This is a genomic window from Xaviernesmea rhizosphaerae, assembly GCF_001938945.1.
In the GTDB taxonomy this organism is placed as follows: Bacteria; Pseudomonadota; Alphaproteobacteria; order Rhizobiales; family Rhizobiaceae; genus Xaviernesmea; species Xaviernesmea rhizosphaerae.
Genome location: NZ_MKIO01000024.1, coordinates 112,902 through 292,094 on the forward strand (window position 1 = coordinate 112,902; position 179,193 = coordinate 292,094).

The window sequence follows — 179,193 nt, forward strand, 5'->3', positions numbered from 1 at the left end:
TCGGCCGCCTCGATCTCGTGGAAAACCGCTTCGTCGGCATGAAGAGCCGCGGCGTTTATGAGACCCCCGGCGGCACCATCCTGCTCGCCGCTCACCGCGCCATCGAATCGATCACGCTCGACCGGGGTGCTGCGCATCTCAAGGACGAGCTGATGCCGCGCTATGCCGAGCTGATCTATTACGGCTTCTGGTTCTCGCCGGAGCGCGAAATGCTGCAGGCCGCCATCGACCTGTCGCAGCGCCATGTCGAGGGCGAGGTGACGCTGAAGCTCTACAAGGGCAATGTCATGGTCATCGGCCGCGAATCGGAGAAGTCGCTCTATTCCGACAAGCTGGTCACCTTCGAGGACGACCAGGGCGCCTACGACCAGAAGGACGCTGCCGGCTTCATCAAGCTCAACGCGCTGCGCCTGCGCACGCTGGGCAAGCGCGGCCGCTAAATCCGCGCCTTGACCGGTCCGCCGGTCGGAATGCGCAGTGGCGCACATTGCTGTGAGGCATCATCCCTGGGGTTCGCGCCCCGGGGATTTTTTATGGCTGAAGGCTGGCGCAGGCAGACACGAACCGGAGTGTCACAGCACGCGGCCCAGCTGGCTTGTTGGCACCGCATCCCCCTCATCTGACCCTTCGGGCCATCTTCTCCCCGTGGGTGAGAAGAGAGGTCCAGCGCCGTTTCACGCCTTCCAAGGGCGCCACGGAAAGCAGTGAGCCGGCTTTTTATCAGCGGAATGCGGTTCTGCCGCATCGTTCCCAGTCTCTTCTCCCCAGCGGGGAGAAGATGGCCCGAAGGGGCAGGCGAGGGGGCGACGCCGAAGCCTCTCGTGCCCGAGAAGGCGTTGGCAACACCTGTCCAGCCCTCTGCGCCCTATCGACATCCCCCAAAACGCGAAGAAGCCGGGCTTTTGGCCCGGCTTCTCCAGCTCTGTCTCTGTTGAGAAAGAGTTAAGCGGCGAGATCGCGCAGAACGGTCTGCAGGATGCCGCCATTGTTGACGTAGGTGACTTCGTCGAGCGTATCGATCCGGCAGATGAGCGGAACTTCCTTCACCGTGCCATCGCCATAGGTGATGACGGCGGTGCGCTTTTCGCGCGGCTGGACATTGCCGAGGTTCTCGATCGTCACGGTCTCGTCGCCCTTCAGGCCCAGCGAGGCCCAGGTGGTGCCGGGCTCGAAGACGAAGGGAACGATGCCCATGCCGACCAGATTCGAGCGGTGGATACGCTCGAAGCTTTCGGCGATCACGGCCTTGACGCCGAGCAGGTTGGTGCCCTTGGCCGCCCAGTCGCGCGAGGAGCCGTTGCCATATTCGACGCCGGCGAAGATGACGAGCGGAACGCCCTCTTCCTTGTACTTCATGGCGGCGTCGTAGATCGACATCTCTTCCTTCGACGGATAGTGGATGGTGTAGCCACCTTCCTTGCCGTTCGGGCCGAGCATGTGGTTGCGGATGCGGATATTGGCAAACGTGCCGCGCATCATCACTTCATGGTTGCCGCGACGGGTGCCGTACTGGTTGAAGTCCGCCACCGAGACGCCATGGCCGAGCAGATAGGCGCCGGCAGGCGAAGCCGCCTTGATCGAACCGGCCGGAGAGATGTGGTCGGTGGTGATCTTGTCACCGAACAGGCCGAGGACGCGGGCGCCCTTGATGTCGGAGATGCCGGAGCCGGACTTGCCCATGCCGACGAAGTAGGGCGGGTTCTGCACATAGGTCGAATCATCGTCCCAGGCATAGGTCTGGCCGTCCGGAACCTGGACGTTCTGCCAGTTCTCGTCGCCCTTGAAGACGTCGGCATACTTCGTCTCGTAGAGCTCGCGGGTGACGTATTTCTGGATGAACTCCTGCACTTCGGCAGAGGTCGGCCAGATGTCCTTGAGGTAGACGGGGTTGCCATCCTGATCCTCGCCGAGCGGTTCCGTGGTCAGGTCCTTCTGCACCGAGCCGGCCAGGGCGTAGGCCACGACCAGCGGCGGCGAGGCGAGGTAGTTCGCCTGGACGTCCGGCGAGATGCGGCCTTCAAAGTTGCGGTTGCCCGAGAGAACGCCCGCGGTGATCAGGCCCTTGTCATTGATCGTCTTGGAGATGGCGGCCGGCAGCGGGCCGGAATTGCCGATGCAGGTGGTGCAGCCGAAGCCGACCAGGTTGAAGCCCAGCGCGTCGAGGTCCTTCTGCAGGTCGGCCTTGGCCAGGTATTCGGCCACGACCTGCGATCCCGGTGCCAGCGAGGTCTTGACCCAGGGCTTGGACTTCAGGCCCTTGGCGACCGCGTTGCGGGCCAGAAGGCCGGCGGCGATCAGGACGCTCGGGTTCGAGGTGTTGGTGCACGACGTGATGGCGGCAATCGCCACGTCGCCATGGCCAAGATCGAATTCCTCGCCGTCGACCGCATAGCGGTTCGTCAGCTGGCCGGGCTTCTTATAGTCGTTTTCCAGCGCCGTGGCGAAGTTCGGGGCGATGGTTTCCAGGGCCAAGCGGCCTTCCGGACGCTTCGGGCCGGCCATGGAGGGCACGACGTCGCCGAGGTTGAGTTCCAGCGTGTCGGTGAAGACGAGGTCGGAGCCATCGCCTTCGCGCCACATGCCCTGAGCCTTGGAATAGGCTTCGACCAGCGCGATGCGGTCCTTGGTGCGGCCGGACATGTTGAGGTAGTTGATCGTCTCGCCATCAACCGGGAAGAAGCCGCAGGTCGCGCCATATTCCGGGCCCATATTGCCGATGGTCGCGCGGTCGGCGAGCGGCATGTTGTCGAGGCCGGGGCCGAAGAATTCGACGAACTTGGAGACCACGCCCTTCTTGCGCAGCATCTGCACGACGGTGAGCACCAGGTCGGTGGCGGTGACGCCTTCCTTGAGCTTGCCGGTCAGCTTGAAGCCGATGACTTCGGGCAGGAGCATGGAGACCGGCTGGCCGAGCATGGCCGCTTCCGCCTCGATGCCGCCCACGCCCCAGCCGAGCACGCCCAGGCCGTTGATCATGGTGGTGTGGCTGTCGGTGCCGACGCAGGTGTCGGGATAGGCGATCGTCTCGCCGTCCTCTTCCTTGGTCCAGACGGTCTGGCCGAGATATTCCAGATTGACCTGATGACAGATGCCGGTGCCGGGGGGAACGACGCGGAAGTTCTTGAACGCCTGCTGGCCCCACTTCAGGAAGCGGTAGCGCTCGCCATTGCGCTCATATTCTAGCTCGACATTGCGGGCAAAGGCGTTGGCGGAGCCGAATTCGTCGACGATGACCGAGTGGTCGATGACGAGATCGACCGGCACCAGCGGGTTGATCTTTTCCGGGTCGCCGCCGAGCGACTTGATGCCGTCGCGCATGGCGGCGAGGTCGACCACGGCCGGAACGCCGGTGAAGTCCTGCATCAGCACGCGGGCCGGGCGATAGGCGATTTCGTTCTCGGCCGTGCCCTTGTCCTGCAGCCAGGCGGCAATGTTGAGAATGTCCTGCTTGGTGACCGAGCGGCCATCCTCGTTGCGCAGCAGGTTCTCAAGCAGAACCTTCATGGAATAGGGCAGCTTGGAAACGCCGGGGAGACCGTTTTCCTCGGCCTTCGGCAGGCTGTAATAGACATAGTCCGTGCCGTTGACGGACAGCGTCGACCGGCAATTGAAACTGTCTAGGGACTTTGACACTGGATACCCCGCTCCGTGTAATCGCCAAAACCGACGTGCGAACGCCCGTGCGCCCCTGAGGGCCGCGAAATGGGATGCGGGTGCGGCCATTTCCGCTGTCCGCACGTGGAACGAATGTCCATGTTCGGCGCAAGAATGAAAATCACGCCGACCGCTGGCGTGCCGGGGCGGTTATAGATAATTTCGCGGTTCCATGCCAGACCCGAACATCCTGAAACGAGACAATTTTCTCGCGTTGCGACAAAGGTCGTAAAGGGACGATGAATGCCGCTTTGCCTGTCCATTGAAGGGCTTGCCGCCCGGCGCGGCGATGCGCCGATCTTTCGCGATCTCAGCTTTCGCGTGGCCGGCGCAGAGGTCCTGGTCGTGACCGGCGCGAACGGGTCCGGCAAGTCCACCCTCCTGCGGATCGTCGCAGGCCTCCTGCGCCCCGAGGCCGGCCGGGTGCGAATCACCGGGCTTGACGAGGCCGGCGACGCGCAGGCCGACGACCCGCAGCGCCGGCGCGAGGCCTGCCACTATCTCGGCCATCGCAACGGGCTGAAGGCGGAGCTGACGGTGCTCGACAATCTCGCCTTCTGGCGCGCGCTGGCCAGTGTCGAATCGCGCAAGGCCGGACTGCCGGTCGAAGCGGCGCTGGATGCCGTGGGGCTTGCCGCGCTCGCGCATCTGCCCGCCGGCGTTCTCTCCGCGGGCCAGAGCCGCCGCGCAGCACTTGCCCGCCTTCTGGTGGCCCACCGCCCGGTCTGGCTGCTGGACGAGCCGACGGCGGCGCTGGATGCGGCGTCAGACGCGATGGTCGCCGCGCTCATTCTGGCGCATGTCCGCGCGGGAGGGCTGGCGGTCGCCGCCACGCACCAGCCGCTGGACCTGCCCGGCGCTCTCAGGCTCGCCATGCCCGCCCGGCCCGATTTGCTGGACGAGACGCAGGAAGGCGCGCCGGACGATGGCTTCTGGCTGGATGCGCGACATGGGACGGGCGGGGCCGGCGATCGACCGCGGCGGGATGCACGATGAGGCGTCTGTTCCTGCGCGATCTCGCGCTCGCCTTCCGGGCTGGTGGTGGCGGGCTCACCGGCTTGCTCTTCTTCCTCGCCGTCGTGGCGATCGTCCCCTTCGGCATCGGGCCGGATCTGAAGCTGCTCGCCCGCATCGGCCCGTCGATCTTGTGGATCGGCGCGCTTCTGGCCGCGCTCCTCGGCCTCGACCGGCTGTTTCAGGCCGAGCGCGAGGATGGCACGCTGGATCTCCTCCTGATGCAGGAAACACCGCTGGTGCTGATCGTGCTGGTGAAATGCCTGGCGCATTGGGCGGCGAGCGGGCTGACGCTGGCGCTGAGCGTGCCGTTCCTGGGCCTGCTGCTCAATCTCGACGCGCCGGCCATCGGCGCCACCATGCTGACGCTTGCCTGCGGCACGCCGGCGCTGACGCTGATTGGCGCAGGCGCCGCCGCTGTGACCGTGGCGCTGCCGCGCGGTGGGCTGCTGGTCTCGGTGCTGGTGCTGCCGCTGGCCATCCCCGTGCTGATCTTCGGCGTCAGCGCCACGCAAGGCGCGCTGGAGGCGCCGGCGTCCTTCCTGCCGCCCTTCCTGATCCTCCTCGCGCTCAATCTGCTCTTTGCCGTGCTCGGCCCGCTGGCGGCCGCCGCCGCGCTGCGCAGCCTGGAGGACTGACGGGACCTTGCCGCGACCGGAACCGGGAGATGACCTTAAAGTGCGGGTGACCTGAATGTGAAGCACGCCGGCAGGCCGCAGGGCCGGCGTGGCACGGCTTTTTCGGAAATGCCGATTTCCCTTTTTCGAACGATGCACTAATCATCTTGTCATGAGCGACACCAGCCTGACGATCCGCCGCTTCAGCGATCTCGCCAATCCCTCGCGATTCCTGGCGCTGTCGGCGCGTCTGCTGCCATGGCTCTGTTGTCTCACCGCCCTTCTCTTCGCCGTCGGCCTGTTCTTCGCGGTCACCAGCGCCGGCGATTACCAGCAGGGCGAGACGGTGCGCATCATGTATGTGCATGTGCCCTCCGCCTGGCTGGCGATGATGATCTATGGCGTCATGTCGGTCTCCGCGCTCGGCACGCTGGTCTGGCGCCATCCGCTGGCCGATGTCGCCGCGCGCGCCGCCATGCCGATCGGCGCGGCCTTTACCGGTCTGGCGCTGGTCACGGGCTCGCTCTGGGGCAAGCCGATGTGGGGCGCCTGGTGGGTCTGGGATGCGCGGCTCACCTCCTTCTTCATCCTGTTCCTGATGTATGCAGGGCTGATCGCGCTCAACCGCGCGCTGGAGGATCCGGCCCGCGCGGCGCGGCTCTCGGCGATCCTGATCCTGCTCGGCTTCGTCAATATCCCGATCATCAAATTCTCGGTGGACTGGTGGAACACGCTGCATCAGCCGGCGAGCGTTCTGCGGCTTGGCGGCTCGGCGATCGACGCGGAGTTCCTGCGCCCGCTGCTGCTGATGGCTGCCGCCTTCACCTGCCTGTTCTTCTGCCTGCATCTGGCGGCCATGCGCAACGAGATCCTTCGCCGGCGCGTGGCCGTGCTGCGCCGCCAGTCAGCCCGCTCCGCCGCCTTGAACGGACCCGCCGCATGAATTTCGCCGCGCCCCATATCGGTTTCGTGCTGGCGAGCTATGGCGCCGCACTGGTCGTTGTTTTCGGGCTGATCCTCTGGGTGGTTCTCGATGGCCGCGCCCGGCGCGCGGATATCCGCGCGCTCGAGGCTGCCGGCATTCGCCGCCGCTCCGATCGCCGGCCCGAGAGCGGCTCTGCCCCGGATGCCCGCCCATGAGCGCGCCGGAGGACAAGGCCGACGAGGCCGATCACGGCGATCCGGATGGCTGGAACGAGGGCTCCCGCTCCGGCATCGGCCGCCGGCTGATCGTCGCGCTGCCGCTGCTTGTCTTCGCCGTGCTCGCCGTGCTCTTCCTGCTGCGGCTGGAATCGGGCCGCAATGCCCAGGACATCCCCTCCGCCCTGATCGGCACCAGGGCGCCGGCGCTGGCTCTGGCGCCGCTGGAGGGTGTGGCTCAGCCGGCGCTTGACGATGCGGCGATCAGGGGACGGCTGACCCTGGTCAATGTCTTCGCCTCCTGGTGCGTGCCCTGCCGGCAGGAGCACCCGCTGATCCTCGGCCTGTCGAAGGATCCCCGGCTCCAGGTCGTCGGCATCAACTACAAGGACCAGCCCGACAAGGCCCGCGCTTTCCTTGACGAACTCGGCAATCCCTATGCCGCCATCGGCACCGATCCCAAGGGCCGCGCGGCGATCGACTGGGGCGTCTACGGCATCCCCGAATCCTTCCTGGTCTCGCCTGAGGGCATCATCCTCTACAAGCGCATCGGCCCCTTCGATGATGAGGCGATCCGCAAGGAGTTGGAGCCGGCAATCGTGAAGGCGCTGGGCGGCGGGACATAATACCAAGTGTCGATGATAGGGACCTATAGGTTCCTATCATCGACACTTGGTATAAGGCATCAGGCCGACGCGTCGGTCGGCGGGATCATCGAGCGCTTTTCGCCCGCGCCCTCAAAGCGCCCCCTGCCATGCCTTGACCGCGTCGAGCGGCCAGACGAGCATCAACACATTCAAGGTCAGGTTGTCGCGAATCAGGAAGCCGGTGAGAAGCTCGAAGAAGAGGGCGATGGCGATGGTGAGCCAGACCGGCAGGCGGGCGGCGGCGAAAAAGCCGACGGCCATGAAGACGCTGTCCATGGTCGAGTTCAGGATGCTGTCGCCGAGATAGTCGAGCGAGATGGTGGCGGCGCGGTAGCGGTCGATGACGGCGGGGGAATTTTCCGCGATCTCCCACGCGGCCTCGATCAGCAGGGCGACGAAAAGGCGCGCGGACAGGGGCCTGCGGCGCATCAGCAGATGGGTCAGGCCATAGAACAGGAAGCCGTGGATGATGTGGGACGGCGTGTACCAGTCGGCGATGTGCTGGGAATTGCCCGGGCTCATCACCACCGGCTCGAACAGCTTGATCGTGCCGCAGGTGCAGATCAGCGTGCGGCCCATGGCGCCTTCGATCAGCGCCTGAAGGATGAGCACGGCGAGCGAGGCGGCCAGCCAGAAGGTCGGGCGCTGCCAAAGCGGCGGGGGCCCGGCGGTGAGCCCCCCTCCGGCCTCACGCGGCGCGCTCATCGTGTCTCGCCGTCCTTGCCGTTCTCGCTCTTTTCAGGCGGCGTCAGGCTGTGGCGCATGATCAGCGGCATCTGGGCGAGCGTGAAGGCGATGGTGATGGGCATGGTGCCCCAGACCTTGAAGGCCACCCAGAAATCGTCGGAGAAATTGCGCCAGACCACCTCGTTCATCACCGCCAGCACCAGGAAGAACAGGCCCCAGCGCAAGGTGAGCTTGCGCCAGCCCTCCTCGTCCAGCTGGAAGGCGGCGTTGAAGACGTAGCCGAGCAGGGAGCGGCCGAACAGGAGCCCGCCGAGCAGCACGGCACCGAACAGCGTGTTGACGATGGTCGGCTTCATCTTGATGAAGGTCTCGTTCTGCAGCCAGATCGACAGCGTGCCGAAGATCACCACGACGATGCCGGAGACGAAGGGCATGATCGGCAGATGGCCGAGCAGGATCTTCGACACCACGAGCGAGATCACCGTGGCGGCCATGAACAGGCCGGTGGCCACCAGAAGCGGGCCGCCGAGCACGGCCAGCGCCGGCACCTTCTCGATCAGCCAGGGGCCGCGCAGATTGGCGAAGAAGAAGATCAGCATCGGCCCGAGCTCCAGCGCCATCTTCAGGAGAGGATGGGCGCGCTCGGCGGGGGTCGACTTGACGTCGCTTTCAAAGGTCATCGCGTTCGGTCCCGAACTGCTGGAAGTCATGCTTCGCAATACGCCGGAAGCGTTTGCGGGGGAAGGGGGCGCCGGCGCCAGCCGGCCCGGCGTGCCCCATCAAGCCGGGCAAAGCGGCAGGGTAATGGCACGCCGCTAAACCTTTTCATACGGGTTTCCGGCTGATCGCTTCACGAACCGGAAACAATCAGGCGCCCGTTCCGGCGATCGCCCGGGCGAAGTCGCGCGCCTCGAAGGGCTCGAGATCGTCGATGCCCTCGCCGACGCCGATGAAATAGACCGGCAGCTTGTGCTTGGCTGAGATCGCCACGAGGATGCCGCCGCGCGCCGTGCCGTCGAGCTTGGTCATGATCAGCCCGTTGACGCCCGCCACATTGCGGAAAATCTCGACCTGGTTGAGCGCATTCTGGCCGGTGGTGGCGTCCAGCGTCTGCAGCACGGTGTGCGGCGCGTCGGGGTCGAGCTTGCCGAGCACGCGCACGATCTTTTCCAGCTCGGCCATCAGCTCGGTGCGGTTCTGCAGCCGGCCGGCAGTGTCGATGATCAGCACGTCGCTCTTCTGCCGCCGCGCTTCCTCGAAGGCCTCATAGGCAAGGCCAGCGGCATCCGCGCCGAGCTTGGTGGCGACGATATGCGATTTGGTGCGCTCGGCCCAGATCTTCAGCTGCTCGATGGCGGCGGCGCGGAAGGTGTCGCCGGCCGCCAGCATCACCTTGAGCCCGGCGCCGGAGAGCTTGGCGGCGAGCTTGCCGATGGTGGTGGTCTTGCCGGTGCCGTTCACGCCGACCACCAGGATCACATGCGGCTTGTGGCTGAGATCCAGCGTCAGCGGCTTGGCAACGGGGGTCAGCACCTTGGTGATCTCGTCAGCCATGATGCGCGAGACGTCCTCGCCCGTCACGTCACGGCCATAGCGCTCGGAGGCCAGCGTGTCGGTGATGCGCAGTGCCGTCTCCATCCCGAGATCGGCCTGGATCAGCAGGTCTTCCAGATCCTGCAGCGTGTCGTCGTCCAGCTTGCGCTTGGTGAAGAGCGCGGTGATCTGGCCGGTGAGCTGCGAGGAGGTGCGCGACAGGCCGTCGCGCAGGCGCTGGAACCAGTTGCGCTTCTGCTGGACGGCCACGACCTCCTCGACCGCCTCGCTGCGCGCAGCAAAGCCCTTGGGCAGGGCAGGCGAAGCCGCCAGCGCCGCGGCAGACTCGTCGTCGGGGGTGGAAGCTTCGGCCTCGCCGGCCTCGGTCGCACCGAAGGTTTCGGCCTTTGCTGCGTCCAGCGTGTCGGCCGGCGCGGCATCGCTGAGGGCCGGCGCCTCGTCGGCGGTCTCTGCCACGGCCTGTTCGGCGGGTGGCACATGAACAGCTGCTTCTGGCTCCAAAACCTCTGTTGCAGGCGCCGGCTGTGCCTCTTCCTGCGCGGGAGAGAGAGGCGCTTGGGCCATGGCGTCCAGATCGTCCTCGGCGATCGGTACGGCCGCGTCCAGCGTCTCGGGATCGAGCGGCGCTTCCTGCGTGCCGGCTTCGGCCTCGGCTTCCAGCAGCGACAGCGGCACCATCCCGAGATCGCCGATCGCCTCGATCGGCGGCAGAAGCGCGGGATCGTCCTGCGCGGCGGTGATCGCCTCGAAGTCGATTTCCTCATCGTCGGCAGGGCCGCCGGCCGTGTCCATCTCCTCCGGCAGCACCGGATCGGTGGCCAGCGGCAGGTCGGCCGCCTCCTGCGGCCCGGGCGCGGTCTGCTCCTCCTCGGGGCGCGGCGCCTCCTCGGCCGGCTTGCTGCGGCCAAAGGTGAAGACCTTCTTGATGAAATCGAGCGCCATGAAATTCCCGTTCGCCGGTCTGTTTGCGGAAGGCCCTGATGATGCGCCAAGGGCACCGGAAGGCGTCTTCCGTCCTCTGTTCTGTCGTCTGCCGCGGCCCGCCGCTCAAGCCCCTTCAGCCGGTCCCTCAGCCTGCCGCGTCAGGCGGCTGGACCGTCGATGGTCAGGTCCCGGCCGTCATGGCCGAGGATCGCGGCCTCCACGAGACGGCCCGGAGCAAGGCCCGGCGTCGCCACGCGCGTGAAGTCCTGCGTATGCGCGAAACCGTTGTTTTCGACAAGCAGCATCTGGCGCGTGCCGACCAGCCTGTCCAGATGGCGGCGGGCCAAAGTTTCGCCCACGGCCCTGAGCCGCGCCGCGCGCGCCTTGATCACGGCGCGGTCGAGCTGGGGCATGCGCGCCGCCGGCGTCATGGGGCGGGGGCTGTAGGGGAAGACGTGCAGCGTGGCGATCCGCGCCTCCTCGGCCAGGCTCACCGATTGCTCGAAAGCGGCCTCGCTCTCTGTCGGGAAGCCGGCGATGATATCGGCGCCCAGGCTGAGCTCCGGGCGCAGGCGCCGTGCCTGCTCCACAAAGGCCAGCGCCTCGGCGCGACTGTGACGGCGCTTCATCCGCTTCAGGATCAGGTCGTCGCCATGCTGCAGCGACAGGTGCAGATGCGGCATGAAGCGCGGCTCGTCGCCGAGCAGGTCCAGAAGATGCCGGTCGACCTCGATGCTGTCGATGGAGGAAAGCCGCAGCCGCAGGATATCCGGCAGCTGCTTCAAAAGCGTCTTGGCCAGCAGCCCGAGCGTAGGCGTTCCAGGCAGATCCGCGCCGTAGCTGGTGGCGTCCACGCCCGTCAGCACCAGCTCGCGATAGCCGCTTTCCACCAGCTGCCGGGCCTGGTCGACCACGGCGCCCATCGGCACGGAGCGGGAATTGCCCCGGCCATAGGGAATGATGCAGAAGGTGCAGCGGTGGTCGCAGCCATTCTGCACCTGCAGGAAGGCGCGCACATGCCCCTCGATCAGCTCCACCATCTGCGGCGCGCTCTCGCGCACGCTCATAATGTCGTTGACCTTGAGTTTCTCTTCGGCCGAGACGCCGAAATCCGGCAGGGCACGATAGGCTGCGCTGGTCAGCTTCTCCTCATTGCCGAGGACGGCGTCCACCTCGTCCATCGCGGCGAAATCGGCCGCTTGCGCCTGCGCCGCGCAGCCGGTGACGAGGATGCGCGCCTCCGGCCGCGCGCGTTTTGCCCGCCGGATGGCCTGGCGGGCCTGACGCACGGCCTCGCCGGTCACCGCGCAGGTGTTGACAACAACGGCATCCTTGAGCCCGGCTTCCGCCGCCTTCTGCCGGATCACTTCGGATTCATAGGTGTTCAGCCGGCAGCCGAAGGTGATGACCTCGACGGTGCTCACGAGGCCGCGGCTCCCGTTATCGTGCGCGCCCACTGGCCGGTTTGCGGATCGAGCTGGCCGTCCCATTCCCATTCGGCCGCGCCGGTCATGATCACATGGCCGTCGGTCTCGCGCCAGTCGATGGTCAGCGCCTGACGGTTGGGGCTGGAGGCGACGGTGATGGTGACGCTGCGGCCGGTGCGGCCGGTGCGCGCGCCGGAGACGGCGGCTGCGCAAGCCGCCGAGCCGCAGGCGAGCGTCAGCCCTGCGCCGCGCTCCCATGTGCGCGTGGTCATCGCCGCCGGACCCGTCACCTGGGCCAGCGTGATATTGGCCTTCTCGGTAAACAGCGGATGATGCTCGAGCATCGGGCCGATGCGGGCGAGGTCGAAGGTCATCGGGTCACGATCAACGAAGAACACCGCGTGCGGATTGCCCATCGACAGGGCTGAGGGCGAATGCAGGAGCGGCGCGTCGATCGGGCCGATCTGCAGCTCGATGCGGCTGGTGTCGTGAAAGGCCTCCGACAGGGGAATGCGCTGCCAGTCGAAAACGGGCGCGCCCATGTCGACCGAGACCATGCCATCCTCATGCTCCACCGCCTGGAGAATGCCGGCAGCGGTCTGGAAGGTGAAGCTGCGACGCCCGGTCTCGGCCGCCAGCGCCTGCACCACGCAGCGCGTGCCATTGCCGCAGGCGCCCGAGCCCGTCCCGTCATTGTTGAGAATGTCGATGAAGGCGTCGGTGCCTGCCGCGCGCGGATCATGGATCGCCATGATCTGGTCGAAATGGGTCTCGCTGGCGCTGGCCAGCGCAATGGCCGCCGCCGGGGTGATGCGATCGGTCCGGCCGCGCATATCGACAACAAGGATCTTGTTGCCGAGACCGTTCATCTTCGCGAAATTCACCTTGCCCGGCATGGGTCTTTCCTATTTTCGTGTGGCCTGTCGTGGTTCGGGCCCGTCATTCCGGCCTCCCTCGTGCTGGGCCGGTCGGGGCCGAAAGCAGGGGAGAGGTTGCAAGCTGCTGGCCGTTCTAGCGACGGGGATCGGCAAAGCAAGACCGTTTCGAGCCGGAACCCTGCCTCCAGATCGCCGCTGCATCCTGGATTCAGCAGGGATATGAGACAATTCTGCCTCAGAGTCGATGTGCCGGCAACCGCTCTGCTGCCGGCTCGCGCGCACCCCGCCGCGCAATTGCGCTTGCGCCCTGCCGGGATGACACATGCGTGCCCTCTTGCGCCAGGGACGAACGGGGCCGACGACTATATTTTAACATATCCTTAAATTAACGCGTCTTTTCCAGTCTGTCGCGCCGCCGGTCTATATTGTATTTTGCGCGAATAAGAAGGCGGAGACGGCAATCGAATAGATTTTCTTCCGGCGTATCATGACTTCCACTTATCCTCATAAAGACATCCTTAATTTTAATTTGTTGCTCTCTTGCTATGTAAAGAACACCACTTCGTTTCGAATCGGAATTCGGTTGTTCGACTGACGCAATCGAGAGGGGATGAGGATGACAATCGGCCGTAAGATGATCATGGTCAGTCTGGCGATTTTGCTGCTGGGCATCGGGGCCGCGGGTGCCGGCCTGTGGTCGGCCCACAGGCTGGACGGTACGATCGAAGCCGCGGCCTCGACTGCCGGCTGGCTGCGCAACCATATGCAGGCCGATATGATGCACGACGCTCTGCGCGCCGACGTGCTGGCGGCCGTTCTGTCCTCGCATCAGCCGGGACTGGCGACGCTTGACGAGATCGCCACCGATATGAAGGAGCATGTGCGCACCTTCCGCGCGGCCATCGCCGACAACAAGGCCAAGGTGACGGAGCCCCAGGTTGCCGGCCTGCTTGCCGCGCTCGACCAGCCGCTCGACAATTATATTCGCGGCGCCGAAGCGTTGATGGTCAAGGTCGAGGCAGGCCAGCTGGATGCGCAGGCCGATCTGGCCGGCTTCATGCAGCAATTCTCCGCGCTCGAGGACCGGATGGAGAAGGCGGGCGATGCGATCGAGGCGCTGTCCGAGCATATGCGTGCCGAAGGCGACGCGGTGTCCACCCAGGTGACGCTGATCCTGGAAATCGTGCTGGCGGCTACGCTGCTTCTGTCGGCCGGCGTCGCGTTCGTCCTGCGCCGGGTGATTGTCCGCCCGCTCGTCGCGCTGTCGACGCTCATGCGCCAGCTCGCCGATGGCAATACGCGGATCGATCTGCCCCAGGCATCGCGTGACGAGATCGGCGAGATGGTGGCTGCCGTTGCCATCTTTCGCGATTCCGCGCTGGCCAAGCAGGCACTGGAGGCGGACGCGGAGACAGCGCGCCAGCGCAGCGATGCGGAACGCGCGCGGATGGCGGCCGAGGCCGAGGCCGCAGCCGATGCCCGGATGAAGGCGGCAACCGGCGAACTGGCTTCGGCGCTGCGCCGGCTGGCCGATGGCGACCTTGCCTTTGTTCTCGAGCGGCCGCTCTCCCCGGAATTCGAAAATCTGCGGCATGACCTGAACGGCGCCGTCACGCAGCTGGGCGAGGCACTCAGTGCCGTCAGCAACGCAACCGAGCGCATGGATCATGGAACCGTCTCCATTCGGACCAACATTGACGACCTCTCCCAGCGCACCGAGCGCCAGGCCGCCACGCTGGAGCAGACGGCCGCCGCGCTCGAGGAGGTCACCGTGATTTCCAGCGGCGCCGCCCAGCGCGCCGACGAGGCCCGGCGCGAGGCGCTGAAGGCCAATGACAGCGCCAAGAACTCGGGCACCGTGGTAGCCAGCGCGGTCGAGGCCATGGAGCGCATCGAGGAGTCCTCCAGCCGGATCGGCAACATCATCTCCGTGATCGACGAGATCGCCTTCCAGACCAATCTTCTGGCGCTGAATGCCGGCGTCGAGGCTGCGCGCGCTGGCGAGGCCGGGCGCGGTTTTGCCGTCGTCGCCCAGGAGGTGCGCGAGCTGGCGCAGCGCACGGCAGCGGCTGCGCGCGAGATCAAGGAGTTGATCAGCCGCGCCAGCACCGAGGTCGCCCATGGCGTCTCGCTCGTCAACAGCACCGGCCAGGCGCTCGAGGCGATCGGGCATCATATCGTCGTCATCAACGACCATATAGCGGCCATCGCCACTGCCTCGCGCGAGCAGGCGACCGGCATTACCGAAGTCAATGCCTCGATCCGACAGCTGGACGAGGTGACGCAGCGCAATGCCGCCATGGCGGCCGAAAGCAATATGGAAAGCGGCCGGCTGGGCGAGGAGGCGGCCCATCTGCGCCAGCTGATCGCCCGCTTCCGCCTGCAGGGCGCGGCCCGGGCCTCAGCCCCCGCCCGCCGTGTGGCTTGACCCCTGCCGCGCATCACGCAATCTGAAACAAGGCCGGCGCGCCCCGACTTCGGTCGGGCGCGCCGGTCTTCATCTGTTCTGGACTGCCCTTATCTTTGGCCTGAACGGGCGCGCCGGGCGGCGGGCTGTCTCACTCGGGCGTTGCAAGACTTGACTTTCGCTGCATTCTCCTGTTTAAGCCCGCCAAATCCTGCGACGAGACCCAAGTTTCGAGCCGCCGACCGGGGCGCATGGACGCCATGACGATCCCGGAGGTCAACACCCGACAGCGCGATGCGCCCTCGGGTGCTTTTTGGCTTTGCGCCTTGTTTCGCGTTTCGCAGAACCCACGTTTCCGCCAGACCCAGGCAAAGGCCTGGCAAGCTGACGGAAGCAGGAAAAGGGCCGAGCATGTTTGACAATCTCCAGGACCGCCTCTCGTCCATCCTCAACGGATTGACCGGCCGCGGCGCGCTGTCGGAGGCCGATGTTTCGGCCGCCCTGCGCGAGGTGCGTCGCGCGCTGCTCGAAGCCGACGTGGCGCTGGAAGTCGTGCGCTCCTTCACCGACCGGGTGCGGGAGAAGGCCGTGGGTGCGGCCGTGCTCAAGGCGATCAAGCCCGGGCAGATGGTGGTCAAGATCGTCCATGACGAACTCGTCGCCATGCTCGGCGAAGAGGGCGTGCCGATCGACCTCAATGCGCCGGCCCCCGTCGTCATCATGATGGTCGGCCTGCAGGGCTCGGGCAAGACCACCACCACCGGCAAGATCGCCCACCGGCTGACGCATCGCGAGAAGCGCAAGGTGCTGATGGCCTCGCTCGACACGCGCCGCCCGGCCGCGCAGGAGCAGCTGCGCCAGCTCGGCGCCCAGACCTCGATCGACACGCTGCCGATCATCGCCGGCCAGTCGCCCACCGATATCGCCGCGCGTGCCGTGCAGGCCGCCCGCCTCGGCGGCCATGATGTGGTGATCCTCGACACCGCCGGCCGCACCCACATCGACGAGCCGCTGATGCTCGAGATGGCCGAGATCAAACGCCGCTCGAATCCGCATGAAATCCTGCTGGTGGCTGACGCGCTGACCGGTCAGGACGCCGTCAATCTCGCCCGCAATTTCGACGAGCGCGTCGGCATCACCGGCCTGGTGCTCACCCGCATGGACGGCGACGGCCGTGGCGGCGCGGCGCTCTCCATGCGCGCCGTGACGGGAAAGCCGATCAAGCTGATCGGCGTTGGCGAAAAGGTCTCCGAGCTTGAGGAATTCCACCCCAAGCGCGTGGCCGACCGCATTCTCGGCATGGGCGACATCGTCTCGCTGGTCGAGCGCGCGGCCGAGACGATCGATGCCGAAAAGGCCAAGGCCATGGCCGAGAAGATGGCCAAGGGCAAGTTCGACCTGAACGACCTGGCCGATCAGCTGCGCCAGATGCAGAAGATGGGCGGCATGGGCGGCATCATGGGCATGATGCCGGGCATGGCCGGCATGAAGGACAAGATCGCCGCCGCCGGCCTCGACGACCGCATGTTCGCCCGCCAGCTCGCCATCATCTCCTCCATGACCAAGGCCGAGCGCGCCAATCCCGACCTGCTCAAGCATTCCCGCAAGAAGCGCATCGCCGCCGGCTCCGGCACCGATGCCGCCGACATCAACAAGCTTCTGAAGATGCACCGCCAGATGGCGGACATGATGAAGATGATGGGCGGCAAGAAGGGTGGCGGCATGATGAAGCAGCTCATGGGCGGCCTGGGCGCCAAGATGGGGCTCGGCGGCGGCATGGGTGGCATGCCCGACCTGTCGCAGATGGACCCCAAGCAGCTGGAAGCCCTGCAGAAGCAGGCCGAGGCCGCAGGGCTCGGCAAGGGCATGCCCGGCGGTCTTCCCGGCCTGCCCGGCAAGCTCCCGGGGCTCGGCGGCGGCAAGCTGCCCGGCCTTGGCGGTCTTCCGGGCCTGCCCGGCTTCCCGAAGAAGAAGTGAGCGGGCGCGCCATGACTGAGACAGCGACGACACAGACAGCCAAGACACAGGCAACGACAACGCAGGCAACCACGACCGAGACCGGCGTGCGCGAGCAACTGGCCAGCTATCGCCAGTCGATCGACAATATCGACGCCGCGCTGGTGCACATGCTGGCCGAGCGCTTCCGCTGCACCAAGGCGGTGGGCGTTCTCAAGGCCCGCCACACATTGCCGCCGGCCGATCCGGCGCGCGAGGAATACCAGATCGCGCGGCTTCGCCGCCTGGCCAAGGACGCCAATCTGGACCCGGATTTCGCCGAGAAGTTCCTGAACTTCATCATCAAGGAAGTCATCCGGCACCACGAAGACATCGCCGCAGACCTCAAGGTCTGACGGCACCCCGATCAGGCCGCTTGAAGCGGCACGCCAGACATCAAAGGAGTTATGACATGGCACTGAAAATTCGTCTCGCCCGCGGCGGTTCCAAGAAGCGTCCCTACTACCAGGTCGTCATCGCCGACGCCCGCAGCCCGCGCGACGGCCGCTTCCTGGAGAAGGTCGGTTCCTGGAACCCGATGCTCGCCAAGGACGATGCCAAGCGCGTCGAGCTGAACAATGAGCGCATCCAGCATTGGCTCGACAACGGCGCCCAGCCGACCGACCGCGTCCTGCGCTTCCTGGCCGAAGCCGGTATCGCCAAGCGCGACGCCCGCAGCAACCCGGAAAAGGGCAAGCCGGGCAAGAAGGCGCTCGAGCGCGCCGCCGAAGCCCGCCAGAAGGCCGAGGCCGCTGCTGCCGCTGCCGCGGAATAAGCAGCCGGGGCTTGCGCCCATTTTTCCCTATCCGCGTCCGCTTCGGCCGGGTATCTATGGGGCCTCCGCATTCCGGTGCGGGGGCCTTTCCTTTCGGGGCGACCGGCCTTTTCAGGCGCGGTGCGCTCAAGCATCATGATGGCATACGGGTATCGAACATGTCGGCTGGCCCAGCGAAATTGAAGAATCCCGTTCTCATGGGAACGGTCGGCGCCGCGCAGGGCTTGCGCGGCGAGGTGCGCGTGAAGAGCTTTTCCGGCGATCCCATGGCGATCGGCGATTATGGCCATCTCCATGCCGAGGACGGGCGCGTCTTCGAGGTTCTGGAGGTGCGCGAGGCCAAGAATGTCGTGATCGTGCGCTTTCGCGGCATCAACGACCGCACCGCGGCCGAGGCGCTGAACGGGCTGAACCTGTTCATCGACCGGGATAACCTGCCCGATGACGATCTCGACGAGGACGAGTTCTTCTATGCCGATCTGGAGGGGCTGGAGGCCTTCGACGCCGAGGGCCGCAGCTATGGCACTGTTACGGGCGTGTTCGATTTCGGCGCAGGCGATCTCCTGGAGCTGAAAGGCCCGGGCAAGCGCCCGGTGCTGATCCCCTTTTCCGAACATGCCGTGCTCGAGATCGACCTGGAGGCCGGGCGTCTTCTCCTCGATCCCGTCGCCGCCGGCCTGGTCGAGGACAAGGACGACGATCCGGCAGCACCCTTCCGGCCGAAGGACGACTGAGACGCCGCCTCGCGCCGTTCAAGATGCCCTGTTGTGGCCCACGCCGGAGGATCAAAGCCGGCGAAGGAAATTCCTATGACCTTTGCAGCCGTCGTTCTCACGCTCTATCCCGAGATGTTTCCGGGCCATCTCGGCCATTCGCTGGCCGGCAAGGCGCTGGCGCGGGGCGACTGGTCGCTCGATGCCGTGCAGATCCGCGATTTCGCCACCGACCGCCATCGCACCGTCGATGACACGCCGGCCGGCGGGGGGGCGGGCATGGTGCTGAAACCGGATGTGCTGGCCCGGGCGATCGACGCGGCGGATGCGGCCCGGCCCGGTCTGCCACGCCTCCTGATGAGCCCGCGCGGCCGGCCATTGACCCAGGCGCGGGTGCGTGATCTGGCGGAAGGGGCGGGCGCGCTGATCGTCTGCGGCCGTTTCGAGGGCGTGGACCAGCGGGTGATCGACCGGCGCGGGCTCGAGGAAGTCTCGATCGGCGACTATATTCTCTCGGGCGGCGAGCCGGCGGCGCTGACCCTGCTCGATGCCGTCGTGCGGCTTTTGCCGGGGGTGATGGGCAATGCCGCCTCGGGCGTGCAGGAAAGCTTCGAGGGCGGCCTGCTCGAACATCCGCACTATACCCGCCCGCAGCTCTTCGAGGGCGAGCCGATCCCCGAGGTGCTGACCTCGGGCAATCACGGCGCCATTCGCGCCTGGCAGCAGGCCGAGGCCCTGTCGCTCACCCGTGCGCGCCGGCCCGATCTGCTGGGCGAGGGCCGCGCGCCGTCGGCCGCCGGTCAGCCCGTGACGAAGTAATAGACCGAGAGGCCGAGGCCGCAGGCGATCACCAGCGCGCGCAGCATGCCCTGGGGCACCCGCCGGGCCAGCCAGACGCCGGCATAGCCGCCGAGCGCGCAGCCGGGCACCATCACCGCCGCCTGGGGCCAGGCCACCACATCGCCGCTGGCAAAGACGACAATGGCGACGGCGGCGATGACCATGGCGAGCATGTTCTTCAGGGCATTGGCGCGGTGATAGCCGCCGCCCACAGTGAGCGTCATCACGGCCAGCATCATGATGCCCATGCCGGCGCCGAAGAAGCCGCCATAGATCGCGGTAACGAATTGCAGCACCAGCCCGACCAGCCCCAGCGGCGCGCCCTCCGCCCGTGCCTTTGGCCGCAGCAGCGGCCCGAAGGCGAAGACGGCGGTCGCGGCGATCAGCAGCCAGGGCACCAGGGCGCGGAAGGACGGATTGGAGAGCGACAGCAGGATCAAGGCGCCGATCAGGCTGCCGACCGTCGAGAGAAGCCCGAGCAGCAGCACTAGCCGCCGGTCCTGCCACAGTTCGCGCCGATAGGCATGGGCGGAGGTGACATAGCCGGGAAACTGGACGATGGAGGAGGTGGCATTGGCGACGATCGGCGGCAGCCCGGCCAGCGTCATCGCGCCGAAGGTCAGGAACGTGCCGCCGCCGGCGATCGCATTGACCGCCCCGGAGAGGAAGCCCGCGATGAAGAGGGACAGCATGGTCAGGATCGTCATCGGTCTCTCGGAATGAACATTGCGAGCAAGGCCTGTCAGGTCAAAGCCGGAGCGCCGGACAGGCTTCAGTTCTTTGGTTCACACAGTCCGGCAGCAAAGCCGCTGATGCGCTCCATGCCCTAACCGTCCGGGCGGACAAATCATAGAGTGCCTGTCAAAAAGAGCGGCCCAGCCATTGTGGTAGCGGCGGAGGCTGTCTGAAAGGCCGCAAGGTGCGCAGGGCGTGACAGTGAGGCAAGGGACATGAAGGATCACCAAACCGATTTCCGCATGCGGGCGGCACTGCCGCAGGACCACGCGCTGCTGCGGGCGCTGCTCGATGCCCATCTGGACGAGCTCTCCGGCTTCGCGCCCGTGGATCGCGCCTATCCCTGGTTCGATCTCTATTTCAGCGAACAGGACCGCTGGGCCTGGCTTGCCGAGGCGGATGGTGCGGTGGCGGGCTTCGCCCTGGTCAACCGCCACGCCGCCTCCGGCCTTCCCGCCGAACGGGTCATGGCGGAATTTTTCGTCACGCCCGGCTTCCGCCGGCAGGGAAGGGGGCGCCGCTTTGCCGGAAGCGTCTTTGCGGCTGCGCCGGGGCAATGGGAGCTTTCCGTGCTCAGCGCCAATGCGCCCGGCCTTGCCTTCTGGTTGTCGGTCTGCGGCGCCTATCCTGCGTTCCAGCGGATCGACGCGGGAGAGGAGACGATCCTGCGCTTTGTCGTGGCCTCGCCTTCCTCTGCTATTTGAGCCGTTGTCGTGTGCCGCTCCGCCGGGCTTTTGCGCCAGGCGGGTACCGATAGGGGGTGACAAGACCATGACAATGGTGTATTCGCGCGGCCGGTACGGGAGTTTCCCGGCAACCGGAAATCAAAGAACGATGTATCTCGCTCCACGTGCTCTGCCGGTAACGGACAGGGCGCGACGCACCGGCGGCAGGTCCCATGGCGGCGGCGGGCGCTCTGATCGTTTCAGAAGAATGTGAGAAGGTTAGCACGATGAACATCATTCAGCAGCTCGAGGCCGAACAGGCCGCCAAGATCGAAGCCAAGCGCACCCTGCCGGAATTCTCCCCGGGCGACACGGTTCGCGTCAACGTCCGCGTGACGGAAGGTACCCGCACCCGCGTGCAGGCCTATGAAGGCGTTTGCATCGCCCGCTCCGGCGGCGGCATCAACGAGAGCTTCACGGTTCGCAAGATCTCCTACGGCGAAGGCGTCGAGCGCGTCTTCCCGGTCTACTCGCCGCTCGTCGAAGGCGTCGAAGTGGTTCGCCGCGGTAAGGTCCGCCGCGCCAAGCTCTATTACCTGCGCGACCGTCGCGGCAAGTCCGCTCGTATCGTCGAGAACACCGGCACCCGCGCTCGCAAGCTCAACGAAGGCGTCCGCCAGCTGGCTTCCGACGAGAAGGCCCGCATCGAAGCCGAGAAGGTCGCCGCTGCACAGGCTCTGGCTGCCGAAAAGCCCCAGGAATAAGACGGACATCTGCTGCGGTCTGCCGCAGTAGGTTGTCATGTGTTTCGAACCGCTCGCAAGGTCGCTTGCGAGCGGTTTTTTGTTGCCTTCTGCATGAGCGTATCGGACCGAAAACCGGGAACGGGTTTTCGGAGAAATCCGATGGGGAAACAAAATCCTGGAGCATCGGACTGGGCATGATTTTCAGTCCGATGCTCCAGCACGGTCAGGCAGCAAAAAGCCCGCCGCGGCCGGGGCCGGGCGGGCTTGCTGAGCGGGTATGGCGCGGCGCTGTCGCGCGATCAGGCGGCGCGGGCCGTGCGGTAGGTCTGGCTCGGCGCGGTCTCGATCTTGACATGGGCGATCGAGCGCATGAGTTCCCCGGCTTCCGACACCAGATTGTGGCTCGCGGCCGTGGTTTCCTCCACCATGGCGGCGTTCTGCTGGGTGACCTGGTCGATCTGGCTGATGGTCGAGCTGATCTCGCCGAGCGCGGTGGATTGCTCGCGCGAGGAGGAGGCGATGTTCTCGATCAGAGACGAAATGTCGCGGATCTGGCCGGCGATTTCGCCCAGCACGTGGCCGGTGCGGTCCACGAGATCAACGCCGCCCTTGACCTGGCTCGCTGAGGTTGAGATCAGCGTCTTGATTTCCTTGGCGGCCTTGGCCGAGCGCTGGGCCAGTTCCCGCACCTCCTGGGCGACGACGGCAAAGCCGCGGCCGGCTTCGCCCGCACGCGCGGCCTCGACCCCGGCATTGAGCGCCAGCAGGTTGGTCTGGAAGGCAATCTCGTCGATCACGCCGATGATCTGGCCGATCTGGTCGGAGGACCCTGCGATCTGCGCCATTGCGGCAATGGCGTCCTGAACCACGGTTCCGGAGGTTTCGGTCGCCTGACGGGCCTGGGTGGTCAGGCTGGAGACGCGGCCGGCATTCTGCGCCGTGTTGCTGACGGCCTGGGTGATTTCCTCGATGGCCGCGGCGGCCTGCTCGACGGAGGCCGCCTGCTGCTCGGTACGGCGGGAGAGATCGTCGCAGGCATGGGTGATCTGGTTGCTGGTATCGACGATCGTACCGGCCGTGCTGTTGACACCGGCAATCACGCCGCCGAGAAGGGCCGCTGTCCGGTTGAAGTTCTCCTTCAGGCTGCTCGCCTTTTCCGGCACTTGATCGATGCGATGGCCGAAATCGCCCGAGGCCAGCGCAGTCAGGCCGGCCTGCAGAGCGGAGAAGATCAGCTTGTCGGCCTCGCTGTTGGCGCGCTGGCTTTCTTCCAGCACCACCTGATCGTGAATATACATCAGCGAACCGCAGGCCAGCACCGTCCTGCCATCGGGCAGGGTGCGACAGCCGCCGGTCGCGCGGAACCAGCGATACTGTCCGTCCTTGCACTTCAGGCGATAACGGACATCATAGCCGGTTTTTCCGCTTTTGTCCGTCACGGAGGCGCCGAAGGCGGCAAAGGTCCCAGCGACATCGTCAGGATGAAGCCGGTCCGACCACGACTGGACGACATCGGGAAAATCGCTCAGTCCGGAAAAGCCCATGATCCGCCGCATTTCGTTGGACCAGGTCCACTGGCTCTTGGCATGCATCGCATCGCCCTCATGCAGCAGCGCTTCCCAGAGGCCGATGCCGGCGGCGTCGCTCAGCAATTGAAAACGTTGCTTCTGGGATGCAAGCTCTTCTTGTGCTGCCGTCTCTGCATTGGATGCACGAAAGCCGAAAATTGACATGGGGGCTAATTTCCTATGAGGTCTGCCGGCCATTTATAGGGGCAAGTTTTTAAAAATTCGGAAAGTCTATTCCGGCACTGTCCTCGCCGCATTGCATCAAGGACGTCGCGTATCTTTTAAAACCTGGAATAGTATTTGCGCGGACCCATTGCTATCTTTGCTCATGTTCGATCGAACCGACGACAGAGGATAGTGCCAGGCACAAGACCGATATTGCCGGAAAGCGCGGAATTTGATAGGAGGCGCGGCCATGGAGTCCAAATTCGGATGTCGCGCCCAGAATGTCGTCGTGCTGCAGGACCATAAGCGTCTGCCGGCACGCTTCTTTGCGCGCGTGGCCGGCGCGCTGACCGCACGACTTGGCTGATCCAGTCGGCCGTCGCAGGATCGACGGCCGAGAGGGCGACGCGTGCCGTCGCCTGTCGTGACCCTTTCCCTTGCTTCAAGCCGATGGATGACCGCCATGAGCGCACCCCGCACCCTTTACGACAAGATCTGGGACGACCACGTCGTCAGCCGCCAGGAAGACGGCACCTGTCTTCTCTATATCGACCGTCACCTGGTTCATGAGGTGACGAGCCCGCAGGCCTTCGAGGGCCTGCGCATGGCCGGCCGCAAGGTCCGTCATCCCGAGAAGACGCTGGCCGTCGTCGACCACAATGTGCCGACCTCGCCCGACCGCAAGGAAGGCATCAAGAACGAGGAAAGCCGCATCCAGGTGGAAGCGCTGGCCCGCAACGCCGCCGACTTCGGTGTGGAATATTATTCGGAAAGCGATGTGCGCCAGGGCATCGTCCACATCGTTGGCCCCGAGCAGGGCTTCACCCTGCCGGGCATGACGATCGTGTGCGGCGACAGCCACACCTCGACGCATGGCGCCTTCGGCGCGCTGGCGCATGGCATCGGCACCTCCGAGGTCGAGCATGTGCTGGCCACGCAGACGCTGATCCAGAAGAAGGCGAAGAACATGCTGGTGCGCGTGGACGGCCAGCTGCCGCCGGGCGTCACCGCCAAGGACATCATCCTCGCCATCATCGGCGAGATCGGCACTGCCGGCGGCACCGGCTATGTCATCGAATATGCGGGCGAGGCCATTCGCGCGCTGTCGATGGAAGGCCGCATGACGATCTGCAACATGTCGATCGAAGGCGGCGCCCGCGCCGGCCTGATCGCCCCTGACGAGACGACCTTCGCCTATGTCAAGGACAAGCCGCGCGCGCCGAAGGGCACGGCCTGGGACATGGCGGTCGATTACTGGAAGACGCTCGCCAGCGACGAGGGCGCCCATTACGACCGCGTCGTCGTGCTCGATGCCGCGGCCCTGCCGCCGATCGTCTCCTGGGGCTCCTCGCCGGAAGACGTGGTCTCTGTCCAGGGCGTGGTGCCCAATCCCGACGACATCCAGGACGAGGTCAAGCGGGCCTCCAAGTGGCGGGCGCTCGACTATATGGGCCTGAAGCCGGGCACGAAGATCACCGACATCGCCATCGATCGCGTCTTCATCGGTTCCTGCACCAATGGCCGCATCGAAGACCTGCGTGAAGTGGCCAAGGTGGTCGAAGGCAAGACGGTGGCGTCCACCGTGTCGGCCATGATCGTTCCGGGCTCGGGGCTGGTGAAGGAACAGGCCGAGGCCGAAGGGCTCGACGTGATCTTCAAGGCCGCCGGCTTCGACTGGCGCGAGCCGGGTTGCTCCATGTGCCTGGCGATGAACGACGACCGGCTGAAGCCGGGCGAGCGCTGCGCCTCCACCTCGAACCGCAACTTCGAAGGCCGTCAGGGCTTCAAGGGCCGCACCCATCTGGTTTCCCCGGCCATGGCGGCAGCCGCGGCCATCCAGGGCCATTTTGTCGATATTCGCGATTTCGGCTGATCGCGCGCCCCGCAGCCCCATCTCGATCCGGCCCCGCACGCATGCGTGCGGGGCCGTTTGCTTTCATCGGACCCGCCTCCGTCTACTTGAACGGATAACGCTCTCCGCGTGCATTGATCAGGGTGAAGCTCTTGCCGTCGCCGGTCACGATGCGGTCACAGCGCTTGCCGCCATTGTCGAAGGTGACGCAGACCTGCCCCTGCAGGATCTTGTAGGTGCCGGGGTTGCCGCCCTTATAGGTGTAGCGGCCGTTCGGCATATAGCGCATGGCGCCGCTGACGGTGTGTCCCACGGCGATCTTTTCGATTTCCGCCTTCGTTGCCGGGCGCTCGGATGTGGCCGCCATAGCCGTGCCCGTCATCAGCGCCGTGGCGATCAACGCCTTGATCATGCTCTTCATTTTTCTCTCTCCTGTAAAGCTCTGCCCTGGGCTTTCAGCTGTTCCGCCCCTCGGAGCGGACAAATCCAAGCAGGCTTCAAATCCGTGGTCCTCCCCCGAATGGGGGAGGAAGCCGTCAAAAAATCCGGATGGTCGTCCCCCGCCGAATGAAGCCCAGCAGCCGGCGCATATCGCCCGGCTTCAGCGCGATACAGCCCTCGGTTGGGGCGTAGCCCGGGCGGATCAGGTGCAGGAAAATGGCCGAGCCGCGATTGCGGCGGCGTTCGGTGATGTTCCAGTCGAGCACGAGGCAGATGTCGTAGAGACCATCGACACGCATCATTTCCTCATGGCTCGGCCCGAACGGCGCGCGCACCGGCCGGTTATAGGCGGCGTGTGCAGGCGCATCGCACCAGAGCAGGCCCTTGGCGATCGGCGTCAGCGGCAGGCGACTTGGGGGCGGGGCGATGCGGTCGCGCCGCACGAAGCCGGCAAGCACAGGCAGCGAGCCGATCGGCGTGGCGCCGTCGCCTTCGCGCTTGCGCGCGGAGCGGCCGCTGCGGCCGATGGCGGCCGGCACGGTGACCGGGCCGAAGCGCAGATGGCCGCGCGTTGCCGAGCCCGGCGCCTTGCGCAGGGTGACCACGCCCTGCTTCTGCCTCTGTCCACCGGTGCTCTTGTACTTGCGCATGTTCCGCCCCATGTCTCTTCAATCGCGTCTTGTCACGAGCTTGTGCTTTGAAGCAAAATTGATGGGACGTCATAAGCCGATTTGCCCTGTGACGGCAAAGCTGCCGACAGGCCGGCGGGAGCCTCAGCAAAGCCATGGCCTATCAGCCGGCAAAGCTTGAGCTTGCGCAAGACATTGCACCGATCATCCCGCGCCGAAGCCGGAGCTTCAGCCTGATGATGTTCTTGAAAGGAGACAGACGCCGGATGGCAACCCGTACCATTCTTCTCGTGGATGATGATGACGACCTGCGCCAGACCCTGGTCGAGCAGCTTTCGCTCTATGAGGAATTCACCATTCTGCAGGAGCCGACGGCGACGAAGGGCATCCAAGCGGCGCGCAGCGAAACCGTTGCGCTTCTGATCATGGATGTTGGGCTGCCTGACATGGACGGGCGAGAGGCGGTCAAGCTTCTGCGCAAGGGTGGGTTCAAGCCGCCGATCATCATGCTGACGGGTCATGATACCGATTCGGACACGATCCTCGGCCTGGAAGCCGGTGCCAATGATTATGTCACCAAGCCGTTCCGCTTCGCCGTGCTTCTGGCCCGCATCCGCGCGCAGCTGCGCCAGCATGAGCAGAGCGAGGATGCGACCTTCATCGTCGGCCCCTATACGTTCAAGCCGGGGCAGAAGCTGCTGACGCTGGAAAACGGCCAGAAGATTCGCCTGACGGAGAAGGAGGCGGCGATCATCCGCTATCTCTACCGGGCCGAGCAGAAGGTGGTCACGCGCGACGTTCTGCTGGAAGAGGTCTGGGGCTATAATTCCGGCGTGACGACCCATACGCTGGAAACCCATGTCTATCGCCTGCGTCAGAAGATCGAGCGCGATCCGTCCAATGCCGAGATCCTGGTGACGGAAAACGGCGGCTACAAGATCGTTCCCTGAGAAGATCGACTCTGCCAGCATCGGCTTCGGCAATAAGGTCCCGCAAGAAAGGCGGGATCTGCTTGCCTTTGCGCCCGGCGGATGCCAAGAGCGAAAGAGGCGGTGGCCGGTTGCACGCGATGCGCCGGGCTTTTCGCCCTTGACCGGCGGGGGTGAAAGCCCCTTGCCTTGGCGGCAAGCAGGGGCGGCGCCATGAGCCTGAACGACGATATCACTCTTCTTTCCTCGGTGCCCTTGTTCGCCGAGATCGACCGCGAGAAGCTGCGGCTGATCGCCTTTGGCGCGGAGCGCCGCCGGGTTTCCGCGGGCCAGGAGCTGTTTCGCGAGGGGGCGCCGGCCGATTGCGCCTATGCCGTTTCTCACGGGCGCTTCCGCCTGACACAGCTTGACGCGGAAGGACGCCTGCGGCTGGTGGGCATGGCGGAGCGCGGGGCGCTGCTGTCCGAACTGGCGATGATCTCGCTCGTCGCACGCAAGCTGACGGCGACGGCGGATGAGGACAGCGAGGTCATGCGCATTCCCCGGGCGCTGTTCCACCGCATGCTGGAGGAATATCCCGATGTCGCGCTCATGGTGGAGGCACGGCTGCGCGGCAGCCTGCAGGGGATGATCGCCGAGGCTGCCGAACTCGCGCCGCGCTTTTCGTAAGCTTCGAGGCGCTGGCCCGTTCGCTTGAACCTCCGGCACGCGGAAGGGAATTTTCGCGCCGTCCCCCAAGCCCACTTGTAAGAGCATGCGGTGCGTGGATAGGTTCCGCCCGCAGATCCAACATGCGAGGAGCGGCTGATGAAGACGATCGAGGACGGCGAGATTTTTGGCCATATGCCGACGGGCGAGGCGGTGCATCGCTATCGCATTGCCGGCGGCGGGTTGACGGCCAATGTGCTCACCCTCGGCTCGGTGATCCAGGACCTTCGTCTCGATGACCACGCCGCGCCGCTGATGCTCGGTTTCGAGGATCTCGACTCTTATGTCACCTCGTCGCCTTATTTCGGCGCGACGCCAGGGCGCAATGCCAACCGCATCGGCGAGGGCCGTTTCTCCATCGATGGCGAGAGCTACCAGCTCGAGCTCAATGAAAAGGGCGTGACCCACCTCCATGGCGGCAAGGACAACATTGCCCGCCGGGTTTGGACGCTGGTCGACAAGGGCGAGGATTTCATCATCCTCTCGATCGTCGATCCCGAGGGACGCGCCGGCTATCCCGGCAATTGCACGGTGACGGCCACCTACCGGCTCGCCGCCGAAGGCATCCTCTCGGTGCGCTACGAGGCGACCACCGACCATGCGACCATCGCCAATCTCTGCCAGCACGCCTATTTCAACCTCGACGGCGGCACGGATGCGCTCGACCACGAGATCATGATCGCGGCCGACAGCTACCTGCCGACCGACGAGCGCCAGGTGCCGACGGGTGAAATCCGCCCGGTGGAGGGAACCGTCTTCGACCTGAGGGCGATGACCTCGATGCGCCGGCAGGTCGAAGGCGAGAAGGTCGCCTATGACCATAATTTCTGCCTGTCGTCCGCCCGCGTCGAAAAGCGCCCCGTTGCCTTCGTCCGCAGCCCGGCCTCCGGCGTCTCGCTGGAGGTGCGCACCACCGAGCCGGGCGTGCAGTTCTACTCGGGCTTCAAGCTGAACGTGGCCGTGCCGGGCCTCGAAGGCCGCTCTTACGGCCCCTTTGCCGGCTTCTGCCTCGAAACCCAGATCTGGCCCGATGCCGTCAATCACGAGGGCTTCCCGGAAGCCATCCTGCGGCCAGACGGAATGCTGGTGCAGGAAACGGACTACGTCTTTACGAAGACGAAGGGCTGATCAGGGGGCGAGGTTGCAATGGCCCGCCACCTCAGCTCGCGCTTCGGTGTTCCGTGGGAAGCGGGCCGTTATACTGGGCTCGCGGGCGGATAAGCCTGCCCGTGCCTGCCTGTTCCAGCGCATGGGCGAGCCAGCCCACGGTGCGGCCGATGGCGAAGAGCGCCAAGGCAGTCCCCATCGGCAGGCCGAGTTCTCTGCGCAGCGCCACCAAGGCGAAATCGATATCCGGCAGCCGGCCGGATGTCTCTTCCATGGCAGCGATCAGGTCGCGGCTCACCTTCGTTAATGGCAGGTGGTCGAGGATCGCCCGTGCGCGCGGATCGCCCTGGGGATAGAGCGGATGGCCGAAGCCGGGCACGCCATCACCGCGCCGCAGCCGCTCCTCGATCACGCTTTGCGCATCGCCCCGCGCTTCCATCTCCGAAAACAACAGTTCGACAAGACTGGTCGTGCCGCCATGCAGCGGCCCGCTCAGGGCCGACAGTCCGGCATTGAGGCAAGCGCCGAGCGAGGCGCCGGTCGAGGCAACCACGCGCACGGCGAAGGCCGAGGCGTTCAGTTCATGATCAGCCAGGAGCACCAGGGTGCGGCGCACGAGATCCGCGCCCCGCGCATCGAGCTGCCACGCCGCGGCAAGATGCCTATGAACCGGCTGGTCTCCCGGCTGGCTGCGGCTGGCGGTGGCGGTGATGGCGCGCAGGAGCGCGGCAGCGCCGATCCAGAGCTTTTTCGGATCGCGCTGCCACGCGATGGCACGCCCTGCGGCGAAGAGGGGAAGCAGCGCCTGCAGCCGCTCGATCAGCGGCAGGTCGTCAAATGCAGGCGGCACCGACGCCAGGGGCGCCGGCAGGGCGGCGGGATCGGCGAAGGGGTCCTTCATCCCGCAATCCCACAGCAGGCACGCGACCTCCTCCAATGTCGCCGCGTCGGAAAGAAGGGCTGCATCCTGGCCGCGATAGAACAGCCTGTTGCCATCGATCAGCGTGATGGCCGATGTCAGCACCGGCAGGCCCCAGTCGAGCGTGGCCTGGGCCGCCGCCTTTGGCCGGCGGCCGACGGATTTGCGTTTGCACAGGGCGTCCACGTCATGGGCGCTGTATTGCCGGCGGCGCGGGTCTGCCTCGGCATCGCTCGCCTGGATCAGCCCGCGGCTGACATAGGCATAGAGCGTCGCCTTGCTGACGCCAAGGCGTTGAGCCGCAGTTTCCGCATCGAGGAAGAGAGCCGGTTTTGCCATTGCGCATCTTGATGCGTGTATTGATCGGATGAATCAAGATTGACCATATCAAGTCAATCAGGATGCTGGACGAACGTCAACCCCGGAGGATCGTCCATGACCATTGTCCCCTCATCACCTGTTTCCCCCGCTGCCGGTGCTCCCTCAGGCCTCGATCAGGTCGTTGCCGCCGAAACCTTGCTCAGCCATGTCGACGGCGCCGCCGGCCGGTTGATCCTGCGTGGTCATGACCTGGCCAATCTTGCCGACTGGCGGTTCGAAGCCGTCCTGTCGCTTCTCTGGGCCGATCTGGTGCCGGATGCGGGCGATACTGACGCCGTTACCAAGATGCTCGCCGCGGCCCGGCCTGTCGCCTTCGCCCTGCTGCCGGCGCTGTTGCCCGCCACTGACGGGCTGTCGGAGGTCGAGGCGCTGCGCCTGCTTCTGGCCGCTCTACCGGATCGGGCCGATCTGCCGCATCATGGCCTGGCGGTCGCCGCCACGCCGGTCTTTGCCGCCGCGATCGCCCGCCGGCGGCGGGGGCTGGCGCCTGTCGCACCGGCGCCGCATCTGGGTCTCGCCGCCGATTTCCTGCGCATGCTGCATGGGGAGGAGGCGACGCCCGAAAAGGTGCGCGGGCTGGAGACCTATCTGGTCACAGTGGCCGATCACGGGCTCAATGCTTCGACCTTCGCCACACGGGTGATCGCGTCCACCAAGGCCGGACTGTTCTCCGCCGTTCTGGGCGGTCTCTGCGCGTTGAAGGGGCCGCTGCATGGTGGCGCGCCGGGGCCGGTTCTCGACATGCTCGATGCGATCGACGGAGAGGCGGCCATCATGCCCTGGCTCACCGCCGCGCTGGACCGGGGCGAGCGGCTGATGGGCTTCGGTCACCGGATCTATCGGGTGCGCGATCCGCGTGCCGATGTGCTCAAGCGTGCCGTGTCGAGCTTGAGCGCCCAGGACGGTCGCATCCGCTTCGCCCAGTCCGTCGAGCGCCAGGCGCTGGCGCTGCTGGCAGCGCGCAAGCCCGAGCGGGCGCTGCAGACCAATGTCGAATTCTACACCGCGCTGCTTCTGGAGGCGCTGGGCTTCTCACGCGAAAGCTTCACCAATGTCTTCGCCGCCGGGCGGATGGCGGGATGGACGGCGCATGTACTGGAGCAGGAAAAGACCGGCCGCCTGATCCGGCCGCAATCGCTCTATGTCGGCCCCTGGCCCGAGGGTGTCGCTGCATGAGGACCTGACAGAGCGAAAGGCGGCCGATGCTTCTGCCGGCTGCCCTTCGTTCAAAATCCGGCATAAGGCCGGGCATGAGCGTTGCCATCGCATGCGACGACGCGGCCCGCTGACATGCGGGTTCAGCTGAACGCAATCTACTTGGAAGAATTAGGGAATTTGGAGCGGGTGAGGCGATTCGAACGCCCGACCCCAACCTTGGCAAGGTTGTGCTCTACCCCTGAGCTACACCCGCTCATCGCTCGTGACCTGGGGTATAGGGCCACGGTGTGCCGAAGCACGAAACAATCACACCGGCTTTCGCCTGAGACTTCCCTCGCTGCGGCAACCGCAGTCTTCAAGAAGATTTGGAGCGGGTGAGGCGATTCGAACGCCCGACCCCAACCTTGGCAAGGTTGTGCTCTACCCCTGAGCTACACCCGCTCATCGCTCGTGACCTGGGGTATAGGGCCACGGTGTGCCGAAGCACGAAACAATCACACCGGCTTTCGCCTGAGACTTCCCTCGCTGCGGCAACCGCAGTCTTCAAGAAGATTTGGAGCGGGTGAGGCGATTCGAACGCCCGACCCCAACCTTGGCAAGGTTGTGCTCTACCCCTGAGCTACACCCGCTCATCGCTCGTGACCTGGGGTATAGGGCCACGGTGTGCCGAAGCACGAAACAATCACACCGGCTTTCGCCTGAGACTTCCCTCGCTGCGGCAACCGCAGTCTTCAAGAAGATTTGGAGCGGGTGAGGCGATTCGAACGCCCGACCCCAACCTTGGCAAGGTTGTGCTCTACCCCTGAGCTACACCCGCTCATCATCCGCCGGTCTGGGGTAGTTCGACCGCGGCGCCGTCCGCTCTCGCGGCGACGGGGGCTATATGGACCAAGGCCTTTTGGAATGCAACGGGAAAATTCGCGGGCCCGGAAATTTTTCGCCGGGTATGACGCAGGGCGATTGTTCAGGCCGCGCGAGGCCCTGCCAATCCTGACTTCTGCCGCGTGGCGCATGATGCGATCGTCCAGCGGCAGGCAAGGGCGCAGGTCGGGCGGCGCAAATCGAGCGGCAGAGGGCGTGTGGCCGATTGCGTCGGGCCGAGCGCTCGGCTAGCTCGGAGGGATTGCGCGAGACAGAGCGCGAGACAAGGCGCGAGACAGGGACGGATGCGGTCCGCCGCTTCAGTCCAGGCCCTGTCTGCCGCCTCGATCCAGGAGATGATGATGACGGATGACACGACCGCTGCGGGCCCGGCCGGGCTGGTTTCCGAGACGCCTGCGACCCAAAAGCCTGCGACCGGGACCCCGGCGCCCAAGACGCCCGACGAGCTCTTCGCCTTCCTCGACGGTCTGGGCATCGCCCACAAGACGCTGCGCCATCCCGCCGTTTTCACCGTGGCCGAATCGGTGGCGCTGCGCGATGCGATCCCCGGTGGGCACACCAAGAACCTGTTCCTGAAGGACAAGAAGGACAATTACTTCCTGCTGACGGTGGAGGAGAACGCCACGGTCGACCTGAAGACGGTGCACACGCTGGTCGGCGGCGCCAGCAAGTTTTCCTTCGGCAAGCCCGAGGCGCTGATGGCGCTGCTCGGCGTCATTCCCGGTTCGGTCACCGCCTTCGGCGTGATCAACGATGTTGAGAAGCGGGTGACGCTGGTGCTCGATGCCGATCTCATGGCCGAGGAGATCGTCAACTGCCATCCGCTCACCAATGAGGCGACCACTTCGATCGCCTCGGCCGATCTCCTGCGCTTTGCCGAAGCCACGGGCCATAGGCCGCTTGTCTTGAAAGTGACGGCCTGACATACGATCTTGCGGAGACTGTCCGGCGATCCCAAGCGGACGACGTCTTGAAACAGCGAGAAATGGCATCCGCCGGACCGAGCGGAGGGCCGAAGGAGTGGCGATGAGCGGCAGCAACAATCCCTATGGCGGATCTTTCGGCACGCAGATGACGGCTTCCGCCAGCTACGGCGCGGCCAAGCCGGCCGCTGCCGCGCCCTCCGGCCCCTCTTCGTCAGGCGCCGGCACTTCAGGGGCTGGCGAGCTGATCAAGGACACGACCACGGCAGGCTTTGCCCGCGACGTCATGGAGGCCTCGCGCCATCAGCCGGTGCTGGTGGATTTCTGGGCGCCCTGGTGCGGGCCCTGCAAGCAGCTGACCCCCGTCATCGAGAAGGTGGTGCGCGAGGCTGGCGGCCGGGTGCGGCTGGTCAAGATGAACATCGACGAGCATCCCTCGATTGCCGGCCAGCTCGGCATTCAGTCGATCCCGGCCGTCATCGCCTTTTCGGGCGGGCGGCCCGTCGATGGGTTCATGGGCGCCCTGCCGGAAAGCCAGGTGCGCGAGTTCATCGACCGGATCGCTGGTCCCGCCATCGATGCCGGTGCCGAGGAAATCGCCGCCGTGCTGGCCGAGGCCAAGGTGCTGGCCGAAGAAGGTGCGCATGAGGAGGCCGCAGGCCTCTACAGCGCCGTGCTGCAGGCAGAGCCGGAAAATGCCGAGGCGCTGGCCGGCCTCGCCCAGGTGATGATCGCCGCCGGCGCGCCGGAGCAGGCGCGTGCGCTGCTCGACGACCTGCCTGAGGCGGTCAAGGCCGAGGCCGGGCTCGTGGCCGTTGCCAAGAAGCTCGGCCAGATCGAGGAGGCGCGCAAGCTGGGCGATCCCAATGCGCTCGAGCGCGCACTCACGGAAAACCCCGAGGATCACGAAGCGCGGCTGAAGCTCGCCAAGATCCGCAATGTCGAGGGCGACCGCACGGCTGCGGCCGAGCATCTGCTGACGATCATGCGCAAGGATCGCAGCTTCGGCGAGGACGCCGCCCGGCGTGAGCTTTTGCAGTTCTTCGAGGTCTGGGGCCCGACCGATCCCGCCACCATTGCCGCCCGGCGCCGCCTGTCTGCCCTGCTTTTCTCCTGAGGTCGAAAGCGTCCGCCAGACTTCGTTATGGCGATGCTTCTCATGGTACGTCAGCCGACGAAGAACCCTCTCTTGAGATTTGGCCGGGGCGCACCATTTTGTGAGGAACGGCGCCGTCGGGCGGCAGCGCGCTGAAATGCGCCTGCGTCCCCGGTTCGCTGTCCCACGGTTTACAACGCGCTCTCGGCCAAAAGGGTCCGGCACGCGTCGTGACGTGTCGCCACAGGCGCGCAAAGCGTATTGCTCCGGAAACGGGCAGGCGCAACGCCCGCGCCACAGCACAGGATAGGCACAGAATGCAGGTCGGAAACGCCCGTTATCTCAAGCCGCAGGATCTGCCGGAGGTTTTGCCGGTGTTTCCGCTGTCGGGTGTTCTGCTTCTTCCCGGCGCCCAGCTTCCGCTGAATATTTTCGAGCCGCGCTATCTCGCCATGTTCGACGATGCGCTGGCCGGCAAGCGGTTGATCGGCATGGTCCAGCCCTCGCTGACGGAGCATCGCGAGGAGATCGTCAACGGTCCGCAGCCGCCGCTCTGCCAGGTCGGCTGCGTCGGCCGCATCACCTCCTTCGCCGAGATGGAGGATGGGCGCTATATCGTGTCGCTCACCGGTATCTGCCGCTTCCGCCTGCTTCAGGAGGCGTCGATCACCAAGGGCTATCGCAATTTCCACATCGCGCCTTTCGCCGCCGATCTCGATACGCCGGAGGAGGAGGCCCAGGTGGACCGGGCCGCCCTTCTCTCCGCCTTCAAGGCCTATCTCGACGCCAACAAGCTGGAAGCGGACTGGGAAAGCGTGGAGCGCGCCGGGAACACCATGCTGGTCAATTCCATGGCGATGATGCTGCCTTTCGGGCCGCCGGAAAAGCAGGCGCTTTTGGAAGCCGAGGACCTCAAGACCCGCGCCGACACGCTGATCGCGATCACCGAGATCGTGCTCGCCCGAAATTTCGGCGATATCGAAACCATCCTGCAATAGGCGGTTCCCCATGGAAGACCGCATGCGCCGCGTCGATCCGAAGCTGCTGGAGCTTCTCGTCTGCCCGCTGACCAAGGGGCGGCTCAGCTATCATGCGGAGACAGACGAACTGGTCTCCGAAAAAGCGCGTCTCGCCTATCCCATCCGGGATGGCATTCCGATCATGCTGATCTCCGAGGCGCGCAAGATCGAGATGTGAGGAGGCTGGCCGACCTCGCTCACATCTGTAAATATAGCCTACTATAGGATTTTTCCGAAGAGGATCCAGGCGCCAAGCCGGACCGCCCGTTTGATGTGCGGGCAGTCCCTGTCGAAAGACAGTCTGCTGTCAAAATCAGATCGGCCTTCCCGCCAGAAGGCGCGGATCGCTGGGGCTGGCCTCGCCCGCGGCCTGGGAGATGAAGAAACGCTTGAGCGGCGACAGGCGATCGACGAGGCCGAGGCCGAAATCGCGCAGCGCGCGCACCGGCGTCACATCGTTGGAGAACAGCCGGTTGAGAACATCCGTGGTCACGCCCATGCGGAACGTATCGAAGCGGCGCCAGATCTGGTAGCGCTCGAGCACGGAGAGCGAGCCGATATCGAGACCCAGTCGGTCGGCCTCGACGATGGTTTCGGCCAGCGCCGCCACATCCTTGAAGCCGAGATTGAGGCCCTGGCCGGAGATCGGGTGAATGCCATGGGCGGCATCGCCCGCCAGCGCGAAGCGCGGGGCAACGAAGGCGCGCGCCAGCGTCAGACCCAGCGGAAAGGCCCGCCGCGGGCCCACCACCTTCAGCGCGCCCAGGCGGCGGCCGAAGCGGCGCTCCAGCTGATCCTCGAAGATCAGGTCGTCGCTTTCGATCAGCCTGGCCGCGTCCTCCGTGCGCTCCGTCCAGACCAGCGAGGAGCGGTTGCCCTTCAGCGGCAGGGTGGCGAATGGGCCGGCCGGCAGGAAGTGCTCATGTGCCGTGCCGTCATGCGGGCGCTCATGCTCTACCGTGGTGACGATGCCCGACTGGCCGTAATCGAAGACTACGGTGTTGATGCCGGCCGATTGGCGCAGCCGCGAGCGCACGCCGTCGCAGGCCACCAGCAAGCGGGCGGGCAGGGTGCTTCCATCGGCCAGTGAGAGCACCACCTGATGGTCGCCGCTGCGGAAGCTTTCGGCCACGGCCGATTGCTGGATCGGAATGCCGAGCGCCTGCGCGCGGGCGCGCAGCGCGCCGACCATCGCCACATTGTCGACCATATGGGCGAAGGGCTTGCCGTCGCTGCCATCGCCCTCGAAGGTGAGGAAAACCGGGCGGACGGGATCGCCGGTCTTGCTGTCGGTGATGATCATGCGCCGGATCGGCTCGGCCTCGGCCGCGATCTCCTGCCAGACGCCCAGCACATCCAGCATGCTGGCCGCAGCGGATGCGATGGCCGAGGCCCGCCCGTCGCGCTTCCAGGCGCCGTCCGGCGCGCCATCGACCACGCGCACCGCCAGATGCGGCGCCGCCATCTTGACGGCAACAGCCAGCGACAGGCCGACATAGCCGCCGCCGGCGATCAGCACGTCGTCGACCGTCTGCTCGGTGCAGGCGCTCGGGCCCGTCTCTGGGGTCGCGTCGGTCATGGCTGTCGCCTCCTCGGTCTCTTGATGGTCTCATGGCACGGCGCGCCTGCGTCGTACATTTCGTCCGTCGGATCAAGCCGCCGCGGGCTGCGGGCCCGCTCTCCGGCCCCGGCCGAAGCTTGAGCTTTTCGTTTCGGACTATATAGATCAGCCGCACGCATCTTCCTACCACCTCGCGGAGACTGTCCATGCCCAACCCGCCCGACGCCGCCCCGCAACCGGAAAGGCCGGAGCCGATGGCCGTGCTGCTGCGCACGCTGGACCTGGAAAAACTCGAGGAAAACCTGTTTCGCGGCCGATCGCCGCAGGTGGGATGGCAGCGGGTCTTCGGCGGGCAGGTGATCGGCCAGGCGCTGGTGGCCGCCCAGCGTACGGTTTCCGCCGAGCGCTTCGTCCATTCGCTGCATGCCTACTTCCTGCGCCCCGGCGATCCCGCGGTGCCGATCATCTACGATGTCGAGCGCATCCGCGACGGTGGCAGCTTCTCGACCCGCCGGGTGGTCGCCATCCAGCATGGCGCGGCGATCTTCACGCTCTCGGCCTCGTTTCAGGGCGATGAGGACGGCTTCGACCACCAGATTCCCATGGGCGATTTTCCTGCGCCGGAAAGCCTGCTCGGCGAGGCCGAGCTGCAGGCGCGCTTCCTCGAACATGCGCCGCCGGCGATCCGCCGCTACTGGCAGCAGCCGCGACCGATCGAAATCCGTCCGCTTTCGTTCAAGCACTATCTCTCGGCAGAGAAGCTGGAGCCGGCACAGACGGTCTGGGTCAAGACGGTGGGCGCCGTGCCGCAGGATCGGGCGGTGCAGGCGGCCGTGCTTGCCTATCTCTCCGACATGACGCTCCTGGATACGTCCCTGCACGCCCATGGCACGACGATCTTCGATCCGGCCCTGCAGGCGGCGAGCCTCGACCACGCCATGTGGTTTCACCGTCCCTCGGCCCTGGACGACTGGCTGCTCTACACCCAGGACAGCCCGAGCGCCTCGGGCGCGCGCGGCATGAACCGGGGCGCTCTCTATGACCGCTCCGGGCGGCTGATCGCCTCGGTTGCCCAGGAGGGATTGATTCGCAAAAAGGCAATTGCGTAAATTCAGGGCAATTTTCTAAAATTGCCTATTTTTTACTCTGGTTTTCCGGCCTCATCGGGCGAAATTCTGGCCATTTTCTGATCAATTGCGGCGAAACCTCGTCTTTTCAATGTGTTAACCCTTGGCTCGGAATCTGGCACGCGCCTTGTATTCATAGAAGCGGTCGTTGGGGCTGACGCTCATCGGCATGCATCAAACGTCGGCCCGGTGCCGCGTCATGAACAAGGATGGGAAACCAGATGAAAATTGTGATGGCCATTATCAAGCCGTTCAAGCTCGATGAGGTGCGCGAAGCCCTCACGGCTGTTGGCATCCAGGGCCTGACCGTGACCGAAGTGAAGGGCTACGGCCGCCAGAAGGGCCACACGGAAATCTACCGTGGGACCGAATATGCCGTCAGCTTCCTTCCCAAGCTGAAGATCGAGATCGCCGTTCCCGCCGAGACCGTCGACAAGGCCGTCGAAGCCATCGCCGCTTCCGCCAAGACCGGGCAGATCGGCGACGGCAAGATCTTCGTCTATTCGATCGATCATGCCGTGCGCATCCGCACGGGCGAAACCGATTCCGAAGCGCTGTAAGCCACGTCCGTTCAGGGGGTAATCATTTCCATGTCTTCGTCTAAACAGTCCATCTCGCTCGGACGCGTGGCCCTTCTGGGCGCCACCCTGGCGCTCGCCACGCCGCTTCTCGCTTTCGCCCAGGACGCCGCCCCGGCCGCCGCCGATGCCGCCGCAACGGCCGCTGCGGCTGCGCCGGTCCCGGACAAGGGCGACACCGCCTTCATGTTCCTCTCCACCATCCTCGTGCTGTTCATGGCCGTTCCCGGCCTCGGCCTGTTCTATGGCGGCCTGATGCGCACCAAGAACATGCTCTCGGTGCTGATGCAGTGCACGGTCGTCGCCTCGGTCATCATGATCGCCTGGGTGCTCTACGGCTATTCCTTCGCCTTCGGCGGCTCCACCAGCCCCTTCTTCGGCGGCTTCGCCAAGGTCTTCCTGTCCGGCGTGACCAAGGACACGACGGCCGCCACCTTCACCAAGGGTGTCGTCATTCCGGAATATATCTTCGTGATGTTCCAGATGACCTTTGCCGCCATCACCCCGGCTCTGATCGTCGGCGCCTTTGCCGAGCGCATCAAGTTCTCGGCGACGGTGCTGTTCTGCCTGCTCTGGGTCACCTTCGTCTATTTCCCGATCGCGCACATGGTCTGGGACGCCAATGGCTATCTCTTCGGTCTCGGCGCGCTTGACTTCGCCGGCGGCACCGTCGTCCACATCAATGCCGGCATGGCTGGCCTCGTCGGCGCGATCATGGTCGGCAAGCGCACGGGCTATGGCCGCGACATGATGGCACCGCACTCGATGACGCTGACCTATGTCGGCGCCGCCATGCTGTGGTTCGGCTGGTTCGGCTTCAACGCCGGCTCCAACCTGGAAGCCTCTTCGGGCGCCATGCTCGCCACCGTCAACACCTTCGTCGCCACCGCTGCCGCCATCCTTTCCTGGTCGGCCGCCGAAGCCTTCACCCGGGGCAAGGCCTCGATGCTCGGCGCCGCTTCCGGTATGATTGCCGGCCTCGTCGCCGTCACCCCTGCCGCCGGCATCGTCGGCCCGATGGGCGCGATCGTCATGGGCATCATCGTCTCGCCGCTGTGCTACTTCTTCGTCTCGGTGATCAAGAACAAGTTCGGCTATGACGACACGGCCGACGTCTTCGGCGTTCACGGCGTGGGCGGCATCTTCGGCGCTCTCGCCACCGGCATCTTCGCCAGCGCCTCGCTCGGCGGCGTCGGCTATGCCGGCGAGCAGACCATGAGCGGCCAGTTCATGGTCCAGGTTCAGGCCGTCGTCATCACCCTGATCTGGACAGGTGTCGGCTCGGCGATCCTCTACAAGATCGTCGACATCATCATCGGCCTGCGCGTGCCGGTCGAAGCCGAACGCGAAGGTCTCGACCTCGCCAGCCACGGCGAAGCGGCCTACCACTCCTAAGAAGCAACTGGCGGACCGGAAGCTGGGAACGGCTTTCGGTCCGATCCATGGACGACAGGCGGGAGCAGCGCGCCGATCGCAATGTTCGGCGGCTGCTTCATGCACGGACGGTCAGGCCATGGCCCTCCGCGTTTCGCCAGATCGCGCAGGGACGGCCTGGCCGGCGCTGCAAACGATCAAGCAGCCACGTCTCAAGCAGAAGACCGCAGGAAGGCTTTGCCTGCCGAGGTCCAATACCGGGCACTGCCGTCCGGTCGCCGCGCATGATGCGCAGCCTTCAAGGCCAGACGGGAAACCGCCTGGCTTTTTTTCGTTTCGGGGTTCAATCGCGCCGGGCCGACCGCTTGATAGGATCCTTGCCGTAGGAGGGTTGGTTGAGCCTTCAGCCTTGTTTCCCTTGAGGATTTGTTCACCTCTGGCGTTTTAAAGCGTCGGAGCGAAAAGTGAGAACCGGTTTTCGGAAAAATCCGCTGCGGAAACAAAAACCTGGAGCATCCAACCGCCTGCGGTTTTCCGTCCGATGCGCGAGAAGACGCGGAGAGGGGCGCAGGATTGCCTCCGGATCGTGCATCGCCACAGCGCGCATCCCCGTCTCGGCGCTGATCTTCGCGCGCAAAGCGAACTGTGAATGCGCTGCTGCATAGTTAATGCCGCTTTAACCATCTTCTGCGATGCTCGTCCCTGAATTCGTGCCGGCCTGCGGTGCGGACCCCCTTGGGCAGAACAGGCAGCGACAGATGAGCAGAGGCAATCAGGCAGCATTGGACGGCCGGTCAGACCGGTTCGTGCTTTCCGCCTTCGTATGGCGTCAGGTCGTGGCGCTGCTGGGCTATGGGCTTTTCGGCCTTCTGGCGCTCGCGGTGGCGGCGCTGTCCACCTGGAACGTCGCCGATCCGAGCTTTTCCTATGCGACGCCGGAGCCGGCCACCAATATTCTCGGCAAGTCCGGGGCGATCTTTGCCGATCTCGCCATGCAGTTCTTCGGCATCGGCAGCGTTCTGGCGCTGCTGCCCGTGGTTGCCTGGGCGCTGGTGCTGATCGTCGGCAAGCCGTTCGACAAGCATTTGAAGCGTCTCGGCGCCTGGTTCGTCGGCTCGACGCTGGCGGCGGCGGCGATGAGCTGTGTGCCGGCGCCGGTGACCTGGCCTTTGCCGAACGGGCTCGGCGGTGTCTTCGGCGACATGATCCTGCGCCTGCCGGCACTTTTGACTGGCGCCTATCCCACCGGCACGCTCGCCGCCGTTCTCGGCTCGATCCTCGCGCTGCCGGCCACGGCCTTTCTCGCCTTCAGCGCAGGTCTCTTCGGCGTCGAGGCGACGCGGGAGGAGGCGCCGGCTGCGGCGCTGCCGAGCAAGGCGCGCACCGTGCGCGAAACCATCGAGGACGATGATGACGGCCCGGGCGGTTTCGGCCTGCTCTTCGTCGGCGCGCTCGCGCATATGCGCTATACGCTGCAGGCGCGCATGCGGCTGATCTTCGGCGGCAAGCCGGGACGGATGGCGGTCGAGACCGACGACACCTATGATTTCAACGGTGACGAATTCGGCCGGCTGAACGAGCCGCCGCGCCGCAAGTCCGCCACCCGCGTCGAGCCCTCGCTCGGCCTTGGCGAGCGCCGCGAGCCTGCGGTGTTTGACGAGGACGACGACGAGGATGATGCCGATGACGACCGGATCGTCGGTCAGGGCAGCCCGCGCCGTGGGCCTTCGGGCGAGGAGGCCCGGCCGGGCCGCGTGGCCGCGCCGGCGGCCCGTCCGAAGATCTCGCGCAATCTGGAAATGCGCCCCCAGGAGGATGGCAGCTTCACCCTGCCGCCGCTCGAATTCCTGGCCGAGCCGAAGAACCCGACCCGCGACCTGACGCTGTCGGCCGACGCGCTGGAGCAGAATGCCCGCATGCTCGAGGGCGTGCTGGAGGATTTCGGCGTCAAGGGCGAGATCATCCATGTCCGCCCCGGCCCCGTCGTCACGCTCTACGAGCTGGAGCCCGCGCCTGGCATCAAGTCTTCCCGCGTCATCGGCCTGGCCGACGATATTGCCCGCTCGATGAGCGCAATCGCCGCCCGCGTGGCCGTGGTCCCCGGCCGCAATGCCATCGGCATCGAGCTGCCGAACCAGCGCCGCGAGATGGTGTTCCTGCGCGAGCTGGTGGCCAGCCGCGATTTCGCCGAAAGCAAGGCGCGCCTCGCGATGGCGCTCGGCAAGACCATCGGCGGCGAGGCGGTGATCGCCGATCTGGCGAAGATGCCGCATCTTCTCGTGGCCGGCACCACCGGCTCGGGCAAGTCGGTGGCCATCAACACCATGGTGCTCTCGCTGCTCTACCGGATGACGCCGGACCAGTGCCGCCTGATCATGATCGACCCGAAGATGCTGGAGCTTTCCGTCTATGACGGCATTCCGCATCTGCTCTCGCCCGTCGTCACCGATCCGAAGAAGGCGGTCGTCGCCCTGAAGTGGACGGTGCGCGAGATGGAAGAGCGCTACAAGAAGATGTCGAAGATCGGCGTGCGCAACATCGACGGCTTCAATTCGCGGGTCGAGCAGGCGCTGGAGCGTGGCGAGGCCATTACCCGCACGGTGCAGACCGGCTTCGACCGCCAGACCGGCGAGGCGATGTACGAGACGGAAGAGTTCGACCTGCAGCCCATGCCCTATATCGTCGTGATCATCGACGAGATGGCCGACCTGATGATGGTCGCCGGCAAGGATATTGAAGGCGCGGTGCAGCGGCTGGCGCAGATGGCGCGCGCAGCCGGCATCCATGTGATCATGGCCACCCAGCGCCCTTCGGTCGACGTCATTACCGGCACGATCAAGGCCAATTTCCCGACCCGGATCTCCTTCCAGGTCACCTCAAAGATCGACAGCCGCACCATCCTCGGCGAGCAGGGGGCAGAGCAGCTGCTCGGCCAGGGCGACATGCTCTATATGGCCGGCGGCGGGCGCATCCAGCGCGTGCACGGGCCCTTCGTGTCCGACACCGAGGTCGAGGAGATCGTCGCCTATCTCAAGACGCAGGGCTCGCCGCAATATCTCGATGCCGTCACCGAGGATGATGACGAGGATGGCGAGGGCCCTGTCGGCACCGGCAATCTCGGCGAGTCCGACGATCCCTACGATCAGGCGGTCGCGGTCGTCCTGCGCGACGGCAAGGCGTCCACCTCCTATGTCCAGCGCCGCCTTGGCATCGGCTATAACCGTGCGGCCTCGCTGATCGAGCGCATGGAACAGGAGGGCATCATCGGCCCGGCCAACCATGCGGGCAAGCGCGAGATCCTGGTGCCGACGGAAAGCGACACGTGAATGTGAGCCTGCGCCGGGCAGGCGTCTGCATGCGGTCGGCATGACTCCGGTCTCCGGTCTTGAACGTGCCGCAGTCCTGCGCCAAATGACGCGCATGACGATTTCGCGCCGCTCTCCATCATCCCGCCTCTTCGACCGCCGCAGCCATCGCCCGGCCTGTGACGGTTGAAGGGAGAATGGCGCAGGATTGCCGCGCGTTTTATGCGCCCGTCGCCCCTTCTGGGTGGCAGGCAAGACCATGACGGCCGCGCCCTGGCGGTCCGCCGGGCGCCGCCCGCCGCGGGCCCGGGCCGGCGCCAAACAGGAGACGATCAACATGACCGCAGCACGCAACGACCTGAGAGCGGCAGAGGGCCGGGGGCTGATCCGCCGCCGCACCGTGGTCGGTGGCCTCGCGCTCGTCACGGCGGCGGCTGCTTTCGGTCTCGATCTGCGTCCGGCCGCGGCCCAGGCCAGCATGCAGGCTTCGCTGGCGCAGAAGATCGCCAATCATTTCGCCTCGGTGAAGACCATGGCCGGCGAGTTCGTGCAGTTCGGCCCGCGCGGCGAGCAGACCGCCGGCAAGTTCTACATCAGCCGCCCCGGCCGGCTGCGCTTCAACTATGAGGCGCCGTCGCCCATGCGTGTGATCGCCGACGGCAAATCGGTGGCGATCGGCAATCAGAAGCTGAAGACGTGGGATCTTTATCCCCTGTCGAAGACGCCGCTGAACCTGCTCCTGTCGAACAACATCGACCTTTCTTCCGCCATGGTGCGCGATGTGCGCGAGGAGCCCGACCTAATCACCATCGTGCTCGGCGACCGCTCGATCTTCGGCGATTCGACCATCACCATGATGTTCGATCCCAAGACCTATGATCTGCGCCAATGGACCATCACCGACGCCCAGAAGAAGGACACTTCTGTGATGATCTACAATGTGCAGACCGGCATCCCGATGGACGATGCCGTCTTCCGCATTCCCTATGACGATATCCGCCGCTGACGCCGCTTCCGGTCAGGTCTCGCTGGTTATCCGGCGAACCATGATCACCTCGTCGATCTCGCGTCCTTCGTGGAGCATGCCGGCCGGCATCGTGCCGATCGGCTGAAAGCCGTTGCGGCGATAAAGCCCGATGGCCGCCGGATTTTCTGCGCTCGCCATCAGCTCGACCTGGCGCATGCCCTTGGCCCGCGCCTGCGCGATCACCGCCTCGATCAGCCGGTCGCCGACGCCGCATGCCCGGTGTGAGGCGCGCACATAGACCATGATCAGCAGGCCGCGATGCCGTGTCTTCGATCCCTGCTCACGGGCGAGACCCATCAGGCCTGCCGGCTCGCCATCCCTGAAGGCGGCGAAGACATCGACAGCCTCCAGCCTTGCGCGCCAGTCCTCCTCCGTCATCCGGCTCCAGTCGGAATGGCTGCTGGCAAAGGCCTGCGGCTCCCGCTCCAGCGCCTCCAGCCGCAGACTGCGAAACAGCGCGGCGTCGTCGGCCGTCAGATGACGGATGGTGATGGTTGGGCTTTCCACGCGCGGCCTCGTCTTCGGGAAGGATCGCAAAGCAGTTGTGCCGATTTATCACGGATAGCCAAGGGCGATAAAAATCCTTACAGCAGCAGAAATGACTTGGATGGCGCCGCCGGGCATCGCCCTGGCGCGCCTTGCAAGGCCGGTGCAATGAATTTGACACTTGATCCCCACGTGCAGCGATCTCGCGGATCCAATGTCAAAATCGGACCACGAGGGCAACGGAGGGAAAACACGGCTCTGTCCGCTGCTCTAAAATCTTGTTTCTTCATCGGATTTTTCCGTAAGCCGGATCCCCTTCACGGTCCGGTGCTCTATTCCCGGGATTTCGACCTTCATGCCGCTTTCGATTGCCACCTGGAACATCAACTCCGTCCGCCTGCGCCTGCCGCTGGTCGAGCATTTCCTCAAGAGTTGGGCGCCGGACATCCTTTGCCTGCAGGAAACCAAGTGCCCGAACGAGCTGTTTCCGCGTGAAGCCCTCGAGGCGCTCGGCTACCGCCATATCGAGATCCACGGGCAGAAGGGCTATCACGGCGTCGCCACACTCTCGCGCCTGCCGCTGCAGGAATTGTCCGAGCGCCGGCTCTATTGTGGAATTTCGGATGCGCGCCATCTCTCGGTGGTCTTTTCCCACGGCGCCCGCACGATCCGGCTGCACAATTTCTATGTGCCCGCCGGCGGTGACGAGCCCGATCGCACCATCAATGTCAAATTTGGCCACAAGCTCGATTTCATCGAGGAGATGAAGCTTCTTCATGCCGAGGCTGAAGCGGGGATCTCTTCCATCCTCGTCGGCGATCTCAACATCGCGCCGCTGGAGCATGACGTCTGGTCGCACAAGCAGCTTTTGAAGATCGTCAGCCATACGCCCATCGAGACCGAAGGCCTGACATCGGTGCTCTCGGGCGGCGCCTGGGTGGACCTGATGCGCCAGCATAAGCCCGAGCCGGAAAAGCTCTACACCTGGTGGAGCTACCGCGCGCGCGACTGGCAGGCCGCCGATCGCGGCCGCCGGCTGGATCACATCTGGTCCTCGGCCGATCTCGCCGCGCATCTGAACCACGTCGAGATCCTCAAGGAGGCGCGCGGCTGGGAGCGTCCATCGGACCACGTGCCCGTGGTCGCCACCTTCGATCTGTGACGCGGATCCGGGAAATTCCATTCCGCGGGGCTGGCTTCGAGGAGGCCGAGCCTGCTTTTCAAGCGGCTCGGCAGAGAGCTGCCCGTCAGCAGCGGCCGCCCACAGCCAGGGGCGGCAGGTCCACTGGCCGCGACAGAGGCGCGCGGTCCTTGCCGATCTCGGCCAGCTGATAGGGCGTGGTCTGATAGATGTCGTTGATCCAGTTGCCGAAGAAGAGATGCGCATGGCTGCGCCAGCGGTTCGGCGGAGGGAGTGTGGGATCATTGTGCGGGAAATAATTGTGCGGCATGCGGATCGGCACGCCGGACTGCACGTCGCGCTCATATTCCTCCTGCAGCGAGGTGGAATCATATTCGACATGGTTGAACATGTAGAGCCGGTTGCCCGCATCCTCCTGCACCAGACACACGCCCATCTCGTCGGAATCCATCAGGATGTTCAGCCCCGGCACCTTCTCGATATCGGCGCGGCGCACCTCGGTCCAGCGGGACACAGGGATCTGAAAATCGTCGGAAAAGCCGTTGAGATAGACGGAAGCCGGATTGCGGTTCTGGTGGCGGTAGACACCGAAGGCCTTCTCCTTCAAGGCGTGCTTGGGCACGCCGTGGAAGTGATAGATGGCCGCCATCGCGCCCCAGCAGATGTTGAGCGTCGAATGGACATTCGTCTGCGTCCAGTCGAAGATCCGCTGCATCTCCTGCCAGTAGGTCACATCCTCATAGGCCAGCGTCTCCACCGGCGCGCCGGTGACGATCAGCCCGTCGAACTTGCGGTGCCGCACCTCGTCCCAGGTCTCGTAGAAGGCGAGCAGGTGATCCTCTGACGTGTTCTTGGCCTTATGGCCGCCGACGCGGATCAGCGAGAATTCCACCTGGAGCGGCGAGGCGCCGACGAGCCGCGCCATCTGCACCTCGGTGCGGATCTTGTTGGGCATGAGGTTCAAGAGGCCGATCTGGAGGGGGCGGATATCCTGGCGGATCGCGACCGTCTCGGTCATCACGCGTACGCCTTCCTTGACCAGAGTCTGGAAGGCGGGAAGCGTATCGGGGATCTTGATGGGCATGGGCGCACTCGATCGTAACAGCGCCGGCCACAGAGGGATGCGGGTGCCCTGTCTCGAACAGCCCACGGCCCTTTAGCAACTTCTTTAACGTGGCTGCAAGCCGGCCGGCCAAATCACCACGGTATCAAAAATAATAGACCTTGTGCGCCGGCGAATCAATCGGATTCCTCGTCGCTGCCGATTCGCGCGCCAGATTGCCTCATTCTGGATCGTCGTCCGGCGGTTTCAGCGGCGCGCAAGCTTCGCATGGCACGCTCGACAATCCGGCACAAGCGCCGGCGGCCGGGCCAGCGCCTTGAGCCGGACAGAGCCTTGAGCGGAAATGCGGCACAAGCGCAAAGTTTATGCGTTTATCTCAGCATTTTCGGAAGAATGAGATGCGATCATCGGAAGGCCTCGGGGAGGAGGCCGGAAGGGAGGGCGCCATGAAGACGACACTTTCATTCGGACGCTCTGGTCGCGAGACCAAGGTCGCATAGGTTAGTCATATGGCAGATAGGGTTGAGAGCGTCATCGCCACCGATCAGAAGGATGGCCCGGCACAAGAGCGGAAGCCGGAACGGGCCGCGCCCAATCTCGGCCTTGCCTATCGGCTCGGCGTGATGTTCTCGGCCTTCTGGTCTTCTTCCGTGCGCGTCAAGGTGCTGTCGCTCGGCCCGGCCATGATCATGGTGATCCTGGCCACCGCCTACATGACCGTCATCCTCAACAACTGGAACGCTCCCTTCTATGACGCGCTGCAGCGGCGTGACCTGCCGGAGTTTTTCCATCAGCTGAAGATCTTCGTGCTGATTGCCGGCGCGCTGCTGCTGCTCAACGTCATCCAGGCCTGGCTCAATCAGATGACCGCGCTCTACATGCGCGAGGGGCTGACGCGCGATCTGGTCGATCAATGGCTGAAGCGTAAGCGCGCGCTGAGATTGACGGCCGAAGGCCTGATCGGCGTCAATCCCGACCAGCGCCTGCATGAGGACGCCCGCACACTGGCCGAGAGCACGACGGGCCTGACCATCGGTCTCGTTCAGTCCACGATCCTTCTCATCAGTTTCATCGGCGTGCTGTGGGAGCTGTCGAGCGGATTCGTCTTCCATCTCTGGGGCCATAGCTTCTCCATTCCCGGCTATATGGTCTGGGCGGCGATCTTCTATGCGGCCTCGGCCTCCGTGCTCAGCCGCATCGTCGGCAGCACGTTGGTGAAGCTCAATGGCGACCGATTCTCCAAGGAGGCCGAGCTGCGCTTTTCGCTGATGCATGCCAGCGAGAGCATATCCGCCATCACCGTGGTGCGCGGCGAGGAAAACGAGCGGCTGCGGATCAATGCCGACATCACCTCCGTGCTGCGCGTGCTCAAGCGCTTGGCGCTGGCCAACACCAACCTCACCTGGGTTTCGGCCGGCTATGGCTGGCTGGTGGTGGTGGTGCCGATTATCGTCGCCGCGCCCGCCTATTTCTCCGGTGGGCTTACCTTCGGTCAGCTGATGATGTCCGTCGGCGCCTTCAACCAGGTCAATACGGCGCTGCGCTGGTATGTCGCCAATTTCGCGCCGATCGCCGAATGGCGCGCCACCTTGATGCGCGTCACCGATTTCCGCCTGGCGCTGACCGAGATGGAAGACGAGATGACCTCGCGCCATGCGCTGCAGTATCACGACACGCCATCCGACCGGATGACGCTGGAAAATGTCGAGATCGCCTGCCGCGTGGATGCGCCGGTCGAAACCTGCGGCGGCTTCCGTCTCGTGGAAACGCCTGTCGAGATCAGGGCTGGCGAAAAGATCATGGTCAATGGCGATCACAATGTGAACCGCCGCCTTCTGTTTCAGGCGCTGGCCGGGCTCTGGCCCTGCGGCGCGGGGCAGATCGGCCTGCCGCCGCAGGACGACATGCTGTTCGTGCCGCAGACCGCCTATCTGCCCGGCGGCACGCTGCGCGAGGCGCTCTCCTTCCCCGAGGCGCCGGACCACTACACCACCGAGGAGATCGCCGAAGCGCTGGAGGCGGCGGGGCTCTCCGATCTTCTGGCGCGTCTGGACGAGCGCGCGCGCTGGGAGAAGGTGCTGGACAGCGATGCGCAGAAGGCGCTGGTCTTCGCCCATCTCCTGCTGGCCAAGCCGCGCTGGGTGATCTTCGAGGAGGTGCTGGAAGGCATGGAGCCGGAGCGTGCCGAACGCATGACCGAGATCATGACCCGCCTGCCGCAGGCCGGCATGATCTATATCGGCCGCTCGGAAACCTATCTGAAGGCCCTGTCACCACGCGTCTTGCATTTGAAGGCGGTGGCGGCGGATCCCGAGCATGTGGACGCGGAATTGAAGGCCCAGGCGGAAAGCATTCCGGCAAAGCGGGACGCCGGCCGTTAAGAAGTTGGATCGCCTCTCACGCACTGCCCGTCAGTCTTTCTATGGACAGGGCAGGAGAGGGAAGACAAGCGCGTTTGCTTACCCCTCCAGCTCCTCGCGCAGCATTTCCAGCTCCAGCCATTCCTCTTCCTTTTTCGCCACTTCGGCGCGCAGTGTCTCCAGCTCCTTGGCCAGCGTGGCGAAGCGGTTGGGGTTCTTGCTGAAGAGGTTGGGATCGGCCATCTCGGCTTCGCGGGTGGCGATGTCCTTCTGGGCCTTGTCGATCTCCTTGGGCAGGTTTTCCAGCGCGAATTTTTGCTTGAAGGACAGCTTGCCCTTGGCATTGGCGGGTTTGGCGGCGGGCGCAGCGGTCTCGGCCGTTTTCGCCTTCTCGGCCTTTTCGGCGCGCTTGCGCTCCTCGGCCGCGCCCTTGCGCTGGGCCATCATGTCGGAATAGCCGCCGGCATATTCGATCCAGCGGCCATCGGGCGCTTCCGGATCGGCAGGCGCGATGGTCGAGGTCACGGTCCGGTCGAGGAAGTCGCGGTCATGGCTGACGAGGATGACGGTTCCGGTAAAGCCCGCGACCATCTCCTGCAGAAGATCCAGCGTCTCGATGTCAAGGTCGTTGGTCGGCTCGTCGAGGATCAAAAGGTTGGTCGGCCGCGAGAGGATGCGCGCCAGCATCAGCCGCGCCCGCTCGCCGCCGGACAGATTGCGGATCGGCGTGCGCGCCTGTTCGGGCTGGAACAGGAATTCCTTCATATAGCCGGTGACGTGGCGCTGCTCGCCATTGACCAGGAGCGTCTCGCCGCGCCCGTCGGTCAGATAATGGGCAAGCGAATCCTCGGGGTTCAGATCCTCGCGCTTCTGGTCGAGCGTGGCGATTTCCAGATTGGTGCCGAGCTTGACCGTGCCGCTATCGGGCGAAAGCTGCCCGGTCAGCATTTTCAGAAGCGTGGTCTTGCCCGCACCGTTGGGGCCGACCAGACCGATGCAATCGCCGCGATGGACGCGCAGCGAGAAGGGCGCGACGATGGTGCGATCGCCATAGGCCTTGGTGATCTTCTCGGCCTCGATCACCAGCTTGCCGGATTCCTGCGCGTCGGAAACCGTGGCCTGCACCGTGCCCTGCGGACCCTTGTGGCCGCGATGGCGAGAGCGCATGTCCTGCAGTTCGCCCAGCCGGCGCATGTTGCGCTTGCGCCGTGCGGTGACGCCATAGCGCAGCCAGTGCTCCTCGCGCTCGATCGCCTTGCCGAGCTTGTGCTGCTCCAGCTCTTCGGCCTCCAGCACCTCGTCGCGCCAGGCCTCGAAATGGGCAAAGCCGCGATCGAGCCGGCGCGACTGGCCGCGATCGAGCCAGACCGTAGCATTGGAGACCTTCTCGAGAAAGCGGCGGTCGTGCGAGATCAGGACCAGCGCCGAGCGGGTCTTCATCAGCTCGCCTTCCAGCCATTCGATGGTCGGCAGGTCGAGATGGTTGGTCGGCTCGTCCAGAAGCAGGATGTCGGGCTCCGGCGCCATCACGCGGGCAAGCGCCGCGCGCCGCGCCTCCCCACCGGAGAGCGAGGCCGGATGCTCCTGGCCTGTCAGCCCGAGATGCGAGAGCAGATAGGCCACGCGATAGGGATCGTCGCCCGGCCCGAGCCCGGCTTCCGCATAGGTTTCCACCGTCTCATAGCCGGCGAAATCCGGGGCCTGCTCCAGATAGCGCACCGTGGAGGCCGGATGGCGGAACACCTCGCCCGATTGCGGCTCGATCAGCCCTGCGGCGATCTTCAGGAGCGTCGATTTGCCCGAGCCGTTGCGGCCGACAAGGCAGACGCGGTCGCCCGGCTCGACCTGCAGGCCGGCGCCGTTCAAAAGCGGCGTGCCGCCGAAGGTGAGAACGATATCGTCGAGTTTCAGAATGGGCGGCGCCATCGTCAGGCTCCTGTCATGTCATAGGGGCGGGCAAGAAGGATCGCCCGGCCGTGCTTGAGCGTGATGCGAACAGGCCCCTCGGCCACGTTGGAAATCGTGCGCGAGGAACCAAAAGGAAGAGAGAAATCCTCAAGCGGATAGCGCGCGCCCGCAATGGTCAGGCCTTCGAGCGCGGTGAAGCCGAGGATGGAAAACAGGCTGCCCTTGGGCAGGTCGAGCGACAGATCGAGCGGGCGGATGCCGGCCAGCAGCGGATAGGCCTCCTCCTCGCCCGAGGTCAGCACCACGTCGATGCCGCGCTCGGTCAGCGACAGGCCGAGCAGCAGGTGCAGCAGCGCATGGTCGGAGCGCTCGCCGCTAAGCGCACCGGCCAGAACCAGCCCGGTCGCCCCGCGTTCGATCGCGGCTTCCGCGGCGATCTCGCCATCGGTCTCGTTCTTGGCGGGCGGATAGGGCTCGCGGTGGACGTGCGGATAGCGCGCGATGAGATCTTCGGCCGAGGAGTCGAAATCGCCGACCCACAATTCGGGCAAAGCAGAGAGCAGGGGCGCATGGCGCATGCCGCCATCGGCCGCCACGGCGCGTTTTCCCGCCAGCAGCGCGTCAAGACGCGGCCCCGCCGTGAGCGGCCCGCCCATCAGCACCACCATGGTTTCCTGTCGTCTCGTCTCGCGCATCGGCTGCCGGTCTCCGTGACCTGCCGCCATAGCCTATTGCAGGGCCTCAGGGGAAGCCCGGGTGCCGCTGCGAGAACCGCGCTGGAGCGCAATCCGGCGGATATTGAGCCGGGAAGCTGCCGCCGCTCCATCCGAAGGGAGGCTTAGCGGCGCCAGTCCCGCTCGGCCTGCTCACCATCTCCGCGTCCATCCGCCATGAAGTCTGGACTGAACTGGGCGAAGAGATCGAGGACATGGATCAGTCTCGGCCGGGTGTCCTCGGGCGCGGTCGCAGCTTCGGCGCGCAGTGCTGGCGCGCCATCCTGAAGCGGAGGTCTGTTCGGCGGCTGCATGATGTGAGGCACTGACGGAGCGATATCACAAAGGACAATAAAGCATTGCCTTATGCAAGAAAAGCGCTTGCCGCGCAGCGTGCGAACCAAGCGCTTTGTCGGCTGTTCAACCTGGCAAAGGGCCGCCGCTTGAAATCGGCGTGAGCGCCCATTACACATCGGATTGCTCTAACGGGGTGCCCTTCGAACCGTTTGCCTGATGGCAGGCGCAGGAGGGGCTGAGAGGCGCGCGCGCCAACCCGAGGAACCTGATCCGGCTCGTACCGGCGGAGGGATTAGACGGCCTTGCGATGCGCCATCTCGCCTTTCGATATCCGACCCATTCGCAAGGAGGCGCTGACGATGACGTTCAACCGGTTTTTCCTCTCCCTGGTCTCGGCCGGCGTGCTGGCGCTGGCGGCCAATCCGGCCGCAGCTGAGGACAAGCAGCTGACGGTCTATACCTATGAGAGCTTCACCAGCGAGTGGGGCCCGGGGCCAAAGCTCGCCGAGCTGTTCGAGAAAAGCTGCGCCTGCAAGGTCAATTATGTCAGCGTGGCCGACGGGGTGGAGCTCCTGACGCGGCTGAAGCTCGAAGGTCCCTCCTCCAAGGCGGATGTGGTGGTCGGGCTCGACACCAATCTGGTGGCCGAGGCCAAGGCCACCGGCTTCTTTGCGCCGCATGGCGTGGATACAAGCGCGCTCACCGTGCCGGGCGGCTTCAAGGACGACAGTTTCGTTCCCTATGATTATGGCCATTTCGCCGTCGTCTATGACACGCAGGCGATTAAGACGCCGCCGAAGAGCCTGAAGGAGCTGGTCGAAGGCGATAGCAAGGAAAAGATCGTCATCGAGGATCCGCGCACCTCCACGCCGGGCCTCGGTCTGCTGCTCTGGATGAAGGCGGTCTATGGCGACCAGGCGGGGGCGGCCTGGGCCAAGCTCAAGGACCGGATCCTGACGGTGACGCCCGGCTGGTCGGAGGCCTATGGCCTGTTCACCAAGGGGGAGGTGCCGATGGTGCTCTCCTACACCACCTCGCCCGCCTACCACATGGTCGCCGAAAACAGCGACCGCTACCAGGCCGCCGATTTCGCCGAGGGCCACTACATCCAGATCGAGGTGGCGGGGCTGACCAAGTCGTCGCATGATCCCGATCTCGCCAAGTCCTTCCTCGCCATGCTGGCGGGCCCGCAGGCCCAGGCCATTCTGCCGACCACCAACTGGATGATGCCGGTGGCCAAGCCGGCCGAGCCGCTGCCGGCCGCCTTCGACAGGCTGGTGACGCCGTCCAAGACGCTGCTGATCCCTTCCGAAGAGGTGGCCGCCAACCGCCGGGCCTGGATCGAGGAATGGCTGGCGGCGATGAGCCGTCAGTGATGGCGGGAAGAGGCGGGCGGACTTCGACGCGCCGGCCGGAACGCATTGCGGGGGCCGCGACATGAGGCGCGGCCTCGTTCCGGGCCTGCTGGCGCTTCTGTTCCTTGCCGGTTTCGTCGGCCTGGCGCTGATCGCGCTGCTCACGGCCGATGCCGGGTTGCCGGCGTCCAGCGCAAGCGCTGCCGCATGGTTCGACGTGACGGTCTGGCGCAGCCTGCGCTTCACCCTGCTGCAGGCGGGGCTATCGACGCTTCTGTCCGTGGGGCTGGCCCTTCCGGTGGCGCGCGCCCTTGCGCGCCGGCCGTGCTTTGCCGGGCGCATCTGGCTGGTGCGGCTGATGGCCCTGCCGCTCGGTCTGCCGGCGCTGGTCGCAGCCCTTGGCCTGCTCGGCGTCTGGGGCCGGCAGGGCGTGGTCAATCAGGCGCTGGCCTGGCTGGGCCTCAGCGACCCGGTGTCGATCTATGGCCTGACGGGCATTCTGCTCGCCCATGTGTTCTTCAACATGCCGCTCGCGGTGCGCCTGTTTCTCGGCGGGCTGGAACGCATTCCCGCCGAGCACTGGCGCATTGCCGCCAATCTCGGCCTCGGCCCGTTCGCGCTCTGGCGCTTCGTCGAATGGCCTGTTCTGCGCGGCCTGCTTCCCGGCGTGGCCGGCCTGGTCTTCATGCTCTGCGCCACCAGCTTCACCCTCGTCCTGACGCTTGGCGGCGGGCCGGCGGCGACCACGCTCGAAGTGGCGATCTATCAGGCGCTGCGCTTCGATTTCGATCCGGCCCGGGCGGTGGCGCTGTCGGCGCTGCAGATCGGGGTAACGCTCGCCTTGCTCATGGCGCTGCGCCTGGCCGCGCCGGCGCCCGAGGAAGGGCTGACGGCCGGGCGGGCGAGCCGCCGTTTCGATGGGGCCGGCTGGAGCGCGCGGCTGGCTGATGCCGCCGTGCTGGCGCTTGCGGCGCTGTTCGTCGCCGCACCCCTCCTGTCGGTCACCCTGTCGGGCCTGGCGGCCCGGCCGCTGCGGCTGATCGCCGAGCCCGTCTTCCAGCGCGCGCTTCTAACCAGCCTGTCCATCGCCGCCGCTTCCGCGGCTCTTTCCGTCCTGCTGTCCCTCAGTCTGATCTCGACGCGGCTGGCGGCGCAGGCCCGGCGCCATCGCCCGCTCTCCCTCCGGCTGCTGGCTGCGGCTACGGACAGTGCCGGCTCGCTGGTGCTGCTGGTGCCGCCGGTGGTGCTGGGGGCCGGCTGGTTCCTGCTGCTGCGGCCCTTCGGCAGCGTCGGGCCTTTCGCGCCCGTCATCGTCATCCTCATCAATGCGCTGATGGCGCTGCCCTTCGCCATCCGCATCCTGGCGCCGGCGCTCGCCACCCACCGCGCCCGCACAAGCCGGCTGGCCGAAAGTCTCGGCCTTTCCGGCTGGAACCGGCTGCGCCGGATCGATCTGCCCTGCCTTGCCCGCCCGCTGATGATGGCGCTCTCGTTTGCTGCGGCTCTGTCGCTGGGTGATCTCGGGGCGGTGGCGCTTTTCGGCTCTCAGGATCTGGTGACGCTGCCCTATCTGCTGTTCAGCCGGCTCGGCAGCTACCGCACCCAGGATGCGGCCGGCCTCGCTCTGCTTCTCGGCCTCGTCTGTCTGCTGCTGACCATGATCGGCACGCCTGCGACGATGACATCACCTCACCGCATCAAGGAGGATCGATGAGCGCGACCGTCCCGGCCATCCAGCTACAGGCCGTCCGCCTGGCCTTTCCCGCCCGAACCCTGTCCTTCGATCTCGAGATTGCGCAAGGCGGCATCACCGCCGTTCTCGGCGCCTCGGGATCCGGCAAGTCGACCCTGCTCAACCTGATCGCCGGCTTCGAGACACCCGATCAGGGGAGCGTCGCGCTGATGGGCCAGCCGATGGCGGCGGTACCGCCGGCCGGAAGACCCGTTTCGGTGATCTTCCAGGACAACAATCTCTTCGCCCATCTCGATGTCGCCACCAATATCGGCCTCGGCATCGACCCCGGCCTGCGCCTGTCCCAGGCGGACAGGACAAGCATCGAGGCGGCGCTGGCGCGCGTCGGCCTCTCCGGCTTCGGCCAGCGGCGGCCGCCGAGCCTTTCAGGCGGCGAGCGCCAGCGGGTGGCACTCGCCCGTGCCCTCGTGCAGACGCGACCGATCCTCCTGCTCGATGAACCCTTTGCCGCGCTCGATCCGGGCTTGCGCGCGGGCATGGCCGGCCTAATTGCCGCGCTCAAGGTAGAGCTCGGCCTGACCGTGCTGCTCGTCACCCATCATCCCGAGGATGTCCGCCGGCTGGCCGATCAGGTGCTGTTTCTGGAGGAGGGGCGCATTCTGCTGCATGTCCCGCGCGATGTCTTTCTGGCGCGCACGGACCTGCCCGAAGTCGCGCGCTTTCTCGGCGCGTGAGCCCGACCGCCTCTCGACGTCAGGCGGCCGCTACGCTTCGATCGACAGCCCAGCCACGGCGATCAGCGCCGCGCGATCGCGGATCTCCACGAGATGCGGCTCGGGCAGCACGATCAGCCCCTGCATCTTCAGCTTGGTGAAGCTGCGGCTGACGGTTTCGATGGTCAGGCCGAGATGGTCGGCAATGTCGGTGCGGCTCATCGACAGCGACAGCGGATTGCCCGGCTGGCCATGGCGCTGCAGTCGCCGCGACAGGAGCAGGAGGAAGCTCGCCACCTTCTCGACCGGCGCCAGCCGCCCGAGCATCATCTGGCTTTCGCGCGCCTCCTGCAGCGCGCGGCGGGTCAGGCTGTAGAGCCTGTCGCGCAAGGGCGAGCTGGACGCCATCAGCGCTTCCATATCCTTGACCGCGAAGCTGCAGAGCGTCGAGGCCGTCACAGCTTCGGCCGTCTGGGCATAGATCGTCTCGTCCGCCAGCCCGAGATAATCGCCCGGCAGCAGGAAGTCGCCAATCTGCCGGCGGCCGTCGGGCAGGTCACTCGACAGGCGCAGCATGCCGGAGGTGAGCGTGAAGACATGGCGGCGCGGCGCGCCTTCCTCCACCAGCCGCTCGCCGGGCTCGATGGTGCGGGTGCGCATGATCGCCTCCAGCCGTCCGATATCCTCATCGGGAAGGGCGGCGCAGACGGAGAGCTGGCGCACGGTGCAATGGGCGCAGATCTCGGCGTGAGGCGCCTGACGGTCCGGCCTGCAAAGAGCGGCCGGAAAGGAAATCACCGACATGGTTCGACCCATCGAAAGCAAATCTTAAGCGCAAGTTTACGTCAATATGACGCTTGCCGCTATCGCTAGAACGCTTGCAGGTTGTCTTTTCAAGGCGACGCGTTGCCGCATCGCATGAGGTCTCTGGCTGCCGCCAAGCGGGCAGGCCCGGTCTCGATCCTCTCAGACGATTTCCGGCTAATCGCTTCGCGAGCCGGAAACGGGCACCAACGAAAATCTCTGGCCGGAAGGCCAGATTTTCGATGGACGGAATACGCTTTCCGGTCTGATCAACCGGAAAGCGTATCAGCCGTGGCCCGCGTCGCGCTCCAGCGAGGCGAGGATGGCGCAGACCAGCCGTTCGCCATCATAGGGCTTCATCAGCAGCACCGCCCCTTGTTCGGCGCCGTCGGGCAGCCGGTCGTTGCCGGTGGCGAAGACAAGGCCGAGCGAGGGCCGCAGCTGCCGGGCGAACTGCGCCAGCGTGCCGCCCGAGGCGCCGGGCAGGCCGAGATCGGTGACGAGAACGTCGATATCCGAGGTCCCGATCGTCTGCTGCGCCTCCTCGGCGCTGGCGGCCTCGATCACATGATGGCCAGCATCCTCGATCATCTCGCGATTGTTGGCCCGGATCAGCGCATCGTCCTCGACCACGAGAACGGTCAGCATCCGGCTCGGCGTGGCGGCTGTGACGGGCCGGGCGGGCGCTGCGCGCGGGGCTTCCGCCTGATGGCGCTGGGCCGTGTTGGCCAGCACATGGCGGATCTTGCGGGCCAGCATCTCGCGCGTATAGGGCTTGGAAATCAACTCGACGTCCGGATCCAGCCTTCCGCCATGGACAATGGCGTTTTCCGTGTAACCCGAAGTGAACAGAACGGCGATTCCGGGCAGACGCTCGCGAGCCCGGCGCGCCAGCTCCGTGCTCTTCAGCGTGCCGGGCATGACCACGTCGGTGAACAGAAGCTGGATGGCGATGCCGCTTTCGATGACGCTCAGCGCATTCTGGGCATTGGTGGCCTTGAGCACACCATAGCCGAGATCCGTCAGCATCTCCACCACGGTGGCGCGCACCTCGTCATCGTCCTCCACGACCAGCACCGTCTCGTTGCCGCCGACGACGGGGCCGCTCTGCACCTCGACCTCGCGGTCCTCGCCATCGGTGGCGCGGGGCAGGTAGATCTTCACCGTCGTGCCCTGGCCGACCTCGCTGTAGATCTTCACATGGCCGCCCGACTGCTTGACGAAGCCATAGACCATCGACAGGCCGAGCCCGCTGCCCTTGCCCTCGGGCTTGGTGGAGAAGAACGGCTCGAACACCTGCTCCAGCACTTCCGGCGTCATGCCGCTGCCGGTGTCGCTGACCGAGAGACAGACATATTGGCCCGGCTCCACATCGCCCTGGATGCGGGCATAGCGATCGTCGAGAAAGGCATTGCCGACCTCGATCGTCAGCTTGCCGTGACCTTCCATGGCGTCACGCGCATTGATGGCCAGGTTGAGCACGGCGTTTTCCACCTGCAGCGGATCGACGAAGGAGTTCCAGAGGCCGCCGGCCACCATGGTCTCGATCTCGATGGCCTCGCCCAGCGAGCGGCGCAAAAGGTCGTCCATGCCGTTGAGAAAACGGCCGATATTGGTCACCTTCGGTTCGAGCGGCTGGCGCCGGCCGAAGGCCAGGAGCTGGGCGGCGAGCTTTGCCCCGCGCGCCACGCCGGCAAGCGCATTGGTCACGCGGCGTTCGGCCCGCTCATTGCCGATCACATCCTTGGACAGCAGCTGAAGATTGCCGGAGACCACCTGCAAGAGATTGTTGAAGTCATGGGCGACGCCGCCGGTCAGCTTGCCGATCGTCTCCATTTTCTGCGCCTGCTGCAGCGCGACCTGCGCAGCGCGGCGCACGGCGATTTCCTCCTCGACGCGGGCCTCCAGCGTTTCGTTCAGGAGGCGCAGCTGCTCTTCGGCGCGCTCGCGATGGCGCACCTGCCGCTCCAGATCAACGGCATGGCGCTTGAGCGAGCTCTCGGCCTCGCGCTGATCGGTGATGTCGGTGTGGATGCCCACCCATTCGGCGATCTCGCCGCCATCGTCAAGAATCGGCACGGCGCGAATGGCGAAGATGCGCCAGGCGCCGTCATGGCGGCGCAGGCGGTGCTCCCAGACATAGGTCTGCTTGGCGGCGACCGCCGCACGCCACGTGGCGATGGAGGGCGCGCGATCCTCCGGATGGACGGCGTTCGCCCAGCCGTAATTCTGGTAGTCGGCGAAGCTCTGGCCTGTCAGCGCGCTCCAGCCCGGCTGCGGACCCACCATCCGGCCATCGGCGCTGTTGGTCCACAAAATACCGTGCACCGCCTCCACGGCGGCGGCAAAGCGGGCATTGCTGCGCGTGAGGTCTGCCTCCACCTGCTTGCGCTCGGCGATGTCGATGATGAGGACATGAACACCCTCGACCGATCCATCCTCGCGCCTGTCAGGAACATAACGCACCTCGGCGGCCCGCTGCGTGCCATCCGGCCGTTCGATCACCGTATCCGTAACGATCGCCTCGCCAGCCAGCCCGCGTGCGATCAGCGCCTTGCGGTTCTCGTAAAAGCCGGGGCCGATCACCTCGCGCAGATGGCGGCCGATCACTTCCTCCGGGGTGCGGCCGAACCATTCGACATAGCTGCGATTGGCGAAGCGATAGATGCCATCCTGCCCGAAATAGCCGACAAGGAGCGGCAGCGCATCGGCGATGCGGCGCGTTTCGGCCTGGCTTTCGGCGAGCGCCTGTGTGGTGCGCACCTGCTCGGTGTTGTCGAGCACGGTGCACAGAACGCCGTCGACGCCGCCGGCATCATTGTGGATCGGCGTGTAGAACAGATCGAAGATCATATCCTCCGCCTGGCCGTTCGGATGCAGCGTCATCGGCTGATCGCGGAAGGACTGCACCTCGCCGCGAAAGCCCGCTTCCAGAATCCGGCTGTTCCAGTCGCGGACTTCCGGCCAGACCTCATCAACCCGGCGGCCGAGCGCCTGCGGATGCCGGCCGCCGGCAATGACACTATAGCCGTCATTGTAGAGCATCACCGCATCGCGGCCCCATAGCAGCGCTTGGGGTATCGGCGAATTGACCAGCGTGTCGATATGGACGCGCAGGATCTGCGGCCAGCCGTCCATGGGCCCGAGCGGTGTGGCGGCCCAGTCAAAGGCGCGGATCAGCGCGCCGGTCGTTCCGCCGCCGATCGGCCAGGCGGTCGCGCCTACGTCCTGTGTCATGGCTTTTTCCTGATCGCCGGCGCATACCGGTCCTGAAGTCTATGCTGGTGTAGCGGATTTGCCGTCGCACAGAAACAGGCGCCTGCGCGGATTTGTCCCGCAAGATCGGGCCGAAAATCCTGCGCCCTCCGATGCCTCGGATTTCGGGTTCTACATCCTGGTCTTCCAGGGGGCGAATCCCGCTTTTCGGTGCGAAGCTTTGTGGCTCTGCCGGTCGCGCGGAATTTTCGCGCGCGCGCAAAGCTCCCGGACATCAGGCGCTGAGGGTGGGCGGCCGTCATGGTCAGCGGCCGGGCGAAGCCGGGATCGTTCAAGGCCGTCCGTCCCGGTAGCGTTGATGATGGCGCGGCTTAGCAAGACAGAGTTTAAGAATGGTTCATCATGAAAGATCGCGGGCGAAAATGGCGTACAACAATGACCGGGGCGGCAATCGCCATCGCGTGCGGAGGCCATAGGCAGGGGAGCCGGCAACCCTGACAATTTCGCCGGCGCCTAACGCCCCTGTCGGCACAAAAGGTCAAGGCCCCCGCGACGGCGGTGTCGCGGGGGCCTTGTGTCAGCCGACTTTCACGGGAAAAGCCGACAGATATGGATTTACACGATAGGTAGACAGGAGATGAAACGTTGCTCCCGTCGTTTCGCGGTTTCTACGCTTCTATTACGCGACCGGATCACATTTCCGGGCAGCCGCGCATATTGGCGAAGGTGATGCGCTCAGGCCCGCGCCGGGTCATGCCCTCAACCACGACGCGGCGGTCGGTGACGCGGACGATCTCGGGGTCGCGCAGGCCGGCGTCACGCGCAGCGGCGCGGGCTTCGCGCTGGCCGCAACGGTGGCCGCGCATGCCGCGCATCTCGCGATCGTCGCGGATGACGGGACGCACGCCATCGGGGCCGATGCGCAGTTCGACATCCTGCGCGGCGGCGGGAACGGCGAAACCGGCGGTGCCGGCGGCGATCGCCAGCGCGAGGCCGGCAGCGGTAAAGGACTTCAGCATGGCTTTCTCCTCGCTTGCCCGCGCATCACACGGGCCTCTATTGGTTTGCCGGCACGTCGTTCGGCCGGTTGTTCAAAGCATTGTCAGCCGGAAAAGCCGGCAACACGGAAGTAATTGACGGTCGTCTGCTCGATCTTCCTCAGTCGGACAAGGGTGGTCCCAGTCGAACCCGTCATGTGTGCTCAAGAAGATCCTCAGCGCTTCTTTGTTCCCGAGCCCATGAAAAAGCCCGCCCGGCAGACTGTGCCGGGCGGGCTGGTAATCAGGTATGGATGCGATCGAAAGAGGGAGCCGATGCGCCTTAAGCGTCAGTCTTCGCTTTCCATCTGTGCCTCGGGCGCGGCGGGCTCGCGTCCGGTGCCGGCGATGATCGACCGCTTGCCGACATGGTTGGCCGGCCCGACAATGCCTTCCTTCTCCATGCGCTCCACCAGCGAGGCGGCGCGGTTATAGCCGATGCCGAGGCGGCGCTGGATGTAAGAGGTGGAGCACTTCTTGTCGCGCAGCACGACCTTCACCGCCTTGTCGAACAGATCCTGGCCGTCTTCTTCCGCCAGCGCGCTCTTGTCGAAGACGGGAGTGTCTTCCTCCGGCGCCTCGTCGGCCTCGTCCGCATCTTCGGTTACCGTGCCGAGGTAATCGGGACGACCCTGGAGCTTCAGATGCGCCACCACCTTTTCCACTTCCTCGTCCGAGACGAAGGGGCCGTGGACACGGGCGATGCGGCCGCCGCCGATCATGTGCAGCATGTCGCCCTGGCCGAGCAGGTGCTCGGCACCCTGTTCGCCGAGGATGGTGCGGCTGTCGATCTTGGAGGTGACCTGGAAGGAGATGCGGGTCGGGAAGTTGGCCTTGATCGTGCCGGTGATGACATCGACCGAGGGGCGCTGGGTGGCCATGATCAGGTGGATGCCGGCGGCACGCGCCATCTGCGCCAGCCGCTGGATCGCGCCTTCGATCTCCTTGCCGGCCACCATCATCAGATCGGCCATCTCGTCGACGATGATGACGATATAGGGCATGGCCTCGAGATCGAGTTCCTGCTCCTCATAGACCGGCTCGCCGGTGCCCCGGTCAAACCCGGTCTGCACCGTGGTCATCACGCTCTCGCCCTTGGCGCGGGCGAGCGCTGCGCGGCTGTTATAGCCGTCGATGTTGCGCACGCCGAGGCGCGACATCTTCTTGTAGCGCTCCTCCATCTCCCGCACGGCCCATTTCAGCGCCATGACCGCCTTCTTCGGATCGGTGACGACAGGGGTGAGCAGGTGCGGAATGCCGTCATAGACGGAGAGTTCGAGCATCTTCGGATCGACCATGATCAGGCGGCACTCCTCCGGCTTCAGTCGGTAGAGCAGCGAGAGGATCATGGTGTTGATGGCGACCGACTTGCCCGAGCCGGTGGTGCCGGCCACGAGCAGATGCGGCATCTTGGCCAGTTCGGCGATCACGGGCTCGCCGCCGATCGTCTTGCCCAGGCACAGCGCCAGCTTGAACTTGGTGTCGCCATAGCTGGCGGATTCGATCATGTCGCGGAAATAGACCGTCTCGCGCACCGGGTTCGGCAGTTCGATGCCGATGACGTTGCGGCCGGGGACGACAGCGACACGGGCCGAAAGCGCCGACATGGAGCGGGCGATATCGTCGGACAGGCCGATGACGCGGGAGGATTTGACGCCCGGCGCCGGCTCGAATTCGTAAAGCGTCACGACCGGGCCGGGGCGCACGTCGATGATCTCGCCGCGCACGCCGAAATCCTCCAGCACGCTTTCCAGAAGGCCAGCGCTCTGCTCCAGCGCCTCCTGCGTCATGGACGCGGTCACCTGAACCGGCGGCTCCTGCAGCAGTTCGACCGGTGGATAGTCGTAATCATCGCCGCTATCGGCCCAGAGCGCAGCACGCGGAATGGAGAAGGGCAGGCGGTTGAAATCGACGGGCGCGGCGGCGCGCGCTGCCGGTGCCTGGGGCTCGGCCGGGGCGGCGAGGGCAGCCGGCTGCGCGGCCGGGGCAGGCGTCCCGGCAACAGCCTCTGCCGCTGCTTCGGCGATGCCCGGGGCGGCCTCGACACTGGTCGACTCGGCATCGACAGCAGTCGACGCGACGTCGGCAACCACCGATGCTGCATCGACGGCGGTCGACGCGGCATCGGCAGGGGCCGGTGCGGGTTGCGGGGCCGAGAGCAGCGGGAAGAGCGGCGCGCTGGCGCGGCAGTCGATTGCCCGGTAGAGCGCGATCACGTCGGAGCCATCCAGAACGGGGCTCGAAACAGGCTCGACCGGATTGCGCATCCAGGCCGGCAGGTGGGTCGCTTCAGCCGTGGACGGGGCCGGCGCGTCAGCCTGTGCCGGTTCCGCCTGGGGGAAAGCGCGGGCGGCTTCGGCTGGGCCTGCCGCCTCGGGCGCGACGGCCGGCTCGGCCGATGTCGGTTCGGCGGCGCCGTGTGCGGCCTCCGGCAGGTCATCGAAGCCAAGATCGGGATTGCAGGCAAGCGCCTCGAAGAACAGGAAGTCTGGCAAGGCGGCCGCCAGTGCTGCGCGCGCGGTTCCTGCCGGAGCAGATGCGGGGTCCGTTCCAGGCTTGGCAGCCAGCGGATGTTCGGGGATTGCCTGAAGGGTCATGGCGAGCGGTGCGGCGGCGTTCTCCGGCGTCTGTTCCGGCTGCAGCTGCGCAGCCGCATGCGTTTCAGGCGCAGTGTCCTGAAGCGGGATGGAGGCGGTCGCCTCGTCCTGCGCCGTTGCCTCGGCCGGCCGGCTGTTGAGCCAGCCTTCGGTGGTGGCCTGGCTTTCGCCGGCGTCGGGGAAGCAGATCAGGTCGAGATCGGCACGCGCCGGCTTCAGCGTCTGATCGGGCGCTTCGGCCGCCGCATCGGTCACCGGGGTGCGATGGGCTTCGGCGTCGATCACCAGCCCCTTGTTCTGGGCCTCTTCGGCCTCGAGCGCGCGACGCAGGCGCAGCGCCAGCGCCAGCGCGCCGCGGGCGGCGGCATGCTCGTGCAGCGGCGAATCGGCCGGCGGGCTGAAGGCGGCGTGCAGGAAGCTCAGGTCGGAGGGCAGGCTCGGCTGCTGGCCAAACAGGCTGAAGGGCGATGCCTCCTCCTGCGGCGCCTGCGCGGTCACGCTCTCGCCCGGCATCTCGTCGCCATCGCCGTCCTCGGGCGCTTCCAGCCGGGGGCGCTTGGGAATGGCATTCTCCGGCGTGCGGGTGAAGCGCACATTCGGGCCGATGACAAAATTGCTCTGCCAGATCGGCGCCTCGATCCGGCCCTCGATCTGGCCGGCGGCGATCTCGTCGGCATTCTCGCCGATCGCGCTGTAGCTGTCGGGATCCGGCGCGCCATAGATGCGCTTCACGCTCCTGCGCTGACCGTCCTGAGCCTCGCCCGCATTGTCGAGACCATGAGGAAAATTCGTTCGGGGAAGACGCATGGGCACCTGCAAAACAAGAGTAGTCGAACGCGCCTTTCGGCACCCTCTTTCAATAGAAAATAAAGGTTAACCACCCCTTTCCGCGCGGATGCGGGACCTGGGGCCAGGGCGTGCCAAATCGGCACGCGCCCGGGCGTTTTTGATCGTTAAAATTCAATAATATCAGAAATTTAAGCTGAATTTTATTCGGTGATGATTTTCACGCGGTCGCCCGGCTTCACCGTGGCGGTCAGGCCCATGGCGTTGATCATCCGGAACAGTTCCAGCTTGCGGTCCGTCCCCATCATGCGCGAGGCGAGCGTGGGTACGGTCTCGCCCTGCTTGACGGTGAAGACGCGCACCCGCAGCGGCTTCAGCGAGGCGGCTTCCTCGGCCGTCATGCGGCGGAAGGAGGCGCGCAGCACCTTGGCGGTCGGGTCCAGCGCGGCCGAGCCCTTGGGCACGGCGGTGAGGAAGCGGTAGATCTGGCTGCCGATGCGGATCACCGTCACGTCGAAGTCCCAGCGGTCGGCCGAGGCGCGGGCGGTGGCGGCCTCCAGGCCGTTGACCTGCGTCGCCCGGATCGTGTCCGGCTCCAGACCGGTGACCCAGCCGGAGGCGATATAATCGGTCAGGCTGCGGCCCTGGCTGTCGGCCACGCCATCGAAGCGGATCGCCACTTCGCCGGGGCCGGTCGCCAGCACGGCCTCGACCTTGTTGTCGATCTGGAAGCCTTCGGGCACCTCGAAGCGGATGCCGAGCTTGCCGTGCAGGAAGGTCTGGCCGCGGACATAGCCCTCCTGCGGGCTGTCGCCATAGAGCAGGCCATCGATGCCGTCGAGATAATAGTCGCGCCCGCGATCGCCCGTCGTGCCCTCCGGGCCGAAGGCGCGCGCATGCCGGCGGGCGAGATCGACACGCTGTGGCGCGCTCGGATGGCTGGACAGGAAGTCCATGCTCTGATCGTTTTCCGGGTCCACCGCATTGAAGCTGGCATAGGCGGCCATGGCTTCCAGGAAGCGGGCGGCGGCATAGGGATCATAGCCGGCCTCGCCCAGCATGCGCACGCCGATCTGGTCGGCCTGAAGCTCCTGGTTGCGCGAGAAGGCGGCGAGCCGCAGCTTGCCGCGCGCCAGCGCCTCCTTGCCGGCGATGTCGCTGGAAAGCACTTCGGAAACCACCCGGCTGGCGATGACCTCAGCCTCCTCGCGCTGCTGGCGCTGGATGCCGTGATTGGCGGTGACATGCGCCATTTCGTGCGACAGCACGGCGGCGACTTCGGAGGCGTCATTGGCCAAAGCCAGCAGCCCGCGCGTGACATAGAGATAGCCGCCGGGCAGGGCGAAGGCGTTGATGGCCGGGGAATTGAGAATGGTGATGCGATAGGACTGGCTCGGATTTTCCGACACGGCCGTCAGCGCGCCGGTGATGCGGGCGACCAGCCGTTCCGTCTTCTCGTCCTTGTACTCCCCGCCATAGCTTGCCAGGATGCGCGGATGCTCGCGCGCGCCCATCTGGGCGCGGGGGTCGTTCTTCTGCACCTCGGAGACGATCTGCGGTGTCGAGGAGGGCTGAACGGCCGGCGGTTCATAGGCCTGTTCCAGCGCCGTCTGGCATCCGGCCAGCATCGTCAGCCCTGCAAGCAGGCTCGCGCGCACGATCAAGCCGCCCTGTCGCCGGCTTTCGCGCGTTGCGCCCGTCATCCTGATCGTCGCGTCCGTCATGCCATCCGCTCGCCGTCTCGCCATTCACGGGCGTCCCCGAGGGGTCGCCGCGCGTTCTCGTCATGGCGTCGGCCGCTGCTGGAAACCGCTTGGATCGGTCTCCTTCCAAAGGCTGCGCCGCCTAGAGAAATGGGGCGGCAGCGCCCGTTCTGCCACGTTTTCGCTCTACAGCAGACTCTGGGGCGATTCCTAGGCGAAATCGCTGCACTGCGGTGGATTCCGCAAGGCTATGGTGAAAAGAGCGATTTTGACGCGTGCGGCGCGGCAGGCTTGACGGGTTTCGAAGCCTTGCGATCAGGCGATTTCGAGCGCGCCCTGTGCGCAAAGATGCAGTTTTCGGTTGAAGTCCTTCAGCATGGCCGGGGGCGCGTGGGTGGCCACGACGAGCGTACGGCCGGCGGTCAGGCGCGGGAGTGCCTCGAAGATTGCCTGTTCGAGCGTGGGGTCCAGGCTGGCGGTCGGCTCGTCCAGGAGCAGGATGGGGGCAGGCGACAGGAGCGTGCGCGCCAGGCAGAGCCGGCGTGCCTGACCCGCCGACAGCGTGTGGCCGGTTTCGCCGACGAAGGCATCCAGCCCGCCCGGCAGGGCCGCGACGAGATCGGCCATCTGGACTGCCTCCAGCATCGCCCAGAGCGCGGCATCCCCGCATCGCGGATTGCCGATCAGGAGATTGTCGCGCACGCTGCCCATGAAGAGGGGGGCATCCTGCTCCAGCACCGCGACCGCGGCGTGAATCTCGTCAGGATCGGCGCATTTGAGGTCGATCCCGCCCAACAGCACGCGGCCGGCATCGGGATCGTGCAGGCGCAGGATGAGGGCGAACAGGGTGGACTTGCCGCTGCCGGAAGGACCCGTCAGCGCCACGCGCTCGCCGCAGCCGATCTTGAGCGTCAGCCCCGAAAGCGCCGGCCGGCCCGGCTCATAGGCGAAATGCACCGCCTCAAAGGCGATGTCGAGGCTATTTGGCAAGGAGAGGGTATGCGGCTCCGCAACGATGGCTGCGGGCGCGTCCAGAAGGCCGGCTAGCCGCTCGGCCGCCGCGGCCGCGGGTCCGAAGCGGGCGACGCCGCGCAGAATGGCCGCCACCGCCTCGAAGCTCGCCAGCGTGCCGAGCAGCAGCCCGACGAGCAGCGGGCCGGTGATCGCGCCCGACGACAGCGCCCGCGTGCCGAGCAGCAGCACGGCGAGCAGGGCGCAGGCGGTCAGCGCCTGCATGGCGGCGCCGGCCAGCGCGCCTGACAGCGCCAGCCGCCGCCGCGCACGGCCAAGCTCCGCCGCCGCCTGTTCAAAGCGGGTCTGCGCCAGGGCGGTGCGGCCGAAGGCGCGGAGATCGTCGCGGCTCTCGATCGCCTCGATCACCGCACCACGCAGCAGCGCGCCAAGCCGCGCCACCGCGCGCGCCGGGCGGCGGGCCAGGAGGAGGAGCAGCAGCGGCACGCCGATGATGGCCAGCGCCAGGGCGAAGAGGACCGGCAGCAGCGCCGAGGGCAGCAGGAGCGCCAGCGCCACGCCGAGCGCCAGGGCGGCCAGCAGCCCGTTGACCAGCGGCCCGACACCGACGACGAACAGGCTTTCGAGCTGGTCGATGTCGGCCGTGAGCCGGCTCACGAGATCGCCATGCGCCATGGCTGCGCCGGTCTCATCCGGCAGGCGGCCGAGCGGAATACGGGCGAGCAGCCGGGCGAAGACATCGCCACGCAAGGCGGCCAGAAGCGCCAGCGTCGCATCATGCCCGGCGATGCGCTCGCCATAGCGCGCGAGGATGCGCAGCAGCGACAGGCCCCGGATCAGCGAGGAGGGGCCGAAGAGATTGAAGGCCATGCCGGCCGTGCTCAGCGCGGCCGCGGTGAGAAACCAGCCGGAGATGCCGAGGAGAGCGATACCGGCAAATAGCGTGACGAGGCCGAGCCCCAGCGCCGCCAGCAGGCGCGGCGCTTCCCGGCGATAGAGCGGCCAAAGCAGATCGAGGAGGCTCATGCCGCATTCTCCGTGCTGATGGCGGCGCCGGGGCCGCGGCCGGCAATGCTCGGCCAGAGGCCGCAGCGGCTTAAGCGCCAAGCGCGGGGCAGGCGCGCGGCCAGGTTCTGGGAGTGGGTGGCGATCACGAGGCTGCGGCCCATGGCAAAGACCATGAGCGCATCCATGACCCGCTGTTCGGTCTCCCCGTCGAGATGGGCGGTCGGCTCATCGAGGAGCAGCAAAGCGGGATCGGTGAGGAAGACCCGGGCAAGCGCCAGGCGCTGGGCCTGACCGCCGGAGAGCCCCTGTCCGCCGGGGCCAACGGCGGTGTCGAGCCCGCGCGGAAGCCGGGCGAGATCATCGAGAAGGCCGCTTTTCTGCGCCGCATCGAGCATGGCGCCCTCGCTGGCGTCTGGCGCGGCGAAGCGCAGATTGTCGGCCACCGTGCCGGCGAGGAAGAAGGGGCGCTGGTTCAGCAGCGTGATCGACCGCCGCAGGCGCGCGGGCGCGATCTGATCGATCGGCTGGCCACCCAGGCGCACCGTGCCGTCAAAGGGGCGCAGGCCAGCGAGCGCCTGCAGGAAGCTGGTCTTGCCGATGCCGCTCTCGCCCAGAAGGGCGATCTGCGCGCCGGCCTTAAGCGACCATGCCTGTGAATGGAGCAGGCGGCGGCCCCGATCGGGCGTCCAAAGCGTGAACGCGTCGATCTCAAGGCCGCCTGCCTGCCGGGGAAACGCGCGCCCGTCGAAAGGCTCCTCCCGGGATGCGATAGCACCCACCCCGTCGGTCGCGTCGGCTTCCCAAGGTCCCGGCTTCTCTCGCGCGGCCTGAGGACCATCCCGGTCCTGCGCCTGCGCATGCTGAGGGCCGTCGTCGAATTGCGTCTCGTCCAGTCGCGCGGCGATTTCCGCCAGCGCGCTCTCTGCCGCTTTCTTGTCGTGATAATGCGCCGCCATCAGCCGCAGCGGCTGATAGACCTCGGGCGCCATCAGGAGACAAAAAAGCCCTTCCTCCAGAGTCAGGCTGCCGGCATGGCCGGGGAGATAGCCGAGATAGCCCAATCCGACATAAAGGGCGACACCGGCGACCCCGAGCGCGGCGAAGAATTCCAATACTGCCGACGAAAGAAAAGCAATCCTTAGAACTCGTAGGGTCCTGAGGCGCAAATCCTCGCCCGCGCTCTTGACGGCGGCGGTTTCGCTGATCTCGCGCCCGAAGAGTTTCAGCGTCCGGATGCCGCGCAGCCGGTCCGCAAAATGGCCTGACAGGCGCGAGAGCGCATTCGCCTGGTCTCGCGCGGCCGCTTCCGCGCCCCAGCCGACCAGCGCCATGAACAGCGGAATGAGCGGGGCGGTGACGAGAAAGAGCAAAGCGACGACGAGATCGACCCTGAAAACAGCAACGGCAAAGGCGAGCGGCAGAAGGGTGGCCTGCAGGCTGGCCGGCAGAAAGCGGGCGAAGTAGCCGTCGAGATGGTCCACCTGATCGATGATGACAGAGGCGAGCGTGCCCGAGCCCTGGCCCCGCGCCCTGACATCGCGCGCCAGCAGCCGGGAAAACAACAGCGCGCGCAGTCGCGTCTTGATGCGCTCGGCGCCGGCGGTGGCGCAGCGCTCGCCGGCAAGGCCGAGGCCGGCCCTGAGCAGAATGAGCGCGCCGATGGCTGCAATCGGGCTGACCAGGACATCGGCCGAGACGCTTCCCGCGATCGCCCGGTCGAGCACATGGGCCAGCAATGTCGCCTGCACCACGAGCAGCAGCCCTGCGACCAGCGGCAGGATCAGCGCGGCGTGCAGCGCCCAACCGCCCGGGCGCGCCAGCTTTTTCAGCTGCTGGCGTCGGGCGGCGCGATCGGCGGCGGATGGGGACTTCGACATGGCAGGGCTCCGCTTCGGGTTTGGCTCCGGGAATAGGGCGGGAACACCCGGAGAGGGCCTGGAGCCAAAGCATGCCTGTCTTGTCGCCGATCCCCCGTTGGGGGGCATTGATCGAAATCAATGCGCGACCGCGAAGGTGCGCCTAGCCTTCGCAACGATCCGGCGTTTCGGCCGGCCTCGAACAACAGGAATCGCGCAATGATCGATTTCACCGTCGTGGACCTGGCGCGGCTGCAATTCGCCGCGACAGCGCTTTACCACTTCCTCTTCGTGCCCCTGACGCTGGGCCTCTCCTTCATGATGGCGATCATGGAAAGCGTCTATGTGATGACCGGCCGGCCGGTCTGGCGGCGCATGACGCTGTTCTGGGGCACGCTCTTCGGCATTAATTTCGCCATGGGCGTGGCCACCGGCATCGTCATGGAATTCCAGTTCGGCATGAACTGGAGCTATTACAGCCATTATGTCGGCGACGTGTTCGGCGCGCCGCTGGCGATCGAGGGCCTGATGGCCTTCTTTCTGGAGGCCACCTTCATCGGCCTGTTCTTCTTCGGCTGGGACCGGCTGTCGAAGGTCGGCCATCTGATCGTCACCTGGCTCACCGCTTTCGGCGCCAACTTCTCCGCGCTGTGGATTCTCGTCGCCAATGGCTGGATGCAAAACCCCGTCGGCGCCCGCTTCAATCCCGATACGATGCGGATGGAGGTGACCAATTTCGCTGAGGTGATCTTCAATCCGGTCGCCCAGGCCAAGTTCGTCCATACCGTCTCGGCCGGCTACACCACCGGCGCCATGTTCGTCATGGCCATCAGTGCCTTCTATCTCCTGCGTGGCCGGCATGTGGATCTGGCCAAGCGCTCCATGGCGGTGGCCGCCAGCTTCGGCCTGGCCTCGGCGCTGTCGGTCGTGGTGCTGGGGGACGAAAGCGGCTATGTCGCCACCGAGCATCAGAGGATGAAGATCGCCGCCGTGGAGGCCATGTGGGAAACCGAGCCGGCGCCGGCAGGTCTCACGCTCTTCGCCCTGCCGGGCAAGGACGGCAACGCCTATGAGGTGAAGATCCCCTGGATCCTCGGCCTGATCACCACCCGCTCGCTCAACACCGAAGTGCCCGGCATCCGCCCGCTGGTGGAGCATGCCGAGACCCGGATCCGCTCCGGCATGCAGGCCGCCGCCGATCTCGAGGCGATCAAGGCCGACCCAAAGAACCAGGCCGCGCGCGAAGCCTTCGCCGCCAACTGGAAGGACCTCGGCTATGGTTTGCTGCTCAAGCGCTATCGCGACGACGTCCAGAATGCGACTCCCGAAGAGATCCGCAAGGCCGCGCTCGATACCGTGCCTGATGTGGCTGTGCTGTTCTGGAGCTTCCGCATCATGGTGGCCATGGGCCTCTATATGATCGGTTTCTTCGCGCTCGCCCTCGTGCTCTCGACGCTGCACCGTCTGCGCCAGACCCCCGCCTTCCTCAAACTCGCCTTCTTCAGCCTGCCGGTTCCGTGGATCGCGATCGAAAGCGGCTGGCTCGTGGCCGAATATGGCCGGCAGCCCTGGGCGATCGAGGGCGTCCTGCCGACCTTCTACGCCGCCTCCGGCCTGTCGGTCGTCGATCTGGCGATCAGCCTCGGCTTCTTCGTCACGCTCTATACCGCGCTGCTTGGCGTCATGGTCTATCTGATGGTCAAGACCATCAAGGCCGGGCCGGCCAGCTACACCCTGCTCGAGGGCCTTCAGGGATCCAGCCGGTTTCCCGAAGCCGCCGCCGCGAACCCGTCCCGCTGACCCGTCCCGCTGAAAGGTCTCGTCATGACCCAACTTCCTCTCGACTATGAAACGCTCCGCCTCGTCTGGTGGCTTCTGCTCGGCGTGCTCCTGATCGGTTTTGCCATCATGGACGGCTTCGATCTCGGTATCGGCGCGCTCCTGCCCTTCGCCGCCCGCACGGACGAGGAGCGGCGCACGCTGATCAATCTCGTCGGCCCGACCTGGGAGGGCAATCAGGTCTGGCTGATCCTCGGCGGCGGCGCGATCTTCGCCGCCTGGCCGGCGCTCTATGCCGTCTCCTTCTCCGGCTTCTACCTGGCGATGATCACCATCCTGCTCGCCTTGATCCTGCGTCCCGTCGGCTTCAAGTTTCGCGGCAAGATCGCCGATCCGCGCTGGCGCGCTCTCTGGGACTGGGCGCTGTTCATCGGCGGCTTCGTGCCGGCGCTGATCTTCGGCGTGGCGGTCGGCAATGTGCTGCTCGGCGTGCCCTTCGGCCTCGACGGCACGCTGCGGCCTTCTTATGAGGGGACCTTCTTCGGCCTCCTGCGCCCCTTCGCGCTCGTCTCCGGCCTCGTCAGCGTCGCCATGCTGGTGGCCCATGGCGCTGCCGTCATCGCGCTGCGCACCGAGGGGCCGGTGGCCGAGCGTGCCGGCGCCTATGGCCGGATGGCGGCTGCCGCCGGTTTCGTGCTCTTCCTGCTGGCAGGCCTCTGGGTGGCCTTCCTGCTGCCGGGCTATGTTGTCACCAGCGTTCAGGATGTCTTCGGGCCGTCCAACCCGCTGAACAAGACCGTGACGCTTGCCGCTGGCGGCTGGATGGCCAACTATGCCGCCCATCCCTGGATGATCGCGGCGCCGGTTCTGGGCCTTGGCGGCTTGCTGGTGGCGACGCTCACCCTCGGCCGCTCCGCCCTGGTGGGGCTCGCCGCCACCACGCTGGCCATCACCGGCATCATCGCCACGGCGGGCCTGTCGCTCTTCCCCTTCCTGCTGCCGTCCTCGCTCGATCCGGCGGTCAGCCTGACGGTGTGGGACGCCTCGTCCAGCCATATGACGCTGTTCATCATGCTGGTCTCCACGCTGATCTTCCTGCCGATCGTGCTGGCCTACACCGCCTGGGTCTATCGCGTGATGCGCGGCCCGGTCACGCCGGCCTCGATCGGCCGCAACCCGAACGCTTACTGAACCCTGACGGAGGAGATGTTCCTATGTGGTATTTTTCCTGGATCCTCGGCCTGGGCCTTGCCTGCGCCTTCGCCATCCTCAACGCCATGTGGTTTGAAATGCGCGAGGACAATCTGGCCTCGGCCCTGCCGGAAACCGCGGACGACAAGGCCCTGCAGCGCGCGCAGGTGAAGTCCGCACCCCGGGGAGCACGCTGATGGGCGAGGCAGAGGATCTGCTCAGGCGCTACGCGGCCATGCCGGTGCCGCGCTATACATCCTACCCCACCGCCGCGGAGTTCTCCGTGACGGTGGGCGCCACCGAGCAGGAACGGTGGCTGCGGCGGGTCGATGGCGACCGGCCGGTCTCGGTCTATCTGCACGTGCCCTATTGCCGTGACCTCTGCCACTATTGCGGCTGCCACGCCAAGGCCTATCGCCGCGACAGCGTGATCGACAGCTACCGCGCCGCCTTAGAGGCCGAGATCGGCACCGTGGCGGCTTCCGCCCGCCGCAGGCTCAAGGTCGGCCGCATCCACTGGGGCGGCGGCACGCCCTCCAGCCTCGGCGCGGAGGGGCTGGCCTCGGTCATGGCGGTTCTTGCGCGCTATTTCGAGATCTTGCCCGATGCCGAGCACGCGATCGAGCTCGATCCCCGGCTGGTGGATGCACCGCTTGCCGCAGCCCTGGCTGCGCTCGGGGTCAACCGCGTCAGCCTCGGCGTGCAGGACACCGATCCCCTGGTGCAGGCGGCCATCGGCCGGATCCAGCCGGAGGAGCAGGTGGTGGCCGCCTTCGCCGCCCTAAGGCAGGCCGGCATCGACGCGATCAATGTCGATCTGATCTATGGACTGCCGCTGCAGACGGTAAAGTCCTTGCGGCGGACCTGCGCCAAGGTCGCAGCGCTCCGCCCGGCCCGCGTGGCCTGCTATGGCTATGCGCATATGCCGCACCGGCGCGCCAACCAGAAGCGGATCAGCGCCGTCAGCCTGCCAGGACCTGACGACCGTGTCGAACAGGCCGCGACGGTGGCCGAGGCGCTGATGCAATCAGGCTATGCCCCTGTCGGCATCGATCACTATGCGCTGCCGGGCGATGCGCTGCTGGCCGCCCAGGCCACCGGGCGGCTTCACCGCAATTTCCAGGGCTATACCGATGATGACTGCGCGGTGCTGATCGGCTTCGGCGCGTCGGCCATCTCCCATCTGCCCGATGGCTTCGTGCAGAACGAGCCCGACACCACGCGCTATGTTCGCATCGCGCAGGAAGGGCTTCTCGCGGGCATTCGCGGCTGCCGGGTGAGCGAGGAGGATCGGTTGCGCGGGCGGATCATCGAGGCGTTGATGTGCCAGTTCGCCGTCGATCTCGATCTGATCGCCCCGCAGAAGGACTTCAGCGACGAGCTCGCCCTGATCCGGCCAATGGTGCGTGACGGGCTGGTGACGGTCGAGGGCCGCCGCCTGTGGATAACGGAGACGGGAAAGCCGCTGGTCAGGGTGGTCGCAACCCTGTTCGACAGCTTTCGCCGTCAGACGAGCGGTCGCTTCAGCCTTGCGGTTTGAGGACAGCGGCAGACGAAGAGCATCGGACTGAACATCATCCGCAGTCTGATGCTTTAGCTCTTTGTTTTTTCAACAAATTTCGCCGAGACCGGTTCCCATTTTCGGTCCGATGCTCTGGCTTGGCGGCGTGTCTCGTCGGCCCGCCCACGCGCCTCGGCCCGGGCGAGGAAGACAGGGGCTGCGCATGGTCATGCACCCTTGTGGTCAAGCTGAGGGGCTTTCCCGGCATCGGCAATCGTCGGTACAAGCGGTATAGCAAGGCAACAATCCGCCTATTGACGAACAGAATCTCCCGCGTGATCTTTTTCTCCTTGTCCGCGCAAAAGTTGTGGAGAAAGCTTTCTGGTGGAGGAGGGGGGATTACTATGGATGTTCATGAATATTTCGGGGGGAGGATTGGAGATCCCTGGTGCTGTATGGAACAGGAGGCGCTGCTTGCTTGTTCAGCACCTGACGATTTCGACGATCTCTCGATGGGGACCGAACCATGCCGTGGCGTAACGAGCCGATGCTTCCGGAACATGTGGATTTGTGCCAGCGCGTCTATGACAATGCACGAGCGGCCCGAGGCCTTGAAAGCGATGCCATGAACCCGGTGGCCGCGCTGGTGCTGACGCTTTATCGCCATGGCGTGCACGAGGAAAGCGAGCTTCTGCGCCGCACCCTGATGGCGCTGGACGAGAGTTCCTGATCGCGCTCACGGCCCTGATCGCGCTTGCGGCCCTGATCCCGCTTGCGGCAAAGCCTGATCCATATCGCCCTTCTGCAGGAAGACCCGCACGCTGGCCGCGCGGCCGGCGGCGTCGATGACGGTCAGCGTCGAAAAGCCAAGCCCGTCCGGCTGCCATTGGCTCACGCGCCGCAGGCTCGGCTCGGCCATCGGCCGGCCATTGGCGAGCCAGCGGAACGGCGCCCGCCCGCCCTGCAGCTTCAGCGTCAACGGCTCGAGACCGCCTTCGGCGGCGGTTTCGCTTTCGATTTCGCCCCCGTCTTCACCACTGCCGAGATCCACGCGCGCGCCATCGGGCGGATAGACGATGCGCGGGGCTGGGTCTGCCGGCCGGCGTGACAGCGCGGCCAGGCCCTGCTGATCGGCCGTGAAGCGGCGCAGCGCCGCCGGCAGGTCGGCGGGCGCAAGCCGCCGGGCGCCGGTGGGCGGCCGGGGCAGGGGAACGCTGGCCAGCCCCGAACGGGCGAAGGCCTCGAACAGGATCGGCGCGGCGGTGGCATAGCCGCTGATGGCGGGCACGGCGCCATTGTCGGCGCGGCCCACCCAGACCCCCAGCACATAGCGTCCGTCAAAGCCCACCGACCAGGCATCGCGGTAACCGTAGCTGGTGCCGGTCTTGTAGGCGAGCACGCGCCGGGCGCTGCCCTGCGGCGGCAGCACGCCGGAGAGAATATCGGCCACCTGCCAGCTGGCGGCCGGATCGAGCAGCGGCGCGGCCTCTTCCTGCGCGGGCTGCCGGTCCACGCCGTTTCCGAGCGTCACCGGCGCGCCGCGCCGCGCGAGCGCGGCATAGAGCTGGACCAGATCGCGCAGGCTGATGCCGAGGCCGCCAAGGCCGATCGCCAGCCCCGGCGGCGCGCCCTTCGGCAGCTCCACCGTCACGCCGGCCCGGCGAAACCGCACGATCAGCCGGCTCGGGCCGACCGCATCCAGGAGACGTACGGCCGGCACGTTCAGGGACAGTTGCAGCGCTTGGCGGATCGTCACGTCGCCCTGATAGCTCATGTCGAAATTGCGGGGCCGGTAGCCGAAGAAATCGGCCGGCCGGTCCTCGATCAGCGTCTCCTGCGCGATCAGCCCCTCCTCAAAGGCGAGGCCATAGATGAAGGGCTTGAGCGTAGAGCCGGGCGAGCGCGGCACGCGCGTCATGTCGACGAAGCCGCGTCGCGCCCGGTCGGTGAAATCGGCTGAGCCGACCTCGGCCAGGATGGCGCCGGTCTGCGCATCCGCCAGCATCAGGGCCAGCGAGACCTGCGGATCGAGCCGTGCGGCGGCCGTGCGCGCCACCTCTTCCAGCGCGCTCTGGCGGTCGCGGTCGAGCGTGGTCGGCGTGCGCTCGGCAAGCGGCCCCTTGCGCCGCGCGGCTTCGGCCACATGCGGGGCCAGCGCCGGCAGGTCCGTGCGTCTGACTGGCACCGGCTCCAGCCCGGCGCGCTCGGCCTCGCCCGCGCCGATCAGCCGGCCGACGGCGAGGCGCGCGAGCACGCGGGCGCGCGCGGCCTCGGCGGCCTGGGGGTGGCGGTCCGGCCGGCGGTGCTCCGGCAATTGCGGCAGGGCGACCAGCAACGCAGCCTGCGCCGTCGTCAGCCGGCGCGGCTCCTTGCCGAAATAGGCGAGGCTCGCCGCCCGCACGCCTTCGAGATTGCCGCCATAGGGCGCATGGGTAAGGTAGAGATCGAGGATCTCGGCCTTTGTCAGCCGGCGCTCGATCTGAAAGGCACGCGCGATCTGGCGCAGCTTGGCCGTCAGAGAGCGGTTCTCGCGCGGCTCGATCAGCCGGGCGAGCTGCATTGAGAGGGTGGATGCGCCCGAGACGATGCGGCCATGCATGAGAAACTGGCCCGCCGCGCGGGCGAGCGCCACCGGATCGATGCCGGGATGGTGGAGGAAGCGCTGGTCCTCATAGGCGATCAGCATGCGGGTGAATTGCGGATCGACATCTCCCGCGGCGGTTTTGAGCCGCATATGCCCCTCCGGCGTGGCGAAGGCGCGCAGCAGCCGGCCGTCCCGGTCGAGGATCTCTGCCGAGACGGTCATGGCGCCAGCCAAAGGCGGCGGAAAGGCACGGTCAGCGGCATCGAGCCCGATGGCGAGCAAAGCCAGCCCGGCGACAAGGCCGCAGCCCACCCAGCCCAGCCGCCTGAGCCGGCGCCTGGCGGGAGGCCGGGCCTCCTGCTCCCGGGCTTCTTGCTCCTCGGGCGGATGCACTGATACGTTCACGGCGCGGAGGAGACCGTCATCCGGCCGCCGGCGGTGCGGGCCGAAAATTGCGGCCGGTACATGTCTTCCACCTGAGCGGCCGGCTGTTCATAGGTGCCCGGCGTAACCGCGCGCACGACATAGGCCACCGAATAGCTGCCCGCCTCGCCCTGCTGCCGGTCGAAGGCGGCGACGAAGCGGTCGTTGCGGAATTCGGCATGAGCGGGCTCCACCGCGTCGATCCAGTCGAAATTCGCCAGCCTGGCGCTATCCACCAGGCTTGGATTGTCGATCTCGAAGCCGCCGGGCAGGAGATCGGTCAGGATCACCCGGGCCGGCCAGGGATTGTCCTGCTGCACCGTCAGCACCACGACGAAGCGCTCGTTCTGCCTAGCATCGGAGATGTTCGCCTCGGTGCCGTCGAGCCGGTAATAGGCGCGGCTGAGCGCGAAGCCATTGCCGCCGGCGGGCAGCGGAAAGGCCGGGGCGGCCAGCGTGGTGACCGTCGCGGTCACCGGATCGCTGCCCCTATTGGCAATCGTTACCGGTGCGGCCAGGATCTCCTCGCCGCTCCTGCGGGTGGAGAAGGGTCCCTGCCGGGCGGCACCATCCACTGTCAGACGAATGCCGCTGTCGCCCTTGTCAATGGCGCGGGCGGCGAGCAGCAGCCACATCTGCTCCTGGGTGCTGGTGAGCGTCTTCGCCGCCGCCTGCCGTTCCACCTCGTGCGCCATCACAGGCAGGATCTTCGCCACAGGACGGCTTTCCGCCGCCAGCGTCAGCACGGCGGCATCGTCTCGCAGGGCCGAGCCGTAATCGCCCCGGTCGAGATCGGCGACGTCAGGCGCGGTCGCAGCTGCTTGCGCATCCAGAAACAGGCTGTCGGCCCTGGCCTGATCGCCATAGAGCGACAGGGCGGCCGCCAGATGCGCCTTGGCGAGCGGCGTCTTGAAATCGGCGAGCTTCGTATCGGCATAATAGCGCAGATCGGAGATCGAGGCCTTGCGGTTGCGCGCCAGCACATAGAGCGCATAGGCCACCTCGTTGCCGCGCGTGCCGATCTCGCTGTCATAGGCCAGCGCGTTCTGGAGATTGTCCAGCGCCAGACGCATGGCGGTATCGGGCACGGCCAGATCCTTCTCCCGCGCCCGCGTCAGGAAATCGCTGACATAGGCGTCGAGCCAGAGATCGCCGGAGCCGGGGCTCCACAGGCCGAAGCTGCCGGCCGAGGACTGATAGGAGAGAACCCGCTCGATCGCGCCTTTCACCCGCGCGGAGGCATCGGGATCCGCCGGCAGGCCGGCCCGGCCGGTCAGCTCGCTTAGATAGAGCAGCGGCAGCGCCCGGCTGGTGGTCTGTTCGGCGCATCCATAGGGGTAGCGGTCGAGCATCATCAGCAGAGCGGGAATGTCGAGGGCGGCGCTGCGGGCGACGCTCAGGCTGACAGCGGCGCCATCCAGCCGGCTTTCTGCCAGAAGACCGGAATCGACGGTCAGGCTCTCGCCGGGCTTCAGCTCCACCGGCAAATGGGTGGTGACCGGCATGGCCGCGCCGCGCACGGGCAGGGTCACGAGCTGGTCGAGCCGGGTGCCGTCGGCAAGTTCCGCGGCAATGGTAATCCGGCCTTCGCCAATGGCAGCGCCCGACAGCGGCAGGTTGACGCTGATGCGGCCGTTCTGTGGGATCGGCAGAGGGGCGGCCAGCCGGTCGGTGCCGACCTTCACCGCGTCGTTGGTGGTGATGGCGAGCCGCACCTGTGTCGCCGCCGCATCGGTGTTGGCGAGATCCAGCCGCAATTGCGACTGGTCTCCGGGCGCCAGAACGCGCGGGCTGCTGGCGGTGACGACGAGGGGATCGCGGATCACCACGTCCCTCTCGGCATGGCCGACGCCTTGCCTGGTCCAGGCCACCGCCATGATCCGCGCGGTGCCGTTGAACTGCGGAATGTCGAAGCTGACCGTGGCGCGGCCCGCATCGTCCAGCCGCACGGGGCCGGAGAAGAAGGCGACGAGTTTTTCCGTCGGCGGATTGCCCTGGAGCGCCACTTGTCCGCCATCGCCGCCGGTGCGCAGGCGCCCCAGCGCACCGAGCGAGCCATCGATCAGCTTGCCATAGAGATCGCGCAGCTCCAGGCCCAGCCGGCGCTGGCCGAAATACCAGCCGTCGGGATCAGGTGTGGGATAGCGCGTGAGATTGAGAATGCCGACATCGACGGCGGCGACCATGACATAGGCCTCCTCGCCGGCGGCAAGGCCGGACAGCGCGACCGGAATGGCGAGCGGCTGGCGCGGCCGCGTCTTTTCCGGCAGGTCGAGCGTCAGCGCGAGCTTGCGCGCTTCAGGATCGACGCCGGCCCAGGCGATGCCGATGGCACGCATCGGCATGCGGCTTTCCTGCGCCTCGCCGGGGCGAAACAGCGTGGCGGTGACATAGGCGCCGGCGCCGAAGGCTTGTGTCACGGGAATGTCCACCACCGTGCCGCCGGCGGGAACATCGGCCTCGTAAGTTGCAACAAGGCTTTCCGAGCCAATGGTGACCAGCGCCTTGCCGGCAAAGCGCGGGGAGATCTTGAGCTTCGCCGTTTCGCCCAGCCGGTAGAGCGGCTTGTCGAGCGCGATTTCCAGCGCATCCGGCGTCTCTGTCGAGCTCGCGGCGACATAGAAGCCGGCATCGAATTCGACGCTGGAGGCGGTGCCGCCGACCTTGTCCTCCACCTCGAGCCTGTAACGGCCCCAGCCGACGGGCGCCGTAATGCGCCCACCTTCGGGCGTCACGTCCAGCCGGCCATCGGCGACCTGGCGCGTGGAGATCACGGGCTCATAGCCCCAGGAATCCCCCTGGCGATACCATTGATAGCGCCGCTCGACCGCGATCAGCTTCCAGGAAAGGCCCGCCTTCGCCGCTGCCTTGCCGTTCTCATCCAGCGCCAGAACCTGGAAGCCGGCCGTGCCGCCTTCCCTGACATCGCCGGTGAACTCCGGCTTGATGCCGATGGCGGCGCGTTGATCTGATATCGGCAGGGTCAGCGTGCGCTCCACCGCCCGGCCGCCGCTTTCCTGCAGGCGCACGGCCAGATGTGCCTCCAGCCGGCGCGTGGTCGAGGGCATATCGCCCAGCGTCACGGCAAAGCGCGCCTTGCCGTCGGCATCGAGCGGCGGCAGGTTTTCCAGCGGGATGCGCAGGTCCTCGCCGGCTTCCTCATCCGCCAGGCCGAACTGGTAGCCGGGATGGGCGGGATCGCTGCGCACCGGCTTGACCAGAACCTCGCCTTCCAGCGCCAGGCCGGCGGCCGGGGCGCCATAGAGGAAGCGGCCGTTAACGTCGATCTCGGCCGGCGTTCCCGGAACGAGCCGGTCCGCGGCACTGGTCATGTCGAAGGTGATGCGGTCGGGGACGAAATCATCGACCAGGAAGCTCTGTTCGCTAAGCGGCTTGCCCTTGGGGTCGGTGAAGATCTGCAGGGTCCAGCGCCCGCGCATGGCATTGTCCTGCAGCGCCAGATCCACGGCATAGCCGCCGAGCTTCGGCGCGGTGGCGACCATGCGCTGATCCTCCACGCCATCCGGGCGCAGGAAGACGAAGGTCAGCGGCAGCCCATCGAGTGCCTCGGCCCGCTCGTTGCGGGCAAGCGCTGCGGCATGCACCGTCTCGCCTGTGCGGTAGATGCCACGCTCGGTATAGGCGAAGAGGTCGATGGCGCCCGGCGCAGGCCGGCCGGTCACGCCCCGGTCCGACAGGTCGAAGCCGGCGCGGGTCATGTCGAGGAAGACGTAATCGCCCGAATCCGTCGCAGCCGTGATCACTGCCGGGGCGAGCCCCGCCATGCCGCGCGAAAGCCCGGCATCGAACCGCGCCCGGCCCGTCGCATCCGTCCTGGCTGTCGCCAGAACCTCATTGTTGCGGGCGAGCAGCTGCAGGCTCACGCCCTCCATCGGCGTTGCAGTGGAGAGCGCCCGGGCGAAAACGGTGAGGCCATCCGTGCCGGTGAAGGTCGACAGGCCGATATCGGAAATGACGAACCATTGGGTGGCGCGGCTGTCCCATTCGTTGGCCACGCCGAGGGTGGAGGCCGCCGTCATCACATAGACGCCCGGCTGACGCTTCGGCAGCGCCTCGTCGATCGGGATGCTGGTGATCACCTCCTTGTTGAGGTCGCTGGCGATCTCCACCGTGCCCTGCCAGACAAGCGCGCCGCTCTCCTCCGAGATCCGGTCGGCGGTATAGCCGCTGAGTTGGGTCAGGAACTGCGAATTGGCCATCAGCCCGGCAATGTTGCGCTCGCCGATGCGATAGAGCTTCAGGGACGCGCTCGGGGTGTTGACCGAGACGAGCGGCAGGCCGCGGCGCATGGTCGAGGGCAGGACGAAGTTCTCGCCGGTGAAGCGCACCTGGGCGGTGCGGTCGCGAATATAGAGATCGAGATTGACGTCGGCGGCAAGGGGCTCATCGACGGAAGAGGGCAGGCCCTTGCGCAAGGTCAGGGCATAGCGCTCGCCATGAACGAGGCCTTCCACGCAGATCTGCTGATCCTTCGCCTCCATGGCCTGCGGCGTCTGGCCGTTCAGCAACACATAGGGCTGGTAGTCGAAGGCCTTGACCAGGGGCTCGGAGACCTGGACGCAGGCTCGGGGTGTGGCGCTGTCGGAATCGATCGTATGTTCCACCACGCGGAAGCCATCCGTGGCGCGCAGGGCGTCATAGGCGCTGCGCACCGCCTTGCTGTCGGCGAGCGCAAGGCTCGCCTTATAGGCGTTCAGCGCCGGTCGCGGGCTGCCGGTGGCCTTCAGGCTTTCGGCCAGGCCCGCCAATGCGGCCGCGCGGGTGCGGCTGGTGCGCGAAAGCTCATAGGCATTGATGGCCGAAAGCAGGCCCTGGCGCTGCAGCTCGGCATTGTCGGTGATGCGCAGGGCGTAGCGTGCGGCCTGCAGCCAGAGCGCGCCATCCTCCGGCTGGATGCCGACCGCGCCGGCTGCCAGCCGCAGCGCTTCCGCCGCATTGCCTGCATCCGCCTGCCTGCGCGCGGCGGCGACCAGCGCGTTCAGCCCCTCGCCCTTCAGCTCCTCCGGCAGGGCGGCGGCCCGCTTCAGCCGGCGCGCTTCGGCCAGCGTCGCCGCGTCGAGGAAGGGCAGGGCCGCCGGCGCGCCGAGATCGATCTCCTTCTGCCGCTTGTCCACCATGCGGCCGGCCACGGCGCCGGGAAAGTCGTTGAGCGTGTCATAGTCCGACTTGAGGAAGCACCATTTCGCCTTGGGATTATAGGTAAAGGCCCGGCAGGCCTTGTCGCCGGCGCAGATTTCGCCGCAGGCCTTCAAGGTGACGTTCTGTTCGGTGCGCAGGTCGAAGCCGAAATAATCGGCGTTTTCGGTCAGTACTGGCTGACGGTCGGGCTCGGCGGCGCGGGCCGGCACCAGGGCTGCGGTCATCAGCAGGCAGACCATCAGCAGCGGCAGGCAGAGGCGGTTCCACAGGGAGCGGAGGATGGGCATGCGTCTTGTGTAAAGCCGCCGGCCGGCCAAGGTTTCGGCGCGCGCAATGGCAGCGGTGATGCTGGACGGCATGGCGGTGGTCCTCTCCCGACCCTTTGAAGCATCTGGCTGAGATTGTGTCAGTCCTGCGCTTCCCGTTTTTGCTTTTGCATCGGCTCGAGAAGCGCGTCGCGCTTCCCGTCCGATGCTCTAGAATTTTGTTTTCGCATCCTATTTTGCCGGAAACCGGTTTCCGCTCTGCGGTCCGATGCTTTCGGTCTGGCCTCACGCGCCCGTGGCGGGTTCGCACATCCATGACCTCGACCGGCGGGCGCGCGGATGCCTGCAATTCTCCCTGATTCTCTTGAGGGATCCTCTTCATCTTGGCGCCGGCCGCGGATCTGCCCCGTCGTCATCCCACACCGGGTCCTCAACCCAGCGCCTTGTTCGCGCAGCAGTTTTGGCGCGCTCGCCATTCTTGTCAATGGCGCAGGCGCTTGTGCAGCCAGGATGCGGGTTCAATCGGGCAGGGGCGCTGCCTGCGCCCTGTGGCGGCGGCGCAGAAGGATCGGGGAGAGCGGACGGAATCTCAGAGACCCGCTGGCGCGAGGTCACGCGCGTGGCGCAAAGCCGGGCCGATGTCCGATCGACCGTCAGGCCGTGCTTATGCATCCAAGCGGTGGCCCGGATGCCGCGTTGAGGCCGCCCGCGGGCCGGAAGACCGCGGCGCGGCTCAGCCGGCGCGGCGCTGGGGCCGGGTGCGGTGTTCCAGACGTTCGGCGGCGGCATAGGTCTGGTTGACGATCTCGGGCACGAGATCGATATCCGGCAGCGAGCCGAGGCCTAGCGGGCCGATGGCGAACAGGCCTTGTACGCGGCCTTGATCGTCGAGCAGCTCGCCTGCCGGATTGACAGAGAGGCCGAGCGCGAGCTCGTCCGGCACGGCCAGTCCCGAGGCGAGCAGGCGCTTCATCAGCGGGCTGTCGAGATTGGGCGCGAGGCAGCGGCAGTCGATCACCTCGTCTGCGGCGAAGACTTCCGGCGCGCTCGTGCCGGCGCGACGAAGCTGCAGGCCGCCCGGCACGCGCATGATTGCGGTGGCTTTCAGAAGCCGGGTATTGCCGCCCGACAGTTCCCGCTCGAGACGGGCATGGACATCGGCGGGAAGCCGGTTGCGGTGGGCATCGTAGATGGCGCGCAGATGCCGGTTGAACTGGCGCTTCTCGCTGGGCGGCAGGGAGGACCAGAGCGCGCGGGCGCGCTTGCGCAGCCCGTTCATGGCCGCCTGCCAGCTCCAGCCGTTCTCCTCCGCTTCCGCGCAGGCCTGCCGGACATAGCGCAGGATCTCGCGCAGCGAGGAGGGCATAGGCTGTGTGGGGAAGGTGGCATCGGCGGGAAGGCGCGTATGCGGCTGGGGCAGAAAACCCCGGCGCGACAAAAGCGTGATGTGCCCGGCAAAGCCGCCGTCGCGCAACTGCATGACTTGGTCGACGGCGCGCAGACCGCTGCCCATCACCACGATATGCTGACAGCTCTCGGAGGGCAGTGCGGGCAGCCGGTTTTCGAAACCGCCAGGATTGTTCGGCCCGGAAATGCCGTAGCCGGTGGCCAGGATCACCTCGTCGAAATGCTCCGTCCCACCCTCCTCTGAGCGCAGGAGGAAGCCGCTGTCCAGCCGCTCCAGCCCGGTCACATCGTCGTTCGACATGCGCACCGCGACATCGGTGCGCTGCGCCAGTGCCTCGGAAAAACGCTGATAGACATAGTCGCTGAAGGTGGATTTCGGCACGAAAATCTGGCCGAAGCCGGGAATGGCGGCGGAAACCGCATCGCGGAAGGCGGCATTGGCCTGGAGCCAGCGGGTGAAGTCCTTGGGATCGCCGATCGAGACCGAGAGGTCGCGCGCGCGGCTGTTGAGGATCTCCGTGGATCGCTTCGTCGCCAGCGCCTGACCGCCGCTGACCGTCGGCTTGGGATCGAACAGGCAGAGCTGGAAGGGCTGGGACAGCGTGCGCAACAGCGCGATCGCCATCATCATGCCCGAGAAACCCCGCCCGATGACAGCCAGTTTCAACCTGCTGTCACGGCCCTTCTCCAGCGGCAGGGACAAGCCATGAACCGTCATATTTCACCTCCACGCCAATCGGCTGCCCTGCGGCATGCCGTCTTCAAGGAATGTTCACGAATATGCGGTACGCTATGAGATTGCGGATTAGACCACGAGCGCGGCCCGGCGACAAGGTTTTTCAAGGGGCCCTGCCGATAGTCCGACGGCGCAGCCGATACATTTACGGTGCCGCGTCTCGAAGTCTGGCCTAACGCAAAGAAGGGCCGCCAAAGCGACCCCTCTCATCAAATCGGATGTTTCGCCGCCCTTCCAGGCTGGCTTTTTACATCGAGGTCAGTGCCGTCATCGGTGCCTGGGCAACCAGCGCTGCCTTGAGCTTCTCCATGGCGCGGGTCTCGATCTGACGGACGCGCTCCTTGGAAATACCGAGATCCACGCCGAGCTCTTCCAGCGTCGCGCTCTCGTCCGTCAGGCGGCGCGCACGGATGATCTTCATCTCGCGCTCGTTCAGCTGCTTCAGCGCATGGCCGAGCCAGGTCCGGCGGCGTTCCTGGTCGATCATGTCGGAGACCTGCTCGTCGGGGAGCGGTGCGGCGCAGGCGAGGAGGTCGAGGCGCTCGCCACCATCCGCGTCGCCGGCGGAAATCGGCGCCTGCAGCGAGGTGTCGCTGCTGGACAGGCGGGCATCCATGGTCTGGACGTCGGCCAGGCTGACGCCGAGTGCCGCGGCGATTTCCTCATGCACGGCGCGGGCCGTCAGCTGCCGGTCGCCCTGAGCAAGCTTGGCGCGCAGCCGGCGCAGATTGAAGAACAGCGCCTTCTGCGCCGAGCTGGTGCCGCCACGCACGATGGACCAGTTGCGCAGGACGTAATCCTGCATCGAGGCGCGGATCCACCAGGTGGCGTAGGTGGAGAAGCGCACGTCGCGGCTCGGCTCGAAGCGGGCGGCGGCTTCGAGAAGGCCAATATGCCCTTCCTGGACCAGGTCGCTCATCGGCAGGCCGAAATGACGGAACTTCGCAGCCATGGAAATCACCAGGCGCATATGCGCCATGGCGATCTTGTTGCGGGCGTTCTGGTCGTTATTGTCCTTCCACGCTTGCGCCAGTTCCTGCTCCTCCTGACGTTCCAGATAGGGGGCCGCCATGGCGATCTTGATCATGCGACGATCTGCAGAAAGGGTCTTCATGTGGCTTGCTCCATGACCGGACCCGCTGAAATGAGCGTCCTGTCTTTGGTTTCAGGAGATCCGGCGGCGCATCTGACGGCGTTTCCGGGTCCAGTGAAGTGGATCTTGACCTGCCTGCACGCCGCCCTAACTTCTCATCGAACAGGGATCGAAACGATCACCGGGTTCTGACATCAGCAGGCAATGGACGGTGTGCGCCGCACGTCTCACAGGGGGCAAACGCGCAAGTCCGGATTTTGTTCCGGCCCATGGCCACATTCTGTGGGAGGAGACGCGGTCAGGCGATCGCTTCCCATCGCTTTCAGGCGCCCATTCAGATTAGGGGAGCGGCCGGCCCCTTCTTCCTATCTGTGCTTTGGATGAGCTGTTTTCTCCCGACTTTTGCCGCTTGCCGGGCTGGTTAACTTTGCGTTAACCTCATGGCGTGCGCCGGCCATGATGTGCCGGCTGGCTCAATCCGTGTCCGAAAGCGGTGAGTACGGCGTCATGAAGACACTTTCGATCGAGGTGCGGCCGGCAGAGCCGCAGGACGCTTCGGCGATTGCCGAGGTTCACCGCAGTGCCTGGATGCAGGCCTATGGCGGGCTCATTCCGCATATCCCGTTGATCCGCATGGTCGACCGCCGCAATGAAAGCTGGTGGCGCAAGGCGACGCGCGGACCGGCGACGCTCCTGGTGGTCGAGGTGGCCGGCGTGATTGCCGGCTATGCCACCATGGGCTTGAACCGGGCGCGCGCGCTTCCCCAGGAGGGGGAGGTCTACGAGATTTACTTCCGTCCCGAATATCAAGGTCTCGGCCTCGGCCGCATTCTCTTCGGCGAGGCGCGCAATCTGCTGCGCTCGCTCGGCTGCTCGGGCCTGGTGGTCTGGTGCCTGGAGGAATGCGACATCGCCACAAGCTTCTTCCGCAATGCCGGCGGGCAGGATGTCTGCGAAGGCATGGAGGATTTCGGCGACAAGCATCTGAAGAAGATCGGCTACGTCTGGGCCTGAGCCCCTGCCTTCAGGTTCTCTTTCTCCCCTCCCGCCACCATCAGGCTTCACCGGCGCGGCAGTTCATCCGTTCAGTCTGGCGGCTTCCGCAGGAGAATTGTCGGTGGCTGACCGCGCCGTGCTTTGTAAGGCCTGGTCTTGCAGGCCTTCATCAGGCTGGCCGGAAAATGAAACCCCGCAAGCACATTGTGCGATTCATCTTAACGCGCTGTTTTTTCCTTGATCCATGCTTGCGGCAGGCTACCCCATATTGCGCCGCACCGACTTTCGCTCTATCCAACCGGCAGTCAACCTGTCACCTTGAGGGGGCCTTATGCGCATCGACGCCATTCAGATCGGGAAAAACCCGCCGGACGATATCAACGTGATCGTTGAGGTCCCGGTTGGCGGTCATCCGATCAAGTACGAAATGGACAAGGAAGCCGGCACGCTGATCGTCGACCGTTTCCTCTACACGCCGATGACCTATCCCGGCAATTACGGCTTTGTGCCGCATACGCTTTCGGAAGATGGTGATCCGATCGACGTCCTGATCGCTTCGACCCGTCCGCTGGTTCCGGGCTGCGTCATCAATGTCCGCCCGATCGGCGTGATGATGATGGAAGACAATTCCGGCAAGGACGAGAAGATCGTCGCCGTGCCGAACTATCACCTGACCAAGCGTTACGACAAGGTTCGCGAATATACCGACCTGCCGGAAATCACGCTGCAGCAGATCGAGCATTTCTTCGAGCACTACAAGGATCTGGAACCCGGCAAGTGGGTGAAGATCTATGGCTGGAAGGATGCCGAGTTCGCCCGCAAGCAGATCGTCGAGGCGATCGAGCGGGCCAAGAAGGCCGAAGCCTGAGCCTATTTCCCTTCTCCTGAAAACGCCGTGCGCCCCAAAGCGCGCGGCGTTTTCGTTTCCAGGCCATGCTTTGCGAATAATGCGCGGTTACACCTCGAGCATCGGACTGAAAACAGTCCTCAGTGCGATGCTCCAGATTTCTGTTTTTGCATCGGATTTTTCCGAAAACCGGTTCCCACTTTTCGGTCCGATGCTCTCGCGCGCGAGATCAACGGGCGATGCGGGTGGAAAGGATGATCGAGGACAGGGTCTTCTCCACCCCGTCCAGCGCGCCGATCCGGTCGATCACCAGGTCCAGAGCCCCGATCGACGGCGCGGCCAGAAGCGCGATCAGATCGAAGCTGCCGCTGACGGAGTGCAGCGTTTCCACTTCCTCCATGCCGGCCAGAGCCTGCGTCACCTTCGGCAGTGCCTTGGCTGTCAGCGTGATCAGCACATGGGCGCGCACCAGCCCGCGCTGATAATCCTCCGACAGACGCACACCATAGCCGGCAATGACGCCCGCACGCTCCAGCCGCTCGATGCGCGCCTGCACGGTGGTGCGCGAGAGGCCGAGCCTTTTGGCGATGGCCGCCGTCGGCAGGCGGGCGTTTTCGCTGAGCACGGCGATCAGCTCGCGGTCCTTGGCGGTGATCTCCGTCATATCGCGCAGAATCTCCTGCATTTCGCCGAAAGTGGGCCGGCAGATTGATCGTTTCAGCCCTTCAGCTCGACAGCTTCCTGCCGCATTGTCAAGGCCGGAAAGGAGGGGTGCACCCTCCGGCAATCGATAGAAGGGGAATGAGATGAAGCAGGTCGTCATCATCGGCGCGGGCAAGATCGGGGCAACGATTGCCCATCTTCTGGCGGACAGCGGCTCCTATCAGGTGGTGGTGGCGGACCATTCGGCGGAGCAGCTGGCGCGGCTGGAGCGTCATCCGGCCATCGAGACCGCCGAGATCGACATTGCCGATGCCGATGCGCTCGACCGGCTGCTGACCGGCCGCTTCGCGGTCTTAAGCGCCGCGCCCTTCCATCTGACCGTGGCCATCGCCGAGGCTGCGGCCCGCACGGGCCTGCATTATCTCGACCTCACCGAGGATGTGCGCTCCACCCAGCGGGTCACCGAGATCGCCGCCACGGCGAAGAGCGCCTTCATTCCGCAATGCGGCCTGGCGCCGGGCTTCATCTCCATCGTCGCCCAGGATCTTGCCCGCCGCTTCGACCGTCTCGATGCCGTGCGCATGCGCGTCGGCGCGCTGCCGCAATATCCGTCCAATGCGCTGAACTACAATCTGACCTGGAGCACGGATGGCGTCATCAACGAATATATCGAGCCCTGCGAGGCGATCGTCGAGGGGCGCACCACACTGGTGCCGGCGCTTGAGGAGCGCGAGGAATTCTCGCTCGACGGCGTGACCTATGAGGCGTTCAACACTTCGGGCGGCCTGGGCACCTTGTGCGAGACGCTGGCGGGTAAGGTGCGCACGCTGAACTACCGCACCATCCGCTATCCCGGCCATGCCGCGATCATGAAGGCGCTGCTCAACGATCTCGGGTTGAAGCACCGTCGCGAGGTTCTCAAGGACATTCTCGAACACGCGCTGCCGACGACGGTGCAGGATGTGGTCATCGTATTCGTCACCGTCTCCGGCTGGCAGGGCGGGCGTCTGGTGCAGGAAACCTATGCCAACAAGATCTATGCCGGCGTCGTTGCCGGGCTGCGCATGAGCGCGATCCAGATCACGACGGCCGGCAGCATCTGCGCCGTGCTCGACCTTCTGGCGACGGGCAAGCTCCCGCAGTCCGGCTTCATCCGCCAGGAGGAGATCGGGCTTGAAGACTTCCTCGCCAACCGCTTCGGCGCGCTATATGCGCCGCCGGCCGAAATGACACGCCGGGCCTCGTAACCCGCGGTCCTTGCAAACGAACCCGTTCTTCGGCCGCGCCCCTCAGGTGCGGCCGAATTCGTCCTGCAGGCGGATCGTGTCGTCGTCCTTCAGATAGGAGCCGGTCTGGACCTCGATCAGCTCCAGCGGAATCTTGCCCGGATTCTCCAGCCGGTGCAGCACGCCGAGCGGGACATAGATCGACTCGTTTTCATGCAGGAGCCGGGTTTCTTCCCCGATCGTCACTTCCGCCGTGCCGCGCACGACGATCCAGTGCTCGGACCGGTGATGATGCTTCTGCAGCGAGATTTTGCGGCCGGGCTGCACCACCAGCCGCTTGACCTCGAAGCGATCGCCCGAAAGAACCGAGGCGACCGAGCCCCAGGGCTTGTAGGAGGTCGGATGCGCTTCCGTCAGCGGCCGGGTGGCGGGCGAGGCGGCGAGCGTTTTGACGATCTGGCCCACCTGCTGGCTGTCGGCCAGGCGGCCGACATAGACCGCATCCTCACTGGCGATAACGGCAATGTCCTCCATGCCGTGGATGGCCAGATGGATATCCCGCGACAGAACCAGGGAATTGCGCGTGGCGCTGACGGTCGCCTTCTGGCCGAGAACGTTGCCGTTCTCGTCCTTGTCGCCCGTCGCCCAGACCGAATCCCAGCTGCCGAGATCTGACCAGGCGAAGGCGGAGGGCACGACGGCTGCGTGTGCGGTGCGCTCGAACACGGCATAGTCCACGGAAATATCCGGGGCGCGGGCAAAGCTCGCCTCATCCAGCCGGTCGAAATCGAGATCGCGCCGCGCGCTGGCAAGGGCGGCCTCGGCCGCTGCGTGAACGGCCGGCTCGAAGCGCTGGATCTCCTCCAGGAACAGGCCGACCGGCAGCATGAACATGCCGGAGTTCCACAGATAGCGGCCGCTGGCCAGCAGCTCCTCCGCGCGGGCGCGGTTCGGCTTCTCGACAAAGCGCGCGACCGTGCAGGCGCCGCCGGGCAGTGCGTCGCCGGTCTCGATATAGCCGTAGCCGGTGGCAGGCTCGGTCGGCTGGATGCCGAAGGTCACGAGCTTTCCGGCCTGCGCGGTGTCGCGCGCGAGGCGGATACAGTCGAAATAGACGGCGCCGGCGTCGATCTCGTGATCGGAGGCGAGAACCTGCATCAGGGCATCGGGGCCGAAATCCCGCGCGATCGCCAGGGCGGCCACGGCAAGCGCGGGGGCGGTGTTGCGGGCAACCGGCTCCAGCAAGATCGCCGAGAGCGGCGCGCCGACCGTTTGCGCCTGCTCGGCCACCAGGAAGCGGAACTCGGTGTTCGTGACGATCAGCGCCGGCGCGTAAAGATCGGAATTGCCGACGCGCTGCAGCGTTTTCTGGAACAGCGAGTGCTCGCCGAGAAACTGGAGAAACTGCTTGGGTGCGCCGGCACGCGACAGCGGCCACAGGCGCGTGCCCTTGCCGCCCGCCATGATCACCGGAACAATCTTCTGCGCGCTCATTCCCTCTCCTTAGATGTTCTCGTCTGCTGAGGCAGGACGGCGGCTTTGCCGCGCCGTGCCCTCCCCGTGCCCCCGGGGCGGTGGATCTGCGCCCTTTGCCGGTGGACCGAGAGCCGCGCCAGCATTCAGGTTTGCCGCGTCCACCTCTTGTTAATCAGCGGCAGGCTGCGGCACAAGTCGTCCCTTGCCTTGCAATTATAGCGCCCGGGCCCGGGCGATGCGGCTGGAGAAGGGACTGAAGGGCGCCTGATCTCGAGGGCGATGCAAGAGGTTCGGCGGCGGCTTCAAGAAGGCGGATAGCAAAAAGGCGCCACAGGGGCGCCTTCGTCATGGGGCTGGCGGCGCGCCTTAGGCGGCGACCAGGACACCGTTGAGATGGGTGAGTTCGCTCAGAAACTGTTCAAGGCGCGTCTTGTGCTCGTCGGCATGGTCGCCATTGGCGAGATGGCTGCGGGCTTCCTCGATGCGGCGCTCGATCATCGTGCGGTCGAACTCCTCGACCGGAACGGCCGATTCGGCAAGCAGGGTGCAGCCGCTCGGCAGGATGTCGGCGAAACCGCCGAAAACCACGTAGCGCGTCGTCTTGCCAGCGGCCTTCACCGTGACGATGCCGGGGCGGATCGTGGTCATGGTCGGCGCATGGTTGGCCATGACGGTCATTTCACCGTCGGTCGCCGGCAGCACGACTTCGCTCACCGTTTCGGAAACGAGGAGACGTTCGGGGGATACGAGCTCGAAGTTGAAATCAGCCATGATCGTCCGCTTGGGGTTTGGGCGTCGGCCGCGGGCTTACAACACGCACGCAGCAGGGCCTGTCTGTCTCGGGCGGCCCGATCGCCGCGCGAAGGGGAAGGATGGCGCGGCATGCGCGCCATCCTCTCGACGTCTTTTCAGGCTTCGGCAGCCAGCTTCTTGGCCTTGGCGATTGCCTCGTCCATCGAGCCGACCATGTAGAAGGCGGCTTCCGGCAGGTGGTCGTATTCGCCGTTGACCAGGCCCTTGAAGCCCTTGATCGTGTCTTCCAGCGAGACGAGCTTGCCCGGCGAACCGGTGAAGACTTCGGCAACGTGGAAGGGCTGCGACAGGAAGCGCTCGATCTTGCGGGCGCGGGCAACCGAGAGCTTGTCCTCTTCGGACAGTTCGTCCATGCCCAGGATCGCGATGATGTCCTGAAGCGCCTTGTAGCGCTGCAGCGTCGACTGGACCTTACGGGCGACTTCGTAATGCTCTTCGCCGACGATCATCGGGTCGAGCATGCGCGAGGTCGAGTCGAGCGGGTCGACGGCCGGATAGATGCCCTTTTCGGCGATCGAACGCGACAGAACGGTCGTGGCGTCCAGATGGGCGAAGGAGGTGGCCGGTGCCGGGTCGGTCAAGTCGTCGGCGGGAACGTAGATGGCCTGGACCGAGGTGATCGAACCCTTGGTCGTGGTGGTGATGCGTTCCTGCAGCGCGCCCATGTCGGTGGCGAGCGTCGGCTGATAGCCCACGGCCGAAGGAATACGGCCGAGCAGAGCCGACACTTCCGAACCTGCCTGGGTGAAGCGGAAGATGTTGTCGACGAAGAACAGAACGTCCTGGCCCTTGTCGCGGAAGTCTTCGGCAATCGTCAGGCCGGTCAGAGCGACGCGGGCGCGGGCGCCCGGCGGTTCGTTCATCTGGCCATAAACGAGCGCGCACTTCGAGCCGGCAGCCGAACCGCCATTTTCATGCGGATCGACATTGACCTTGGACTCGATCATTTCGTGGTAGAGGTCGTTGCCTTCGCGGGTGCGTTCACCCACGCCGGCGAACACCGAGTAACCACCATGCGCCTTGGCGACGTTGTTGATCAGTTCCATGATCAGAACGGTCTTGCCAACGCCGGCGCCGCCGAACAGGCCGATCTTGCCGCCCTTGGCATAAGGCGCGAGCAGGTCGACGACCTTGATGCCGGTGACCAGGATCTGCGCTTCGGTGGACTGCTCGACATAGTCGGGAGCGGCCTGGTGGATGGCGCGGCGGGCCTGGGTCGGAACCGGGCCAAGTTCATCGACGGGCTCGCCGATGACGTTCAGGATGCGGCCGAGGGTTTCGTCACCGACCGGAACCGAGATCGGCGCGCCGGTGTCGAGAACCTGCTGGCCGCGGACCAGACCTTCGGTGGAGTCCATGGCGATGGCGCGCACGGCGTTTTCGCCGAGGTGCTGGGCGACTTCGAGAACCAGACGGTTGCCGTTGTTGTCGGTTTCCAGCGCGTTCAGGATCGCCGGCAGCTGGCCTTCTTCGAAGGTTACGTCGACGACGGCGCCGATGACCTGCGTCACGCGGCCAGCGGCCTTGACCGAGCCGGACACGGACATCGAGCCGGCAGACTCGGCCATCGCCCTCTTCTTCGCATTGTGATGGGGGGTCGCTTCGTGAGCCATGTCCTTGCCCTCTTGTTCCTTAGAGCGCTTCCGCGCCCGAAATGATTTCGATCAGTTCCTTGGTGATCTGCGCCTGACGCTGGCGGTTGTAGGACAGCGTCAGCTTGTTGATCATCTCACCGGCATTGCGCGTGGCGTTGTCCATCGCGCTCATCTTGGCGCCCATTTCGCCGGCGACGTTTTCGAGCAGCGCCCGGAAAATCTGCACGGAAATGTTGCGCGGAATAAGGTCGTTCAGGATTTCGCCGGCATCCGGCTCATAATCATAGATCGCAGCGGCGGACTCGGCCGAGGCTTCGGCGGTCGGCGCGGCGGCCGGAATGAGCTGCAGCGCGGTCGGAACCTGGCTGATGACCGACTTGAACTCGGAATAGAACAGGGTGCAGACGTCGAACTCGCCCTTGTCGAACAGGCCGATGATCCGCTTGCCGATTTCGTCGGCATTGACGAAGCCGATCTTCTTGACGTCGCGCAGATCGACGCGGTCGATGATCAGCGCGTTGAAGTCGCGGCGCAGGATGTCGTAACCCTTCTTGCCGACGCAGATGATCTTGACCGTCTTGCCCTGACCCTGAAGCTTGCGCACGTGGTCGCGGGCGAAACGGGCGATCTGGGAGTTGAAGCCGCCGCAAAGGCCACGCTCGGCCGTGCAGACCACGAGGAGATGCGTCTTGTCCTGGCCGGTGCCGGTCATGAGGCGCGGCGCGCTGTCATCGGTGCCGACGGCCTGGGCGATGTTGGCCAGAACGGCGCTCATCCGCTGCGAATAGGGGCGCGCGGCTTCGGCGGCTTCCTGGGCGCGGCGAAGCTTCGCCGCGGCGACCATCTTCATCGCCTTGGTGATCTTCTGCGTCGCCTTGACGGAGGCGATCCGGTTTTTCAGATCCTTAAGTGACGGCATCCGGTGTTCGTCCTAGCCTGGCGCTGGTGTCACGATCGGGCAGCGCCCGTTCCGTAAAACGCTTGTCGTTCGAAGACGCCGCGCTGGATCAGCGGTAAAGCCGAGCCGGCGCGGCGCGAAGGCGTCTTGCCGATCAGGCGGCGAAAGACTTGGAGAAGCTGTCGAGTGCGGCCTTCAGCTTGCCCTTGGTGTCGTCGGAGATCTGCTTCTCCGTGCGGATGGCGTCGAGGACGCCCTTGCCTTCGGAGCGCAGGTAGGACAGCAGGCCCTGCTCGAACGGACCGACCTTGGCGACCGGCAGCTTGTCGAGATAGCCGTTGACGCCGGCGAAGATCACCGCGACCTGCTCTTCCGTCTTCAGCGGCGAGAACTGCGGCTGCTTCAGGAGTTCGGTCAGGCGGGCGCCGCGGTTCAGCAGGCGCTGCGTCGAGGCGTCGAGGTCCGAGCCGAACTGGGCGAAGGCGGCCATTTCGCGATACTGGGCGAGCTCGCCCTTGATCGAGCCGGCAACCTGCTTCATCGCCTTGATCTGGGCCGAGGAGCCGACGCGCGAAACCGAGAGACCGACGTTCACGGCCGGGCGGATACCTTGGTAGAACAGGTCGGTTTCCAGGAAGATCTGGCCGTCGGTGATCGAGATCACGTTGGTCGGGATGAAGGCCGAAACGTCGTTGCCCTGGGTTTCGATGACGGGCAGAGCCGTGAGCGAGCCGGCGCCGCGTGCGTCGGAGAGCTTGGCGGCGCGCTCGAGCAGGCGCGAATGCAGGTAGAAGACGTCGCCCGGATAGGCTTCGCGGCCCGGCGGACGGCGCAGCAGCAGCGACATCTGGCGGTAGGCGACAGCCTGCTTGGACAGGTCGTCATAGGCGATCAGGGCGTGCTGGCCGTTGTCGCGGAAATATTCGCCCATGGCGCAGCCGGCAAAGGGTGCCAGATACTGCATCGGCGCCGGGTCGGATGCCGTGGCGGCGATGACGATCGAGTACTGCAGCGCGCCGCGCTCTTCGAGTACCTTGACGAACTGGGCAACGGTCGAACGCTTCTGGCCGATGGCGACGTAGACGCAGAACAGCTTGTCGTTCTCGGGACCATTGTCGTGGATCGGCTTCTGGTTGAGGAAGGCGTCCAGGATGATGGCGGTCTTGCCGGTCTGACGGTCGCCGATGACCAGCTCGCGCTGGCCGCGGCCGACGGGGATCAGCGCGTCGATGGCCTTGATGCCGGTCGACATCGGCTCGTGAACCGACTTGCGCGGGATGATGCCCGGAGCCTTGACGTCGACGCGGGCGCGACGGGTGGCGTTGATCGGGCCCTTGCCGTCGATCGGGTTGCCGAGCGCGTCGACGACGCGGCCGAGCAGTTCCGGACCGACCGGAACGTCGACGATGGCGCCGGTGCGCTTGACCGTGTCGCCTTCCTTGATGGCGCGGTCCGAACCGAAGATGACGACGCCGACATTGTCGGCTTCGAGGTTCAGCGCCATGCCGCGGATGCCGCCCGGGAACTCGACCATCTCACCGGCCTGGACATTGTCGAGACCGTAGACGCGGGCAATGCCGTCGCCGACGGACAGGACCTGGCCAACCTCGGAAACTTCCGCTTCCTGGCCGAAATTTTTGATCTGATCTTTGAGAATTGCGGAAATTTCCGCGGCGCGGATATCCATCAGCCGACCTCTTTCAGTGCAAGCTTAAGGCTCGAGAGCTTTGTGCGAAGGGAAGTGTCAATCTGGCGGGACCCGACCTTGACGATCAAACCACCGAGAATGGACGGATCGACAGTGACGTTCACCGCCACGTCTTTGCCGGTGACGCTCTTGAGCGCCGCCTTCAATTCGTCGAGCTGCGCGTCGTTGAGCGCATGGGCGGTGGTGACCTGCGCAGCGATTTCGCCGCGATGGCGCGCCGCGGTCTCGCGATACGACCGGACAATGCCCGGGACAGCGAAGAGGCGGCGGTTCTTGGCGACCACCTTGAGAAAATTTGCGACTAGGCCGGTGATGCCGGCCTTTTCGACGATCGCGGAGATCGCCTTGAACTGGTCTTCGGAGGTGAAGACGGGGCTGACGATCAGGCGCTTGAGATCAGCGCTTTCATCGATCAAGGCCTGGAAACGGTCGAGGTCGGCTCCCACAGCCTCTACCGAGCCGGCTTCAAGCGCCAGATCGAAAAGAGACGAGGCGTACCGTTCTGCAACACCGGAAATGAGCTCGGATGTTTCTGCCACGGGCGCGTGTTTCTCGCTGTTGAATTCAAAGCCTCGGGCCGCGGCGAAAGCCGTAAGCTGAAAACTTTGAATTTGTTGCTGTATTCCTCAGGACGTCCAGGCCCTTGCCGGCCTGCTTCCCCTATAAGTCGGGGTCCGTCTAGCATAGGATATCAGGACTCGCAACACGAACAGGGCGGGCTTTTCCCGCTTCAAGGCCCCCCGGTCTAATTTTTGACACGGTTTGGGTCGTGCATGCAGGGTTCTGGCGCCCTGTGGCTCTCAAAGCGCCGCGCGATCGCTTGGGATTCGATCGCCGCGCTTTCACCTCTTGTCTTATTTCATGTGTCTTATCGCATGTCGTGGTCGCGAAACCGCTGAGCGCTTTTGCGCGACACTGGTCGTGCTTTATAGAAAGCCGAAGACATAGGCCAGCGGCGCCAATGCAAGGCCGAGCTGCAGGATAAACAGTAGCCAGTTGGCCAGCGTTCCGGCATCATCGGACAGAATCGCCAGAAGACGGCCGAAGGCCGCCAGCGCATAGGCCGCGCCCAGCGCCAGATAGACCATCGGCTGCGCCAGCAGCACCGCGGCAAGGCCGAGCCCCAGCGGAAAGCCGCCCAGCGTCGAGCGCGCTTCGGCATAGGTCCCGCGCCGTCCCTCCCGCGGCATCAGTCCCAGAAGCTTCAGGCTGAACCCCGGCGCGAAGAGGAAGGGGAGCGACAGGACCATGGTGATCAGCGCGGCGCAGAAGGCGATGAATTCGCCGGTGTCGTGCGGAATGTAGAAGTCCATGGGCCTGCCATCGTCAATCGGAACCGGCGCGCCGGCCTCCGCTCATGTCCCTGTGCCGGACGTGCGATCTCTGTTCGCCGCGCAGCACAATTATCCTGCCGGACAGGACGATGCCACCGGCGGCAAGTCAAGCCGGAAACCCGCCCACGCGGCGCTTTCTGCGCGAGGCATGCGATCCTGCAACGATGAACCGCCTTTAACCACGTCGACAGAATCAGGCCGGTGGCGCTGGTGCTTCCGCGCTTACAGGAAGCTCTGAGGGTCGATATCCACCTGCACGGCGAGCGTGCCGCGCGGTTTCGGGCCGGCGGCGATCATGGCCCGCATGAAGGCCTGCATGTCGCTGGAGCGCTTGCCATGAACCAGCAGGCGGAAACGGTGGCGGCCGCGAATCATGGCGAGCGGCGCTTCCGCCGGGCCGAGAATGCGGATATCGGCCGCCGCGGGCGCCGCCTGGCGCAGGCCGCGGGCATGGGCCTCGGCCTCGCCGCGCGTATCGGCCGAGACGATGACGGCGGCGAGCCGGCCGAAAGGCGGAAGCAGCGCCCGCTCGCGCTCCACCGTCTCGCGCTGGTAGAAGGCCTCGCGGTCGCCCGAGACGATGGCCTGCATCACCGGATGCGTGGGCTGATAGGTCTGGATCAGGCCCTGGCTCTTGCGGCCGGTGCGGCCCGCACGGCCCGTGACTTGGCTCAGGAGCTGGAAGGTACGTTCGGCCGCGCGCGGATCGCCGTTGGACAGGCCGAGATCGGCATCCACGACGCCCACCAGGGTCATCAGCGGGAAATTGTGGCCCTTGGCCACCAGCTGGGTGCCGACGACGATATCGGCCTCGCCCTTGGCGATGGCCTCCAGCTCCAGCCGGAGACGCTTGACCCCCATCAGATCGGAGGAGAGCACGATTGTTCGCGCCTCGGGAAAATGCCCGTCGATCTCCTCGGCGATGCGCTCCACGCCCGGGCCGCAGGCGGCCAGATGGTCGAACGTGCCGCATTCCGGGCAGACCTCCGGCGTGCGCTCGGCATAGCCGCAATGGTGGCACTGGATCTGCCCGCGAAACCGGTGCTCCACCAGCCAGCTCGAACATTGCGGGCACTGGAAGCGATGGCCGCAGACCCGGCAGAGCGTCAGCGGCGCATAGCCGCGCCGGTTGAGGAAGAGCAGGGCCTGTTCGCCCCGCTCGACCGTCTTGCCGATGGCGTTGACGAGCACGGGTGAGAGAAAGCCGCCGCGCGCGGGCGGATGGCGGCGCATGTCGATCAGGCCGAGATCCGGCAGCGCGGCTTCAGCAAAGCGGGTGGGCAGGTGGACCGGGCTGTAGCGTCCGGTCTCGCCGTTGACCCGGCTTTCGAGCGAGGGCGTGGCCGAAACCAGCACCAGCGGAAAATCGCCGAGCCGGGCGCGCACCACCGCCATGTCGCGCGCATTGTAGAAGACGCGATCCTCCTGCTTGTAGGCGGGATCGTGCTCCTCGTCGACGATGATCAGGCCGAGATCGGCAAAGGGCAGGAACAGCGCCGAGCGGGCGCCGGCGACCACGCGCACGCCGCCTTCGGTCACCTGACGCCACACCTTCTCACGCGTGCGGGGCGCGAGTTCGGAATGCCATTCGGCCGGCTTGGCGCCGAAGCGCGCCTCGAAACGCTGCAGGAAGGCGGCGGTGAGCGCGATTTCCGGCAGGAGGATCAGCACCTGCCGTCCGCGCCGGAGCGTTTCGGCGATCGCCTCGAAATAGACCTCGGTCTTGCCGGATCCGGTGACGCCGTCGATCAGGGCCACCTCGAAGCTGCCCTTCTGCGCCGCTGCGCAGACGACACGGGCGGCGCGCGCCTGGCCCGGATCGAGGCTCACCGGCCGGTAATCGGGATCGGGTGGCGCGACGACCGGCGGCGGCGGCATGAAGGCGGTTTCGAACACGCCTTGGGCGGTCAGCCCATCGATGACGCTGGACGAGACATTGGCCGCATGGGCAAGCCCCGAGCGGGTCCAGAACAGGCCATTGCCGGCGGCTTCGATCACGCGGGCGCGGGCCGGCGTCAGCCGGTCCGGCCGGGTGTCGGTCAGCCGCAGCCCCTCGACCATCGGCTCGGGATCGAGCGCTGCCGGCGCGCGCATCACCATGCGCGCCACCAGGCCGGGCGGCGACAGCGTGTAGCCGGCGACCCAGTCGAGAAAGCCGCGCATGTCGGGCTTGAGCGGCGGGCAGTCGAACACATGGGTGATGCTCTTGAGCTTCTTCGGATCGACATCCGGCCGGTCCTCCCCATCCCAGACCACGCCCATAACCTGGCGCGGTCCGAGCGGCACCTGGACGATGGAGCCGGGCTCCACATGCATATGCGCGGGCACGAGATAGGAATAGGGCTTCGGCGCCGGCATCGGCACGAGCACCGGCACGGTGCGCTGCGCGGGCGCATCGAAGAGCTGATCGAGAAGGGTGGGCGAATCTGTTCCCATTGCGGCCGGACCATGCATGGATGCGGAACAAATGGGAACCGGAAAACGCAGAACCAAGATGGGCCATGTTTACCCGCTTTGATCACGGACCCCTGTGGCAGTCCGCTTTTCAGTGCGCGGGAACCACCCGCGTCGCGCCATCCTCGCGCAGCACGCGCCAGGACTGGGCGTATGTGCGGGCGGCAATCTCGGTGGCAAGCCTCTGCGAATGGGTGACGACCCAGATCTGGCTTTCGCGCGCGGCCTCGGCAATCAGGCTGGCCAAGGGCGCCAGCATGTCGGGATGCAGGCTCGCCTCCGGCTCGTTCAGCGCGATCAGCGGCGGCCGGCGATAAGAAAGCAGCGCGCCGGCAAGGGCGAGAAAGCGCAGCTGCCCATCCGAAAGCTCCCGTGGCTCGAAGGTGCGGCGGGGAAACTCCGGCAGCATCAGCCCGAACGCGGCGCTTTCCAGCGGTTCGGGAATGACGAGGCGAGCGCCCTTCAGCGCGGCGGCAATCGCCGCATCGAGCTCCGTCGTATCCTCGCGCGTGACCGAGAGCGTGGCAAAGACGGCCGCGAGATTGGCGCCGTCCTCGGCCAGAAGCGGCGCGGTGACGGCAAGGCAAGGGCGGCGCAGCGGTGAATCGCGGTCGGTGCGAAAGCCGTGAAAGAAGCGCCAGCGCTCCAGCAGCCGGCGCACCGTGCCGACCTCGGGATAATGGCCGGCATCGCCCAGCAGGGCAAGCGCGGTCTCGGAGGTGAGCGCGGCCTGCGGATAGTCGCCCATGCGGCCCGCCTCGTCGCGCACGAAGACACCGGGGCCCTTGCGCCGCATCATGGTCACGGGGCGGCGCCCGGTCTTCACGCTCAGCTCCTCCTCCTTGATCTGCGGCTCGAGCGCGAAGCCGGCGGCCGCCTGGGGCGGGCGCAGGCCGGCCTCGACGCGGTAGCGGAAGGTCACGGCGCTCTGCTCATCCAGCAGTTCGGCCGAGAGCGCGATCCGGGCGGCTTCGGTCTTGCGGTGCGGGCCGGCCCAGAGCGCCGAGCCCATGCCGCCCTCGGCCGCGATCTCCTCCGCCAGCCGGCCGGTGGCGGCGGCCTGCATCAGCTGCAGCGCGCGGTAAAGGTTGGATTTACCGACGCCGTTCTCGCCCACGAAGAGATTGACCTCCGCGAGGTCCAGATCGATGTCGCGCAGCGAGCGGTAGCCGGAGGCCTGAAGAGAGCGCAGTTTCATGCCGGACAATATAGGGCTTTTCGATAGGCGAGGAAAAGCTGCGTGCGGTTCAGCGCCGCGCCCTCTGCCTTCCGATCTCGGGCACCGCACCCTGACGGGTAGGCGCTCTCTCCGGCATCTGCGATCTCGAGGAGGGCAGAGGCCGGCCGGGTCTCAGCCTCTGGCGTTGAAGATGGCGTCGCCACTGCGCGCCAAGTCGTGCACCGTGTGCCGCTCCAGCGCGCGGGTCACCTCCACCGGATCGCCCTCCAGCGCGTCGGGCTGGATCATCTGGCCGATGGTGAACTGGAAGCTGTTGCCCTTCTTGTTCAGCAGTTCATGGAATACGGTCATGTCCCGAAGCTCGGTCGACCATTTGGCGAACCAGTAGAACAGACCGGAATTGCGCGCCGAGAGATGGACGGGCAGGATCGGCAGATCGTATTTGCGCGCGAAACTGACCGCAGACGTCTTCCACGGCCGCTCGTTCAGCCGGCCATCGGCCCAATAGGCGATCCGCCCGGAGGGGAAGAGGATCGTTGCCTTCTGCTCGGCGATGGCATGGTTGGTGATCTTCAGCGTCTCGCGCGATTTCAGCTTGCTCTTGTGCTCCTCGCGCCATTCCACCGGAATGATCATCTCGACGAAGCGCGGATTGACCCTGATCGCATCGCGGTTGGCGAAGAACATCATGTCCGGTCGGCGATGCTTCAAAAGGTCGAAGACGGCGATGCCGTCGGCAATGCCGGTCGGATGGTTGCTGACCATCAGGAAGCCGCCGCGCTCGGGAATGCGGTCCGGCCGGTCCACCAGGATGTCGAGCGAGAGAAGCTGGCTCAGGAATTCAAAAGCTTGGAAGCCCGGCAGGTTTGCGACACCCTCGGCAAAGCCGATCGCCTGGCGATAATGCAGGAGCGAATAGAGAAAGGGACGCATGACCGGCCAGAAGGGGCTGGAGATGATCCGCCCGCCGCGCTCGGCGATCAGCGTGTCGACGATATGTCCAGGCTGCCCCTGCGAGACGAGCGCGATGCGCTCGGCCAGCTGCGAGAAGCTCGTGGTCGCGGGTCTGGTCAACATCCTGCCTTCCCCTCTTGCCGTGTCGGTGAGCCATGAGGGCACCGGGCCGAAAAGCCGACCGCCTCCTTACGCTCCCCGGATTGTCCCCGCGCCGCGCTTGCGTCGGCGCAACACCAGTCTTTGCAAGGGAATATGATCGACGCATGACGAAATCCAAGTGGGCGTTAGGAAATCAGCAAGGAAATGCTTGCCAGGCTTCTTTCTTGAGAATTTGCCGGCTTGACTGCGGCGCGCGTCCTTGAAGAGAGACGATCGAGATGAACGAGATCCTGGTGATCGGCACGCCGGAGCTGATGGCCGCGCGCAGCGCCTGGCTCTCCGCGCTGATGTCCGAGCGGCGCCTGTCCGACGAGACGGTGGAAGCCTATGAGCGCGACACGCGCCAGTTCCTGACCTTTCTGACCGGCCATGTCGGCGGACCGGCGGGGCTCGAGGATCTGCGCGCGCTGCGTCCGGCCGATTTCCGCGGTTTCCTGGCTGCCCGCCGCCGCGACGGCGCGGGCGCGCGCACGCTTGGCCGCGGGCTGGCCGGTATCCGCTCCTTCCTGCGCCATCTGGAACGCCTCGGGGAGGTGAATGCCGCCGGTGCGCGGGCCGTGCGCGCGCCGCGCCAGCCGCGCTCCCTGCCCAAGCCGCTTTCAACGGGCGATGCGCTGGCCGTCGTCTCGCAGGAGGGGCAGATTGCCGAGGAGCCCTGGATCGCCGCGCGCAATGCCGCGATCCTGACGCTGCTCTATGGTTGCGGCTTGCGCATTTCCGAGGCGCTGGGCCTGACGGCGGAGGATTTCGCCGGCGAACCGACGGCGCTCCGCATCCATGGCAAGGGCGGCAAGACGCGGATCGTGCCGCTCCTGCCGGCCGCGCGCGCGGCGGTGGCGACCTATCGCCAGCTCTGCCCTTATCAGCCGGCTGCGCCGGCCGCGCTGTTTCGCGGCGCCAAGGGCGGCGCATTGCAGCCGGCGATCATCCAGCGGGAAATGCAGAAGCTGCGTGGCGCGCTCGGCCTGCCCGACAGCGCCACGCCGCATGCCCTGCGCCATTCCTTCGCCACCCATCTCCTGGCCGGCGGCGGCGATCTACGCTCCATCCAGGAGCTGCTCGGCCATGCCAGCCTGTCCACGACCCAGGTCTATACCGGCGTCGATGCCGCCCGGCTGCTCGATGTCTATGACCGTGCCCATCCGCGCGCCTGATCGGGGCGGATGCCGTTAACGCGCGGGTGAGACCCGGCGCGTTAGACAGAGCGGAGAACGGCATTTTTTCCCCCTGCGGATTCTGTCCGGCCAGCCGGCGGCCGGTGGGCCTCAGGGCCTAAAGGGCGCGGGACGCGCGCCTCTCTGGCTGACAGGGCCGGAGAAGGGAGAGCAGGCGAACGAGAAGGAACCGGAGCATGATCGGCACCCTCAATCGACGGCAGAGCCGCGGCCTTGCGCGCAGGCTGACCCCGCCCGAGGCCGAGCGCGTGGCGGCAGGAGCCGCCGACGCGGTGGATGCCTGGCTGCTCCTCCTCGCCCGTCTGGCGGCGCTCGGGCCTCTGGTGCTTCTGGGCATGCTGGTCTTCGTGCTCGCCATTGCCGGAGCGGCCCGGGCCGGTGATTGCGGCGGCGCCGATCTGATGGAGCGCTGGCAGGCCACGGCTCCGGACAGGATCGCGGCCATAAAGGCCGAAGCCGCGCGCGTGCCTAACAGCCACGGCACCTTCTGGAAGATCACCAGGGACGGGGCGGCACCCTCCTATCTGCTCGGCACCATGCACGTCTCCGATCCGCGCGTGCTGGCCATGCCCAAGGGCGCGGCGGAGGCCTTTCAGCAGGCCAAGACGGTGGTGGTCGAATCCGATGAGATCGCCGATGACCGCAAGGCCGCGGTGGCGCTGATGGCCCGTCCGGAGCTGACCATGCTCGATGACGGCAAGACCATCAACGACTATCTGATGCCGCAGGATCAGGCTCGGCTGCGCGATGGGCTGGCCGCGCGCGGCCTCTCGCTCGATCTCGTGTCGCGGATGCGGCCCTGGATGCTGGCGAGCTTCGTGGCACTTCCGCCTTGTGAATTGCAGCGCAAGGCGGCGGGGGAGGCCTTTCTCGACAAACAACTGGCCGACCGCGCCTTGGCGGAGGGCAAGGCGCTGAAGGGGCTGGAAACCCTGGCCGAGCAGGTCGAGGCCATGAACAGCCTGCCGGTCGCCTTTCACCTCAAGGCACTGCTGGAAACCCTCGCCATGGGCGATAAGGCCCAGGATGTGCTGCGCACCACCACGGATCTCTATCTCTCGGGCGCCATCGGCATGATCCTGCCGATGATGGAGGCGGCGGGCGCTGACGCCGGACAGGCCGATGACAAAGGGGCCAGCGCCGACTTCGAGAAACGAATCATCCTCGACCGCAATCAGGTGATGGCGACCCGGGCCGCGCCGATGCTGGCGGATGGCGGCGTGTTCATGGCGGTGGGCGCCCTGCATCTGCCGGGGGAGGGCGGCGTGATCGCGCTTTTGCGGCAGAAGGGCTTCGAGATCACCCCCGTGGAGTGACCAGGACTTCCTTCAACGCTTGCCTTCCGAGCCTGCCGCACGATAGGGACGGGCGCCCTGCGGCTGCAGCTGCCGCAGGCTTGCCGGGACGATCAACCGGTGAAAGGGGCCGACGGCGGCCAGATAGGCCCGGCCGAACAGGTTGTGACGCTTGACCAGCGTGGTCACGCCCAGAAGCGTGCCGGTCCCGCTTTGCCTTATGTCCACGACGATGCGGAAATCGAGATGCCGGTCGTTGAAACCGAGCACGCAGCGCTCCGGCCTCTCTTCCAGGATGGGAAAGCCGCCCGCCTCGTCCCCCGCCTTCATTGCCACGCCGCGAAGACCCGCCAGCCGCACGAGCCCGTTGCGCAGCTGCATCAGCCACCCGGCCCAGGCGGGCGGATTGGCCAGGATGAGGCGCGCGGCCTCGCCTGCGCTCAGGCCGCCATCCTCGAGCCGCATCTCGTAGCGGTCGAACCAGTCGGCATCGGGCAGAGGGTTCAGTGCCGCGGCAGGGGCAGCGGCAGAGACAAGATCCATGGACGGCGCTCCAGCTTTCGTGCGCGCATCCTTCCCCTATTTCAGCACGGCCGGAAGCAGGCGAAATGTCGCGCCCCAGAGCATCGGACTGAAAATTGTACGCAGTTCGCTGCTCTAGGCTTTTGTTTCTGCATCGGATTTATCCGAAAACCGGTTTCCACTTTTCGGACCGATGCTCTAACCGCGCGTCATGCGCGCCAGAACATTGCTCTTCCAGAGGAACTGATGGGCCAGCGCGCCGGCGATGTGGGCGGCGATCAGCGCCCAGAGAGCCAGCTTCATCGGCCCGCCATGCAGGAAGCCGGCAGCCTCAACGCCGAAATAATAGCGGGCTATGCCTGACAGCGGCATGGCGAAGAACAGGAAGTAGAGCAGGCCATGCGTCGCCTTCGCCACCAGGCGCAGGATCGGGGGCTCGTCGGCCGGCGGCTGCGGCGCGCCCTGCACGAGGCGCAGCGCGAGCCGACACAGGGCGAGCACCAGGATGGCAATGCCGACATAAGCGTGGATATTAGCCGAGCCGACATCATCAGGCGTCACCGGCTGGCCATGGCGCATGAGGCGCGCCCAATGCTCCATGCCGTCGGAAAAAATCAGGTTGAAGAAGATCAGCAGCGCCATGAGCCAGTGAAGGACGCGCTGGGGCAGGGAATAGGCGGTCGGGTGCATGATGCGGATCCTCGTCTGACGCATCGGGCCGATGGCGGACGCCGGCGCGGATGCTTTGCGGTCCCGCCTAAAAGAGAGCGCCCCGCCTGCAATCGCAAGCGGGGCGCGTGGAGACATCGGATTTTCATCGCCCGGGCTGACAGGCGGCGGACAGCCGCCGGTCAGGGATTTGTCACATATGGATCGGCTTGAAGAAGGTGGCGAGCGCGGCTTCCTTCACGGCTTCCGACATGGTCGGATGCGCATGGCAGGTGCGGCCGAGATCTTCCGACGAGCCGCCGAATTCCATCACGGTGGCGATCTCGTGGATCATCTCGCCGGCGCCGAAGCCGATGATATGGCCGCCGAGAATCCGGTCGGTCTCGGCATCGGCCAGGATCTTGACGAAGCCGTCCGTGGCCAGCATGGCGCGGGCGCGGCCATTGGCGGAGAAGGGGAACTTGCCGGCCTTGTAGGCGATGCCCTGGGCCTTCAGCTCCTCCTCGGTCTTGCCGACGGAGGCGACTTCCGGCTGGGTGTAGACCACGCCGGGGATGACGTCATAATTTACATGGCCGTGCTGGCCGGAAAGGATTTCGGCGAGCGCAACGCCTTCGTCCTCGGCCTTGTGCGCCAGCATCGGGCCCTTGACCACGTCGCCAATGGCGAAGATGCCGGGGACATTGGTCTGGAAGTGCTTGTCGATCTCGATGCGGCCGCGATTGTCCAGCGCCACGCCGGCTTCCTCCAGGCCGAGGCCGGCCGTGTAGGGCTTGCGGCCGGTGGCGACCAGCACGACATCGGCAGCGATCGTCTGGGCTTCGCCGCCCTTGACCGGCTCGAAGGTGACGTTGGCGCCGGTTTCGGTGCGCGTGACGCCGGTGACCTTGGCGCCGAGATTGAAGGTCAGGCCCTGCTTGGCCAGCAGGCGCTGGAACTGCTTGGAGACCTCGCCGTCCATGCCGCCGAGGATCGAATCGAGATATTCGACCACGGTGACCTGCGCGCCGAGACGGGCCCAGACCGAGCCGAGTTCCAGGCCGATGACGCCACCGCCGACGACGACCATGTGGCCGGGCACCTGCTTCAGCGCAATGCCGCCGGTGGAGGAAACGATCACCTCTTCGTCGATCTCGACGGCGACGCCGGGAATGCCGGCGACATCCGAGCCGGTGGCGATGACGATCGCCTTGGCTTCGAGCTCCTGCGTCGCGCCGTCATCGGCGGTCACGGAAACCTTGCCGGCCGAGACCACGCGGCCGGTGCCCTGGAAGGCGTCGATCTTGTTCTTCTTGAAGAGATAGGCGACGCCGTCGACATTCGACTTCACCGTCGCATCCTTGTGCGCCATCATCTTGTCGAGGTTCAGCCTGGCCTCGCCAATCTCGATGCCAAGCCCGTCGAGGTGATGGGCGGCATGGTACATTTCCGAGGCGTGCAGCAGCGCCTTGGACGGGATGCAGCCGACATTGAGGCAGGTGCCGCCATAGGTGGTGCGCTTTTCGACGACCGCGACCTTGAGCCCAAGCTGTGCCGCCTTGACGGCGCAGACATAGCCGCCGGGGCCGGTGCCGATCACGATGATATCGTAAGCCATTGTTGAAACTTCCCTTGCTTGGGGCGGCCTAGCGGCCGCCGCTGACGTTCATGATGGTGCCCGTGACATAGGAGGCCTCGGGCGAAAGCAGGTAGAGCACGGCGCCGGCCACTTCCTCCGCCGTTCCCGGGCGCTGCATCGGCACGGTGGGCGCGAGGTCGCGCGCGCGGTCCGGCAGGCCGCCGGAGGCGTGAATGTCGGTATCGATAATGCCCGGACGAACGCCGTTGACGCGAATGCCTTCCGCCGCGACCTCGCGAGCGAGGCCGATGGTAAACGTGTCGACGGCGCCCTTGGCGGCGGCATAGTCGACATATTGGCCCGCGCTGCCGAGCACGGCCGCCATGGAGGAAATATTGACGATGGCACCGCCGCGCCCGCCGTGACGGATCGACATGCGCCGGACCGCCTCGGAGGCGCAGCGGATCTTGCCGATCACATTGATGGCGAACATCCGCTCCAACCGGTCGCGCGACATGTCTTCCACACGGGATGTGCTGTCGACGACGCCGGCATTGTTGACCAGGCCGTCCAGCCGGCCGAACTGTCGGTCCACGCCCGCAAAGATCGCGGCGATACCCTCTTCCGTGCCGGTATCGCCCTGAACAAGCGCGGCCTTTCCCCCAGTGGCGGCAATGCTTTGAACGACAGCCTCGGCGGCAGCCACATTGGAGAGGTAGTTCACCATGACCTGCCAGCCACGCGCGGCAGCGCTGCGCGCGACGGCCGCGCCGATGCCACGGCTGGCGCCGGTGACCAGAAGAACCGGATGATCGTCCGCCATCGTGTCTCTCCCTCAGCCTCGCCTATCGAGCCGACACATCAATGGGCCTTTTCCATCGCCAGCTTCAGGCCCAAAGCGATGAAGACGGCGCCGCTGGCGCGGTCGATCCAGTGGCTGATGCCGGTGAAGGCGGCGCGCATGCGCGGCGTGGTCATGAACAGGCTGACGCTGACGAACCAGGCGATCAGCGCCGTGGCCATGATCAGCCCGTAGACGAACTTCACCTCCATCGGTGTCTGCACGCTGACGACGGTGGAGAAGATCGACAGGAAGAAGAAGACCGGCTTCGGATTGAGCGCATTGGCGGCAAAGCCGAGCAGAAAAGCCTTGGGCGCGGACTGCGCCCGGGACGGCGCGGCGTGGGCGGCCGGGTCTTCGGCCACGGCCTTCTTCGCCTTCAGCGCCTTGATGCCAATATAGACGAGATAGGCGACGCCGCACCATTTGACGATGTTGAACAGCGTGATCGACTGGGAAATGATCAGGCCGAGGCCCAGGATCGTATAGCTCACATGGAACATCAGCGCGGTGCCGATGCCGAAGCTGGTGATGACGGCCTGGCGGCGCCCATGCAGGATAGCCTGGCGCATGACCATGGCGAGATCGGCGCCCGGCGAGACGATCGCGAAGGAAAAGACGGCCATCAGCGAGGCGAATTCGAGAAGGTAGGATGTCATCGATTCCAGGGTCCTGAAGCGCGGCGCCGCCCGATCAGAAGATCAGATGGAAGGCCATGATCACCAGGCCCAGCACCGAGCCGAGCCAAGCGAGAGAGCGGATATAGGGGATGCCGAAAAGATAGAGCGGCACATAGGCGATGCGCATCACCAGCCAGAAGCAACCGCCGTAAAAGCCCCAGTCGGTCGGGTCGCCGGTGAACATCTGCGCCACTGCCAGCGCCACAAAGGCGGGATAGGTCTCGCGGAAGTTCAGTGAGGCGCGCTCCGCCCGGCCGGCCAGCTTGCCTTCAGGCTTGCGGCCATCGTCACGCGGGCCCGCGTTCCAGGTCGAGCCGAGCTCCCGCGTGGCCAGCATCGCCTGCAGGCTGATGTGGACGAAGAGCAGCACCACGCTCCAGGCCAGAAGCGCCGGAAAGGGCGAGGCGTCGAACATCATCGGATCCATGGGTCACTCTCTCGCCCTAGAGCATCAGACTGAAAATCGCATGCAGTCCGATGCTCTAATTTTTTGTTTTTGCATCGGATTTTTCCGAAAACCGGTTCCCACTTTTCGGTCCGATGCTCTAGAAGGCGGCTCACTTGCGGCGCGGGTGCGCGACAGGCTTTCCAGCGGCAGTCATGCGGGGCAGGCCGCAACCGGGGTTGCGGCCTGCCGAAGAGCGGGATGCCTTAGAGATCGAGAACCAGACGCTCCGGATCTTCCAGGCTTTCCTTGACACGGACCAGGAAGGTGACGGCTTCCTTGCCGTCGACGATCCGGTGGTCATAGGACAGAGCGAGATACATCATCGGACGGATGACGATCTGGCCGCCGACGACCACGGGGCGATCCTGGATCTTGTGCATGCCGAGAATGCCCGACTGCGGCGCATTGAGGATCGGCGAGGACATCAGCGAGCCGTAGACGCCGCCATTGGTGATGGTGAAGGTGCCGCCCTGCATGTCGGCCATGGAGAGCGAGCCGTCGCGGGCCGCCTTGGCGAGACGGCCGAGTTCCTTCTCGACGCCGGCGATCGACAGCTGGTCGGCGTCGCGGATGACCGGTACGACCAGGCCCTTGTCCGTGCCGACGGCCATGCCGACATGGCAGAAGTTCTTGTAGATGATGTCGGTACCGTCGATCTCGGCGTTGACGGCCGGCAGTTCCTTCAGCGCATGGGTGACGGCCTTGGTGAAGAAGCCCATGAAGCCGAGCTTCACGCCATGCTTCTTCTCGAACACGTCCTTGTACTTGGTGCGCAGGTCCATCACGGCCTTCATGTCCACCTCGTTATAGGTGGTGAGCATGGCGGCGGTGTTCTGGGCGTCCTTGAGACGCTTGGCGATGGTCTGGCGCAGGCGCGTCATCTTTACGCGCTCTTCGCGCGGCGCATCCTCGGCGGCCGAGGGCGCGCGCGGGGCAGCTTTCGGGGCTTCGGCCGCGGCCGGTGCCGGCTGGCCGATCGTCTTGACGGCGGCGAGCACGTCGCCCTTCAGCACCTGGCCGCGCTTGCCGGAGCCATCGACATCCGAGGCGGCAAGGTTGTTGTCGGCCAGAAGCTTGGCGGCGGCCGGAGCCGGCGGCATGGACGAGGCGGCAGGCGCCGGTGCTGCGGCGGGGGCGGCCGGAGCAGGTGCTGCAGGGGCGGCAGCCGGCGCCGGTGCGGCGGCCGGTGCGCCGGCGGAAGCGCCTTCGGCGATCTGGCCGAGCAGGGCGCCGAGACCGACAGTCTCACCGGCCTGGGCGACGATTTCGGACAAAGTGCCGGAGGCGGGCGCCGGCACTTCGACGGTCACCTTGTCGGTTTCGAGTTCGAGCAGCGGCTCGTCGGCCTTGACGGTGTCGCCGACCTTCTTGAACCAGGTGCCGACCGTCGCTTCGCTAACGGATTCGCCAAGGGTAGGGACGCGGATTTCTGTGGCCATGATGTGAAGTCCTGATGTTGTTCGTGTCTTGCGTGTCGATCGGCACCCTTTGCGGCGCCGTGTCTCAGGATGAGCAATGCATGCGGCGGATCGCCGCTTCGGCCTTCCTTGCCCTCCGATCCCGCGGCCTCAAAGGCTGGCGGAGAAGGGAGGGGCAGGAGGCCGAAGCGGCGCCGCGAAAGCGTCAGCCGCCGAGCGCGTCTTCCAGGAAGGCGGCGAGCTGTGCCAAGTGCTTGGACATCAGGCCCGTGGCCGGAGAGGCGGCAGCCGGACGGCCGGTATAGCGCACGCGCTGATACTTGGCGTCGATATGGGCCAGCACCCATTCCAGATAAGGGTCGATGAAGGCCCAGGCACCCATGTTCTTGGGCTCTTCCTGGCACCAGACCATCTCGGCATTGCGGAACCGCGACAGCTCGTTGATCAGCGCCTTGGCCGGGAACGGATAGAGCTGTTCCAGGCGCAGCAGGTAGACGTCGTCGATCCCGCGCTTTTCCCGCTCTTCCAGAAGGTCGTAATAGACCTTGCCGGTGCACATGACCACGCGGCGGATCTTGTTGTCCTTCTGCAGCTTGATCGGGCCGTCCTTGATGACTTCGGCATCGTCCCACAGCAGGCGGTGGAACGAGCTGTCGCCCGCCATTTCCGACAGCGAGGACACCGCGCGCTTGTGGCGCAGCAGCGACTTCGGCGTCATCAGGATCAGGGGCTTGCGGAAGTCGCGCTTGATCTGCCGGCGCAGCACGTGGAAGTAGTTTGCCGGCGTCGTGCAGTTGGCGACCTGCATGTTGTCTTCCGCGCAGAGCTGGAGGTAGCGCTCCAGGCGGGCGGAGGAATGTTCAGGGCCCTGGCCTTCATAGCCGTGCGGCAGAAGGCAGACGAGGCCGGACATGCGCAGCCACTTGCGTTCGCCCGAGGAGACGAACTGGTCGAACACGACCTGCGCGCCGTTGGCGAAGTCGCCGAACTGGGCTTCCCACAGCGTCAGCGCGCCGGGCCGGGCGAGCGAATAGCCATATTCGAAGCCGAGCACGGCCTCTTCCGACAGCATCGAATTGATGACTTCGTAGCGGCCCTGGTTGGGTGCGAGATTGGCAAGCGGGATGTAGCGGTCTTCGGTCTCCTGATCGTAGAGAACCGAGTGACGCTGCGAGAAGGTGCCGCGTTCGCAATCCTGGCCCGAGAGGCGGATCTTCGTGCCTTCGACGCAGAGCGTGCCGAAAGCGAGCGCTTCCGCCATAGCCCAGTCGATGCCTTCGCCCGTCTCGACCATCTGCGCACGGTTGTCCATGAAGCGCTGGATGGTGCGGTGAACACGGAAGTCCTTGGGAACTTCCGAGAGCTTGCGGCCGATGTCCTTGAGCGTCTTCATCGGCACGCCGGTCTTGCCGCGGCGCTGCTCGTCGGCATTGTCGGCCGTGCGCAGGCCCGACCACACGCCATCCAGCCAGTCGGCCTTGTTCGGCTTGTAGGACTGGCCGGCCTCGAATTCCTGCTCGAGATGGGCGCGCCAGTCGGCCTTCATCTTCTCCAGTTCGCCTTCGGTGATCAGGCCCTCAGCGATCAGGCGCTCGGCATAGAGCTGAACGACCGGCTTGTGAGCGCGGATGACCTTGTACATCTTCGGCTGGGTGAACGCCGGCTCGTCGCCTTCGTTATGGCCGTAGCGGCGGTAGCAGAACATGTCGACCACGACCGGCTTGTGGAACTTCATCCGGAATTCGGTGGCGATCTTGGCGGCGTAGGTCACGGCTTCCGGATCGTCGCCATTGACGTGGAAGATCGGTGCTTCGATCATCTTGGCCACGTCGGACGGATAGGGCGAGGAGCGGGAGAAGGCCGGATTGGTGGTGAAGCCGATCTGGTTGTTGATGATGAAATGCAGCGTGCCGCCGACGCGGTGGCCGCGCAGGCCCGACAGGCCGAGGATTTCCGCAGTCACGCCCTGGCCGGCAAAAGCGGCGTCGCCATGCAGCAGCAGCGGCATGACCTTGGCGCGTTCCTTCAGCGGGATCACGTCGCCGTCCCAGGTGGTGGCGATCTGGTCCTGCTTGGCGCGGGCCTTGCCCATGACCACGGGGTTGACGATTTCCAGATGCGACGGGTTGGCCGTCAGCGACAGATGCACGCGGTTGCCGTCGAATTCGCGGTCGGAGGAGGCGCCGAGGTGGTACTTGACGTCGCCCGAGCCTTCGACGTCGTCAGGCGCGTAGGAGCCGCCCTTGAATTCGTGGAAGACGGCGCGGTGCGGCTTGCCCATCACATTGGTCAGCACGTTCAGGCGGCCGCGATGGGCCATGCCGAGAACGATTTCCTTCAGGCCTTCCTGGCCGCCGCGCTTGATGATCTGCTCCAGCGCCGGGATCAGCGATTCGCCGCCATCGAGGCCGAAGCGCTTGGTGCCCTTGTACTTGACGTCGATGAACTGCTCGAAGCCTTCGGCCTCGATCAGCTTCTGCAGGATCGCCTTCTTGCCCTCGGGCGTGAAGTCGACGCCCTTGTCGGGGCCTTCGATGCGCTCCTGGATCCAGCCCTTGAGCTCGGGATCGGAGATGTGCATGAATTCGACGCCGAGCGTCGAGCAATAGGTGCGCTCCAGGATCTCGACGATCTCGCGCATGGTGGCGTATTCCAGCCCCAGCATGTTGTCGATGAAGATCTTGCGGTCGAGGTCCTGCTCCTCGAAGCCGTAGCTCTTGGGCGAGAGCTCGTTATAGTCCTCGACCGGAGCGGCCAGCCCCAGCGGGTCGAGCTTGGCATGAAGGTGGCCGCGGGCGCGATAAGCGCGGATCAGCATGATGGCGCGCACGGAATCGCGCGTCGACTGATGCACGTCGACGGGATTGACCGGCTCGCCGGAGGCTGCGGCCTTTTCCTCGGCCTTGGCCTTCACCTTCTTTTCGATGACCTTCTCGACCACGCCCCAATTGCCGTCGAGCGCGGAGACCAGGTCGCCGCCTTCGGGAATCGGCCAGTGGGCCTTCTTCCAGGACGCGCCCTTGGCCGCGCGCACGACATCGTCGGGATTGTCGGCCAGCGCCTTGAAGAAGGACTGCCATTCGGCCGAAACGGAGGCGGGGTCGGTCTCGTAGCGCGCGTAAAGCTGTTCGATATAGCTCGCATTCGCGCCGTCGAGAAACGAGGTGAGCTGGAATTGCTCGTTGGCTTCTTGCCTTGCCATGATGTGATCCGCGGACCTGTCCGTCCGCCTCCTCGGGTGTTGGATGGACGGCTTTCGTGCCGTCGTCGCATGCCATCCCCTCGCTGGGACGGGTGCATGCCCGTTTTTCTTATCGTGCCGCCAGTGTCAGCATCGGCCTACACATGGTGCAGGACCGGCCGGACCCCAAGGCCCGGCCGGTCGCTTTTGAAAGGGATCAGCCCTTGAGAACTTCGACCAGCGTCTTGCCGAGACGGGCCGGGGAGGGCGAAACCTTGATGCCGGCCGCTTCCATGGCGGCGATCTTCGATTCCGCATCGCCCTTGCCGCCGGAAACAACCGCGCCGGCGTGACCCATGGTGCGGCCCTTCGGCGCCGTCCGACCGGCGATGAAGCCGGCCATCGGCTTCTTGCGGCCCTTCTTGGCTTCGTCGATCAGGAACTGCGCGGCGTCTTCTTCCGCAGAGCCGCCGATTTCGCCGATCATGATGATCGAGGTCGTGGCGTCGTCGGCCAGGAACATCTCCAGCACGTCGATGAACTCGGTGCCCTTGACCGGGTCGCCGCCGATGCCGACAGCCGTGGTCTGGCCGAGGCCTTCGTTCGAGGTCTGGAACACGGCTTCATAGGTCAGCGTGCCCGAACGCGAGACGATGCCGACCGAACCCTTGCGGAAGATCGAGCCCGGCATGATGCCGATCTTGCATTCTTCCGGGGTCAGGATGCCGGGGCAGTTGGGGCCGAGCAGGCGCGACTTGGACTTGTCGAGCTTGGCCTTGACCCGCACCATGTCCATGACCGGGATACCCTCGGTGATGCAGGTGATGAACGGGATCTCGGCGTCGATCGCTTCGATGATCGCATCCGCGGCGCCTGCCGGCGGAACGTAGATCACGGAGGCGTCGGCACCGGTCTTTTCCTTGCCCTCGGCAACGGAAGCGAAGATCGGCAGGGTTTCGCCCTTGGAGCCGGTCCAGTTGGTGCCGCCCTTGGAGGGGTGGATACCGCCGACCATCTGCGTGCCGTAGTAAGCGAGCGCCTGTTCGGTGTGGAAGGAGCCGGTCTTGCCGGTCAGGCCCTGAACGAGGACCTTGGTGTCTTTGTTGACGATAATCGACATGAGTTCAGGTCCTTCAATTAGGCTTGGATCGCCGCGACGATCTTCTTGGCAGCGTCGTCGAGATCGTCGGCTGCGGTGATCGCCAGACCCGATTCGTTCAGGATCTTCTTGCCGAGTTCGACATTGGTGCCTTCGAGGCGGACGACGAGCGGAACCTTCAGGCCCACTTCCTGAACGGCGGCGACAACGCCTTCGGCGATGACGTCGCACTTCATGATGCCGCCGAAGATGTTGACGAGGATGCCCTCGACCTTCGGGTCGGCCGTGATGATCTTGAAGGCCGCCGCGACCTTCTCCTTGCCGGCGCCGCCGCCGACGTCGCAGAAGTTTGCCGGCTCCTTGCCGTAGAGCTTGATGATGTCCATGGTCGCCATGGCGAGGCCGGCGCCGTTGACCATGCAGCCGATATTGCCGTCGAGCGCGACATAGGCGAGGTCCCACTTCGAGGCCTCGATTTCCTTTGCGTCTTCCTCGGTCTCGTCGCGCAGCGCCTTGACGTCGTCATGACGGAACAGCGCATTGCCGTCGAAGGACATCTTGGCGTCGAGGACGCGCAGATGGCCGTCCTGCATGACGATCAGCGGGTTGACTTCGAGGAGGGCCATGTCCTTCTCGTTGAAGGCCTTGTAGAGCGCCGGGAACAGCGCCTTGGCGTCTTCAACGGCCACACCTTCGAGCGCCAGCGCGGATGCGATCTTGGCGACGTCGTCCGCCGTCACGCCGGCTTCCGGGTCGATGGCGATGGTGTGGATCTTCTCGGGCGTGTCATGGGCGACGGCCTCGATGTCCATGCCGCCTTCGGTGGAAACCACGAAGGCCACCTTGCCGACCGAGCGGTCGACCAAGAGCGAGCAATAGAGTTCGCGGGCGATATCGGCGCCGTCTTCGATATAGAGGCGGTTGACCTGCTTGCCGGCTTCGCCCGTCTGTGCGGTGACCAGCGTGTTGCCGAGCATGTCCTTGGCGTGGGCCACGACCTCTTCGATGGACTTGGCCAGGCGAACGCCGCCCTTGGCATCGGGACCGAGCTCCTTGAACTTGCCCTTGCCGCGGCCGCCTGCATGGATCTGGCTCTTGACCACATAGAGCGGGCCCGGGAGCTGCTTGGCGGCAGCTTCCGCTTCCTCCGCCTTGAGAATGGCCACGCCCTGCGCAACCGGTGCGCCATAGCCCTTCAGAAGAGCCTTGGCCTGGTATTCATGAATGTTCATGGAAAATGTCCTGTCTGGGCTTGACGGTTCGCCGCCTCCGGCCGTCCTTCCGGCCGCGTCAAGGCGCCGTGAAAAGCGGCGCGGGCGGGCCCCTCCAGGCCCGCCCGCGCCCGCCGATTACTTCAGCGACGGAGCGATATTGACGCAGGCTTCGCAGAGGCCGGCCACGGCGCCGACGGACTTCTGGAAGGCTTGTTCTTCGCTCTCGTTCAGGTCGATCTCGATGATGCGCTCGACGCCGCCGGCGCCGATGATCGTGGGCACGCCGACATACATGTCGTTGACGCCGTACTGGCCGGAGAGATAGGCGGCGCAGGGCAGAACGCGCTTCTTGTCCTTGAGGTAGGATTCGGCCATCTCGATGGCGGAAGCGGCCGGGGCGTAATAGGCCGAGCCGGTCTTGAGCAGGCCGACGATTTCGGCACCGCCGTCACGGGTGCGCTGGATGATCTGCTCGAGGCGCTCCTCGGTGACCCAGCCCATCTTGACCAGGTCGGTCAGCGGAATGCCGCCGATGGTGGAGTAGCGGGCGAGCGGCACCATGGTGTCGCCATGGCCGCCGAGGACGAAAGCGGTCACGTCCTGAACCGAGACGTTGAATTCCTGGCTGAGGAACAGGCGGAAGCGGGCTGAGTCGAGCACGCCGGCCATGCCGACGACCTTGTTCTTCGGCAGGCCCGAGAACTTCTGCAGCGCCCAGACCATGGCGTCCAGCGGGTTGGTGATGCAGATGACGAAGGCGTTCGGCGCGTATTTCTTGATGCCGGCGCCGACCTGTTCCATGACCTTGAGGTTGATGCCAAGCAGGTCGTCGCGGCTCATGCCGGGCTTGCGGGCGACACCGGCGGTGACGATGCAGACATCGGCGCCCTCGATGGCGGAATAGTCGCTCGCGCCCGTCAGGTTGGCGTTGAAGCCCTCGACCGGCGAAGACTGGGCGATGTCGAGACCTTTGCCCTGCGGGATGCCGTCGGCAATGTCGAACAGGACGATGTCGCCCAGTTCCTTCAGCCCGGCGAGATGCGCGAGCGTGCCGCCGATCATACCGGAACCGATGAGTGCAATCTTGTTGCGGGCCATGAAGTGCTTCCTTTGCGATCCAAACGTGCAAGGTCCTCCCTCGCGACATCCGATCGCCGAGAACCCCGAAACCTCACGGCGCAAGGAGGTAACCCGCAAACTCTAAAAGATCAATGAATAGTTTTCGGGTTAACAAATTCAAACGGTTAGATATAAATTTTCTTACGTAAACGTAAGATTTTCCGTCGTCATTTCGTCATGATCTGGGCGCGCTGCAGATGTGCTTCGCGATATTCGACGCTTTGCATTTCCGTCAGGCGGGAAATGGTGCGGTCGAACTCGAAGCCTTCCGTTCCCCGCCGTTCTAGCAGCAGCGTATCGGGATTGCTCGCGGCGGTGGCAACGATCAGGCCGCCCTTGTCGTAAACTGTATCAACAAGCAAAATCAGGCGCTTGACCTCGTTGCGCCGATCGGCCGTCAGCTGCGGAATGTTCTCGACGAACAGCGTGTCGTAACGGGCGAGCAGAGCGAGATAGTCGCTGGCGCCGAGCGGCTTCTGGCACAGATCGACGAAATCGAATCGCGCCGCGCGCCCGGCCGAAAGCGGCACGGCGATCTCGCGTCCCTTCATCGGCACGGTTGCGGGGGCGGGCGAAGCGCCATCGATCATCTGGCGCCAGGCCGATTCGAAAGCCGCGTGCGTGGCGTCATTCAGCGGGGCGTTCCACACGCGAATGCCCTCTGTCTTCTCCATACGGTAATCGGTGTCGCTGTCGAGGCAGATGACCTCTGCATGGGTCTTCAGCAGGCCGATGAAGGGCAGGAAAAGGCCGCGATTGAGGCCGTCTCGGTAGAGATCGTCCGGCGCGACATTCGAGGTGGCGACCAGGACGCAGCCACGGGCGAACAGCTCCGTGAACAGCCGTGAGAGGATCATTGCGTCGGCAATGTCGGTGACGGTGAATTCGTCGAAGCAGAGCAGGCGCGATTCGCCATAGATCTGCGCCGCGACCGGCGGCATCGGATCGACCTCGCGCGTTTCCCCGGCCTTCAGCTTCTGCCGGTGCCGGAAAATGCGCTCCTGCACATCGGCCATGAAGGCATGGAAATGCGCCCGCCGTTTGCGCTCGATCGGCACTGTTTCAAAGAACAGGTCCATCAGCATGGTCTTGCCGCGGCCGACGCCGCCATGGAGATAAAGCCCCTGCACCGGCGGCTGCGCCTGGCGACGCGCCGCAAAGAGCCAGCCGAGCGCATTGGTTTTGCGCTGGGCGCGGCTGGTGGTGAGATCGGCGGCCACGCGGTCGAGCCGGGCAGCAATCAGCATCTGGCGCGGGTCTGGCTGAAGCCGCCCCTCGGCGATCAGGGCTTCGAGACGTTTGGAAATGCTGTTTCCGGCACTGGGCAAGGGCGGGTCCGCATGTCTGCGGCCTGACCGCCGGGAAAGACAGGCGGGCGGCCTTTAAAAAAAGGAGGTGCGGCGACCAGCGCCCGGTCGCCGGGCTGGCGCTGCCTTGGCCGGATCAGCCCTGCCGATCCGACGCCTATCGGCTGAGGCGACCGGCGAGGCGGGGCCGCCTTGCCGGGATCTCGATCACGCCGCCTCTACAAGCATTGCGTAGGCCGGCGGCGCGCGCATCAGCGGCTCAGGCTGAGGGCCTGGCCGGAATTGGTGGTGCCGTCGAAGCGGCTGTCTGCGCTCTTGTAGAGCCGGGCGATCGGGTCACCGCTGCGGTTCTTCAGGATGACCTGCTTGCCGGCCACTTCCCAAGAGCCCATCTGCGTGAGCTCGCCGGCGCAGCCGCGCGTGCCGCCGCGAGAGCCCGAGCCGAGATTGGTCAGCGTCAGGAACATGTCACAGGAGCTGGGACCCGCCGAAACGCGCCAGTTGCCGACCATGGATTCCTTCGTCACGTCGAGCGAAGCGGCGGGCGGCGCGGCGTTGGCGGCCGGAGACGGGTTGGCGGCGGCGGTGTTGACCGGGGCAGCCGGAAACTGCGAGGCATTGCCGGCAGCGCCCGGCGGCGGCAATTGGGTGGCGGAGACGCTGGGAACCGGCTGGGCCTGCAGCGGCGCCGGTGCGGCCGGCGCCGTGCTGAATTCCGACATCGATGTTCTCTGGCAGCCAGCCATGGCCAGGATTGCCACCAGTCCGGCCGCAAGGGGAAGGGTCCGCATCATTCACTCCCGATTGATGTCGCGTCGCATATCATCAGTCCAGATAGTGGAGGACCGAAAGTTAATCGAGCCTTAATCTGGACGCTCGCAAAGTTTGACGACGCTGTTGCACCTGGGCGACGCCGGTCCGGGCCGCCGACCTCACGGCGCGGCGGCCTTCGTGGAGCTCTGGCGTCAGACGCGGCGTTCGACCATCATCTTCTTGATCTCGGCAATGGCCTTTGCCGGGTTCAGGCCCTTCGGACAGGTCTGCGCGCAGTTCATGATCGTGTGGCAGCGATAGAGCCGGAAGGGATCTTCCAGATTGTCGAGCCGCTCACCCTTGGCCTCGTCGCGGCTGTCGATCAGCCAGCGATAGGCCTGCAGCAGAACCGCCGGGCCGAGATAGCGATCACCGTTCCACCAGTAGCTGGGGCAGGAGGTCGAGCAGCAGGCGCAGAGAATGCACTCATAGAGACCGTCGAGCTTCAGCCTGTCCTCATGGCTCTGCTGCCATTCCTTCGCTGGCGTCGGCGAGACCGTTTTCAGCCAGGGCTCGATCGAGCGGTGCTGGGCGTAGAAGTTGGTCAGGTCCGGCACCAGATCCTTGACGACGGGCATGTGCGGCAGCGGGTAGATCTTGATCGTGCCGTTCACCTCGTCCATGCCCTTGGTGCAGGCCAGCGTGTTGGTGCCGTCGATGTTCATCGCGCAGGAGCCGCAGATCCCCTCGCGACAGCTCCGGCGCAGGGTGAGCGTCGGGTCGATCTTGTTCTTGATGTAGAGCAGCGCGTCGAGCACCATCGGCCCGCAATCGTCGACATCGACATAGAAGGTGTCGATCGAGGGGTTGCGGCCGTCATCGGGGCTCCAGCGATAGACGCGGAATTCCCTGACAGTCTTGGCCCCTGCCGGCTTCGGCCAGGTCTTGCCCTCGGTCATCTGCGAATTCTTGGGAAGTGCGAGTTCAACCATCGTCAGTGTTCCTGTCCCGCCGCGATACCGGCTACGGCGTCCGATAATGTGATAATCTTATGCCCATGTCCTGCAGACACGGCTTTCGCAACAAACTTGTCGTCGGCCGTTACCAGAATCCGATCTTCGGCTTGATCCGCACAGGCCAGGTAAAGGCAATCATAAACCGAGTGATCAAGCATGGCCGACAGCTCGAAAGCACGCTGAAGGAGATCGCTCGACCGGACGGCAGCTGAAAAGGTCGTTTGCATCGTCTCCAGCGCCTCTCTCGCCTGATCTTCCGTCACCAGTCCTCCACGCACCTTCCTGCGAAGCACATTGGCAAGCTCGGCGAAGATGAGATCCGGCGCTGTCAACGCGACATCAATGGCCACGAGCGCTTGCGCCATCTTATGGTCACCTTCGAAAACAAACCACTTCACCGCGACGGAGGCATCGACGACGTAGATCATCGATTCCGGTCTTCACGCAGCAGATCGACACTGTCCGTTTGAATCACATCGCGCGGCGTCATTGCTGCAATGCGACGCGATGCCTCGTAAAGGCTCTCCTTTGACGCAGTCGGACCAACTTTACCTTCAACGGCGGTCAACAGAAGGTCCTCAACCTCCTGGTCAAGGGAACGTCGATGGTTGCGTGCCAGTGACTCGATCCTCGTGAGAAGCTTCTCATCGATCCTGACTGTCATCTCGCCCATCGCAATGGCTCCCTTTCAGGCCGTCGACGGGCGGGCCGCAACAAAGGCTGCAGCCCGTCCCGGTATTCTCAATAAACGCGTGCCTTCGGTTCGATCTTCTTCGGGTCGATGCCGTCTGCGATCAGCTCCGTATGCACGGGGCGGTAATCGAGCGTCACGTCGCCTGCGTCATTGACCCAGGCCAGCGTGTGCTTGCGCCAGTTGACATCGTCGCGACCGCCGAACGGGCCATCGGTGAAGTCTTCGCGCGCGTGCGAGCCGCGGCTCTCCTTGCGGGCTTCGGCGCCGTAGACCGTGGTGATGGCGTTGGCCATCAGATTGTGCAGCTCGAGCGTCTCCACAAGGTCCGAGTTCCAGATCAGCGAGCGATCGGTGACCTTGATGTCGGGCATTTCCTTCCAGATCGCCGAGAGGCGCTGGCAGCCGGAGGCGAGCGATTCCTGCGTGCGGAAGACGGCCGCGTCTTCCTGCATGGCGCGCTGCATCTTCTCGCGCAGCACGGCGGTCGGGGTCGAGCCCTTGGCGTGGCGCAGGCCGTCGAACCGCGCCATGATCCGGTCGCAGGCCGCCGTGTTCAGCGTCGGGATCGCCTCGTTGCGGTCGATGACCTGGCCGGCGCGGATGGCGGCGGCGCGGCCGAAGACCACGAGGTCGATCAGCGAGTTGGAGCCGAGGCGGTTGGCGCCGTGCACCGAGGCGCAGCCGGCTTCACCCACGGCCATCAGGCCGGGCGCCAGACGTTCGGGGTTCTCCGAATTGGCGTTCAGCACCTCGCCCCAGAAATTGGTGGGGATGCCGCCCATGTTGTAGTGCACGGTCGGCAGCACCGGGATCGGTTCGCGCGTCACGTCGACGCCGGCGAAGATCCGGGCCGATTCCGAGATGCCGGGCAGGCGCTCGTGCAGGACTGCCGGATCCAGATGGTCGAGATGCAGGAAGATGTGGTCCTTGCCCTTGCCGACGCCGCGGCCCTCGCGGATTTCCAGCGTCATGCAGCGCGAGACGACGTCGCGCGAGGCCAAGTCCTTGGCCGACGGCGCGTAGCGCTCCATGAAGCGCTCGCCCTCGGAATTGACGAGGTAGCCGCCTTCGCCGCGCGCGCCCTCGGTGATGAGGCAGCCGGCGCCATAGATGCCGGTGGGATGGAACTGCACGAATTCCATGTCCTGCAGCGGCAGGCCGGCACGCGCGATCATGCCGCCGCCGTCGCCCGTGCAGGTGTGGGCCGAGGTGGCCGAGAAATAGGCGCGGCCATAGCCGCCGGTCGCCAGAACGACCATCTTGGCCGAGAAGCGGTGGATCGTGCCGTCATCCAGGCACCAGGCGATGACGCCGGTGCAGCGGCCGTCATCCGACATGATCAGGTCGAGCGCGAAATATTCGATGAAGAACTGGGCGTTGTTGCGCAGCGACTGGCCATAGAGCGTGTGCAGGATGGCGTGGCCGGTGCGGTCGGCGGCCGCGCAGGTGCGCTGTACCGGCGGTCCCTCGCCGTAGTTCTGCATATGGCCGCCGAAGGGGCGCTGATAGATCTTGCCTTCCTCGTTGCGCGAGAAGGGCACGCCGTAATGCTCCAGCTCATAGACCGCCTTGGGCGCTTCCATGGCGAGATACTGCATGGCGTCGACATCGCCGAGCCAGTCGGAGCCCTTGACGGTGTCGTAGAGGTGCCACTGCCAGCAGTCCGGCGTCATGTTGGTGAGCGAGGCGGCGATGCCGCCCTGCGCCGCGACCGTATGCGAGCGGGTGGGGAAGACCTTGGTGATGCAGGCGGTGCGCAGACCCTGTTCGGCCATGCCGAGCGTTGCGCGCAGACCGGCGCCGCCGGCACCCACGACGACGACGTCGTAGGCATGGTCGACATAGCGATAGGCCGGGCTTGCGCCGGCGGAAGACGATACGGAAGCCATGTTCGAATTATCCCGCGAAAGCGATCTTCAGCGCGGCGAAAAGACAGAGCCCGCCGATGAAGAGCGAAAAGAAGGCGTTGAGCAGCAGAAGAGCGACCTTGAGGCCTTCGGAATGGATGTAGTCCTGGATGATCTCTTCCATGCCGAGCTGCATGTGGACGATCGAGGCGACGATTGTCAGGGCCGTGATCACGCAGACGAAGGGATTGACCAGCGCGGCGACGACAACCTCATAGGGCGCGCCGGCATGGGCGATCAGGAAGACGATGTAGAACAGCGTCAGCGGCACGAGCACGACGGCCGTCGTGCGTACGCGCCAGAAATGTTCGGTGCCGGATTTGGCGGAGCCGAGGCCGCGGACCTTGGCGAGGGGGGTGCGCATATCCATGTCGTTTGTCCTTGGGGCCGGGGTCAGCGCACGATGAGGATCGCGATCCAGACGAGGACCGTGAGTGCGGCGGAGCTGATGACGCTCAGGCGTGCCAGCTTGTTGGCGAAGTGCTTCTCGAAGCCGTAGCCCAGATCCCAGGCGATATGGCGCAGGCCGCCAAGCAGGTGGTGGATCATGGCCCAGGTATAGCCGAACAGCACGAGTTGGCCGAGGAAGGAGCCATAGATCGCATTGACCCAGTCGAAGCTCTCCTTGCCGGAGGCGGCGGCAACCAGCCAGGCGGCCACGAGGATCGTGCCGAAATAGAGCGCGCCGCCGGTGATGCGATGCACGATCGACATCGCCATGGTGGGCACGAATTTATAGATCTGAAGATGCGGCGAAAGCGGCCGGCCGTTTGTGACGTTCGACATCGGGACCTCACGGGGAAGCGCCGAGCCGCGCCTCCGCCCCCCAGGACGAAGACGGAATGAAGAAGGACGGACCGGCGGGCACTGTTGTGCACAACTTGCTCACGCCGAGCTTTAATCATCCCGCGCGGCATCGACAAGCCCGTTTGCGTCGCAGCAGGAATTTAATCGATTAGGCGATCTGCGCTCTTTGTCGCAGTCGCCGGGCGCAGCCGGGAGGTGTTAACCGTTTGGCAATGTTTTGGCTTTTGCCGCGTGACTTTCAGCTGCGAGCGCCCGATCTTCACCCTCATGTTTCCTTGTCGCCGGGAGGTCTTTCATGGCGTTTGTTGCTCGTCTTCGCCTTGCGGCGCTGCTTTTTCTTGGCGCCTCCAGCGCGCTGTCCGGCCAGCCGGTATGGGCGATGGACAGCGCCACGCCCGGCATCTCATCCTCCGAACGGCCGATCATCGGCCGACCGGCGCGTCATTCGCAAGGCAGCTGGAGCGGGCGTGCGCCCCGGCGCTCGACGGTTACGGTCGAGCGCAGCTGGAGCCCCGGCTTTCGCGATCCGCTCTGGCGCGAGGGGGGACGCCGCCGCGCCGATCCGCTCGGCGGCACCTATGTCGGCCTCGATGTCTGGCGTGATCGCGGCAATGGCGTCTTTGTCCGGGGCGGCGCCCATTATGGCGGCGATGCGGGCGGGTGGTCACCGCTGGTGCAGCCGCGCATCATCCGCGTGACGCCTTCGACGCATTCCTGCTCGATGGAAGCCGGCGTCTGCGTGGTTCGTGGGCAGTGATGGGTCAGGCGGATCGGCTGCTACGGTGATTCACGTGAGACACGGTGCCTGCTAGAGCATCGGACTAAAAATCATACGCAGTCTGATGCTCGAGGATTTTGTTTTTGCATCGGATTTTCCGAAAACCGGTTCCCACTTTTCGGTCCGATGCTCTAAACACGGTGCCGGGCGCCGTCAGCCCGGTCGCGCGGGTGCTTTGCCGGCAAACTGCCAGACCGTCGTGCGCTTCACCTCGCTGTCCTCAAGCGCGCGGGTGACGGGCACCTGATAGGTGGCGCGCTCTACCAGGCGGTCGCGCGGGCAATAGGCCCGGCCGGGATCGCCCACCAGCACCAGGATGCCGCTTCCGGCAAGCTGTTCGAGCCAGGGCAGCAGGCGGTCGGCGAAGCCCTTGTCGTAGAACACGTCGCCGGCCAGTAGCACCTCGGCATCAAGGGGTTGGCCGATCAGGTCCCGACCGGTGAAATCGACCGCCACGCCGTTCAGCCCGGCATTGAGCCGGATGGCGGTTTCGGTCCAGGGATCGATGTCGGCGGCCGTAACGCTCCTCGCGCCGGCCATGGCCGCCGCGATCGCCACCAGGCCGGAGCCACTGGCAAAATCGACCACCCGCCGGCCGGCCACCAGCGCGGGATGATCGAGCAGATGGCGCGCCAGCCCCTGGCCGCCCGCCCAGGCAAAGGCCCAGAAGGGCGGCGGCAGGCCGATCGCCTCGAGCTCCTCCTCGGTTTTCAGCCAGAGCTCATGCGCCTCGTCGGCCAGATGCAGCCGGATCTCCGGCACATGCGGCGGGCAGGCAATGCCTGTATTGGCGCGGATGAAGTGTTCGGGATCGGTCTTCACGGGGCAGGGCTTGGCCGTTTCATACGGTTTCCGGCTGATCGCTTCGCGAACCGGAAACAAGAACCAACGAAAATCTCTGGCCGGAAGGCCAGATGTTCGATGGACGGAATAGGGTTCCGGTCTGATCAACCGGAAACCGTATCAGGCCGAACGCGGCGGCGGTTCGAGCCCGCCCATGCGGCAGACCTCGTCCCATTCCGCCTCGGTCACCGGCTGCACCGAAAGCCGCATGGAGGTGACCAGCGACATGGAGGCGAGCGCCGGATTGGCCTTGATCGCCTTGAGGCTGACGGGCTTCGGCATGTCGCAGACGGCGCGGATGTCGACGCAGTCCCAGCGGGCATCGCCATCCGCGGTGGAATCCGGGTGGGAGAGCGCGCAGACCTCGGTGATGCCGACGATCTCCAGCCCCTCGTTGGAATGGTAGAAAAAGCCCTTGTCGCCGAGCTTCATCGCCCGCATGTGGTTGCGGGCGAGATAGTTGCGCACACCGGTCCATTCGGTGCCGGCCGCGCCGGCCTCCTTCTGCATGGCCCAGGACCATTTGAACGGCTCGGACTTGTAGAGCCAATAGGCCATCGATCAGGCTCCCGGCTTGTTGAAGACCCAGTTGAACGGCTTGATCTCGACGGCGGCGAACAGGCCGGCCTTGGCATAGGGGTCGCCATCGGCCAGCGCCCGCGCGGCTTCGGCATCGGCCGCCTCGACGATGACGAGGCTGCCCACCGGCGCGCCGTCGGGCGAGAGGAAGGGGCCGGCCATCTTGAGAATGCCCTTGGCGTTCAGCCCGTCGAGATAGGCGACATGTTCCGGCCGGGTGTCCATCCGCAGCTGCAGGGCGTCCGGCTTGTCGGTGCAGAGAAAGGCAAAGAGCATGGCAGCAGTCCTTGTCGGGGGTTGAGAGTGTCGCCGGCTTGCGGCCGGCTATTCCTGGGTGATCGGCCGGCTCATCAGCGCGTCCACGGCGGCGCGGATGTCGAAGCCGCCGTCGATGATGGCGGCGACGGCCTGGGTGATGGGCATCTCGACGCCACGCGCGGCGGCATCCTGGGCTGCGACGCTCGCGGCCAGTGCGCCTTCCACCAGCTCTCGGCCCGCCGCTTCGCGGGCCGCGCCGCCGCGGCCGAGCGCGATGCCGTAGCGCAGATTGCGCGACTGGTGGCTGGTGCCGGTCAGAACGAGATCGCCGAGGCCGGATAGGCCGCGCACGGTATCGGCGACGCCGCCGCGCGCCGTGACCAGGCGCGACATTTCCGCAAGCCCCCGGGAAATCATCGCCGCGCGGGCGGATTCGCCGAGGCCGGCGCCCTCGATGATGCCGCAGGCGATCGCCAGAACATTCTTCAGCGCCCCGCCGAGCTGGACGCCGACGCGGTCGGTGGAGGCGTAGAGGCGGAAGGTCGGGCCGCTCAGCCGCGTGGCGATCGCATGCGCCTGCTCCGCGCTGGCTGCGGCGAGCGTCATCGCCGTCGGCAGGCCCCGGGCGATGTCGGCGGCAAAGCCGGGTCCGGAGAGCACGGCGATGTCGTCGCGATGCAGCTGCTCGCCGACGACCTCCGTCAGCAGACGGCCGGTCTCGCGCTCCAGCCCCTTGGCGCAGACGACGACATCCGCCCGGCGCGCGATCACGGGCAGCAGCGCGCGGGCCATATCCCCTTGCGCCTGCGAGGGCACGGCCAGAAGCACGGTGCCGGCCTGCTCGATGGCATCGGGTTCGGCGGTGACGATCAGGCCTTCCGGCAGGGCGATGCCGGGCAGGGCGTCTTCGTTGCGGCCGCTCGCCTTGAAATCCTCCACCTGGCTTTCGCGCCGGCTGAGCAGGATCACCCGGCGCGGGGTGGGGCCGCCGGCCTGCAGGGCCGCCACGGCCAGCGCCGTGCCGAAGGCGCCCGCGCCGATCACGGCAACGCTGTTGGCATCCAGGGGGCGCTCGCTCAGGGTCTCCATGCGCATCTCCAGGTTCGACGGAGGAGGGCCGGCCGGCCGTGCCTCGCTGGCAGGTATCGGGGGATCAGGCGGCTCACGCCTTGGCGCCGCGCTTGCCGTAACCGATCAGCGCTTCGGCCTTGGCATCGAGCGGCCAGCGCGAGCGGGGCGAAGCCGAAAGGGGATCGGGCGCAAGGTCGAACGCCAGGCGTTCCGCGCCGGCCCAGGCGATCATCGCCGCATTGTCGGTGCACAGCGACATCGGCGGCGCGACAAAGCGCACGCCGTGCTCAGTGCAGAGCCCCTGCAGCATCTGGCGGATCGCCTTGTTGGCGGCCACGCCGCCGGCCACCACCAGCGCCGGCGCGCCTTGCGGAAGCTGGCGGTAGCGGGCAAGGCCGCGGCCGATCCGGTCCTTCAGCGTGCGGGTGATCGCCTTCTGGAAGGAGGCGCAGATATCGGCCACGTCCTGATCGCTTAACGGCGCAATCGCCTGCGCGGCCTGGCGCACGGCCGTCTTCAGGCCGGAAAAGGAAAAGTCGAGCCGCGCCTCGCCCACCAGCGGCCGGGGAAAGGCGAAGCGGTCGGCATCGCCCGTGAGTGCGGCCGCCTCCACCGCCGGCCCGCCGGGATAGGGCAGGCCGAGCAGCTTGGCGGTCTTGTCGAAGGCCTCGCCCAGCGCGTCGTCGATGGTGGTGCCCCAGCGCTCATAATCACCGATGCCCTTGACCAGAACCAGCTGCGTATGCCCGCCCGAGACGAGCAGCATCAGATAGGGAAAGGCCAGCCCATCGGTCAGCCGCGCCGTCAGCGCATGGCCTTCCAGATGGTTGATGGCATAGAGCGGCTTGCCGGCGGCGCGCGCGATGGCCTTGCCGGTCATCAGCCCGACCAGAAGGCCGCCGATCAGCCCGGGACCAGCGGTCGCGGCCACCGCATCCACATCCCCCAGCGTGACGCCCGCTTGCGCCAGAGCCGCCTTGACCAGTCCGTCCAACGCATCGACATGGGCGCGCGCGGCGATTTCCGGCACCACGCCGCCATAGGCGCTGTGCTCGGCGATCTGGCTCAGCACGACATCGGAGACGATGCGGCCGGTTCCATCCGGCGCGCGGGCGACCACGGCGGCGGCGGTCTCGTCGCAGCTCGTCTCGATGCCGAGGATGAGGCTGTCGCGCATCTCAGTCATGGCAGGCAGGTCTGGAAGAGCAGGTCTGGCATCGCAGGTCTTGCGCGAACGACAGGGGCGCGCGCGTCCTCAAAAGGTTGAACCGGGGCAGAAAGGTTGCGGGGGCGGGCAAAGCTCGGTACATCGGCTTCCGGTAACAACGGATCGCATGGGATGCAAACGAAACCTTTCCGCATCGGCACGCGCGGCAGCCCGCTGGCGCTCGCCCAGGCTTTCGAGACCCGCGACCGGCTGATGGCCGCCCATGGTCTCGACGACCATATGTTCGAGATCGTGGTGATGTCGACGGCGGGCGACCGCATCACCGATCGCGCGCTGGCCGACATCGGCGGCAAGGGGCTCTTCACCCAGGAGCTCGAGGACAAGCTCCTGTCGGGCGATCTCGATTTCGCCGTGCACTCCTCCAAGGACATGCCGACCCATCTGCCGGATGGCCTGTTCCTCTCCGCCTTTCTGCCGCGCGAGGATGCCCGTGACGCCTTCATCGGCCGGGCAGGGCCGAAGCTTCTCGAACTGCCCGAAGGGTCGGTGATCGGCTCGGCCTCGCTGCGCCGCCAGGCGCTGATCCGCCGGCTGCGGCCGGACCTGTCCGTGGTGGTCTATCGCGGCGCGGTGGAGACCCGGCTGCGCAAGCTGGACGAGGGGCAGGTGGACGGCACGCTGCTGGCGCTGGCGGGGCTTAAGCGCATCGGCCGCACCGATGTCGTCACCGAGATCCTCGATCCGCATGAATTTCCCCCTGCGCCGGCGCAAGGCGCGATCTGCATCGAGAGCCGCAAGGGCGATGCCCGCGTCGGCGCGCTGATCGAGCCGATCAACGACATCGCCACTTTCGAAGCGGTCACCTGCGAGCGGGCGTTTCTCGCCGCGCTCGACGGCTCCTGCCGCACGCCGATCGCCGGCTTCGCCAGCTCCGACGGCACAACCATCCGCTTTTCCGGCATGATCCTGACGCCCGACGGCAGCCGCCATCACCGCGTCGAGCGGGAGGGGCGGGCCTCCGATCCCGAAGCGATCGGCCGGGCGGCGGGCGAGGCGGTGAAGGCCGAGGCGGGGCCGGATTTCTTCGCCAGCTGGAGCTGAGCCGATGCGGGTGCTGGTCACCCGGCCGGCGCCCGCTTGCGCGCGCACGGCGGCAAGGCTCGCCGAACGCGGCCATCACCCCATCCTCCTGCCGCTGACCGAGGCGCGGCATGATGCCGCAGCGGTGCAATCCGCGCTGTCGCAGCCGTTCCCGGCCCTGGCGCTCACCAGCGGCGAGGCCGTAGCGGCGCTGTCGATCCTGCCCGATGCCGCTTCCAGGATCGGCGCCCGGCCTGTCTTCTGCGTGGGGGCTGCGACGGCGCGGGCCGCGCGCACGCTCGGCCTCTCCCAGGTGATCACCGGTCCGGGCGATGGCGAGGGTCTTGCGCACGAAATTCTGGCCCGGGAGACGCTGGCCCGCTCCAGCATTGCAGCGCGGCATGCGGAGGGCGCGCCGCCGCTCCTCTATCTCGCGGGTCGGCCGAGGGCTCCGGCCTTCGAGGCGGCTCTGGCCGAAGCAGGTCTCGCCGTGGTCACGGTCGAGGCCTATGCGATGCAGGCCTGCCCGATCGATGCCGGCCGCCTGCGCGCAGCCGTGGTTGGGCAGGCGCCGCAGGCCGCGCTGTTCTATTCGCGGGAGGCGCCCCTACGGCTGGCGGCGCTGGCGGTGGAGCAGGCGCTCGTGCCTGCCTTTTGCCGCATTCTTTGCATGAGCCCGCGCGTGGCCGATGCCGTTCCCGCCGCATGGGGGCCTGTTCTGGTGCCGCCATCGCCTGACGAGGACACTCTTCTTGCCCTTCTGGCCTGAGATTTCCGGCTTTGCGCAAAGAAGCATGGGACGTCTTTCACCAAATCGCCGGAAAGGGCTTTTCCTCTTGGGGGCAGGTCTCTACCTTCTGACAGTGGACGATCATGGACGGCACGCGCCCGGCCGGCCCGAATGGCCGCCGCAAGGCCGCTCCTGATCCCTCGAGCCCCCGCATTCGCGGCGGCCGGTGCGCCGCCCGGCAGGAGAGCCGGCGCGCCCCGCCCGCCGCATCTCAAGACGAGAGACGATCATGGAACCGGAAAAGCCGCCACGTCGCCAGACGTCCGACAAGACACCGACGACCATCGACCTGACGGCCGACAGGCTCCCGTCGCAGAACGGGGCTGCCGAGGATGCCGCTGCGGACACGGCCGCCGCTGCCGGCAAGCCTGAGGCGGACAAGGTTTCCGACATCAAGCCGGCGAATCCCGCTCCCACCCAGTCCGCATCGACCGTGCTGGCGAGCGATGCGGCCAGCCCGGCAGACAAGACGACCGACAAGGGCGCAGACAAGGTGGCTGCCAAGACTGCGTCCGATCCGCTCAAGGCCGATCCTCTCAAGGCAGGCCCCTCCAAGGCGGGCGATCCGCTCGCGGCGCCGTCTTCCGGGGCGCAGGCCGCCCCGGTGCGGGCTTGGGACAGGCCGAGCGATCTTCCGGGCGCCAGCAAGCCGGGCACCTCCGCCAGCACGGCGCAGAAGGATGCTTCAGCCAAGGACGACAAGGCCGCCCGGACAGGCCCGGCGTCGACGACCGGCTCGGCGTCGACGACTGCCTCGTCCTCCGTTCCGCCGTCGGGCGCTACGGCGACGGGCGCGGGCAGGAGTGGGGCCGGCGGCTCGAATGGTTCGGGCGCCAAGGGGTTGGCCGCGGGTATTCTCGGCGGATTGATCGTGCTGATTGGCGCAGGTGCGCTGCAATATGGCGGCATCTTGCCGTCACTCTCGCCGGATAGCCGGCAGAATTCCGAGGAAATCGAGGCGCTGCGCGGCGAGATCGCCCGGGTGGAGCAGGGCGCCGGCCAGATCACGGCGCTCAAGGGAACGGTGGACGCGCTGCAGGCGCAGATCGCCGCCCTGCGCCAGGCGGATGACGCCATGACGGCGCGGGTCGAGGCGGCCGAGCGCAAGGCCGAGGCCCCGACGAGCGAGGTGCAGCTGGCGCGCGCGGTGGCCGTTGCCGCGCTGAAGACGGCGATCGACCGGGGCGGTCCGTTCCAGTCGGAGCTTGAGGCCGCAAAAGCGGTCAATCCGGACGAGGCGGCCTTGGGCGAGCTTTCTGCCGATGCCAGCGGCGGCCTGCCGTCGCGGCGCGAGCTGGTCGATAGCTTCCCCGCCGTGGCGGACCGGATGCTCTCGGCGGTGCGTACTCCGGGCAGCACGGACGGCGGCTTCTTGACGCGGCTGATGGGCAGCGCCGAAAGCCTCGTGCGGATGCGCCCGGTCGGCGACCCCAAGGGAAACGAGCCCGCCGATATCGTGGCGAGGATCGAGAACCGCCTGTCGAGCGGCGACCTGCGGGGCGCCCAGGCCGAATGGCAGGGTCTGCCCGAGGCCGCGCAAGCTGCGGGCAAGAGCTTCAAGGACCAGCTCGACCAGCGCCTGCGGGTCGAGGAGATCGTCGGCCGACTGATGGCTGGCGCCACCGCAGCCAAGCAAGGGTAAGGCAAGAGCGATCATGATCAAAATCCTGTTCTACGTCCTGATCGTCCTCGGCCTGGCTGCCGGCTTTTCCTGGCTGGCCGACCGCCCTGGCGACGTGACGCTGGTCTTCGATGGCCAGCGCATAGAAACCAGCCTGGTGGTGGCGGCCGCCGCGCTCATCCTGCTTGTGGTTGCGATCATCGTGGCCATCTGGCTCGTGCGCACGCTCATCGGCTCGCCCGGTGCCGTCAGCCGCTTCTGGCGCCGGCGCCGGCGCGATCGCGGCTATGAGGCGCTGTCTGCCGGCCTGGTGGCGGCCGGATCCGGCGATGCCGTGCAGGCCCGCAAGATGGGCGCCAAGGCGCGCAGCCTTCTCGGCGCGCGGCGCGAGCCGCTGGTGCATCTCCTGGAAGCGCAGACGGCGCTGCTCGACGGCCGGCACGACGATGCCCGCCGCGCCTTCGAGGTCATGTCCGAGCAGGACGAGACCAAGGCGCTGGGTCTGCGCGGTCTTTATCTCGAAGCCAAGCGGCTGGGGGCCGACGAGGCGGCCCGCCAATATGCCGCAAAGGCAGCCGAAGGCGCGCCGCAGCTCGGCTGGGCCGTTCTGGCCACGCTGGACGAGCGCGCGCGCGCCGGCGACTGGGACGAGGCGCTGCGCCTTCTCGAAGTCAGCCGTCGCCACCGCGCGATCGACAAGCGCGAATTCCGCCACAAGCGGGCGACGCTCCTGACCGCGCGGGCCCGCGCCGAAATGGACAATGATCCGCGCACCGCGCGCGACGATGCCCTGACCGCGCTGAAACTCGATCCGGGTCTCGTGCCCGCTGCGGTGGTCGCCGCGAGCGTCTTCTACCGGCAGAGCAGCCCGCGCCGCGCCGCGAGCGTGCTCGAACGATCCTGGCGACACATGCCGCATCCCGATGTGGCAGAGACCTATCTGCGCGCCCGCTCTGGCGAAAGCGCGCTCGACCGGCTGAAGCGCGCCCGCAAACTGGAGGCGATCCGGCCGGGCAATCCGGTCGCGCTGCTGGCGGTGGCAAAGAGCGCGCTCGAGGCGCGCGACCTCCAGCTGGCGCGCGAAAAGGCGGAAGCGGCTGCCCGGCTCGAGCCGACGGAATCCGTGTTCCTGCTGCTGGCCGATATCGAGCAGGTGGAAACCAATGATGACGGCCGCATCCGCCACTGGATGACGCAGGCGCTGAAAAGCCTGCCCGACCCGGTCTGGACGGCCGATGGGCTGACCTCGCAGGAATGGCTGCCGGTTCATCCGGTGACCGGCGCGCTCGGCGTGTTTGAGTGGAAGCGGCCGACCCGCGCCTTTTCCGGCCGGATCGAGGAAGGACGCGCGCTGTCGGGCGAGGAGGCGATCCGTTCGCTGCCGCCGCTGACGCCGGCGGCAAAGACGCCTTATGCCGCGCCGCAGCCGGCCGAGACGCGTGCGACCAGTGAGGTGGCGAAGGGCGAGCACGTAGCATCCGCGCCGGCGCCTGCTGAAAAGGAGCCGGCCGCACCTTCTACCGCACCCAAGCCGCAGGAGCCGGCCGCCAAGCCGGTTGCAGCCGTGCCCGTGCCGAGCGAATCGGTGATCGTCCCCGAGCCGGCCCCCGCTGCCGAGCCCGTGGGCAAGCCTGCCGTGGATCCTGCTGCCAAGGCCGCTCCTGCGCAGCTGAAGCCGCAGCCGGCGCAGCCCTATGATGTGCCCTCACGCCGCGATGGGCAGGGCGGATCGAAGAATGGCGCGCCTGTGGAGCCGTTTTTTGGCCGGCCGCCGGATGATCCTGGCGTTCGGACGGAAAAACCGCTTGAAAATGCATCCATGCGTCTGTTCTGATATCGCAACCGCGAAGGGCCCCAGCCAGAGGGGCCGGCGGAACGGTCAGAGGCATGAATGTTTGAACGCTTGCGTCACTTTATCGACAGCCTCACGGGTCCGGCAGCGCCGGGCCCGCTTTTGTCCGAGGACTATCGCGTCGCCATCATCGCTCTCTGCCTCCAGGTGATGGAGGCCGACGGCATCGTCAGCGCGGCGGAGCAGGCGGTGATGCGCCAGAAGGTGATGGAGGCCTACCAGCTCGACGCGCCGACCTTCGAGGCGCTGCTGGCCGCCGGCGAGAGCGCCGAAAGCGTGGCGATCGACTATTTCCGCTTCACCTCCGAGATCAAACGGCATCTGGACGAGGACCAGTGCGTGGCCCTGATCGGCATGCTCTGGGAGATCGTCTATGCCGATGGCAGCCGCAGCGAGATGGAGGATCACGTGATCTGGCGGGTGGCCGATCTCCTTGGCGTGTCCGGCCGAGACCGGATCATGAAACGGCAGGAGGCCGCCCGCACGCATGAGCATGCCGAGGACGATTCCAGCCTCGTACAACAATAAAAGGGGCCGTGCCGGCGCGGGCCGACGGCACGGGCGGAAAGGACCGCCATGACGCGCAAGACCATCGATAGCGGGCAAAGACCGGGCAAGCGGCCTGTTCTTGCCGTGCTGCATCAGGAGCGCTCCAGCGCCGGCCGTGTCGGCCAGATCCTGGCCGAACGGGGCTTTGCGCTCGACATCCGCCGCCCGGCGCTGGGCGATCCCTTGCCGCAGACGCTGGCCGGTCATTCAGGCGCGATCGTCTTCGGCGGTCCGATGAGCGCCAATGATCCCGACCCCTTCATCCGCGCGGAAATCGACTTCATCGGCGTGGCGCTGAAGGAAAATGCGCCGTTTCTCGGCATCTGCCTGGGCGCGCAGATGCTTGTGCGCCAGCTCGGCGGGCTGGTGGCGCCGCATCCCGACGGGCTGACGGAGATTGGCTGGTATCCGCTGGAGGCCACCGAGCGCGGCCGCCAGATCCTGCCGGCCTGGCCTGCCATGGTCTATCATTTCCATCGCGAGGGTTTCGCGCTGCCCGAGGGCGCCGAGCGGCTGGCCACGGCCGAGCACTATCCGAACCAAGCCTTCCGCTATGGCGAGAACGCCTGGGGCATCCAGTTTCACGGCGAGCTGACGCGGGCGATGATGCATCGCTGGGTCGTCTACGGCGCCAGCCGCTTCGAGCTCCCCAATGCCCAGCTCGGCGCACGGCATCTGGAAGGCCGGTTCGACTACGACGCCCCCCTGCGGCAGTTCATGGAGAGCTTCCTGCAGCTGGTCTTCGAGCGGGCAGAGGCTGGCTGCGCCGCCGCCTGACGGAGAGGGTTGAACATCTGCCGAGCTGGAGGGCCTGTCATGGATTCTTCGCCTCTCCATCGTAAGGCGGGACCATGATCGATCTTTCCCCCGATGCGCAGCTTGCCGACACGTTGAGGCAACTGGCGGCCTGCCTCAACCAGACGGGCGCCCCCTGGATGATCTTCGGCGGCGCCGCCATGGTGCTGCACGGGCTGGAGCCTGGCCCGGTCAAGGATATCGATGTTATCCTCTCTCAGGAAACCGCAGCGGCCCTGGCCGCGCGCCATGGCTGGTCCAATCAGGCCGATGGCACGTCGGCGCTGTTTCGCTCCGCCGTGCTCTTGAGGCCGGATTTTGGGCCCATTCCCGTCGAGCTGCTCGGCGGCTTTCAAATCCGGACGCAGGATGGATGGACGGCCGTTGAGAGCGGCGGCAGCCAGCCGATGCGGCTGGGCGGCGAGACGCTGCACGTTGCCGAGGCGCGCAGGCTTTCGGCCCTCTTCAGGCTCTGCGGCCGGCCGAAGGATATCCGGCGCGCCGCCATGCTCGACGCGCGCGCAGAGCGTGCCGACTGATCAGCCCTTCTGGCCCTCGGGCACGTCGAGTGTCTGGATCTGGCGCAGCTTGGGGAAGCCGAGCGCCCAGAGCACGGAGACGACCAGCGTGCCGAAGCCGCCGATGACCACGGCCGGCACCGCGCCGAAGGCCGAGGCCATCATGCCCGCGCGGAATTCGCCGAGCTCGTTGGAGGCGCCGACGAAGACCATGTTGACGGCGTTGACCCGCCCGCGCAGCTCGTCCGGCGTCCAGAGCATGATCAGCGTCTCGCGCACATAGACCGAGACCATGTCGGCGGCGCCGATCAGGATGAGGGCCGCGATCGACAGCCAGGGCGTGGCCGAGAGGCCGAAGACCACCGTGCCCAGGCCGAACAGGGCGACGCCGACAAACATCATGAGGCCGGCATGGCTGCGGATCGGATGGGCGGCGAGGAACAGCGCCATGGAAACCGCGCCGATGCCGGGCGCCGCGCGCAGCAGCCCCAGCCCCCAGGGCCCGAGCGACAGCACGTCGCGGGCGAAGACGGGCATCAGCGCCACCGCGCCGCCGAGCAGCACGGCGAACAGATCGAGCGAGATCGCGCCCAGAACGACCTTCTCGCTGACGATATAGCGGAAGCCGGCGGTGATGGTCTGCCAGTTCTGCGCCTTGCCCGCCGAACGCTGCGCGGGCTTCGGGATGGCGAAGACCATGATGGCCGAGGCGAGGAAGAAGGCGACGGCGACCATATAGGGAATGGCCGGCCCGAGCGCATAGATCAGGCCACCGGCCACGGGGCCGACGATCATCGCGGTCTGCCAGGAGGAGGAGTTCCAGGCGATGGCGCTCGGCAGATCCTCCGGCGGCACCAGATTGGGCGCCAGCGAATTGGCGGCCGGCCCGAGAAAGGCGCGTTCGATGCCGAAGATCAGGAGCACGGCATAGACCGGCAAAGGCGAAAACAGGCCAGATAGCGTCAAGGCCAGCAGGGCGCCGGCGCACAGCATGCTGACCACCATGCAGATCCCCATGATGACCCGGCGGTTGAAGCGGTCGGCGGCGCTGCCCGTTACCAGGATCAAGGCGAGCGAGGGCAGGAACTGCACCAGGCCGATCAGGCCGAGATCGAAGGGATCCTTGGTCAGGTCGTAGATCTGCCAGCCGACGGAGACGCTGACGATCTGCACGGCGAAATAGGCGAGGAAGCGGGAGATGAAATAACGCCGGTAGCCGACATGGCGGAAGGCGGCGAAACGATGACCCGGCACCGCTTGTGACATGGACGTCAATCCCCTGGCGTGAACAGGCCCTTCACGTGAACGGATCGGGCCGGCTGCGGCGTGCGCTCCGCATCGTCGCTCCTTTTCCTGCGCCGTTCGGATTTCGTCAATCCTGACAGGCAAAAGCCGGGCGAGGAGAGGGGCGCACAGGCTTGCCCGCTTCGTCGTCAATGTCTACATGTCTGTCAACACAATCGGCGGGTTTTCCTGCAGACGGGCCTTACGCGAAATCTGGCCTCTGACGGACGCCATCATTTGGAGAAGCGTATGATCGCTGTCATTCAGACCGTCTTGTTCCTGCTCAACATCATCTGGTTCTTCGTGATCGCCTCGGCGATCTTCTCCTGGCTCTATGCCTTCAACGTCATCAACACCAACAATCAGGCGATCAACATGATCGGCCGCTCGCTCTACCAGCTGACCGAGCCGCTCTACCGCCCGATCCGCCGCATCCTGCCGGATATGGGCGGCGTCGATCTCTCGCCGCTGGTGGTGCTGGTCATCCTCTACTTCCTGGAATTGTTCATCAAGACGACGGTGGCGCCCGCTCTGCTCGGCGCGTCGATGTACTGACGCCATCGCCTTTGCGAACTGAAAAAAACGCCGCCCCGGGCATGAACGACCCCCTGATGTTGATGTCCAACCTTCAGGGGGCGGTTCATGCCCGGAGCGGCGTTTTTCTATGGGCTTCTTTCCCTCTTGGCGCGGTCAGTTGAACAGTGCCAGGCTGCTCTTCAGCGTAACCCAGATGCCCCAGGCGAGCGGCAGGCCGACAGCGGCCCAGGCAAGGGCCGCGGTGGCGTCAAAGCCGCCCTTGCCGATGCCGAAGGAGCCTGTGGGCCCGGCATTGGCCGCTGCGGTCTGGGCCTGCAGCGCGGCCACCTCGGCGTCGCTCATGAACCATTTTTCCGGCAGCGGACGCACCAGCGCATTGGCGATGAGGCCGAGCGCCAGCATGCCCGCCAGGATATACATGGTGCCGCTATAGAGCTCCGGCCCCGGCGCCACGCCCGCGGCGATCTGCGCCTCGCGGATGTAGTTGACCACCACGGGGCCGACGATGCCCGCAGTGGCCCAGGCCGTTAGCAGCCGGCCATGAATGGCGCCGACGAACTGCGTGCCGAAGATGTCCGCGAGATAGGCGGGGATGGTGGCGAACCCGCCGCCATACATCGAGAGGATGATGGCGAAGGCGAGCACGAAGAACAGCTTCGAGCCCATGGTGGCGAAGGTCGGCGCCAGCGCATAGAGCAGGATGCCGAGGATGAAGAAGCAGAAGTAGGTGTTCTTGCGCCCGATCCGGTCGGACAGAGACGCCCAGAAGAAGCGGCCGCCGATGTTGAACAGCGAAAGCAAGCCGGTGAAGCCGGCGGCAACGGCCGCGATCTGCATCTTCTGCCCCGCATCCAGCGCGGCAAAGGCGATGCCGGGCTGGCCGATCAGCGAGCCGGCGAAGATCTCCTGCAGCATGGGCGAAGCCATGCCGATCACGCCGATGCCGGCCGAGACGTTGAGGCAGAGCACGGCCCAGATCAGCCAGAATTGCGGCGTGCGGTGCGCATTCTTCAGGTGGACGTGGCGGGTGGTGATCATCGCGCTCTTGGCCGCCGGCGGCGTCCAGCCTTCCGGCCGCCAGCCGGCCGGGGGAATGCGATAGCCGAAGGTTCCACCCAACATGAACACGGCATAGATCGCCGCCATCACCATGAATGTCTGCCAGACACCGGGGTCGGCCTCGGTGCGGAAGGTGCCCATCAGGATGTTGGCAAGCGGGGCGCCGATCATGGCGCCGCCGCCAAAGCCCATGATCGCCATGCCGGTTGCCATGCCGCGCCGGTCTGGAAACCATTTGATCAACGTGGAGACCGGCGAGATATAGCCGAGCCCCAGCCCGATGCCGCCGATCACGCCCGCACCGAGCCACATCAGCCACAATTGATGAAACATCACGCCGAAGGCGGCAATCAGGATGCCGCCGCACCAGCACAGCGTCGACACGAACGCCGCCTTGCGCGGGCCGACCTTCTCCAGCCAGCCGCCCCAAAGCGCGGCCGAGCAGCCGAGCAGCACGAAGAACAGGGTGTAGATCCAGCCGAGATCGGCCACGCGCCAGTTGCAGTCGGTGGTAAACAGGGCCGAGGCGAGCGACAGGCTGGCGCAGCTTGGATCGGTGACCGGCAGGGCCTTGCTGAGCGGCAGCCAGAACACGCTAAAGCCATAGGCCATGCCGATGCACAGATGGATGGCGAGGGCGGCCGGGGGCACGAGCCAGCGGTTGAAGCCGGGCCGGGCGACGATCCGTGCCTTGTCGAGAAGGCCGGATGCGTGTCGTGCCTCGGGAATGCTTGCAACTGTCATGGACGATATCTCCTCCAGATGGTCATGACATGATGATGGGGTTGGGCCGGCCGGCTGATCCTTGAAAGGCGCCGCCCGCTCCGCCAGCCGGCCTCCTCCGGTCCGGCCTCTTGTCCTGAACTCCTCTTCTTGAATCCTAGAAGTTGTTTCCCGTCCGCTGCCCGCCGCCCTCCTCAAGGCCGCCGGTGGTCCGGTCTGCCCGGCATGGTCAGATCATTGCCTGCCGGGAAAGGTTCGTCAGGTCCGGCCGGGCCTTGTTCTGCGCCCGGCAGGCAAGCCGCCTGCCTCCGTCAGGAGGCGGCGCTTTCCGGAATGCTCGGTTCGGAGAGCGACTGGCCGGCGGCCACGCCCTTACCCGGCAGGCTTTCTTCCGTCACGGGCAGGCCGGCGCCGGTGTGTGCCGGTGCCTGCGGGCGGCGGATCTGAGCGGATGCCTCGACCACCAGCGGCAGGAAGCCTGGCTCGCCCGCATCGATCATCTCGAAGAAGCGCTTGCGCATGCGCGGCTCCCAGAACTTGTTGATATGCGTGGCCACGCCTTCGGCCCGCACCTCTTCCGGCTGCGACAGGAAGAAGGTGGCGATCTGGTTGGCCATGCGGACAAGCTTTTCGTCCGTCCCCTCAAGCGACATGGCGTGATCCTTCCATGCTGACCCGGTCCGGCCGGGTGAAAATCTCGAAATCCTCGTCGCGGGCAATGCCGATCAGGGTCATGCCCGCGGTCTCGGCCGTGCGAATGGCCAGGGCGGTGGGTGCGGAAATGGCGATCAGAACCGGGCTGCCGAGGGCCGCTGCCTTCTGCACCATTTCGACCGACAGCCGGCTGGTGACGACAACGGCGCCTTCGCTGCCCTGAAGGCCTCCCCGCAAGACGGCACCGCAGAGCTTGTCCAGCGCATTGTGCCGGCCGACATCCTCGCGCATGGCAAAAAGACCTTGCCCGCCCGGCCGATAGAAGCCGGCGCCATGGACCGCGCGGGTCTCCCGGTTCAGCGTCTGCGCGGCACCCAGCGCCTGCATGGCTTCAGCGATCTCTTCCGGCATCAGGCGGAGCGCGCCCTCGGCAAAGGAAGGGACGGTGCGCGTCGCCTGCTCGATCGATTCAATGCCGCAAAGGCCGCAGCCGACGGGCCCCGCCATGCGGCGGCGGCGCGCGGTCAGCGCCTCGGCCGTGCTGTCGGCCAGCGTGATCTGCACGTCGATGCCCTCGCCAGCCTCCACCAGATCGATCGCGAGGATATCGCTGGCGCGGGCGATGATGCCCTCGGCCAGTGAGAAGCCGAGAGCGAAATCCGTCAGATCATCCGGCGTCGCCATCATCACCGCATGGGTGGAGCCGCCATAGGAGAAGGCGACCGGCACTTCCTCCGGCACCAGCCGCTCAGCCTTCACCACCTCTCCGCCGCGAAAGGAGAGGCTCGCGAAGCGGCGGGCGGGGGGGATCATGCGCGCATCCCCGGCAGAAAAGAGGCCCTGTTCCTCATCGGCCTATTCCGCCGCTTCCAGCTTACCGGCAATGCGGCGCGACCGGCGGGACAGATCGTCATAATCCTGCTGCCATTCGGTCGGGCCGTTCGACGGCGACACCTGCACCGCCGTCACCTTGTATTCCGGGCAATTGGTCGCCCAGTCCGAGAAGTCCGTGGTGATGACATTGGCCTGCGTGTCGGGATGGTGGAAGGTGGTGTAGACCACGCCCGGCGCCACGCGATCGGTGATCAGAGCGCGCAGAGTCGTATCGCCGGAGCGGCTGGCGAGCTTGATCCAGTCGCCTTCCTTGATGCCGCGCTGCTCGGCATCGTGCGGATGGATTTCCAGACGATCCTCCTGGTGCCAGGTCACATTCTCGGTGCGCCGGGTCTGCGCGCCGACATTGTATTGCGAGAGAATGCGGCCCGTGGTGAGCAGCAGCGGGAAGCGCGGGCCGGTCTTCTCGTCGGTCGCGACATATTCCGTGCGGATGAACTTTCCCTTGCCGCGCACGAAGCCGTCCACATGCATGATCGGCGAGCCCAGCGGGAATTTTTCGTTGCAGGGCCACTGCACCGAGCCGTGCTGGTCGAGATAGGCATAGGAGACGCTGGCGAAGCTCGGCGTGGTCGCGGCGATCTCGTCCATGATTTCTGAAGGATGCGCATAGGCCCAGTTCAGGCCCATGGCCTGGGCGAGCTTCTGCGTCACTTCCCAGTCGGCATAGCCGTTCTTCGGGCTCATCACCTTGCGCACGCGGTTGATGCGCCGCTCGGCATTGGTGAAGGTGCCGTCCTTTTCCAGGAAGGTCGAGCCGGGCAGGAACACATGGGCGTAATTGGCCGTCTCGTTCAGGAAGAGATCGTGCACCACGACGCATTCCATTGCGGCGAGACCGGCCGAGACATGCTTTGTGTCAGGGTCGGACTGCAGAATGTCCTCGCCCTGAACATAGAGACCCTTGAAGGTGCCGTCGACGGCGGCATCCAGCATGTTGGGAATGCGCAGGCCGGGCTCGTTGTTGAGCGTCACGCCCCAGAGCTTCTCGAAGGTCTCGCGCGTGGCGTCGTCGGAGATGTGGCGATAGCCCGGCAGCTCATGCGGAAAAGAGCCCATGTCGCAGGAGCCCTGGACATTGTTCTGGCCGCGCAGCGGGTTCACGCCGACGCCGGGCCGGCCGATATTGCCGGTGACCATGGCCAGATTGGCGATCGCCATGACCGTGGTCGAGCCCTGGCTGTGCTCGGTTACGCCGAGGCCGTAATAGATCGCGCCATTGCCGCCCGTGGCATAGAGCCGTGCCGCGCCGCGCAGGAGATCGGCCGGCACGCCGGTATAGGCTTCGATCGCCTCAGGACTATGCTGCGGCTCGGCGACGAAGGCCGCCCAGTCCTCGAATTCCGACCAGTCGCAGCGCTCGCGGATGAAGGCTTCGTTGGCAAGGCCCTCGGTGACGATGACGTGGGCCAGCGCCGTCAGCACCGCGACATTGGTGCCGGGCTTGAGCGGCAGGTGATAGCTGGCCTCGACATGCGGCGTGCGCACGAGATCGATGCGGCGCGGATCGATGACGATCAGCTTAGCCCCCTGCCGCAGCCGCTTCTTCAGCCGCGAGCCGAAGACCGGATGGCCGTCGGTCGGATTGGCGCCGATGACGAGCACGACATCAGACTGTTCGATGCTGTCGAAATTCTGCGTGCCGGCCGAGGTGCCGAAGGCCTGGCCCAGGCCATAGCCGGTGGGCGAATGGCAGACGCGAGCGCAGGTGTCGACATTGTTGTTGCCGAAGCCGGCGCGCACCAGCTTCTGCACCAGATAGGTCTCTTCATTGGTGCAGCGCGAGGAGGTGATGCCGCCAACGGCTTCGCGCCCGTAGCGATACTGGATGCGGCGGAATTCGGAGGCCACATGGGCGAAGGCCTCCTCCCAGCTGACTTCCCGCCAAGGGTCCGAGATCTTCTCGCGGATCATCGGATTAAGGATGCGGTCCTTGTGGGTGGCATAGCCATAGGCGAAGCGGCCCTTGACGCAGGAATGGCCGCGATTGGCCTGACCGTCCTTCCACGGCATCATGCGCACCAGCTCCTCGCCACGCATCTCCGCCTTGAAGGAGCAGCCGACGCCGCAATAGGCGCAGGTGGTGACCTCGGAATGCTCCGGCTGGCCGATAGCGATCACGGATTTTTCCGTCAGCGTCGCCGTCGGGCAGGCCTGGACGCAGGCGCCGCAGGAGACGCATTCGGAGGAGAGGAAGCTCTCATGCGCGCCGGGCGAGACGCGGCTGCCGAAGCCGCGCCCCTCGATGGTCAGCGCGAAGGTGCCCTGTACCTCCTCGCAGGCCCGCACGCAGCGCGAACAGACGATGCACTTGGCCGGATCATAGGTGAAGTAGGGGTTGCTCTCGTCCTTGGGCAGATAGCGGGCATTGGCCACGCCATCGGTCTCGCGTGCGCGGACGTGGTTGTCGCCCTCATAGCCATAGCGCACATCGCGCAGGCCCACGGCGCCCGCCATGTCCTGCAGCTCGCAATCGCCATTTGCCGCGCAGGTCAGGCAGTCGAGCGGGTGGTCGGAGATATAGAGCTCCATCACGCCCTTGCGGATCGCCTTCAGTCGCTCCGTCTGGGTGTGAACGACCAAGCCCGGCATCACCGGCGTTGTGCAGGAGGCCGGCGTGCCGCCGCGCCCCTCGATCTCGATCAGACAGAGGCGGCAGGAGCCGAAGGCGTCGACCATGTCGGTGGCGCAGAGCTTCGGCACCTGGATGCCGGCCTCCATGGAGGCGCGCATGATCGAGGTGCCCGCCGGCACCGTGATGGAGCGCCCGTCGATGGTCAGCGTCACCTGTTCCTCGGCGCGGGAGGCGGGCGTGCCATAGTCGATTTCGTGAATAAGAGTCATGGAATCACTCCGCCGCTTCAACGAGGGGCGCAGGCTGGAAATCCTGCGGAAAATGGGTCAGCGCGCTCATGACCGGATAGGGCGTGAAGCCGCCCAGCGCACATAGACTGCCGAATTTCATGGTGTTGCAGAGGTCGGTCAGCAGCACCTTGTTCGCTTCGGGCTCGACGCCTTGCGCGATGCGATCCACCACTTCGACGCCGCGGGTGGAGCCGATGCGGCAGGGCGTGCACTTGCCGCAGCTTTCCACCGCGCAGAACTCGAAGGCGAAGCGGGCCTGGGCCAGCATGTCGACCGTGTCGTCGAAGACGGTGATGCCGGCATGGCCGATCAGCCCGCCGGCAGCGGTAAAGGCTTCGTAATCGAAGACGGTGTCGAAGAGATCGCGCGGGAAATAGGCCCCGAGCGGACCCCCCACCTGCACCGCCTTGACCGGACGGCCCGAGGCCGTGCCGCCGCCAATGCCCTCGACGATCTCGCCGAGCGTCAGGCCGAAGGCGATCTCGTAGAGGCCGCCATGCTTGATATTGCCGGCAAGCTGGATCGGGATCGTGCCCTTGGAGCGGCCGACGCCGAAATCGCGGTAGAAGGCGGCGCCGCGGTCGAGGATGATCGGCACGGAGGCGAGCGACAGCACGTTGTTGACCACGGTCGGCCGGCCGAACAGGCCTTGCAGCGCTGGCAGCGGCGGCTTGGCGCGCACCACGCCGCGTTTGCCTTCCAGGCTGTTGAGAAGCGAGGTTTCCTCGCCGCAGACATAGGCTCCGGCGCCGGCGCGCACCTCCATATCGAAGGCATGGGCAGAGCCCATCACGGAAAGCCCCAGCACCCCGGCGGCGCGGGCGCGGCGGATCGCCTCTTCCATCACGGCGATGGCATGGGGATATTCCGAACGCGTGTAGATATAGCCCTTGGTGGCGCCGACAGCGATGCCGGCAATGGCCATGCCCTCGATCAGCACGAAGGGATCGCCTTCCATGATCATCCGGTCGGCAAAGGTGCCGGAATCGCCCTCGTCGGCATTGCAGACGATGTATTTCTGGTCGGCTTCGGCGCCGGCCACGGTCTTCCATTTCACGCCGGTGGGAAAGCCCGCGCCGCCGCGTCCGCGCAGGCCGCTATCGGTCACCTCGGCAACGATCTGCGCCGGCGTCAGCGACAGGGCCTTTTCCAGTCCCTTCAGCCCGTCATGGCGGCGATAATCTTCCAGCGAGAGGGGATCGGTGATGCCGCAGCGCGCGAAGGTCAGCCGCGTCTGGCTCTTGAGGAACGGGATGTCCTCGGTGGCCCCGAGACAGAGCGGGTGGGCGTTGCCGTCGAGCAGCCCTGCATCGAAGAGGCCCGACACGTCCTTGGCCGTAACAGGGCCATAGGCCACGCGCCCGGTTGCGGTTTCCACCTCGACCAGGGGCTCCAGCCAGATCATGCCGCGCGAACCATTGCGCACCAGCGTCACGTCCAGATTGCGCGCTTCCGCCTCGCGCCGGATGGCGGCGGCGACGCGATCGGCGCCCAGCGCCACGGCGGCGGCATCGGCGGGAACGAAAAGGGTGATGCTCACAGGCGGATCTCCGTCAGATGTTCGGCGAGGCTCTCCTCATCGAGCCGGGCGAGCAGCTCGCCGTCCAGCATGGCGGCCGGGCCGCAGGCGCACAGGCCGAGGCAGAAGACCGGCTCCAGGGTCACGCGGCCATCGGCCGTGGTCTCGTGCCAGTCGACACCCAGAAGGGCGCGAGCCTTGTCGCCCAGCGCATGCGCGCCCATGGCCTGGCAGGCCTCGGCGCGACAGAGCTTGAGCACGTGCTGGCCGGCCGGGCGATCGCGGAAATCCGGATAGAAGGTGACGGTGCCGTGCACTTCGGCGCGCGAGAGATTGAGCGCGGTCGCGATGATTGGCTTGGCGCCCTCGGGAATATAGCCGAATTCATGCTGAACGGCATGAAGGATCGGAAGGAGCGGCCCTTCCAGCCCGCGACAGTCGGCGACGATCTCCAGGATGCGTTCCTTGGCAGAGGCCGGGATGCGATCCGCCTCTTCGGGCGCGAGCGTGTGCAAGGTCATCAGGTCAGTCCTCCCAAACCGACAGCGGACAGGCGTGAGTCCGACGTGCCGGGCCAATTCCCTGTTTGCGCGCAGGCACGGCTGGGGACAAACCCCGTTCCCGCTCGCGACTGCCGACAGTTCCATCGATGCCCGCACATCATGCCCGGTCGTCCACATTCTATGAGAATGTTGAGTGAGACCGGGCAGGTCAATAATGCCATTCCGTCGCCTGATAGATTTTATCTATCAAACCGTGCGGCGGCAACGCCCGAGCGGGCGGCATGCAGGAGGGCGGAGACCAGCGGCGTATGCGGCTCGCGATGCGTGGCCACAAGGCCGACGAGATGGGACGCCTCCGGCTGTATGATCGGGATCATCCGGATTTCCTTCGAGAAACCGAAGGATTCCGCCACGTTGCGGGGCATGATCGAGGCCCATTGACCGGTGCGGATATGGGAAAACAGCACGATCATCGAGTTGGATTCGAGCGTGGTCCGGGCCGTGACGCCGGCCTCGGCCATGTGGGCATTGATGATCCGCCGGTTCTGCATGTCCGGGGTCAATAGGCAAAGCCGAAGATGCGAGACCTCGGCCCAGCTCACGTGCTCGCGATCGGACAGCGGCGTGCCCGCGCCCGTGATCAGGTGGTAACGCTCGTGATAGAGCGGCACCGTCGTCACCCGTCCGAGCGGTTCGTTGTCGAGATAGGTGATGCCGGCATCGATCTCGAGATTCTCGATCTGGCTCAGGACCTGCAGCGAGGTGCGCGACGTCACGGAGAAGGTCACGTCGGGATGGCGTGCCTGGAAGGGCTCGGTGAGGCGCGGCACCATGGCGAGCGCTGTCGGGATGACGGCAATGCGCATATGGCCCGAGAGACCCTTGCGGGCGGCGCGCATCTCCTCGCGCATGGTGCGGGTATCGCCGACGATGCGCCGCGCCCATTCGAGCACGCGCTGTCCCTCGGGCGTCAGGCCCTGGAAGCGCGAGCCGCGCACCACCAGCGACACGCCGAGCTGCTCCTCCAGCTGGCGCAGGGCGGCCGACAGCGTCGGCTGGGAAATGCCGAGTTCCTCGGCGGCCCGTCCGAAATGGCGCTCCTGCGCCAGGGTGATGAAGAATTCCAGCTTGTCGATCATGCCTGCTCCCGGGCGGCCATTCTGGCCGAGCCGGCAGCCGGCAGCAAGGGTGGCCTTATGAGGCTGCCCTGAGCCTTGGTGTAAGGCCCACGCGTCTGCGGATCAGAAGCCGGTGCCGCCCCGCAGCTCGTTGGCGATGGTGCGCAGCACGATCTTCAGGTCGAGCATCAGCGAGAAGCGGCGAACATATTCGACATCGCAGACGATGCGGCGGATCGCCTTCCAGCGCTGCACGGTGGGGCCGCGCAGGCCCCGCGCCTGGGCCAGGCCCGTCAGGCCGGGGCGCATCAGGTGGCGGTATTCATAGCCCTGGACCAGATCGGAATAGACGCGGCCGGCGGCCAGCATGTCGGGAACATGCGGTCGCGGGCCGACCAGCGACATGTCGCCGATCAGCACATTGATCAGCTGCGGCAGCTCGTCGAGATTGGTCTTTCGCAGGAAGCGGCCGACCCGCGTGACGCGCGGATCGCCATCCACCGTCTGCATCACGCCGGTGCTGTCGCCCCGGTCGGTATACATCGACCGGAACTTCAGGATCTCGAAGGGAACCTCGTTCAGCCCCGTGCGCATCTGCCGGAACAAGACAGGCCCCCGGCTTTCGAGCTTGATGGCCAGCGCGACGAGCAGGAGCACGGGGGCGAGGAACACCAGAGCCAGAAGCGAGACGGCGATGTCGATCAGCCGTTTGATGGCCAGCTGCACCGGCATGTTGGGGACAGCAACGGGCGTAATGAAGACATTGGCGCGCGCATCATACGTGCTGGACGAGTGCATCGACAATTTCTCCGACATTGGGCCAAACTTCCCGGATCGCTGCGACCGCGCGGCTGATATAAGCCGGTCCGCGGCAGCTCTCGTTTTCAAACGTTCGCAAAACGAATGGCTCATCGGCCGGTATCCTCCCGACCCGGTCGATCAGCCTCATCTTCCGGCAAGCACCGCATAAACGTGCCATAACGCGTCACCCGCGAGGATGATGCGCCGCCTCATTCAACACCCGTTTCGTCCGATTGCTGCATTGCGTTTCAAAGTGGAACAAGTGGCTGTCTCATGATGAGAATTGCCGCCAGTCTATTCCGCCTTTAAGACGCTGTCCCCGTTCAATCCCAAGTCTTTATGGGCTTTTGTTGGGTAACGAGATATTAAAAGAACGCCGATCTGGCAAGATGGCGCAGCGCAAAACTCGACCTGCTTGGTTAATTGCGGGCGACGTATGCCGCTCCTTCAAGGCTGGCGCTCATACCAAGGCTCGCTGATAGGAACCCATAGGATGGCACAGGCTTGATCGCTGGCACGGCGCGGTGTCGAGGTCCTCGACCGATGCGATGGCATCGCTCTTCGGACCCCTCCGAGCCGGAAACGACGGGAAGACGGTCCTATGGGTTCCTATCAGCGAGCCTTGGTATCAGTCGGAACCGGCCCCGTCAGCGCGCGCAAGTCGACCGTCCCCGTCTCGAACAGAGGCGAGGTGCGGGCAAGCGGCAGCCATTGCTCGCGGTCGAAGAAGCGCTCGTAAGGCGTTCGCGCCTGGGGCCGGCGCGCCTCGGCGGCCAGGAAATTATAGCGCGGCGTCTCGCCGAATTCCTTCCTCAGCTGCAGGCGGCTGCCGAAGTCGCGCTGGTCGAAGATCTCGGCCTTAAGAATGCGCCGGGCGATCTCGCCGGCATCCTCCCACTGCACCTGTTTGAAGAACAGCGCCGCCGCCTTGCTCGCAAGGGCCAGAACGGCCTCGCGGTCTGCAGGGTTCTCGATGTTCATCTTGATGCGGAAGGTGTCGAAGGCATCCATGCGGGGGCCATGGACATAAACGAAGACGGAGGATTGCTGCGGCCCGTCATCGACGATCTCCTCGCCATTCTCGTCGCGCGCAGGCGGAGCGGTGGAAGGGGCCGGCGGTTCGCCGACGGGCACGATTACGGAACATTCGAAGCCGGCCGCGCCAAGGCCGCCCAGGCCGCTCGCGCTTGGCGCCCAGACCATCGGGCTGAAGCCCGCCTTGTCGAAGGCTTCGCACAATCCGGCCGGTGGATCGAGGATACGGCGCACGAAGGACTGTTCCGGTGCGTTCAGTTCCCCCATCAGCCTTGCCGGCAGCTGCACCCGGGGCGCCGGCAGACGCGCGGTCTTTTCCAGAAGCGGAAAGGCGGGCGGCTCGGCCGGTGTCGTCGTCAGGCTTTCGATCTGCGCGAAGACCTTTTGCGGATCGAGCCCGAAACGCTGCATCAGAAGCTTGAGATTGCGCATGTCCTGCGCCAGCAGCACGGTCAGGCCGATCGCCAGGCTGACGAGAAGGAGCGCGCTCAGGAACACGGCCCAGCCGGCGCGTCTCCTGCGCTTGCGCTCGCGGATCTCTTTCATGGCGACAGGCGGTCTCCTGCGGTGGCGTTCTCCCGGGCGCATCCTTCCTTCAGATCGTGATCGATTTAAGGAGAATTATGCAGCGGATTGCGTGCATTTTCCCGCCGTCCGGGCCCGCGGTAAAGCGGCGAGGCGATCCTTAGAGGATCCCGCGGCTCGACTGCGGCACAGGCCTGAAACGGGCGATTATGATCGTATAGGCCAGCAGAATCGGCCAGGCGAGGCAGGCGCCGAGACCGAGAAACCGCATGGCATCCCAGCGGCCGGCGCCGACGGTTTCACCCTCGCGCAGAGTGTTGTCGAGAAAGATGATCACGACCAGGGCGTAGAAGGCCAGAAAGATGGTCAGCAGCATCGTCGGCTCCGCATCGTGGTTTCCTGTCAGGCGGCCCGCCCGCGCTGTGGCGGGAAGGCTGGTGCCGTGCCCGTTCTGCGTCCGCCACGCCTGTTCCTGCCCCATGTTTTTGCCGCAGGAAGGTTAACTTTTCGTTATCGCGGCCTCTCTCCCGGTTGCGTTGCCTCGGGGGGCGCGGCGGGCAGGTCTGGCGGCTGTATACCGGTGGCGCCGATGAGATGGGCATGGAGCCGCAGCGCTTCGGGCGTGCTCGCCCGGCTGCGGGGCAGGCCGAGATGGTAGCCATAGCCGGTTTCCAGGAGATCGCGGCCGAGCACGACCAGGCGGCCCTCGCCAACGAGATCGCCGATCAGGCCAAGGCTGCCGAGCGCGACGCCATCGCCGTCCAGCGCCGCCTCGATCGCCAGGCTGTAGAGGGAGAAGGACACGCGCGCCCGGCCGGGCGGCGCATGTGGCGGCGTCTTCAGCCGGGCGAACCATTGGCGAAACGAGATCCAGTGGGCATTGGCGCGGCTGTAATCGATCAGGTCCAGGCGGGCGATCTCGTCCGCCGAGAGCCTTTGCGGCGCGGCGATCCCCAGGCGCTGGAGATAGGCCGGGGCCGCCACCGGCGCGAGCACCTCCGGCACCAGCGGCGTCAGCGCCCAGCGGGGATGATCGCCGGTCGAATAGAGGATGACCAGGTCATGGCTTTCCGCCGCCAGTTCCGGCAGGGCATCCGTCGTCAGCAGCGAGAGCGAAATGCCGGGATGCTGGGCGGAAAAGCTGCGCAGACGCCGGCCGAGCCAGAGATGGGAGACGGAGCCGCTGGCGGCCAGCGCAATCGTGCCGCCGGTCTGCGGGCGGAAGGGCTCCAGGCTTTCCTCCAGATAGTCCAGCGTTGCCCGTATCCGGCGAAAGAGATGGTCGCCCTCGGGCGTCAGCGTCAGGTTCTTGCCGCTGCGGTGAAACAGGGCAGCGCCCAGATGCTCCTCCAGCGCCTTGATCCGCCGGCTGACCGCCGCCTGCGTTACGTTCAGCTCGCGGCCCGCGCGCGAGAAGTTCATGTGCCGGCAGGCGGCATCGAACACGCGGAAGGCTTCGAGAGGAATATGGGCCAGCATGATCTCATATCATCCATTTGCCTGAAGAAAGGCCGGATTTGAGACTAGGGCTGTTTCAGGCAGGGTGAAAGGGCGAAAGCGTCATGGCAGGGGCGGGGGCCGCTCCGCGCGGCGCAGGGGAGTTCCATGCATTTCACCATTGCCTCCGTTCCGGAAATCCGCTTCGGCGCCGGCCTTCACGAAACGATCGGCGCGGCCGCGCGGGAGATGGGCGCGACAGGCACCGTGGCACTCGTGATCGACAGCTTCCTGGTGCGCTCGGGGCTGGCGGGCCGTCTGGAGGCTGGGCTGCAGGAGCACGGACTGGCCAGCCGCCGCTTCAGCGATTTTTCCGGTGAGCCGAAGCTCGATCATCTGCGCGCGGCCGACGCCGTGGTGCGCGGCGGGCCGGGTGAGACGCCGGCCACGCTCATCATCGGCGTCGGCGGCGGCTCGGCGCTCGACATTGCCAAGATCGTGGCCTGTACCGCGGCGTCTGGAGAAGACGCCATGCATTTCGCGCTGGCGGCCCATCCCCTGCCGCGTCAGCCCGTGCCGACGCTGCTGATGCCGACCACAGCCGGCACGGGATCGGAGACCTCGGCCACCAATATCTTCACCGGCCCTGCGGGGCGCAAATTGTGGATCTGGGGACCGGAGAGCAAGGCCGATCTGGTGGTGCTCGATCCGGCGCTGACGCTCTCCCTGCCGCCAGACATCACCGCCTGGTGCGGGCTCGATGCCTTCGTCCATGCCTTCGAGGCGGCGACCAACCGCAAGACCCATGCTGGCACGCAGCTCTATGCGCATCGTGCGCTGGCAATGATCGCGGAGGCGCTTCCCGCCGCCATCGCCCGGCCGGACGATCTGGCCGCGCGCGGCGCGCTGCTGCTCGCCTCCTGCTATGCCGGCATCGCCATCGATCTCAGCGGCACCGCGATCGCCCATCATCACAGCCATGCGCTGGCTGGGCTCGCACCGGTGCATCACGGCCTGGCGACCGCGCTGGCCTTCGAGCTGACGCTGCCCTGGCTGGTGAAGGCCGATACGGACGACCTGCGTGGGGCGGCGCTGGCCTGCGGCCTGCCATCGGCGGGCGCCTTACCCGGATTCGTTTCCCGGCTGATGGATGCGGCCGGCATTGCCCGCCGTCTTCCGCCGGCCTTCGCCACGGTGACGCCGGAGCAGCTGATGGCGGAAATGCAGGCGCCCGAGCATCAGCCGATGCGTGCGGCGACCGTGCGACCCATCACCGAGACCGAGCTCGCGCGTTTTTCCGAAGGCCTGCTGGCCCTGACTTAAATGCGCTGGCGTGAATGCGTTGGCACGCAACGATAGCCAGGATGTGAAACAGGGAAGGGAGGAGGCCCGCCATGAGCCGCATCACCGAGATCGCCATCAGCCATCATCGCCTGGCGCTGGATCCACCGTTCAAGGCGAGCTGGGACGGCCGGCCGCGCACCGCCTTCGATGCGACCATCGTGCGCGTGCGCGACGATGAGGGGCGCGAAGGGATCGGCTCCGGCGATCTGATGAAGGGTTTCGAGGGCCATGAAGCCCTGTTCATCGGCGAGGATCCGCGCTGCCTGGAACGGCATTACGAGGTGCTGTCCCATATCGATTTCCACTATGGGCGCTGCTGGCCGCTGGATCTGGCGCTGTGGGACCTTGCCGGCAAGGTGATGGGCGAGCCGGTCTGGCGCCTGCTCGGCGGCCGATCCGACCGTGTGCGCCTTTATGCCTCCTCCGGCGTCTTGCGCGCGCCCGAGGCCATGGCCGACCAGGCCGAGCGCTATCTGGAGGAAGGCTTCGCGGCGATGAAGCTGCGCTTTTCCGCCTCCGCCGGCGGCCGGGCCGGCTGGCGCGAGGATGTGCGCGCGCTGGAGGCGATCCGCGCGCGGGTGGGCGACCGCATGGCGCTGATGGTGGACTGCAATCAGGGCTGGCGCATGCCCTGGGACACGAGCCGGCCCTGGACCTTCAAGGAGGCGCTGACGGTGGCGCGCGAGCTGGAGCGGCTGGATGTGGAATGGATGGAGGAGCCGCTGCACCGGGAGGACCGGGCGGGCATGCGCCGGCTCGCCGATGCGACCGCCATCAAGATTGCCGGCGGCGAGATGACCCGCTCGGCCGCCGCCTTTCGCGACCTGATCGCCGAGCGCGCGCTCGACGTGATCCAGCCCGACGTGGCTCTGACCGGCGGCATCACCGGCTGCCGGCGCATCGCGCTGATGGCGCGCGAGGCCGGGGTGATCTTCACCCCGCATTCCTGGACCAATGGCATCGGCGTGCTGGCCAATGCGCATCTCACCGCCGGCCTCGGCGAGGCGCCCTTCCTGGAATATCCCTATGACGCGCCGGAATGGTCGCTGGAGCGGCGCGACTTTCCGCTGGCCCGGCCGCTCACCCATTCACAGGGCTGGCTGGTGCTCTCCGAGGCGCCGGGGCTTGGCATCGTGCTCGATGAGGATCGGCTGAGGACGACGCGGATCGGGTGAGAGCTCATCACGAGCCTTCGTCGGGAATGTTGAGCACCTGGCCGCAGGCCTTGCAGTGGACGGCGTCGGCGTCGTGGCGCATCAGCCCGCATTGCGGGCAGGGGAAGGTGACCTTGTAAGGCCGCACGATCGCTTGGGCGAGGCGTACGAACAGCGAGATGCCGAAGATCATCGTCACGATCGAGGTCAGCTTGCCGAGCGTGCCCGGCAGCGTGATGTCGCCGAAGCCGGTGGTGGTGATGGTCGCCACGGTGAAATAGAGCGCGTCGACAAAGCCGTTGATGCCGGAATCCTGGTAGAAGAAGGCGGTGTAGACGAAGCCTGTCACCAGGAAGAGGAAGGTGACGAAATTGATCACCGCGCGGATGATGTCCTCATAGGCGCGCCCGCCGAGGCGGGCGACCAGGATGCCGAACATCCGGCTCTGGCTCAGCGACCAGATGCGCAGCGCCCGCAGGAAGGCGAAGTTCGAGAACATTGCGGGAAAGAGCAATGTGGCCAGAATGGCGATATCCACCAGCGTCATCGGCCGCATCAGCCAGCGCAGCGGCTTCTGCGCCACCAGTCCACGCGCCACGAGTTCCAGCGCGATGACGCCGGCCACCGTATAGTCCACCGCCAGATAGGTGTTGCGCGCGGTCAGATAGGGGCCGGCCAGGAAGAACAGGATGATGGCGAGATCGACCACGGCGATGGCGAGCTGAAAGCGCAGGGCGCCCCGGCCGGTGCCGAGATAGAGCGCGCGCAGCCGCTCGCGAAGGATCCGGATGCCGGAATGCCTGGCTTCCCGGTCCTGCTTGCCTGTCTTGCCTGCCGTCATGATGTCAGCCGATCTCCGCTGTGCTGCCCGCGCTGACATGCCAAGGTCGCGATATCGGGATGCAGGGCGAGCTAAGGCGCCTCGCCCCACGGTCAAGAGCCGGCTTCGTGCTTGCATTCCTCAATGCGAGAAAGACGGAGAAGATATTGTAACGCTGCGGATTTTCCGCTGCGCCTTGCGCCCGGAGCGGATGCCGCTTCAAGAGATAAGCAGAATGGGGGACAAGAAATGCAAAAGCCCGGCGCAACGGCCGGGCCCGGGATTTTCAAGGGGGATCACGCTACGCGACAGGCTTGCGGGGGGAGGGGTAGGGTGGCCCCCCGTCGATCGGCCTGCGGCAGATCCCGGCGCTCCCGCCAATCGGAACGATCAGGCCGCCCAGTCGTCCGTGTCGCGTTCCTTGAACATGCGGGCAAGGTTCAGGAAGCAGATCATGCCGGAGTCGCTGGCAATGATGCCTTCGGCAAAACTGCGGTCGAAGGAGGTGGTGATTTCCGGAACCGGCTGGACCTGGCTGCCCTGCACGGTGAGGATGTCGGACACGCGATCGACCACGAGGCCGACGACCATGTTGTGCACTTCGGCGACGACGATGGCGCTGCGCTCGTTGGCGACGGTGCTTTCCATGCCGAGCTTGTGGGCGAGATCGATGATCGGGATCACGGTTCCGCGCAGGTTCATCACCCCGATGACTTCGGCCGGCGAATGCGGGATCGGCGTGGACGGCGCCCAGCCGCGGATTTCGCGGATCGTCGTCGTCTTCACGCAGAATTCCTGCTCATGCAGGCGAAAGGCGATGATTTCGAGGGTCTCGCCGTCGAAGCCGGCCATTTTCAAGGGGCTGCTCATCCGTGTTGTCCTTCCGGTCGTCATCCGCCGCCAGCAAAAGCATGCGGATATCACTCTCTTTGACACACAGAATAGCGGGCATTTCTTAAGAGTTCTTATCGCTCGATGCCGCAGACATAGGGGTTTTCTGGAGCGTCGGAGTTTAACTGCCAGGCTCCATTCTTCCTCCTTTGAAAGGCGCGCTTCAGGCGCTGCGGGTAGGCCGGTCGAAGATGCGGCGGCCGAAGAGGCTGGCGGTCAGCTCCACCAGGATGCGGGCGCTCTTGCCGCGATCGTCGAGGAAGGGATTGAGCTCGACGAGATCGAGCGAGCTCGCGCGCCCGCTGTCGCAGAGCATTTCCATGATCAGATGCGCCTCGCGGAAGGTGGCGCCGCCGGGAACGGTGGTGCCGACGCCGGGCGCCACGTCCGGATCGAGGAAATCGACATCGAGGCTGACATGCAAAAGCCCGTCCTCGGCTTCGACCGCCGCCAGGATCTCGCGGATGATGGCCGAGGCGCCCATCTCGTCCAGCGCGCGCATGTCATAGACATTGACGCCATGTTCGGCGACTTCCTCGCGCTCGCGCGCATCGACCGAGCGGATGCCGACCTGATAGACCCGGCGCGGATCGACCAGCGGGCGATCCTCGGGCAGGATGCCGCCGAGCCCGGCCTCGCCGCAGAAGAACGCCACCGGCATGCCATGCATATTGCCGGAGGGCGAGGTCTCCACCGAGTTGAAATCGGCATGGGCGTCAAGCCAGAGCACGAAGAGCGGGCGGTCGAGCGCTGCGGCATGGCGCGCCATGCCCGACACGCTGCCCATGGAGAGCGCGTGATCGCCGCCGAGCAGGATCGGCAGGGTGCCGGCCTGAGCGGCCTCGAAGGTGGCGGCTTCGATCGCGCGGGTAAAGCCGGCGACGGCGGCGAGGTTCTTGGCCTGGCAGCCCGGGCTAAGCTGAGCCTCCAGCCCTTCCACCGGCTTAGGCGCCAGATCGCCCTTGTCGGCGACGCTGAAGCCGAGCTCGCCCAGCACGCGGTCGACGCCGGCGATGCGCAGGGCGGTGGGGCCCATCACGCAGCCGCGCCGGCCCGATCCCTCTTCCAGCGGCACGCCGATCAGCGTCACGGGCGTCGGTTCGGCTCGGGTCATGGCTCTTGCTCCTGATTGACGATTGATGGGCACTTCCATACCCGAGCATCCATGACAGAATGGAGTTGGAAAACTGCGCAAAATGCCCGTCTGCCCTGGTGATTTTGCCCGTTCGATTGGCCGTTATGCAATGAGCGCTGCGCAAACGGCCACAAGCCGGCATCGGTCCGCATGCCTTCCCCGGTCAGCTGGGCGAAGGATGTTCGCCCGGCCATCGCCGGTCCACAAGGGATTCTCATCCGCCAGACCTGGTCTCAGTATTCCCGCTCGTAGAAGACGCCGGCGCCGCCGCCCTCGCTGCCGGCCTCGCCGCGCAGCTTGACGCCCTTGCCGACATCCAGGTTGATCACCGCCTTGGCCCCTTCGTCCGCGCTCTGCTTCAGCTCCAGATAGGTCCGGTCGTTGAGATAGCGCCCGACGCTGACCTGGGCGCCGCCGGCGGCATCGGTGGAGACGTCGAGATCATCGACGCCGAGCTGGTTGCGCAGGCTCTCGAGCAGCGAAGTCGAGCCGCCACCGGCGAGTTGCGCCACGGCGCTTGCAAGCTGGGCGATCTGCACCGGCGAGAGATTGGAGAGCGAGCGGCGGAAGATCAGCTGCGCCAGGATTTCGTCCTGCGGCAGGGCCGGCGACGAGCTGAAGACGATCTGCGGATCGTTGGCCTCGCCGGCAACGGTCACGGTCACCGTCGCCGTATCCGTGGTGGAGGTGGCGGACAGGTTGAGCGTCGGAATGAGACCGCCGCCAAAGGCGATTGTGCCCTGGCTGAAGACCAGCCGACGGCCGATCACGTCCAGCCGGCCGCGGCGCATGGTGAAGCCGCCGGAGACGGCCGGGGCCGCCGCCGTGCCGCGAATGGTCAGGTCACCGCCCAGTTCCGCGTCGATGCCGCGTCCGCGCACATAGAGCCGGCCCGGCGCCGAGATCTTGATGTCGAGCGCGATGCCGCGATCGCTGCGCTCGGCCGGCTGGCCCTGGTCCTTTGCCAGCACCTTCTCCATCCGCCGCACGCCCGGCGGCGCGTCGCGGTGCTTGATGTCGATTTCCGACAGGGTGCCTGGCAGGCGCTGCGGCACGGTGATTGCCGCCTTCTCGATGTTGATCTGTCCGGCGAGCGTCGGCTGGCCGAGGAGGGGCCCGCGTAAGGTCAGCGCCCCCGTGAGATCGGCGGTGACCAGCGTGCCGTCGACATAGGTGGCCTTGTCCATGCGCAAAGCGAGATCGGCCGGATAATTGGTGCCGGGCGCGTAACCGACGGTGCCGGTCACGCTGAGACTGCCGCCGGTGGCCAGACGGCCGGTCAGCCGGACGATCCGCGCCTGCTGGCCTTCCAGCACGATGGCCGCCGCCAGATTGTTGATCGTCTGGTTGCGGCGCACATCGGTCAGCCGCGCGCCTGACGTGTTCACCGTGCCGGAAATATCCGGTGCCGAAGCCGTGCCGCGGACAGTGATGTTGAGATCGGCGGTGCCCGAGGCGGTGAAGCCCTGTGCGGCCAGGATCGGCTCGGCCAGGCCGAAAGGCAGCTTGCCGGCAAAGCGCATGTCGAGAGGCCGGTTGCCGGAAAGCCCCAGCGTGCCGCCACCGCTGAAGCTCAAGCCGCCATTGCCCGTCAGCCGCGTATCGAGCCTGAGCACCTGCTGCGCCAGCTGGCCCTTGGCGGTGATCGCCAGCCCGCTGACGCCGGCCGCGCGGGTCTGGTCGAGCGAGGCGTCGCGCCAGCCGAGGTCGAAGGTCACGTCCGGCTGCGCGGCTGTTCCTCTGGCGGCGATGGTGCCGCTGATGGCGCCTTCCGCGCCGAGCGTCGGCGCGAAGCTGTTGATCAGGCGGGCAGGGACGGCATTCAGCTTGATGTCGAGATTGAGCGTCTGCCCGGTCGAGCCCGTCACACTCACCGTGCCGCCCGAGGCATTGATACGGGTATTGGCAAGCGTCACGGTGCCGTTCTCGATCCGGATCGCCGTCGGCGCTGCGAGATTGAGCGCGATCCGGCGCGGTGCTGCGCGCAGCTCCGCCAGATTGATCGTCAGCCTATCGCCGGCTGCGGCGACAGTGCCGCGCAGCACCAGCGGCGCATCGTCATAGCGGCCATTGACGGCAAAGCGCGTGGTGTCGCCGCTGCGGTCGAAATCGGCGGCAAGTCCGCTGACGCGGTTTTCACCTTGCGCCAGTGTCGCGATCTGCAGCTTGCCATTGATGGCGAGCTTCGACAGGTCGCTCACGGTCAGGTCCACCACTGGCCGCTCGATCAGGAGATCGCCGCGCTTCAGCCCGCTGCCATTGGCCTTCAGCACCAGGGAGGTGATCCCGTCCTTGGTGGCGATATCCGCCGCGCCGGACAGATCGCCGCTGGCCTGCTGCCCGGCCATCGCCGCGAGCAGGCTGATGTCAGGCAGGGTGAAGGTGAGCCGGCCGCTCGGGTGAAATTCACTGGTGAAGGCCAGCGCCCCGTCGATCCGGTTCGGCCCGACGGTGACGTTGAGCGTGGGCACGCGCGGGCCGCCGGTCTCGGCACTTTGGACCGCCACGTCGATGGCGACGGGCTGCCGGTCGATGCTGCCGGTGCCCTTGATCGTCGCCTGCGGTGCGGTGCGGCTGGCGGTGCCCGTGGCGGTGATGGCGAGATCGCGCAGGGGACGGCCGGCGAGCGTCGCCTCGGCAGCGTTCAGGCGCGCATCGAAAGCCGGCGCGGCTACGGGCCCCTTGGCGGATAGGGTAAAGCCGGCCGTTCCCTTGGCATTGCCGAGCAGCTTGCCGAGATCGGGGAAGCTGCCTTTGAGATCGGCCGCCAGCGTTTCGCCCTCGAGCGAAACCTCTCCCTGTGCCCGCACGCTGCCGGAATCGAGCGTCAGGCCCGAGACGGCCAGAGCGCCTGTCGCCGCACGGGACACGGTGGCCTTCAGGGCGAGCGGCGTATCGAGCCGGCTGGAGAGCGCCGGCGGCAGGGCGGCTGGCGGGGCCGTCAGCGCGACATCGGCTTTCAGCGTGCCGTCCGAAAGGGTGAAGGCGCCGGTGACGCGGCCATCGAGGCCTCCCGTGTCGAGCGTCACGGGCGCGAAGCGGATCTGTTCCGGCGTTGCCTCGATCTTGCCCTGAACCACCAGTGGCCCGGCCATGAGCCGGGCAAGGTCGGCATTGGGCGAGCGCAGACGCGCTGCTTCGATGCGGGTGGTGAGCGTGCCTTGCCGACCTGTCAGGTCGAAGCTTGGGCTTTCGGCCTTGAGCCGGATCGCTTCCAGCCGCGCCTGCGGCGTGGCGAGCCAGGCAACGTCGGCCGTGGCATCGATCCGCGCGGCGCTCATCGTGCCCTTGATCGTCGCCAGCGCCGAGGCAATCGCGACCCGGGTTTCGCCGCCGGCCATCGGCGTGGCGAACTCTACCGCCGGCTTGCCCTCGACCTTGAGCGTGATGTCAAGCGTCTCGCCGATCCGGCCCGACAAAGTGGCCTGTCCGCCCTTGAGCGCAATCACCGTCGAGGGCAGGTCGAGGCCGTTTCCGCCAAGCGAAAGCGTGGTGGGACGGTCGATATCCAGCGGAATGCCGCGCGGCGCGGCCTTCAGCGACTGGATGGTGAGCGAGGGCGCGCCGCCTGCGCTGGCTGCGCCGGCCGTGGCCTTCCCCTCGGCAGCCTTGTCCCCACCGAGGTCGATCGTGCCGCGCAAGGCAAGTGGCGCCGAATCATAAGTTCCGTCGACGGCAAAGGCAGTCTCGGCGCCGGTGGGGGCGCCCGCGCCGGGGTGCTGCAGCGTGATCGTGGCGTCCGCCACCTTGTTGTCGCCCTGCGCCAGTGTCTTGGCGGTGATCCGGCCTTCGGCGGCAAGCGCGGAGAGATCGCTGACCCTGACATCGATGCGCGGCTGGTCGATGACGACCGCGCCACGGCGGATCGCCTCCCCCTCCGCGACAAGCGCCACCGTGGGGCGACCACCCTTGGCGGCAAATTGGGCGGTGCCCTTGAGATTGCCCGAGAGCGCTTGTCCCTCACCGGTCTGGCCGGCCAGCGCGCCAATGGCGCCGAGATCGGGCAGGTCGAAGGCGAGCGAGCCTTGCGGCACCAGGTCGGGCGTAAAGGCCAGCGCGCCGTCGATCGTGTTGCTACCGATCCTGGCGGAAAGCGCCGGCAGGGCCAGCGTGCCATCGGCGCGCTTGAGCTCAGCCGTGGCCTCGACGGCCTGGCCGTTCAGCGCACCGGTGGCCTTGAGCGCGAGCGCCTGGTCCGGCGTGACCAGTCCATCGGCCTCGATCGCCAGAGTGTCGATCGCACGCCCCGCGACGACCGCGCGCTGTGCGCCGATGCGGGCTTTGAGCGCAAGCTGCGACAAGGGGCCGGAGAGATTGGCTGAGAATTGCGCCGCGCCGCTGGAGTTGGGCGCGAGCCGGCCGAGATCCGGCAGCGTGCCGGTCAGCGCCGCCGTCAGCTGCCCCCGGGCCAGCGTGGCGGAGCCGGCGGCGGTGAGGCCGGGAGAATTAAGCGCGAGATCGCGCAGATCGAGCGCGCCGTCATTGGTCCGGCTCAGGCGGCCTGAGAGCGCGACCGGGCCGCCGGTACGGCTTTCGACGGCTGCGGGAAGCCCGTTTCCGGCGATATCGAGATCGAAGGCGGCTTCGAGCTTGCCGTCGGCGCGGCCATAGAAGCCGCTGAGCGTGCCGTTCAGCGCCTGGCTTGCTAGGGCAAGCCGGTCGAAACGGATCACCTCGGGCGTGACATCGACAGGGCCCGACAGGCTCAGTGGCGCCTTGATCAATCGGTCGAGATCGGCACTGGCGAAGGCCGAGCGTTCGGCCGCCAGCGCCAGATCGAGCCGTCCGCGCTGCGCCGTCAGGTCGAAGGCGTCGGCGCGGGCCGAAAGCGTCGCCGCCTCGATGCGCGCCTGCGGCAGAGCGGCGCCGGCGAGTGCGGCGGAAAGGTCGATCCGTGCCGCCTGCGGCCGGCCGGTGATGGAGAGCGTGGCGCGGTCCAGCGTGATGTCGGCCTGTCCGCCCTCGACGGGGAGGCTGAGGGAAAGAGGACCGTTCGGGCCGGTCAGCTCCGCCTGCAGGTTGTTTTCGCCCGCCGTGGTGACGGCGCCCGATGCGTTGAAGCTCAGCGCGCCGGTCATGATCCGGCCGCGCTCGATGCGCAGAGGGGTCGTCGCATCCATTGAGGCCGCGAGATCGATCACCGTCTCGCCTTCAAACAGCGGACGGGTGGCAGGTGGCAGGAGACCGGCGAACCGGCCGCCGCCGGCCAGCGTGAAGCTGCGCACGCCTTCTGCGGTCAACTGATGGCGTCCGCTGAGGGAAAGCACGGTCTGCCCGTCCAGCGCGCCTGTGATGGCGCCCTGCCAGTCGCGTAGGGGGCCATTGCCTTTCAGCGTCAGCGCGACGGCGGGATTGCCGGGCAATTGCATCAGCCGGGCGAGGACGCCATCCTTCGGCTCGCTCACGGCGGCATCGAGGCGCAGGGCCTCTTCATTCGGCTGCCAGGCGAAGTCCGCCGTCAGCCGCGCCTCGGGCCGGGCCAGCTCGGCGGCGTCGATTTTGGCGGCGATGAGGGAGGAGCGAGCATCGACGCTGCCGGTCAGCGACAGGCGCTCGTCCTGCCCGACCAGCGCCTTGCCGATCAGAAGCTCGCGAATATCGATGGCGTCGGCCTTGATCTCGATCGGCAGGCTGAAGCCGCCGGAGGACGGCGCGCTCGGCTGGGTGGTCACGGGCTGGCGCTCGAAACTGGCGCGCTCGGCCGTCAGCCGGTCGGCTTCAAGCCGGCCGGACAGGAGTGCCAGCGGGTGCCAGGCAAGCTCGGCCTGTTCGATCGTCGCATAGGGCCCGCGGCTGTCGCTGATGACGATCCGGCCAGCGCGGAAATTGCCCGTCAGCAAGGGACCCGGCTCGGAAATGGCGATCTTCAGGTCCGGCGTGGCGGTCAGCCGCTCGACCAGGCCGGCGACGATGCGCGTGCCCGGCGTGGTGAGCCCAAGGAGGGCCACGGCGAAAACCAGGAGGACGAGGAGAAGGCCGAGGGCGGCCGCGAGCCAGCGCAGAACGCGTCCCGTCGTGCTCTTTGGCGTCATGATCTCGTCCTCTCTCGTCATTTCATCCTACCGGCCAGCCGTCCCGCGTGCCGAGCGTTGCCGCCTGGGCCCGATGCTGCGGCGGCGCAAGCCGGGATCACAAGCTCATCAGCAGGGCATCAAAAGGTCTGGCGCATCAGAAGGTCTGGCCGATCCCGGCATAGATGCCGTAGCGCGTGCCGCCGGGATAGGGGTTGAGCGGCAGGGCCACATCCACGCGAATGGGCCCGAAGCCGGTATTGTAGCGCACGCCGATACCGGCCCCGGCGCGGATATCGTTGAAATCGGGCACGGCTTTGGCGGAGACCGTCGCGGCATCGATGAAGGGCACCACGCTGATGGTCTCGGTCACGCCGATTCGCGCTTCCAGATTGATATTGACGTAGGAGCGCCCGCCCAGCTCGTCGCCCTTGGCATTCACGGGGCTGATCTCCTGATAGGCGTAGCCGCGCACCGTGCCGCCGCCGCCAAGGAAGAAGCGCCGCGTGGCCGGGATATCGTCCAGCGTGTCATCGCCACCGCCGACGATGCCGGCGGCCAGACGTGCTGCGAGCACCGTGCTTTCCTTCGTGCCGAAGCCGCGATAGCCGGTGATCGAGCCTTCGGTCGAGACGAAAGGCGTCTGGCCGTAGATCTCGTAGCTCGGCTTGATCGCCAGGCTCGCCCGATAGCCGGATTTGGGGTTGAGCTTGTCGTCGCGCGCGTCGCGGATGAACTCGATCGGCAGCGATGGCGTGAGATAATCGCGATTGCCGAAGGCATCCTCGATCGTTGCCCAGGCCACTTCGACACCGGCCGACACCGTGTCGGTATCGTTGAGTTCATAGCTCGCCATGCCGAGCCCCGTGACGGTCTTGGCCGTATACCCTTCCGGATCGAGCGCTGCGGCCTTCAGGCTGGCGGTGAACGAGGTGGGCGGACCGAAGGCGCCGGGCTCGACATAGGTGATGCCGGCCGAATAATCGAAATCGGTCACGTCCTTGATGCCGAGGCGGCTGACCTCGCCTTCGATGCGCAGCGATTCGGCCTCGCCGAACAGATTGCGATGGCCCCAATAGGCCTGGGCGCCGAAGCCGTCGGCCGAGGAATAATTGGCGCCAACGCCGAAATAGCGCTGCTTGCCTTCCGACACCTCGATGGTCAGCGGCAGGCCGCCGAGCGAATCCAGCGCCGTTCCTTCCTTGACCGAGATCGAGGAGAAGACGCCGAGCGCACGCAGACGCTCCTGCGCCTTGCGCAGCTCTTCCGGCGAATAGGGCTTGCGGGTGTCGAGCCGCGAATAGCGGGCGACGAATTCCGGGTTCATGCGCTTGGTGCCGGTCACGCCGACCGCGCCGAAGGTCGCCTGCGGCCCGCTCTCGGCGCCGAGCGTCACATCGACCGTGTCGTTGCTGTGATCGGCTACGGCCTGGCGCTCGGTCATTTTAGCGAAGGGATGGGCCGTCTGCTTGAGGTCATCGACAGCCTGGCGTCCGGCCTTGAGGATCACGGTGGAATCGGCCCTGCGGCCCGGCGCCAGATCGTAAGCCGCGGGATCGCTGCCGGCGATATCGCCGGTCAGATGCACCTTGCCGACAGAAAAGACCGGGCCGGGCGTGACATGCACCACCACGGGAATCGGCTGTCCGCGCGGGAAATCGGGGATCGGCGGCAGGCTGTCGATCGACTGGCCGTCGATGGTCATGTCGACCACGCCGCCATAGCGGGCCTGCTCGTAAAGCGCGGCGAGAAGCCGCTCGCGGTCGTCGCGCGCGCGGATGACAAGGCCGAGATCGCCGGATGCCGGCTGTTCCCGCTCCTGATAGAGCTGGGAGGCATTCTGCAGCGCTTCCGTCAGGTCCTCGTCCGCACCGGGCGCGTCGATCGTTACGGCATAGGGCACGGGGTCGCTGATCTCGGCGGCTGCCTGCTCCTCGTCGCTCTTGCCGAAGAAGTTGATGCCGAACAGCTTGAACGCATGGGCCTCGCCCACCGACAGGGGACCGGCCAGCGCGAGGCCGGCCGCAGCAAGGCACAGCCCCATCGTCTTCAAGCGGGTGCTGACGGATAGGCGGCTCATGACACGGCCCGTCTGTTGAAGGTCGAAGGGCCTTTCGGCAGAGGTGTCGCCGCATCGGCCTGGCTGCGCTAGCAAGTCAGGATCATCCATTCCCATAAAGACAAACTATACGTTGTTCACCCGCGGCTGAAGTCCAGTCGTCGTTTTTGATTAAAATTGGATGAATCGAGCCTTCCGGTGTGGCGTGGCGGGAACAGCCGGCCCATCCATCCGGCCCTCATCAAAAGAGAAAACCCTGCCGCGCGGGCAGGGTTTGCCTTTTTTCAGGAAATCGGGGTTCAGGAGATCAGGCCGGGTCCCGGGCTTTCGAGCCCGGGCGATCACCGGCTCCGGCGCGCCGGCTCAGCGGGGGCAGGCGTCGATATAGCGGCGGCCATAGCGGTCGCGGTAGTAGCACTGGCCGGGCTGCTCGGCGACCGAGCCGATGACCGCGCCGGAGACGCCGCCAATGGCCGCGCCGACGGCGGCGCCGCGCACATTGCCGGTGACCGCGCCGCCGATGATGGCGCCCGATACCGCGCCGATGCCGGCGCCCTTTTCCGTCTGGGTGCAGCTTGCCAGGCCGAGTGCGACCAGAACCAGCGCGATGGCTTTCTTCATTCTTCGTCTCCCTTTTGACGAAACGGCCGCGTCTTGCTCTCGCGCCGCTTTTTGATGATGGACGCGGCGCGCGTGGCGTCCTTGAACCCCCCGCGCCCTGATCGAGGATGGCGCATGTCCCTTGTGCGACCGCGGCTCCCCCTGTCCTGCAGCGGGAAAGAATAGTCAGCCGCGTGGCAATGTCCATTGTCTCCCACTGCGACCGGCACGCTTTTGCAATCGCCCTTTCGGAAGGGTTGCAAAAATCACGGTTGCCTGCCTGCGGGCTTATGCCCGTGCGACTGGCGAATTCTGGTGAGGGAGGCTGTTCCTTCACCTTTTCGATGGCACGATGGACCGGCGGCGGCACGACGGCACCCCCTTCCGGCGTCATTGACTGAAATCAATGACGGGGCGGGGCAAAGCTGGTAAAGGCTGTCCAGGATCAGGAATTTCGCCCCTCGCGGACCAATTGACGCAGCGGGCGGCTCCGGCACGGTTTGCGGTTGACGGGTAGACGCCCGAAGGCGCAGGCAGGGCGCGGATATCTGGAGACAGTGATGGATTTCGAAAGCTTCTTCAAATCGGAAATCGACGGGCTGCATCAGGAAGGCCGCTACCGCGTCTTTGCCGACCTCAAGCGTCAGCGCGGCGAATTTCCCAAGGCGCTGCGCCATACGGGCGAAGAGGCTGGTGAGGTCACCGTCTGGTGTTCCAATGATTATCTCGGCATGGGCCAGCATCCGGCCGTGATCGAGGCGATGAAGCAGGCGATCGACGAATGCGGCGCCGGCGCCGGCGGCACGCGCAACATTTCCGGCACCAACCATTACCACGTGCTGCTCGAGCGCGAGCTGGCCGACCTGCATTGCAAGGAAGCGGCGCTGCTCTTCACCTCGGGCTATGTGTCCAACTGGGCCGCGCTTGGCACGCTCTGTTCGCGCATTCCCGGCCTCATCGTCTTCTCCGACGCCGGGAACCATGCCTCGATGATCGAGGGCATCCGCCATTCCAAGTGTCAGCGGGTGATTTTCCAGCACAATTCGCTGGAGGATCTGCGCGCCAAGCTGATAGCGGCCGATCCGGCCGCGCCGAAGATGATCGCCTTCGAATCGGTCTATTCCATGGATGGCGATATCGCTCCGATCGCCGAGATCTGCGATCTGGCCGACGAATTCGGCGCCATGACCTATCTCGACGAAGTCCATGCCGTGGGCATGTATGGCCCGCGCGGTGGCGGCATTGCCGAGCGCGAGGGGATCATGCACCGGCTGACCGTGATCGAGGGCACGCTGGGCAAGGCTTTTGGCGTGATGGGCGGCTATGTCGCGGCCTCCACGGCGCTGTGCGACTTCCTGCGCTCTTTCGCGTCTGGCTTCATCTTCACCACGGCGCTGCCGCCGGCGCTGGCTGCCGGCGCGCTGGCCTCCATCCGCCACCTCAAGACCAGCCATGGCGAGCGCTTCGCCCACCAGTCGCGCGTGCGGCGCCTGCGGCACTGTCTTGATAAGAACGGCATTCCGCATCTCGACAATGCGAGCCATATCGTGCCGGTGATCGTCGGCGATGCCGCCAAGTGCAAGTGGATCTCCGACCTGCTGCTCGACAATTGGGGCATCTACGTCCAGCCGATCAACTATCCGACCGTGCCGAAGAAGACCGAGCGCCTGCGCATCACCCCCACGCCCTTGCATTCCGACGCCGATATCGACCATCTGGTCGGCGCGTTGCATGCGCTCTGGTCGCGTTGTGCGCTGGCGCGCGCCGTGGCCTGAGGCTCTCGGCCGGGTGCCCCTCGGGAAGCGCCCATCCAAGTGCCTTCACGCGACGATGACGAGCCGCCTTCGGGCGGCTTTGTCGTTTCAAGGGAGGCCAAGTTGCTGATGATCCACGTGAATCACCCTGAAGCAAGCGCATGGCTCATCCAGTCCTGCCGCTGGACAGGCTTGCTCTTTCCGGTCGCCGCGGCGTTTCAGGCCGCCCGCTCCAGGCGGCTGATCCGGTCTGCCGCACGGCTTCGTGCCTCGGCATCGGCGGCAAAGACCGCCTCGATCGTCTCGGCCGGCGGCCAGCCGGTCATCTCGTCCATCACCGCCTCGGCCACCTCGGCCATGGCGAGGAAGCCGATGCGGCCGGCGACGAAGGCGGCGCAGGCCACCTCTTCCGCCGCATTCATCACCGCGCTCTGCACCCCGCCGCGCTCCATCGAGAGGCGGGCGAGCCGCAGCGCGGGGAAGCGGACGTCGTCGGGCGCCTCGAAATCCAGCCGGGCCAGCTTGGCGAAGTCCAGCCGCTCGACATTGAGCGCCGGGCGGCGCGGATAGGCCAGCGCGTAGCCGATGGCGGTGCGCATGTCGGGCGCGCCGAGCTGGGCGATCACCGAGCCATCGCTGTAGCCAACCATGGAATGGATGATGGACTGGGGATGGACGATCACCTCGATCGCCTCCGGCGCCACGCCGAAGAGATGATGGGCCTCCACCATTTCCAGCGCCTTGTTGAACATGGTGGCGCTGCCGATCGAGATCTTCAGCCCCATGGACCAATTGGGATGGGCGCGGGCGCGCTCCGGCGTCACATGCGCCATCTCCTCGCGTGACATCTTGCGGAATGGGCCGCCCGATGCCGTCAGCACGAGGCGCTCCACCGCATGGCGCTGGCTCTCGTCGAAGGACTGGAAGATGGCGCTGTGCTCGCTGTCGACGGGGATCAGCGCGCCGCCGCCCTCCGCCACCGCCGCCACGAAGAGCGGCCCGGCCGAGACCAGACATTCCTTGTTGGCAAGCGCGATATCGGCACCGCGCGCGGCAGCCGCCAGCGTCGGCGCCAGGCCGGCCGTGCCGACGATCGCCGCCATCACCAGATCCGCCTCGCGCTCCGCCGCCTCCAGAAGCCCCGAGGGCCCGGCGGCCACCGCGATGCCGGTTCCGGCCAGCGCCGATTTCAGCGCCCCGTAGAGCCCCTCATCCGCCGTGACCGCAAGTCTCGCGCCTACCGCCTTGGCCTGCTCCGCCAGAAGCCCGATATTGGCATGCCCCGTCAGCGCCTCGACCTCGAAAGCCTCCCGCCCGCCGAGCTGGGCGATGACATCGAGCGTGTTGCAGCCAATCGATCCGGTGGCACCGAGGATGGTGATTTTCTGTGGAGCAGGTCTCTTCATCATTTAACAGCTACGTTCCGTAACGACAGGCCTACTTCTTACAGCCGCCGGGGTGTCCCACAAGCGATGCCGTGGTCAAGCAGATCAAACACAAGGCAAAGGCTTATACGCATAATTGCCCAAAAACGTCATGTCCTATAAGCAATTGCGTGGGCAGAATCGGGCTACGTAAGGCGGATAAAATGACGATTTCCAGCTATAATCAATTTGGCGGCGGTGGCATCAATAATCAGAAAATGGCCATCATTGGCGCTGCTGTTAACGCCTTTGAAAAGAGCATTCCTTTTGCTCTTCCAAGAATTTCAGAAATGGATCAGCTTAATAAAAATTACGAAAAGTATGACTATGCGGAAATATTTGATGAATCAATCATTCTTAGTATCCTGCGCGATCATAAAGTTGAAATTGTTCCTTTTTCTGATGCTGCTGAATTTGATATTTCTTATGAAGATTGCTTCTGGAAAACGTTTCATCTCTTTGAGAGTCGGGCGTTCTTAGAGGACAATGATCGGGGTAGGCTCATTTCAGGGTTGGTGAGGTCTTTTGTTCCTCGCGCAATTGAGAGCGCGCCGTTTTTGCGACTTAATGAAGCCATTCATAATCGAGATGGTGAGATTCTTTTCTGTCAATTCCGTATTGAAAATGATTGGATAGTTCATTGCGCAAATGAAATTGTAAAAGTTCGCTCGCCGTTTGAGGAGCTTTATGTGGACTACATGTCCATAGTTTTTAAAATAGCCAATACTTTCCCGAAGGTCAGAAATCTATTTGTATGTGCTGATGAGTTATCAATGCCGATTTCGAAGAATTTTCTTAAAGAAAACGTATGGAAGACTTTTGGTTTGCGGATTTTGTTTAAATCTGATTTCTTGGGACTTGATTCTTCTGAGTATTTTAGACCAAATGAGCAGTCTCTGATTGATATGGCGCTTTGTATGGATGGAAATGACTTCGTCGGGACGACCCGCTCTACATTCTCTAATATGGTATCGTTGCAGCGTTATTGTTCAAAACCCGCTGTTGGTCGGGCATTTGTGTACAATCACAGAAGTATTTTCCTTAAGCAGCGGCGCGATAATGGAGCGTCCGCTGCATTGGAGCAGGCAGTGGAGGTGAATGGACGTGAATTAATAATCAATGAGAGCGAGTTGGCTCGCCTTGTTGACGGTGATGTAAATCGTGTCCTTCAGCTACGACAAAACGCACATTTCTCTTTTGATTCAATGGTCGAGAATGGGGATTTCTTTGAGATTTCCAATGCAAAAATGGATAACTACATGAGTGTGCCCGGTGTGCTTTTCATAAGAAAAAATAATGCGATAATTCTTTAAGTGCGTGTCATTGCTTTCCTACTCGTCTACAAGATGAACACAGACCCAGAGGGCTAAATGCGTAAAATAGGCAGCGCTCGTGATGGAAAAATGCGTTGTCTGAGTGTAGGCGGATTGCAAGGACAATCTCGTCTTCAACTGGAAAATTTCTGAGGAAACACATGGCTGTCAGAAACTGGTACTTCGCGACGAATAACAATGGATTGTTGAATGCATTTGATCAAATTCAAGGGGCGGTGCTATCAGCTAAATCAAATACAACCTTGAAGCCATTTTGTATCCTGGATGATGATGGCGCTGACGACGTCACACTTCAGCGAATTAAATGGATCGAAGATCAAGGTGTTACAATTCATCGTCATCGCTCTACGATGCTGTCCGAGCTTGTTCCGGTGTTCGGCGACAAGATGAAAATTTATGGCGGGCACTGGCTGCGCTGTGACATCCCATTATTTGAACATGCCGATACCCATGTCTTATATACAGATATCGATGTTATATTTTTGAAGGATGTTGTAGAAACGGCCCCAAAGCCAAAAGTAATTGCTTGTGGTCCTGAGCATAACAAGGGTGATTACAGCTATTTTAACTCAGGCGTCATGATCATGAATGTGGAGGCTTTCGCGAGAAAGCGCGTCGCCTTGGTTGAGGCTTTAAAGGGGCGCCTTTCAACTACGGCTCCTTATGACGATCAAACTTTGCTCAATGATGTTTTTCGTGGCGAATGGGATCACCTTTCAGACGAATGGAACTGGAAGCCGTATTGGGGCAGAAATGATGAAGCGAAGATACTGCATTTTCATGGACCGAAGCCCGCTAATGCGACGGTGATGCAGGCGGGAAATCAGGATATCTTCGGTCCTGATTTCAAGACTATATATAACCGTAGTCCTGAAGGGTACGCCTACTACGTTCCTGTTTTTGAAAAATATCAGGAATAACGGCATGCGATGCAGTATGTGTATCGACGTATAGATGTGTTGGAGACCCTTGATTTTTAGTTTCAGGGGTCTCTTCTTTCTTTAGTGTTGTCTTTTAGGAGTTGTCCGTGAACAATCCGCAACGCTGTGATTTAACGCCATAATTTTCAACTTTGAAGAATAGATTTTTGCAAGTTTTCCCGGTTTCGGGCCACAGAAACTTGCAAATTGCATGTCCGAGCAAACCATGATTCCCTGCTTCTGGCAGGGTTCTTCACGGGAGACCAAGATAGAGCGCCCCATATTGGCGTTCTATTTCGTTTGATAACGGGATCTGACGTCACGTAGTGCTATTATAAATTCATTAATGTCTGTTGATAGCATGCTGGGCAGCAGCTTTTCGACTGTATAGTCATCAAGATCCCACCAGGCGAGCTCCAGCAGACTCGCAATAGCGTTTTCGTCGAACCTATATTTCGCGACTTTCGCCGGGCTTCCTACAGCGATAGCATACGGCGGTATGCTCTTCGTTACAACGGCGCGTCCTCCGACAACGGCCCCATGGCCTATAGTCACTCCTGATCCTATAAAAACATCAGAACCGATCCAGACATCACTGCCTATTACAACGTCTCCCTTTGACCGATGATCATTTACGCCTTCTGGCGCGTTCCAATAATGTCGTAATGAAGCAAAGGGATATGTCGTAGCAAAATCAGTCCTGTGGTCGCCAAAAGATATTCTGCAACCTTCTGCAATTGAGCAGTATTTTCCGATAACGAGTTTCGACATGCCTTTCTCAATAAACGATGGCAAGCCGTATGTATGATCTCCGATTTCCCAGCCAAGATCACGAATTTCATTTGCTAAGTCGAACTTTGTCCGTCCATACGTGCGATGAATGGCACCATTTTCTATTAGAATAAGCCTAACTTCGTTATTTGGAATGTGAAAGGCTTCTAGCCGCATGCGACCATCCACGGACGCATAAGGATAGAAATTTGCAGTATTAACATTGTTTATGTCAAATACCGCAACCCTGCCTGCCTCAAGCGCCCAGAAAACTTCATTTCCACCTTGGACGCCCATAATTGTACCATTGTCGCAGAATTGGAGCTTCTCTGTGCCGATGTATCCGCTCTCGGTGGAAAATTGCCAGTAGGTGCCAATTAGCTTCTCTCGCGTGGGAAGCGTCAAAGTCTGACTCACTCAGTGCTCCATCTCAGTTCTTAAATAGGAAATTGATAGTCAACGACGTCGGTCGCCAGTAGTGCATGAGATGGTGTATTGCAAGCATCGTTGATGTTATTGGAAGATGTTGCTGCAAAATCAGCAGCATATGGCCAAGCCATTTGGTGATCCCGGCGCGATTCGAACGCGCGACCCCCAGATTAGGAATCTGGTGCTCTATCCTGCTGAGCTACGGGACCAGCCCGCGGAATCCTTACAAAAGCTTGACCGGAAAGCCAAGCCCCTAATGGCGGATGTCACCTTCCTGCATCGGCGCATAAAAACGTTTTGATTCTGCCCGTCCACCCTCTTTCGCTCCCGCGGGCGGCAGTGCTAAGCAGGCTGTCGACAGAAGGGGCAGGCCCGCCGGCCGCCCTTGTCGGGGTGACGATGCGGGGAGAAGGGCGCATGGCTATGCGGATCGGAATCGACTGGGGTGGAACGAAGATGGAGGTCGTCGCGCTCGACGCTGCGGGCGCGGTGCGTGCGCGCCATCGCCACGAGACCCCGCGCGATTACGCCGCCTGCATCCAGACGGTGCAGGATCTCGTGGCCCTGGCCGAGGCGGATGCGGGTGAGCGCTGCACGGTGGGCATCGGCATTCCCGGCAGTCCCAATCCGCGCACGGGCCTGGTGCGCAATTCCAATGCCGTGATCATCAATGGCAAGCCGCTCGGACGCGATCTCGAAGCCGCGCTCGGCCGGCCGGTGCGCCTGGCCAATGACGCCAATTGCCTGGCGATCTCGGAAGCCGTCGATGGCGCCGGCGCGGATCAGCGCGTGGTCTTCGGCGTTATCGTCGGCACCGGGCATGGCGGCGGCATCGCCATCGACAAGCGGGTGCATGCGGGCTTTCAGGGCATTGCCGCCGAGATCGGCCATTATTCGCTGCCCTGGATGACGCCATCAGAATATCCCGGCCTGACCTGTTGGTGCGGCAAGAAGGGCTGCCTCGACATGTATGCCTGCGGCACCGGGCTCGAGCTCGACTATGCCGAGGTGACCGGCGCGCGCATCAAGGGCCGGGCGATCATCGAGGCCAAGCGGGCCGGCGATGCGGTCGCGCTTGCCGTCTATGAGCGCTTCATCGACCGTCTCGCCCGCTCGCTGGCGCTGCTCACCAACATCGTCGATCCCGATGTCTTCGTGCTCGGCGGCGGCATGTCGAATGTGGACGAGGTCTATACGGATCTGCCGGGCCGGATCCTGCCCTATCTCTTCGGCGACAGTTTCGAGACGCCGATCCGCAAGGCGCTGCATGGCGACAGCTCCGGCGTGCGCGGCGCCGCCTGGCTCTGGCAGGATGGCGATGAGGATCCCCGCCGACCCGCATGAGGGCGGGGGCTGTGCCGGCGGGCGGGCAAAAGACCCGTCGGCCGCTTCAGGGCGGGGGAGGGGCCTCTTTCCTGCCGGAGTTCTCCTTCCCGCAAGGGCTTTCCTTTCTGCCAAGGCTGGGGATGGTTCGTCCCGCCCGGTCACAGCAGAGGAGGGGAGGGGGCTTGCCATCGGCAGGCCATACGGGCTTGTCTGGCATCGCCCCGGCATCGGGCCGGCGCATATGCTTCGGGAGGAATGAGAGATGAGCATCGAGCAGGATCTTGCCGTGATTGCCGAACAGGAGGCCAGGCTGGTCTTCCCCGCTTTCGATACGGAACGTGCCTTGTCGCTCGGCCTGCGTCTGCGGCAGATGGCGCTTGCGCGGCAGGCGCCCGTCGTCATCGATGTCAGCCTCGTCTCCATGCCGCTGTTCTTCACAGCACTTGCCGGCGCCACGCCCGACAATCCCCATTGGGTGCGGCGCAAGCGCGCCTGCGTCTTCCGCTTCTTCCGCGCGAGCTATGGCGTCGGCCTGTCGCTCAAGCTTAAGGGCAGCACGCTGGCCGAGACCTTCGGCCTTGATGATGCCGATTATGCCGCCCATGGCGGCAGCTTCCCCATCACGCTTGCCGGCGCCGGCTGCATCGGCGCCGTCACCGTCTCGGGCCTGCCGCAGCGCGACGACCATGCGCTAGTGACCGCCGCGCTGGCCGAGGAACTGGGCCTTGACCCCGCATCGCTTGCCCTGCCGGGGTAGTCGGGCCTCGTCCTGACCCCGCGCCGGGCTCTCCTTTCATCCATCTAAGAGTCGATCATGGACATTCGCCGTCAATCCGAGGATCTCCGCCGCTGGCTGACCGAGCAGGCTTTGCCGCTCTGGTCGGCAACAGGCTATGACACCGCCCGCGGCGGCTTCGTCGAAACCATCGCGCTCGATGGCGCGCCGACGCAGGCCCACCGCCGCGCGCGGGTCCAGCCGCGTCAGGTCTATTGCTTCGCCGAGGCCGGGCGGCGTGGCTGGACGGGCGACTGGGCGCGCATCGCCACCGACGGTCTCGCCTATTTCGACCGCGTCTATCGCCGGGAGGATGGATTTTACGGCGCGCTCGCCAGCGCCGGTGGGCAGATGATCGACGACAGCTTCGATATCTACAACCAGGCCTTCGCCTTTCTGGCTTTCGCCTATCTCGCCCGCGTCTTCCCCGCCCGTCTGGAAGAAATGGCCGGGCGCAGCAACGCCTTGCGCGTCGCGCTGGAGCAGCGTGTGCGCCATCCGGTGGCCGGCTTCGAGGAGGACCAGCCGCCGCGCCTGCCGCTCTGCTCCAATCCGCATATGCACCTGTTCGAGGCGGCGCTCGCCAGCGAGGAGGTCGAAGGCTTCGACCAGGCCGCCTGGGCCAATCTCGCCGACGAGATCGCCCAACTGGCCATGGACCGCTTCATCGACCAGGACAGCGGCGCGCTGCGCGAATTCTTCGATCACGACTGGCAGCCGATGCCGGGCGAGAAGGGCCGCATTGTCGAGCCTGGCCATCAGTTCGAATGGGCCTGGCTCCTCACCCGCTGGGGCGAGCGGCGCGGCCATGCAGGCGCCTTGGCCAAGGCGCGCCGCCTGTTTGCGATCGGCGAGGCGCATGGCATCTGCCCGACGCGCAAGGTCGCCGTCATGCAGCTGCTCGACGATTTCTCGGTCCATGATCCGGTCGCCCGCCTCTGGCCCCAGACCGAATGGCTGAAATCGGCGATCCGCTTCGCCGCGCTGACGGAAGGCGCCGAGCGGGAGGCTTATCTCGTCTCGGCCGGCCGGGCGATCGCCGCGCTGATGCCGTTCCTCGATACGCCCGTCGTCGGCCTCTGGCGCGACAAGCAGAAGCCCGATGGCATCTTTATCGATGAGCCTGCGCCTGCCAGCACCTTCTATCATATTCTCTGCGCCATCTATGAGCTGGAGGATTGCCTGAGACGGTTCTGAACACTGGTATGTTGACATAAACATATCTTTATGTGATCGCTCCTGATCACGATCCGTTTCGGCGCCGCTCTTGCGCGTGCCGGAGCGGCGACCCATAGTCACGGGGTGCGGCGGGATGCTTCGGCATCCCTGCCGCAATGCGCGCCCGGCAAGAGGAGCACCGCCATGTCCGCTATCGACGCCCTGTTCGCCGAGGCCGCACCGCAAGACCGCCGCGCCGATGTGCGCGCCACGCTGCTCTCCGCCGCGCGCGAGCGCATCCTGATCATGGATGGGGCCATGGGCACCGAGATCCAGCAGCTGAAGCTGGAGGAGGACCATTTCCGCGGCGACCGCTTCGTCGATTGCGCCTGCCATCTCAAGGGCAACAACGATCTCCTGACGCTGACGCAGCCGCAGATGATCGAGGATATCCATTACGCCTATGCCATGGCCGGGGCGGATATCCTGGAGACCAACACCTTCTCCTCCACCTCGATCGCCCAGGCCGATTACGGCATGGAGGCGGAAGTCTATGCGCTGAACCGCGACGGCGCCCGGCTGGCGCGCCGCGCGGCGATCCGCGCCGAGCAGACGGATGGGCGCCGCCGCTTCGTTGCCGGCGCCATCGGCCCGACCAACCGCACGGCCTCGATGTCGCCTGATGTCAACGATCCCGGCTTCCGCGCCGTGACCTTCGATGATCTGACGACGGCCTATGCCGAGCAGATCCGCGGCCTGATCGAGGGCGGCGCCGATCTCCTGCTTATCGAGACGATCTTCGACACGCTGAATGCCAAGGCCGCCTATTTCGCCGCCACCATGGTCTTCGAGGAGGTCGGCTTCGAGCTGCCGGTGATGATCTCCGGCACGATCACCGACCAGTCGGGCCGCACGCTTTCGGGCCAGACGCCGACCGCCTTCTGGCACTCGCTGCGCCATGCCCGGCCGATCTCCTTCGGCCTCAATTGCGCGCTCGGCGCCGATGCCATGCGTCCGCATCTGGCCGAACTCTCGCCGATCGCCGACACGCTGATCTGCGCCTATCCCAACGCCGGCCTGCCCAATGCCTTTGGCGAGTACGACCAAGGGCCGGAGCAGATGGCCGCCCAGGTTCTGCGCTTTGCCGAGGAAGGGCTGGTCAATATCGTCGGTGGCTGCTGCGGCTCGACGCCGGCCCATATCCGTGCCGTGGCGGAAGCCATTGCTGGCCGGACGCCGCGCGCCATCCCCGAGGTCGCGCCGCGCATGCGCCTGTCGGGCCTGGAGCCCTTCACGCTGACGGCGGAGATTCCCTTCGTCAATGTCGGCGAACGCACCAATGTCACGGGATCGGCCCGCTTCCGCAAGCTGATCACGTCAGGCGATTTTACCGCGGCGCTCGCGGTCGCGCGCGACCAGGTGGAAAACGGCGCGCAGATTATCGACATCAACATGGATGAGGGCCTGATCGATTCGAAGGCGGCGATGGTCTCCTTCCTCAATCTGGCCGCCGCCGAGCCCGATATCGCCCGCGTGCCCGTGATGATCGACAGCTCCAAATGGGAGGTGATCGAGGCGGGCCTCAAATGCGTTCAGGGCAAGCCGCTGGTCAATTCGATCTCGCTGAAGGAGGGGGAGGAGAATTTCCTCGCCCAGGCCCGCCTCTGCCGGGCCTATGGCGCGGCCGTCGTCGTCATGGCCTTCGATGAGCAGGGCCAGGCCGATACCCAGGCACGCAAGGTGGAGATCTGCACCCGCGCCTACCGCCTGCTGACGGATAAGGTCGGCTTCCCGCCCGAGGATATCGTCTTCGATCCGAATATTTTCGCGGTCGCCACCGGCATCGAGGAGCATGACAATTACGGCGTCGACTTCATCGAGGCGACGCGGGCGATTCGCACCGGCCTGCCGCATGCGCATGTCTCGGGCGGTGTGTCCAACCTGTCCTTCTCCTTCCGCGGCAATGAGCCGGTGCGCGAGGCCATGCATGCCGTGTTCCTCTATCATGCCATTCAGGCGGGCATGGACATGGGTATCGTCAATGCCGGCCAGCTCGCCGTCTATGAATCGATCGAGCCGGAACTGCGCGAGGCCTGCGAGGATGTGGTGCTCAACCGCCGCGCCGATTCCACCGAGCGCCTTCTGGAGATGGCCGAGCGCTTCAAGGGAACAGGCGCCAAGGAGGCGAAGACGCGCGATCTCGCCTGGCGCGACTGGGCCGTGGAAAAGCGGCTCGAACATGCGCTTGTCAATGGCATCACCGACTTCATCGCCGAGGATACGGAAGAGGCGCGCCTCAACAGCGAGCGGCCGCTGCATGTGATTGAAGGGCCGCTGATGGCCGGCATGAACGTGGTCGGCGACCTCTTCGGCGCCGGCAAGATGTTCCTGCCGCAGGTGGTCAAGTCCGCCCGTGTGATGAAGCAGGCCGTGGCCGTGCTCCTGCCCTATATGGAGGCGGAAAAGGCGGCGGCCCGGGCCGCAGGCACGCAGGCCGAGGGGCGCAGCACGGCCGGCCGCATCCTGCTCGCCACCGTCAAGGGCGATGTCCACGATATCGGAAAGAACATCGTCGGCGTCGTTCTGGCCTGCAACAATTACGAGATCATCGATCTCGGCGTGATGGTGCCGGCCGCCAGGATCCTCGACACCGCGCGGAGCGAGAAGGTCGATATCATCGGCCTGTCGGGCCTGATCACGCCCTCGCTCGACGAAATGGCCTTCCTCGCCGCCGAAATGGAGCGGGAAGGCTTCGACGTGCCGCTGCTGATCGGCGGGGCGACGACAAGCCGGGTGCACACGGCCGTCAAGATCGATCCGAACTACCGGCGCGGCGCCACCGTCTATGTGCCGGATGCCAGCCGCGCCGTCGGTGTCGTCTCGCAGCTGCTGTCGCCGGAAGCCCGAGACGGGTTCATCGCCGAGACCAAGGCCGAATATGGCCGCGTCGCGGAAAAGCATCGCAAGAACGAGGCCGACAAGCAGCGTCTGCCGATCGCCAAGGCCCGCGCCAACCATCACCGGAGTGATTGGTCCGCCTATCAGCCGGTCAAGCCCAGCTTCCTCGGCACGCGGGTGTTCGACGGCTGGGATCTGGCCGAGCTGCGCCGCTATATCGACTGGACGCCGTTCTTCCAGACCTGGGAGCTGAAGGGCAGCTATCCGGGCCTGCTCGAGGATGAGCGTCAGGGCGAGGCGGCACGCCAGCTCTATGCCGATGCCCAGGCCATGCTCGACAAGATCGTTGCGGAAAAATGGTTCGTGCCGCGCGCGGTGGTCGGCTTCTGGCCGGCCAATTCGGTCGGCGACGACATCCGCCTGTTCACCGGCGAGGATCGTTCGGAAACGCTCGCAACCTTCTTCACCTTGCGCCAGCAGATGACCAAGCGCGACGGCCGGCCGAATGTGGCGCTGTCGGATTTCGTCGCGCCGCTGGAAGGCGGTCCGGGGGATTATGTCGGCGGCTTCGTCGTCACTGCCGGCTTCGAGGAGATCGCCATTGCCGAACGCTTCGAGCGTGCCAATGACGATTATGCCGCGATCATGGTCAAGGCGCTGGCCGATCGCTTCGCCGAAGCCTTTGCCGAGCGCATGCATGAGCTGGTGCGCCGCGAGCTCTGGGGCCATGCCGCGGATGAGACCTATCGCCCGGAAGAGCTGATCGGCGAGCCCTATGCCGGCATTCGTCCGGCACCCGGCTATCCGGCCCAGCCTGATCACACCGAGAAGGTCACGCTGTTCAAGCTCCTGGATGCCGAAGCGCGCATCGGCGTTCAGTTGACCGAGAGCTATGCCATGTGGCCGGGCTCTTCCGTTTCCGGCCTCTACATCGCCCATCCCGAAGCCTATTATTTCGGCGTGGCCAAGGTGGAGCACGACCAGGTCGCCGATTATGCCCGGCGCAAGGGCATGACGATCGAGGCGATCGAACGCTGGCTCTCGCCGATCTTGAACTACACGCCGTCGAACCGCTCGCAAGCGGCATGATCCGAAAGCCGGTCCCTCCAAGGGGCCGGCTTTTTTCGTGGTCGGGCGGGCAGATCCGCCCTCGGCAGGACCCGATCGATCCGGCCGTTTCGATCCGACGAGCGGCACCCCGGCGATCCATGGGGCCGGGATCCGAGCGGAAATGCCGGTCCGGGACCGCAAATCGGCGCTTTCTCCGCGTCTGATGGTCCGGGCGATGCCAAGGGGCTCTGGTAGCCTGCCTCCGCAATGGGCAGAATGCACAAGGAAAAGACAGAAATTTCATCGGAAAATCATAGGCTTATTATTTTTCGTCATTTTTCTGTTTTGTTTTGTGTTGACGGCGGGGCGGGAGGGGGCATATAAGGCGCTCATCGAACGAGGGGCTGCGGCGCTTCTGGCGCTGGTGCCTCTCGCTTCTGTTTTCTGGACTGACGGTTTT

At 65.6% G+C, this 179,193-nt stretch carries 142 protein-coding genes, 5 tRNA genes, 2 pseudogenes and 2 riboswitches (1 of these 151 cut by a window edge); of the genes and pseudogenes, 62 read left to right on the forward strand and 87 right to left on the reverse strand.

Annotated features, from left to right (window positions below; genetic code table 11):
* A protein-coding gene (locus BJF92_RS07700; protein ID WP_075634166.1) for an argininosuccinate synthase crosses the window boundary here: on the forward strand, positions 1-440 show its 3' portion. 778 nt of this gene lie to the left of the window's left edge; only the last 440 of its 1,218 coding nucleotides appear in the window; the start codon falls outside the window, past its left edge; its stop codon occupies positions 438-440.
* Positions 441-942: 502 nt separating this feature from the next.
* Here the strand turns inward: BJF92_RS07700 and acnA are convergent.
* Entirely contained in the window at positions 943-3,633 is a 2,691-nt protein-coding gene (acnA, locus tag BJF92_RS07705) for an aconitate hydratase AcnA (RefSeq protein WP_075634167.1), read from the reverse strand.
* Between the two features lie 264 nt (positions 3,634-3,897).
* Between acnA and ccmA the strand changes: the two genes are divergently transcribed.
* From ccmA to BJF92_RS07730, 5 genes are all read left to right on the forward strand, one after another.
* Positions 3,898-4,650, forward strand: a complete 753-nt coding sequence (gene ccmA / locus BJF92_RS07710) for a heme ABC exporter ATP-binding protein CcmA (protein ID WP_075634168.1) — start codon at positions 3,898-3,900, stop codon at positions 4,648-4,650.
* A complete protein-coding gene (gene ccmB / locus BJF92_RS07715; protein ID WP_075634169.1) occupies positions 4,647-5,306 on the forward strand; it encodes a heme exporter protein CcmB in 660 nt (219 codons plus the stop codon). The genes ccmA and ccmB overlap by 4 nt, the downstream gene beginning before the upstream one ends.
* 151 nt (positions 5,307-5,457) lie before the next feature.
* Positions 5,458-6,228 carry a heme ABC transporter permease gene (locus tag BJF92_RS07720; protein ID WP_075634170.1) on the forward strand — a complete coding sequence of 257 codons (771 nt, stop codon included), beginning with the start codon at positions 5,458-5,460 and terminating at the stop codon, positions 6,226-6,228.
* Complete coding sequence (ccmD, locus tag BJF92_RS07725; RefSeq protein WP_075634171.1) at positions 6,225-6,425, forward strand: heme exporter protein CcmD; 201 nt, start codon at positions 6,225-6,227, stop codon at positions 6,423-6,425. Before BJF92_RS07720 ends, ccmD begins: the two co-directional genes overlap by 4 nt.
* Positions 6,422-7,051, forward strand: coding sequence for a DsbE family thiol:disulfide interchange protein (locus tag BJF92_RS07730; protein WP_078057917.1), 630 nt, complete (start codon positions 6,422-6,424; stop codon positions 7,049-7,051). The genes ccmD and BJF92_RS07730 overlap by 4 nt, the downstream gene beginning before the upstream one ends.
* Before the next feature lie 111 nt (positions 7,052-7,162).
* Here BJF92_RS07730 and BJF92_RS07735 read toward each other — a convergent pair whose 3' ends face one another.
* The 5 genes from BJF92_RS07735 to dapF form a co-directional block, all read right to left on the reverse strand.
* Complete coding sequence (locus BJF92_RS07735; protein WP_075634172.1) at positions 7,163-7,777, reverse strand: DUF2585 domain-containing protein; 615 nt, start codon at positions 7,775-7,777, stop codon at positions 7,163-7,165.
* Entirely contained in the window at positions 7,774-8,439 is a 666-nt protein-coding gene (locus BJF92_RS07740; RefSeq protein ID WP_075634173.1) for a septation protein A, read from the reverse strand. Before BJF92_RS07740 ends, BJF92_RS07735 begins: the two co-directional genes overlap by 4 nt.
* 187 nt (positions 8,440-8,626) lie before the next feature.
* The gene (gene ftsY / locus BJF92_RS07745; RefSeq protein ID WP_075634174.1) at positions 8,627-10,255 is read right to left on the reverse strand and encodes a signal recognition particle-docking protein FtsY; all 1,629 of its coding nucleotides are present in this window, start codon (positions 10,253-10,255) and stop codon (positions 8,627-8,629) included.
* 140 nt (positions 10,256-10,395) lie between these two features.
* Complete coding sequence (gene mtaB, locus BJF92_RS07750; RefSeq protein WP_075634175.1) at positions 10,396-11,661, reverse strand: tRNA (N(6)-L-threonylcarbamoyladenosine(37)-C(2))-methylthiotransferase MtaB; 1,266 nt, start codon at positions 11,659-11,661, stop codon at positions 10,396-10,398.
* Positions 11,658-12,560: a diaminopimelate epimerase gene (dapF, locus tag BJF92_RS07755; RefSeq protein WP_075634176.1), complete on the reverse strand. Its 903-nt coding sequence runs from the start codon at positions 12,558-12,560 to the stop codon at positions 11,658-11,660. The genes mtaB and dapF overlap by 4 nt, the downstream gene beginning before the upstream one ends.
* Before the next feature lie 598 nt (positions 12,561-13,158).
* Between dapF and BJF92_RS07760 the strand changes: the two genes are divergently transcribed.
* The 6 genes from BJF92_RS07760 to trmD all read left to right on the forward strand — a co-directional run bounded on the left by BJF92_RS07760 (position 13,159) and on the right by trmD (position 19,251).
* A complete protein-coding gene (locus tag BJF92_RS07760) occupies positions 13,159-14,970 on the forward strand; it encodes a methyl-accepting chemotaxis protein (RefSeq protein WP_075634177.1) in 1,812 nt (603 codons plus the stop codon).
* A gap of 390 nt (positions 14,971-15,360) precedes the next feature.
* Positions 15,361-16,926, forward strand: a complete 1,566-nt coding sequence (ffh, locus tag BJF92_RS07765) for a signal recognition particle protein (RefSeq protein WP_075634178.1) — start codon at positions 15,361-15,363, stop codon at positions 16,924-16,926.
* An 11-nt stretch (positions 16,927-16,937) separates the two neighbouring features.
* Positions 16,938-17,300 carry a chorismate mutase gene (locus tag BJF92_RS07770; protein WP_245294692.1) on the forward strand — a complete coding sequence of 121 codons (363 nt, stop codon included), beginning with the start codon at positions 16,938-16,940 and terminating at the stop codon, positions 17,298-17,300.
* A gap of 56 nt (positions 17,301-17,356) precedes the next feature.
* Complete coding sequence (gene rpsP, locus BJF92_RS07775; protein WP_075634179.1) at positions 17,357-17,719, forward strand: 30S ribosomal protein S16; 363 nt, start codon at positions 17,357-17,359, stop codon at positions 17,717-17,719.
* A gap of 158 nt (positions 17,720-17,877) precedes the next feature.
* The gene (rimM, locus tag BJF92_RS07780) at positions 17,878-18,453 is read left to right on the forward strand and encodes a ribosome maturation factor RimM (protein ID WP_075634180.1); all 576 of its coding nucleotides are present in this window, start codon (positions 17,878-17,880) and stop codon (positions 18,451-18,453) included.
* A 75-nt stretch (positions 18,454-18,528) separates the two neighbouring features.
* Positions 18,529-19,251, forward strand: a complete 723-nt coding sequence (gene trmD, locus BJF92_RS07785; protein WP_075634181.1) for a tRNA (guanosine(37)-N1)-methyltransferase TrmD — start codon at positions 18,529-18,531, stop codon at positions 19,249-19,251.
* On the opposite strand, the gene BJF92_RS07790 is transcribed toward trmD, so the two are convergent.
* Complete coding sequence (locus BJF92_RS07790) at positions 19,233-19,979, reverse strand: sulfite exporter TauE/SafE family protein (protein ID WP_075634182.1); 747 nt, start codon at positions 19,977-19,979, stop codon at positions 19,233-19,235. The genes trmD and BJF92_RS07790 overlap by 19 nt on opposite strands.
* 243 nt (positions 19,980-20,222) lie before the next feature.
* Here BJF92_RS07790 and BJF92_RS07795 point away from each other — a divergent pair, with 243 nt between their 5' ends.
* Together BJF92_RS07795 and rplS are read left to right on the forward strand one after the other, a co-directional pair.
* Entirely contained in the window at positions 20,223-20,711 is a 489-nt protein-coding gene (locus BJF92_RS07795) for a GNAT family N-acetyltransferase (RefSeq protein ID WP_075634183.1), read from the forward strand.
* A gap of 248 nt (positions 20,712-20,959) precedes the next feature.
* Complete coding sequence (gene rplS, locus BJF92_RS07800; RefSeq protein WP_075634184.1) at positions 20,960-21,436, forward strand: 50S ribosomal protein L19; 477 nt, start codon at positions 20,960-20,962, stop codon at positions 21,434-21,436.
* Positions 21,437-21,717: 281 nt separating this feature from the next.
* Here the strand turns inward: rplS and BJF92_RS07805 are convergent, their stop codons facing one another.
* On the reverse strand, positions 21,718-23,070 hold the full coding sequence (locus BJF92_RS07805; protein ID WP_075634185.1) for a methyl-accepting chemotaxis protein: 1,353 nt from the start codon (positions 23,068-23,070) through the stop codon (positions 21,718-21,720).
* Between the two features lie 544 nt (positions 23,071-23,614).
* On the opposite strand from BJF92_RS07805, the gene leuC reads away from it, so the two are divergent.
* On the forward strand, positions 23,615-25,024 hold the full coding sequence (leuC, locus tag BJF92_RS07810) for a 3-isopropylmalate dehydratase large subunit (RefSeq protein ID WP_075634186.1): 1,410 nt from the start codon (positions 23,615-23,617) through the stop codon (positions 25,022-25,024).
* Positions 25,025-25,106: 82 nt separating this feature from the next.
* On the opposite strand, the gene BJF92_RS07815 is transcribed toward leuC, so the two are convergent.
* Positions 25,107-25,424: a hypothetical protein gene (locus BJF92_RS07815; RefSeq protein WP_075634187.1), complete on the reverse strand. Its 318-nt coding sequence runs from the start codon at positions 25,422-25,424 to the stop codon at positions 25,107-25,109.
* Between the two features lie 115 nt (positions 25,425-25,539).
* On the reverse strand, positions 25,540-26,106 hold the full coding sequence (locus BJF92_RS07820; protein ID WP_245294693.1) for a L,D-transpeptidase family protein: 567 nt from the start codon (positions 26,104-26,106) through the stop codon (positions 25,540-25,542).
* Positions 26,107-26,339: 233 nt separating this feature from the next.
* Between BJF92_RS07820 and BJF92_RS07825 the strand changes: the two genes are divergently transcribed.
* The 3 genes from BJF92_RS07825 (at position 26,340) to BJF92_RS07835 (ending at position 28,838) form a co-directional block, all read left to right on the forward strand.
* Positions 26,340-27,023: a response regulator transcription factor gene (locus BJF92_RS07825; protein ID WP_075634310.1), complete on the forward strand. Its 684-nt coding sequence runs from the start codon at positions 26,340-26,342 to the stop codon at positions 27,021-27,023.
* Positions 27,024-27,215: 192 nt separating this feature from the next.
* Positions 27,216-27,671 (forward strand): cyclic nucleotide-binding domain-containing protein, encoded by a 456-nt coding sequence (locus BJF92_RS07830; RefSeq protein WP_075634189.1) that lies wholly within the window; start codon positions 27,216-27,218, stop codon positions 27,669-27,671.
* Between the two features lie 138 nt (positions 27,672-27,809).
* Positions 27,810-28,838 (forward strand): aldose epimerase family protein, encoded by a 1,029-nt coding sequence (locus tag BJF92_RS07835; RefSeq protein WP_075634190.1) that lies wholly within the window; start codon positions 27,810-27,812, stop codon positions 28,836-28,838.
* Positions 28,839-28,869: 31 nt separating this feature from the next.
* On the opposite strand, the gene BJF92_RS07840 is transcribed toward BJF92_RS07835, so the two are convergent.
* Positions 28,870-30,075 (reverse strand): citrate synthase family protein, encoded by a 1,206-nt coding sequence (locus BJF92_RS07840; protein ID WP_075634191.1) that lies wholly within the window; start codon positions 30,073-30,075, stop codon positions 28,870-28,872.
* Between the two features lie 96 nt (positions 30,076-30,171).
* On the opposite strand from BJF92_RS07840, the gene BJF92_RS07845 reads away from it, so the two are divergent.
* The gene (locus BJF92_RS07845) at positions 30,172-31,293 is read left to right on the forward strand and encodes a citrate synthase/methylcitrate synthase (protein WP_075634192.1); all 1,122 of its coding nucleotides are present in this window, start codon (positions 30,172-30,174) and stop codon (positions 31,291-31,293) included.
* Positions 31,294-31,453: 160 nt separating this feature from the next.
* Here the strand turns inward: BJF92_RS07845 and BJF92_RS07850 are convergent.
* The 4 genes from BJF92_RS07850 to BJF92_RS07865 all read right to left on the reverse strand — a co-directional run bounded on the left by BJF92_RS07850 (position 31,454) and on the right by BJF92_RS07865 (position 32,092).
* A tRNA-Gly gene (locus tag BJF92_RS07850) sits at positions 31,454-31,528 on the reverse strand.
* Between the two features lie 113 nt (positions 31,529-31,641).
* Positions 31,642-31,716: transfer RNA gene (locus BJF92_RS07855), tRNA-Gly, on the reverse strand.
* 113 nt (positions 31,717-31,829) lie between these two features.
* Positions 31,830-31,904: transfer RNA gene (locus tag BJF92_RS07860), tRNA-Gly, on the reverse strand.
* A gap of 113 nt (positions 31,905-32,017) precedes the next feature.
* Positions 32,018-32,092: transfer RNA gene (locus BJF92_RS07865), tRNA-Gly, on the reverse strand.
* A gap of 406 nt (positions 32,093-32,498) precedes the next feature.
* Between BJF92_RS07865 and BJF92_RS07870 the strand changes: the two genes are divergently transcribed.
* The 4 genes from BJF92_RS07870 to BJF92_RS07885 all read left to right on the forward strand — a co-directional run bounded on the left by BJF92_RS07870 (position 32,499) and on the right by BJF92_RS07885 (position 35,373).
* A complete protein-coding gene (locus BJF92_RS07870; RefSeq protein ID WP_078057929.1) occupies positions 32,499-33,080 on the forward strand; it encodes a prolyl-tRNA synthetase associated domain-containing protein in 582 nt (193 codons plus the stop codon).
* Between the two features lie 103 nt (positions 33,081-33,183).
* Entirely contained in the window at positions 33,184-34,197 is a 1,014-nt protein-coding gene (trxA, locus tag BJF92_RS07875; protein ID WP_075634193.1) for a thioredoxin, read from the forward strand.
* Positions 34,198-34,493: 296 nt separating this feature from the next.
* Entirely contained in the window at positions 34,494-35,174 is a 681-nt protein-coding gene (locus BJF92_RS07880; protein ID WP_075634194.1) for an LON peptidase substrate-binding domain-containing protein, read from the forward strand.
* 10 nt (positions 35,175-35,184) lie between these two features.
* A complete protein-coding gene (locus BJF92_RS07885) occupies positions 35,185-35,373 on the forward strand; it encodes a Trm112 family protein (RefSeq protein WP_075634195.1) in 189 nt (62 codons plus the stop codon).
* A 135-nt stretch (positions 35,374-35,508) separates the two neighbouring features.
* Here the strand turns inward: BJF92_RS07885 and BJF92_RS07890 are convergent, their stop codons facing one another.
* Positions 35,509-36,774 (reverse strand): ubiquinone biosynthesis hydroxylase, encoded by a 1,266-nt coding sequence (locus BJF92_RS07890; protein ID WP_075634196.1) that lies wholly within the window; start codon positions 36,772-36,774, stop codon positions 35,509-35,511.
* Positions 36,775-36,962: 188 nt separating this feature from the next.
* Between BJF92_RS07890 and tesB the strand changes: the two genes are divergently transcribed.
* From tesB to BJF92_RS07915, 5 genes are all read left to right on the forward strand, one after another.
* Positions 36,963-37,865, forward strand: a complete 903-nt coding sequence (gene tesB / locus BJF92_RS07895) for an acyl-CoA thioesterase II (protein ID WP_075634197.1) — start codon at positions 36,963-36,965, stop codon at positions 37,863-37,865.
* A 239-nt stretch (positions 37,866-38,104) separates the two neighbouring features.
* A complete protein-coding gene (locus tag BJF92_RS07900; protein WP_092742199.1) occupies positions 38,105-38,443 on the forward strand; it encodes a P-II family nitrogen regulator in 339 nt (112 codons plus the stop codon).
* A 30-nt stretch (positions 38,444-38,473) separates the two neighbouring features.
* On the forward strand, positions 38,474-39,856 hold the full coding sequence (locus tag BJF92_RS07905; RefSeq protein ID WP_075634198.1) for an ammonium transporter: 1,383 nt from the start codon (positions 38,474-38,476) through the stop codon (positions 39,854-39,856).
* Between the two features lie 737 nt (positions 39,857-40,593).
* Positions 40,594-43,161, forward strand: coding sequence for an FtsK/SpoIIIE family DNA translocase (locus tag BJF92_RS07910; protein WP_075634199.1), 2,568 nt, complete (start codon positions 40,594-40,596; stop codon positions 43,159-43,161).
* Between the two features lie 316 nt (positions 43,162-43,477).
* A complete protein-coding gene (locus tag BJF92_RS07915) occupies positions 43,478-44,146 on the forward strand; it encodes an outer membrane lipoprotein carrier protein LolA (protein WP_075634312.1) in 669 nt (222 codons plus the stop codon).
* Positions 44,147-44,158: 12 nt separating this feature from the next.
* Here BJF92_RS07915 and BJF92_RS07920 read toward each other — a convergent pair whose 3' ends face one another.
* The gene (locus tag BJF92_RS07920) at positions 44,159-44,674 is read right to left on the reverse strand and encodes a GNAT family N-acetyltransferase (protein ID WP_075634200.1); all 516 of its coding nucleotides are present in this window, start codon (positions 44,672-44,674) and stop codon (positions 44,159-44,161) included.
* Between the two features lie 334 nt (positions 44,675-45,008).
* On the opposite strand from BJF92_RS07920, the gene BJF92_RS07925 reads away from it, so the two are divergent.
* Entirely contained in the window at positions 45,009-45,815 is an 807-nt protein-coding gene (locus tag BJF92_RS07925; RefSeq protein WP_075634201.1) for an exodeoxyribonuclease III, read from the forward strand.
* An 85-nt stretch (positions 45,816-45,900) separates the two neighbouring features.
* Here BJF92_RS07925 and metA read toward each other — a convergent pair whose 3' ends face one another.
* Positions 45,901-46,878, reverse strand: a complete 978-nt coding sequence (gene metA / locus BJF92_RS07930; RefSeq protein WP_075634202.1) for a homoserine O-acetyltransferase MetA — start codon at positions 46,876-46,878, stop codon at positions 45,901-45,903.
* Positions 46,879-46,930: 52 nt separating this feature from the next.
* Positions 46,931-47,008: riboswitch (SAM riboswitch) on the reverse strand.
* Positions 47,009-47,366: 358 nt separating this feature from the next.
* Between metA and BJF92_RS07935 the strand changes: the two genes are divergently transcribed.
* Positions 47,367-49,238, forward strand: a complete 1,872-nt coding sequence (locus tag BJF92_RS07935) for an ABC transporter ATP-binding protein/permease (protein ID WP_075634203.1) — start codon at positions 47,367-47,369, stop codon at positions 49,236-49,238.
* Between the two features lie 78 nt (positions 49,239-49,316).
* Here the strand turns inward: BJF92_RS07935 and BJF92_RS07940 are convergent, their stop codons facing one another.
* Together BJF92_RS07940 and BJF92_RS07945 are read right to left on the reverse strand one after the other, a co-directional pair.
* Complete coding sequence (locus BJF92_RS07940; protein WP_075634204.1) at positions 49,317-51,143, reverse strand: ABC-F family ATP-binding cassette domain-containing protein; 1,827 nt, start codon at positions 51,141-51,143, stop codon at positions 49,317-49,319.
* A gap of 2 nt (positions 51,144-51,145) precedes the next feature.
* Complete coding sequence (locus tag BJF92_RS07945) at positions 51,146-51,820, reverse strand: thiamine diphosphokinase (RefSeq protein WP_075634205.1); 675 nt, start codon at positions 51,818-51,820, stop codon at positions 51,146-51,148.
* Positions 51,821-52,314: 494 nt separating this feature from the next.
* Positions 52,315-52,444, forward strand: a riboswitch (TPP riboswitch).
* 50 nt (positions 52,445-52,494) lie between these two features.
* Between BJF92_RS07945 and thiB the strand changes: the two genes are divergently transcribed.
* The 3 genes from thiB (at position 52,495) to thiQ (ending at position 55,917) form a co-directional block, all read left to right on the forward strand.
* Complete coding sequence (gene thiB, locus BJF92_RS07955; protein WP_075634313.1) at positions 52,495-53,511, forward strand: thiamine ABC transporter substrate binding subunit; 1,017 nt, start codon at positions 52,495-52,497, stop codon at positions 53,509-53,511.
* A 61-nt stretch (positions 53,512-53,572) separates the two neighbouring features.
* Positions 53,573-55,204 carry a thiamine/thiamine pyrophosphate ABC transporter permease gene (thiP, locus tag BJF92_RS07960; protein WP_075634207.1) on the forward strand — a complete coding sequence of 544 codons (1,632 nt, stop codon included), beginning with the start codon at positions 53,573-53,575 and terminating at the stop codon, positions 55,202-55,204.
* Positions 55,201-55,917: a thiamine ABC transporter ATP-binding protein gene (gene thiQ / locus BJF92_RS07965; RefSeq protein ID WP_075634208.1), complete on the forward strand. Its 717-nt coding sequence runs from the start codon at positions 55,201-55,203 to the stop codon at positions 55,915-55,917. Before thiP ends, thiQ begins: the two co-directional genes overlap by 4 nt.
* A gap of 30 nt (positions 55,918-55,947) precedes the next feature.
* On the opposite strand, the gene BJF92_RS07970 is transcribed toward thiQ, so the two are convergent.
* The 7 genes from BJF92_RS07970 to cydD all read right to left on the reverse strand — a co-directional run bounded on the left by BJF92_RS07970 (position 55,948) and on the right by cydD (position 69,896).
* A complete protein-coding gene (locus BJF92_RS07970; RefSeq protein WP_425356460.1) occupies positions 55,948-56,694 on the reverse strand; it encodes a Crp/Fnr family transcriptional regulator in 747 nt (248 codons plus the stop codon).
* Between the two features lie 291 nt (positions 56,695-56,985).
* The gene (locus tag BJF92_RS07975; RefSeq protein WP_075634209.1) at positions 56,986-59,937 is read right to left on the reverse strand and encodes a PAS domain-containing protein; all 2,952 of its coding nucleotides are present in this window, start codon (positions 59,935-59,937) and stop codon (positions 56,986-56,988) included.
* Between the two features lie 671 nt (positions 59,938-60,608).
* The gene (locus BJF92_RS07980) at positions 60,609-60,935 is read right to left on the reverse strand and encodes a hypothetical protein (protein WP_075634210.1); all 327 of its coding nucleotides are present in this window, start codon (positions 60,933-60,935) and stop codon (positions 60,609-60,611) included.
* 308 nt (positions 60,936-61,243) lie between these two features.
* Positions 61,244-64,357, reverse strand: coding sequence for a DNA translocase FtsK (locus BJF92_RS07985; protein WP_078057931.1), 3,114 nt, complete (start codon positions 64,355-64,357; stop codon positions 61,244-61,246).
* Positions 64,358-64,539: 182 nt separating this feature from the next.
* Positions 64,540-66,039 carry a M48 family metalloprotease gene (locus tag BJF92_RS07990; RefSeq protein ID WP_075634316.1) on the reverse strand — a complete coding sequence of 500 codons (1,500 nt, stop codon included), beginning with the start codon at positions 66,037-66,039 and terminating at the stop codon, positions 64,540-64,542.
* 315 nt (positions 66,040-66,354) lie between these two features.
* Complete coding sequence (gene cydC, locus BJF92_RS07995) at positions 66,355-68,037, reverse strand: thiol reductant ABC exporter subunit CydC (RefSeq protein WP_075634211.1); 1,683 nt, start codon at positions 68,035-68,037, stop codon at positions 66,355-66,357.
* Positions 68,034-69,896, reverse strand: coding sequence for a thiol reductant ABC exporter subunit CydD (cydD, locus tag BJF92_RS08000; protein ID WP_075634212.1), 1,863 nt, complete (start codon positions 69,894-69,896; stop codon positions 68,034-68,036). The genes cydC and cydD overlap by 4 nt, the downstream gene beginning before the upstream one ends.
* A 198-nt stretch (positions 69,897-70,094) precedes the next feature.
* On the opposite strand from cydD, the gene BJF92_RS08005 reads away from it, so the two are divergent.
* The 5 genes and pseudogenes from BJF92_RS08005 (at position 70,095) to BJF92_RS08025 (ending at position 75,076) form a co-directional block, all read left to right on the forward strand.
* Positions 70,095-71,675 carry a cytochrome ubiquinol oxidase subunit I gene (locus BJF92_RS08005; RefSeq protein ID WP_075634213.1) on the forward strand — a complete coding sequence of 527 codons (1,581 nt, stop codon included), beginning with the start codon at positions 70,095-70,097 and terminating at the stop codon, positions 71,673-71,675.
* A 24-nt stretch (positions 71,676-71,699) separates the two neighbouring features.
* Positions 71,700-72,845: a cytochrome d ubiquinol oxidase subunit II gene (gene cydB / locus BJF92_RS08010; protein WP_075634214.1), complete on the forward strand. Its 1,146-nt coding sequence runs from the start codon at positions 71,700-71,702 to the stop codon at positions 72,843-72,845.
* A gap of 23 nt (positions 72,846-72,868) precedes the next feature.
* A pseudogene (gene cydX, locus BJF92_RS26025) lies at positions 72,869-72,955 on the forward strand (cytochrome bd-I oxidase subunit CydX); the annotation flags it as partial.
* Between the two features lie 86 nt (positions 72,956-73,041).
* On the forward strand, positions 73,042-74,385 hold the full coding sequence (hemN, locus tag BJF92_RS08020; RefSeq protein ID WP_075634216.1) for an oxygen-independent coproporphyrinogen III oxidase: 1,344 nt from the start codon (positions 73,042-73,044) through the stop codon (positions 74,383-74,385).
* A 487-nt stretch (positions 74,386-74,872) separates the two neighbouring features.
* On the forward strand, positions 74,873-75,076 hold the full coding sequence (locus tag BJF92_RS08025; RefSeq protein ID WP_143523967.1) for a hypothetical protein: 204 nt from the start codon (positions 74,873-74,875) through the stop codon (positions 75,074-75,076).
* Positions 75,077-75,151: 75 nt separating this feature from the next.
* On the opposite strand, the pseudogene pbpC reads toward BJF92_RS08025, so the two are convergent.
* The 4 genes and pseudogenes from pbpC to BJF92_RS08045 form a co-directional block, all read right to left on the reverse strand.
* Positions 75,152-77,251, reverse strand: a pseudogene (gene pbpC, locus BJF92_RS08030) (penicillin-binding protein 1C); the annotation flags it as partial.
* Between the two features lie 80 nt (positions 77,252-77,331).
* Positions 77,332-82,752: an alpha-2-macroglobulin family protein gene (locus BJF92_RS08035; RefSeq protein WP_075634317.1), complete on the reverse strand. Its 5,421-nt coding sequence runs from the start codon at positions 82,750-82,752 to the stop codon at positions 77,332-77,334.
* A gap of 760 nt (positions 82,753-83,512) precedes the next feature.
* Positions 83,513-84,904, reverse strand: coding sequence for an FAD/NAD(P)-binding protein (locus BJF92_RS08040; protein ID WP_075634218.1), 1,392 nt, complete (start codon positions 84,902-84,904; stop codon positions 83,513-83,515).
* Between the two features lie 265 nt (positions 84,905-85,169).
* A complete protein-coding gene (locus BJF92_RS08045; protein ID WP_075634219.1) occupies positions 85,170-86,036 on the reverse strand; it encodes an RNA polymerase factor sigma-32 in 867 nt (288 codons plus the stop codon).
* A gap of 486 nt (positions 86,037-86,522) precedes the next feature.
* Between BJF92_RS08045 and BJF92_RS08050 the strand changes: the two genes are divergently transcribed.
* Together BJF92_RS08050 and ppa are read left to right on the forward strand one after the other, a co-directional pair.
* On the forward strand, positions 86,523-87,029 hold the full coding sequence (locus BJF92_RS08050) for a GNAT family N-acetyltransferase (protein WP_075634220.1): 507 nt from the start codon (positions 86,523-86,525) through the stop codon (positions 87,027-87,029).
* Positions 87,030-87,342: 313 nt separating this feature from the next.
* Entirely contained in the window at positions 87,343-87,879 is a 537-nt protein-coding gene (gene ppa, locus BJF92_RS08055; RefSeq protein WP_075634221.1) for an inorganic diphosphatase, read from the forward strand.
* Positions 87,880-88,087: 208 nt separating this feature from the next.
* Here the strand turns inward: ppa and BJF92_RS08060 are convergent, their stop codons facing one another.
* The gene (locus BJF92_RS08060) at positions 88,088-88,522 is read right to left on the reverse strand and encodes an Lrp/AsnC family transcriptional regulator (RefSeq protein WP_075634318.1); all 435 of its coding nucleotides are present in this window, start codon (positions 88,520-88,522) and stop codon (positions 88,088-88,090) included.
* A gap of 142 nt (positions 88,523-88,664) precedes the next feature.
* Here BJF92_RS08060 and BJF92_RS08065 point away from each other — a divergent pair, with 142 nt between their 5' ends.
* Positions 88,665-89,768 carry a saccharopine dehydrogenase family protein gene (locus BJF92_RS08065; RefSeq protein ID WP_075634222.1) on the forward strand — a complete coding sequence of 368 codons (1,104 nt, stop codon included), beginning with the start codon at positions 88,665-88,667 and terminating at the stop codon, positions 89,766-89,768.
* A gap of 42 nt (positions 89,769-89,810) precedes the next feature.
* On the opposite strand, the gene BJF92_RS08070 is transcribed toward BJF92_RS08065, so the two are convergent.
* From BJF92_RS08070 to BJF92_RS08115, 10 genes are all read right to left on the reverse strand, one after another.
* Positions 89,811-91,241 (reverse strand): mannose-1-phosphate guanylyltransferase/mannose-6-phosphate isomerase, encoded by a 1,431-nt coding sequence (locus BJF92_RS08070; protein WP_075634223.1) that lies wholly within the window; start codon positions 91,239-91,241, stop codon positions 89,811-89,813.
* A 348-nt stretch (positions 91,242-91,589) separates the two neighbouring features.
* Entirely contained in the window at positions 91,590-91,994 is a 405-nt protein-coding gene (locus tag BJF92_RS08075; protein ID WP_075634224.1) for a F0F1 ATP synthase subunit epsilon, read from the reverse strand.
* A gap of 137 nt (positions 91,995-92,131) precedes the next feature.
* On the reverse strand, positions 92,132-93,604 hold the full coding sequence (atpD, locus tag BJF92_RS08080; RefSeq protein WP_075634225.1) for a F0F1 ATP synthase subunit beta: 1,473 nt from the start codon (positions 93,602-93,604) through the stop codon (positions 92,132-92,134).
* Between the two features lie 64 nt (positions 93,605-93,668).
* Positions 93,669-94,550, reverse strand: coding sequence for a F0F1 ATP synthase subunit gamma (locus BJF92_RS08085; protein ID WP_075634226.1), 882 nt, complete (start codon positions 94,548-94,550; stop codon positions 93,669-93,671).
* Positions 94,551-94,683: 133 nt separating this feature from the next.
* Positions 94,684-96,216, reverse strand: coding sequence for a F0F1 ATP synthase subunit alpha (gene atpA / locus BJF92_RS08090; protein ID WP_075634227.1), 1,533 nt, complete (start codon positions 96,214-96,216; stop codon positions 94,684-94,686).
* Entirely contained in the window at positions 96,216-96,776 is a 561-nt protein-coding gene (locus BJF92_RS08095; protein WP_075634228.1) for a F0F1 ATP synthase subunit delta, read from the reverse strand. The genes atpA and BJF92_RS08095 overlap by 1 nt, the downstream gene beginning before the upstream one ends.
* A 387-nt stretch (positions 96,777-97,163) precedes the next feature.
* On the reverse strand, positions 97,164-97,550 hold the full coding sequence (locus tag BJF92_RS08100) for an AGROH133_08824 family phage infection protein (protein ID WP_075634229.1): 387 nt from the start codon (positions 97,548-97,550) through the stop codon (positions 97,164-97,166).
* A gap of 243 nt (positions 97,551-97,793) precedes the next feature.
* The gene (locus tag BJF92_RS08105) at positions 97,794-100,007 is read right to left on the reverse strand and encodes a primosomal protein N' (RefSeq protein WP_075634230.1); all 2,214 of its coding nucleotides are present in this window, start codon (positions 100,005-100,007) and stop codon (positions 97,794-97,796) included.
* 109 nt (positions 100,008-100,116) lie between these two features.
* A complete protein-coding gene (locus BJF92_RS08110; RefSeq protein ID WP_075634319.1) occupies positions 100,117-101,223 on the reverse strand; it encodes an AAA family ATPase in 1,107 nt (368 codons plus the stop codon).
* A gap of 153 nt (positions 101,224-101,376) precedes the next feature.
* Positions 101,377-102,282: a GNAT family N-acetyltransferase gene (locus BJF92_RS08115; RefSeq protein ID WP_075634231.1), complete on the reverse strand. Its 906-nt coding sequence runs from the start codon at positions 102,280-102,282 to the stop codon at positions 101,377-101,379.
* A gap of 257 nt (positions 102,283-102,539) precedes the next feature.
* On the opposite strand from BJF92_RS08115, the gene BJF92_RS08120 reads away from it, so the two are divergent.
* Together BJF92_RS08120 and BJF92_RS08125 are read left to right on the forward strand one after the other, a co-directional pair.
* Positions 102,540-103,475 carry a tyrosine recombinase XerC gene (locus BJF92_RS08120; protein ID WP_075634232.1) on the forward strand — a complete coding sequence of 312 codons (936 nt, stop codon included), beginning with the start codon at positions 102,540-102,542 and terminating at the stop codon, positions 103,473-103,475.
* Positions 103,476-103,672: 197 nt separating this feature from the next.
* Positions 103,673-104,812 (forward strand): TraB/GumN family protein, encoded by a 1,140-nt coding sequence (locus BJF92_RS08125; RefSeq protein WP_078057923.1) that lies wholly within the window; start codon positions 103,673-103,675, stop codon positions 104,810-104,812.
* A gap of 12 nt (positions 104,813-104,824) precedes the next feature.
* Here the strand turns inward: BJF92_RS08125 and BJF92_RS08130 are convergent, their stop codons facing one another.
* The 19 genes from BJF92_RS08130 to sdhC all read right to left on the reverse strand — a co-directional run bounded on the left by BJF92_RS08130 (position 104,825) and on the right by sdhC (position 124,003).
* Positions 104,825-105,334 carry a DUF2867 domain-containing protein gene (locus tag BJF92_RS08130; RefSeq protein ID WP_075634233.1) on the reverse strand — a complete coding sequence of 170 codons (510 nt, stop codon included), beginning with the start codon at positions 105,332-105,334 and terminating at the stop codon, positions 104,825-104,827.
* Positions 105,335-105,511: 177 nt separating this feature from the next.
* A complete protein-coding gene (locus BJF92_RS08135) occupies positions 105,512-106,006 on the reverse strand; it encodes a cytochrome b (RefSeq protein WP_425356462.1) in 495 nt (164 codons plus the stop codon).
* Between the two features lie 169 nt (positions 106,007-106,175).
* A complete protein-coding gene (lpdA, locus tag BJF92_RS08140) occupies positions 106,176-107,579 on the reverse strand; it encodes a dihydrolipoyl dehydrogenase (RefSeq protein WP_075634235.1) in 1,404 nt (467 codons plus the stop codon).
* Between the two features lie 28 nt (positions 107,580-107,607).
* The gene (locus BJF92_RS08145) at positions 107,608-108,363 is read right to left on the reverse strand and encodes an SDR family oxidoreductase (RefSeq protein WP_075634236.1); all 756 of its coding nucleotides are present in this window, start codon (positions 108,361-108,363) and stop codon (positions 107,608-107,610) included.
* A gap of 38 nt (positions 108,364-108,401) precedes the next feature.
* Positions 108,402-109,040 carry a LysE family transporter gene (locus tag BJF92_RS08150; protein ID WP_075634237.1) on the reverse strand — a complete coding sequence of 213 codons (639 nt, stop codon included), beginning with the start codon at positions 109,038-109,040 and terminating at the stop codon, positions 108,402-108,404.
* Between the two features lie 34 nt (positions 109,041-109,074).
* Entirely contained in the window at positions 109,075-109,488 is a 414-nt protein-coding gene (locus tag BJF92_RS08155; RefSeq protein ID WP_075634238.1) for an MAPEG family protein, read from the reverse strand.
* A gap of 224 nt (positions 109,489-109,712) precedes the next feature.
* Positions 109,713-110,948, reverse strand: a complete 1,236-nt coding sequence (gene odhB, locus BJF92_RS08160) for a 2-oxoglutarate dehydrogenase complex dihydrolipoyllysine-residue succinyltransferase (protein WP_075634239.1) — start codon at positions 110,946-110,948, stop codon at positions 109,713-109,715.
* A gap of 184 nt (positions 110,949-111,132) precedes the next feature.
* Positions 111,133-114,129 carry a 2-oxoglutarate dehydrogenase E1 component gene (locus BJF92_RS08165; protein ID WP_075634240.1) on the reverse strand — a complete coding sequence of 999 codons (2,997 nt, stop codon included), beginning with the start codon at positions 114,127-114,129 and terminating at the stop codon, positions 111,133-111,135.
* Positions 114,130-114,325: 196 nt separating this feature from the next.
* Positions 114,326-115,228, reverse strand: coding sequence for a succinate--CoA ligase subunit alpha (gene sucD, locus BJF92_RS08170; protein WP_075634241.1), 903 nt, complete (start codon positions 115,226-115,228; stop codon positions 114,326-114,328).
* Between the two features lie 17 nt (positions 115,229-115,245).
* Positions 115,246-116,439, reverse strand: coding sequence for an ADP-forming succinate--CoA ligase subunit beta (gene sucC / locus BJF92_RS08175; RefSeq protein ID WP_075634242.1), 1,194 nt, complete (start codon positions 116,437-116,439; stop codon positions 115,246-115,248).
* A 117-nt stretch (positions 116,440-116,556) separates the two neighbouring features.
* A complete protein-coding gene (gene mdh, locus BJF92_RS08180) occupies positions 116,557-117,519 on the reverse strand; it encodes a malate dehydrogenase (RefSeq protein ID WP_075634243.1) in 963 nt (320 codons plus the stop codon).
* 188 nt (positions 117,520-117,707) lie between these two features.
* Positions 117,708-118,868 (reverse strand): cell division protein ZapE, encoded by a 1,161-nt coding sequence (gene zapE, locus BJF92_RS08185; protein WP_075634244.1) that lies wholly within the window; start codon positions 118,866-118,868, stop codon positions 117,708-117,710.
* 230 nt (positions 118,869-119,098) lie between these two features.
* Positions 119,099-119,638: a protease inhibitor Inh/omp19 family protein gene (locus BJF92_RS08190; RefSeq protein ID WP_075634321.1), complete on the reverse strand. Its 540-nt coding sequence runs from the start codon at positions 119,636-119,638 to the stop codon at positions 119,099-119,101.
* A gap of 174 nt (positions 119,639-119,812) precedes the next feature.
* Positions 119,813-120,592, reverse strand: a complete 780-nt coding sequence (locus BJF92_RS08195; RefSeq protein WP_075634245.1) for a succinate dehydrogenase iron-sulfur subunit — start codon at positions 120,590-120,592, stop codon at positions 119,813-119,815.
* Positions 120,593-120,594: 2 nt separating this feature from the next.
* Positions 120,595-121,044, reverse strand: a complete 450-nt coding sequence (locus tag BJF92_RS08200) for a type II toxin-antitoxin system VapC family toxin (protein WP_075634246.1) — start codon at positions 121,042-121,044, stop codon at positions 120,595-120,597.
* Positions 121,041-121,289, reverse strand: coding sequence for a hypothetical protein (locus BJF92_RS08205; protein ID WP_075634247.1), 249 nt, complete (start codon positions 121,287-121,289; stop codon positions 121,041-121,043). The genes BJF92_RS08200 and BJF92_RS08205 overlap by 4 nt, the downstream gene beginning before the upstream one ends.
* A 68-nt stretch (positions 121,290-121,357) precedes the next feature.
* On the reverse strand, positions 121,358-123,199 hold the full coding sequence (sdhA, locus tag BJF92_RS08210; RefSeq protein WP_075634248.1) for a succinate dehydrogenase flavoprotein subunit: 1,842 nt from the start codon (positions 123,197-123,199) through the stop codon (positions 121,358-121,360).
* A gap of 7 nt (positions 123,200-123,206) precedes the next feature.
* On the reverse strand, positions 123,207-123,587 hold the full coding sequence (sdhD, locus tag BJF92_RS08215; protein WP_075634249.1) for a succinate dehydrogenase, hydrophobic membrane anchor protein: 381 nt from the start codon (positions 123,585-123,587) through the stop codon (positions 123,207-123,209).
* A 23-nt stretch (positions 123,588-123,610) separates the two neighbouring features.
* Positions 123,611-124,003 carry a succinate dehydrogenase, cytochrome b556 subunit gene (gene sdhC / locus BJF92_RS08220; protein WP_075634250.1) on the reverse strand — a complete coding sequence of 131 codons (393 nt, stop codon included), beginning with the start codon at positions 124,001-124,003 and terminating at the stop codon, positions 123,611-123,613.
* Between the two features lie 316 nt (positions 124,004-124,319).
* On the opposite strand from sdhC, the gene BJF92_RS08225 reads away from it, so the two are divergent.
* A complete protein-coding gene (locus BJF92_RS08225; RefSeq protein WP_075634251.1) occupies positions 124,320-124,781 on the forward strand; it encodes a hypothetical protein in 462 nt (153 codons plus the stop codon).
* A gap of 174 nt (positions 124,782-124,955) precedes the next feature.
* Here BJF92_RS08225 and BJF92_RS08230 read toward each other — a convergent pair whose 3' ends face one another.
* From BJF92_RS08230 to tsaD, 5 genes are all read right to left on the reverse strand, one after another.
* The gene (locus BJF92_RS08230; protein ID WP_075634322.1) at positions 124,956-125,624 is read right to left on the reverse strand and encodes a class I SAM-dependent methyltransferase; all 669 of its coding nucleotides are present in this window, start codon (positions 125,622-125,624) and stop codon (positions 124,956-124,958) included.
* Positions 125,625-125,765: 141 nt separating this feature from the next.
* Positions 125,766-126,203, reverse strand: a complete 438-nt coding sequence (locus BJF92_RS08235) for an EVE domain-containing protein (RefSeq protein WP_075634252.1) — start codon at positions 126,201-126,203, stop codon at positions 125,766-125,768.
* 3 nt (positions 126,204-126,206) lie between these two features.
* Positions 126,207-126,500 carry a YciI-like protein gene (locus BJF92_RS08240; protein WP_075634253.1) on the reverse strand — a complete coding sequence of 98 codons (294 nt, stop codon included), beginning with the start codon at positions 126,498-126,500 and terminating at the stop codon, positions 126,207-126,209.
* A 48-nt stretch (positions 126,501-126,548) separates the two neighbouring features.
* On the reverse strand, positions 126,549-127,571 hold the full coding sequence (locus BJF92_RS08245) for an NAD(P)H-dependent glycerol-3-phosphate dehydrogenase (RefSeq protein WP_143523968.1): 1,023 nt from the start codon (positions 127,569-127,571) through the stop codon (positions 126,549-126,551).
* Positions 127,572-127,644: 73 nt separating this feature from the next.
* Positions 127,645-128,730, reverse strand: coding sequence for a tRNA (adenosine(37)-N6)-threonylcarbamoyltransferase complex transferase subunit TsaD (gene tsaD, locus BJF92_RS08250; protein ID WP_075634254.1), 1,086 nt, complete (start codon positions 128,728-128,730; stop codon positions 127,645-127,647).
* Between the two features lie 162 nt (positions 128,731-128,892).
* Between tsaD and hemC the strand changes: the two genes are divergently transcribed.
* From hemC to BJF92_RS08285, 7 genes are all read left to right on the forward strand, one after another.
* Positions 128,893-129,822 (forward strand): hydroxymethylbilane synthase, encoded by a 930-nt coding sequence (gene hemC / locus BJF92_RS08255; protein ID WP_075634255.1) that lies wholly within the window; start codon positions 128,893-128,895, stop codon positions 129,820-129,822.
* Between the two features lie 4 nt (positions 129,823-129,826).
* Positions 129,827-130,570: a uroporphyrinogen-III synthase gene (locus BJF92_RS08260; protein ID WP_075634256.1), complete on the forward strand. Its 744-nt coding sequence runs from the start codon at positions 129,827-129,829 to the stop codon at positions 130,568-130,570.
* A gap of 250 nt (positions 130,571-130,820) precedes the next feature.
* On the forward strand, positions 130,821-132,233 hold the full coding sequence (locus BJF92_RS08265; protein ID WP_075634257.1) for a COG4223 family protein: 1,413 nt from the start codon (positions 130,821-130,823) through the stop codon (positions 132,231-132,233).
* 13 nt (positions 132,234-132,246) lie between these two features.
* Positions 132,247-134,046: a heme biosynthesis protein HemY gene (locus BJF92_RS08270; protein WP_075634258.1), complete on the forward strand. Its 1,800-nt coding sequence runs from the start codon at positions 132,247-132,249 to the stop codon at positions 134,044-134,046.
* Positions 134,047-134,103: 57 nt separating this feature from the next.
* Entirely contained in the window at positions 134,104-134,592 is a 489-nt protein-coding gene (locus tag BJF92_RS08275; RefSeq protein ID WP_075634259.1) for a tellurite resistance TerB family protein, read from the forward strand.
* 48 nt (positions 134,593-134,640) lie between these two features.
* Complete coding sequence (locus BJF92_RS08280; RefSeq protein ID WP_075634260.1) at positions 134,641-135,390, forward strand: glutamine amidotransferase; 750 nt, start codon at positions 134,641-134,643, stop codon at positions 135,388-135,390.
* Positions 135,391-135,464: 74 nt separating this feature from the next.
* Positions 135,465-135,947, forward strand: a complete 483-nt coding sequence (locus BJF92_RS08285; protein WP_078057924.1) for a hypothetical protein — start codon at positions 135,465-135,467, stop codon at positions 135,945-135,947.
* On the opposite strand, the gene BJF92_RS08290 is transcribed toward BJF92_RS08285, so the two are convergent.
* Positions 135,948-137,192 carry an MFS transporter gene (locus BJF92_RS08290; protein WP_075634261.1) on the reverse strand — a complete coding sequence of 415 codons (1,245 nt, stop codon included), beginning with the start codon at positions 137,190-137,192 and terminating at the stop codon, positions 135,948-135,950.
* Between the two features lie 267 nt (positions 137,193-137,459).
* Between BJF92_RS08290 and BJF92_RS08295 the strand changes: the two genes are divergently transcribed.
* Entirely contained in the window at positions 137,460-137,765 is a 306-nt protein-coding gene (locus tag BJF92_RS08295; protein WP_075628119.1) for a YggT family protein, read from the forward strand.
* 135 nt (positions 137,766-137,900) lie between these two features.
* On the opposite strand, the gene BJF92_RS08300 is transcribed toward BJF92_RS08295, so the two are convergent.
* The 11 genes from BJF92_RS08300 to BJF92_RS08350 form a co-directional block, all read right to left on the reverse strand.
* The gene (locus tag BJF92_RS08300) at positions 137,901-139,550 is read right to left on the reverse strand and encodes an OFA family MFS transporter (RefSeq protein ID WP_075634262.1); all 1,650 of its coding nucleotides are present in this window, start codon (positions 139,548-139,550) and stop codon (positions 137,901-137,903) included.
* A 290-nt stretch (positions 139,551-139,840) separates the two neighbouring features.
* Positions 139,841-140,182, reverse strand: a complete 342-nt coding sequence (locus tag BJF92_RS08305) for a formate dehydrogenase subunit delta (RefSeq protein ID WP_075634263.1) — start codon at positions 140,180-140,182, stop codon at positions 139,841-139,843.
* Positions 140,172-140,996, reverse strand: coding sequence for a formate dehydrogenase accessory sulfurtransferase FdhD (gene fdhD, locus BJF92_RS08310; RefSeq protein WP_075634264.1), 825 nt, complete (start codon positions 140,994-140,996; stop codon positions 140,172-140,174). The genes BJF92_RS08305 and fdhD overlap by 11 nt, the downstream gene beginning before the upstream one ends.
* Before the next feature lie 42 nt (positions 140,997-141,038).
* Positions 141,039-143,921, reverse strand: coding sequence for a formate dehydrogenase subunit alpha (gene fdhF, locus BJF92_RS08315; protein ID WP_075634265.1), 2,883 nt, complete (start codon positions 143,919-143,921; stop codon positions 141,039-141,041).
* A gap of 4 nt (positions 143,922-143,925) precedes the next feature.
* Positions 143,926-145,482 (reverse strand): formate dehydrogenase beta subunit, encoded by a 1,557-nt coding sequence (locus BJF92_RS08320; protein ID WP_075634266.1) that lies wholly within the window; start codon positions 145,480-145,482, stop codon positions 143,926-143,928.
* Positions 145,479-145,982, reverse strand: coding sequence for a formate dehydrogenase subunit gamma (locus tag BJF92_RS08325; RefSeq protein ID WP_075634267.1), 504 nt, complete (start codon positions 145,980-145,982; stop codon positions 145,479-145,481). Before BJF92_RS08325 ends, BJF92_RS08320 begins: the two co-directional genes overlap by 4 nt.
* A 221-nt stretch (positions 145,983-146,203) precedes the next feature.
* Entirely contained in the window at positions 146,204-147,103 is a 900-nt protein-coding gene (locus BJF92_RS08330; protein ID WP_075634268.1) for a LysR family transcriptional regulator, read from the reverse strand.
* Between the two features lie 102 nt (positions 147,104-147,205).
* A complete protein-coding gene (locus BJF92_RS08335) occupies positions 147,206-147,814 on the reverse strand; it encodes a sugar transferase (protein WP_075634325.1) in 609 nt (202 codons plus the stop codon).
* A gap of 681 nt (positions 147,815-148,495) precedes the next feature.
* Positions 148,496-149,464, reverse strand: a complete 969-nt coding sequence (locus BJF92_RS08340; protein WP_075634269.1) for a DUF6030 family protein — start codon at positions 149,462-149,464, stop codon at positions 148,496-148,498.
* Between the two features lie 139 nt (positions 149,465-149,603).
* Positions 149,604-149,819: a hypothetical protein gene (locus BJF92_RS08345; RefSeq protein WP_075634270.1), complete on the reverse strand. Its 216-nt coding sequence runs from the start codon at positions 149,817-149,819 to the stop codon at positions 149,604-149,606.
* 134 nt (positions 149,820-149,953) lie between these two features.
* Positions 149,954-150,922 (reverse strand): LysR substrate-binding domain-containing protein, encoded by a 969-nt coding sequence (locus BJF92_RS08350; protein ID WP_075634271.1) that lies wholly within the window; start codon positions 150,920-150,922, stop codon positions 149,954-149,956.
* Positions 150,923-151,048: 126 nt separating this feature from the next.
* Between BJF92_RS08350 and BJF92_RS08355 the strand changes: the two genes are divergently transcribed.
* A complete protein-coding gene (locus BJF92_RS08355; protein WP_075634272.1) occupies positions 151,049-152,203 on the forward strand; it encodes an iron-containing alcohol dehydrogenase in 1,155 nt (384 codons plus the stop codon).
* A gap of 71 nt (positions 152,204-152,274) precedes the next feature.
* The gene (locus tag BJF92_RS08360) at positions 152,275-153,399 is read left to right on the forward strand and encodes a mandelate racemase/muconate lactonizing enzyme family protein (protein ID WP_075634273.1); all 1,125 of its coding nucleotides are present in this window, start codon (positions 152,275-152,277) and stop codon (positions 153,397-153,399) included.
* Positions 153,400-153,406: 7 nt separating this feature from the next.
* Here BJF92_RS08360 and BJF92_RS08365 read toward each other — a convergent pair whose 3' ends face one another.
* The 6 genes from BJF92_RS08365 to BJF92_RS08390 form a co-directional block, all read right to left on the reverse strand.
* Positions 153,407-154,219 carry a potassium channel family protein gene (locus tag BJF92_RS08365; RefSeq protein ID WP_075634274.1) on the reverse strand — a complete coding sequence of 271 codons (813 nt, stop codon included), beginning with the start codon at positions 154,217-154,219 and terminating at the stop codon, positions 153,407-153,409.
* A 369-nt stretch (positions 154,220-154,588) separates the two neighbouring features.
* Positions 154,589-155,068: a chemotaxis protein CheW gene (locus BJF92_RS08370; protein WP_075634275.1), complete on the reverse strand. Its 480-nt coding sequence runs from the start codon at positions 155,066-155,068 to the stop codon at positions 154,589-154,591.
* A gap of 184 nt (positions 155,069-155,252) precedes the next feature.
* On the reverse strand, positions 155,253-156,203 hold the full coding sequence (gene rocF, locus BJF92_RS08375) for an arginase (protein WP_075634276.1): 951 nt from the start codon (positions 156,201-156,203) through the stop codon (positions 155,253-155,255).
* Positions 156,204-156,457: 254 nt separating this feature from the next.
* Positions 156,458-162,256 (reverse strand): translocation/assembly module TamB domain-containing protein, encoded by a 5,799-nt coding sequence (locus tag BJF92_RS08380; RefSeq protein ID WP_075634277.1) that lies wholly within the window; start codon positions 162,254-162,256, stop codon positions 156,458-156,460.
* Positions 162,257-162,392: 136 nt separating this feature from the next.
* A complete protein-coding gene (locus tag BJF92_RS08385) occupies positions 162,393-164,315 on the reverse strand; it encodes an autotransporter assembly complex protein TamA (protein ID WP_078057926.1) in 1,923 nt (640 codons plus the stop codon).
* Positions 164,316-164,657: 342 nt separating this feature from the next.
* On the reverse strand, positions 164,658-164,915 hold the full coding sequence (locus BJF92_RS08390; RefSeq protein ID WP_075634279.1) for a YMGG-like glycine zipper-containing protein: 258 nt from the start codon (positions 164,913-164,915) through the stop codon (positions 164,658-164,660).
* A 539-nt stretch (positions 164,916-165,454) separates the two neighbouring features.
* On the opposite strand from BJF92_RS08390, the gene hemA reads away from it, so the two are divergent.
* Positions 165,455-166,669 carry a 5-aminolevulinate synthase gene (gene hemA / locus BJF92_RS08395; RefSeq protein WP_075634280.1) on the forward strand — a complete coding sequence of 405 codons (1,215 nt, stop codon included), beginning with the start codon at positions 165,455-165,457 and terminating at the stop codon, positions 166,667-166,669.
* Between the two features lie 197 nt (positions 166,670-166,866).
* Here the strand turns inward: hemA and dxr are convergent, their stop codons facing one another.
* Entirely contained in the window at positions 166,867-168,057 is a 1,191-nt protein-coding gene (gene dxr / locus BJF92_RS08400; RefSeq protein WP_143523970.1) for a 1-deoxy-D-xylulose-5-phosphate reductoisomerase, read from the reverse strand.
* 179 nt (positions 168,058-168,236) lie between these two features.
* On the opposite strand from dxr, the gene BJF92_RS25100 reads away from it, so the two are divergent.
* Together BJF92_RS25100 and BJF92_RS08410 are read left to right on the forward strand one after the other, a co-directional pair.
* On the forward strand, positions 168,237-169,385 hold the full coding sequence (locus BJF92_RS25100) for an O-fucosyltransferase family protein (protein WP_143523971.1): 1,149 nt from the start codon (positions 168,237-168,239) through the stop codon (positions 169,383-169,385).
* Positions 169,386-169,546: 161 nt separating this feature from the next.
* Entirely contained in the window at positions 169,547-170,326 is a 780-nt protein-coding gene (locus BJF92_RS08410; RefSeq protein ID WP_078057927.1) for a glycosyltransferase, read from the forward strand.
* A gap of 291 nt (positions 170,327-170,617) precedes the next feature.
* Here the strand turns inward: BJF92_RS08410 and BJF92_RS26245 are convergent, their stop codons facing one another.
* Both BJF92_RS26245 and BJF92_RS08420 read right to left on the reverse strand, forming a co-directional pair.
* Positions 170,618-171,514 (reverse strand): CatB-related O-acetyltransferase, encoded by an 897-nt coding sequence (locus tag BJF92_RS26245; protein ID WP_280938376.1) that lies wholly within the window; start codon positions 171,512-171,514, stop codon positions 170,618-170,620.
* Between the two features lie 144 nt (positions 171,515-171,658).
* A tRNA-Arg gene (locus BJF92_RS08420) sits at positions 171,659-171,735 on the reverse strand.
* Positions 171,736-171,949: 214 nt separating this feature from the next.
* Here BJF92_RS08420 and BJF92_RS08425 point away from each other — a divergent pair.
* The 5 genes from BJF92_RS08425 to BJF92_RS25855 all read left to right on the forward strand — a co-directional run.
* A complete protein-coding gene (locus BJF92_RS08425; RefSeq protein ID WP_075634283.1) occupies positions 171,950-172,870 on the forward strand; it encodes an ROK family protein in 921 nt (306 codons plus the stop codon).
* Between the two features lie 244 nt (positions 172,871-173,114).
* On the forward strand, positions 173,115-173,609 hold the full coding sequence (locus tag BJF92_RS08430) for a heme-degrading domain-containing protein (RefSeq protein ID WP_075634284.1): 495 nt from the start codon (positions 173,115-173,117) through the stop codon (positions 173,607-173,609).
* A 57-nt stretch (positions 173,610-173,666) separates the two neighbouring features.
* The gene (locus tag BJF92_RS08435; RefSeq protein ID WP_075634285.1) at positions 173,667-174,824 is read left to right on the forward strand and encodes an AGE family epimerase/isomerase; all 1,158 of its coding nucleotides are present in this window, start codon (positions 173,667-173,669) and stop codon (positions 174,822-174,824) included.
* Between the two features lie 165 nt (positions 174,825-174,989).
* Entirely contained in the window at positions 174,990-178,772 is a 3,783-nt protein-coding gene (gene metH / locus BJF92_RS08440) for a methionine synthase (protein ID WP_075634286.1), read from the forward strand.
* A 142-nt stretch (positions 178,773-178,914) separates the two neighbouring features.
* Positions 178,915-179,193: hypothetical protein (locus BJF92_RS25855; RefSeq protein ID WP_210187601.1), on the forward strand; the 279-nt coding region annotated here is incomplete at its 3' end.

Bases quoted from the DNA above. Each gene is read 5' to 3' on its own strand.
- ccmA (WP_075634168.1), top strand. From the start codon at position 3,898: ATGCCGCTTTGCCTGTCCATTGAAGGGCTTGCCGCCCGGCGCGGCGAT.
- ccmB (WP_075634169.1), top strand. From the start codon at position 4,647: ATGAGGCGTCTGTTCCTGCGCGATCTCGCGCTCGCCTTCCGGGCTGGT.
- BJF92_RS07720 (WP_075634170.1), top strand. From the start codon at position 5,458: ATGAGCGACACCAGCCTGACGATCCGCCGCTTCAGCGATCTCGCCAAT.
- ccmD (WP_075634171.1), top strand. From the start codon at position 6,225: ATGAATTTCGCCGCGCCCCATATCGGTTTCGTGCTGGCGAGCTATGGC.
- BJF92_RS07730 (WP_078057917.1), top strand. From the start codon at position 6,422: ATGAGCGCGCCGGAGGACAAGGCCGACGAGGCCGATCACGGCGATCCG.
- BJF92_RS07735 (WP_075634172.1), bottom strand. From the start codon at position 7,777: ATGAGCGCGCCGCGTGAGGCCGGAGGGGGGCTCACCGCCGGGCCCCCG.
- BJF92_RS07740 (WP_075634173.1), bottom strand. From the start codon at position 8,439: ATGACCTTTGAAAGCGACGTCAAGTCGACCCCCGCCGAGCGCGCCCAT.
- ftsY (WP_075634174.1), bottom strand. From the start codon at position 10,255: ATGGCGCTCGATTTCATCAAGAAGGTCTTCACCTTTGGCCGCAGCAAG.
- dapF (WP_075634176.1), bottom strand. From the start codon at position 12,560: ATGCCGGGCAAGGTGAATTTCGCGAAGATGAACGGTCTCGGCAACAAG.
- BJF92_RS07760 (WP_075634177.1), top strand. From the start codon at position 13,159: ATGACAATCGGCCGTAAGATGATCATGGTCAGTCTGGCGATTTTGCTG.
- ffh (WP_075634178.1), top strand. From the start codon at position 15,361: ATGTTTGACAATCTCCAGGACCGCCTCTCGTCCATCCTCAACGGATTG.
- BJF92_RS07770 (WP_245294692.1), top strand. From the start codon at position 16,938: ATGACTGAGACAGCGACGACACAGACAGCCAAGACACAGGCAACGACA.
- rpsP (WP_075634179.1), top strand. From the start codon at position 17,357: ATGGCACTGAAAATTCGTCTCGCCCGCGGCGGTTCCAAGAAGCGTCCC.
- rimM (WP_075634180.1), top strand. From the start codon at position 17,878: ATGTCGGCTGGCCCAGCGAAATTGAAGAATCCCGTTCTCATGGGAACG.
- trmD (WP_075634181.1), top strand. From the start codon at position 18,529: ATGACCTTTGCAGCCGTCGTTCTCACGCTCTATCCCGAGATGTTTCCG.
- BJF92_RS07790 (WP_075634182.1), bottom strand. From the start codon at position 19,979: ATGACGATCCTGACCATGCTGTCCCTCTTCATCGCGGGCTTCCTCTCC.
- BJF92_RS07795 (WP_075634183.1), top strand. From the start codon at position 20,223: ATGAAGGATCACCAAACCGATTTCCGCATGCGGGCGGCACTGCCGCAG.
- rplS (WP_075634184.1), top strand. From the start codon at position 20,960: ATGAACATCATTCAGCAGCTCGAGGCCGAACAGGCCGCCAAGATCGAA.
- leuC (WP_075634186.1), top strand. From the start codon at position 23,615: ATGAGCGCACCCCGCACCCTTTACGACAAGATCTGGGACGACCACGTC.
- BJF92_RS07815 (WP_075634187.1), bottom strand. From the start codon at position 25,424: ATGAAGAGCATGATCAAGGCGTTGATCGCCACGGCGCTGATGACGGGC.
- BJF92_RS07820 (WP_245294693.1), bottom strand. From the start codon at position 26,106: ATGGGGCGGAACATGCGCAAGTACAAGAGCACCGGTGGACAGAGGCAG.
- BJF92_RS07825 (WP_075634310.1), top strand. From the start codon at position 26,340: ATGGCAACCCGTACCATTCTTCTCGTGGATGATGATGACGACCTGCGC.
- BJF92_RS07830 (WP_075634189.1), top strand. From the start codon at position 27,216: ATGAGCCTGAACGACGATATCACTCTTCTTTCCTCGGTGCCCTTGTTC.
- BJF92_RS07835 (WP_075634190.1), top strand. From the start codon at position 27,810: ATGAAGACGATCGAGGACGGCGAGATTTTTGGCCATATGCCGACGGGC.
- BJF92_RS07840 (WP_075634191.1), bottom strand. From the start codon at position 30,075: ATGGCAAAACCGGCTCTCTTCCTCGATGCGGAAACTGCGGCTCAACGC.
- BJF92_RS07845 (WP_075634192.1), top strand. From the start codon at position 30,172: ATGACCATTGTCCCCTCATCACCTGTTTCCCCCGCTGCCGGTGCTCCC.
- BJF92_RS07870 (WP_078057929.1), top strand. From the start codon at position 32,499: ATGACGGATGACACGACCGCTGCGGGCCCGGCCGGGCTGGTTTCCGAG.
- trxA (WP_075634193.1), top strand. From the start codon at position 33,184: ATGAGCGGCAGCAACAATCCCTATGGCGGATCTTTCGGCACGCAGATG.
- BJF92_RS07880 (WP_075634194.1), top strand. From the start codon at position 34,494: ATGCAGGTCGGAAACGCCCGTTATCTCAAGCCGCAGGATCTGCCGGAG.
- BJF92_RS07885 (WP_075634195.1), top strand. From the start codon at position 35,185: ATGGAAGACCGCATGCGCCGCGTCGATCCGAAGCTGCTGGAGCTTCTC.
- BJF92_RS07890 (WP_075634196.1), bottom strand. From the start codon at position 36,774: ATGACCGACGCGACCCCAGAGACGGGCCCGAGCGCCTGCACCGAGCAG.
- tesB (WP_075634197.1), top strand. From the start codon at position 36,963: ATGCCCAACCCGCCCGACGCCGCCCCGCAACCGGAAAGGCCGGAGCCG.
- BJF92_RS07900 (WP_092742199.1), top strand. From the start codon at position 38,105: ATGAAAATTGTGATGGCCATTATCAAGCCGTTCAAGCTCGATGAGGTG.
- BJF92_RS07905 (WP_075634198.1), top strand. From the start codon at position 38,474: ATGTCTTCGTCTAAACAGTCCATCTCGCTCGGACGCGTGGCCCTTCTG.
- BJF92_RS07910 (WP_075634199.1), top strand. From the start codon at position 40,594: ATGAGCAGAGGCAATCAGGCAGCATTGGACGGCCGGTCAGACCGGTTC.
- BJF92_RS07915 (WP_075634312.1), top strand. From the start codon at position 43,478: ATGACCGCAGCACGCAACGACCTGAGAGCGGCAGAGGGCCGGGGGCTG.
- BJF92_RS07925 (WP_075634201.1), top strand. From the start codon at position 45,009: ATGCCGCTTTCGATTGCCACCTGGAACATCAACTCCGTCCGCCTGCGC.
- metA (WP_075634202.1), bottom strand. From the start codon at position 46,878: ATGCCCATCAAGATCCCCGATACGCTTCCCGCCTTCCAGACTCTGGTC.
- BJF92_RS07935 (WP_075634203.1), top strand. From the start codon at position 47,367: ATGGCAGATAGGGTTGAGAGCGTCATCGCCACCGATCAGAAGGATGGC.
- BJF92_RS07940 (WP_075634204.1), bottom strand. From the start codon at position 51,143: ATGGCGCCGCCCATTCTGAAACTCGACGATATCGTTCTCACCTTCGGC.
- BJF92_RS07945 (WP_075634205.1), bottom strand. From the start codon at position 51,820: ATGCGCGAGACGAGACGACAGGAAACCATGGTGGTGCTGATGGGCGGG.
- thiB (WP_075634313.1), top strand. From the start codon at position 52,495: ATGACGTTCAACCGGTTTTTCCTCTCCCTGGTCTCGGCCGGCGTGCTG.
- thiP (WP_075634207.1), top strand. From the start codon at position 53,573: ATGAGGCGCGGCCTCGTTCCGGGCCTGCTGGCGCTTCTGTTCCTTGCC.
- thiQ (WP_075634208.1), top strand. From the start codon at position 55,201: ATGAGCGCGACCGTCCCGGCCATCCAGCTACAGGCCGTCCGCCTGGCC.
- BJF92_RS07975 (WP_075634209.1), bottom strand. From the start codon at position 59,937: ATGACACAGGACGTAGGCGCGACCGCCTGGCCGATCGGCGGCGGAACG.
- BJF92_RS07980 (WP_075634210.1), bottom strand. From the start codon at position 60,935: ATGCTGAAGTCCTTTACCGCTGCCGGCCTCGCGCTGGCGATCGCCGCC.
- BJF92_RS07985 (WP_078057931.1), bottom strand. From the start codon at position 64,357: ATGCGTCTTCCCCGAACGAATTTTCCTCATGGTCTCGACAATGCGGGC.
- BJF92_RS07990 (WP_075634316.1), bottom strand. From the start codon at position 66,039: ATGACGGGCGCAACGCGCGAAAGCCGGCGACAGGGCGGCTTGATCGTG.
- cydC (WP_075634211.1), bottom strand. From the start codon at position 68,037: ATGAGCCTCCTCGATCTGCTTTGGCCGCTCTATCGCCGGGAAGCGCCG.
- cydD (WP_075634212.1), bottom strand. From the start codon at position 69,896: ATGTCGAAGTCCCCATCCGCCGCCGATCGCGCCGCCCGACGCCAGCAG.
- BJF92_RS08005 (WP_075634213.1), top strand. From the start codon at position 70,095: ATGATCGATTTCACCGTCGTGGACCTGGCGCGGCTGCAATTCGCCGCG.
- cydB (WP_075634214.1), top strand. From the start codon at position 71,700: ATGACCCAACTTCCTCTCGACTATGAAACGCTCCGCCTCGTCTGGTGG.
- hemN (WP_075634216.1), top strand. From the start codon at position 73,042: ATGGGCGAGGCAGAGGATCTGCTCAGGCGCTACGCGGCCATGCCGGTG.
- BJF92_RS08025 (WP_143523967.1), top strand. From the start codon at position 74,873: ATGCCGTGGCGTAACGAGCCGATGCTTCCGGAACATGTGGATTTGTGC.
- BJF92_RS08035 (WP_075634317.1), bottom strand. From the start codon at position 82,752: ATGGTCTGCCTGCTGATGACCGCAGCCCTGGTGCCGGCCCGCGCCGCC.
- BJF92_RS08040 (WP_075634218.1), bottom strand. From the start codon at position 84,904: ATGACGGTTCATGGCTTGTCCCTGCCGCTGGAGAAGGGCCGTGACAGC.
- BJF92_RS08045 (WP_075634219.1), bottom strand. From the start codon at position 86,036: ATGAAGACCCTTTCTGCAGATCGTCGCATGATCAAGATCGCCATGGCG.
- BJF92_RS08050 (WP_075634220.1), top strand. From the start codon at position 86,523: ATGAAGACACTTTCGATCGAGGTGCGGCCGGCAGAGCCGCAGGACGCT.
- ppa (WP_075634221.1), top strand. From the start codon at position 87,343: ATGCGCATCGACGCCATTCAGATCGGGAAAAACCCGCCGGACGATATC.
- BJF92_RS08060 (WP_075634318.1), bottom strand. From the start codon at position 88,522: ATGACGGAGATCACCGCCAAGGACCGCGAGCTGATCGCCGTGCTCAGC.
- BJF92_RS08065 (WP_075634222.1), top strand. From the start codon at position 88,665: ATGAAGCAGGTCGTCATCATCGGCGCGGGCAAGATCGGGGCAACGATT.
- BJF92_RS08070 (WP_075634223.1), bottom strand. From the start codon at position 91,241: ATGAGCGCGCAGAAGATTGTTCCGGTGATCATGGCGGGCGGCAAGGGC.
- BJF92_RS08075 (WP_075634224.1), bottom strand. From the start codon at position 91,994: ATGGCTGATTTCAACTTCGAGCTCGTATCCCCCGAACGTCTCCTCGTT.
- atpD (WP_075634225.1), bottom strand. From the start codon at position 93,604: ATGGCCGAGTCTGCCGGCTCGATGTCCGTGTCCGGCTCGGTCAAGGCC.
- BJF92_RS08085 (WP_075634226.1), bottom strand. From the start codon at position 94,550: ATGCCGTCACTTAAGGATCTGAAAAACCGGATCGCCTCCGTCAAGGCG.
- atpA (WP_075634227.1), bottom strand. From the start codon at position 96,216: ATGGATATCCGCGCCGCGGAAATTTCCGCAATTCTCAAAGATCAGATC.
- BJF92_RS08100 (WP_075634229.1), bottom strand. From the start codon at position 97,550: ATGGACTTCTACATTCCGCACGACACCGGCGAATTCATCGCCTTCTGC.
- BJF92_RS08105 (WP_075634230.1), bottom strand. From the start codon at position 100,007: ATGGGAACAGATTCGCCCACCCTTCTCGATCAGCTCTTCGATGCGCCC.
- BJF92_RS08110 (WP_075634319.1), bottom strand. From the start codon at position 101,223: ATGAAACTGCGCTCTCTTCAGGCCTCCGGCTACCGCTCGCTGCGCGAC.
- BJF92_RS08115 (WP_075634231.1), bottom strand. From the start codon at position 102,282: ATGTTGACCAGACCCGCGACCACGAGCTTCTCGCAGCTGGCCGAGCGC.
- BJF92_RS08120 (WP_075634232.1), top strand. From the start codon at position 102,540: ATGAACGAGATCCTGGTGATCGGCACGCCGGAGCTGATGGCCGCGCGC.
- BJF92_RS08125 (WP_078057923.1), top strand. From the start codon at position 103,673: ATGATCGGCACCCTCAATCGACGGCAGAGCCGCGGCCTTGCGCGCAGG.
- BJF92_RS08130 (WP_075634233.1), bottom strand. From the start codon at position 105,334: ATGGATCTTGTCTCTGCCGCTGCCCCTGCCGCGGCACTGAACCCTCTG.
- lpdA (WP_075634235.1), bottom strand. From the start codon at position 107,579: ATGGCTTACGATATCATCGTGATCGGCACCGGCCCCGGCGGCTATGTC.
- BJF92_RS08145 (WP_075634236.1), bottom strand. From the start codon at position 108,363: ATGGCGGACGATCATCCGGTTCTTCTGGTCACCGGCGCCAGCCGTGGC.
- BJF92_RS08150 (WP_075634237.1), bottom strand. From the start codon at position 109,040: ATGACATCCTACCTTCTCGAATTCGCCTCGCTGATGGCCGTCTTTTCC.
- BJF92_RS08155 (WP_075634238.1), bottom strand. From the start codon at position 109,488: ATGGATCCGATGATGTTCGACGCCTCGCCCTTTCCGGCGCTTCTGGCC.
- odhB (WP_075634239.1), bottom strand. From the start codon at position 110,948: ATGGCCACAGAAATCCGCGTCCCTACCCTTGGCGAATCCGTTAGCGAA.
- BJF92_RS08165 (WP_075634240.1), bottom strand. From the start codon at position 114,129: ATGGCAAGGCAAGAAGCCAACGAGCAATTCCAGCTCACCTCGTTTCTC.
- sucD (WP_075634241.1), bottom strand. From the start codon at position 115,228: ATGTCGATTATCGTCAACAAAGACACCAAGGTCCTCGTTCAGGGCCTG.
- sucC (WP_075634242.1), bottom strand. From the start codon at position 116,439: ATGAACATTCATGAATACCAGGCCAAGGCTCTTCTGAAGGGCTATGGC.
- mdh (WP_075634243.1), bottom strand. From the start codon at position 117,519: ATGGCCCGCAACAAGATTGCACTCATCGGTTCCGGTATGATCGGCGGC.
- BJF92_RS08190 (WP_075634321.1), bottom strand. From the start codon at position 119,638: ATGCGGACCCTTCCCCTTGCGGCCGGACTGGTGGCAATCCTGGCCATG.
- BJF92_RS08195 (WP_075634245.1), bottom strand. From the start codon at position 120,592: ATGGTTGAACTCGCACTTCCCAAGAATTCGCAGATGACCGAGGGCAAG.
- BJF92_RS08200 (WP_075634246.1), bottom strand. From the start codon at position 121,044: ATGATCTACGTCGTCGATGCCTCCGTCGCGGTGAAGTGGTTTGTTTTC.
- BJF92_RS08205 (WP_075634247.1), bottom strand. From the start codon at position 121,289: ATGGGCGAGATGACAGTCAGGATCGATGAGAAGCTTCTCACGAGGATC.
- sdhA (WP_075634248.1), bottom strand. From the start codon at position 123,199: ATGGCTTCCGTATCGTCTTCCGCCGGCGCAAGCCCGGCCTATCGCTAT.
- sdhD (WP_075634249.1), bottom strand. From the start codon at position 123,587: ATGGATATGCGCACCCCCCTCGCCAAGGTCCGCGGCCTCGGCTCCGCC.
- sdhC (WP_075634250.1), bottom strand. From the start codon at position 124,003: ATGTCGAACGTCACAAACGGCCGGCCGCTTTCGCCGCATCTTCAGATC.
- BJF92_RS08225 (WP_075634251.1), top strand. From the start codon at position 124,320: ATGGCGTTTGTTGCTCGTCTTCGCCTTGCGGCGCTGCTTTTTCTTGGC.
- BJF92_RS08235 (WP_075634252.1), bottom strand. From the start codon at position 126,203: ATGGCCTATTGGCTCTACAAGTCCGAGCCGTTCAAATGGTCCTGGGCC.
- BJF92_RS08240 (WP_075634253.1), bottom strand. From the start codon at position 126,500: ATGCTCTTTGCCTTTCTCTGCACCGACAAGCCGGACGCCCTGCAGCTG.
- BJF92_RS08245 (WP_143523968.1), bottom strand. From the start codon at position 127,571: ATGGAGACCCTGAGCGAGCGCCCCCTGGATGCCAACAGCGTTGCCGTG.
- tsaD (WP_075634254.1), bottom strand. From the start codon at position 128,730: ATGCGCGACAGCCTCATCCTCGGCATCGAGACGAGCTGCGACGAGACC.
- hemC (WP_075634255.1), top strand. From the start codon at position 128,893: ATGCAAACGAAACCTTTCCGCATCGGCACGCGCGGCAGCCCGCTGGCG.
- BJF92_RS08260 (WP_075634256.1), top strand. From the start codon at position 129,827: ATGCGGGTGCTGGTCACCCGGCCGGCGCCCGCTTGCGCGCGCACGGCG.
- BJF92_RS08265 (WP_075634257.1), top strand. From the start codon at position 130,821: ATGGAACCGGAAAAGCCGCCACGTCGCCAGACGTCCGACAAGACACCG.
- BJF92_RS08270 (WP_075634258.1), top strand. From the start codon at position 132,247: ATGATCAAAATCCTGTTCTACGTCCTGATCGTCCTCGGCCTGGCTGCC.
- BJF92_RS08275 (WP_075634259.1), top strand. From the start codon at position 134,104: ATGTTTGAACGCTTGCGTCACTTTATCGACAGCCTCACGGGTCCGGCA.
- BJF92_RS08280 (WP_075634260.1), top strand. From the start codon at position 134,641: ATGACGCGCAAGACCATCGATAGCGGGCAAAGACCGGGCAAGCGGCCT.
- BJF92_RS08285 (WP_078057924.1), top strand. From the start codon at position 135,465: ATGATCGATCTTTCCCCCGATGCGCAGCTTGCCGACACGTTGAGGCAA.
- BJF92_RS08290 (WP_075634261.1), bottom strand. From the start codon at position 137,192: ATGTCACAAGCGGTGCCGGGTCATCGTTTCGCCGCCTTCCGCCATGTC.
- BJF92_RS08295 (WP_075628119.1), top strand. From the start codon at position 137,460: ATGATCGCTGTCATTCAGACCGTCTTGTTCCTGCTCAACATCATCTGG.
- BJF92_RS08300 (WP_075634262.1), bottom strand. From the start codon at position 139,550: ATGACAGTTGCAAGCATTCCCGAGGCACGACACGCATCCGGCCTTCTC.
- BJF92_RS08305 (WP_075634263.1), bottom strand. From the start codon at position 140,182: ATGTCGCTTGAGGGGACGGACGAAAAGCTTGTCCGCATGGCCAACCAG.
- fdhD (WP_075634264.1), bottom strand. From the start codon at position 140,996: ATGATCCCCCCCGCCCGCCGCTTCGCGAGCCTCTCCTTTCGCGGCGGA.
- fdhF (WP_075634265.1), bottom strand. From the start codon at position 143,921: ATGACTCTTATTCACGAAATCGACTATGGCACGCCCGCCTCCCGCGCC.
- BJF92_RS08325 (WP_075634267.1), bottom strand. From the start codon at position 145,982: ATGACCTTGCACACGCTCGCGCCCGAAGAGGCGGATCGCATCCCGGCC.
- BJF92_RS08330 (WP_075634268.1), bottom strand. From the start codon at position 147,103: ATGATCGACAAGCTGGAATTCTTCATCACCCTGGCGCAGGAGCGCCAT.
- BJF92_RS08335 (WP_075634325.1), bottom strand. From the start codon at position 147,814: ATGCCGGTGCAGCTGGCCATCAAACGGCTGATCGACATCGCCGTCTCG.
- BJF92_RS08340 (WP_075634269.1), bottom strand. From the start codon at position 149,464: ATGAAAGAGATCCGCGAGCGCAAGCGCAGGAGACGCGCCGGCTGGGCC.
- BJF92_RS08345 (WP_075634270.1), bottom strand. From the start codon at position 149,819: ATGCTGCTGACCATCTTTCTGGCCTTCTACGCCCTGGTCGTGATCATC.
- BJF92_RS08350 (WP_075634271.1), bottom strand. From the start codon at position 150,922: ATGCTGGCCCATATTCCTCTCGAAGCCTTCCGCGTGTTCGATGCCGCC.
- BJF92_RS08355 (WP_075634272.1), top strand. From the start codon at position 151,049: ATGCATTTCACCATTGCCTCCGTTCCGGAAATCCGCTTCGGCGCCGGC.
- BJF92_RS08360 (WP_075634273.1), top strand. From the start codon at position 152,275: ATGAGCCGCATCACCGAGATCGCCATCAGCCATCATCGCCTGGCGCTG.
- BJF92_RS08365 (WP_075634274.1), bottom strand. From the start codon at position 154,219: ATGACGGCAGGCAAGACAGGCAAGCAGGACCGGGAAGCCAGGCATTCC.
- BJF92_RS08370 (WP_075634275.1), bottom strand. From the start codon at position 155,068: ATGAGCAGCCCCTTGAAAATGGCCGGCTTCGACGGCGAGACCCTCGAA.
- rocF (WP_075634276.1), bottom strand. From the start codon at position 156,203: ATGACCCGAGCCGAACCGACGCCCGTGACGCTGATCGGCGTGCCGCTG.
- BJF92_RS08380 (WP_075634277.1), bottom strand. From the start codon at position 162,256: ATGACGCCAAAGAGCACGACGGGACGCGTTCTGCGCTGGCTCGCGGCC.
- BJF92_RS08385 (WP_078057926.1), bottom strand. From the start codon at position 164,315: ATGAGCCGCCTATCCGTCAGCACCCGCTTGAAGACGATGGGGCTGTGC.
- BJF92_RS08390 (WP_075634279.1), bottom strand. From the start codon at position 164,915: ATGAAGAAAGCCATCGCGCTGGTTCTGGTCGCACTCGGCCTGGCAAGC.
- hemA (WP_075634280.1), top strand. From the start codon at position 165,455: ATGGATTTCGAAAGCTTCTTCAAATCGGAAATCGACGGGCTGCATCAG.
- dxr (WP_143523970.1), bottom strand. From the start codon at position 168,057: ATGATGAAGAGACCTGCTCCACAGAAAATCACCATCCTCGGTGCCACC.
- BJF92_RS25100 (WP_143523971.1), top strand. From the start codon at position 168,237: ATGACGATTTCCAGCTATAATCAATTTGGCGGCGGTGGCATCAATAAT.
- BJF92_RS08410 (WP_078057927.1), top strand. From the start codon at position 169,547: ATGGCTGTCAGAAACTGGTACTTCGCGACGAATAACAATGGATTGTTG.
- BJF92_RS08425 (WP_075634283.1), top strand. From the start codon at position 171,950: ATGCGGATCGGAATCGACTGGGGTGGAACGAAGATGGAGGTCGTCGCG.
- BJF92_RS08430 (WP_075634284.1), top strand. From the start codon at position 173,115: ATGAGCATCGAGCAGGATCTTGCCGTGATTGCCGAACAGGAGGCCAGG.
- BJF92_RS08435 (WP_075634285.1), top strand. From the start codon at position 173,667: ATGGACATTCGCCGTCAATCCGAGGATCTCCGCCGCTGGCTGACCGAG.
- metH (WP_075634286.1), top strand. From the start codon at position 174,990: ATGTCCGCTATCGACGCCCTGTTCGCCGAGGCCGCACCGCAAGACCGC.